The organism is Bacillus jepli (assembly GCF_047238305.1).
Classification (GTDB): Bacteria; Bacillota; Bacilli; order Bacillales; family Bacillaceae_L; genus Ferdinandcohnia.
The window spans coordinates 1326444-1557129 of the sequence record NZ_JBDFMO010000001.1 but is presented as its reverse complement, the minus strand read 5'-3'; the positions used below and the strand labels follow the sequence as shown (position 1 = coordinate 1557129).

The 230686-nt window shown below is 39.4% G+C and carries 208 protein-coding genes, 4 pseudogenes and 2 riboswitches (2 of these 214 only partly in view); of the genes and pseudogenes, 46 read left to right on the top strand and 166 right to left on the bottom strand.

Annotated elements, in window-relative coordinates:
• From ABC371_RS07735 to iolG, 4 genes are all read right to left on the bottom strand, one after another.
• On the bottom strand, positions 1 to 297 hold the beginning of the coding sequence (locus tag ABC371_RS07735) for a class II fructose-bisphosphate aldolase (protein WP_412896262.1). It extends 567 nt beyond the left edge of the window; only the first 297 of its 864 coding nucleotides appear in the window; the start codon lies at positions 295 to 297; its stop codon lies off the left edge, out of view.
• An 18-nt stretch (positions 298 to 315) separates the two neighbouring features.
• On the bottom strand, positions 316 to 1311 hold the full coding sequence (gene iolC, locus ABC371_RS07730; protein ID WP_412896261.1) for a 5-dehydro-2-deoxygluconokinase: 996 nt from the start codon (positions 1309 to 1311) through the stop codon (positions 316 to 318).
• Positions 1312 to 1361: 50 nt separating this feature from the next.
• Positions 1362 to 2180, bottom strand: coding sequence for a 5-deoxy-glucuronate isomerase (gene iolB / locus ABC371_RS07725; RefSeq protein ID WP_412896260.1), 819 nt, complete (start codon positions 2178 to 2180; stop codon positions 1362 to 1364).
• 64 nt (positions 2181 to 2244) lie between these two features.
• Positions 2245 to 3270, bottom strand: a complete 1026-nt coding sequence (gene iolG / locus ABC371_RS07720) for an inositol 2-dehydrogenase (protein WP_412896259.1) — start codon at positions 3268 to 3270, stop codon at positions 2245 to 2247.
• A gap of 407 nt (positions 3271 to 3677) precedes the next feature.
• Between iolG and ABC371_RS07715 the strand changes: the two genes are divergently transcribed.
• Positions 3678 to 4292: a YesL family protein gene (locus tag ABC371_RS07715; protein WP_412896258.1), complete on the top strand. Its 615-nt coding sequence runs from the start codon at positions 3678 to 3680 to the stop codon at positions 4290 to 4292.
• A gap of 124 nt (positions 4293 to 4416) precedes the next feature.
• On the opposite strand, the gene ABC371_RS07710 is transcribed toward ABC371_RS07715, so the two are convergent.
• The 14 genes from ABC371_RS07710 to ABC371_RS07645 form a co-directional block, all read right to left on the bottom strand.
• Entirely contained in the window at positions 4417 to 6525 is a 2109-nt protein-coding gene (locus tag ABC371_RS07710; RefSeq protein WP_412896257.1) for a DUF5054 domain-containing protein, read from the bottom strand.
• A 26-nt stretch (positions 6526 to 6551) separates the two neighbouring features.
• A complete protein-coding gene (locus ABC371_RS07705) occupies positions 6552 to 7313 on the bottom strand; it encodes a sugar phosphate isomerase/epimerase family protein (RefSeq protein ID WP_412896256.1) in 762 nt (253 codons plus the stop codon).
• A 43-nt stretch (positions 7314 to 7356) separates the two neighbouring features.
• Complete coding sequence (locus ABC371_RS07700) at positions 7357 to 8307, bottom strand: aldo/keto reductase (RefSeq protein WP_412896255.1); 951 nt, start codon at positions 8305 to 8307, stop codon at positions 7357 to 7359.
• Positions 8288 to 9085, bottom strand: a complete 798-nt coding sequence (locus ABC371_RS07695; RefSeq protein WP_412896254.1) for a glycerophosphodiester phosphodiesterase — start codon at positions 9083 to 9085, stop codon at positions 8288 to 8290. The genes ABC371_RS07700 and ABC371_RS07695 overlap by 20 nt, the downstream gene beginning before the upstream one ends.
• Positions 9086 to 9154: 69 nt before the next feature.
• A complete protein-coding gene (locus ABC371_RS07690; RefSeq protein WP_412896253.1) occupies positions 9155 to 10450 on the bottom strand; it encodes a CehA/McbA family metallohydrolase in 1296 nt (431 codons plus the stop codon).
• Positions 10451 to 10474: 24 nt separating this feature from the next.
• Complete coding sequence (locus tag ABC371_RS07685; protein ID WP_412896252.1) at positions 10475 to 11341, bottom strand: carbohydrate ABC transporter permease; 867 nt, start codon at positions 11339 to 11341, stop codon at positions 10475 to 10477.
• Between the two features lie 3 nt (positions 11342 to 11344).
• The gene (locus ABC371_RS07680) at positions 11345 to 12220 is read right to left on the bottom strand and encodes an ABC transporter permease subunit (RefSeq protein ID WP_412896251.1); all 876 of its coding nucleotides are present in this window, start codon (positions 12218 to 12220) and stop codon (positions 11345 to 11347) included.
• Positions 12221 to 12346: 126 nt separating this feature from the next.
• Entirely contained in the window at positions 12347 to 13765 is a 1419-nt protein-coding gene (locus ABC371_RS07675; protein ID WP_412896250.1) for an extracellular solute-binding protein, read from the bottom strand.
• A gap of 140 nt (positions 13766 to 13905) precedes the next feature.
• Positions 13906 to 14934 carry a LacI family DNA-binding transcriptional regulator gene (locus ABC371_RS07670; RefSeq protein ID WP_412896249.1) on the bottom strand — a complete coding sequence of 343 codons (1029 nt, stop codon included), beginning with the start codon at positions 14932 to 14934 and terminating at the stop codon, positions 13906 to 13908.
• A 603-nt stretch (positions 14935 to 15537) separates the two neighbouring features.
• Positions 15538 to 16410 carry an ROK family protein gene (locus ABC371_RS07665; RefSeq protein WP_412896248.1) on the bottom strand — a complete coding sequence of 291 codons (873 nt, stop codon included), beginning with the start codon at positions 16408 to 16410 and terminating at the stop codon, positions 15538 to 15540.
• A gap of 86 nt (positions 16411 to 16496) precedes the next feature.
• Positions 16497 to 17495: a zinc-dependent alcohol dehydrogenase family protein gene (locus ABC371_RS07660; protein WP_412896247.1), complete on the bottom strand. Its 999-nt coding sequence runs from the start codon at positions 17493 to 17495 to the stop codon at positions 16497 to 16499.
• 13 nt (positions 17496 to 17508) lie between these two features.
• The gene (locus ABC371_RS07655) at positions 17509 to 20016 is read right to left on the bottom strand and encodes a beta-mannosidase (protein WP_412896246.1); all 2508 of its coding nucleotides are present in this window, start codon (positions 20014 to 20016) and stop codon (positions 17509 to 17511) included.
• A 146-nt stretch (positions 20017 to 20162) separates the two neighbouring features.
• The gene (gene manA, locus ABC371_RS07650) at positions 20163 to 21110 is read right to left on the bottom strand and encodes a mannose-6-phosphate isomerase, class I (protein ID WP_412896245.1); all 948 of its coding nucleotides are present in this window, start codon (positions 21108 to 21110) and stop codon (positions 20163 to 20165) included.
• A gap of 91 nt (positions 21111 to 21201) precedes the next feature.
• A complete protein-coding gene (locus ABC371_RS07645) occupies positions 21202 to 22212 on the bottom strand; it encodes a substrate-binding domain-containing protein (protein ID WP_412896244.1) in 1011 nt (336 codons plus the stop codon).
• Between the two features lie 354 nt (positions 22213 to 22566).
• Between ABC371_RS07645 and ABC371_RS07640 the strand changes: the two genes are divergently transcribed.
• The 7 genes from ABC371_RS07640 (at position 22567) to ABC371_RS07610 (ending at position 30495) form a co-directional block, all read left to right on the top strand.
• Positions 22567 to 23895: a sugar ABC transporter substrate-binding protein gene (locus ABC371_RS07640; protein ID WP_412896243.1), complete on the top strand. Its 1329-nt coding sequence runs from the start codon at positions 22567 to 22569 to the stop codon at positions 23893 to 23895.
• Positions 23895 to 24773 (top strand): carbohydrate ABC transporter permease, encoded by an 879-nt coding sequence (locus tag ABC371_RS07635; RefSeq protein WP_412896242.1) that lies wholly within the window; start codon positions 23895 to 23897, stop codon positions 24771 to 24773. The genes ABC371_RS07640 and ABC371_RS07635 overlap by 1 nt, the downstream gene beginning before the upstream one ends.
• Positions 24760 to 25587 carry a carbohydrate ABC transporter permease gene (locus tag ABC371_RS07630; protein WP_412896241.1) on the top strand — a complete coding sequence of 276 codons (828 nt, stop codon included), beginning with the start codon at positions 24760 to 24762 and terminating at the stop codon, positions 25585 to 25587. The genes ABC371_RS07635 and ABC371_RS07630 overlap by 14 nt, the downstream gene beginning before the upstream one ends.
• 237 nt (positions 25588 to 25824) lie before the next feature.
• Complete coding sequence (locus ABC371_RS07625) at positions 25825 to 27459, top strand: alpha-glucosidase (RefSeq protein WP_412896240.1); 1635 nt, start codon at positions 25825 to 25827, stop codon at positions 27457 to 27459.
• Positions 27449 to 28387, top strand: coding sequence for an MTP-1 family protein (locus ABC371_RS07620; protein ID WP_412899296.1), 939 nt, complete (start codon positions 27449 to 27451; stop codon positions 28385 to 28387). The genes ABC371_RS07625 and ABC371_RS07620 overlap by 11 nt, the downstream gene beginning before the upstream one ends.
• Before the next feature lie 16 nt (positions 28388 to 28403).
• A complete protein-coding gene (locus tag ABC371_RS07615; RefSeq protein WP_412896239.1) occupies positions 28404 to 29369 on the top strand; it encodes a DUF1861 family protein in 966 nt (321 codons plus the stop codon).
• Between the two features lie 67 nt (positions 29370 to 29436).
• The gene (locus ABC371_RS07610) at positions 29437 to 30495 is read left to right on the top strand and encodes a BtaManbiosPhlase (protein ID WP_412896238.1); all 1059 of its coding nucleotides are present in this window, start codon (positions 29437 to 29439) and stop codon (positions 30493 to 30495) included.
• 286 nt (positions 30496 to 30781) lie between these two features.
• Here the strand turns inward: ABC371_RS07610 and ABC371_RS07605 are convergent, their stop codons facing one another.
• Together ABC371_RS07605 and gloA2 are read right to left on the bottom strand one after the other, a co-directional pair.
• The gene (locus ABC371_RS07605; protein WP_412896237.1) at positions 30782 to 32875 is read right to left on the bottom strand and encodes an amylo-alpha-1,6-glucosidase; all 2094 of its coding nucleotides are present in this window, start codon (positions 32873 to 32875) and stop codon (positions 30782 to 30784) included.
• 307 nt (positions 32876 to 33182) lie between these two features.
• On the bottom strand, positions 33183 to 33569 hold the full coding sequence (gene gloA2, locus ABC371_RS07600) for an SMU1112c/YaeR family gloxylase I-like metalloprotein (protein ID WP_412896236.1): 387 nt from the start codon (positions 33567 to 33569) through the stop codon (positions 33183 to 33185).
• 648 nt (positions 33570 to 34217) lie between these two features.
• Here gloA2 and ABC371_RS07595 point away from each other — a divergent pair.
• The 4 genes and pseudogenes from ABC371_RS07595 to ABC371_RS07580 form a co-directional block, all read left to right on the top strand.
• Positions 34218 to 34730, top strand: a pseudogene (locus tag ABC371_RS07595) (peptidoglycan recognition protein family protein); the annotation flags it as partial.
• 874 nt (positions 34731 to 35604) lie between these two features.
• Positions 35605 to 35940, top strand: coding sequence for a helix-turn-helix domain-containing protein (locus tag ABC371_RS07590; RefSeq protein ID WP_412896235.1), 336 nt, complete (start codon positions 35605 to 35607; stop codon positions 35938 to 35940).
• Positions 35941 to 36056: 116 nt separating this feature from the next.
• Positions 36057 to 36560 (top strand): competence protein ComK, encoded by a 504-nt coding sequence (locus ABC371_RS07585; protein ID WP_412896234.1) that lies wholly within the window; start codon positions 36057 to 36059, stop codon positions 36558 to 36560.
• 60 nt (positions 36561 to 36620) lie between these two features.
• Positions 36621 to 37679, top strand: coding sequence for a DnaD domain-containing protein (locus ABC371_RS07580; RefSeq protein ID WP_412896233.1), 1059 nt, complete (start codon positions 36621 to 36623; stop codon positions 37677 to 37679).
• A gap of 419 nt (positions 37680 to 38098) precedes the next feature.
• On the opposite strand, the gene ABC371_RS07575 is transcribed toward ABC371_RS07580, so the two are convergent.
• The 10 genes from ABC371_RS07575 to ABC371_RS07530 form a co-directional block, all read right to left on the bottom strand.
• Positions 38099 to 39883: an IS1182 family transposase gene (locus ABC371_RS07575; RefSeq protein WP_412896157.1), complete on the bottom strand. Its 1785-nt coding sequence runs from the start codon at positions 39881 to 39883 to the stop codon at positions 38099 to 38101.
• A 431-nt stretch (positions 39884 to 40314) separates the two neighbouring features.
• Positions 40315 to 41307: a Gfo/Idh/MocA family protein gene (locus ABC371_RS07570; protein WP_412896232.1), complete on the bottom strand. Its 993-nt coding sequence runs from the start codon at positions 41305 to 41307 to the stop codon at positions 40315 to 40317.
• 4 nt (positions 41308 to 41311) lie between these two features.
• On the bottom strand, positions 41312 to 42160 hold the full coding sequence (locus tag ABC371_RS07565) for a sugar phosphate isomerase/epimerase family protein (RefSeq protein WP_412896231.1): 849 nt from the start codon (positions 42158 to 42160) through the stop codon (positions 41312 to 41314).
• Between the two features lie 77 nt (positions 42161 to 42237).
• Positions 42238 to 43209: a Gfo/Idh/MocA family protein gene (locus ABC371_RS07560; protein ID WP_412896230.1), complete on the bottom strand. Its 972-nt coding sequence runs from the start codon at positions 43207 to 43209 to the stop codon at positions 42238 to 42240.
• Entirely contained in the window at positions 43206 to 44225 is a 1020-nt protein-coding gene (locus ABC371_RS07555; protein WP_412896229.1) for a Gfo/Idh/MocA family protein, read from the bottom strand. The genes ABC371_RS07560 and ABC371_RS07555 overlap by 4 nt, the downstream gene beginning before the upstream one ends.
• Positions 44226 to 44241: 16 nt before the next feature.
• A complete protein-coding gene (locus ABC371_RS07550; RefSeq protein ID WP_412896228.1) occupies positions 44242 to 45222 on the bottom strand; it encodes an ROK family protein in 981 nt (326 codons plus the stop codon).
• A gap of 39 nt (positions 45223 to 45261) precedes the next feature.
• Positions 45262 to 46023 (bottom strand): carbohydrate ABC transporter permease, encoded by a 762-nt coding sequence (locus ABC371_RS07545; protein WP_083849144.1) that lies wholly within the window; start codon positions 46021 to 46023, stop codon positions 45262 to 45264.
• A gap of 69 nt (positions 46024 to 46092) precedes the next feature.
• On the bottom strand, positions 46093 to 47040 hold the full coding sequence (locus ABC371_RS07540; protein WP_412896227.1) for a carbohydrate ABC transporter permease: 948 nt from the start codon (positions 47038 to 47040) through the stop codon (positions 46093 to 46095).
• Between the two features lie 73 nt (positions 47041 to 47113).
• A complete protein-coding gene (locus tag ABC371_RS07535; protein WP_412896226.1) occupies positions 47114 to 48379 on the bottom strand; it encodes an ABC transporter substrate-binding protein in 1266 nt (421 codons plus the stop codon).
• Positions 48380 to 48527: 148 nt separating this feature from the next.
• On the bottom strand, positions 48528 to 49733 hold the full coding sequence (locus ABC371_RS07530) for an ROK family transcriptional regulator (protein ID WP_412896225.1): 1206 nt from the start codon (positions 49731 to 49733) through the stop codon (positions 48528 to 48530).
• A 595-nt stretch (positions 49734 to 50328) separates the two neighbouring features.
• On the opposite strand from ABC371_RS07530, the gene ABC371_RS07525 reads away from it, so the two are divergent.
• Positions 50329 to 51288 (top strand): DNA/RNA non-specific endonuclease, encoded by a 960-nt coding sequence (locus tag ABC371_RS07525; protein ID WP_412896224.1) that lies wholly within the window; start codon positions 50329 to 50331, stop codon positions 51286 to 51288.
• A gap of 259 nt (positions 51289 to 51547) precedes the next feature.
• On the opposite strand, the gene ABC371_RS07520 is transcribed toward ABC371_RS07525, so the two are convergent.
• The 19 genes from ABC371_RS07520 to ABC371_RS07430 all read right to left on the bottom strand — a co-directional run bounded on the left by ABC371_RS07520 (position 51548) and on the right by ABC371_RS07430 (position 72785).
• Entirely contained in the window at positions 51548 to 51859 is a 312-nt protein-coding gene (locus tag ABC371_RS07520) for a transposase (protein WP_412899295.1), read from the bottom strand.
• Between the two features lie 364 nt (positions 51860 to 52223).
• Positions 52224 to 53561 carry an O-antigen polymerase gene (locus ABC371_RS07515; RefSeq protein WP_412896223.1) on the bottom strand — a complete coding sequence of 446 codons (1338 nt, stop codon included), beginning with the start codon at positions 53559 to 53561 and terminating at the stop codon, positions 52224 to 52226.
• A 107-nt stretch (positions 53562 to 53668) separates the two neighbouring features.
• Entirely contained in the window at positions 53669 to 54799 is a 1131-nt protein-coding gene (locus ABC371_RS07510) for a glycosyltransferase family 4 protein (protein ID WP_412896222.1), read from the bottom strand.
• A gap of 1 nt (position 54800) precedes the next feature.
• Positions 54801 to 56039 (bottom strand): asparagine synthase-related protein, encoded by a 1239-nt coding sequence (locus ABC371_RS07505; RefSeq protein WP_412896221.1) that lies wholly within the window; start codon positions 56037 to 56039, stop codon positions 54801 to 54803.
• Between the two features lie 34 nt (positions 56040 to 56073).
• The gene (locus ABC371_RS07500; protein ID WP_412896220.1) at positions 56074 to 57270 is read right to left on the bottom strand and encodes a glycosyltransferase; all 1197 of its coding nucleotides are present in this window, start codon (positions 57268 to 57270) and stop codon (positions 56074 to 56076) included.
• A gap of 8 nt (positions 57271 to 57278) precedes the next feature.
• On the bottom strand, positions 57279 to 58712 hold the full coding sequence (locus tag ABC371_RS07495; RefSeq protein WP_412896219.1) for an oligosaccharide flippase family protein: 1434 nt from the start codon (positions 58710 to 58712) through the stop codon (positions 57279 to 57281).
• A gap of 210 nt (positions 58713 to 58922) precedes the next feature.
• Positions 58923 to 59897 (bottom strand): SDR family oxidoreductase, encoded by a 975-nt coding sequence (locus ABC371_RS07490; protein ID WP_412896218.1) that lies wholly within the window; start codon positions 59895 to 59897, stop codon positions 58923 to 58925.
• A gap of 2 nt (positions 59898 to 59899) precedes the next feature.
• Positions 59900 to 61294, bottom strand: a complete 1395-nt coding sequence (locus ABC371_RS07485) for a nucleotide sugar dehydrogenase (protein WP_412896217.1) — start codon at positions 61292 to 61294, stop codon at positions 59900 to 59902.
• A gap of 36 nt (positions 61295 to 61330) precedes the next feature.
• Entirely contained in the window at positions 61331 to 62539 is a 1209-nt protein-coding gene (locus tag ABC371_RS07480) for a glycosyltransferase family 4 protein (protein WP_412896216.1), read from the bottom strand.
• Between the two features lie 2 nt (positions 62540 to 62541).
• A complete protein-coding gene (wecB, locus tag ABC371_RS07475; RefSeq protein WP_412896215.1) occupies positions 62542 to 63666 on the bottom strand; it encodes a non-hydrolyzing UDP-N-acetylglucosamine 2-epimerase in 1125 nt (374 codons plus the stop codon).
• An 18-nt stretch (positions 63667 to 63684) separates the two neighbouring features.
• A complete protein-coding gene (locus ABC371_RS07470) occupies positions 63685 to 64554 on the bottom strand; it encodes an SDR family oxidoreductase (protein ID WP_412896214.1) in 870 nt (289 codons plus the stop codon).
• Entirely contained in the window at positions 64533 to 65561 is a 1029-nt protein-coding gene (locus tag ABC371_RS07465) for a polysaccharide biosynthesis protein (protein WP_412896213.1), read from the bottom strand. The genes ABC371_RS07470 and ABC371_RS07465 overlap by 22 nt, the downstream gene beginning before the upstream one ends.
• Positions 65562 to 65573: 12 nt before the next feature.
• The gene (locus ABC371_RS07460; protein ID WP_412896212.1) at positions 65574 to 66806 is read right to left on the bottom strand and encodes a glycosyltransferase family 4 protein; all 1233 of its coding nucleotides are present in this window, start codon (positions 66804 to 66806) and stop codon (positions 65574 to 65576) included.
• 19 nt (positions 66807 to 66825) lie between these two features.
• Positions 66826 to 67626 carry an NAD-dependent epimerase/dehydratase family protein gene (locus tag ABC371_RS07455; protein WP_412896211.1) on the bottom strand — a complete coding sequence of 267 codons (801 nt, stop codon included), beginning with the start codon at positions 67624 to 67626 and terminating at the stop codon, positions 66826 to 66828.
• Positions 67623 to 68249, bottom strand: a complete 627-nt coding sequence (locus ABC371_RS07450) for a sugar transferase (RefSeq protein ID WP_412896210.1) — start codon at positions 68247 to 68249, stop codon at positions 67623 to 67625. The genes ABC371_RS07455 and ABC371_RS07450 overlap by 4 nt, the downstream gene beginning before the upstream one ends.
• A 199-nt stretch (positions 68250 to 68448) precedes the next feature.
• Entirely contained in the window at positions 68449 to 70293 is a 1845-nt protein-coding gene (locus tag ABC371_RS07445; RefSeq protein ID WP_412896209.1) for a polysaccharide biosynthesis protein, read from the bottom strand.
• A gap of 86 nt (positions 70294 to 70379) precedes the next feature.
• On the bottom strand, positions 70380 to 71150 hold the full coding sequence (locus ABC371_RS07440; RefSeq protein ID WP_412896208.1) for a tyrosine-protein phosphatase: 771 nt from the start codon (positions 71148 to 71150) through the stop codon (positions 70380 to 70382).
• Between the two features lie 200 nt (positions 71151 to 71350).
• Positions 71351 to 72055, bottom strand: a complete 705-nt coding sequence (locus ABC371_RS07435) for a CpsD/CapB family tyrosine-protein kinase (protein WP_412896207.1) — start codon at positions 72053 to 72055, stop codon at positions 71351 to 71353.
• Complete coding sequence (locus tag ABC371_RS07430) at positions 72045 to 72785, bottom strand: YveK family protein (RefSeq protein WP_412896206.1); 741 nt, start codon at positions 72783 to 72785, stop codon at positions 72045 to 72047. Before ABC371_RS07430 ends, ABC371_RS07435 begins: the two co-directional genes overlap by 11 nt.
• A gap of 558 nt (positions 72786 to 73343) precedes the next feature.
• On the opposite strand from ABC371_RS07430, the gene ABC371_RS07425 reads away from it, so the two are divergent.
• Positions 73344 to 74069 carry a hypothetical protein gene (locus ABC371_RS07425; RefSeq protein WP_412896205.1) on the top strand — a complete coding sequence of 242 codons (726 nt, stop codon included), beginning with the start codon at positions 73344 to 73346 and terminating at the stop codon, positions 74067 to 74069.
• A gap of 209 nt (positions 74070 to 74278) precedes the next feature.
• Here the strand turns inward: ABC371_RS07425 and ABC371_RS07420 are convergent, their stop codons facing one another.
• The 6 genes and pseudogenes from ABC371_RS07420 to ABC371_RS07395 form a co-directional block, all read right to left on the bottom strand.
• Positions 74279 to 77341 carry a leucine-rich repeat domain-containing protein gene (locus tag ABC371_RS07420; RefSeq protein ID WP_412896204.1) on the bottom strand — a complete coding sequence of 1021 codons (3063 nt, stop codon included), beginning with the start codon at positions 77339 to 77341 and terminating at the stop codon, positions 74279 to 74281.
• A gap of 494 nt (positions 77342 to 77835) precedes the next feature.
• A riboswitch (cyclic di-GMP riboswitch) is annotated at positions 77836 to 77921 on the bottom strand.
• Between the two features lie 265 nt (positions 77922 to 78186).
• A pseudogene (locus ABC371_RS07415) lies at positions 78187 to 79162 on the bottom strand (transposase); the annotation flags it as partial.
• A gap of 581 nt (positions 79163 to 79743) precedes the next feature.
• Positions 79744 to 80901, bottom strand: coding sequence for a hypothetical protein (locus ABC371_RS07410; RefSeq protein WP_412896203.1), 1158 nt, complete (start codon positions 80899 to 80901; stop codon positions 79744 to 79746).
• 238 nt (positions 80902 to 81139) lie between these two features.
• On the bottom strand, positions 81140 to 81667 hold the full coding sequence (locus tag ABC371_RS07405) for a signal peptidase I (RefSeq protein WP_412896202.1): 528 nt from the start codon (positions 81665 to 81667) through the stop codon (positions 81140 to 81142).
• Between the two features lie 184 nt (positions 81668 to 81851).
• Positions 81852 to 84977, bottom strand: a complete 3126-nt coding sequence (locus tag ABC371_RS07400) for a S8 family serine peptidase (RefSeq protein WP_412896201.1) — start codon at positions 84975 to 84977, stop codon at positions 81852 to 81854.
• Positions 84978 to 85366: 389 nt separating this feature from the next.
• The gene (locus tag ABC371_RS07395; RefSeq protein ID WP_412896200.1) at positions 85367 to 85696 is read right to left on the bottom strand and encodes a hypothetical protein; all 330 of its coding nucleotides are present in this window, start codon (positions 85694 to 85696) and stop codon (positions 85367 to 85369) included.
• A gap of 1060 nt (positions 85697 to 86756) precedes the next feature.
• Between ABC371_RS07395 and ABC371_RS07390 the strand changes: the two genes are divergently transcribed.
• The 4 genes from ABC371_RS07390 (at position 86757) to lepB (ending at position 89222) form a co-directional block, all read left to right on the top strand.
• Positions 86757 to 87170, top strand: coding sequence for a hypothetical protein (locus ABC371_RS07390; RefSeq protein WP_412896199.1), 414 nt, complete (start codon positions 86757 to 86759; stop codon positions 87168 to 87170).
• Between the two features lie 67 nt (positions 87171 to 87237).
• Complete coding sequence (locus ABC371_RS07385; RefSeq protein ID WP_412896198.1) at positions 87238 to 88008, top strand: hypothetical protein; 771 nt, start codon at positions 87238 to 87240, stop codon at positions 88006 to 88008.
• A 68-nt stretch (positions 88009 to 88076) separates the two neighbouring features.
• Positions 88077 to 88646: a hypothetical protein gene (locus tag ABC371_RS07380; protein WP_412896197.1), complete on the top strand. Its 570-nt coding sequence runs from the start codon at positions 88077 to 88079 to the stop codon at positions 88644 to 88646.
• Between the two features lie 30 nt (positions 88647 to 88676).
• Positions 88677 to 89222 (top strand): signal peptidase I, encoded by a 546-nt coding sequence (gene lepB, locus ABC371_RS07375; protein WP_412896196.1) that lies wholly within the window; start codon positions 88677 to 88679, stop codon positions 89220 to 89222.
• Positions 89223 to 89517: 295 nt separating this feature from the next.
• Here the strand turns inward: lepB and ltrA are convergent, their stop codons facing one another.
• Positions 89518 to 90903 carry a group II intron reverse transcriptase/maturase gene (ltrA, locus tag ABC371_RS07370; RefSeq protein ID WP_412896195.1) on the bottom strand — a complete coding sequence of 462 codons (1386 nt, stop codon included), beginning with the start codon at positions 90901 to 90903 and terminating at the stop codon, positions 89518 to 89520.
• A gap of 453 nt (positions 90904 to 91356) precedes the next feature.
• Positions 91357 to 93045: a methyl-accepting chemotaxis protein gene (locus ABC371_RS07365; protein WP_412896194.1), complete on the bottom strand. Its 1689-nt coding sequence runs from the start codon at positions 93043 to 93045 to the stop codon at positions 91357 to 91359.
• A 256-nt stretch (positions 93046 to 93301) separates the two neighbouring features.
• On the opposite strand from ABC371_RS07365, the gene ABC371_RS07360 reads away from it, so the two are divergent.
• Entirely contained in the window at positions 93302 to 93817 is a 516-nt protein-coding gene (locus ABC371_RS07360) for a hypothetical protein (RefSeq protein WP_412896193.1), read from the top strand.
• 347 nt (positions 93818 to 94164) lie between these two features.
• On the opposite strand, the gene ABC371_RS07355 is transcribed toward ABC371_RS07360, so the two are convergent.
• From ABC371_RS07355 to ABC371_RS07335, 5 genes are all read right to left on the bottom strand, one after another.
• A complete protein-coding gene (locus ABC371_RS07355) occupies positions 94165 to 96450 on the bottom strand; it encodes a S41 family peptidase (RefSeq protein ID WP_412896192.1) in 2286 nt (761 codons plus the stop codon).
• Between the two features lie 9 nt (positions 96451 to 96459).
• Positions 96460 to 97050 carry an ABC transporter permease subunit gene (locus tag ABC371_RS07350; RefSeq protein ID WP_412896191.1) on the bottom strand — a complete coding sequence of 197 codons (591 nt, stop codon included), beginning with the start codon at positions 97048 to 97050 and terminating at the stop codon, positions 96460 to 96462.
• A 53-nt stretch (positions 97051 to 97103) separates the two neighbouring features.
• Positions 97104 to 99986: a S41 family peptidase gene (locus ABC371_RS07345; protein ID WP_412896190.1), complete on the bottom strand. Its 2883-nt coding sequence runs from the start codon at positions 99984 to 99986 to the stop codon at positions 97104 to 97106.
• Between the two features lie 80 nt (positions 99987 to 100066).
• On the bottom strand, positions 100067 to 101068 hold the full coding sequence (locus tag ABC371_RS07340) for an ABC transporter permease subunit (protein WP_412896189.1): 1002 nt from the start codon (positions 101066 to 101068) through the stop codon (positions 100067 to 100069).
• Positions 101069 to 101224: 156 nt separating this feature from the next.
• On the bottom strand, positions 101225 to 102016 hold the full coding sequence (locus ABC371_RS07335; protein WP_412896188.1) for an SDR family oxidoreductase: 792 nt from the start codon (positions 102014 to 102016) through the stop codon (positions 101225 to 101227).
• A 492-nt stretch (positions 102017 to 102508) separates the two neighbouring features.
• On the opposite strand from ABC371_RS07335, the gene ABC371_RS07330 reads away from it, so the two are divergent.
• Positions 102509 to 104053 (top strand): ATP-binding protein, encoded by a 1545-nt coding sequence (locus ABC371_RS07330; protein WP_412896187.1) that lies wholly within the window; start codon positions 102509 to 102511, stop codon positions 104051 to 104053.
• A 91-nt stretch (positions 104054 to 104144) separates the two neighbouring features.
• Here ABC371_RS07330 and ABC371_RS07325 read toward each other — a convergent pair whose 3' ends face one another.
• Complete coding sequence (locus tag ABC371_RS07325) at positions 104145 to 105332, bottom strand: acetyl-CoA C-acetyltransferase (RefSeq protein WP_412896186.1); 1188 nt, start codon at positions 105330 to 105332, stop codon at positions 104145 to 104147.
• 531 nt (positions 105333 to 105863) lie between these two features.
• Between ABC371_RS07325 and ABC371_RS07320 the strand changes: the two genes are divergently transcribed.
• The 5 genes and pseudogenes from ABC371_RS07320 to ABC371_RS07300 all read left to right on the top strand — a co-directional run bounded on the left by ABC371_RS07320 (position 105864) and on the right by ABC371_RS07300 (position 111549).
• Positions 105864 to 106346, top strand: coding sequence for a sigma-70 family RNA polymerase sigma factor (locus ABC371_RS07320; protein WP_412896185.1), 483 nt, complete (start codon positions 105864 to 105866; stop codon positions 106344 to 106346).
• 155 nt (positions 106347 to 106501) lie between these two features.
• Positions 106502 to 107032 carry a hypothetical protein gene (locus tag ABC371_RS07315; protein ID WP_412896184.1) on the top strand — a complete coding sequence of 177 codons (531 nt, stop codon included), beginning with the start codon at positions 106502 to 106504 and terminating at the stop codon, positions 107030 to 107032.
• A 579-nt stretch (positions 107033 to 107611) separates the two neighbouring features.
• Positions 107612 to 108895 carry a M20 family metallo-hydrolase gene (locus ABC371_RS07310; protein WP_412896183.1) on the top strand — a complete coding sequence of 428 codons (1284 nt, stop codon included), beginning with the start codon at positions 107612 to 107614 and terminating at the stop codon, positions 108893 to 108895.
• A 547-nt stretch (positions 108896 to 109442) separates the two neighbouring features.
• Positions 109443 to 109544: riboswitch (purine riboswitch) on the top strand.
• Positions 109545 to 109654: 110 nt separating this feature from the next.
• Positions 109655 to 110245: a xanthine phosphoribosyltransferase gene (locus tag ABC371_RS07305; protein WP_412896182.1), complete on the top strand. Its 591-nt coding sequence runs from the start codon at positions 109655 to 109657 to the stop codon at positions 110243 to 110245.
• A pseudogene (locus ABC371_RS07300) lies at positions 110245 to 111549 on the top strand (nucleobase:cation symporter-2 family protein). The gene ABC371_RS07305 and the pseudogene ABC371_RS07300 overlap by 1 nt, the downstream one beginning before the upstream one ends.
• Before the next feature lie 215 nt (positions 111550 to 111764).
• Here ABC371_RS07300 and ABC371_RS07295 read toward each other — a convergent pair.
• From ABC371_RS07295 to purU, 6 genes are all read right to left on the bottom strand, one after another.
• Positions 111765 to 112901, bottom strand: coding sequence for a PD-(D/E)XK nuclease family protein (locus ABC371_RS07295; RefSeq protein WP_412896181.1), 1137 nt, complete (start codon positions 112899 to 112901; stop codon positions 111765 to 111767).
• On the bottom strand, positions 112898 to 113068 hold the full coding sequence (locus tag ABC371_RS07290) for a hypothetical protein (protein ID WP_412896180.1): 171 nt from the start codon (positions 113066 to 113068) through the stop codon (positions 112898 to 112900). The genes ABC371_RS07295 and ABC371_RS07290 overlap by 4 nt, the downstream gene beginning before the upstream one ends.
• A 208-nt stretch (positions 113069 to 113276) precedes the next feature.
• Complete coding sequence (locus tag ABC371_RS07285; protein ID WP_412896179.1) at positions 113277 to 113933, bottom strand: hypothetical protein; 657 nt, start codon at positions 113931 to 113933, stop codon at positions 113277 to 113279.
• 104 nt (positions 113934 to 114037) lie between these two features.
• On the bottom strand, positions 114038 to 115186 hold the full coding sequence (locus tag ABC371_RS07280) for an SEC-C metal-binding domain-containing protein (RefSeq protein WP_412896178.1): 1149 nt from the start codon (positions 115184 to 115186) through the stop codon (positions 114038 to 114040).
• Between the two features lie 285 nt (positions 115187 to 115471).
• Positions 115472 to 116392 carry a ribose-phosphate diphosphokinase gene (locus tag ABC371_RS07275; protein ID WP_412899294.1) on the bottom strand — a complete coding sequence of 307 codons (921 nt, stop codon included), beginning with the start codon at positions 116390 to 116392 and terminating at the stop codon, positions 115472 to 115474.
• 172 nt (positions 116393 to 116564) lie between these two features.
• Entirely contained in the window at positions 116565 to 117452 is an 888-nt protein-coding gene (gene purU / locus ABC371_RS07270) for a formyltetrahydrofolate deformylase (RefSeq protein WP_412896177.1), read from the bottom strand.
• A gap of 152 nt (positions 117453 to 117604) precedes the next feature.
• Here purU and ABC371_RS07265 point away from each other — a divergent pair, with 152 nt between their 5' ends.
• Entirely contained in the window at positions 117605 to 118150 is a 546-nt protein-coding gene (locus tag ABC371_RS07265; RefSeq protein ID WP_412896176.1) for a helix-turn-helix domain-containing protein, read from the top strand.
• The gene (locus ABC371_RS07260) at positions 118051 to 118977 is read left to right on the top strand and encodes an IS3 family transposase (protein WP_412899293.1); all 927 of its coding nucleotides are present in this window, start codon (positions 118051 to 118053) and stop codon (positions 118975 to 118977) included. Before ABC371_RS07265 ends, ABC371_RS07260 begins: the two co-directional genes overlap by 100 nt.
• Positions 118978 to 119058: 81 nt before the next feature.
• Here the strand turns inward: ABC371_RS07260 and ABC371_RS07255 are convergent, their stop codons facing one another.
• The 3 genes from ABC371_RS07255 to rbsK all read right to left on the bottom strand — a co-directional run bounded on the left by ABC371_RS07255 (position 119059) and on the right by rbsK (position 122192).
• The gene (locus ABC371_RS07255; RefSeq protein WP_412896175.1) at positions 119059 to 120207 is read right to left on the bottom strand and encodes a M20 family metallopeptidase; all 1149 of its coding nucleotides are present in this window, start codon (positions 120205 to 120207) and stop codon (positions 119059 to 119061) included.
• A 148-nt stretch (positions 120208 to 120355) separates the two neighbouring features.
• On the bottom strand, positions 120356 to 121273 hold the full coding sequence (locus tag ABC371_RS07250; RefSeq protein ID WP_412896174.1) for a nucleoside hydrolase: 918 nt from the start codon (positions 121271 to 121273) through the stop codon (positions 120356 to 120358).
• A gap of 4 nt (positions 121274 to 121277) precedes the next feature.
• A complete protein-coding gene (gene rbsK, locus ABC371_RS07245) occupies positions 121278 to 122192 on the bottom strand; it encodes a ribokinase (protein ID WP_412896173.1) in 915 nt (304 codons plus the stop codon).
• A 164-nt stretch (positions 122193 to 122356) separates the two neighbouring features.
• Between rbsK and ABC371_RS07240 the strand changes: the two genes are divergently transcribed.
• From ABC371_RS07240 to ABC371_RS07230, 3 genes are all read left to right on the top strand, one after another.
• Entirely contained in the window at positions 122357 to 122767 is a 411-nt protein-coding gene (locus tag ABC371_RS07240; protein WP_412896172.1) for a hypothetical protein, read from the top strand.
• A 177-nt stretch (positions 122768 to 122944) separates the two neighbouring features.
• The gene (locus tag ABC371_RS07235; RefSeq protein WP_412896171.1) at positions 122945 to 123877 is read left to right on the top strand and encodes an LCP family glycopolymer transferase; all 933 of its coding nucleotides are present in this window, start codon (positions 122945 to 122947) and stop codon (positions 123875 to 123877) included.
• A gap of 116 nt (positions 123878 to 123993) precedes the next feature.
• Complete coding sequence (locus ABC371_RS07230) at positions 123994 to 124443, top strand: hypothetical protein (RefSeq protein ID WP_412896170.1); 450 nt, start codon at positions 123994 to 123996, stop codon at positions 124441 to 124443.
• Positions 124444 to 124469: 26 nt separating this feature from the next.
• Here ABC371_RS07230 and ABC371_RS07225 read toward each other — a convergent pair whose 3' ends face one another.
• From ABC371_RS07225 to ABC371_RS07170, 12 genes and pseudogenes are all read right to left on the bottom strand, one after another.
• A complete protein-coding gene (locus ABC371_RS07225; RefSeq protein WP_412896169.1) occupies positions 124470 to 125003 on the bottom strand; it encodes a nucleotidyltransferase family protein in 534 nt (177 codons plus the stop codon).
• A gap of 44 nt (positions 125004 to 125047) precedes the next feature.
• Complete coding sequence (locus tag ABC371_RS07220; RefSeq protein WP_412896168.1) at positions 125048 to 125197, bottom strand: hypothetical protein; 150 nt, start codon at positions 125195 to 125197, stop codon at positions 125048 to 125050.
• A 51-nt stretch (positions 125198 to 125248) separates the two neighbouring features.
• Positions 125249 to 126928, bottom strand: a complete 1680-nt coding sequence (locus ABC371_RS07215; protein WP_412896167.1) for a methyl-accepting chemotaxis protein — start codon at positions 126926 to 126928, stop codon at positions 125249 to 125251.
• Between the two features lie 577 nt (positions 126929 to 127505).
• Positions 127506 to 128477 (bottom strand): Gfo/Idh/MocA family protein, encoded by a 972-nt coding sequence (locus tag ABC371_RS07210; protein WP_412896166.1) that lies wholly within the window; start codon positions 128475 to 128477, stop codon positions 127506 to 127508.
• A gap of 327 nt (positions 128478 to 128804) precedes the next feature.
• A complete protein-coding gene (locus tag ABC371_RS07205) occupies positions 128805 to 128933 on the bottom strand; it encodes a YwzD family small protein (RefSeq protein ID WP_412896165.1) in 129 nt (42 codons plus the stop codon).
• Positions 128934 to 129065: 132 nt separating this feature from the next.
• A complete protein-coding gene (locus ABC371_RS07200) occupies positions 129066 to 129431 on the bottom strand; it encodes a hypothetical protein (RefSeq protein WP_412896164.1) in 366 nt (121 codons plus the stop codon).
• A gap of 148 nt (positions 129432 to 129579) precedes the next feature.
• Positions 129580 to 130653, bottom strand: coding sequence for a YecA family protein (locus ABC371_RS07195; protein ID WP_412896163.1), 1074 nt, complete (start codon positions 130651 to 130653; stop codon positions 129580 to 129582).
• Between the two features lie 412 nt (positions 130654 to 131065).
• Positions 131066 to 136045, bottom strand: a complete 4980-nt coding sequence (locus tag ABC371_RS07190) for a LysM peptidoglycan-binding domain-containing protein (RefSeq protein ID WP_412896162.1) — start codon at positions 136043 to 136045, stop codon at positions 131066 to 131068.
• Between the two features lie 245 nt (positions 136046 to 136290).
• A pseudogene (locus tag ABC371_RS07185) lies at positions 136291 to 137153 on the bottom strand (Rpn family recombination-promoting nuclease/putative transposase).
• A gap of 178 nt (positions 137154 to 137331) precedes the next feature.
• Entirely contained in the window at positions 137332 to 137502 is a 171-nt protein-coding gene (locus ABC371_RS07180; protein WP_116352074.1) for a YvrJ family protein, read from the bottom strand.
• A gap of 66 nt (positions 137503 to 137568) precedes the next feature.
• Positions 137569 to 137784: a DUF2922 domain-containing protein gene (locus ABC371_RS07175; RefSeq protein ID WP_136381441.1), complete on the bottom strand. Its 216-nt coding sequence runs from the start codon at positions 137782 to 137784 to the stop codon at positions 137569 to 137571.
• 34 nt (positions 137785 to 137818) lie between these two features.
• Positions 137819 to 138049, bottom strand: a complete 231-nt coding sequence (locus tag ABC371_RS07170) for a DUF1659 domain-containing protein (RefSeq protein WP_412896161.1) — start codon at positions 138047 to 138049, stop codon at positions 137819 to 137821.
• 257 nt (positions 138050 to 138306) lie between these two features.
• Between ABC371_RS07170 and ABC371_RS07165 the strand changes: the two genes are divergently transcribed.
• The gene (locus ABC371_RS07165; protein ID WP_412896160.1) at positions 138307 to 140136 is read left to right on the top strand and encodes a sensor domain-containing protein; all 1830 of its coding nucleotides are present in this window, start codon (positions 138307 to 138309) and stop codon (positions 140134 to 140136) included.
• A gap of 411 nt (positions 140137 to 140547) precedes the next feature.
• Here the strand turns inward: ABC371_RS07165 and ABC371_RS07160 are convergent, their stop codons facing one another.
• Positions 140548 to 141084, bottom strand: coding sequence for a glycerol-3-phosphate responsive antiterminator (locus ABC371_RS07160; RefSeq protein WP_412896159.1), 537 nt, complete (start codon positions 141082 to 141084; stop codon positions 140548 to 140550).
• Positions 141085 to 141849: 765 nt separating this feature from the next.
• Between ABC371_RS07160 and ABC371_RS07155 the strand changes: the two genes are divergently transcribed.
• On the top strand, positions 141850 to 142311 hold the full coding sequence (locus ABC371_RS07155; RefSeq protein ID WP_412896158.1) for a hypothetical protein: 462 nt from the start codon (positions 141850 to 141852) through the stop codon (positions 142309 to 142311).
• A gap of 414 nt (positions 142312 to 142725) precedes the next feature.
• Positions 142726 to 144510: an IS1182 family transposase gene (locus ABC371_RS07150; RefSeq protein WP_412896157.1), complete on the top strand. Its 1785-nt coding sequence runs from the start codon at positions 142726 to 142728 to the stop codon at positions 144508 to 144510.
• Positions 144511 to 144596: 86 nt separating this feature from the next.
• On the opposite strand, the gene ABC371_RS07145 is transcribed toward ABC371_RS07150, so the two are convergent.
• From ABC371_RS07145 to ABC371_RS07130, 4 genes are all read right to left on the bottom strand, one after another.
• On the bottom strand, positions 144597 to 146000 hold the full coding sequence (locus tag ABC371_RS07145; protein WP_412896156.1) for a S8 family serine peptidase: 1404 nt from the start codon (positions 145998 to 146000) through the stop codon (positions 144597 to 144599).
• A 496-nt stretch (positions 146001 to 146496) separates the two neighbouring features.
• Complete coding sequence (locus ABC371_RS07140) at positions 146497 to 147132, bottom strand: response regulator (protein WP_412896155.1); 636 nt, start codon at positions 147130 to 147132, stop codon at positions 146497 to 146499.
• Positions 147107 to 148963: a GAF domain-containing sensor histidine kinase gene (locus ABC371_RS07135; RefSeq protein WP_412896154.1), complete on the bottom strand. Its 1857-nt coding sequence runs from the start codon at positions 148961 to 148963 to the stop codon at positions 147107 to 147109. Before ABC371_RS07135 ends, ABC371_RS07140 begins: the two co-directional genes overlap by 26 nt.
• A 406-nt stretch (positions 148964 to 149369) precedes the next feature.
• On the bottom strand, positions 149370 to 149531 hold the full coding sequence (locus ABC371_RS07130; protein WP_412896153.1) for a YwzD family small protein: 162 nt from the start codon (positions 149529 to 149531) through the stop codon (positions 149370 to 149372).
• Positions 149532 to 149881: 350 nt separating this feature from the next.
• Between ABC371_RS07130 and ABC371_RS07125 the strand changes: the two genes are divergently transcribed.
• The 3 genes from ABC371_RS07125 (at position 149882) to ABC371_RS07115 (ending at position 154940) form a co-directional block, all read left to right on the top strand.
• Positions 149882 to 151480 carry an SWIM zinc finger family protein gene (locus ABC371_RS07125; protein WP_412896152.1) on the top strand — a complete coding sequence of 533 codons (1599 nt, stop codon included), beginning with the start codon at positions 149882 to 149884 and terminating at the stop codon, positions 151478 to 151480.
• A gap of 12 nt (positions 151481 to 151492) precedes the next feature.
• Entirely contained in the window at positions 151493 to 154222 is a 2730-nt protein-coding gene (locus ABC371_RS07120; RefSeq protein ID WP_412896151.1) for a DEAD/DEAH box helicase, read from the top strand.
• Between the two features lie 592 nt (positions 154223 to 154814).
• A complete protein-coding gene (locus ABC371_RS07115; protein ID WP_412896150.1) occupies positions 154815 to 154940 on the top strand; it encodes a hypothetical protein in 126 nt (41 codons plus the stop codon).
• A gap of 240 nt (positions 154941 to 155180) precedes the next feature.
• Here ABC371_RS07115 and ABC371_RS07110 read toward each other — a convergent pair whose 3' ends face one another.
• From ABC371_RS07110 to ssb, 8 genes are all read right to left on the bottom strand, one after another.
• On the bottom strand, positions 155181 to 155804 hold the full coding sequence (locus ABC371_RS07110; RefSeq protein ID WP_412896149.1) for a hypothetical protein: 624 nt from the start codon (positions 155802 to 155804) through the stop codon (positions 155181 to 155183).
• Between the two features lie 102 nt (positions 155805 to 155906).
• Positions 155907 to 156416: an RNA polymerase sigma factor gene (locus tag ABC371_RS07105; protein ID WP_412896148.1), complete on the bottom strand. Its 510-nt coding sequence runs from the start codon at positions 156414 to 156416 to the stop codon at positions 155907 to 155909.
• A 60-nt stretch (positions 156417 to 156476) separates the two neighbouring features.
• Positions 156477 to 157664 (bottom strand): hypothetical protein, encoded by a 1188-nt coding sequence (locus ABC371_RS07100; protein WP_412896147.1) that lies wholly within the window; start codon positions 157662 to 157664, stop codon positions 156477 to 156479.
• 15 nt (positions 157665 to 157679) lie between these two features.
• On the bottom strand, positions 157680 to 158510 hold the full coding sequence (locus tag ABC371_RS07095) for a hypothetical protein (protein ID WP_412896146.1): 831 nt from the start codon (positions 158508 to 158510) through the stop codon (positions 157680 to 157682).
• The gene (locus ABC371_RS07090) at positions 158507 to 159196 is read right to left on the bottom strand and encodes an ABC transporter ATP-binding protein (protein ID WP_412896145.1); all 690 of its coding nucleotides are present in this window, start codon (positions 159194 to 159196) and stop codon (positions 158507 to 158509) included. The genes ABC371_RS07095 and ABC371_RS07090 overlap by 4 nt, the downstream gene beginning before the upstream one ends.
• An 11-nt stretch (positions 159197 to 159207) precedes the next feature.
• Positions 159208 to 159573: a GntR family transcriptional regulator gene (locus ABC371_RS07085; protein WP_412896144.1), complete on the bottom strand. Its 366-nt coding sequence runs from the start codon at positions 159571 to 159573 to the stop codon at positions 159208 to 159210.
• A gap of 409 nt (positions 159574 to 159982) precedes the next feature.
• Complete coding sequence (locus tag ABC371_RS07080; RefSeq protein WP_412896143.1) at positions 159983 to 160156, bottom strand: hypothetical protein; 174 nt, start codon at positions 160154 to 160156, stop codon at positions 159983 to 159985.
• A 32-nt stretch (positions 160157 to 160188) separates the two neighbouring features.
• A complete protein-coding gene (gene ssb / locus ABC371_RS07075) occupies positions 160189 to 160530 on the bottom strand; it encodes a single-stranded DNA-binding protein (RefSeq protein ID WP_335401941.1) in 342 nt (113 codons plus the stop codon).
• A 300-nt stretch (positions 160531 to 160830) separates the two neighbouring features.
• Here ssb and ABC371_RS07070 point away from each other — a divergent pair, with 300 nt between their 5' ends.
• Positions 160831 to 161268 carry a YwpF family protein gene (locus tag ABC371_RS07070; protein ID WP_412896142.1) on the top strand — a complete coding sequence of 146 codons (438 nt, stop codon included), beginning with the start codon at positions 160831 to 160833 and terminating at the stop codon, positions 161266 to 161268.
• A gap of 41 nt (positions 161269 to 161309) precedes the next feature.
• Here the strand turns inward: ABC371_RS07070 and ABC371_RS07065 are convergent, their stop codons facing one another.
• The 19 genes from ABC371_RS07065 to ABC371_RS06975 all read right to left on the bottom strand — a co-directional run bounded on the left by ABC371_RS07065 (position 161310) and on the right by ABC371_RS06975 (position 176913).
• Entirely contained in the window at positions 161310 to 161693 is a 384-nt protein-coding gene (locus ABC371_RS07065; RefSeq protein WP_412896141.1) for a hypothetical protein, read from the bottom strand.
• A 159-nt stretch (positions 161694 to 161852) separates the two neighbouring features.
• On the bottom strand, positions 161853 to 162287 hold the full coding sequence (gene fabZ, locus ABC371_RS07060) for a 3-hydroxyacyl-ACP dehydratase FabZ (protein WP_412896140.1): 435 nt from the start codon (positions 162285 to 162287) through the stop codon (positions 161853 to 161855).
• 332 nt (positions 162288 to 162619) lie between these two features.
• A complete protein-coding gene (locus ABC371_RS07055) occupies positions 162620 to 162916 on the bottom strand; it encodes a DNA-directed RNA polymerase subunit beta (RefSeq protein ID WP_412896139.1) in 297 nt (98 codons plus the stop codon).
• A 77-nt stretch (positions 162917 to 162993) separates the two neighbouring features.
• A complete protein-coding gene (locus ABC371_RS07050) occupies positions 162994 to 163836 on the bottom strand; it encodes a flagellar hook-basal body protein (RefSeq protein WP_412896138.1) in 843 nt (280 codons plus the stop codon).
• Entirely contained in the window at positions 163781 to 163936 is a 156-nt protein-coding gene (locus ABC371_RS07045; RefSeq protein WP_412896137.1) for a hypothetical protein, read from the bottom strand. Before ABC371_RS07045 ends, ABC371_RS07050 begins: the two co-directional genes overlap by 56 nt.
• A 23-nt stretch (positions 163937 to 163959) precedes the next feature.
• A complete protein-coding gene (locus tag ABC371_RS07040; protein ID WP_412896136.1) occupies positions 163960 to 164796 on the bottom strand; it encodes a flagellar hook-basal body protein in 837 nt (278 codons plus the stop codon).
• Positions 164797 to 164946: 150 nt separating this feature from the next.
• Positions 164947 to 165948 carry a rod shape-determining protein gene (gene mreB, locus ABC371_RS07035; protein WP_412896135.1) on the bottom strand — a complete coding sequence of 334 codons (1002 nt, stop codon included), beginning with the start codon at positions 165946 to 165948 and terminating at the stop codon, positions 164947 to 164949.
• 148 nt (positions 165949 to 166096) lie between these two features.
• Positions 166097 to 166372, bottom strand: a complete 276-nt coding sequence (gene spoIIID / locus ABC371_RS07030; protein ID WP_010677153.1) for a sporulation transcriptional regulator SpoIIID — start codon at positions 166370 to 166372, stop codon at positions 166097 to 166099.
• 297 nt (positions 166373 to 166669) lie between these two features.
• Positions 166670 to 167326, bottom strand: coding sequence for a 3'-5' exonuclease (locus ABC371_RS07025; protein WP_412896134.1), 657 nt, complete (start codon positions 167324 to 167326; stop codon positions 166670 to 166672).
• Between the two features lie 14 nt (positions 167327 to 167340).
• Positions 167341 to 169221 (bottom strand): DUF294 nucleotidyltransferase-like domain-containing protein, encoded by a 1881-nt coding sequence (locus ABC371_RS07020; protein ID WP_412896133.1) that lies wholly within the window; start codon positions 169219 to 169221, stop codon positions 167341 to 167343.
• 80 nt (positions 169222 to 169301) lie between these two features.
• Positions 169302 to 170960, bottom strand: coding sequence for a sodium:solute symporter family protein (locus ABC371_RS07015; RefSeq protein ID WP_412896132.1), 1659 nt, complete (start codon positions 170958 to 170960; stop codon positions 169302 to 169304).
• 220 nt (positions 170961 to 171180) lie between these two features.
• Complete coding sequence (locus ABC371_RS07010) at positions 171181 to 171483, bottom strand: DUF4212 domain-containing protein (protein ID WP_116352046.1); 303 nt, start codon at positions 171481 to 171483, stop codon at positions 171181 to 171183.
• Between the two features lie 93 nt (positions 171484 to 171576).
• Positions 171577 to 171756 carry a hypothetical protein gene (locus ABC371_RS07005; protein ID WP_412896131.1) on the bottom strand — a complete coding sequence of 60 codons (180 nt, stop codon included), beginning with the start codon at positions 171754 to 171756 and terminating at the stop codon, positions 171577 to 171579.
• Positions 171757 to 172375: 619 nt separating this feature from the next.
• Complete coding sequence (locus tag ABC371_RS07000) at positions 172376 to 172903, bottom strand: chromate transporter (RefSeq protein ID WP_412896130.1); 528 nt, start codon at positions 172901 to 172903, stop codon at positions 172376 to 172378.
• A complete protein-coding gene (locus ABC371_RS06995) occupies positions 172900 to 173451 on the bottom strand; it encodes a chromate transporter (RefSeq protein WP_412896129.1) in 552 nt (183 codons plus the stop codon). The genes ABC371_RS07000 and ABC371_RS06995 overlap by 4 nt, the downstream gene beginning before the upstream one ends.
• A 104-nt stretch (positions 173452 to 173555) precedes the next feature.
• Complete coding sequence (gene pcp, locus ABC371_RS06990) at positions 173556 to 174161, bottom strand: pyroglutamyl-peptidase I (protein ID WP_412896128.1); 606 nt, start codon at positions 174159 to 174161, stop codon at positions 173556 to 173558.
• Between the two features lie 14 nt (positions 174162 to 174175).
• Positions 174176 to 174706 (bottom strand): chromate transporter, encoded by a 531-nt coding sequence (locus ABC371_RS06985; RefSeq protein WP_412896127.1) that lies wholly within the window; start codon positions 174704 to 174706, stop codon positions 174176 to 174178.
• The gene (locus tag ABC371_RS06980; RefSeq protein ID WP_412896126.1) at positions 174703 to 175278 is read right to left on the bottom strand and encodes a chromate transporter; all 576 of its coding nucleotides are present in this window, start codon (positions 175276 to 175278) and stop codon (positions 174703 to 174705) included. The genes ABC371_RS06985 and ABC371_RS06980 overlap by 4 nt, the downstream gene beginning before the upstream one ends.
• Before the next feature lie 24 nt (positions 175279 to 175302).
• Positions 175303 to 176913, bottom strand: a complete 1611-nt coding sequence (locus ABC371_RS06975) for a gamma-glutamyltransferase family protein (RefSeq protein ID WP_412896125.1) — start codon at positions 176911 to 176913, stop codon at positions 175303 to 175305.
• A gap of 271 nt (positions 176914 to 177184) precedes the next feature.
• On the opposite strand from ABC371_RS06975, the gene ABC371_RS06970 reads away from it, so the two are divergent.
• Together ABC371_RS06970 and ABC371_RS06965 are read left to right on the top strand one after the other, a co-directional pair.
• Positions 177185 to 177634, top strand: coding sequence for an Lrp/AsnC family transcriptional regulator (locus tag ABC371_RS06970; RefSeq protein ID WP_136381571.1), 450 nt, complete (start codon positions 177185 to 177187; stop codon positions 177632 to 177634).
• A gap of 91 nt (positions 177635 to 177725) precedes the next feature.
• Positions 177726 to 178079, top strand: coding sequence for a cupredoxin domain-containing protein (locus tag ABC371_RS06965; RefSeq protein WP_412896124.1), 354 nt, complete (start codon positions 177726 to 177728; stop codon positions 178077 to 178079).
• Between the two features lie 32 nt (positions 178080 to 178111).
• Here the strand turns inward: ABC371_RS06965 and ABC371_RS06960 are convergent, their stop codons facing one another.
• The 4 genes from ABC371_RS06960 to spoIIQ all read right to left on the bottom strand — a co-directional run bounded on the left by ABC371_RS06960 (position 178112) and on the right by spoIIQ (position 181109).
• Complete coding sequence (locus ABC371_RS06960; RefSeq protein ID WP_412896123.1) at positions 178112 to 178891, bottom strand: ABC transporter permease; 780 nt, start codon at positions 178889 to 178891, stop codon at positions 178112 to 178114.
• Entirely contained in the window at positions 178888 to 179799 is a 912-nt protein-coding gene (locus tag ABC371_RS06955; RefSeq protein ID WP_412896122.1) for an ABC transporter ATP-binding protein, read from the bottom strand. The genes ABC371_RS06960 and ABC371_RS06955 overlap by 4 nt, the downstream gene beginning before the upstream one ends.
• 1 nt (position 179800) lies before the next feature.
• Complete coding sequence (locus ABC371_RS06950; RefSeq protein WP_412896121.1) at positions 179801 to 179989, bottom strand: PLDc N-terminal domain-containing protein; 189 nt, start codon at positions 179987 to 179989, stop codon at positions 179801 to 179803.
• 223 nt (positions 179990 to 180212) lie between these two features.
• The gene (spoIIQ, locus tag ABC371_RS06945) at positions 180213 to 181109 is read right to left on the bottom strand and encodes a stage II sporulation protein SpoIIQ (protein ID WP_412896120.1); all 897 of its coding nucleotides are present in this window, start codon (positions 181107 to 181109) and stop codon (positions 180213 to 180215) included.
• A gap of 794 nt (positions 181110 to 181903) precedes the next feature.
• Here spoIIQ and ABC371_RS06940 point away from each other — a divergent pair.
• On the top strand, positions 181904 to 182350 hold the full coding sequence (locus ABC371_RS06940; RefSeq protein ID WP_412896119.1) for a VanZ family protein: 447 nt from the start codon (positions 181904 to 181906) through the stop codon (positions 182348 to 182350).
• 11 nt (positions 182351 to 182361) lie between these two features.
• Here the strand turns inward: ABC371_RS06940 and spoIID are convergent, their stop codons facing one another.
• The 14 genes from spoIID to ABC371_RS06870 form a co-directional block, all read right to left on the bottom strand.
• On the bottom strand, positions 182362 to 183381 hold the full coding sequence (spoIID, locus tag ABC371_RS06935) for a stage II sporulation protein D (protein ID WP_412896118.1): 1020 nt from the start codon (positions 183379 to 183381) through the stop codon (positions 182362 to 182364).
• A 415-nt stretch (positions 183382 to 183796) separates the two neighbouring features.
• Positions 183797 to 185095, bottom strand: a complete 1299-nt coding sequence (murA, locus tag ABC371_RS06930) for a UDP-N-acetylglucosamine 1-carboxyvinyltransferase (protein ID WP_412896117.1) — start codon at positions 185093 to 185095, stop codon at positions 183797 to 183799.
• A gap of 830 nt (positions 185096 to 185925) precedes the next feature.
• Positions 185926 to 186162 carry a DUF1146 family protein gene (locus tag ABC371_RS06925; protein WP_412896116.1) on the bottom strand — a complete coding sequence of 79 codons (237 nt, stop codon included), beginning with the start codon at positions 186160 to 186162 and terminating at the stop codon, positions 185926 to 185928.
• Between the two features lie 238 nt (positions 186163 to 186400).
• Positions 186401 to 187912: an NADH-quinone oxidoreductase subunit NuoN gene (gene nuoN / locus ABC371_RS06920; protein ID WP_412896115.1), complete on the bottom strand. Its 1512-nt coding sequence runs from the start codon at positions 187910 to 187912 to the stop codon at positions 186401 to 186403.
• A gap of 4 nt (positions 187913 to 187916) precedes the next feature.
• Positions 187917 to 189428 (bottom strand): NADH-quinone oxidoreductase subunit M, encoded by a 1512-nt coding sequence (locus ABC371_RS06915; RefSeq protein ID WP_412896114.1) that lies wholly within the window; start codon positions 189426 to 189428, stop codon positions 187917 to 187919.
• A complete protein-coding gene (gene nuoL / locus ABC371_RS06910; RefSeq protein ID WP_412896113.1) occupies positions 189425 to 191293 on the bottom strand; it encodes an NADH-quinone oxidoreductase subunit L in 1869 nt (622 codons plus the stop codon). Before nuoL ends, ABC371_RS06915 begins: the two co-directional genes overlap by 4 nt.
• Positions 191294 to 191368: 75 nt before the next feature.
• Positions 191369 to 191683, bottom strand: a complete 315-nt coding sequence (gene nuoK / locus ABC371_RS06905; RefSeq protein WP_412896112.1) for an NADH-quinone oxidoreductase subunit NuoK — start codon at positions 191681 to 191683, stop codon at positions 191369 to 191371.
• Entirely contained in the window at positions 191680 to 192195 is a 516-nt protein-coding gene (locus tag ABC371_RS06900) for an NADH-quinone oxidoreductase subunit J (protein WP_412896111.1), read from the bottom strand. Before ABC371_RS06900 ends, nuoK begins: the two co-directional genes overlap by 4 nt.
• Complete coding sequence (nuoI, locus tag ABC371_RS06895) at positions 192192 to 192611, bottom strand: NADH-quinone oxidoreductase subunit NuoI (protein WP_136380709.1); 420 nt, start codon at positions 192609 to 192611, stop codon at positions 192192 to 192194. The genes ABC371_RS06900 and nuoI overlap by 4 nt, the downstream gene beginning before the upstream one ends.
• A 30-nt stretch (positions 192612 to 192641) precedes the next feature.
• The gene (gene nuoH, locus ABC371_RS06890; RefSeq protein WP_412896110.1) at positions 192642 to 193643 is read right to left on the bottom strand and encodes an NADH-quinone oxidoreductase subunit NuoH; all 1002 of its coding nucleotides are present in this window, start codon (positions 193641 to 193643) and stop codon (positions 192642 to 192644) included.
• Positions 193643 to 194743, bottom strand: a complete 1101-nt coding sequence (locus tag ABC371_RS06885; protein ID WP_412896109.1) for an NADH-quinone oxidoreductase subunit D — start codon at positions 194741 to 194743, stop codon at positions 193643 to 193645. Before ABC371_RS06885 ends, nuoH begins: the two co-directional genes overlap by 1 nt.
• A gap of 3 nt (positions 194744 to 194746) precedes the next feature.
• The gene (locus tag ABC371_RS06880; protein WP_412896108.1) at positions 194747 to 196108 is read right to left on the bottom strand and encodes an NADH-quinone oxidoreductase subunit C; all 1362 of its coding nucleotides are present in this window, start codon (positions 196106 to 196108) and stop codon (positions 194747 to 194749) included.
• Between the two features lies 1 nt (position 196109).
• Entirely contained in the window at positions 196110 to 196622 is a 513-nt protein-coding gene (locus ABC371_RS06875) for a NuoB/complex I 20 kDa subunit family protein (protein WP_010677187.1), read from the bottom strand.
• Positions 196613 to 196990: an NADH-quinone oxidoreductase subunit A gene (locus ABC371_RS06870; protein ID WP_116352017.1), complete on the bottom strand. Its 378-nt coding sequence runs from the start codon at positions 196988 to 196990 to the stop codon at positions 196613 to 196615. Before ABC371_RS06870 ends, ABC371_RS06875 begins: the two co-directional genes overlap by 10 nt.
• A 572-nt stretch (positions 196991 to 197562) precedes the next feature.
• Between ABC371_RS06870 and ABC371_RS06865 the strand changes: the two genes are divergently transcribed.
• Positions 197563 to 198732 carry an IS256 family transposase gene (locus tag ABC371_RS06865; protein ID WP_412895478.1) on the top strand — a complete coding sequence of 390 codons (1170 nt, stop codon included), beginning with the start codon at positions 197563 to 197565 and terminating at the stop codon, positions 198730 to 198732.
• A 522-nt stretch (positions 198733 to 199254) separates the two neighbouring features.
• On the opposite strand, the gene ABC371_RS06860 is transcribed toward ABC371_RS06865, so the two are convergent.
• The 14 genes from ABC371_RS06860 to upp form a co-directional block, all read right to left on the bottom strand.
• A complete protein-coding gene (locus ABC371_RS06860) occupies positions 199255 to 200559 on the bottom strand; it encodes a DUF4179 domain-containing protein (protein WP_412896107.1) in 1305 nt (434 codons plus the stop codon).
• Complete coding sequence (locus ABC371_RS06855) at positions 200535 to 201074, bottom strand: RNA polymerase sigma factor (protein ID WP_412896106.1); 540 nt, start codon at positions 201072 to 201074, stop codon at positions 200535 to 200537. The genes ABC371_RS06860 and ABC371_RS06855 overlap by 25 nt, the downstream gene beginning before the upstream one ends.
• Positions 201075 to 201480: 406 nt before the next feature.
• Entirely contained in the window at positions 201481 to 201885 is a 405-nt protein-coding gene (locus ABC371_RS06850) for a F0F1 ATP synthase subunit epsilon (RefSeq protein WP_412896105.1), read from the bottom strand.
• Between the two features lie 25 nt (positions 201886 to 201910).
• On the bottom strand, positions 201911 to 203332 hold the full coding sequence (gene atpD, locus ABC371_RS06845) for a F0F1 ATP synthase subunit beta (RefSeq protein WP_412896104.1): 1422 nt from the start codon (positions 203330 to 203332) through the stop codon (positions 201911 to 201913).
• 94 nt (positions 203333 to 203426) lie between these two features.
• Positions 203427 to 204284, bottom strand: a complete 858-nt coding sequence (locus ABC371_RS06840) for a F0F1 ATP synthase subunit gamma (protein WP_412896103.1) — start codon at positions 204282 to 204284, stop codon at positions 203427 to 203429.
• Positions 204285 to 204551: 267 nt separating this feature from the next.
• Positions 204552 to 206063: a F0F1 ATP synthase subunit alpha gene (gene atpA, locus ABC371_RS06835; RefSeq protein ID WP_116352012.1), complete on the bottom strand. Its 1512-nt coding sequence runs from the start codon at positions 206061 to 206063 to the stop codon at positions 204552 to 204554.
• 11 nt (positions 206064 to 206074) lie between these two features.
• Positions 206075 to 206617 carry a F0F1 ATP synthase subunit delta gene (locus ABC371_RS06830; protein WP_412896102.1) on the bottom strand — a complete coding sequence of 181 codons (543 nt, stop codon included), beginning with the start codon at positions 206615 to 206617 and terminating at the stop codon, positions 206075 to 206077.
• Positions 206614 to 207138 (bottom strand): F0F1 ATP synthase subunit B, encoded by a 525-nt coding sequence (atpF, locus tag ABC371_RS06825; RefSeq protein WP_412896101.1) that lies wholly within the window; start codon positions 207136 to 207138, stop codon positions 206614 to 206616. Before atpF ends, ABC371_RS06830 begins: the two co-directional genes overlap by 4 nt.
• Before the next feature lie 222 nt (positions 207139 to 207360).
• Positions 207361 to 207579, bottom strand: coding sequence for a F0F1 ATP synthase subunit C (gene atpE / locus ABC371_RS06820; protein WP_116352009.1), 219 nt, complete (start codon positions 207577 to 207579; stop codon positions 207361 to 207363).
• An 89-nt stretch (positions 207580 to 207668) separates the two neighbouring features.
• Positions 207669 to 208403, bottom strand: a complete 735-nt coding sequence (atpB, locus tag ABC371_RS06815; RefSeq protein ID WP_116352008.1) for a F0F1 ATP synthase subunit A — start codon at positions 208401 to 208403, stop codon at positions 207669 to 207671.
• A 57-nt stretch (positions 208404 to 208460) separates the two neighbouring features.
• The gene (locus tag ABC371_RS06810; RefSeq protein WP_412896100.1) at positions 208461 to 208829 is read right to left on the bottom strand and encodes an ATP synthase subunit I; all 369 of its coding nucleotides are present in this window, start codon (positions 208827 to 208829) and stop codon (positions 208461 to 208463) included.
• 6 nt (positions 208830 to 208835) lie between these two features.
• Positions 208836 to 209057, bottom strand: a complete 222-nt coding sequence (locus ABC371_RS06805) for an AtpZ/AtpI family protein (protein ID WP_412896099.1) — start codon at positions 209055 to 209057, stop codon at positions 208836 to 208838.
• A gap of 309 nt (positions 209058 to 209366) precedes the next feature.
• The gene (locus tag ABC371_RS06800) at positions 209367 to 211598 is read right to left on the bottom strand and encodes a S8 family serine peptidase (protein ID WP_412899292.1); all 2232 of its coding nucleotides are present in this window, start codon (positions 211596 to 211598) and stop codon (positions 209367 to 209369) included.
• Positions 211599 to 211835: 237 nt separating this feature from the next.
• A complete protein-coding gene (gene upp / locus ABC371_RS06795) occupies positions 211836 to 212465 on the bottom strand; it encodes a uracil phosphoribosyltransferase (protein ID WP_412896098.1) in 630 nt (209 codons plus the stop codon).
• A 246-nt stretch (positions 212466 to 212711) separates the two neighbouring features.
• On the opposite strand from upp, the gene ABC371_RS06790 reads away from it, so the two are divergent.
• Entirely contained in the window at positions 212712 to 213554 is an 843-nt protein-coding gene (locus ABC371_RS06790; protein WP_412896097.1) for an SPFH domain-containing protein, read from the top strand.
• 12 nt (positions 213555 to 213566) lie between these two features.
• Positions 213567 to 213728: a type II toxin-antitoxin system antitoxin gene (locus tag ABC371_RS06785; protein WP_083497317.1), complete on the top strand. Its 162-nt coding sequence runs from the start codon at positions 213567 to 213569 to the stop codon at positions 213726 to 213728.
• A 170-nt stretch (positions 213729 to 213898) separates the two neighbouring features.
• Here the strand turns inward: ABC371_RS06785 and ABC371_RS06780 are convergent, their stop codons facing one another.
• The 13 genes from ABC371_RS06780 to spoIIR all read right to left on the bottom strand — a co-directional run bounded on the left by ABC371_RS06780 (position 213899) and on the right by spoIIR (position 224355).
• Positions 213899 to 215140 (bottom strand): serine hydroxymethyltransferase, encoded by a 1242-nt coding sequence (locus ABC371_RS06780; RefSeq protein WP_412896096.1) that lies wholly within the window; start codon positions 215138 to 215140, stop codon positions 213899 to 213901.
• Positions 215141 to 215516: 376 nt separating this feature from the next.
• A complete protein-coding gene (locus ABC371_RS06775; protein WP_412896095.1) occupies positions 215517 to 215792 on the bottom strand; it encodes a type II toxin-antitoxin system RelE family toxin in 276 nt (91 codons plus the stop codon).
• Positions 215782 to 216033 (bottom strand): hypothetical protein, encoded by a 252-nt coding sequence (locus tag ABC371_RS06770; protein WP_412896094.1) that lies wholly within the window; start codon positions 216031 to 216033, stop codon positions 215782 to 215784. The genes ABC371_RS06775 and ABC371_RS06770 overlap by 11 nt, the downstream gene beginning before the upstream one ends.
• A gap of 82 nt (positions 216034 to 216115) precedes the next feature.
• The gene (locus ABC371_RS06765) at positions 216116 to 217129 is read right to left on the bottom strand and encodes an anti-sigma factor (RefSeq protein WP_412896093.1); all 1014 of its coding nucleotides are present in this window, start codon (positions 217127 to 217129) and stop codon (positions 216116 to 216118) included.
• A 14-nt stretch (positions 217130 to 217143) separates the two neighbouring features.
• Entirely contained in the window at positions 217144 to 217656 is a 513-nt protein-coding gene (locus tag ABC371_RS06760; RefSeq protein WP_412896092.1) for a sigma-70 family RNA polymerase sigma factor, read from the bottom strand.
• A 140-nt stretch (positions 217657 to 217796) separates the two neighbouring features.
• On the bottom strand, positions 217797 to 218369 hold the full coding sequence (locus ABC371_RS06755) for a TIGR01440 family protein (protein WP_412896091.1): 573 nt from the start codon (positions 218367 to 218369) through the stop codon (positions 217797 to 217799).
• Between the two features lie 112 nt (positions 218370 to 218481).
• Complete coding sequence (gene rpiB, locus ABC371_RS06750) at positions 218482 to 218934, bottom strand: ribose 5-phosphate isomerase B (protein WP_412896090.1); 453 nt, start codon at positions 218932 to 218934, stop codon at positions 218482 to 218484.
• Positions 218935 to 219056: 122 nt separating this feature from the next.
• Positions 219057 to 220343 (bottom strand): methyl-accepting chemotaxis protein, encoded by a 1287-nt coding sequence (locus tag ABC371_RS06745; protein ID WP_412896089.1) that lies wholly within the window; start codon positions 220341 to 220343, stop codon positions 219057 to 219059.
• A 25-nt stretch (positions 220344 to 220368) separates the two neighbouring features.
• Complete coding sequence (locus ABC371_RS06740) at positions 220369 to 220797, bottom strand: low molecular weight protein arginine phosphatase (protein WP_412896088.1); 429 nt, start codon at positions 220795 to 220797, stop codon at positions 220369 to 220371.
• A gap of 169 nt (positions 220798 to 220966) precedes the next feature.
• Positions 220967 to 221530: a manganese efflux pump MntP gene (locus tag ABC371_RS06735; protein WP_412896087.1), complete on the bottom strand. Its 564-nt coding sequence runs from the start codon at positions 221528 to 221530 to the stop codon at positions 220967 to 220969.
• Between the two features lie 231 nt (positions 221531 to 221761).
• A complete protein-coding gene (locus ABC371_RS06730) occupies positions 221762 to 222805 on the bottom strand; it encodes an L-threonylcarbamoyladenylate synthase (protein ID WP_412896086.1) in 1044 nt (347 codons plus the stop codon).
• Positions 222806 to 223156: 351 nt separating this feature from the next.
• The gene (locus ABC371_RS06725; RefSeq protein ID WP_412896085.1) at positions 223157 to 223603 is read right to left on the bottom strand and encodes a GNAT family N-acetyltransferase; all 447 of its coding nucleotides are present in this window, start codon (positions 223601 to 223603) and stop codon (positions 223157 to 223159) included.
• 77 nt (positions 223604 to 223680) lie between these two features.
• Positions 223681 to 224355: a stage II sporulation protein R gene (spoIIR, locus tag ABC371_RS06720; protein WP_412896084.1), complete on the bottom strand. Its 675-nt coding sequence runs from the start codon at positions 224353 to 224355 to the stop codon at positions 223681 to 223683.
• 225 nt (positions 224356 to 224580) lie between these two features.
• Here spoIIR and ABC371_RS06715 point away from each other — a divergent pair, with 225 nt between their 5' ends.
• Both ABC371_RS06715 and ABC371_RS06710 read left to right on the top strand, forming a co-directional pair.
• Entirely contained in the window at positions 224581 to 224790 is a 210-nt protein-coding gene (locus ABC371_RS06715; RefSeq protein ID WP_412896083.1) for a helix-turn-helix transcriptional regulator, read from the top strand.
• Positions 224787 to 225260, top strand: coding sequence for a hypothetical protein (locus ABC371_RS06710; RefSeq protein ID WP_412896082.1), 474 nt, complete (start codon positions 224787 to 224789; stop codon positions 225258 to 225260). The genes ABC371_RS06715 and ABC371_RS06710 overlap by 4 nt, the downstream gene beginning before the upstream one ends.
• Positions 225261 to 225311: 51 nt before the next feature.
• On the opposite strand, the gene prmC is transcribed toward ABC371_RS06710, so the two are convergent.
• Positions 225312 to 226181, bottom strand: coding sequence for a peptide chain release factor N(5)-glutamine methyltransferase (gene prmC / locus ABC371_RS06705; protein ID WP_412896081.1), 870 nt, complete (start codon positions 226179 to 226181; stop codon positions 225312 to 225314).
• Complete coding sequence (gene prfA, locus ABC371_RS06700; protein ID WP_412896080.1) at positions 226181 to 227248, bottom strand: peptide chain release factor 1; 1068 nt, start codon at positions 227246 to 227248, stop codon at positions 226181 to 226183. Before prfA ends, prmC begins: the two co-directional genes overlap by 1 nt.
• A gap of 550 nt (positions 227249 to 227798) precedes the next feature.
• On the opposite strand from prfA, the gene ABC371_RS06695 reads away from it, so the two are divergent.
• Positions 227799 to 228314 (top strand): MerR family transcriptional regulator, encoded by a 516-nt coding sequence (locus ABC371_RS06695; RefSeq protein WP_161974945.1) that lies wholly within the window; start codon positions 227799 to 227801, stop codon positions 228312 to 228314.
• Positions 228315 to 228372: 58 nt separating this feature from the next.
• Here ABC371_RS06695 and ABC371_RS06690 read toward each other — a convergent pair whose 3' ends face one another.
• The 3 genes from ABC371_RS06690 to rho all read right to left on the bottom strand — a co-directional run.
• Positions 228373 to 228993 (bottom strand): thymidine kinase, encoded by a 621-nt coding sequence (locus tag ABC371_RS06690; protein WP_412896079.1) that lies wholly within the window; start codon positions 228991 to 228993, stop codon positions 228373 to 228375.
• Between the two features lie 172 nt (positions 228994 to 229165).
• A complete protein-coding gene (rpmE, locus tag ABC371_RS06685) occupies positions 229166 to 229366 on the bottom strand; it encodes a 50S ribosomal protein L31 (RefSeq protein ID WP_116351985.1) in 201 nt (66 codons plus the stop codon).
• 210 nt (positions 229367 to 229576) lie between these two features.
• Positions 229577 to 230686, bottom strand: the 3' portion of a protein-coding gene (rho, locus tag ABC371_RS06680) for a transcription termination factor Rho (protein ID WP_116351984.1). 183 nt of this gene lie beyond the right edge of the window; the window shows 1110 of its 1293 coding nt (coding positions 184-1293); the start codon falls outside the window, past its right edge; it ends in the stop codon at positions 229577 to 229579.

The following is a 230686-nucleotide window of genomic DNA, read 5'->3' as shown; positions in this document are numbered from 1 at the left end:
AGAGCTATATCCACTTGCTATTGCCTTAGCGACTGTTTCATAATCCTTGCCGTGATCAAGATGGACGACAACAGGGACCTTTGCCTGTTCTGCAAGTCCAACTAGGAGCTTACCAATGATATGAATCGGAATGTGCTGAATGGCTACCTTGTTTGTTGCTAAAATGACCGGTGCACCTAATTCTTCAGCTGCTTGTATTACTGCTTGTGCATCCTCATAACCAAATACATTAAATGCAGGAATTGCATAATTACTTTCGATGGTACCAGTTAGTACATCAGTTAACTTAGCTAGCATTCTGTCTTTTCACCTTCCCTACGCACGAACAGCAGTTTTTAAAAACTCAGTGATATCCTCGACTGTTGGCATTGCCTCTGAACAGCTATGTCTAGATATTACAATTGAGGCTGAAGCACTTCCAAATTCCATTGCTTTTCCAACTTCCCAGCCTTGAAGTAAGCCATAAATAAATGCCGACGCATAGGAATCTCCTGCACCAAACGTTTTAAGTACATTTGATTTAAAAATACCGCTTGTATGCTTACTTCCGTCTTTCATATATGCAATCGAACCATTTTGACCGTGTTTAATTACAACGATTTTTGCTTGGTAGCTAAACCATTTACCCGCTGTTTTGTCATCGTTCGATTGATGTTCCTTCACAAATTGCTCCATCATATCAAACTCTTCACGTGTGCCAATAATGACATCACATTTTTCTGCAGCAAGGTTGTAGTAGATCGCTGTTTCCTGTGGAGACTGCCACGTATACGGACGATAATCTAGATCGAAGATAACAACGACATCATGTTTTCTGGCATAATCCAGTGCAAGGAATACAGCTTCTCTTGATGGGCTTGCAGCTAATGCAGTTCCTGAGATTAATAACGCTTTTGCTTGCTTAATATATTCCTCCGAAACATTGCTTGTATCTAATTTAAGATCTGCAACATTATCTCGGTACATAAGAATGCTACAATCTTCTGGACTGAGAATCTCTGTAAAAGCCAGCCCAGTAACCGCACCTGTATGGTCGTCAACAACATTTGATGTATCAATGTCGTTATCATTTAAGTAATTTTTAATATATCGTCCCATCTGATCATTGGATACTTTTCCAATAAATCCACTCTGTAACCCTAAGCGAGCAGCACCAATTGCGATATTTGCTGGGGAACCTCCAACATACTTCGTGAAGGTTCTCGTTTCCTCCATAGGGCGATGAATTTCATTTGCATTTAGGTCCACGCAAAGTCTTCCAATGGCGATTATATCTAATCGACGATCTGTTTGAAATGATATTCCGTTCATTATTTTTCCCTCCTACTGATTTGTGTTAAAAACACTAATCTGACGTACTATTACTTTGTTTGCATAACATTTATAAACAACCACTCATGGTCTGGGTCATTATAAAACTTCCATGTACGAATTGGCCCCGCCATTACATTTAAATAATATGAGCTATATCCTGGTACTGATGAAACAGGGTGATACCCTTCCGGAACTAACACGACATTACGGTGCTCCACTGCCAGTGTTTCATCTAAACTTCTGTCATCGTTATACACCCGTTGAAATACAAATCCTTGTTGTGGATTAATTTCATGATAGTATGTTTCTTCTAAGTACGACTCTTGTGGTAGATTGTCCTTATCATGCTTATGTGGCGGATAACTTGATGTATTTCCATCTGGAGTGTATACCTCGACAACCAGTAAGCTATCTGCTGGCTCAGACTCTGGCAAGATATTGTGTACCGTTCTTGACATGTGGCCATACCCACGAGCCTCAATACCTACATCTTCTGGGGCAATCAACCGCGCTTCATGTGTTCCTTTACCAGGAGCTAAGCATACAGCTATATCCACATCTGTATCCGCATGTACTTCAAATACATCGTCACTTGGCACATAAACCGAGTATGGAGGAGTTCCTTCAAACACACTCATTCTCTTACCAATATTCTCAAATACGGTTTTATTTGTTTTAACATTAGCAAGACCACTTAGAAGAACAATACAAACCTCTTTATCTTCTGTTTGCTTTTTTAAAGTTTCACCTTGTTTTAAGGAGTACACTTCAAAGCCAACATACTTCCATCCTGCTGATTCGGGAGTTACTTCTAAAATCTTTCCCTCTTCATCACGGCCTTTCGGTTTTACAATTAAACGAGACATCAAATTCCCCCTTTTTAAGTTAAGCGCTTAACCAAACACTTGTACCTTCTCCTCAAAGATATTTCTACTTAACTAGATTCCTTTCAATTTCTTTAAGCGTAACAGGACGTTTTTCTTTTACAGAAAGCTTTGCTGCATATGCTAATAGTTCAGCTTGTAATCCATCGTCTCCATTACAAAGGACTGGTTTCTTCTCCACTATAGATTCAATAAATGCAGTGAGCTCTGCCACATAGGCATCTTGGTATCTTTCCAGGAAGAAGTATTTCGGCTTATCAGCTGTTACTGCTTGATCAGTACTGATTTCAACATTTGTTGGTTTTTCATTTGCAACAGTAACTACGCCCTTGTCACCAAATACCTCAATACGTTGATCATATCCATATGCTGCTTTACGACTATTATCAATCACACCTAGTGATCCATCTTCAAACGTAACAGTGATAATTGCAGTATCTACATCATCGTGTCTTCCAAACATTGGATCCACTAGATTTGCCGCATTCACATAAATCTCTGTTGCGTTTTGTCCAGAGAGATAACGAATCATATCAAAATCATGGATGGTCATATCAATAAACATTCCACCTGAACGTTGCACATAAGCTTCTGGGGGTGCTTCAGGATCACGGGATGTAATTTTGATGATATGTGGTTGCCCAACAGTGCCCTTACGCACTTCTTCGAAGGCTTTTCGGAAATGCTTATCAAATCTACGATTAAACCCAACCTGGAAGTACACACTTGCTTCTTTCGCAGCTTCAATCGCGCGTTGTGTTTCCTGGATGTTAAAACTAATTGGCTTTTCACAGAAAATATGTTTTCCTGCGTTTGCAGCTTCTACAATGATATCAAAATGCGTATCTGTACTTGAACAAATAAAGACAGCATCTATCTCAGGGTCTGCAAGGATTTCACGGTAATCATTTGTAAGATAATCAACTGTCGCTTCAAGCTTTGTTCCTTTTACATGGTCTAAATACACATCGGAAATCGCTTTCAACTTTACCGATTCCGATTGTAATATATTTCCCGCATGGATCTGACCGATACGGCCAGCACCGATAATACCAACATTAACAACTCCCATCACATAACCACCTTTATGAAATTTTTACCGATTAGGGTAAGCGCTTAACTCGCCCATATCTATATTATAGATATGACATTGTATACCTTGCAAGACCTTTTTATTAATCTTTCAGAAAATTTCTTCTCTAATTGTTAGTCGCATTCTTTTTGTCGAAACTAATCTGTTTAAGATGGAAACACTTCAACTAAATCGCAAAAAAATCTCTTAGTTTTGGTTTAATCTAAAAAGGCAAGTTCACAAAATCTAACTATTATCTTGATAGAATAAAATAGTCATGCATATCTATTTTTCTGTAAAGTATAGCAATCTAGTAAAACATATACTAAACTAATTATATTCGTTTATAATAAATCTCCTATCTATTCAGATATGTAAACCCTTTCAAAAAAGGTTGGTGAAAACAAATGAGATTTTTAAATAGTAGGTTTTATAGCATCGCTGAAGTGGCTACAAACTTTTTTTTCCTGAATATACTCTGGCTTGTAATGTGTATACCCATTGTAACCATTTTCCCAGCAACAGCTGCCATGTTTGGAGTCATCCGAAATTGGATGGTAAACAAAGATACGAGCGTATTCCGTGCTTTTTTCACGTTTTTTAAAGAAAACTTCAAACAAAGTTTTATTATCGGAATTTTATGGATGCTGTACATAGGAGTATTTTATATTGATTTATTCGTCTTACAGCAAATGGATGAACTCATAAAGACCATTTTTATGTCTATCCTTTTAGCAATTGGACTCATCTTGGCGGTTATTACCATTCATGTTTTTCCCATCATGGTTCATTTTTCATTATCTTTTACAGGTTTGGTGAAGAATTCTTTATTTTTCTCACTGCTCTATCTACCGACTTCATTATTGATTTTAGTTACCGTCGGTGCAATGATAGGCATACTCTATATATTCCCTATTACACTCCTTTTTATCTTTAGTGTATCCGCCTATGCAGTCTACTTTCTCTGCCACAAAAATTTTCTTAAGGTTGAAACACTGACAAAAGTCAACGACGCTGTCTAAAAAAGTTGCTTTAGAAAATTAGAACCTTACTGTTACTCGACTTACAAAAAAGTAAAACACTCACTAGTATCTATAATTATTATAATAGTAATAATTACTCAGATATAGTGAGTGCCTGCCTATTTTAATAGGTATTGAGTTTCAATCTAAATCTACTTTTCCCATCCTCTTCATACCACATTGGAAAGTTTGTTCCCCAAATGTTGTTGTAAAGGTTAAAATGGATGCCACCTTCTAACGGAGCAAATGTGTTATCAAATTGGAGCAATCGTTTTTGACCTGGCGATACAAGTGGCGAGTCTCTTGTTTCGATCTGAACTTCCCCATCCGCACCATGATAATATACTCCTTTATCAACTGCATGGAGGTTACGGTTGCCATTTTTAACGACCTCAAGAGGTGATATAAGCTCCCCCATTTTTTCAAGCTTCCATAAATTTGGATTATCTACTTGTACTGCAATTGAAAACCATAATGCTTCAGGTAAGCGGTTTGCCTCCTTTTGAAACCATTGGAGTTCAATATCAATTTGGTCGCTCTTCTTATAAAATGTATACTCTATCACAACTGTTTTCGGAGAGCCAAATCCTGAAACAGGTTGCTCTGGCATGACCAGTTCGACAAATACAACATCATTCCCTGCAATTTCACTCTTGCTAATCGAAACAACATTAGGGATAAAAAGTTGATGCTTTGGTGTAGGTATGACAAGCTCCATTCCAGGTTTTCCTTGATCGGCATCAGACCAGCGATGGGTTTGACTTGTATTTTCTACATATTCCTCAAACCATCGATTGAAGTTTTCCACACCAAATAATTCATATGAAAAGACACCTAATCGGTACTGGTCACTCGCCCAAGTTTTTCCTTTTCTATCGACTAAAGACACAATTGATCCATCTTGAGCAAACGTTACCATAAACGTTCCAAGTGAATACGCTGTATTCGTCCTTAATAGCTTCTTTCCTCGTTCTGGCTTCTGCACTTCAAGCTGCTGGAGTGCCTGGCGTGCTTCCTTTTGTCTTCCAAATGATAAAGTGGAGATTGCTTTTTCGATGTAGTCTCGTTGTTCCTTCCAAGAGCTCTCAAATAATTGATAACTTCTTTTATCCCAAGAAGTAGTAAAGATTTGTTCCGATAAACTATCAAACTCATCCATTGCAAATGATCCGATATAGCTATATTTATCTGGAACTGAATCTTTGTCAATTGTATTTTTTACTCTTGCCTTATGAAAATCCTGTTTCGAATAGTTCTTATAATCATTTAAGTATTTCTTTTCGTCTAATCCCCACGTATGCTCAGGAATTAACAATAACCAATCTGAAAATAATAAATTCTCCTCACTTGATACATTCAATTCACCCTGGGCTATCCATTTATTTCGAAGTCTCACTAATTCACGATAATGGGCAACCTTTTTGGGATCTGTTGCCACACCATGAATCCATGAATCGCCAATTTCTTCGTGAATAATGGGAAGGTTATGCTTGATTTCCTGAAGCTTTGACGCAAACTGATCCATTGTCGAGGCCTTGATTACCGCATTTGGAAATTTCTCTTGTAAACTTGCAAATTCAAGTTTAATATCCTCCAAAGTTGGCGGTCCACAGTTATCCCCAGTATGAGCAAATACCATGACCTCTTTCAAACCTTCTATTCTCAGTACATCTCCATAATTATTCGCATAATTCACAATAACCTCTGAGCCATCCTTTCCTTTCCAGACAAAGATTGTTGGCACAGATGGGACCTTTGATGCAGGATTTACACCAAAATGTAAATACTGAATGCCCGCTTTCGCTAAATATGGGATCATCGCCTTTGTGTGCCCTGGCACATCCGTCATTTTAGCAGAGACTGTTTTTTTTCCAAACTTTGCATCTAAGCGTTTTGCTAGTGAAAGCCCATGCTGAAATAGTTCTGCATCGATTAATTCCGTATGTGTTGTAAAAGGAAGTCCATGCCACGCTATATATCCTGCTTCTATTGCGGCAGTCATTCTTTTCGTTTCTTCCTCATTTGCTTGCTTGAAATATTCATGAATTAGCCAGGATCCGGTTGTCCATACAAAACCAGCAGACGTCTCCATGGTATCAAGGTTTTCTGCTAATTCTATCGCTTTCGGAATATATGATTTAATATATTGTTGCGTTACATTTTCAGCTAAATCTGTAAATCCGATATCCAAATGAGTTTTGAAGATGACATGCACCACTTCAATATCCTTCATGTCTCCACTAACCACCCTATCACTTCTTATATTTGTAATCTTTCTGAGATTTTAATGAGGTTTGCTAAACTTAGTTCAAGACTGTCAAATGGGTTACCAGGACAGAAATCCTGTTCCACGCAATAGTACTCTACCCCGTTTTTCTCACCCCATTCAATGATTGGTACAAAATCGATTGAGCCTGTACCGATTTCCGCAAAATGTTTACGATCATCATTTGTCATATCCTTGAGATGGAGAATAGGGATACGATTTGGGAACTTTTTAATGTAGGTTAACGGATCAATTCCAGCCATTTTAACCCAGTAAGTATCAACCTCAGGATAAATGACAATACTGTCTTGTTCTTCTACAATATAATCAAGAGCAAATTTCCCCTCAATTTTTGTCTTGAATTCAAAATCATGATTATGATAACCGACACGATAGCCCCTAGCTTTTTTGGAAACTTCAAGGAGATCCTGCTTTGCTTTCAAGTACCCCTCTACATTCTGCATATCTTCTTCTAGATAATGACAGAAGAAATCTGAAGTCCCAAATAAGTCTGCTTCCTTCAAGACCTGTTCAAGCTCATTGTTCATTCGCTCTAAGCTAATATGCATACCTGCTGTTTTAAGTCCTGTTTCCTTCAACACTTGAGCAATTTCTTCAGGAGAATAAGTATATAGGCCATCAATTTGAACAGCTTCCCAGCCCATTTTCTTTAATTCACGCAATACGCCTGGAAAGTCTTTGCTAATTTCATCTCTTAATGTGTATAATTGAGCTGCAAATTTTTGTCTAATCATCTTTGCTCCTCTTCCATATAGGGTTTTCAATCAAACTAGAATATTAGTCCAATAGATTAAGATATTCCACTTCTGATGCACTTAATTGGATTTCTGATCCTTTGATAGATGAAAGCAATTCCTCTACCTTCTCAGGGCCAATAATGGCCGCAGTAGGATAAGGTTGATTTAATACGTACGCAAGGGCAATTTCATTTGCTGTTGCCCCCTTCTTCTTACCTAATTCTTGGGCACGATTGAAGCGCTCCCAATTTTCATCGCTGTAGTATACGCGTATGAATTCCTCATTGTCACGATTTTTAGGCGTAAAGCGACCACTGAAAAACCCCCCCGCTTGTGAAGACCATGATAATAGTGGCAGCTGATTCCCTTTATGCCAGTTTGAAATTTCTTCATTGACTGACACGCATCCAGGCCATCTCGGTTCATTACACTGTGCTAAGCTTAGGTTAGGGCTATTAAAAGTAAAGCCTACTAAGCCATGTTTCGAAGCATACCTATTTGCTTCTTGTATTCGTTCATGCGACCAATTGGATGCACCGATTGCGTGTAGTCTACCTACCTCTACATGTTTATTGAGAATCTCCATGATGGGACCAACCTCAACATTTGGATCGTCCCGGTGAAGAGCATAGAAATCAATATAATTGGTACGAAGTCTTTCTAAGCTTTCCATGATATCCTTTGTGATAGCAGCAGGATGAACACGCTGCCCTGGCTCCCCATCGTCAGGGTGAGCGCCCTTTGTTAAAATATAGATATCCTTACGTATTCCTCTTTTATCAAGCCACTCTCCTAAAACTTCTTCACTATTAATATACTGATGGGCAGCATCAAATGTGTTTCCACCAGCTTCAATAAACTTTTCCATGATCGAAAACGCGCTACCTTTGCTATCTAATTGGTAAAAACCTGCTGTCCCCATAATTAACCGCGATACTTTTTTCTCAACCGATTTCTGATCAACTAACCCTCTAAGTGTTAAGTAGTTCATCGGCAGACCCTCTATTCTCGTAAAATTTTTCTCTTTCCTGTATCATAACGTCTGGAATGTTCGTATCCATTGCATCAATTCCCCATGCTAAAATGGTCTTCCAGACATTGAGATCATCACTCATACTCCCATGTACATAAAATCCTTGGTTATGTAATTCCTCTACTAAACGTGGAGATAAATGAATGACCGGCACATTTAGTACTTGTGCCTGAATCGAACGCAAGTATTCAGCTGGATTCAACATTCTTGATGCACTAATTGCACTCGTGATGATTTTTTTGCTGCATCGCCTCGCTTGCACTAAGGATGCGTGATTGAAGGACATAATCTGTACTTGATCCTCCATACCGTAGTGCTCAATAAGGTCAACAACCTTCTTGGCAAGTGGTTCATCCAAATGCTCTAATTGTTTAAGCTCAATATTCAGCCAGATTTTATCTTTAGACCAAGCTAAGACTTCTTCAAACGTTGGTATCCTTTCACCAGTAAAACTTTCAGAAAACCATGAACCCGCATCTAGCTGCTTTACCTCTGTTAGTGTGTGCTCATGAACAAAGCCCCTACCATTTGTTCGTTTGTCAAGGAAAAAGTCATGGTACACAATGACTTCGCCGTCTTTAGTTAATTGAACATCTAATTCAAGCATATCAGCCTTTAACTCATATGCCTTTTTAAAGGCAGACATCGTGTTTTCAGGGCAATAGGCTGAAGCCCCTCGATGTGCTCCAATATAGTTGATTTGGCTTCCTTGAAAAATTCGTTTAATCTTACTCACCTTCCCCATCTATGAAAAATAAGGTGATACCTATAAACTAGCATTGATTTCCGACTTATTATCTTATTTCTAATTTAAATTATCGTTAGAAAAATAGATTGGATTACTCAATGCGGCCATTAGTCGTTGCTTGACCTCCGGAAAATACCGCCAAACTTCAACTCTGTAGAACGATCGATTATTAATCTCCCAATCTAAGTTCAGTTGGTCTTGTTCTTTTTCAATTATGACTTCTTTTTCATTTCCTTTATTTGAAATAACCTTAACAATATCACTGTATTGAACATTATTTACTTTTAATTCCACTTTCCGATCAGATTCCTTGCATACATCACCAACCATACTATCTCCACAAGTTAGGTTAATAAATGGACCTTCTGGTGCGTAGCTTAACACAACATGTCCTTTATCAATTGTTTTCAGTATTTCAGGGCTTGTTAATGCTTTGCTGTATACCCAATTCGTCGGCATTCCGTGCTTTACATGGACTTGCTGTGGATTGTGAGCATCACTGCCGCCAACGGCAACAAGTCTCTTTCCATCAACAAGTTGCTCATGCCACCAATTGACTGCATCTTGGTTATCTTCCCTCCATGGTCCGTTCCATACTTCGACCCAGTCATAGTCAAAATTCCAATCCAATCTCCAACCTGTATATCGGCAAAAAGGATGGTTCAGAGAAACATATGTACCTTGCTCACGCGCTTCTTTTATACGGCTATGCAAATCCTCCATTGTGTTTACACGAAAGTCCTTCACTGGATCATTCACACCATAAAAATTTAGATGCCCTTTGTTCGTTGTAAGCTCCATCCCGGGAATAAACAAGGTATTTGTATCGCGAGGGTATGCTTCATTTTGGCTTGCGGTATTATGGTCTGTGATACCTACAAAATCAAGCCCGATATTTTCAACAAGCTCTGCTTTTTCCCTAAGGGTAAACTTTCCATCGCTGTGCACACTGTGAGTATGGAGGTCACCTTTTATCCAACGATGCGTTTCCAATGTGTATTCGACCGTTACATTTACTGTACACCCCTTTTCGGCTACCTTGTAACTTCCAAGGATAACTGCCCAATCTCCCGCATGAATTTCTCCGTGTAAATATCCAGGTGTTGCTTTTGCCTGGTGGATAAAAAACTCTGTCCGCGCTCCACCACTCCAGCCACGAACTCGATATGGATCTTTTACACCTAAATCAATAATGCTTGATGCTGCACCATTATGAACGACATCCATTTTTACGTAGAATTGTTCGACCCCTTCAGGTACTGCGAATGGAATCTCAATGTATAGTCCTTCTTCTTCATGTGAGATAAATCGTGATACCGTTTCCGTCTTTACATCAACTTGTACATTCGTCATTTCTAATACCTCCTAAGTGGGTCGCTATTCTTTCGTTGAACCAAGCATGATTCCTTTTACAAAATACTTTTGCACAAATGGATATATGATTAATAGCGGAATAAGCGCGATTACAATCCCTGCCATTCGAACGTTCGCCGTCATAAAATCACTACTAGATGTGGCATCCGACGTTAAGATGATTGAACGAAGGGCCAGCTGTAACGTATATTTCGTATCGTCATTAATATATAGTAGTGCAGAAGTAAAGTGATTCCATCTACTAACAAATTCAAATAAAGTAACAGTTGCAAGGCCTGGTTTAGCTAGTGGTAAATAGATTTGAAGAAAAATCTTAAAATCTCCAGCTCCATCCATTTTTGCAGATTCTGCTAAGCTATATGGAACTGAAAGGAAAAAGTTCCTCATTAATAGAACACTAAAACCTGAAACCAACCCATGGATGATTAATGAAGTTAGCGTATTTAATAATCCTAAATCTTTATTTACGACATAAAGCGGAATCATGATTGCTTCACCAGGAATCATCATCGTTAGCATAATTAAAGTAAGCATAAGGTTCTTACCAGGCAAACCTCTTTGAATTAATACATAACCCGCCATTGCAGATAAAAATACATGGACAATCGTACCTATCACGGTAACATAGACATTGTTTAAAAATGGCCTCCATAGCTCCATTTTTCTCCATATAGTTTCATAGCCTTCAAAACTTATTTCTGTAGGAAACAATTTTATACCAGGTTTCATAGACTCAATATTTGAAGATATTGAAACGGTAATCGTATTTAGTAAAGGTACAATCATGGTAAGTACTAATAGCAATAGAAAGAGAGTGTTTAGACTGTAAAAAAATCTTCTCTTCCAACTGAAATGTCTCCAACTCTGCATTTTCTATGCCTCCTCATCAAATCGTGTTATTTTTCTAGCAACAAGTGTTAAAATTAACGTTGCAATAATAACAATAAATGACGCTGCTGTTGCAATCCCCATTTGAAACTCGAGAATCCCCTTCTCATATGTATATGTCATTAACACGTCTACTTTTCGAGTGATGGCGGGATTTCGCATAACAAAGATCTGGTCAAATATTTTCAATACACCCAATAGATTTAATAGGAAAACAACCTTCATCGTTGGGATTAAAGATGGTAACATAATATGTTTAATTTCATGCCAGCGAGAAGCACCATCAATTCGTGCAGCTTCATATAACGAGGGGTTTATACTCACAATTGCCGCTAAATAAAGAATACAGGTGTAACCCATATCCTTCCAAATTGCAGAAAGAATCATGAGAGGACGTGCATACTCTTCTTTTGTGAAGAAATGGACCGGTTCTCCTCCAAATGCTTTTATAATTTCATTCACAAGTCCTCCATCAGGAGAGAGTAAATAGATCCAAATTCCTCCAACAACAACCCATGAAAATAAATGTGGGATATAAATGACCATTTGCGTGAATTTCTTGAATGAAGCGCGAATGACTTCATTTAATGAGATAGCGACTATGATCGGGAAAACAAATCCTATCATCAGGATTCCTCCACCAATCATCACTGTGTTCACCAGCACACGCCAAAATATTGGATCATTTAGGACGGTTATGTAATTTTCTAACCCTACAAATGGTCGATCACCAATAAGCCTAAATTCTTGTAAACTAATCACAAATCCCCTTGCTAAGGGATAATAGGAAAATAAAATAAAATAGACTGCAATTGGTATCATCATCATGTAAAGCCATGCATGTTGTTTAATTGCTTTCATTCATATCATCACCTTTTTACACGGTTCAGAGGTGTTTCGGGTTCTTAGTAGAATGCGTAAGACCTCACGACCGTTAGTGTGGTTAAAAAAGAAGGAGGGCTTTTCAGCTCCACCCTCTTCATTCATTTATTTATCAATTAAATCTGCATCTAATAATTCTTTATGCATTTGATTTACTGCTTCTGTTGCATCCATTTCACCCATCATCGCTTTAAATGCATAGTTTTGGATGATTTTTTCTGCTTGTGGCCAACTTTCAGTTGAAACCTCTAATGAAGAGTTACTAAGAATAACTTCTTGTGCTTCTTTTACACCTGGTAACATACCAAATGGATTTTCCCAGTTCGTGTTATTTGGAATAACAACCCCATGGTCCATACCGTGTTCTTCCCCAGTTGCTGTTAATTCATATTTTCCATCCGTTAATGTGTAGTCGTGATCCAAAATTCCAAGCGTACTTAATACATTACCTTCTTCAGAATGCCAGAATTCAAGGAATTCTTTAGCAACATCTGGATTTTCAGCATTTACAGGAATTGCCCATACACTTGGGTCTCCACGACGAAGCATTTTCTTACCATCTGGACCTGCAGCAGCGTTAATACCTTTTGCCACGAATTCAGTGTTTGGGTCTTCTGTTAATTTAATGTTGTTAAATAATCCAACCCATGCATCCCAGTATGTAACCATGCCTACACGGTCAGTTAAGAATAACTCACGCATTTTACCTGTATCATTGGTTGCAAAGTTCGGATCTAATATACCTTCTTTATAAAGCTTTGCGAACCATTCAAATACAGGAACAGCCGCTTCAGTTGCGATTGGAATGGTACGATTTCCATCTTCATCAATGACATAACGATATTTTACGCCAGCCGCACTAAAAAATCCTTGAACATCATACATACCAGCAGTTGATAGACCGTATGTGTCATCCTTGCCATTTCCGTCTGGATCTTGTTCTTTAAACGCTTTTAATACATTGTAGTAATCGTCAAGAGTTTCAGGTGCTTCAAGGTTTAATTTCTCCATCCAGTCTTGACGAACGGTTGGCAATGTTCCACCTTCAAACTTATTAAACACACCATAGATCTTACCATCCTCATACTTAATTAGATCCCATTCCTCTGTTGGAATCACGGATGGGTCAGATAATATCTTGGAACCTTCAATTGTATCGTTTAATTCAGTTAATGCACCTTGATCGACTAAAATATCCATTAGGTTTTTAGTAAGTAGGATAAGGTCAAACTTTTCACCAGACGACATAGAAGCCATAAGCTTTTGGTCATAATCAGCAGGGGGTTTAACCATTTCTACTTTAATACCTGTTAATCTTTCAATCTCTTTAATAAATAAGTCATTTTCTTCTGGTGTTTTCCCACCTACTACGTTCGTTAACATCCGCAGAGTTTTTTCACCGTTTTTTTGATCAGTTTCCCCATTCTGATTACTGCTTGACTCCTTAGATGTACAAGCCGTTAGCAGCAAGCTAAAAATCATTAAAGCCATCATAAAAAGCTTAAATCCCTTTTTCGATTTCATTACATTACCTCCTATTTTCCTGAAAATCTCATAATTAATCGGCATTGCAAACGTTCTCAATGTGTCAATTCTATGCTGTCATAACAACCCTTAACAGGATGTTCTCAGAAGGTAACATCCCCCCCTTCAATAATATAGATTTAAATGTTACTTTCTACTTGGTTGAGATTTTTGCATGAATCTCGAATCACTAATTTCGCAGGAATCATCTTTTGTTTTGGTGCCAGCTGTTCAGTTAATACATTAATTAATACTTCCGCAGCTTCCTCCCCAAGTTTCTCAGGGAATAGTTCAATACTTGTAAGCTTTGGAGTTGTTTCTAACGCAAGAGTTTCACTATTACTCAGAGCGATTAAAGACAAGTCATCAGGTACCTCTATTCCTAACTCCCTAGCAGCACGCAATACCCCAAGTGCTACTCGATCCGTATCGGCAATAACAGCTGTGACCTTATTTTTTTTATACACCTCTAGCAAACTATGAAAGCCAAAATCAGAGGCATTCTTATATTGCTCGATATCGTTATAGACAACATTTTCATCTACAAATGGAAGATTGTAGTTTTCAAAAGCTTGCCTTAACCCCACCTTACGATCTTCTGCAACAGTCATGCCCTTTTCTGCATTCAAAAACAGAATGTCTTGGTGACCATTCTCAATTAAATACTCACCAACTTGTTTAACAATTTCAGTGTTATTATTGTCAACAAACTTTATTTCATCGTCATCTCTACTAGGACTGCCAATTAAAACAAACGGAAGATTAAAATTCTTATATTGTTCTATCCTCGGATCATTATCTTTTGGATTTAATAAGATCACTCCATCTACTGGATCTCGCGAATATAAAGATGAATTTTCACTTTCAAAGTTCCTGTCCAGGAGAACACGATACCCATTTTCTGTGCACTTTCTTACAACCCCATTGATTACCTTTAAATCAAAGCTGCCCAACTCAAAATCTAACGTCGGCATTTTCAAGCCAATAATCATTGTTTTCTTAATTGCCAGACTTCTTGCGATATGATTTGGAACATAGTTAAGTTCTTTCGCAGCATTTATTACCCGCTCAGTAACTTCAGCACTGATTGGACGTTTCTTACTAAATACATTTGAAACAGTCCCCTTTGAGACCCCAGACTTTTTCGCAACATCATCGATCGTAACCATATGTACTCCTTTACATTAAATTAAAATAATAAAACCGGTTTAATGATTATGAAAAATAAAAAACACCCTTGCTGAACTAAATATAGTAAAAGTTTAAAGACTCCACTTGCTAAATATAGAGGTATTCTTAATAAGAATGCACCATTCATTAAAACGGTTTAATTGCTTTAATACATTTTTTCTATCTTTAACTCTTTAATTTCTTGTTTTATGTTTTTTCCCTTTATTTTGATTGCCTACGACGTAATCTTACTAATAAATTCGGTAAAAATCTATTAAATCAATGTAAATAATTGTACTTTTCTGGTAAACATTATTAAGATTGTAAAAAACCGGTTTAATAAATGATTACGCTTTCATTATAGGTAATCTTTCCTAATAACGCAATGAGAAATTTAAAAATATTAAAAATAAAGTTTAAACAAAAGTAATAACAGACATGGGAAATCTCCTTATCTTGTAATCTATTTTTTTAAAAATAGGACCCGAGACGAGATATATGAAGTTTTTTTCTTTTGACATTTTAAACATCCTCCCATAATGCCATTTTCCCTCTCTCCTATCAAAAAAACTCCCCAATATCCATGGGGAGTCACCTATACTTTATTTACCATTCACTCCGAGAGCAATGGAACCTGCTAACCCGGCATTATCACCTAGCCCTGGTAGAACGATGTAGTTGTCAATATTCTCTGGTGTTAATTCAGGAACAACCACATACCCATTTAACAATTCCAATACCTGTTTCCGAACGAGTGGCAGTAAGTGTTCCTGCTTCATCACACCGCCACCTACAACAATCTTTTTCGGAGATAAAACAAGGATATAATTCATTAACGCTTGCGCTAGATAAAAAGATTCGATTTCCCACACTTCTGGTTGATCCGTTAGGTCTTTTCCTTTTTTGTTCCATCTTTTCTCAAGAGCTGGACCTGCCGCCAACCCCTCAAGGCAGTCCCCATGATAAGGACAAAATCCTTCGAATGTATCATTTGGATGACGCTTCACAAGGATATGGCCCATTTCAGGATGGGTTAACCCTTGGAATGGCTTCCCGTCTATAACCGCACCAACGCCAATTCCTGTTCCAACAGTCATATACAGACAACTGTCCAAGCCCTTCGCTGCACCCCAAGTAGATTCAGCTAGTGCTGCTGCTGTTACATCTGTATGAAACCCAATTGGGACGTTAAAATGATTCTTAAGTGCACCCACAATATTAAAATTCTTCCACTTCACCTTTGGTGTTTGCGTGATATATCCGTACGTTTCGCTCGCCATATCTACATCAATTGGTCCAAACGATCCGACTCCAATCGCTTCAACTTCTTTATCTTGAAAAAATGAAAAGACTTTTTCCATCGTTTCTTCTGGAGTTGTAGTTGGGAAAGAAACCCTTTCGTAAATCTCTCCATGTTCATTCCCTACTCCACAGACAAACTTTGTTCCGCCTGCTTCGATACCACCAATTCGCATAACGTCTACCTCTCCTATCTGATTAAAATGGCGAAGAATGGGACACGTCCCGCTCCGCTCCGGACAAAGGGACTGTTCCCGTCCCACTATTCCCCAACGACGATTCCTTTCACGACATTCAGGCTTGGGTACTCCTTCATAATCTCTGGTAATTCATCCATTGTGAAGCGATGGCTAAGCAATGGTTTGATTTGGATTTTTCCTTGTTCAACTAAGGCAATGGCTTGCTCATGTGTGTGGGGATTGATGAATGAACCTTTAATGGTTAATTCTTTTGAAAAAATCTCATATGGGTTCACTTCTATTTTTGTATCCGGTGCTGATACGCCAAAAAGTAAGACTGAACCACCCTTTCGTGCCATTTGCACGGCCTGGGTCATACTCTCTTTTCGTCCCACACATTCAATGACAAGATCAAATCCACTATCAAAGGACTCAAGTTCACTTGGGGTCACTGCCCTATCAGCCCTCAATTCAATGGTGACTTCATGTTTTGTTTGGTCGGGTTCACTGACTGTGACGTTTGTTCCGTACATTTTTGCCATTTGTAGCATCATAAGGCCAATGTAGCCACCACCGACGATTAGAACAGATGCACCTGGCCAGAATGTCACCTGACTAACACCGTGTAATACACAACCAAGCGGCTCGATCATCGCTCCCTCTTCATAAGATAGCTTGTCTGGGAGTATGTAGCAATTTGCGGATGGAACGGCACAGTATTCTCCCATGCCACCGTTTCTTGTTACACCAACTGCTTGTAAGTCTTCACATAGGTGCGGACGCCCACCGCGGCAGTATTCACATTCCCCACAATACATATTCGGATCAATTGAGACGCGATCCCCCTGCTTTAGTGTGGTTACTTTTGCTCCGACCGTTACGACCTCTCCCGCTAATTCGTGTCCTAACACAATCGGATACTGAACCTCGGCAGAACCAGGTAGTCCATGATAAATATGCTGGTCTGTTCCGCAAATTCCACAGGCTTTCACTTTTACGACGACTTCATGATCTGCTGGTTCCGGAACAGGAAGCTCTTGTATTTCCATTTTCATTCTATCAATTAATACAGCAGCTTTCATTTTTTTCTCCACCTTATTGTACCGAATTAATTGCTGAAACTCGTAATCCAGTAAAGTCTACTTTTTCACCTTCAAGATGACCAATTTCAATCGTCTTGGTTTCATTTGGCATTAAATCAAAGAAATTGTCACTAAAATGAATTTTCTTTGCAGGAATCTCTAGTTTTACCATTCTTGCATGATTGTCAGTACGTACAGTAACTGTCTGATTCTCCTTGTCAACGTCTACCTGAAGATGAGCTTGAGGTAGTGCTAACTCTTTATGATCTCTTAAATAATACACATTTTGTTGTGCCTTACCTTCCACAGAAGATAGACGAATCACAACCTCATTCGCAGGGTAACTGCTGAGCAGCTCCTCTTCTGTAAAACTTGTTATTTTAACGGAAGCATTTGCCTTAACCTCAACAGGTAGGGTCGTTGTAAATAATTCTTCACCATTGAAGCTTTCAACCTTTAATTCTAGTACATCAGTATACGTCTCCAGTAAATCATTGACCACCCAAATATGGAGATCGCTTCCTGCATCATGATCAATCGTTAATAAAAGCGGATGGAAGAATTTCTTCGCGTAATAATACGATGCTTTTGGAAGCTGATAATAGTCAATCATCGACCAGCTTGTACCAGGCCAGCAATCATTTAGCTGCCAAATTAGAGATCCACTTGTAAATGGCTTGTTCCGACGATAATGCTCAATCCCACACTTCAATCCTTCTGCTTGAGTCATCATGGAAAAATTCATGTATTCTTCAATATTTGTAGGGATCCCCGTGTAGCCTTCCATGAGCATAATCCCTTTTTGATGATGATAGTCCTTGTTGCGATAGGACATTTCATCACTGCCCCAATAGAATGTTCCCTCTGGAAGATTATCCTCTAATGTAAATCGATTCGCTGAGGCATGCATACCGAATTCACTGCTAAAACGCGTATAATCCTTTTTATAGTTTTTAAAAGACACACCTTCAACACTATAATCCTGACCTAAATTCTCTCCAAACTTTCGAGGCTCGACATTACCATGCCATACCTGCCAATTGTGACGATCGCCAACCTCTTGAGAGTCATGGTCATTTCCGCCAAATGGGGAGCTTGGCCAATAAAGACGACTAGTATCCAACTCCTCTAATAATTCCGGAATAAGCTCATGGTAGATTTTTTCTCCGTAAAACGCAGTACTAATGTTTCCTGCTGTATATTCCACTTCGTAAAGCCAGTCATTTTCGTTGTTTCCACACCATAAAGCAATTGATAGATGATTACGCAGCATCTTAATAGCTGACTCTATTTCTTTTCGTACATTTTGCATATAGTTATAGTTGTAATCCGGGTATAAAGCACAGGCAAACATGAAGTCCTGCCATACTAGGATACCAAGGCGGTCACATTCCTGATAAAAAATGTCTCTCTCATAGATTCCACCGCCCCAGACGCGAATCATGTTCATATGCGCCTCTTTCGCTTGGGCTAAGAGCTGACTGTACCTGGAGTCTGGAGCAACCCCTATAAAGCTATCAATTGGAATCCAGTTAGCGCCCTTCGCAAACATTTCAACACCGTTTAATACAAACGTAAAACGGTTATTGCCCTCAGCATCTTTTTGCATCACCTCAATGATTCGAACGCCAACATCCGTTGATTCCGAATCTATCACTTCTTCGTGACAAACGAGTTCCACATCAAGCGTATAAAGATGAGGTGTCCCTAAATCATGACTCCACCAAAGTTTTGGATTCTCGATCTCGATTGTAAAATTCACATTGTTTTTCTGAACCTGTGCTGTTTTTGTGATTTCAGTATCGCCATCATGGAACTTCACATTTACTGATAAAGGAGAATTTCGTACATATGTCTTTGTATCTACATCAATTTCAACAACCGCTTTGTCATTCGCAAGTTCTACTGTTCTAGCAAACACACTGTCAATCTTGGCTATTTTTCGTTTTTCGAGTCGTACATCCTTCCAAATACCAGCCGTTACGATTTGTGGACCCCAATCCCAGCCAAAATGATACTGAGCTTTACGTGCCCAAATCCGATCTTTTCCGTAGCCAGCCCAGTAATTCTTTTCCTTATCCTTTAGGACATCGGCGACAACATCGAATTTAACCGCAATGATGTTTTTTCCATCAAGGACTTCTCTTGTCACATCAAACACATGAGGAATAAACATATTTTCAGTAGAGGCAATTTCGCATCCATTTAAGTAAATCGTTGCGTACGTATCAAGCCCTTCAAAGATTAATTCGAGGCGCTCGTCTCCTTGGAGACTTTTCATATCATATTGAAATTCTGTCCGGTACCACCAAATCTTCTCAGAAACCCATTTTGATTTTAAATCATTATGTCCGAAAAATGGGTGATCAATTAATCCCTTCTGAATTAACGTGGAATGAACATCACCTGGTACATTCGCAGTCATCCAAAAATGGTCGATATAGTCTGGTGCAGCGATTGCTAAATCACGCTCTTGTCCTCGTTCAAAATGCTGAATTTTCCAGTTCTGTGTTAGTTTCATAGGTTGTCATCCTTCTTACTAAATTTTTTATAAGTGAGCGATTTAGATATTTAAGCTCGGTAAATTTCATCAATATGGACTTCAATAGACAACGCTTCCAAGTAATTTTAATAGAGTGGGACAAGGGACCTGCCCCACAGTCCCACTCATGGATGAGAAACGATTAATTCAAGATTTCCTTTGATCTTATATTCACCTAATCCAGCAGGCAAGATAAAGTGGCTGCCTTTATTAACTGAGAAGGTTCCCTCTTCTGTTATAATGTCACCTGACCCATTCAAAACACTGCAAATTAAAAACGGCTTGTCCTGTTGGAAAGCTGCAGAATCCTCAATTTCCCATTTATAGACAGAGAAGTACTGTTCCTTCACGAAAGTCGTAATCGTAGCACCCTGGATTTTCTCAATGCTAGGCTTTACCGTTGCATCTATATGCGGAATAGTTGTTACATCAATTGATTTTTGAATATGCAATTCGCGCTTGTTTCCATTTTGGTCGACTCTGTCATAGTCATAGACACGATAAGTGGTGTCAGAGCTTTGCTGTGTTTCTAAGATAAGAACACCTGAACAAAGGGCGTGAATTGTACCACTTGGGACATAAAAGAAGTCACCAGGTTTCACCTTTACACGACTTAATAATTCGTTCCATTCTCCATTCTCAATCATTTCAACGAATTGCTCTTTCGTTTGAGCAGTGTGGCCATAGATGATTTCTGCATCATCCTTACAATCGATCACATACCAGCATTCTGTTTTACCAAGTTCGCCGTTTTCGTATTTGTCTGCGTACTCATCATTTGGATGGACTTGAATGGATAAGTCATTGTTTGCATCCAGAATTTTGGTGAGGAGTGGGAATACATCTCCATCCAAACTGCCAAATAGCTCACGATGCTCTTTCCACAGTTTCCCAAGAGGTTTTCCCTCGTATGGACCTTGACTTACAATACTTTGCCCGTTTGGATGCGCGGATACAGCCCAGCATTCTCCTGTTAAGTCTGATTCAATTGGATAACCAAATTCAGTACGTAACTTGGTCCCACCCCAGATTCGTTCTTGAAATTGTGGTGTTAAAAAAATCGGTTGTTTCATAATTAGTCAACTCCCTTTCGATTACTTTCCTATTTAATATGTGTGTTTCCTTATTTTTTCTATCCTGAGACAAGGAACCTGTCCCCTGTCCCTAATCCTTTACCCTACCCGTGGAGCCTCTTTTTATGAGGTTGGCTGGGAGGAGAATTTCTTGGACAGGCTCATGTGGATGGTCAATTCTCCATCGTAGTTGTTTGAATGCATATGAGCCGAATAATTTTAAGTTAATGGCCATTGTAGTGATAGGAGGATCTGCTAGTTGAGATAATTGACCGTTATCAAAGCTGCAAACCGAGACTTGATCTGGTATTTTAAGTCCAAAACTCTTAAGGGACGAACTCACCATAAAACCAAATCCATCATTTACACATAGCCATGCGCTCGGAATATGTTTGAGTGATTTGATTTTTCGATCAATGGCACCGTTTTCTTCTTTTGCCGTAAGAAATATGACTTCCTCTTTCGGAGTGATATTCGCTTCCTTTAAAGCTAACAAAAACCCTTCCATCCGTTCATAATAACTAGGCGAAAAGTCTATATTCCCGACAAAGGCGATTTCTCGATGGCCTAAATCAATCAGGTGTTTCGTTGCCAAATAGGCTCCAAACCGATTATTTGTCAAGATGGCATCGGCATGAATCAAAGGATGATGATGATCGATTAGTACTGTCGGAATACCAGTCGAAATTACCTTGTTTATATAATCTAAACTGATATGAGAAACAATGATAACTCCGTCCACTCTTTTTTCTTCTATAAAACTTGGAAGAATAAGATCATTCTTCGCGGATTCTGATATGGATTGGATGAGGAGATTGACACCGTTGTTTATCGCATTTTGCTCGACAGATAAAAAGATCTCACCGAAAAAACTTTTCATTGAGAACGCAAATTCCGTTGCAATCAATCCGATTGTTAATTGCCTATTTTCTTTTGGGGTCTTCTTACCCTTATATACATACCCTAGTTCAGCTGCTGTTCGTTCAACTAACTCTTTGGTATCTGTACTCACTCCACCCTTTCCAGTTAAGGCTTGTGATACGGAGTTTTTTGATATTCCTAATCTATCTGCAATATCTTGCATCGTTACTTTCCTTTTCATATTTCCTCCTACTGTCATGACGAAATGTTTTTTGTAACGTTACAACCATAATATCATTTAATAGTTTAAAGTGGAAGTAATCTTTCGGAATTTGACGATTCAGTGACAGGTGGTTTCTTTCTTGACAACCACATTACATTAACTTTATAATCGAGTTGTAATTAAATCTAGTAACCTTACAAATCGCATTTGTAATCCTGATTACAATTTTCAATTACAGACTTCTATTTATGTATATTGGTAAGTTACTAGGTAACAATACAACTAACAACTTATTCTCACTTAATATTTAATGTGTTTTGAAAGCGTTTTTTATAAAGTGAGAGTGATTGTAAAACAGGGAGGAAAACAAACATGAAGTTCAAAAAAACGGCTACATTACTGGTCACGCTTGGATTGTCTGCAACCGCTCTATTTGGTTGTTCTACAGGTAAAGATGATTCTTCTTCTAAAAAAACAGAAGATGGTGTCACCACAATTGAATTTTGGGCAGCTCCAAATCCAACTCAACAAGCATTCTGGTCTGATATGGCGAAGGAATTTGAAAAAGAGAATTCTGATATCAAAGTTAATGTCTCTGCCATTAAAGAAAGCCCTACTTCTGAAGCAAGTATTCAATCAGCCATTGCAGCTAAACAAGCACCAACAATGTCAGAAAACATTAACCGTGGGTTTGGCGCACTATTAGCTGAAAGTAAAGCAATCGTTCCTTTAAACGAAATTGAAGGTTTTGAGGAATTAGTAAGTACACGTCAAATGACAGATACCATTGAAAGCTGGAAATCAGGCGACGGCAGTCAATACATTTTCCCAATTTACTCAAATTCCATGCTATTTGGCTGGAGATTGGATATTTTAAATGAACTTGGATACAAAGAAGCACCAAAAACATATAGTGAAGTTTTAGATGTTGCGAAAAAATTAAAAGAAAAATATCCTGATAAATACGTTTGGGCAAAACCAGATTTAGCAGACCCAACAGCATGGAAAAGATGGTTTGACTTCTTTATGCTCTACAATGCCGCATCTGATGGAAATGCATTTGTACAAGGAAATGAGTTTGTAGGAGATAAAGATGCTGGAATCGAAGTATTTGAATTTGTTCAAGATCTAGTCAATGAAGATGCCGTATTAACAGCACAAGTAACAGATCCTTTTGAAGAAGGCACAGGAATCTTTACAGATGTTGGTCCTTGGACTCCTGGATCCACTTGGAAGGAAAAGTATCCTGAATTGGTATATAACGAAACATATACACTAAGTCTACCACCTGTTCCAGACAACATGGACCCAGAAAATGCAAAAACATTTGCTGATGCGAAGGGTGTCGTAATCTATGCTTCTGCAACAGAAGAAGAACAAAAAGCGGCAATGGAGTTTTTAACGTGGGTATACTCCAATCCAGAAGCTGATTTAAAATGGCTTCAAGTTACAGACCTTCCTCCAGCAAGAGATGACTTAGGAACAAACGATGCATTTGCTTCTTACTTTGAAGAAAAACCTGTAATGAAAGCATATGCAGATGCAGTCGCAAACGGTGTTCCACCAATGGGAAATTCTAAATACAACGAGATTCAAACATATATCGGACAATATGCATTCAACAAAATCGTGAAAGGCGAAATCGATCCTGAACAAGCATGGGATGATATGTTGAAGGCTATTGAGGGGGAACTTAAGTAATGCAAAAAACAACAAACGGTATGGGCTGGCTATTCACTAGCCCATACGTTCTTTTTGGAATTATTTTCTTCTTTATACCTCTAATCTGGTCGTTATTCTTAGCTTTTACAGATTGGAATTTAATTTCACCAGAGTTTAACTTTGTTGGTTTTTCTAATTTTATTGAAGCGGTAAAAAGTCCTGGTGTACACGCAGCGTTTTTTAATACCTATAAATTCCTGATTATTTACGTACCAATTGTTGTGGCATTGTCATTGACGGTTGCCATTGTTGTCAACGGACTACCAAAATTTAAAGGGTTATTTTTAATAGGCTTCTTTCTTCCCTATTTATCTTCTGGCGTTGTATCTTCATTAATTGTCAATGGAATTCTTTCATATAATGGTCCATTCAATACGTTCTTACGAGAAAAATTAGGAATTAATATTGACTGGCTTGGAACCCCAACCGCCGCATTAATTGTAGTGTCTATCATGCTTGCTTGGAAATTTACCGGTTACTATGGATTGATTTTATTCTCAGGTTTAGCAGGGATAAATAAAGAAATTTATGAAGCTGCGGCAATTGACGGTGCAACAAAGTGGCAAACGCTTTGGAAAATTACCATTCCACAATTGTACCCAGCATTGTATACCGTATTAATTTTAGCGATTGGTGTAAGCTTCGGGATCTTTACGGAAGTGTATCAATTAACGGGCGGAGGTCCTAATAACGCAACGAATACATGGCAAATGGAAATCTTCACAAGAGCCTTCACGAACCTACAGGCTGGTTATGCTTCAGCGATCGCTTTAATTGCAGCTGTTGTTACATTTGTCTCTATCTATATTCTTAGAAAACTTGTTGAATTGTGGGGTAAACGAAATGGTTGGAGCTAAAAAAAATTATATAGGTCGTTACCTTATTGCAACTATCTTGCTACTGTTGATGGTGTATCCATTCATCTATCTGATTTTAAATTCATTTGCTGATTGGACTCAAGTGGATAAAAAATTGATTCCAACTGATTTTACATTACGTTCCTATGAATGGTTATTTACAGGTGGAGATGCAGGAATTGCTCGTCCATGGTTAAATGCTTTCCTCAATAGTGTAATTGTTTCTTTTGCATCTACTTTTTTAATGATGCTAATAGGCGTGTTGGTTTCCTTCGCCCTATCAAAATTAGTGTTTAAAGGCAGAGATTTCGTAAACAACTTTGTCCTGTTTCATATGTTCTTCCCTGCCTTAATTTTATTAATCCCTACTTTCTTAATTATCGAACGAGTAGGTTTGTATGATACGTATCTCGGTTTAATTATTCCGAAGGCAGTTAGTTTATGGGCAATTTTCATGTACACCAATTTCTTTAGAGCCATACCGGATACATTTATTGAAGCCGCGAAATTAGACGGCGCGAGTAACCTGCAGATTCTATTTAAAATTATTTTACCGATGTCGAAATCGATCACAACTGTTATTTTCCTATTTTTATTCACAGAGCGTTGGACAGAATTATTATGGGATATGATTGCGGTTCGCAGTGATGAAATGCTGACACTAAACGTGCTCATTTCTCAAATGTTTGGTCCTTATGGCGGTTATCCTGGACCAATGTATGCAGCATCGGTTCTATTAACCATCCCAGTGATTATCTTATTCTTGTTCTTCTCGAAGAAGTTCCAAGAAGGTATGCAATTTACACTTAAGTAATAGAGGATGTTCAAAAAGTCCGGTGGAAATGACACATCGATAGAGGAACTTCGACTAACTACCGACACTTCCTGTGTCGAACGTCGAAGTCACCACATCCTGTGGAAGCTCGTTGGCTTGCTTTTCTGCTCCTCACGTATTAATTACATACGTTCCGGTGCTCAAAGCTTCGCCGCCTCGAACTTCTTGGTCCTTTTCATCCTCCTTTTTGAACACATATTAATATGGAGGTTTATTGTGGATAAATGGTGGAAAAAAGCAGTCTTTTATGAAATTTATATGCCAAGCTTTTGTGATGGCAATGGCGATGGTATCGGTGATTTTATTGGTATTACTTCAAAATTAGATTACCTATCTGATATAGGGATTGATGGAATCTGGTTAACTCCGTTTTATCAATCCCCTAAGGTCGATAATGGCTATGACATTTCCGACTATTATTCCGTTGACCCGGATTATGGAACCATGGCTGACTTTGAGCATTTTCTCAATGAGGCTCATCTCAGAAACATGAAGGTAATCGTCGACATTGTCTTAAATCATACTTCATCTGAGCACCAATGGTTTCACGAATCAAGATCTTCAAAGGACCATCCAAAACGGGATTGGTATATATGGAAGGATCCTGCAGATGGCAAGGAACCGAATAACTGGGAATCCTTTATGGGTGGTTCAGCTTGGAAATTTGATGAAAAGACGAGTCAATATTACTATCATGGCTTTGCTGAAGAACAAGTTGATTTGAATTGGGCAAATCCTGAAGTCAAACAAGCGTTGTTCGATGTCATGAAATTTTGGCTTGACAAAGGGGTCGATGGTTTCCGCCTCGATGTCATCAATCATTTAACATTACACACAAGCTTTCCTGATAATCCGATTGATCCTGAAACAAAAAAACAAGTTCATTTATATGACAAAGACCAAGAAGGAATTCTTGAAGTCATAAAAGAAATTTCAACTTTTGTACATGCCTACCCTGATAAATTTTTAGTGGGAGAAGTGGGTTCAGAGGATTTAACTATATTAAAAGAATACTGCGGCAACAATAAACTGGATGTCGTGTTTCAATTTAATCTAGGTAGTATTCCAACACTAGATGTTAGAAACATCTATAAACAATTAGTAGATATGGATGACCAATATCGTGATGATCAGTTTCCGACTCTGTTTTTTGGCAGTCATGATATGTCACGCTTTATCTCGAGGTTTGCTGTTGAGGGCTATGAAGAAGAAGTTGCGAAACTCATGGCTACCCTCATGCTAACAGCAAAAGGAGTTCCGTTTATCTATTTTGGCGATGAAATTGGAATGCGTGACCTTGTCATTGATGATATTTCAAAGATGAAGGATGTCCAAGGGGTGATCGCTTATCAGTTAGCGATTGATGCCGGTAAAAATGAAAGTGAAGCATTAGCCGAGGCCAATCGCAATGGAAGAGACAGTTCTAGATCACCCATGCAATGGGAATCCACCAAGTATTTCGGTTTTTCTGAGGTGGAACCGTGGATTTCATTACCAGATAACAATGTGACGGTTGAGAATCAACTAGACAATCCTGAATCGATGCTTTCTTTCTACCGGAAGCTAATCGAATTACGTAAAGACATTCCTGCATTATCCGTTGGGAACTATATACAGCTTGAAGAGAAAGACAATCTATTAATGTACGAAAGAAATTATGAAGATTCAACCGTGATGGTCTATCTGAATTTTAATGAAGAACATACGCATGTTTCTTTAGATGAAAATTGTATTGTCTTATTATCCTCGAGAAGAAGCTCCATTTTAAGCGAGAAGTCATTAGAGATTCTTCCATATGAGGCAATCATTGTTGAAAAAAAGGAGGGAGAACCTCGTGTTCATTCCAAGTGAAAAAAAAGCAATTTCTGGTATCCAGTTACTAGATGAATACCGTAAAAATAACAAACAACCTTATGAAAAAATGCGCATTCCTTTTACCGGTGTTCCCGGCAAGGATGTATATAACATAACTGCCCCTTTTGAAGATGAGGGAGAATTGGTGATTGCCGGTCGAGTTGAAAGCAGAGATAGCGAACATTCTGAAGTTATGTTTTTTGTAAACCATGACGGTCAATGGATCCAAAGAGAGAATAGTCGGGTCTTTAAGTTGCAGGATCCATTCTTTACAAAGATTGGTGAAGAGTTGATTTTTGGTGGTGTCGAAATTTTTCCACACCCTACCCTACAAGGTGCATTAAGCTGGAGAACAGCTTTTTATCGCGGAAAAAATATTGCGAGCCTAGAAAAGTTCTTTGAAGGTCCAGATGGCATGAAGGATTTACGTCTGGTTGAGTTGAAAGATGGATCCATCGGTATATTTACCCGTCCTCAAGGGAAAAAAGGGGGTCGAGGAAAAATTGGCTTTACAAAAGTAAAAACACTAGAAGAGTTATCAGTTGAAGTCATCAACGATGCCCCTTTATTGAATCAATTTCTGGATGAAGAATGGGGTGGCGCTAATGAAATCCATCTTCTTTCAAACGGTCAGCTCGGTGTCTTAGGACATATTGCCCGCTTTGATGATGTAGGAGATCGTCACTATTATTCAATGGTATTCGTTATAGATCCAGAAAATGGTGAGTACAGTGACATTCAAATTATCGCCGAGCGAGCAGATTTCTTGGATGGTCCAACTAAGCGTCCTGATTTACTCGATGTTGTATTTAGCGGTGGACTGGTTCGGACTTCTGACGAAAAAGCAGAATTATATGCAGGCATTAGTGATGCTGATGCACAGAAAATAATCATCCCTGATCCATTTAAACAATTTGAACAATAAAAGGAGCTTTTCACACATGACTTTAGCGGAAAAAAGAGAGCAGTTTGAAAAAACAAAGAACGTCTATGAATCTGCAAAACTCACCTTTATTGGTGTAGATGGATTTGATGTCTATAACACATCCATTCCTTTTTCATACAAAGATAAGACTTATCTCTTTGGAAGAGTAGAAAAGCGTGATGAATGGGCTCGCTCATGGGTTCGTTTATTTGAAAATACTGGACAGGATGAATGGACTTTAGTTCGTGACTCGATGATTTATCAGTTGGAAGACCCATACATTGCGTTCATCAATCATGAACTAGTGATGGGAGGAACCCACGTCCGTTATAAACAAGGTGAGATTGATACATTTTTTGCCTATTTCTATAAAGGAACAGAATTGGATAATTTATATTATTTTACAACTGGTCCTGAATACATGAAAGATATTCGTCTCGTTCAGTTAGAAAATAACCAAATTGGCGTCTTTTCAAGACCGAGAAGCGAAGAAATCCGCCAAAAATATGGCAGCGAGTCGATTGTTGGCTTTACAACAATTAATCACTTGAGTGAATTAACGGCTGAAGTGATCGAAAATGCTCCTATCATCGAAGGTTTATTCGGTAAGGATGAATGGGGTGGCTGTAACCAATGTTACCTCTTATCAAGTGGGAATATCGGAGTGATTGGACATAAATGCTACAATCAACTCGCTGATGACGGCGAAGAATTAAAGGTATACATGAACGTCTCCTTTGTTTTTGACCCAAAAACACATCAAGTGCTAGATGAAAAAATCATCGGTACACGTTCATGTTACCCAGATGGCCCTGCAAAACTACCTAATCTTATAGATTGTGCATTTACTTCAGGAATCACTGTACGACCTGACGGAAAAGTCGATCTTTATAGTGGGATTGGTGATACAGAAGAAGGAAGAATCACCATCGACAATCCGTTTGAAGGATATGGCGATATTGTAGAAAGAAAGTTGGGCTAGTTTAGATAATTAAAATACAATTTGAATTGGTTTTACCCGTTCAAATTAAATAATAGGAGTAATATAAATGAAGATTTATCGTTATGAAGAGAATCCATTAATCACACCAATGGATGTCACACCATACCATAAGAATTTTGAAGTCATTGGAGCATTTAATGCCGGGGTCACAGAATATAATGGGGAAACTCTCCTCGTACTAAGGATCGCTGAAAGACCGCTAAGTGAAGATCCGAACATTGTGAAAGCACCTGTGTATAATCCAACAACTAATGAGTTAGAAATAATTGAGTTAAATAAAGACGATGCAAGATATGATTTTTCTGATCCCCGCGTAATTTTGGATAAAGAAACAAATAAGTTCGTCTATTTAACATCCCTCTCTTATTTACGATTAGCTAGAAGTAAAGATGGTCGTCGTTTTACAATCGATGATAAACCATTTGTGTATCCATCCAATATCCATGAAACTTTTGGTATTGAGGATCCACGTGTCACAAAAATTGAAGATACATATTATGTATACTTCAGTGCAATTTCTCCAATGGGGGTAGGAGAATCACTAGTATCGACAAAGGATTTTAAACAGACTGTTCACCATGGCATGATCTTTAGTCCGGAAAATAAAGACGTCACAATTTTCCCTGAAAAAATCAACGGAAAATACTATGCCCTACATCGTCCTGTACCGAGTGCAACAGGAGCACCTCAAGTATGGATTGCAGAGTCAGACAATTTACGATACTGGGGAAATCACCAATTTTTATTTGGACTCCGCAACAATATGTGGGATGATGCTCGCATTGGAGCTGGGGCTGTGCCAATTAAAACCGATAAAGGCTGGCTTGAGCTTTATCATGGTGCAAGCAAAGACAACCGATACTGTATGGGTGCCGTCTTATTCGACTTAGAAGACCCTACAAAAATAATCGCTCGTTCAGAAAAACCAATACTCGAACCAGAAGCAACCTATGAAGTAGAAGGCTTCTTCGGAAACGTGGTATTTTCATGCGGAGCACTCGTAGAAGGCGACATTGTCAAAATGTATTATGGAGTTGCCGATACATCCATGGCTTGTGCGGAATTGAGTCTTACGGAAATATTGGATTCATTAACATATTACTAAAAAGTGGTGGGTCAAGGAGACAAGTTCCTTGACTCATTTTTTTCGGAGAAAATGAACTTTTGCTATACTAAGATTCTAATATTGAGAGTATAACATCACTTACTAACCCCTTTTGCTCACCAAAATAATTCAAACAAACGATTGATTGAATTAAAATACACGTGGTACCATTGTGCTGAATCATTAAACAAACATTTGTTTGAAATCGACATTTTAAAAAAACGCCCGATTAGTACAGATTTCTCCTAATCGGGCGTTTGCTATTCTAACATAAATTCACTTCGTATTATTCTTTTCGTGATTCAACCTCTAAACCTGATGTGTTAGAAGAGATGTCAAAAACAACTTCTTCATTCTCTTTCTTAACCATTATATCAATAAATCCTTTTCCAACTCGAATCCCATTGCACTCAATCCAATCCATATCGTCAGGTAGAATCGGATTTACCTTCATCACATTCTTATGTGAATTTACCTGTAAACCTAGTAAAGCATGTACTAATGCAAATGGCGTTCCTGCCGCCCATGCTTGTGGAGAGCACGCAACCGGATATGGGATAATCGTTTCTTCTTGTTGATTGTCATATCCACAGAAAAGTTCGGGCAAACGATTCGCTTCAAACTGTTCGGCACTCGCAAATAAAGCACTCACCAGTTTTTTCACATGTGCTGAATACCCATACTTCGCTAATCCTAAGACAATAATCGAGTTGTCATGCGGCCATACGGTTCCATTATGGTACGCTACAGGGCTATATACCTTCTCATACTTGCTCATCGTACGTATTCCCCAACAGGAAAATAACCCATCATCTAAGAGTTTGTTCGCTACATCCTCACTTCTATCAGTCGGAATAATTCCTGACCATAAGGCATGTCCAGGGTCAGAAGTAATGGTTTGAATTTGCTTTTTCTTATGATCAAGTGCTAACGCATAATACTTTTCGTCTTCCATCCAGAAAGAGCAATTAAATCTTTCTTTTAAGTCAGCAGCTTCTTGCTTTAGCTTGTTCGCTTTATCTGTGTTTCCCATATACTCATAGAGCTCTGCCATCTTTATTTTGGCATCATAAAGATATCCCTGTACCTCCACAACGGCCATTGGAGATTCCGAGTGCTTCCCATCCTTGTGAACCAAAGAGTAAGTAGAATCCTTCCAACTTTGTACAACTAGTCCACCACTTACTTGATTATCGAATTCAATAAACTGATCGCCATCCAGATCTGCATATTTTTCTAAATAAAACAGTGCTTTTTCAACAGCCGGTAAAAGTTCATTTAATATGTCTTCATCTCCTGTCCAGCGAACGGTTGCTGCAAATAAAACAATGAACAGCGGTGTTGCGTCAATACTTCCATAATAGCGTTGATAAGGGACTTCCCCTAGATTCGCCATCTCTCCGTTTCGCATCTCATGAAGAATCTTACCCGGGGCTTCTTCGTTCCAACTGTTTAACTTTTCACCTTGCAAGACTGCAAGTGTACGCAATGTATTCTTTGCTATAGAAGGATCTAAAACGAGTGTTTGTATAGCGGTTACGATAGAATCTCTACCAAACGGTACACAATACCAAGGAATACCCGCTACCGGAAAATGCCCCTGTCCAATGTCCGTTGCTAACATATACAAATCTTGTTCTGCTTGTCTGATTGTTTTATTAACCTTTTGATTACTAGTCATAATCTTTGTTTGACTATCTAACCAAATATCAAGATTTTGTTGTGCTAATTGTTTAGCTTCTTGATACCGTAATGGTTGTTTAATGGGTTGCTCGTTAATCGATACTTGAAAAGCTAACTCAATGGTCTCCTTCTCCCCTGGCGCAAGGGATAGATCGTACGTTATTTCATTCTTTGCGATGCGAACTCCCTTTGATCCAGTAATCTTAAGCGTTCTTTCATATCCGTCAAGACCCACATAACCATGATAAAGCCCATTTCCCCTTATTGATGGCATTTTCAAATGACCACGATTTTGTCTCTTTGCGCCTCTTACTTCAAATATATCCTCAAAACTGGCTTCCAGCTGAAAACTTACGGAACAACGAATCTGTTTTTGACTCCCGTTTGTAATTTCTACTTGGTCATAAAAAATGTCATCATAAATGAGCTGGGATCGATTTATTTCTAAATCCATCTTTTCGAAATGGTCATCACCTGTATGAATATCCTCATTACTTAGTCTAAAACGATTTTCGATACCCCTGTTGTTCTTTTTCATTAAGAAAATGCATGGTTGATGATTGATTTTCATCACATAACGCTTTAAAAATCTCGTGTCTTTATAATAAATCCCTGTACCTATGAGTGTTTCGTCCATATCTCCATACTGATTCGTAACGGAAAAGACTTCACCATGTTTTAAAGATACAAATGACATAAAATTCCTCCTAATCCGATAACGTTTACATTTTCGATTTCTGGGTCCCTCATTTCCCTATAGTAGGCTACTAAATTAATTATATAACAGCTTAACTGACAAATCCCTTATCCTCACTAAAATAATTCAAACAAACGATTGATTGAATTATCATCTTCATGGCATTACTGACTTATATCGCTAAACAAACGCTTGTTTGAATTCAACAAATTGAAGAATCATCCGATTAATACAGATTTTTAAAAATCGGGATTTTTTTATTCTATTATAATATGTCTATTTTCATTTCTACCTTTTTTATTAATAGCTAATGTTCATAAATTTCTAAAGTTAAATCATCTGGATCTTTAAAAAGGGTAAACTTCTTTCCTGTTATTTCATCAATACGTATATCTTCTACCCGGATATCTTTTGATGTTAACTCCTTCACCGATTCTTCGATATCATCTACTTCAAAAGCTAAATGTCGAAGACCCGCTGCCTCAGGATAGCTTGGTCTTTTTGGAGGATTCATAAAAGAGAACAACTCAATCTGATAGGTATCCCCAACTGATAAATCTAGCTTGTACGATGCACGATCCGCACGGAACGTTTCGTTTAATACCGTAAACCCCAACTTATTTACATAAAAGTCTTTGGACTTCTCGTAATCCGAACAAATAATTGCTACATGATGAATATGGTTAATCTTCATAGCGAACCTCCTATTTTTCTATTAATGGTATCTTCAAAAAATCCTATTTATCTATTATTCAGTAATACTATGACTCTTTTAATCTAACACATCGTTTAACGATTTTAAAAATACAATCTTAGTGCTCTCTTTAACAATACGATAAAAAATGAAATACCGACAATGCATAACTTGAGCTAAATAACTTACGGTAAGCTGTCGGACCACTAATATCCCCACCATTTACTATATTAAGTTATTAAATTAATTGTATAACAGTTCAATTCATAACATCCTTCATCTCACCCAATTGATTCAAACAAACGTTTAATTGAATTTGTAAAGCCACGTCATCATTGCACAAGTTTTGTTTGAAATCGTTGTTCGTTATCTCAACATCAATTTTTTATCCCTTCAACTTCCATCACTCAGTCTATAAGGACTCTAACGTGTCTCTTCATGGATATCACGTATATCCACAAAAAAATCCTCAACTTCCTGTGGAAATACATTAACCCTATTTGATTGAAACTGTATCTAACCAACTGTTACGACAATTTATTTGGAACCAGACCAAGTAATTCCTTTTTTAAAATTAAATTAAAGGATTGTTACATCATGTACGAAATTAACGGACTAACATATTTTATCAGTAAAGGAGGGTAAACAATGTACCAGATTACACGAGATTATATACGTATGGGAAATTCTCGTTCAGGGCAAAAGATTTCAAAGGTGCGTTTTATTGTAAGTCATGACACTGGTAATCCTGGGTCAACTGCTTATCAAAATTGGAACTATTTTAATAAACAACAACCAAGCGCAAGTGCCCATGCCTTCATTGATGATAAAGTTATTTTAGAAATTATACCGTTGAATGAAAAAGCATGGCATGTCCAATACAATAAACCGGCGGATAATCGACTTTTTGGTGCTGATGCAAATGATACAGCAATAGGTGTTGAATTATGTTGGGGCGGTAGTATTAATTTTCAAGAAGCCTACAAGCGCTATGTTTGGTACCACGCTTATCTTTGTAAGACATTTAATTTGCAACCTAGAACACATATTGTCTCACATAAAACATTGGATCCTGAGAGAAGAAGTGACCCTGATAATGCATTAAAAAGATATGGAATCACATGGTCTCAGTTTATTAATGACGTTGAAAAAGAATTTATCGGTAAAAAGGAGGAAAATGCCTTGTTAGAAAGACCTTCTAATGCAGATGTTAAAATCGTTGAAAACAGTGAGTATGTCGGTAAAAGATTAACTGTAAAAAATGATGGTCTTTGGTTCTATGATACTCCTCGTTGGGATATTATGAGCGGTACAAGTGATAAAGGACACTCATTTGTAATTACGGAAGAATTAATCGTAGATGGCAGAAGAATGGTAAAATGTCATGACGGCAAATACCGCACTGCAGACCCTAACTTTGTGGATATTAGTCCAAAGCCTTTAGATTGGCCATACAGTGTACATGTAGAAAACGTCACTCATAAAGAAGCACAGGATATCGTAAACTTGTTAAAAGCACGCTACAAAAATGCGAATGTGTACGGTGCACCTAAGTAAACGAATAAATCAATTACAAATGGAAAAATTAAACACCAAGGATTTTTCCATTTGTAGTCCATATCTTTTCGCAGACAGGGGCACTTTTTGTGATTGATACAAACCTTTTAAGTTTTGCCTCATGATTAACAAGGATGATCCTTGTATCTTAAGGAGATAGATCATTTTTCCCCATTAGGTATTTCATTCAAAAAACAAAAACCAGCCCATTCATCCCGTAATTGAAGAAATGCATGTTCTTGACTTAAAAATATAAGGTTCTTAAAATCCGTTGTCATTTTAAAGTACTTTAAGCATTTATTTCTCCTTCACACTATGGTTTTTGAGCAACTTTATCCTATTCTATATTGCTGTTTTGATAAATTTCCCCCACTTCCTAAATTCCCAACAATCGTTGGGTAAAGTCAATATAATTCCCCTCTATCGTTAATTCATCTTTTTCCTTTTCTAGTATTTACTAATGCTAGAGGTGATTTTCTTGGAACGAGTTGGTCATAGGATTCGAGAATTACGAAATGAACGAAATTGGAGTCAAGAAAGACTTGCGAATGAAGCAGATATCTCAGCGAACTATCTAAGCGAGGTAGAAAATGGAGCAAGGCAAGGAGTATCTATGGAAACGTATAGAAAGATTGCAGACGGCTTAGATGTTCCCCTTTGGCAGCTTTTACTAGATAATGAGATCTCAGAAATTTTGGATTCTATCATTCTTTTGCTTGCGGACAGACCCCGCGATATACAAGAGACTGCTTTGGAATTAATAGAAGTCCATCTTAAAGGCATTGATCGTCTACAATCCAAAAAAGAAAGCTGATAATACCATTTCACTCTTAACCTCTATTAAACCAATAGCCAACACACAAACTATGACCTATTAACTCAGTACATTCTAAATCCCCCGCTACACCACCACAAAAAAGGAGCGAACACATGAAAACAATTCAACCGTTTTATGAAGTGAACCCCCAAACAATGGCAATCCTTCCTGCACGAGAAATCGAGTACTCAGCGATTGTAAAAGAAATTCACCAAATCATCTATGCCCGGCAAACACCATTACAAATCATCAAAGCTGCCTGCCTAGAAGGCGGCGCCACCTATGAGGGCAGACGCAAAGCCGTCACCCACTTAACCGGTGCAGTGCAAAAGGTCCCTATTCCGATTAACCCTCGAAGAAAAATCTTCGCATTTCCCACTCACTCACCTACTGCGTTTGAGTGCAATTGGATTTTCCACCATCACATAAAAACAATCAAACCTTCCGGAAAAACAAATCCAACAACCCAATCGATTATCCTATTTAAAAATAATCAAGAACTACCTTTGAACGAATCACCCTACATCATACAAAAGCAATACACACGTACAGGCATGTGCATTCTACAGTACTCAACACCGGAATTCATGCAAGCGCATTCAACGCTAAGCATGTAATTTCAGGGGGCAGTTGACTGTCCCTCCAACCCCAAAATAACTCAAAAAGGATGAACAGACTTGAATGGAAATTTATTAATTGAAGAAAGACCTCTACTTATTATCCCCTCACTAGCTAAACTGATTGGTTTACATGAGAGCATTATTTTGCAGCAAATTCACTATTGGTTGAAACGTACAAATCATATTCAATTAGACCGAAAATGGGTGTATTTCACTTACGATGACTTTACCGAGCAGTTCCCTTTCTTCTCAAAAAGCACGATTCGAAGACTGATTTCAAATTTGGAAAACAAAGGTCTTCTCTCTTCTAATCATTTCAACCGGTTAAAAATCGATCGGACGAAATGGTACACCATCAATTACGAAAACATCGAAAACTTAAAAACAATTGACCCTACTCAAGCAGACGGCGAAATTCTACCACCTGTCCAAAATGAACAAACGATGTGTTCAAATCAGACAGATGAACTGCTCAATCTGGACAGCCCCTGTGTTCACAATGAGCAGACGAGCTGCTCACATTGGACAGAGGATGTGCTCAACTTGAACACACCATTACTAGAGAGTACTTCAGAGAGTACTACAAAGAATACTTCAGAGACTTCTTTTTCTTCAAAAGAGACCCACGAAAAAGAAGACCCATTCCGATTCTTCGAGCAAAACGGATTTGGAACAATTGTAGGCTTTATCGCTGACAAAATCAAAGCATGGTGTACAGATTTATCAGACGATCTCGTTATTGAGGCTATGAAGCTAGCTGTAGAAAATTCATCAAAGCGTTGGAGCTATGTTGAAGCGATATTAAGAGATTGGGTGGATAAAGGGTATCAAACTTTAGATGATGTCCATGCAGCACGTCTTGCGTATAAAAATCAAATGAACCACTCACCTATGAAAAAGCCTACTAGACAGGAATACATTCCAGAATGGTTTCAAAAGCGTGAGCAGAACCACGAATCTACACATGACACTGCCTTTAAAAAGGATAAAGGAATTGTTGAAGATCAAATAAAAAAGCGTACGGAACAGGGAGCCACTGCTTCACAGGAACCAGCACACAAATCCTGCTTTGAAGAGAAAAAAAGATTGTTTGAGGAGCGTTTAAAGAAGTTTTAGATGAGTGCCAGAAACCAATGCGGAACAATGTACCTTTTCTTTACACCCACTATTCTAAAATACTAATTTAACGCGGTTCGCCACTATAACAGCGGTTTTGGTTTACCCAAAAAGTCATCCAATCAAACGTTTGTTTGAAATAAAATTTTGGGATTAGTACAGATAAAAGTAAATGAATAGTACACCACTATTCATTTAACCTTTAATCAGGAGTGGAACGATGGCTTGTGTCCCTAATATGGTACGTCCCCCTGTAAGTTATGGTCTTTTGTGTAATAATTAATTTCAGTAAATGATAAGCAGTTATTTGGGATTACGTCAGCAATCTTGAAAATGCGCAACGACAGTACCTGCCTATACGAAACACCTTGGCGAGTATCAGGTCAACTCCGCGTTATTAATAACAATAAAGGGGCTGTCTAAAAAGTCCCAAAAATAGTAAAGCAGCGAGAGAAAAATGTTATGTTTTTCTCTCGCTGCTTTTTTGATGGATTTTGATTATTGAAAGTAGCCAGGCGGATGCCTGCTACTTTCAATAGATTGTGTGCTAATGCCACAATCCCAAACTCGACATGAACCTTATCGAGCCCCCGCAGAGAAAATCTGCGGAACGACCGATTGCCCTTGATGTGACCGAACACACTTTCTACCTCAATTTTACGTTGAGAATAGATAGTTGCTTTCTCCTCACATTCAAGGGCTGTTTTTGCCTTTGCTTTCATTTCTTCAAATATTGTGTTCCAATGAACCTGGCGATTACCTTTTGCTTTTGTACATTGTTGTCTTAATGGGCAATCTGTACAATCTTCGCATTCATATATTTTGTAACTTTGTTCATAACCCGATGAGTTCTTTTTTGTTAGATACTTTTTAAACAAAACCTTTCGGTTATTCGGGCAAATGAACATGTCATCCTGTTCGTTGTAAACCCAGTTCTTCGCGTTACTAATATCGTTTTTGTATTTGCGAGTTTGTTCCTTCATATAGCTTCCGTAAGGAATGAGGAACTCAAAACGAGGTTCTTTACCTTCACCAATGGCGTATAAATAGTTTTCTTCACTTCCATAACCCGCATCGGCAATAACTACTTTAGGCATTGGTAAAGACGAGGAAGCTAGTCTCTCCAAATGTTCCTTAAAGCAACGTGTATCTGTTGGGCGCTGATGGATGGAATAGTACAAAATAAATTGATTCTCTGTTGCCATTTGAACATTATAACAGGGTTTTAGTTGACCATTTTTCATATGATCCTCTTTGGTTCTCATGAATGTTGCATCTTTGTCGGTTTTAGAATAGCTATTACGATTACCAAATGTATTGTTCTGTTCTTTGTATTTTGCTAGACGTGGTATGAAATCCTTACGGATTAACTTTAAAGGCTTTGTGAATAAGCTCCGTTTTTGTCTAATTTCTTTTTTAACTTCTGCATTTGTTTCGTTCTTTAGTTCCTCAGACAATACTTCTACTTTTTCTTCAAGAGTTTCTGCTATTTCCTCAAGCTTAAAAGTAAGGTTTTCTGAATTCTGAGTATTGTTTTGTACATCATCAGAAGCCTCTAACTCGGTCATCATTTCTATGTGGCGTAGGGTTTCTTGAATTTTTCCTCTTAACGTCTCCTCAAATTTGGTTGTAGCCTTTTTCCATACGAAAGAATACTTATTGGCATTGGCTTCGATCTTTGTCCCATCCAAAAAATAGTTTTCCATTGTTATGTATCCATCTTTTATGAGGTTTAAAATCATAGCTTCGAATAGCTCGTTCATTAATGATTTCATTCGTTGTCCGCGAAAATCATTTAATGTACGGAAATCTGGTTTTTGCATCGCGGCTAACCACATAGCTGGAATATTTTCTTCTAACATTTTTTCTATTCCACGACATGAATATGTTTTTTGGGAATATCCATACAAAATGACTTTAAGCATCATTTTTGGATGAAATGAACTTCTGCCCCCTCCCTTATAATGGGAGAACAACTTTTCATCAGGAATAGCTTCAACCATTTCGTCAATTACTCGTGCCACGTGATGATCTGGAATCAGTTCTTGAATATCAGGAATGAAGGTAATTTGTTGATTATTGTATGGAATGAATGTGGGACGGAGTTCTCTCTTAGGTGAAACGCAAGTTTCTTCTTGGATATTTAGTGGAAGGGTAGTTTGTTCCGTGTTATAATTTAATTCAGTAGTCATTTGATTACTCATAAAAATCGTCCTTTCGAAAGTTGTTGGTTTGGTCACTTACAATTTTACTTGAAAAGACGATTTTTTTGTGTACTTTTTTAAGAATTGTGTAAAAATTACTGTTTTAAATCTAGTTGATTGAAGCGGAAGGTACGAGACTCCTGCGGGAAAAGCGTGGCCAGGAGAGACCCCGCAGGAGCTTGCGACGAGGAGGCTCTCGGACCGCCCGCGGAAAGCGAGTAGCTGCAGCGGAAATCAACACCATGTTTTAACCTGAAAATAATATAAAAGAAGGAGGCTGTCCTCAAAAGTCACTTTTCAATGACTTTTCGGACAGCCCCTTAGAAGTATCGATTATAGATGTTGATTTACTAAAGTTTCTTTCTCAACCATTTTCTCAAGACTTTCTTGGATTTCGCCCATTAAATTACAAGATATGTTAGTCTACAAATTTATAAAGTAATTTTATTTTTTGTTAGCGATGACAGTTTAATAGGCAGACCCACTTCATTTGACTTATTTGACGCCAATGTTGCAGCAAGGGTTTTTGCTCCGTCTTCATAATCTGATAAAATAAGATCAGATTCACCCTTCATTACAGCTTCAATAAATCTTCTATCCTGTTCTTGATAGAAGTCCACCTTTGATTTATAGATGATGGAAGTATCTTTTTCAACAATGGTTAATGTTGTCCCATCTATCTCTAGGCGGAAATCCTTTCCTAATATTTCTATACCTGATCGATGGTCGCTCTGGGTAATGGATGAATCTAAATGTCCCACTGTACCAGATGTAAATGTCATATTTACTGAAGAAACATCAGGGATGTCGATATTTGGAATATCAGATAGAACCTGCAAGCTCATATTCGCATAGACACTTTCGATATCACCCGCTACATAGCGCATTAAATCTAATATATGGGTAGACTGCTCTACGAGTTGACCGCCTGATTTACTCATGTCTCGATACCATGGGGTTTGAACAAATGAAGTAATGTAATATCCCCTTACCATAGCGATTTTCTTATCTTTTAAATATTCTTTCGCCTTAGCAACTGTATCCAAATAACGTAAACAATAGCCCACCGCACAAATAACACCGGAATCTTTTATTACTTTCTCTTTCCTTTTTACCGTTTCTAAATCAAGGCCTAATGGTTTTTCTACTAAAAGATGAATTCCACGTGATGCGATTCTTTCTTCCATATCCCCATGAGCAAATGGAGGCACACATATAAAGATCGCATCCAGCGTTTCATTTTCCAGCATGACATCTAAATCGGTGTAAACGGATGCATTGTACTGTAATCCCTTTTTCCTCGCATTTTCCTCCACGATGTCACAGACAGCAACAATTTCAGCATGACTGTTTTGTGAAATATTCTCTAAATGTACACCGGCGATTCCGCCAACACCAACGAATCCTACTTTTACTTTACTCATCCATTCAGCTCCTTTCGTTTTTCACTTTAGAACGACTCGCTAAAATGACGTCCAGATGACGAGCTATATCAATCGGCAATTGCGAAGGGTTAATAGCATATGGGTTGAGCTCGGCTGTAAGCGTATCATGATAGCCAATCTCTTCAAGCGCCTCGACAACGGCTGGCCAATTTACATCACCTGCTAAAAGAGGGACAAATCCAGTAATATTTCCAACCGATGTACTAAAATCCTTCACATGAACTTTGCTAATGCGGTTTCCAAGAATCCGAATCCATTGTTCGGGAAAGCCAAACTGAAGGACATTCCCTACATCAAAATAGGCTTTTGCATAATCAGAGTCTAATTCATCAATATAGCGTGCCATTTCAAGTGGTGACATTAAAAATTTATTCCAAACGTTCTCAATCCCAATGGAAACCTGATATTTTTCTGCTTCAACAAGTAGTTCTTTTAGTTCTTGTTGGCTTCGGTTGTAACACTCTTCATACGATACGTCTTCGGTGACCATACCTGGAACAACCAATACCGTATCAATCCCCATGGCATTCGCCAATTCCAATTGCTTTAGGATGATTGCCTTTGCCTGTTCTCTAACATTTGCGTCAGGCGAAGATAAGGGACTTTGCCATAACAACCCGGTAGAAATACTTCGCAATTGGATTCCATAGGATGCGGCCAGTCTAACAATGGCTTCCGCTTCTTGAGGAGTTGTCTTCATTGTTAAGCCAACTCCCCCAGCTTCATATACATTCAATTCAACTGCATCAAATCCCGCTTCTTTACTGATTTTAAATACAGCTTCCAATGATGTTCCTTCAGGGTAGCACCATTGATTAATTCCTTTTAGCATTCAACATCCCCCTTATTAATCCGTAAAAAGTCTAACCTCTAACCCTTTGCTCCTTTTCTACTACACCAGCAAACTTGTTAACCTAGTTTAACAGGCTGCTTTTTTTCAGAGGATTCATATGCTGCTAAGGCAACTTCAAGAGCTTTCAGCCCATCAAATCCTGTAATGGATGGTGCTTTACCGATTGAAACACTATTTAAAAAGTCCTTCACTAATTCAAAATCCATATTATCGCCCCAGTAATTCCAGCTAACCTCATCTTGAGAATAGAGATCCGTTTTTTGTGCAAAGGCATCCACTTTAAGTGTTCCTTCACTTCCCACAATTTCTAATGTGACGTCTCCCCATGTCGGGTATTTTTCATTGCGGGACCAGCTGCAATCTAAAGTCGTAAATACATCGTTCTCAAACTCAATAGAAAGGATTCCACAGTCATCAATTGGGCCTGAAGTGATGGTATTGTCAATTTCTGCATATACTTCCCTGACCTCTGTGCCCATGACCCATCTCATAATGTCCACTACATGCACTGTATGGTCAATAACCGCGCCTCCACCTGATTGCTCCTTGTCGATAAACCACCCACCAGGATTTGTGCCGCGATTTGTTCCTTTGATTGCAAAAATTTGCCCAAGTTCCCCATTTTCAACGATTTGTTTAGCCCGTGTAATCGCTGTGTTAAACCGCACTGGAAAAGCAGTTTGCAAAATAACATCATGTTGCTTACACACTTCGATCATCTCTTTTGCATCTTCCACAGTAGTTGCTATAGGTTTTTCACATAAAATATGCTTTCCAGCCTTTGCTGCTGCCACTACATGTTCACGGTGATTGCTATTCTCAGAAGTGATAATCACCGCATCAAGGTCCTGTTGCAGCAATTCTTCATAATCTCTAAAGTATTTTGTCTGATATCTCTCAGCCCCATTTTTTCCCCGAGTTTGATCATTATCCGCTATTCCTACGATTTCGACCCCTTCTATGTCCTTTAATGCATGAGCATATCCGTTCGCATGTGGATGAGCAAAACTAATAATTCCTACCTTCATCGGATTTGCGCCTCCTCTTTTTGATTTTCCCCCAAGACAACTTCTCTACCAGATTCAATTGATTCAAGGGCACTTATGGCAATTTCCAGTGCCTTATAAGCGTCTTCAGCTAATACAATAGGTTGACTACCTGTCTCAATGCAATTGATGAAATGTTGTAACTCAGTAAAATAAGGACTGTGCTTTAACGGACTTTCAGGAACCGCAACTCCTCCACCTAAAGTACCTTTGTTTCTGCCCTCGAATACAACAGGCACAGACTTTGAACTGTCATGTTCAATGATTCCTTTTTCACCCGCAAATTCGAATTTTGTTGTGAAACCTTGATGTGCCCACGTTCCTTCTACATGTGCGATTACACCACTTTTAAAGCGTATGATGATTAGAGAGTAATCCAAGTGCTTTTTGTCGCCATCTTTTATGCTTTTGGCATAAACGCGATCCACTTCTCCAAAACACCATCTTAAGAAGTCAAAGTCGTGGATAACCATATCTAACACTAGACCGCCACTGCTTTTATAATCCGCATACCAATCATCAGATGCTTTAGGAAAACCTCCCCCTCTTGATGTTCGAACAACCGATACCTTACCGACTTTTCCTTCTTCAATCATCTTTTTAGCCTGTACGTACTCAGGAAAGAATCGAACAACGTGACCAACGAAAAGGTTTACATTTTTATCGCGACAATATTGAATTACTTCTCGAGCATCCTGAAGGTTTCTAGCTAGAGGTTTTTCACAAATAACATGAATCCCAAGATCTGCTGCTTTTATTGCATAAGGCTTATGGAAAGGGGTTGGCACACAAATAGAAACGATATCGACTTTTTCTAAAACCTCTATTGCCTCTTCAAATGTTTGGAAAGCTTTTGTTTCTAATCTTTCCGAAAGATCCTTCGCTTTTTGAAGATTTTTATCGACGATCCCTGCAAGCACAACATTTCCCATTTTTTTAAAGGACTCACCGTGCACATTGCCCATGGTGCCGGCTCCGATTAATAGAACGTTTAACAACTGTCATCTCTCCCTTTTATTTAATTAGTAGTGCTGCATTCTGAGTACTTTCTTTAAAAAACAACCCTGTTGCACCCATCACACATGCATCATTTCCAAGATGAGATATATCAATTTTTGCTTTATCTACCATACTGGCAATTCCATGTTTCTGAACGGTTCTTTGAAGGGCAGGCAGTATGAATTTTGCTCCATTCATGACCCCACCACCAAGAATCACAACTTCTGTATTTAACAGATGAATGAGATTGATAATTCCTAATCCCAGATATTCCCCAACTTCTTCAAGCAAATCGATTGAAAAAAAATCGCCCATTTCAGCTGCGTTACAAACATCGACAGCGGTTATCACACCAGCATTAGCTGAAAGATAATGGCTTACGGCACCATTTTTGATTCGTTCATGAGCTATCTTCGCAATGGCTGTTCCAGATGTATAGTTTTCTATACACCCTTTATTGCCACATGGACAAAGAGGACCATCAAAATTAATAGAAATGTGCCCGAATTCCCCTGCACTGTCTGACAATCCGGTTAAAAGTTTATCGTTGCTTATGATTCCTGCTCCTATACCTGTGCTGACAGTGATATAAATGAGATTCTGTTTTCCTTTACCAGCGCCCCACATCCACTCACCAACTGCAGCTGCATTGGCATCATTGTATAACTGGACAGGAAGACCTAGTTTATTCTCTAGAAAAAGTCCGATTGGAAAATTGGATAAACCTAGATTACTAGCAAAGAGGATCTCTTTCTTTTTCGAATCAATAACACCCGCAGTTGCAATTCCAATTCCTTTTATTCTCGTTTTCTCGATACTTGCTTCCTTTATAAGAGCATTAAGTGTGGTAAGAAGGAAATCACCAAATTGTTCCTTTCCCTTCTTAGTATCCGTCTGACATTTGGAAAGAACTTCTCCATTCTGTGACACCAGCGCGGCTAGTATTTTTGTCCCTCCAATATCAAGACCAATAGCTAAATCTTCTGTTCGTTCCATTTAATTACTCCCTATACATTCATTTTATAAAACACTCTGCTACTTTCTAACACCACTTAACGAAATTCCCGCAATTAGGTGTCTTTGTAAAAGAATAAATAAAATAATCATCGGGATTGTTGACAACAAAGCACCAGCCATCAATAAAGGGTAATTAGTAGAATACTGCCCTTGGAAAGAGGCAATGCCTATTGACAGAACTCTCATATTTTCCGAGTTGGTCATAATTAATGGCCATAGAAAATCATTCCATGAAGCAAGTGCTGTAAAGATTCCGAGAGCTATCAAGGCTGGAGTGGCATTTGGCAAAAGAACTCGCCAATAAATTCCCCACCATGAACAGCCATCTATAATCGCTGCTTCATCCAATTCCTTTGGAATTCCCATGAAAAACTGACGTAATAAAAAGACACCAAATGCGCTGAAAATTCCAGGGACGATTAATGCGTAAAATGTATCAATCCATCCTAATTTTGTTAAAATCGCATAGTTTGGAATTAGGATAACTTGTGGTGGAACCATTAAAACGGACAAAATCACAATGAAAATGACATTTTTAAACGGAAATTTCATTCGTGCGAAAGCAAATGCCGCTAACGAACACAGGAACAACTGGGAAAGAGTTCGACCGGCCGTCACAATAATTGTGTTGATATAGTACTTTAGAAAATCAACACTCTCGAATACCTTTGAATAATTTTCAGGATGCCATACTTTTGGAATCAGATCGGGTGGTACCTGCATGGAATCACCATAGGATTTAAATGAAGTCGAAATCATCCATAAAAACGGCAGAATCATGATGAATGCTCCAATAATCAGCAACACATGAATGAACAGTTTATTTCCTTTCAAAGAAATCCCCCCTGTCTATGAGTCGTAATGAACCCACTTCTTCTGAAAGACAAATTGTACAATGGTAATCGCCAAGATTGCGATAAACAACAGAAATGCCTGGGCAGAGGCAATACCCATTTGTGAGTATTTAAATCCTGATTCATATACTCCAAACACAATGGTTCTTAGTGGATCTAAGAGTGCATTGTTATCGCCAATCATGACAAATATTAAATCAAACATCTGTAAGGAGCTGATCATGGATGTGATAAATACGAAAAACAATGTTGGTGTAATTAAAGGCAATGTAATGTTAAAAAATTGTCTTACTTTAGAAGCACCATCTATTTGGGCTGCTTCATAATAGGATGTGGAAACTCCCTGAAGTCCTGCAAGCAACAGGATGACATTATTCCCGACTGTCATCCACACATAAACAAGAATTACTGAAAAGAGTGCAATGTTTGGATTAAACAACCAAGAGGGTTGAGGCAAATGGAATATACCTAAAATGTAATTAATTAATCCGTAATCTGTGTTATATAGCCATTTCCATACCATTCCAACTGCAACTGGCATCGTCACAACCGGCAGGAAATATAATGTTCGATATACCACCATACCCTTGATTTTTTGGTTTAGCAAAAGGGAAACAAAAGTCGCAATGACCACTGAAATAGGTACTGACACAACTGTAAAAACAACTGTATTAATGATGGAGCGCTGAAATGTCGGGTCCGCTAATAAGAAGGTTAGATTTTCAAGTCCTACATATACTGGTGTTGAAATACCATCCCAGCTTGTAAAAGATAACCCAAAAGACGCAATGGCAGGCAGTAAATAAAATACAAGAAGTCCTAAAAAGGTTGGAGCAATGAATAATAAAGCAATGATGGCTTCTTTATCCAGCTTTTTCTTTTTTCGCTCCACAACAACGATATTTTGCTTTTTCTTTTCAACAGTTGGTGAAAAGGTGCCCAAAATCATCTCTCCTTTCAATCGTCAAACAGGCTAGAGATACGGCCTGTTTGACCCATGCATTAAGGCCAATCTTTTACTTCGATTGTTCCTTCTCAAGAATTTCATCCATCTTTTCACCAATCGTTTTCAATGCTTCATCGATCGATTTTTGTCCCAAAAAGGCTCCTTGAATCTCCTTCATCTCCACATCTTGCCATTCGGAAGTGTTCTTAGAGATTGGGTAAGCAACCCCATATTCCTGTGCATCAAGGAACACTTTCAAATCTAATGACGGAATGGACTTAAGCCAAATGTCACTTATCGCTTTATCAGCAGGAATCGAAAAACCTGTTTCGGCAATAACCTTATTTCCTTCTTCACCTGATAGCGCTTTAATTAAATCCCAAGCCATTTTGTCATTTTGAGTTTTGTCGTTCATCGCCCAACCAATACCGTGGACAATTGAAGCTTTTTGTTTCCCTTTCGGAAGGGGTGCAACACCCAGATTATCACCAATTACCTCTTTAAATTCTCCTGCACTAACAGATATCGCAGGAAGCATGGCTACTTTCTCGGATAGGAATAATTGTTTTCCTTCTGTCTCCATAACGGTTTGAGCAGATGGCGAGATTCCCTTGTCAATTAACTTCTCAATAAATGTAAATGCTTCTTTTGATTCTGGAGTGTCGAATCCAGACTTTGTTTTATCATCGCTTATGATAAAACCGCCTGCTTGATGAATCAGGTTATAGTAAACTGATTGGCTTGCTTTGATATCCATGGAATATCCATAAACACCATTTTCTTTATCAGTAAGCTGCTCTCCAACTTTTTCAATATCGTCCCATGTCCATGAGTCATCTGGATAAGGTATTCCCGCTTCATCGAAGAACTTTTTATTATAATAGAGCCCGACCGAGTCAATAAAATACGGAGCCGCATGCAATTTCCCTTCATATGAATATAAATCAACAACAGCAGGGAAATAATTATCCTTTTTATACTCGCCATCTTCTTGGATATACGGTTCTAAATCTTTAATAAAACCGGAAGAAGCGTATTGATAAAAATTGGGACCGTTCATCCAAAATACATCTGGCCCTTTCCCACCGCCAATACTTGTTTTCAGTTTCGTCCAATAATCTTCCCAAGGCGTATAGGTAACATTGACTTTAATATCAGGGTGCTGCTTATTGAATGCTTCAATGGACTTATCTACTGCCGGACTAGCATTTTTATCCCATAATGCAACTTCAAGTGTCTTTTTTTCTTTCCCACTGCTTTGCGAATTACTGCAAGCCGACATGGTGACAACTATCAAAATCAGAAATAAACAACCGAGAAATTTTAACTTTTTCATTTTTTCCCCCACCAATCATTTTTAATTTATGAACCCATAAAATATGATCAAATAAAACGATTTCTGTTTATTCTAGAAGCTTAGTAACGCAATCAAATCACGAAACGGATTGAGTTCCTATCACCTCCTAAAGTAGATATTTTAGTCATCAAATGGCAAATTGATATTTTTCTTGTAAAATAACAGCTGCTGCTCCCAACATTTCAAATTCTGCTCCGAGGGAGGTTGGCTGAATATTTACCTCTTCTCTCAAAATGGGAATTACATGTTTCGATACTTTTTCTTTTAATAAATCTATGAAAATAGGATTCCCCTGAACGATCTCCCCACTTAGAATAATTACTTCTGGGCTTAGAAGTTGAATAAGATTAATGATACTCGTAGATAGGTGTGATACAATTTCTTCAACAATTTGATAGCATACACCATCACCTTCGTTTAGGGCTTCTACAAATACAGCAGGGGTAATGCTTTTAAAATCCCCCTTAATCAGGTTCCGAATGGAAGTTTCTTTTCCTTGGGTCATTACCGCTGATACAATTTTCGAGTAAATTGCTGGCCAATTCACATAGTTTTCCAAACATCCTTCATTTCCACATTCACACTTCAAGCCTCCCTTAACAACCGAGGTATGGCCGAGTTCTCCCGCACTTCCTTTATTTCCCCTAATGATTTGTCCGTTGAACATGATTCCTGATCCAACACCATCACCTATTGTGATATAAACCAAATCTTTATATTTCATAAAGGAACCAAAGTAGTTCTCCGCCAGCACGTAAGCGTTTGTATCATTGTCTATAAAGGTTGGCAGGCCAAATTGGTTTTCTACGATTTGTTTTAAAGGGACATCAAAAAGTTTAAGTTTTGTATTATAGGAGATAACTCCATTTTTTGCATCTACAATTCCTGGTGTAATAATTGAGATTCCTTCACACAATCGAAGATTTTCCTTTGACTCCAAAAACTCCTTAAGCATTTTTAATAGGAGGTCGATGATATCCTGACCTTGACAAAGGTTTGTAGGATAACTTTCCTTTTTTACAATGGCACCTTCCAAATTCATCTCTGAGATTTTGATAGATGAATTTGTAATCGAAACTCCAATGATATACCTTGAGTTTGGATTAAACCTAATGAGAACAGGTTTCCTCCCTCCCTTAGAAAAACCAACACCATCTTCACGGACATATCCTTCATTAATTAGATCGGATACTGCTGTAGTAACAGTTGTCGGACTTATGTTGATCATTTTTGCGATGTCGCTTCGTGAAATGGGTCCTTGTTTCCGAATCGTGTCCAGAATAATGGACCTATTAAGTTCCTGCATAAGCTTTAAATCACCTGTCCTGCGCATTATCCCAAACACCTCATTTTCTATTAAACTTACATATTTCAGTGACTTTATTAAGTTGGTGCTATTTTTGTTCCGATAACGCTGTATTTGCTGATAAGTAGTAAATTTGCTAGTTACTTTTTCCAATGTCTTTATTAAGTATAATAAACGGAATTTTCTAATATGTAAACCCTTTCATTTAGTTTTTTTATTTTTTTCTAAAAATAGTAAAAAAACTAAATGAATGATCAAACATATCAATAACCCTAAAATGGATGGATAGAGATAAAGATAAATTCGCTTGTTAAAGATAGTGTATTTTCACTTAATAGACCTTTCTAAGGTATTGTATTATGAATAACCCCTTCTCAAAATATGAGATGGAATTATTTTTTTATTTCCTTAACAATCTTAAACTTAATGATTAATTGGTATCCGAATGTAGATTCGTGTCGTAAGTGCTAGAAAAAGCAAATCAGGATTTTTGGAATTTAATAATAGTTGATATGAATATTCTTAGAATGTACTATTAACAATAGGTTAATAGTGTTAATCTATGTTATCATTCAGAGTTTTTTGGAATGAACAATATGAAATATTATAGGAGAGTCCTAGAATGAAAAAGAAAATGAACTATTTAATCTTACTTTTAATGGTCATTTTTATGTTTGGTTGCACCAACGTAGAAGATGCATCCATTACAGATGTAGAAACAGAGCCACAAGAAGTAACCACAGTTAATACAGAAGAAAATTCCGAAAAAGAAGAAGTTATCACTACGGTTGTTGACGAACCAGTAGTAGAGGAAACACCAAGCCAACCAAATAATGAATTGTTCTCAGGATACAAACTTATTGAAGTTGATGGTGGTGATTTGTCTGGATATCGTGAACCTAACGTCGTCGTTGACATTGGCTATGGGGACCGTGAATATTGGGCATTTACTAATGAATACGGGCAACTAGTACGTGTCATTGCTGACGAAATCATTCTACAGGATGACAATAACGAACCTGTATTATCGTCTGGCAGATACTATTCTGATGAGGCAAAAGTTCCTGGTGTCGAAAGTGACGTTTTAGATGAAGGACATATCATTGCTGATTCTCTCGGAGGGGTATCGAATGCTTATAATATTACCCCGCAAGAGAGTACGCTCAACCGACATGGTGACCAGGCTTATATGGAAGATGCGATCCGTAGGGCAGGTGGAGCTACTAACTTTGAAGCAATTATCACATATCCGAATACAGAAACACAGATTCCTTCAATTTATAAGTACACCTATACTTTAATGGGTAATGTGATCGTTGATACATTTGACAATTTAAACCCTGATGAAGTAAACGCGTCACTCGGTTTAACAGGCAGCAAACCTTCTAATTCAACCAGTTCAAACACAAGTTCAACTAATCCAAATACAAACGGTGATATTTCTAGTATTGATACAAACGGTAATGGACAAGTGACGATTAAAGAAGCAAAAGCAGCAGGTTTTAGTATGCCAATAACGAGTGAACATTGGTTATACCCCTATATGGACGATCGTGATAACGATGGTATGGTGGGTGAGTAAGTCCCTCACAACGGGGGAGGTGAGGCCCCGGTTTTGAAAACATATAGCAGAGGATATGTATTACCTCCTGCGTTCAAACTGAAAACATGAAGTTGACAGGCAATTAGAGTATAAAAAGAATTAGATAGGATAATAAGCCATTAGAATGGAACTCCGTTCTAGTGGGTCCCATCCCGCATGTCATGGCTCATTCAGCCGCAAACAATGGATGAAAACTCCGCATAACTGGCTCAATCTATACGCAATACTCATAACTACTCTATTCATAGGATGATAACTTTTTTATCATCTTTGCCTCATGAAGGTTCCGATGAATGTTACGACTAACTTCAAGTAAATATTGATCTGTATCGATAGTCACTGCTCCATATCTAGCTTGAAAAACATGACCATCATAATGATATTTCTTATTAAAATAAATGGCATACCTGGAGTGCATTTCTTTCATGATCAATTTAATATGGAAATTTGTAGTTTGAATTTGAAGATGAATATGGTTGGTCCTCCAGCAATAGGAATGAAGTGTAAAATGATACATGGAGTGTACAAACGCGAGGATTTCTATATAGATAAAGTAATCATCAAGATGATAAAATAGTGAAGATCTTCGGTTACCCTTGCAGTGATATTATACTTAGTACCTGGAAAACCAAATTCTGTGCACTCAATGTCATTCAAGTACTCCTTCTTTTAACCTATTTCCGTTTCCGAATTCAATTTATCAAATAGTACCGTCAATTAAAAAGGCAAGCAATGTAGATTAAAGAGGTGCCTGTAAAAATACAAACACCCCATATTAATTAACACTTTAAACTTTTTTTCTTGGCGGTGGTCTGGTCATGAAGTTCATTCTGATATGGATCAGGTCTCGATTTTAGAATAATAATTATTCTACGGTACAAGTCGGCAATTAGTGGGGAAGTTTAGCTTTACTATTAGCTTTTCCCCCCAGAGGGGGCAGCATTATATCCTATTTTTGACTTCTTATAAAGAGTAAAATTAGGAAATTTAAGAATAATTATATATATAAAAAGTAGTTTAATTCCCTTAAGAAAAACACTTAACATTGTATTAGTCCATTCAGACTGAACTAAACCTGGAACCGTAGTTATCACAAATGAATAAAAAACTAATAAGGCTATAGTTTTTAAATTTATCTTTTCACTCGATAATTTACTAGTTATTCTTTTATACAATAGGTATACCCAAAACATAACTGCCATAAAAATTGCTATCCCCGCTAAAGTTCCGAAAGTACGACCAAAATTAATAACACCTTCGCCAATAATACCTGGAGCTAAATTACTATATCCTCCCCATGCATTTCCTGTATATATTTTTGTAAACACTAAACCACCAGTATCTGGCTTATTAGGCCAAATTTTCCTAGGTATTAAATTAGTAACAGGTGTAAGGAAAGTAAAACCATATTGTAATTCGTATAAAGGTGAACTACTTGAATAGATAAGTTCTAAGGGGGTTATGCCATACTCAAAGTGTTCTAAACTAAAAAGCTCATCATTATTCGTAATACCTGAGCTAAATCCTTCATCAGTTAATTTATATCCATTTCTTGCAATTCCCAAAACTGAAGCAACTAAGATTAATACAATTGCAATTGTGGCAATGGCTTTAATTGAAATTTTTGACCTTAAATAATTATAAACTATAACCATTAATACTATATTACTTAATAATCCCCCTCTAGATCCGGATAGGAAGCCAATTGTTAATAACACAATAAAATGTAACAGGTATTTAAGCCAATCAAACTTTTTTGGTTTACTATAGCAAATCATCAATGAAAAATAAAAGATATTTAAAATGCTGAATAAATTAATCATTTCAAGAACTATACCCATGCCTTGCCATTCAACAACTCTTAGTCCTAGTTTATTAATATATCCCTGTAATCCCCCCATATAGTAAATAAGATATAACTGTGCTCCTATAGGTATAATTGATAAAAACCAAATTATTCTAAAAGCTCTTCTCATATTAAACTTATTTAAATAAGAAAAATTTCGCTTATCAACTTTATTATACTTAATATCATTATTAATTGGCTCAAAGATTATGAGTATAAATCCAATAATTAGAAATAGTAGATAGACAAAATAAATAGATACAGAGTAAGGTTTATAAAATATTGCTGCAAAATATAAACCGATATTGAATAGGTAATACTTAGCAGGGGAGAGTATATCCCTATTTTTTATATATGAAATGATTGCGAGAAAAAACCAAATAATAAATAATGAAAAACCAACCAAATATATTTCCACCTCCATTTTATAAAAATTATTATCACCACTGTTTTTTTATTAGAACTAATATAATTTTAAGAAGTTTTTCCATATTGTTAACTATTATTTTATCTCTAAATATCAGCATTTAAATTTGATAGAACAACATCTACTCTCTTATTCCAGGTATAATTTTTGCTTAGACATTTAAAAGCATTTTGACCTAACCTCTGCCTAAAATCTTCATTTTTTGATAACATCAATAATGCCTTCTCCCAAGATTCAACATCCGTATGAGAACATAGTATGCAGTTATATTCACTTTTTAATACTTCCCTAAGAACGGGAAGGTCAGATGAGATTATAGCTTTTGAGTAAGCCATATACTCAAATATCTTCATCGGTGACATCCACCTACTTGTATCCCCTTTATCTCCAGCAACACGCACTTTGTCTTGATATGGAGCTAGCATTATATCAAATTTAGAATAATATTCGTTCAACTTCCCATTTGGTATAAATCCATAAAATTTTATATTACGTAAGTGTTTACACTTATTTTTCCAATAAATAATATCTTTATCCATTCCACCTATAATATGGAAATTTAGATTCTTAATTCGGGATGCTAATTCAATTATAAGTTCTATCCCTCTTCCCGAATATAAATGTCCAACATAGCCAACATTTAAATTATTGTCTTTCTCGCTTGAAATTTCAACCTCATCAATAGCAACACTCTTTTGAGGCAAGTCAGCTCCATCTGGCGCTACAATAATATCTTCCTGTTTCAAAGTATCAAACTGTTTTAAATACTCACTTTTTAGAGCTTCTGAAATTACTACTAGCCTTGCGAAATTTCTATTTTTAAATAGCCTTTTTTCCATTCTTTTATGAAAAAACGTACTTGGTATTGAATGGGCTTCATAAATAAATGGCTTATCTAATCCACTAATCTTTCTAAGACTATATATATCTCTTCCATAAAAGACATCTGGCAGTTTTTTGTTTTTAATAACCTTTCTGACAGTTCTAGCATACATAAAGCTACCGATTCCTCTTATATTTGGTCTTGAAATCGTGATTAAATCGAATTTATAAGTGATTCCATAATATTCATAAATATCATTATTATCATTTTTTTCTTGTGCAAATAAAGTCACATTATGACCACTTGAAAAAAAGGCTTGACACATTTTCATTACATGAACACTATTAGCAGTTCTTGACGGTATACTTGAATTTGATAGGTAGTAAATGTCCATATCATTCACCTCTTTTACTTTCAATTGCTTTAAGATGTATCTCAAGAGAAGCTAAAACTAGCAGAGCATCTGCAAAGTTACCATTTTTATTAATGTGGTTCTTCCAAATACTTTCAATATCAATCCATTCAACCAATTTTCTATTTGTTAAATCCATTACATTTTCATAAATAATTTTCTTCAAATCTTTTCTTTCTCTAATACCAGCATTAAAATCGATATAGTTTGTATAAGGATCAGTATAATATTTTCTTCGCTTATTAATACTTCTTTTAAATTTATCTACAGCCCTTTTTATATAAACTATACTTTGGGGTGTACTAAGCGAACATCCGTAATTAGACTTAGTTTTATAAGAAAAGGCAATGGGGTAAGCCCTTAATAGTATTTTTTTATATAAGTACTGATCTATTCTGTATTTGTTTTCAATACTTAACATAAAATTTAGCCATTCCTGATTCATAAACGGTGTTTGATAATTAAAACCTTCCATTAACAAATGTGGTCCAATCCACTTTCCTTGTGCGAAATTAATATGCAACTGTTCATCGTATGTCAATATTTCACTGTTAATAAAATCCATTGCTAATAGTTTATGGAGTTCTTCATCTTCACAGTTGGTTAGTTTTAATGATTTAACATGTGAATATTTATGATTGATAAATTTCGTTTTTGCTTCTTCTACTGTTAACGATGGATTTTTTAATAACACATTACCTGTTGGTGGCCCAGCAAATGCACCTGACCAATTTATATGATTTGAATATTTAGCCTTCATCTTAGTCAATGGGGCAGTAAAAAATAGTACAGTTTGATGATCTGTTCTAAATGATGTTTCAATCAGCTCATCCATAGTAAAAACATGCTCACCTAAAGGTATCTCATAGTGGTTTGTACCAAATTTTTTTGCAATGAAATTACCAATTTCATAATCCAACGTTCCAGGTGTTCCAAATGTATAAGTGTCAATATTCTTAGCATCCGTACACTCAACTAGGCCAGCTAAAATTGCTCTACTATCAAACCCACCGCTAATTGGAACAACATTATTTGAATTTTTGGCAAACAAATCAGTAATAGCTTTCTTTGTTATGTTAGTTCCTATCTCAACTAATTCTTCCTCATTAATTCCACTATATTTATGTTTATTTATGCCTGATAAATTGCATTCATAGTTATGATTTATATAATCCAAAAAATAACCCAGTTTTAAAAAAGAATTTAACCTCAAATAATCCATTTTGAATCTCTGCCTTTCAAATTTATAATATTTTTCAGATTATATTTTGCATTACATAAACATACTCATCCACATATGATTGATTTGAAAAGAGCCTGATACTTTCGTTGCTATTTTCAAGTCTATCAATGTTATTAAAATCATATTCTATTATTTTACTTTTAATTTCTTCATCACTGTCCATGTTTTCTATTAATATCATCTGCCCAATGTCACTTAATTTCTCAGCAAAAATAGTACTAGGCCGTGTTGCTAAGATTGGTAGTCCAGAGACTGCATACTCACCAATTTTCCCTGGTGATGCAACTTTATTCATCAAGTGATCGTGCCTTAATAAAATACCTAAGTCTGCTGCATTTAAGAATGCATTTACCTGATTGTTTGATACATTTCTTAAAAGTATATCTTTTGGGTTTATGTTTACTTTCTTTATAAATTCCTTGGCAAGCGGTATATCATCTTTTTTGATTAGCAAAATTAAAAATGCATTTGGTTTTAAAGTTTTAATTATTTTAAAAACTTCAAGAGTCCTATGAATGTTTTGCCAAGAATAAAAAATATTACCTGTAAAAATAATAATAAATCTATCTTCCAGACCCAACTCTACTCTTATTCTTCCTCTTAATATTCCATCAAAATAAAACTTTTCACTATCAACACCTGTAGGTAAAACGCCTATTTTACCTTTAACTTCAGGGAATTTATTACAAATATTCTTTTTCAAGTGATTGGTTACGCAAAAAATATAATTACTATCTCGCATATATTGACCTTGGTTTATAATTTGAATTTCTAAGTTATTAATAATCTCATTATAGAATCCGGGTTTGAATGAATGATTAATTAAGTAGTCTCTTTCAGCTTCTGGATCCCCTTCAATATCAATAATATATTTTATCTTTGAATTAACTTTCTTTAATTTTTTAAAAACATTAGGATCCACTTTTTTTAAATGAACCACAACACTCTCAGCCCGAATAGATACTATTACAAAATATATCATCATGATTAATTTTCTTAATACTCTTGGGGTTGGGACTATCACAGCATCATTTTCCCGTTTTAACTCTTTGACTTTATCATAATTTCGTATATAATCATAAAATCTAACAAAAGAAATTAATTTAATTGGTAATCCATTTTTTCTAGCTGTATTGACCCAACCTGAATAAAAATGTATATGTGATCCTAAATCCGGTTTAAAACAATAGAAATACTTATTCTCCTTCACTTATACTTTCATCCTTTATAGTTTGATTTAGTTCTAAAATAATTTCCATAGAAATACACTGACGCTAAAATTATAATAACTCCTATCTTAACTACAAAAACTAATACATAGTTATCAATTATTCCACTAACTGTATCTATCAACAACAAGCCTATCACAAATTGAATTAATGGTATGAGTAAGATTTGGATTCTGAATACCTTAACTTTTAAAACTTTATCTACATATAAAAAATGTAATAGAAATAATAATACATATGATATGAGAGTAGTATAAGCAGCTCCAATTCCTCCATACAACGGGACATAAATAAGGTTTAATACTATGTTTACTACTCCAGCTAAAATTGAAAAGAATGCAAGTGCTATGGTTTTCTTATAAAAATATTCAACATTTGAGAAAAATGAATAAAGAAATTTAAAAACATATCCTAATATTATTACTGGTACTATTGACAATGCAGTATTGTACCTATCATCTGCTAGAATCATAAGTAATTCTGATGAAAATGATATAAGTGCTAACGCAGATAAAAATATTATTTTTGAAAAAACTTTAAAATAAGGGTTTAAAGATTCAATTCCATTTTCATTCATTTTCTTAAAAAAGATTGGAAGCCACGCACTATTTAACGCAAATATTATCATTTCCATAATCATTGCAACGTTATATGCAAATGAGTATATTCCAGTTTCATTCATCCCATAGTATTTATTTATAACTAATCTATCAAAAAAAACTAATACATATCCTGCTACTTGATTAAATACTAGAGGTATTCCTATTACAAGTGAATACTTAATTAATTTTTTATCAAAGTGAATAATAAATAAATTTTTTACTTTATTCAATAAAAATAAGTTTATAAGCAATGCACTTATTAAATATCCATATACTTGCCCATAATAATCATTTAGTATCAGTACTAAAATAATAGATACTACAATAGTAATGGTTCCATTTGCAATGGAAACTTTACTTATTTGACCACTAAATCGACTTGCTTGCCATAGTCCAAAAATTATACTTTTATAAGCATGCATTATGCCAACTAAGAATCCTAATATTAATAAAGTATTAGGTATCTCTACTATATCAGCTAGTTTATCTTGAAATGCTAATACAAATAGAATTAGCAGACTATTGAATACAAAAACAACAATTATATTACTACTAATAAACTGCTTTTTATTATTACCTGCCTCAAAATAATATCTTTTAATACTGCTATCCAAACCCATTGCAGCAAAAATAGAAACTATGGATACTATCGATAAAAACATACTAGTACCACCATATCCCTCTGGACCTAGCAGTCTAGTAAAAATTGGGATTGAAATAAAGGCAAGAAACTTAGTAAATATCGAAACAGATAAATAATTTTTGAAGTGATAAATCAGTTCTAAATATTCACTATTAATTTTTCTAAATAATCTTTTCATGATTACAAAACTCATTTCCCTTTCTAGAATGGGACTGTCCGAAAGGGCAAACTTCTTAAGGCATGAAAATCCATCAGTGCACTTAATCATCATGGCTGAATAGTCGACTAAAAAGGACAACCCCAAACAATTAAATTTTTGACAGGTCAATTAAAAATTTGGTAAATTCCATTATTATATTTATCCTTCCATTAATAAAATAAAACATTTTTACAAGTTTTTTTTATACCAATCTATAGCTGCCAATATTCCTTTTTCAAAGCTCCATTCGGGATTATATCCTAGCATTTCTTTGGCTTTAGATATATCAGCACTACTATGTTTAATATCACCTTTACGATCGGGTCCAAAGAGTGGTTGAATATCCTTTCCTAATGCATTCAATAATTGGGCATATATATCAATTAGAAACTCTCTTCCTCCGAAAGCTATATTATATGCTTGTCCAGCAGCCTCATGAGATGCATTACAAGCTTTCAAATTAGCCTCTATTACATTTTCAATGTAGGTAAAGTCTCTACTCTGCTTGCCATCACCATTAATTATTGGAGCCTCGTTATTTAGCAATTGTTTAATAAATTTTGGAATAACTGCAGCATAGGCACCTTCAGGATTTTGTCTTCTTCCAAATACATTAAAATATCTTAAACCATAGGTATCAAGACCATATAACTTGGTATAAAGCTTGCCATATTCCTCATCTACTTTTTTGGTAAGTGCATAAGGTGATAATAAATTACCTTCTCTACCCTCTTTTTTAGGAAGATTAGGCTCATCGCCATACACAGAAGAGCTTGATGCATAAACAAACTTCTTAACCCCATTTTGTCTGGCAGCTTCCATCATATTCAATGTCCCTTTAATATTTACCTCTTCATAAAATATTGGCATCTCAATACTTCTTGGAACACTCCCCCACGCAGCTTGATTCAACACAAAATCAATACCTTTACAAGCTTTCATACATGTTTCAAAATCACGTATATCTCCTTCAATAAATTCATAATTTGGGTTATCTAAAAATTCTTCTACATTTTCTTTTTTACCTGTTGAAAAATTATCTAACCCTCTAACTTTATATCCCAAATTTAGAATGACTTCTACTAAATTTGACCCAATAAAACCAGCTGAACCAGTTACTAAAAAGGTACTTCCTACAGGAAATTTAATATTTTTATATCCCATTACTATAACCTCCAATATTCGAATCCCGCATCTTCTGCTTCATTACGATTAAACATGCCTTTAATATCTATTAATACAAAAGCGTTTCTATCTATATTTGTACCGAATTCGGAAGTTGCAGCTACTTCGTTTAGAATTTCTAAATTAACTTTTCCAGCTGGTTTAAACATATCTTTAATATTTTCTAAACTAATTGCTTTAAATTCTTCGTGGGGAACTGCAAAAATTACAGCATCCATTTCTTTAATATCTTCAACTTTACTTAGATTAATTCTGTATTCACGCCATAAATCTTCCTTATTTGCTGTAGGATCTACAACCTTTACATCTATTCCATACTCTTCTAATTCTTTTACGACATCTACTACTTTTGTATTTCTTACATCAGGCGTATTCTCTTTAAAAGTGATGCCAAAAATAGCTACTTTTGCGCCATTTATTTGTTTATTTGTCTGAATCATTTTTTTAACTGTACTTTCTGCTATATATTTTCCCATATCATCATTTATTTTTCGTCCTGAAAGAATGATTTGGGAATGGTAACCCATTTGTTCAGCTTTGTATGTTAGATAGTAAGGATCAACGCCTATACAATGTCCACCAACTAGTCCAGGAGAAAAATTTAAGAAGTTCCACTTAGTTCCAGCTGCTTCCAGTACAGCTTTTGTATCAATTCCCATTTTGTTAAAAATGATAGATAGCTCATTCATAAAGGCAATATTGATATCGCGTTGTGAGTTTTCTATTACCTTCGCAGCTTCAGCTACTTTAATACTTGCGGCTTTATGAACACCTGCATCAACAACCAATTCATATACTTTTGCTACTGTATCTAATGTTTCTTCATCTTGGCCTGAAACGACTTTTACAATAGTCTCTAATCTATGAACTCTATCCCCAGGATTAATTCTTTCAGGAGAATAACCAACTTTAAAATCCTCCCCACATTTTAATCCTGATTCTTTTTCTAATATCGGAACACATATATCTTCTGTTACACCTGGATAGACAGTAGATTCAAAAACAACTATTGAACCTTTAGTTAAATTTCTGCCTAATGTACGGCTAGCAGATTCAATTGGGAATAAATCAGGTGTACGATCCTCTTTTACAGGCGTAGGTACTGCCACTATATGAAACTTTGACTCTCTAAGCTTGTTTTCTTCTGATGTGAATTCAATAGTAGTATTTTTAAGCACTTCATTTCCCACTTCTTTTGTAGGATCTATACCACTTTTATATAAATCTATTTTTTCTGTATTCACATCAAACCCTATTACATCTAACTTTTTAGCAAAAGCAACTGCAATTGGCATCCCCACATAGCCTAGACCAATAAGAGATAGTTTTTCTTCTTTATTTATTAATCTATTATAAAGACCTTTATATAAACTCATCTATTACACTCCCAGTAAAATTTCAAATTAAATTCCTTAAATATTATTTAACACTTTATCTTTTAACTTTGAATAAAAAGCTCTTCGTTTTTCTTGTACTATTTCTGGCCTATACTCTTGTTTCACTCTTGTAAAATTTTTAATGCTCTCTTCCGCTAAAAAATGTTTATCATCGAAAATTTCTAATAGCTTTCTTACTAGACCCTCTATATCATTAGGTGCAATTAAGCAACGTTCAGACAAAAGCTCTGGAATACCTCCAACATTAGAAGCGATACATGGAAGACCAGATGACATTGCTTCTAAAACTACTCTTGGAAGTCCTTCTGTCAATGTTGGAAATACAAATAAATCTGACTCTTTTAGTATACTTGCAATAACTCGTGGATTAGAAACATTCCCCAAGAAGGAAACTTCTTCAGAAAGACCGAGCTGTTCACAAAGATCTTTATAGTAATTAAGCATTGTACCTCCGCCAACAAATATAACTTTAAATAGTTTCCCCTGTTTTTTAATTAATAGCAATGCCTGTAGTAATTCAAAGTGCCCTTTAGCTGAATTATTAATTCCCGAAACATGGGTTATATTAAGAACTCCTCCTTTTTTTAAAGAATGAGCCTCTCTAGGTCTATGAAAAAAGCAATTATCTAGATTTGCAGAAGTATAATACGTTACAAACCTATCAGATTTGTTTGGATCAATATTTGCAGGGTACCTTTGTTGAATATATTCTTTTGTTACATAAGACACACCGTCTGCTTTTTTACAAACTTTCTTCTGCATGATATCCCAAAGGAATCTTAAAAAAGGTCTTAAGATCGTCTTCATTGTTCCTGGTGAGTACAACTCCCACGGATGGGCTACAACTTCGACCGCACAAGGTAGTCCTAATTTCTGTATCTTAGGAAAAAGTTGAAATGACATCTGATCTGGTATTCTTAATATTGCACAATCACAACCATCAATTGCTTTAGAAATAGATGAATAAATCTTTCGCAATTTATACGCATATTCCCACGGACCGTGATAAAAAGGCATTGAAAAAAATTCTAATCCGTGGCCATCAACCCTGATTCTGCTACCCACTTCATTAAAGCTAATATCTTTGATTCGTGTTACCAGTCTGACTTCTTCAAACACATTCAGATATCTACTAAAAAAATCATAACCATATACTGAATTAGTCCAAACTGCTCCATCTGGTGTACGAAACATTTGAGCATGTGTTGTCACTAGAACCTTCATTTTTATTTTCTCCAAACCATTCTATTAACAATTCCCGTATAGCTTTGAATTATTTTTACTATCTTCACACTTACATTCACATCCACATAGTTAGGTACATCGGTGCCAACATCATGATTTGAATTCATCTCTACTGCCATTTCTACAGCTTGAAGTACCTGCTCAGTTGTTATACTACCAATAATTAAATTTCCTTTATCAAACACTTCTGGGCGCTCTGTACTAGTTCTTACAGAAACTGCAGGAAATTTAAAATAAGATGCTTCTTCTGCGAGGGTACCACTATCTGACACTACACAAAATGCGTTACTTTGAAGGCTATTATAATCGGAAAAACCAAATGGCTGTAATTTTTTTACATTGGAGTGAAATTTAAATCCTCGTTGTTCTATATACTTTTTACTTCTCGGGTGGGTACTATAAATAACTGGCATTTGGTAAAAATCAGCCAACGCATTCACAGCATTCATTAGTTCCATGAAATTTTGCTCATTATCTATATTTTCCTCCCGATGAGCAGAAAGTAAAATATATTTTCCTTTTTGAAGTCCTAGTGTTTCTAATACCTTACTGTTATTAATTTCTTCAATATTTGCATTTAAAACCTCTGCCATAGGTGACCCTACTACATATGTTCTTTCTTTAGCTACACCTTCAGAATGTAAATATTTCCTTGCATGCTCAGAATAACAAAGATTAACATCACTAGTATGATCAACAATCCTTCTATTAATTTCTTCTGGTAGATTCTCATCGAAACATCTATTTCCAGCTTCCATATGAAAAATAGGAATTTTTAATCTTTTAGCAGATATCACACTTAAGCATGAATTAGTATCACCTAGAACCAATATAGCATCAGGTTTGTGTTCGACCATAATTTCATAGGATTTAGATAAAACATTACCCATGGTTTGACCTAAGTTATTTCCTATTACCCCTAAATAATGATCTGGCTCTCTTAGCTCTAGTTCCTTAAAAAACACTTCATTAAGTGCATAATCGTAATTTTGTCCTGTATGAACCAATATATGTTCAAAATATTTATCACACTTTTTTATTGTCTCTGATAGTTTTATTATTTCTGGGCGAGTACCCACAATTGTCATAAGTTTCAATTTTTTCATAATATTGCCCATCCTTTATTAAAAATAATGTTTATATATCTCTTTATGTTCAGAAATCCACTCTTTCATCTCATTAACCATCTGATCATAGCTTGGAACTACAAATGAAAAGTCACTTCTTCCATTAATTAAGGATTTATCAAGAACTACTAATTCATTCGGAAAAATTTTAATAGAGTTATTCCTTACATGTTTGTTAAAAAGGTTAAGCAATTCATATTTGCTAATAGTTTGGTTATTTACAAGGTTATATAAACCCGTTAAATTTTCTTTTAAAGCTTTCTCCATAGCTTTTGCTAAAGTAATTGTTGTTACTCCAGTCCAAATTGCTTTAGTGAATCCATTAACTTCACCGCTCTGTTTCATAAACCAATTGAATAGTCCGATTCCGTTTTTATTTATGTCTGGACCAATAACTGAATTTCTAAAGGTTAAATCCTTATCATTCTCTAATTCCCCTAAAGCTTTAGACCTGTCATAAAAAGTTTCTCCATCTCTAAAGGAATTTTCAGTATAATTTCCATCATTTCCTGAAAAAACACAATCAGTACTCATGTGAATAATTTTTGTTTTTGTATCTTTTGTTACATAGCTTAGATAATGTGGTAAATAACTATTTACAAAAACAGCCTGATGTTTATTGTTTTCAGCAAATTGATTCAGTATACCTATACAATTAATGACAGCATCATATTGACCCATTTCTATCGTTTCTGTTAGCAAAGGTAAATCTGTAACATCTCCAATAATATTTTTACAAAAAGGAAATTCCCTTCTAGAAAAAGCAGTAACATCATGTCCCTGCTCTTTAAAATAGATTGCTATCACATGACCTGCCATACCAGTAGCACCCAAAACTAATATTTTCATACGTACATTTTCTCCCATTTTGCCAATTCCTCTTTTACATAATCAAGTTGCAATAGCTTTTCTTTAATCTGTTCAACATTTAGGCGGTGTGTATTGTGAGAATTATATTCTTGATCTATTGATAGTTTTTTGTTTCCTTGTTCAAAATATTTTTCATAATTTAAATCCCTTTTGTCTGCTGGGACCCTAAAGAAACCACCTAAATCTTCTGAAACAACATACTCTTCTCTTGTTAATAGAGTCTCATATAACTTCTCTCCATGACGAGTTCCAATTACTTTTATCTCATTACTTGATCCAAAAAGTTCTTTTAAAGCAATTGCTAAATCTCCGATTAAGCAAGCAGGTGCCTTTTGAACCATAATGTCTCCAGCCTCAGCATTTTGGAAAGCAAACACTACTAATTCAACAGCTTCTTCAAGACTCATTAGATATCTTGTCATATTTGGATCTGTAACAGTAATAGTTTGGTCACTTTTTATTTGTTCTATAAATAATGGAATTACCGACCCTCTTGAAGCCATTACATTACCATACCTTGTTCCACAAATTAAAGTTCTATTTGGATCAACTGTTTTGGATTTTGCAACAAAAACTTTTTCCATCATAGCTTTAGAAATACCCATAGCATTAATTGGGTAAGCAGCTTTGTCAGTTGACAAACAAATTACTTTTTGCACCCCATATTCAATTGCTGCAGTTAATACATTTTCAGTTCCTAAAATATTTGTTTTTACCGCCTCTAGTGGAAAGAATTCACACGAAGGAACTTGTTTAAGTGCTGCAGCATGAAATACATAATCAACTCCATACATTGCATTTTTTACACTTGATAAGTCTCTTACATCCCCTATATAGAATTTCAACTTATTGTTTTTATATTGCTTTCGCATATCATCTTGCTTTTTTTCATCACGAGAAAAAATGCGAATTTCTTTTATATCACTATCTAAAAATCTTTCCATAACTGCGTTACCAAATGAACCCGTACCACCTGTTATTAGTAATGTTTTATTTTTAAACATTATCTTCTCTCCTCATTGTTTCAACATTCGATTAACTAAATTATAGTATTTATCTGTAGATTTATTTTTTTTGTATAGATCCTCATGGAGTTTAATTGATCCATTTTTTGATTTAATTAAAAGATTGGGGTTATTTTTATACTGTAGTATTACATCTAAAAATCTATTAATATCTCCTTGGGAAATGCTCACCCCAGCATTATAATTATTAATGTTCGTAGCTAATTCAGTATCACTAGACATTATTGCTATAACAGGCTTTCCATAAGCAAAATACCCGTAGGTTTTACTTGGAACTCCTAAGCCTTCGATCCCTTTTTTCAAACTAACTAAACAAATATCGGAAATGTTAAGAATATCTATATAATCCTGTCCAGCAAGAAAGCCATAAAATTCTACATTTTTAATATTATTTTTATATAATCTTTCACGAATCTCTTTACTTCTACTACCGTGTCCTGTAAAAACAAATAAGATATCTTTGTGTTGGTTTTTAACTTTTAGTTGTATAATTCCATCAACAATTGTATCTAGATCCTGTGCTTCTCCCATATTTCCTGTATATAATATTATTAATTCCCACTCACTTCTTAATCTTTTAAATTCCTCATTATAAATATTACTGTTATTTTCAATTTTTCCTGTATACCAATTTGGAATAACTTTAACCTTTCCTTGATCGAGATTAATATATTTTCTTTCCATAAATTTTTTCATATCTTCGCTTATAGCAATAATATTTGTTGCATTGGAATATACTTTATCATTTATATATCTCATTAATTTCTCGATTAAACCACCAGCTTTTATTGAATTTAATGCAAGAGCATTATCAGGATATAAATCGAAACCAACAAAGACAAATTTCACTCCTGATAACCTATATGCCCAATAAGCAATGAGTGGCAGAATTGGAGGATTAGAATAAACAAAAATTACCTTGTATTGTTTTATTTTTTTTATTTGCAAAAAAACCGAGACAAAAAAAGAAAAGAAATTAAATAAGCGCCCATATTTTTTTTTATTATTAAATGTACTATATTGGACACGAAAAATATTTACCCCATTAATAACTTCATTATAGGGTACATTTTCCCCATGAAAATATTCTTTAGGCTGTCCACAAAGTACATCTACTTTGATGTTATTTTTATTTAACTCCTCAGCGAGTTGAGTTGGCAATAACGCTGAAGAAACATACTCCGGAAAATAATACTGACATAAAATTAATACATCATTACTCATAGTTGCACCTTCAGTCGACTTATTTTTCAATTTCATACACTAAATTTCCAAAAATCTTCCTAGTTAGACTTAACTTGTTACCTAATATTTTTATAATGAGACCTAGTGATTTTAACAAAACAATCTTCCTACCATTTTGTTCAGCAATATTTTTCACGAGCATACTAGTATTAAAATATTTATCATCTTGCGGTAACCTCAAACCATCAGCTATTGTATCAATAGCTTCATTGATAAAAAGACATAACTTATCTATATGCAACATACTTCTATTATTATTTATCATTGGAAATATGGGTGTTTTCAACGCCAATTTTTCTAATTTCCTATAGTTCCCCGGAGAATTTGGTCCATAAATCATTGGAGGTCTATAAATTAAAACTTTAAAATTGACTTGTGATAGTTTTTCTAATTCATATTCAGCTTCTAATTTGCTTCTTCCATAATACGTCTTCGGCTTCGGCTTCGTTTCTTTAGTAATAATCACATTTCTACCTATTAAACCCTCTTGACCATAGACTGCCATCGTGCTCATAAAAATAAACTGCTTAACTCCTGCTTTCTTTGCTATGGTTGCAACTTCTATTGGCAAATCTCTATTCACTTTAAAATAAGTATTTTCCATCTCAGGCTTTTCCTTTTTATGAACAATAGCAGCCAAATGAACAACTACATCATAATCCGAAAAGTTCACTTTCATCCAATTGTTATCTCTTAAACTAATCGATTCTACAAAATATTTATTAGGAAATCTTCCAAGCCAATTTGCAAGGTTTTTCCCGACATAGCTATTCTGGCCAGTTATTAATATTTTTTTCACGAGATATTCCCCTTATTCCTAGCAACTTCATTCTCCGAAGATGTCCCACCTTCAATAACCCCGTCTCTTTTTAAAACACTAGCTATAGTAAGGAAAAAGCACTTTATATCCATAAAAAAGCTCATTTTCTCAACATACTCTCCATCCAACTTTGCCTTAATTTCAATAGGAAGTTCATCCCTTCCATTTATCTGAGCCCACCCAGTCAAACCGGGAAGGATTTCATTAGCGCCATATTTTTCTCGTTCAGCAATCAAATCATACTGATTCCAAAGTGCTGGTCTTGGTCCAATAATGCTCATTTCCCCAACAAAAATATTCCAAATTTGTGGTAGTTCATCTATTGAAGTTTTTCTAAGGAACTTTCCTAAAATTGTAATATATTGTTCTGGATTTCCTAATAAGTGAGTAGGAGTGTCCTTTGGAGTATCTATTCTCATAGTTCGGAACTTCAGAATATAAAAATGTGTCTTTTTTATGCCCACACGTTTTTGTTTAAAAAACACCGGACCTTTTGAATCAATTTTAATTGCTAGAGTAAGAATTAAAAAAATAGGTGATAACATTATAAGTCCAATAAGAGAAAGGATTACATCCATAAATCTTTTCATCTTTAAATACATATCAATACTCCCCTCAAAAAGTCATTAGTAGATTAGTATTTATTTGAAAACTCTTCTAGACTCTCCCAACGAACTAATAATCTACCAGTCTTACTTATATTATTGCAATTAAATAAAAACTTTTTATAATATTCCTCTCTCACCAAAAATATATGTTGATGAGAGAAGTAAACTTTTTATAGCTCCTTCATATGATCCATTAACTATATTTCATAACCGAAACTAACTTATTTTTTTTCGGCTTCACTCGATTATTTGCTAAGTCTAATAATCTCTTACTCAAATCTTCAATCTCTAAATCCAGTCCATGAGAAAGGATATCCTCCACCTCTTCCGTATAAAGGTTATAAGTCTTCCCAATATAAATCTTAGGATAAACTTGCCCCTTATCCAAATGAATCTCATCCTCGTTCAACAACTCTTCAAACATCTTCTCCCCAGGTCGAAGTCCTGTAAACCGAACTTCAATCTCATCAAGCGTGTAACCTGAAAGGGTAATAAGGTTCTTCGCCAAATCCACAATCTTAACCGGCTCACCCATATCCAACACAAAAATCTCTCCACCTCGAGCCAACGCACCCGCTTGTAATACAAGCCGTGAGGCTTCCGGTATTGTCATAAAATAGCGAGTCATCTCAGGATGTGTTACCGTTACAGGTCCACCCGCTTGAATTTGCTTTTTAAATAACGGAATCACAGACCCTCGACTCCCAAGCACATTCCCAAAACGTACTGCCGCAAACTTCGTCTTGCTCGAAAGAGCAAGATTCTGAATCACCAACTCTGCCATTCGCTTTGTCGCACCCATCACATTCGTCGGGTTAACCGCCTTATCGGTTGAAACTAAAACGAAGATCTTCACACCAAACGTATGACAAGCCTCTGCCACATTTCTTGTACCAAACACATTATTTTTTACAGCCTCTTTAGGGTTATACTCCATTAAAGGAACATGTTTATGAGCAGCTGCATGATACACAACATCTGGCGAATGTTTTTCAATCACTTCAAACATTCGATTACGATCCTGTACATCCCCAATCACAGGGATAATTTCAAATTTTTGTTTGTATTTATTACGCAGCTCCATATCGATTTGGTAGATGCTGTTTTCCCCGTGACCGACTAGGACAAGCTTTTTCGGGTTGAACGAACTTACCTGTCGACAAATTTCAGAACCAATTGAACCACCTGCACCTGTAACGAGAATGGTTTTATCTGTTAAATATTCAGAAATGCTTTCTGTGTCTAGTTTGACAGGCTCTCTTCCAAGTAGGTCTTCCACCTGGACATCACGGATACTATTTACAGTTACTTTTCCAAGCATGACATCTTCAATCAGTGGCATGATTTGCGTCTTTGCTTTTGTCTTACTACACTCCTGAAAAATATCATTTAGTTCCTTCTTATTTAAGGAAGGAATCGCAATAATGATATTTTCGATATTCTTGGTCTTGACAATTTCTTCAATCTTATTAATCCCACCTAAGACTGGCAGGTTATAGATTTGAAGATTCTGTTTCTTTAGATCATCATCTACAAACGCAATTGGTTTTAAGTCGAGATCGTGGTTTTGCTGGAGCTGCCTTACAAGCATTGTTCCTGCTGCCCCTGCACCTACAATTAAGGTTCTCTTCTTATCCTGTGACTCTCGGTAAAACGCATCACGAAATAACCTCCACGAAAAGCGTGATCCCCCGATAAAGAGAATATGCATCATCCACGTAAGCATCAAAACCCTAACATATACATTTCCAAACGCAAGTACTTGTACAATACCAAGTGTCGCAATTGAGAAAGTAACTGCCTTCGCAATACTGATTAATTCCCCTATACTCGCGTACTCCCAGGCTCTTTTATATAGACGGTATACATACGCGAATACATGGTGGCTTATTAATAGAGTAATAGAGCTTATCAACAAGACAGCACTAGTAAAAATATTAAAATAAGGTTGTAAGGTAAAATAACTGATATAAATAGCCGTTAATACGATGATTGAATCAATGATAACTAAAGATCCTATTCTTTTTCTGTAAGACAAGCCCTTCCCCCCTTTCACTTCGTTTCTATGTATAAAGCAATAAAAACGTAAGACCCTTTTAAATGACCGATTTAAAGAAATGGTTTTTAACCAAACAATCCAAATATCTTCTTTGCTTTAATCCTTTCAGGTGTATCTTTTATTACGGTCTTATTCTCTATTAAAAGCTCCGCATTTTCTCTAAAATAGTAATCTACAGCAACTCCGTACTCTTTTACTAGCACATCCAATGCTTCTTTCATTCGAAACGGTCGATTAGATAGATTATGAGCATCTGATGCAAGAAAATGCGTCAAATTGTGTTTAACTAATTGCAGGGTGAACTTCTTAATCTTTTTTCCAAAGTGACCGGTTACACTTGATGTTGTAATTTGTGTGCATGCACCATTTTTCACTAATTTGTATAAAATATCGGGATTTTCTATGATTTCGCTATTCCGTTCAGGATGGACAATTACGGGTGTAAGTCCATTTAATTGTAGATCGAATAATAGCTGTTCCGAGTAGCGAGGTACATGACCGCTTGGGAACTCGATAAATAAGTATTTTCCACCATTATTTAAAGAGAGTATTTCACCCTTCTGATAGTCCTGTAAGAGCTCACCATCGATGCGTGGTTCTTGTCCTGGTAAGATTGTTAGGGGGATTTTCGCTTGAGATAATTCTCTATTTACCATCTCAACTGCCTGTAGAATTTTTTCTTTTGTGTTTTCGTATTCTTTTTTTTTATAATGAGGAGTTGCGATTATTTGCGTAATCCCCTCTTGTACGGCACTTTTCGCCATTTTAATTGTTTCATCTAGGTCTTTTGCCCCATCATCAAGACATGGGAGTATATGACAATGTATATCAATCATACAAATCGCATCCTCTATCCTTTACTTATTTCGACAAGTTATTCTACCAAAATGCTTACAATCGTAATAGTACCACAGTAGTATATCAGAAGAAATGGGTGAATTTTGTCGAACGATGTCATATAAACAAAAAGGAAATATTTACACAAGATAAACACTTCCTTTTCTGTCGATTCCCCACTTACATTTAAATACTATTCTTATTTTTGAGCATAATAATAGTAATATTGACTTTCTGTTCGTTTAATATTGTTCAAGACAACACCTAATAGCTTGGCTTTTGAATTCATTAGGGTCTCTTTTGCCTTAAGAGCTGCTTCTGTTTCCGTTTTCCCACTACTTACGACCATTACAACACCATCTACTTTATTTGCTAATACTTGTCCGTCCGTTACAGCTAATACAGGTGGTGTGTCGAATACAACAACATCAAATAGACCTTTTACTTCATTAAGGAATTGATCCATCGCTTTAGATCCGAGTAATTCGGCCGGATTTGGCGGGATTGGTCCACTTGTTAAGACATATAAGTTTTCCTGATTTGAAGCCTGAACCGCATTTATTAGAGTCTCTTGTCTTGTTAGAACATTCGTTAACCCTGTATGGTTTTCAATTCGAAATGAATAATGAGCTGTTGGTTTACGTAAATCTGCATCGACTAATAATACCTTTTTTCCTTGCTGTGCAAAGACAACGGCAATATTATTCGTTGTCGTTGATTTACCTTCTCCTGGGCCTGAAGATGTGACCATGATTGTTTGCATTTCTTCATCCACTGTCGAGAATTGGATATTTGTACGGATTGTACGGTACTGTTCAGAAATAGGTGATTTCGGGTTCAGCATAGTCACCAAACTACGATTTTGCATTTGGAATTGTTTTCGATTTGATTTTTTACGCGCCAAGAGAATCACCTCTTCCTTTATTTCTATTTTTGCCTGATTCGCTAGCTTTTCTCGTTTCTTCCTCAAGGTCTATTTGAGCTATCGCTCCTAATACTGGAAGCTCCAATAATTTTTCGATATCTTGTTCTGTCTTGATTGTGTTGTCAAGATACTCAAGCAAGAATGCAAGACCTACACCTGCCATAAGCCCAACAACTAAAGCAATCGCCATGTTAAGCATCGGGTTTGGCTTTACCGGCACTGGGTTTTCTGGAATCACTGCTGGTGAAAGGATACTTACATTATCCACATTCATAATCGTTACAATTTCATTTTTAAATACATTGGCCGTTGTATTTGCAACATCTACTGCCATCTGTGGGTCTGTATGCTGAACGGTAATTTTCATCACCTGTGAGTTATTGGAACTGCCAACTGTGATTAGATCACCTAGTGGTTCAGTAAGGTTAAGTTCTTTCTTCACGAGATCTAAAATGGCAGGTGTTTTAATGATTTCGTTATACGTATTAATCAGGTCAATATTCGTTCTGATGTCTGATTGGTTTAAATATGGCTGATCCGAGGCTTTTTGGTTCACTAGAATTTGAGTAGAAGATTGATAGACTGGTGTTAAAAAGAAGAAGCTCACAACACCCACAGTTGCCACTGCTACTGCCGTAATCATAACTATTAACCAAAGACGCTTACGAATCGTCTGGAATATCTCTTTTAAACTAATTGTTTCTTCCATTTTGTCCTCCTGTTTTGTTTGTCGATATAAGTTAAGTCTAAAAGTAATTATAAACAAGGAATTTACAAATATCTACAAAAATCGCATAAATTAATGGCACTTTGTACCTGATCTGTCGATTTGGAATGGAAGGACAGGTTTAGTGACACTGAGTAGGAAGGATTTTTTGAAGGTTGTCGATAGATTTTCTTTTTTACTAGACAAGAAACAGCATATTTTTTTTGGTGTTTATGCTATTTTTAAGAAAACTTTTAGGAAGGGATTTGGTAGAGGTGGCATTCGAATTCATACTAGATGTAGTATTTGGTCCCCGCGAAGTTTTACACGATATGGAATGTTCCGTCTGCGGACATTCTGAAATTTATTATATGCATCCTATTACGAAGAAACAGATTGGCAGAGCGTGCAGTGGTTGCGGATTTTTTCAGAAGTTTTAATGATTTGGAGTTCTAAGGATTCGACCGATTGCATTATTAATTTTTTTTATTTTTCAAGATAAGTGATTAGGATAAATATGGTAGAATAGGTTTAGTTTTAACATTAGTGGGGGTAATTGATTTGAAGAAGAGAAACTTATTTCACCTATTTTTTATTACAAGTTTGGTGATTACATATAGCTCTCCGAGTATTGCGCATGGTGCCTTGAAGCCTATTGATTCATTGGAAAAGGCGATTACGAATCCCACTCCTGCACCGGACCCTGTTCCTGAGCCAAATCCGGAACCTGAACCTATTCCCGAGCCTGCTCCAGAACCTCAGCCTGACCCGGTCAAAGAACCCGAACCCACACCTGATCCTGAACCACAACCTGAGCAAGAGGCAGCTAAGCCAAAACCTGAACCGGAAAAGTCAAAAGAACAGGAAAAGGATCCCATTCCTAAGCCATCTCAACCGGTTGAAGATAAAACTGTAGCGCCGAAGCCCGCGTCAAAAGATACAAATAAAGCGAACACTAAGGAAACCATTACAAAACAACCAGCTAAACCTACATACAATTCGGCTACAACCCAAGAAGACCAAACACCCGCAGCCACTCAAAATGAGGAAAAAGAAATTGAATCCACCAAAGAAGCTGATGTAGAGACTAAAGAAGAGCCTGAAGTGATTGTAGAATCAGAGGAAGAAGCAGTCGAAACAAATACAATGATTAAAACGACGAAGGTAGAGTCTGATAACAGCACGGATATAACATTTATCATCGGTATGAGTCTATTTGGATTATTGCTTCTTGTACTTGCTTCCAGCGGACTTTATATGCTGATTAAACGTCGAAGAAGATATTGAAAAAATATAAGGAAAAGGAATGACCTGTGCGTTGGATCGTTCCTTTTTAGATGGTGAATTTTTTTCAGAGATACGTTAGGTGTATATGCTAAAGGTGAAAATTTCAGCGGAGATTATTGTCCATTTTCGTCTTTCATTTTTTTCATGTTCTGTTCCTCCGAATTGAAAATTTCCCTCCTGCCAATGGACAAGAGGGAAATCGTTCATTTTTATCGTTTGGCGAACTTTCTACGTGTAAACACAAGTGCTGCTCCAAGAGCGAGTAAGATGATTCCGCCTAGTAATAGAGTATAGTTGTTTGTTGCTGTTACAGGAAGCTTATTCTCTTTTGATTCAGTAGACTTGCTATCCTTATCAGGTGTGCTAGGATTCGTTACTTGTTCTGATTTGGCTTCGTCAGATGTCTTGTTGTCTTCTACCGATTGTGGAGCATCATTGTTCTCCTTAACAGTTGCTTCTGTTTCAGGTAGCTTGTTTTCTGGAACTGGTGCCTCAGAAACCACCTTATCATTACTGTCTGCAACTTCAAATACTGCGAAAATACTGAAATGACCTGTTTCTACTGAAACTTTACCGTCTTGATAAACTGCCCCAGGAATTAACTCCCATTCTTCTGATTCTTCATTGAAGTAGAATACTTTTAAATCCTCAGGGTTTGTCACTTGTTCTTCGTTGACATCAAACACTAGCGTAATTGGTACCACAAATGTATGAACCGCTTGTCCATCTGCATAGATTGTAAAGTCATAAACATGACTTGCTGCTCCCTCTACAGATTTCATTTTTTGAACAACTGTTTCGATTTTTTTATCTTCAGGTAGATTGTTCAATGGAATTTGCAATTGAACATTTTGGTTTTCAACAACCAAGTCTGCTCCTTTGTCTTTAAGTGTCTTGACTTGCTCTTTCGTTAATTCAACCTTTGCTGAATCGGCTTTATTAAGGTTCACAACTAGTGTTTCGCCTTTTTCTATATTATTAACGACAACGGTTGGAACTTTGGCAATTCCGTTGTTGATGACAGGCATTGTCACAACTTGAATAGCCTTTGTTCTTACTTCCACTTCTTTACTCGCATCATTTGTACCGTTTGATAAAGCAACAAGGCGAACTTTGTATAAAGTATTGGGTTGCAAGTTTTTAATCGTGATTTCTGTTGCATTTTTATCAAGCATTGCATACTCATGACCATTTACATATACCCAATACCTTCTAACTGATTCTTTGTTTTCAACCTTCCAAGATACTTGGATTTGATTTTCAGTTACCTTGGTATTTTCAATTGTAACGCTTGGATTCTTATATTCAGGTTGTTCTGGTTCTGGCTGTTCCACTGGTGGTTGTTCTTCACCTGGTTCTTCTACTGGTGGTTGTTCCTCGCCTGGTTCTTCTACTGGCGGTTGTTCCTCGCCTGGTTCTTCTACTGGCGGTTGTTCTTCACCTTCTTCAACATAAATCACCGTTATTTCTCGATCTAATAAGGTCTGTATGAAATTCATGACATCAGAACCTTCTATCAAATCCAATGAGTTATTGTATACAGTTGCAAAATATAATCGTGGGAGTTCTAATAAGACAGAAATATCCTCTACTTGATTATTAGAAAAATCCAGTTCTGCTAACGCTCTCAAATTCTTTAAAACACTAATGACTTTAATCTTATTTTCCCCTAATAATAAGGTTCTAATATTTGTTAAAGTCGATAATGCGGAAATATCTTCTACTTCATTATTAGAAAAATCCAGTTCTGCTAACGCTGTTAAATCTTTTAAAGCACTAATATCTTCAATCTTATTACCTCGAAGTGTTAAGGTTCGTAATTTCTCCAATCCACTCAAAGGTGTAATATCAGAAATATTGTTTGAATTTAAATAAAGATTTGATAGATTTGTTAGGTTTGATAACAGTTCGAGATTTTCAATCTTATTACCACTTAAATCTAAAAATGATAAATTTCCAGCCTTTTCTAGACCAGATAAATCAGTAATACCTCTATGTTCAGCTATTAGTGAATATAACATCTTAAGATCACTTTGATATAATTCACGTGAATAAATGAGTAATTCCTTACGGACAGCTTCTTCTAATGCAGGGTCTGCAAATGTAACAATATCTCCAGATGGAAATGCCTTTGTATTTAAATACCCATGAGTAGTTGACCAAATTAACCCTTTTGCATCAACTGCTTTGACAATTACCTCGTAACCTGTGTCCGGTAGCAAATCTGAAAGTGTATAGCTTTCTCCAGGTAAAAACTCTCCTAAGAGTTCATCTCCGATATATACTTGATAATTTTTTACACGATCCTCAACTTTCGGAAAATCAACCGTAAATGTACCTTCAGATTCTGTTAAACTTGTGAAGTTAATTTGATTTTCCCATGAAAATGTCCAATCCACTTCTACTTTATTTTCAAGTAGATGTTCGATTACATTCATCGTATCGTTACTAAATTCCTCCCCATTTCCGAAGAGTGTAACATATTGTAAGTTCGGAAGTTGTTCTAATACCTTGAAATCAGTAATTTCGTTCTCATTTAAACTAACCGTTTTTAACTTTGATAAATAAGCGAGTGATGATATATCGCTAATTTCATTGCCACTAAGGCTGAGATCTTCTAAATTATACGCAAATTCCAAGCCTGAAAGATCCTTAATACCTTCAGTCCAAGCATTCAATCTATAAAGATTATTCATGTCACTTGCACGAACTTCTCTATCCACAATGCCTAATTCTCTTTTTACTACAGACTTAAGAGTTTCATCTTTGAATGGAATAACCTTTCCCGTTGGAGCAGGCTGAGTAGTAGCGGATCCTAAGACTTTCACAACACCGCCATCTTGATTTACAATTTCAACTTTTAGTGTATAATCCGTTTCCGGCTGGAGTCCGATATATGTAAATTGGAATACATATATATTATCAATTTCTGTGATTAGTTCATCATTTAAGTAAACCTTGTATTTTTCTGCTTCGCTATGATTAATATATCGAAACCACTCCACAGTTGCAGTTGAATCCGTTACACCTTTAACACTCAAATAATTTGATGATAGTGCTTCCTCAACTGGATTTTCGACAGCCTCTTCATTTAATGCTGTTTCTTCAGACACTTCACTTTCTTGTTGTACCGTTTCCGTTTCTGTTTGGTCTACTTGTTCATCTGAAGGCAGCTCTTCAGATGCATACGCTGTTTGGCCTGTAAACGGATTACTAATAGAAAATAACATGATTAGCACTAATGGCATCTTAATCCACTTGCGTTTTTTCACTCTAGTTCCCCTCCTGGTAAATTATTAAAATATTTGTCGAAAAATACCAACTAGGTTATTATATACCATTTTTTATAAATTTTGAATATTTTTTAATGCTAAATACCTAGATTGAAAATGGTAATAAGGAACTATGTTGCTTGTATCAAATGGATTCATGAAATTATCCACTTGAACAGCATATGATAAGATTGGACGATTGGATTTTTAAAAAGAAAAAATAATAGACCAAAGGTGATTCCGTTGGTCTATTACAGGTTATGTAGGTTATTCCTATAGCTTTATAGTTTAGCTATGTAATTGATTGCTTCACGCTCATGGTAATGCATTTTTGACTCAATTTGAGATTTGAGTTTTTGGGAGAGACAATCCTCTAATAGGGTTCTATTCTTGTTAAATTGCATGCTGTGCCAATAGTATTTCGCTTTGTAAATTGCTTTTTTCACACATATTCCCCTTTCGATTTTGTGAACACAAATCGACGGAGCCTCGTGTTCGGAAACTGGCTGGCATAGTCCAATAGACCGTAGCCCCTTTAGTTTTGCGTCATCATTTTTCAATGATTTTGCCATTTCGTACGATTTATGTATGCTTCTTATTTACTATAGAATAGTGCGCGAATCTATTAAAAGGGTCTTTTGACCTATTTTTATAGTAAATAGTACTTTGGTATTGGAAGGTTGTTGGTTTTTGTCGAAATCGGAGCCAAAGGGACGGTTCGAATCCACTGAAAAAGTCCCTATATTTATAATAAAAAAGCTTCACAACTATGCTGCCATTTGAAAATCAAAAGTTTTTTCTTCATTTTTGAAATAAATGTCATTTATTTGCGGAAAAGATGGTTTTTTAGAGGATAGTATCTTGGCTATCCTCTTTAAATTAACTGCTAATGCAGTTAATTTTGCTTGTAAAGACATGCTTCTTAGACCGTACCCCCTGGCACGATCTAACCCGTGGAAATTTTTCATTTCGCCATTTTTCCATTCTTGGCAAGCTCTTTCCTTATATTTTTCTTTGATTTCTTCGGTCTTTTTTTCCTGGCTGTATTCATAAAACTCTGGTGTATTAATACTAACCTCTAACAATTTACCGACTCTTTTTTCCTTTATGCACAATTCCCTTAATGGACAATTTCTACATTGTTCTTTTTCAAAGGAATATTTATAGTATTCTTTTCCCCGTTTATCTTTGTAGTATTTCTTTTTTTCTGTTTTATTTCCTTGAACGCAAAACCATTCATCGGAATCCTTATTGTAGCTAAACCTTTCTTCATCTAACCGGTAAGACATCGCACTTACAGGTATATAAGGTTTTGCCCCAATTTGTTTGATTTGATCCAATATGGGCTTTTTAAAATAAAAGGGTTGCCTTAAAGGTGTTTGCCTCGGAATGAGTAGTATCAATACTAATACCGGCATCTTTAATAATGCCTTTTTCTACACATTGTTCTACAACTTTTAATATGATTTCATCTAATGTGACATCTTGCAATCTATGTACTCTGAACTTTGCTAATAAACTAGGATGTGGTAAATCATCTTCTGGGTTTATCCCGAGAAAATACATATAGGCAAGGTTTAATGATGCATCTTCTATAACTCTCTCGTCAGATAATTTATAAAGATGTTGAAGAACCAGTAATTTGACCATCATTTCTGGTTCTTTGGCTGGTCTTCCATAATATTTAGAATATGAATCTTCAAGTAGCTCATTAATAAAACTAAAATCTACTGCTTCGTCCATTAGCTTAAGGATGTGATTATCCGGTATTTTATTGTATAATATTGAGTACATGCTTAATTGTTTTCTGCTTTTAAGCATAAAAAATCCCCCTTTTTGGTGATAGTTTTTCGACAACTCTATTTTACCAAAATCGGGGGTTTTTTGTATTTTTTTATAAAAACCTACGTTTTCCAGTTATTTAGAAACGTTTTTCAGTGACCTCGGACGGTTCCACTGGTCCCCTTGCTTAAGACTAGGATAATGGGGAATTGCGCGATGAATGGTGATATTTGCGCTTTATTTTGGAGAATTGCGTGTTATTTTTAGGAATTGCGCTTTAAGCTGGTATAATTGCGCGATAATGATTTTCCCAGAGCTCCTTATCCAGCGAGACATGCACAAAAATACTAGCAACCAAAATTGATTGCTAGTATTTGACGTAGGTTGTAGGATTTAAAATTGCTGATTGTTTTGTTGCCTGAGTAATCAACTGCGACAACATTTACTTTTTGGTTTTTGCTTGAATATCTAAATTTGTGTCTCCATTTTGCTATTTTTGTCTATTTTAGATTTTGGCTGTGTCTTTATAGAAGGATTACACCTTTGATAAAATTTTTTTTAAAAAAAGGAGAACCTCCTCTATCTCAGGAAGATTCTCCAATTCTTATATGGGATATTGATTACTCAAAAACCACCTTAAGCTTAACTTCTAGTCTTTGGGACGGCTCAGAATTAGATACGTTCACAGGCAGTTTGAAAAATTCACTGTACAAGGTAGTTGTACCGGGTTTTTTATAGTTTTCAAAATTAAATGGTCGAATATCCCATTTCAAATCAACCTGATGTTCTTGACCGGCAGAATCCACAATTGTCGCTTGTTTTGGGAGTGCTGCATTAAATTCATCAAATGTGATATTTGATGGGACTTTTAGGTCGTTCAAAGTTTTAATTTCTTTTAATGTAAGATCTGATTTTAATACAATTTTTGCATATTCTTTTTTATCTTTTGTAATGACAAATGGATTATTTGCTGCATCATAAATTGTTTCTTTGTATACCTCCCCAAGCTGAATTTCCTTCACACTCATTCCATTTGTCATATCGAAATGGATTGTGTATTCACCTACTGGGATATCTTTCATCTCATAGGTATATTTACGATTCGAAGGACTAGTTCCAGCCGCGTATTCTTTCCCAGTCTTCTTATTTTTTAATTTGAAATTTGTAATATTCTCAAAGTCAATCGTATTTTGAGATGATGTGGTGTCCTTATATAAAGTGAGTTGTGCATTACCAAAATCAACTATAACAGGTTCTGGATCGACTTGAGTTGCCACTACCTCTAATCTGATGTTACCTGTTTTTCCTTGGAACGCGATATCATTATCACCATGCTCCCACTCTACAAAGACCTTGAATTTTTCTTCGTCGTTTTGAGGTTTAAATTTTCTTTCGAAAGCTACATCTTCCCAATTTCCATCAACCAATCTTTGTAATGTTAAAGCGACAGGAGAGGTTGTACCCTCTGGGAAAAGGTCTCCACTCGGTGAAAGTTTTACCTCATATTCTACTGGCAGCTTGGTGTTATTTCTTTGAATGTCGAAGCTGTAAACTTCTTTTTTCTCCATACCTGGGTAAAGCTCTTCATCTAAGTCAAAATTTTCATCAGCAATCGTTTTCCCATTTGCACCTACAACATCAACATCGAATACGGAAGCTTTCGCAACGTTATTATCACTTGTAAAGCTCTTCGAAAAGTATGCTACTGTTCCTATTACTGTTGCAACTGTTACAAGAACCAGAGCTGAGATTAAGATAAAAATTGTATTCCTTTTCAAACTAAACACCCCTACCTTATTTTTTGGACTTCTCTACTTCGAATTTCTAGAATTCTACTATTCTATTTTTAAAATTACTCAATCACCTCCGTACCATTGGCTTTTTTATTTTGAACTTTAAGGGGAATTGTTGAATTTCATTGTCTTGAATTCTTGCCCTCTAAAGTTAAAACCTATAAATTGTTCCTAATAAAGAACGTTTTAACAACACTTATCCACCCTATTAAATAAAAATGGGTCAAACTTGTTTTTTGATCGAAATAAATTTCACTCTTTTTATTAGGAAAAATACAAGGATTACTCCACCAATTAAAAATAAGCCCCATGTACTGTTAAACACGTTCGTAACATAGCCAACCTTTGGGATGTGATATTTTAAAGTCCCCACTAGCTGATTTGGTGATACTAATTCCTGATCATTTATATTGTTGGCGTCACCTTTTGTTTGAAACGATCTATCTCCCCCATTTGTGACTATATCCACTACTCTATGGGTTACAAAGGTTTGCTGTCCTTTTTGATATGTAATTACATCATTCACTTTCACTTGATAGCGATCTATTACATTTACGAAGATGATATCTCCAGGCTCTAATAACGGGTCCATACTTCCAGATAGGACGGTCATTATTTTATAGCCAAAAATAGAAGGTGGTTGCCCCTGCTGATTTTTTGATAATAATAATGATAGTATGATTGCAATTGTGATCATTAGAAAAACTAGAAACGCAATATTACCTAACCAGTTAACTATCTTTTTTCCCATTTCATAGAACACACCCTTTAAAGGTTAGGGTAATTCTTAATAAAGAACACTGTAACTCGATTATAACTACTTTTTTTCTGTTGGACAAGGGACAATATTAATAGTTTGTTCTTTATTGTGTTTTACATTATGCGTATAATCTAAAAAAAGACCAGCAACCGAATTGATTGCTAGTCTCATAGTTTTAGTTTTTCTTGTTTCCTGTAGTTCCGTTGTTGCCTTTGCTTCCGATTTTGACTTCGTTTGTTGTGACATTACCAGCGTAGTCTACTGCTACTACTGTTACGGTTTGGGCTTTTGTGAGCTCATTTGCAAAGACATGTTCTGTTTCGCCGTTTACGTATGGTGCCTCTGTGACTGGTTTACCATCGACGTATACATCCCAGTATGCTATGCCACTTGTTTTGTCGGAGACGTCAACTGTGATTGTTTTACCGTCTTTACCTAGTTTTGTTTTTACCTTCGGTGTTGTTACGTCCAGTTTTACTGGGATTATCAGTGTTTGCTCTGCTGCACCTTCATAGTCAAGAGTTGCTTCTGCCTGTAAGAAATATTGACCTTCTGGTACAACCTTGCCATTTTTGCCGGTTCCATCCCACGTCCAGTCAGAGATTAAGTAGTACATTTGACCTTGTCCACCGTCGTAGTGGTTTTTACGAACAAATTCTTCAGATACTATTTCTTTTACAAGCTTGCCCTTTTTGTCTAATACACTTAAATTAAATTCTTTTGCATTTCGGAGAAACGATAACAGATAGGTTGCATTGTCGTTAGCTCCATCTCCATTTGGAGAGATAGCAATTAGATCTGTATCTATCTTTCCTGCTTGATTGACACCTAAGTATTTGTAGCTGCTACCACTCACATGGGACATGATACCAGTTGTTCCGTAGTATGCTGTATCATCCCAAACAGGTGCATCAAAAATTGGCGCTGCATTCCAGTCACCTTTAAAGCCTACATAAGGTACAACTAAGTCTGGATTCGTATCCGTTGGGTCAGTTAGTTTTACAAATCCTTCTAACCAATAGCCATTTGTGAAAATTGATTTTAAATCCTCATCCCACTCACTTACATCTACAGATACATCAAATGTTTTCGTTCCATTGGCAGGTACTTCGATTGTGCTTGTTGCTTGACCGTTAACTGTTGTAATTCCGCCTAAATCAATTGCGCCAAACATGTTAGGAGCTGAAACATATACTCCGCCGCCATTAACAGGCGCATCCGTTTGAGCACTTGCAGTTACCTCATACGTAGCAGTTTCATCAGACAAGTTTTCAGCTGTTAAAGAGAATGTGACAACATTGTCTTTTACTTCTTTAAGAGCTACCTTTGATTCGCCTGTGTTTGATTCAGTGACGATAACAGGTGTTGTTAATGCTGCATGAAGCTGCATTAAACCAGCACCTTGACGACGCGGTGAAACTGGTGCTCCTTCAAAGTCTACCGGACTAGCTGTGTTCATTAAGAATTTTTTTGCAAGCTCAGATCTTGCTGCACCTTCAAGTGCGAATTCAGAGTCTACACGTTCTAATACCAATGCCGAACCACCTGATACGTGTGGAGCTGCCATTGATGTACCACTCTTAATCGCATATTTGTTGTTATTGATTGTTGAGTAAATTTGCCCTCCTGGAGCTGTGATTTCTGGTTTGAAATCAAGGTTTGGTGTAATTCCCCAAGATGAGAAGTCACTCATTTTTCCCGCATTTGTGTTTGGAATGGACATTTGATCTCCGTCAAATGAAACGGTAACCGTTTGACCACCTTTAAGTGCCGCAGCAAAGCGATCGCCATCTGCTTTTAACATAAATAATTGTGGAATTGTAATGGCTGCATCAGATGCCATGCTCACTGTTCCATCTGTGTTGTTATAGATGAATACACCAGCAGCACCTGCATTCTGTGCGTTTAATGCTTTATCGACAAAGCCGATTGAACCACGTTGAACGAGTGCGTATTTGCCCTCTAGATTTTTACCAACAAAATCTTCAGGAGTTCCAAGGCCAGCGTCTACTAATTCATAGCTTGTCCCACCTTCTGGTTCTGTTTGACCAGCAGATAAATACATTACCTGAGATGGTTCACCTTCGCCCACTTGTACGCTGACTGCGTCAACAATCATATTCGTATTTTCATAGGATGCCACCTGAAGTGAATCATAGGAAACACCTGGTGAGCCTACTAACCCATAGTCAGGGTTTGAAGCATACGGATAAAAATAACCATTTCCAAAATACGTGGAGTTACCAGCTGAAATGGACATAACCACTCCATTATCAACGGCACGTTTAACCGCTTGTTGCTCAGGAGATTCCGCATCTACGAATCCCGCTGTAGACCCAAGACTCATGTTAAGAACGTCTGCACCTAGCTTAATTGCATCGTCAATTGCTTTAATGTAAATATCACCGTAAGTAGTTGCTACATTTTCACCAAAAACACGTAATGCAAGTAATTGCGCTTCTGGAGCAACACCTTGGATACCACCATTTTCTTCGTCACCGTTTGCCGCTACTGTTCCAGCTACGTGCATACCGTGCATATTTGTATCTGCATTTACATCGACAATGTGATCATTGTTATCCATGTAGTTCCAACCGTAAGGAACTTTTTCCGTCCAGAACTTTCCTGGTAGGGTATACTCAGAAATGGCATTGTTGACGTCTGCCTCTGATAAGTCAGCCTTGGAGCTGTCGGTTAAAACAAGATCCTTATGAGAAGGGTCGATACCAGAGTCGATAATTCCGACAATCATGCCTTCCCCTTTGTAGCCAAAGTCACGCCAAACTTGTTGTGCTTCAACTAACTCTTTACTGTATTTCATGTCTGCTTCTTCTTCTGGAAGCTCGTACTCAGTTGCGATGTAGACATTTTTTACTTCAGGGACTTCTTTTAGTTTTGCGATATCCTCGTACTTCACTTTTCCACTGAAGCCATTTACGATCGCATCGAATTCTTGCTCATACTTGATGTTTACTTTTTTTCCTTTAATTTTATCTTTCGCTGCTTTTTGTTTGTTCTTTGCAGCTTTTTCTAGTTGCTTTCTTTCCCCTTTTGAAAGTTGATCGTACTTTTTACCTTTTTTTGTCGCTACTTCAACCGGAGCATCTCCGTCCATTTCGACAACAACGCGCACCTCTTGGTCTGGATCAATATTCGGTACATCTGTTGCTTCTCTGTTTACGATGTCGCTCGTCGGCTTCTGTGCATCTAGTTGGTTTGGTGTAAACCCAGTAAACGCAAAAGCGCTACCACTAAACGCAAGTAGTAAAACTAATAATAATGCTGAAATTTTCTTAGCCATTTTCATCCTCCCTTTATAAATCTACGAAAACTGAAAAAAAGTCACCCTACTCGAAAATTTCGACACTAAAACGTTACAAAATTTTCTGGGTATTCACACTATACTAAATTACTATTTCTGGGACTAGCACTAAAAGTCATAGTCAAATTAGGCTAAAAACGGGATATGACCTTGTTGGTATTTGTCGATTTAGGAGAATTGGAGGGGATGGGTATAGGAGAATGGTTGTATACAGGGTCAAACACATTGAAGCTGTAGTAGGGTAAAGGGATGAATTGCTGTGGGTACCGGGGACCATGGGGACGGTTCTAGTGGTTCCTATTTTGAAATAATAAATGCCAGTCACCAGCCAAATTACATTACTGCGGTGACTGGCATGAGGGAACTTTTTAATCAGAAGTTTCTATCCACCAACCCGCTATATTTATTCCTTTGTAGTGCACTTCTTTTCCGCTGCTATCTTCGTAAGAAAAGTAACCAGTCGCGAAGAGGAGATACCAGTTTGTGTAGTCACTGATTATCGGAACGACTTCCGAAGTTGTAACCAAGTTTTCTTTTTCATCTATATAGGTTGACACCTTTACGCAATCAAAGCCGCTTGGGCAATAAAGTTGTTTGTTTTGAGTTATCCAATGCTGAAATGAACCCGGATGAGTTGGGACTCTTAAGATGTAGAATAGAATGGCGAAGATCAAGAATCCAACCACAAAACTTTTCAATCGGTCCTTTTTTTGTACCAAACTAATAAGATTAATAGCTAGTAATGAGGTATAAAAAAACAACCAAAGTAAAAGTTCTTCCTTTTAAAAAAATCCATTCGAGGATTAAAATCATCATGCTGAATCCTAGGAAGTTTAAACATTGATTGAATGCATGTTTTAATAATTCCAGATTAATTTCGAATTCCTCGAATATGAAAAATACAATTTTCATTGTGCACCTCAGCCGTTGTGTTTATAGTTTTAATTCACTTGCTTCCTGTGAATTGTTATGATTCGAATAGTTTAATAGAATTTCAATTGATTTAATTAGTGACATGTTTATTTGTGTCATTCGCGTTGTCTAACAGCATTTCCATTGAATCGCGCAAAATGGAAGAGACAGTTTCTGTTACCATTTTGACTTTGTGAGTTGCAGTCTTTTAGCTGGAATACAAACCAACCCACTTCATCTATATATTGTAAGGTTGGAATAACTTCTTAGATTAAATCCTGATTATTCCCCACTAAAAATTTCTTTCACCTGCTTAAGGGTCTGCTCGTCCTCATCATAATCATCTGTTAACTCCACATGAGTGTATAAATCGTTTATGAATTCCCCAAAGGATTCAACTAGTTTTTTCAAATTGTTGACAAAGCAGTAATATAATGCACTATTTAACCATCTCTGATTACGTATTTTCCCATATTTTTCCGAAATTACAATAATTACAAAAACCATCTTGGATATTATAGACCAGAAATTAGAAAATTAGAATAAAAATCAACAAATTTTTAACATATCCAAGAGAAATGAAACTCGGGTGGTCTGGGAACCATAGCGACGTCCCTCGTCCCACTAGCATTTAATCTTTTTACCGCACAAAAATTAAATGAAATAATGAGGAAAAAGAAGATAGAACTAGATAAAGAACGGAAATTGTTCGTTATATTGAATTTTTGCCCGTTTTTCCCATTTTTCAATCTAGTACTTTTATCATATACTATGCTTAACAGTTCATTATAAAGAACAAAAACAAACGATATAATGGACAAGTCTAAATATGAAAGGACAGGTGATATGAAAAAGATACTAGTACTCTTTTTGCTACTTTCTCTAATCATTGGTACAGCAACAGCATATGCAGACTCTCAAATTCGTACTACATTCTCAAATTTGCACAGCAATTTTAGAACTAATAACATTGCTTCAGTCATAGGAACACAAGCTACAAGACTACAGAACATCATACTAGAACAACAGAGAGCATTAAAAATGGAAGCTATTTCAGAGATCGAGGCATTTTATCTTTCTGTGAATGGAAAGGTCCTAGAGAAAATCGAGAACTATCAACAATCATCTCAGGCCCAATTAGCCGATGCTAAACACTCCTTAGAAAAAGAAATTAACTTACGTGATTATCATAAAGCCCCCATACAACAAGAGTTGGAGCAAGAAATTGAAACAATTGTTGCAGAAGTTTTAGGTCAATAAGGTTTTAAAGGATTTACATAGTAGATTCTTAAAATAAAAAAATACCATTAGGAGAGGATGTTTTAAAATGAAAAGAAAATCAGTAAAAGGTAAAGTAATCGCAGGAGTAGTAGCAGTAGGATTAGTATCAGGTTTTGGAGTTGCTGCTGCAAACACAGATATCGGTGGTAAGTTACAGTCTTGGTACGATGGACAATTTGGTGCTGCAAAAGCAAGTATGGTAGATGATGTTGGTGGACATGTTGCTGGCAAATTCAATTCCCTTGAAAAAGAATACAACAACGGAAAAGAAGCAACTAAAAATGCTATTAACAGTGAAAGAGATAGCAAAATTTCAGGTGCGACAACCTCTATCAGCGATACTAAGGATCAATATTTAGCAGACTTAGAGAACCGTCAGGCTACTATCGAAGGGCAAATTGAAAGTCAATTTGCTGGCTTATTTGCCGAAGCAAAGGGATTGATTGACGGAGCTGGTGCAGTAGCATATAACTATGCAAAAGATGACTTTACAAAATTGACAGGCAAAACAGGCACAGCCGCATTAGGTCAAGTAGAAACAGAAATAAATGCAGCTAAAGATTCAGCGGTCAGCGAACTAGAAGCGGCTATCGCTCAAGCAAAACAAGAGTTGCAAGCCCAATTAGACAGTGAAGAAGCTGCTACTACTCAAGAAATTAAAGATGCTATCGATTATAAAATTAATGAATTACGTGGAAAGTTAGGAACTCTAGTATCAGGATTAATCAAAACACAAAAAGGGCTTATTGCTAAAAAGGCTGATGAACTAGAAGCTCAAGCAATTGCTGCACTTGATCAAGCTGCTGACTTTAAATAAACAATTCAGATTTACCCAAGGGGTCTCATCTATTGAGACCCTACTGTTTACATAAGGAGTGAGTATCATTGGATTGTAGAAAAGAAAAGTTTAAAAAAAGAAAACCCTCAAAACAAATGAAATTCCTAGTTTGTGCTCTATTTCTATCCTTCGGGATCGCAAGCAGTATCAATATTGCATTTGCAAATGAAAACATTCAGCTGATGCTTCAGAACTGGTTTAATCAACAAAAGGCAAACTCCATTGGAATCATCGAATCTGCTATTATGTCCGAAAAAGAAAGACAAGTAATGCTTCTAAAGGAAGAGGTACAAAAAAAAATTAATGATGCAGAACAGCAATTAGCGGAGTTTACCGAAACAGAAAAAGAAGCACGAATTCGTACAATACAAACCCATGCAAATCAACTAATACAAAACATGACAATCAATACTATTGAAGAACAAACTGCAATTACCACTCAATTGGATTATGTTCTAACAGAAGCGATTAATCGAATGAACGAAATAAGTACTTCAATTTCCCCAACAGAGCCTATCATAGTCGAATCAGCAACAGAAAGTAATCCACCAGAAAAGATGGAACCGCCTGTCAATGAGCCATCAGAAGGTACTGAATCAGCCGGCGCTAGCCATTAAATCCAATAATAACGAGGTATATAAATAGGCATGAATACAAAGAGCAAAACAATTCATATTCACGAGATTCAGACAGAAAACAATGTTAAAGCTAGATCCACTATGTTTAGTTGGCTAAGATACTTACTCATACTATTATTCGTTTACTTCATTTTCCACTATGCGCTTGGGATTACAGTAATTAGCGGAAACTCGATGAATCCAACTTTACATAACAAGGATATTATTCTAACAAATAATATATTTTATGAAGCAGAAAGAAATGACATTGTAGTCATTCAAGACGCCAGTGGATTTGATATTATAAAACGAATTATTGCTTTGCCAAATGAAACGATTGAAATAAAAAATGGTATTGTTTTTGTAAATGGAGAGCCAATAAAAGAAAACTTCGTAATAGGCGTTTCGACCGATATGCCCAAAATACTAGTTGAAGAAGGAACTTATTTTGTCATGGGTGATAATCGAACACCTGGAGAAAGTCTGGATAGCCGAAGCACCGATTTTGGTCTCATTTCAGCAACACATATTAAAGGAGAGGCTTTTTTTTCAATAAAACCGTTTAATCCCCTGTAAGTCCCTCTTATAAAACTGAGAATCAATGTTACGCGGGTCAAGTTAATGAGGTACACTGAGTTCGAGGAGGTATTGCATCTTTCCTGAAGATATTTGCGTTATATTTTGGTGTTTTCAGCTTTTTAGTGGAGCGGAATTGTACTTTATTTTGTAGAATTGCGCCTATGGTAGAAATACTTGCGTTCTAGCCATTTGGCGACATATCTTATAAATTCACCAATCGAGTAGGAGGCTAACCATTAGTTGATTAGCCGACCTCTCACACCACCGTACGTACGGTTCCGTATACGGCGGTTCAATAACTTAAGTATCGGCGCTCATATAGATGGTTAAGGTCTTTAAGTCCCCATTTATTGAGCGTTTTTATTTTAATTGCTTTTTGTAGTGTCTCACTTTTAGAAATTCTCCAGTATCCCTTTCGGGAATTAGCTACTTTCAAGGCTTCTTCATGTTTGACGCCTAATCTTCTTAACTGGTAGTACTTGGTTTTGACTTTCTTCCATCTTTTCCAAATAAGCTGTCTCAGACGGTGATGCAACCAATGTGCCATGTCTCGTATGAACCTTTTCATTAAACCAACCCCATAGTAATTTATCCAACCAACTGTTACCTGGTTAATTTCTTTGGCGATGTCCTCGAATTTCCCAGGGCGATTTCGCCTAGTTATATTATGTAATTTGGATTTAAATCTTTTCTTTGCGGATTGGTGTGGTCTACATCCTACTCCTTTAGATGTACTGTGAATACAGAAACCTAGGAATTTCAGTTTAGTGGGAGACCCTACTTTACTTTTGGTACGGTTAACTGTCAATTTCAGTTCTTTTTCCAGATATCTTGTAATGCTTTCTAGAACTCGTTGACCAGCCCGTCCGCTTTTAACGTAAACACAAAAATCGTCCGCAAAGCGAACGAATCTGTGTCCACGTTTCTCCAGTTCCTTATCTAATTGATTTAAGTAAACATTACTAAGAATTGGAGAGAGTACACCACCTTGAGGAGCACCAAATTCTGTTGGCTTAGTTAATCCATGTTCAAGTATTCCGCTCTTAAGAAATTTCCAAATTAATTTCAATATAACCTTGTCTTGGATGAATATCTTGAGGTATTCCATTAGTTTTTGATGGTTGATAGTGTCAAAGTAGCTTTTTAGATCACAGTCCACAACTATTCTATAACCTTGTTCATAGTATTTAATGGATTGTTTTATGGCTTGGTGTTGATTCCTATTCGGACGGAAACTAAAGCTTGATTCAGAGAAATGTGGGTCTATTATTCGACCGATGACTTGGTAAATAGCCTGTTGGACCATACGGTCCCTTACACATGGAATACCTAACTTGCGTTTTGAACCATCCTGTTTGGGGATTTCAACCCTTTTAACTGGTAGTGGTTTATATGTGCCATCCTTTAGTTTCCTTTTAAGAGGGGTAAGAAATTTACTGACATGACTATAGAGCTCGTCTACAGTCATTCCATCTATGCCCGGGGCACCCTTGTTTGCTTTAACTTTCTCACATGCTCTGAACAGATTATTACTATCAATCACTTTATCAATTAAATCGATACCATCTTGTCGTCCTATTTTGATAATGTCAGAACTACACGCTTTCGCAAATTTTTCAGTTTCCAACTTATTCGTCTGCGAAGAGCCATCTTTCAATGTTTTCTGTGGTCTATGCACTGACCTTACCTCCATATTCTTTCAAGATTGTTATTGTTCGGTCCTTCATTCAAATAGAACTACTACGACCTCTGCTGACTCCTTACAATTCAATCTGTCATCACTGACAGATTTGTTCCTGTGAGATATTCCATCTCTCTTGTCGGGAACCCTTGTAAGGCCTCCCCGGGTAAGAGCTATAACCTTCCTCCCATGTAACTGCTGTATTTACTGTATGGAACTCGTGCAGTATCGGACTTTGTTTTGTTTGGCAAACTCGTCCATTCCAATTCAGCCTTATATACAGTTTCTATCCGTCAGTTCGGGATTTTGCCTCCGGCTTCCTTCAGATTCCACCTCACGGTGGACACCCTTGCCATTAGCTAACAGTTCCTACTGCCAAGCCTGTAGTGGACTTTCACCACCAAGTTATAGCCCATGCCGGGCGCACCAAAAAGAACGAATGGCCCAAAATTAAATTTTAAACTTCTTAACCAACTCTTGTAGTTCTTCTGCCATTGTTGTTAATGAAGTCGAAGATGCGGTGATCTCCTCCATGGCTGCGAGCTGTTCTTCTGTTGATGCTGACATACTTTGTGTTCCTTCAGAGGTGACCTGCGTGATGTCCCCTACAACTTCCATGCTCCTAACCATCTGTTCTGCTCCTGCTGATAATTCTTGTACGGCTGCTGTAATTTCTTGAATTTGCGACGTTACCTCTTGCACGGCTTGGCCAATTTGCTTGAATGAGCTGCCTGCGTCTTGAATAAATGTAATTCCATCGGACACTTTTGCTGTTGTATCATCCATGGATTGGACAGTTACCTCCGTATCTGCCTGAATCACGGCAATGAGAGACGATATCTGTTTTGCGGAAGCTGAGGATTGTTCTGCTAGTTTTCGAACTTCATCTGCAACAACCGAAAATCCCTTTCCGTGTTCTCCTGCTCTCGCCGCTTCGATTGCGGCGTTTAATGCTAATAGATTTGTCTGTTCAGCAATCCCTGTAATGACACCGATGATTTGGTTAATTTGATTTGAACTTTCACCTAATGTTTTCACTTTTTCAGAGAGTTGGTTTACCGTTTGACTGATTTCGTTCATTCGGTTGATAATCCCTTCAACGGATTGATTGCCATCAACGGCTTTATCGGATGCTTCGGCTGATGTATTTGAAACAATTTCTGAGCTTGAAGCAATTTGTCTGATTAAAGAAGACAAATCGATGATTGTTTGACTCGTTTCGTCCAGGCTATTGACTTGTTTGTCAGTACCGGCTGCCACCTCTTGAACGGTTGATGCGATGACTTCTGTTGCTCTTGTTGTTTCTTCAGAGCTTGCTGATAATTGTTCGGATGCTGCAGCAACCTGCTCGGCATTAATCGCGACCTGTCTGACTAAATCTCTTAATTTACTTACCATCATATTAAAGGATGATGCCATTTCACCTAGCTCATCTTTTGTTTTTATGGAAATGGCCTGGGTAAGGTCAGCCTCGCCTTCTGCAATTTCCTTCAAGCGCCTATTCATGATCATGATTGGCTTATTAATTGATTTTATGATTAAAGATGAAGTGAAAACCCCACCAACAAGTGACAGAATAACAACTGCATATAAAACGATTGAACTTATTTCTTGGGTTTTTTCCAGCGTTTTTGTATCACTGTTAATTGTTTCGGTTACTTCATTTATAAGTGATTCAATACTTGGATCCACTACTTCTTTTCTGATGGATCTTTGTTCTTCCATATGAATCTTAAGGGCTTTTTCTTGATCCCCACTTCTGTATGTATCTACCACTTTTTTATTTGTTTCAAAATAGGTTTGTAGGTTCGTTTTGATTTTTTCAAGTGCCTTCGCATCTTCTGCGTCTAAATTCATTTTTTGAGCGTCTGAAAAATATTGTTCAATATCTTTTATCTTCTTTTCGACACCAGTGACTAGGTCCTCGTCCCCTGTAAGGAGAAAAGCCCGTTCGTCATTCGAAATCCCTGTAAAACGATACTCAATAGACTTCAATGTAAACTGCAAGTCTTGATGAGTCTCTATATTTTTATATACCTTCTCCGTTTCACTTTGTTGAAATATCGATAACCCACCTGTGACAAGCAGTGCTATCAACAAAATAAAAACGAGCAAACTCAGTTTTGTCTTAATCTTCATAATGACCCTCTTCTCTTGATGTATCTACAAAATTCTGCATATTTCGACCAGAACTATTTTACCACAAACGGGACCAGAGGGACGGTTCCTTTGGTCCCCATTTGAGAAAAATATGAAATTCGTAATTGCGCCTACGGGATACTATTTGTGCTTTATTTTGTAGATTTGCGCATAAGGCAGAAATAATTGCGCTTTAGCGAATTATTAGGGTAATATTTTATCAAGCAAAATATCACATAAAGCGAGTTGATCCCTGTTGAATATTGAGTATTCCTTTTCGTTCGATTCAGATTTGAATATGATGAGCGGATATGGCAAAATTACGGCATTTTTAGACGATGATTTTGAGGATGAAATTGAAATTGGCCACCTTTCATTCAATTATTATAATGGCTATGAAATGGGCGATGACCAAGATTTACTTTTAAACGCGGATGCAATCTCCGGGGATGAAGAATATATGATTTCTACATTTCTCGATACGGATTTCGATATTGGAAAAATAGTTACGCTAGACGATATTACGATTTTCACCGAATATGACCATGATGAATTAGAACAGCAAATTCTAAAAAAGTTTATCCACTTCTGCCACTACATGGGATTTGACTATATATTAGTCATTGCGGCGAAGCCAAGAAGAGATGAGGAAAAAGAAATTATTGAGTTTCCACAGTTAAAGCAATACCAAGAGCTTGGATTTACAAAACTCGGTGGGTCCGATAGCCGTGCACCTGTGATGATGAAGATCTTGGACGAGGATGATGTTTAGAATAACTTTTTTATGAAAAATGAGACTATAACAGCCCATTTTGAGATGCACAAATTTCGTCCAATCAAACGCTTGTTTGAAATTCCAGTTGGACGTCACTCCTTTCTTAAACTGCTATACAAACGTTTGTTTGAATTAATAATTCACGATTAGTACAGATTTATCTGAATTGCTATTTCAATATATTTAAATAGTAATTTCAAAACCAGGGAAACCATGAATTTTTAAAATACTAATGCCTATCTTTCATGAGCAGTTACACATGAATGATAGGCATTTTTTGATTAATAAAGTTAAATTTCCACGGTCCCCAGTTCAAAACGGTAGAGCTTGGTGCATCCAGCTCCTTAATCCTCATCTATCTCTCGCATCAAATACTCAACCGCCGCCTCCAATTGTTCATCTCTACCTTCGAGTGCAGCCTCACGGGTTCTTTCTACTTTAATATTCGGCTGAACCCCTATCATATGGTGCTGAGACCCGTCTATACTCAGTGCTTGCATGGCTGTGAACCAGACGCCCATGTTTCCTGGGAGTTTTATGAGATTGATAGATCCGTTTGTTCCAGCAGTTGGTCCTCCTATCATCGTCGCAAGCCCGTTCCCCTTGAATGCTTCGGCATATGTTTCACAAGCGCTTATACAGCTTCCATCGATTAGGGCCACATATTTACTCTTAAAAGTCTCAGGTTTCGGAGAGATGATTCCTATATTTCTATCGAAATCCACCGGAAGTGCGTTCGGGTACATAATATAAGGGACGTTAATCGGCATTGTGTAATAAGTCTCGTCCGATAATTTATAAAGTAGTGGTGACATATCAATCGCAGGGTAACTCCTTAGATCAAAAATAATCCCCCTTGCGTGCTGAAGCTCCTCCAATGCGATTTCCAACTGTTCCCCTGTCATATAATCGAAATTCAAATAATAGATATCGTTCCCAAGGTATTTGAATCCTTCTGTGGAAGACCGGTTAAAGCGATCAACAGATGTCGAAAGGTGATATATCGCTTTGATTTCAAGCTGTTGTCCATCTCGGATAACCGTGAACAAATCCTCTCCTCGCCCATCAAGGTCGACAACAAAACGTTGTAATGCGATATGTTCCCGAAAATGTAGGGTCCCTGACCCCTGATTTATTCGTTCATTTATCCACTTTAGTGCTGATTCCCCAGAGCGTTCGACAATCACGTCGCCTACTTTAAAAGGAGAATCCTCACTTACAGCGGTTACGACAACCTCCCCATCAAATACATCTACCCAGAAAGGTAAATATTTACTTACGTGGTATTGTCTGTCGGTTACATTAATGTGCCCGTCATTAAGCGGTCTGAGCATTTTTTCTAACACTCTTTTAAATTCAACATGACTTACGTAATTCGCAGGATGCACCAATTCCTTTAACGAATCAGTCAGCTGCTGATTCATATCCACATCGACGATATCATAATACGGATAAAAATATTTCACGATATTCCATACAATGACTGTATTGCTAAGCTGGACAATTGGGGCCATTGTATCTGCAGAAAAGACATCGATTTTTTCAAGTTGGTTCTGCAATGCAATAAATTCTTCGTTTTCACCATCCCAAGTTGTGGTTCCTTGTTGTGCTAATAGGACAAGCGGCAACTGAATTTTCAATTCTTCATTAATCGGTTCCTCGATCACTTCTGTTTCGTTTGGAAAATGAGAGAAAAGCTGGCGCGTCCTCATTGAAAATGTCCCATTAGAAAAGGAATAGTAAACCCGTTTACTTTTATATTCCAAATTCAGTATATCTATAAATAATTTATCTTGTGCTTCCTCCTCAGCCAGGAAAGGCAAAAATGATAGATTTTCTTTTATATTAAGTCCCTTGTACTGCCATGCAACTAACTCGTATTCTAGGTCTCGTAGTTTCTTATAATCTGGCAAAAACAGCTCATATTCTTCATCAGTTTGGTAGATTTTTAAAGCAGGCGCAACCGGGTGAAAAACCATCTCCAGATTCTCTTTTAACTCTTGTTCGTTTTTGGATCCAATGATTTTTTCCATTCCATAGAGGGCAAATTGATTCCAATCCACCTCTTCCACTTCATCACTTGGATGAAAAAAGCGGACATATCCGTACAGGTGGGCAAACGCCGTGACATTTGCAAGCTGTCTTTCTTTATCCACCCAACTATTTGTCCCGCTTGCTGGGGTGAAGGCCGGAATTGCTTGAGAAGAATTACTGATTAAAATAGATAAGCACACGAGGCCCAGCACCATTGGATTTTTGACCATTTTGATAAGAGGATCTCTTACATGGTCAAACCACAGCCCCTCGAAAAATAAGTGGACATCGTGGAGGAACCGGTTTTGTTGCTTCGCACTTTTGGTGTGAAATTTTAGACGCAAACCCTCCCCTAAGAGTTGGAAGGTAATCATCAGGATGGCAATTGCAAGTGCCGGAAACAATGGAATCCAAAACGCATGAATGATTTCCGTCCTTCCGCTCGCTAAAAACGACAACCAATCAAAGTCCGCACTTTGCCATTCATAGTCACCTACGTCTTTTATGACAAGCTTCTGCTTGAAAAAGTAGGAAAACAACGCTAACTGCCCTGCTAATAAAGTGACACGACCTGCCTCCAAGAAAAAATTTGACATAAAGCTTGGCTATAAATTCGGCAGGTAATGTTTTATATACATTTGAAAAGGATTATTCCCCACGATGAGACCTGCGTGCATATACTCTTTTCGTGAGAGCTGGACGATTTGCTGCTGAAACAGATAGCCCACTCGACCGACCCCGACAATGGCTATAGTGAGAATCATCAACTCTTTCCGAATCGGTGATGAATCCACATATGGGGTAGAAAGAATCAACACAACCGCTAAGTTAGGTGGCAAGCTTGAAAAAAGATAGCTCAGCCCTTGTATAATCCAATGCGCAAGACCTCGTTGATTACTAGCTAAAAAAGCAAGCGGAATCGCCATTAAAAAAGTCATCATTGTAATTAGCAAAATAATCCTGACCGTGTCATCCAACCCATGAATGAGGACGGAAAATATATCAATTCCATCCGCATCGGTACCAAGTGGACTTTCTGTAGAAGGTGGAAACGGAGCCTTCTTAAATTCGCTATCTGAATAAAATCTTATACGCTGCGGTTCGAGCTCTGTGTTTGCAACGTTTGGCCCAATTAACATCGTGCACCCAAGCAAGAAACTCAACAATACCCCGATCCGCAAATACCAATTTTTCATGTGAGTCACCCCCTAGAACAGGTCCGTTGTCCACTTTCCACATTACCAAACACCTATTGCTCATCTATCTCTCTCTTCAAATACTCAAGCGCCGCTTCTAACTGTTCATCTCTGCCTTCCAATGCGCCCTCTCGCGTTCGTTCTACTACGATATCTGGCTGAACCCCTATCGTATGGTGCTGGGACCAGTCGACATTTAGTGCTTGCATGGCCGTATACCAGACGCCCATGTTGCCTGGTAGTTTTATAAGATTGATTGCCCCGTTTGTTCCAGCTGTTGGTCCTCCAATCATCGTCGCAAGCCCGTTACCCTTGAATGTTCCAGCGTATGTTTCACATGCACTTATACAACTTCCATCGATTAACGCCACCACTTTACTCGTAATAACCTCATCATCCGGAGGGTAACTTGCCTGATTTTCCTCAAATTCAACTGGAGGTTCGTTCGGGTACATGATTCGCGGAACATTAATCGGCATTGTGTACACAACCTCATCCGAAAATTTATCGAGTAGATCACCTAAATCAATAGCTGGGTAGGCCCTGAAATCAAAGACAATCCCCTTTGCATGATGAAACTCCTCCAAAGCTACTTTCAACTGTTCTTTTGTAACATGATCGATATTCACATAATAGATATCATTTCCTAGATTTTTGTATCCTTCCTCGGAAGAACGGTTAAAGCGATCAACTAGTGATGGAAGTTGATAGGCCACTTTGATTTTGAGGAGCTGTTCATTCCTTTTTACCGTGAATTCTTCCTGTCCTCGGCCATCCAGATCGCGAACAAATCGTTTTAACGCAGCAAATTCTTGATAATGCTTTGTCCCAGACTCGAGTTTAATTATTTCATTGATCCACTCAATAGCTGATTCACCAGATCGTTCGACAATCACGTCGCCTACTTTAAAAGGAGAATCCTCACTTACAGCGGTTACGACAACCTCTCCATCAAATACGTCTGCCCAGAAGGGTAAATATTTACTCGTATAATATTGCTTATCAGTAATATTTATATGGCCATCATTAAGCGAACTGAGCATTTTTTCTAACACATGTTTAAATTTGACGTAATTCACATAATTGGCTGGAAGCAATTCCTTTATCGCATTATTAAGCTGCTGGTTCATGTCTACATCCACAATCTCATAATGAGGATAAAAGGTTTTCACGATATTCCATACGATCACCATATTGCTGAGCTGGACAATGGGATCCATTATATCTGCAGAAAAAACATCGATGTTTTTAAGGTGATTCTGCAATACTTCAAATTTCTGGTTTTCATCCTCCACGTCTGTTGACCTTTGGTATGCCACGAGTGTTAGAGGCAATTGAATTTTTAATTCTTGATTAATTGGTTCCTCAATCACATCTCTTTCGTTAGGAAAATGTGAAAAAAGTGGGAAAGCCCATATTGAGAATTTTCCATAAGTAAATGAATAATACACCCGTTTACTTTTATAAAACTGATTCAGTGCTATTATAAGTGATTTATCTTGCGCTTCTTCCTCAGTTAATAAGGGCATAAATGATAGATTTTCTTTTATATTAAGCCCCACGTGCTGCCAAGCAACTAATTCGTAATCTGGGTCTCGTAGTTTCTTATAATCTGGCAAATATCGGTCATACTCTTCATCCGTTCGGTAGATTTTTACAGTAGGCGCTATTGGTTGAAAAATCTCCTCTAGGTTCTCTTTTAATTCCTGTTCATTTTTGGATCCAATGATTTTTTCCATTCCATAAAGGGCGAATTGATTCCAATCTACCTCTTCCACTTCATCACTTGGATGAAAAAAGCGGACATATCCGTACAGGTTGGCAAACGCCGTAACATTTGCAAGCTGTCTTTCCTTATCCACCCAGCCATTGGTCCCGCTTGCCGGGGTGAAAGCTGGAATAGATTGAGAAGAATGACTGATTAAAATAGTTAGGCATACAAGGCTCAGCACCATTGGATTTTTTGCTATTTTTATGAGGGGACATCTTATATGGTCAAACCACAGCCCCTCGAAAAATAAATGGGCATGGTGGAGGAACCGGTTTTGTTGCTTCGAATTTTTGGTGTGAAATTTTAGGCGCAATCCCTCCCCTAAGAGCTGAAAAGTAACCATCAGAATGGCAATCGCAAGTGCCGGAAACAATGGAATCCAAAACGCATGTATGATTTCCGTTCGTCCACTCGCTAAAAATGACAACCAATCAAAGTCCGCACTTTGCCATTCATAGTCACCTACGTCTTTTATGACAAGCTTCTGCTTGAAAAAGTAGGAGAATAACGCGAGCTGCCCTGCTAATAAAGTGACACGACCTGCCTCCAAGAAAAAATTCGACATGAGGCTTGGCCATAAATTCGGCAGATAATGTTTTATGTACATTTGAAAAGGATTATTCCCTACGATGAGACCTGCATGCATATACTCTTTTTCGGAGAGCTGGAAGATTTGCTGCTGAAACAGATAACCCACTCGCCCAACCCCGACAATGGCTATAGTGAGAATCATGAGTTCTTTCCGAATCGGCGATGAATCCACATAAGGGGTGGAAAGAATCAATACGACCGCTAAGATTGGTGGCAAGCTCGAAAAAAGATAACTCAACCCTTGTATGATCCAATGCGCAAGACCTTGTTGATTGCTCGCTAAAAACGCAAGCGGAATCGCTATCAAAAAAGTCATCATTGTGATTAGTAAAATAATCCCCACCGTGTCATCCAAACCATGAATAAGGACAGAAAAAATATCAATCCCATCTGCATCCGTACCAAGTGGATTTTCGGCAGAAGGAGGAAACGGAGCCTTCTCAAATTCCCCACCATCATAAAATCGTAGACGTTCAGGCTCGAGCTCATTTTCAACAAAATTCGGACCCACTAACATGGTGCCCCCAAGTAAAACGGCGAGTAAAACCCCTATCCGTAAATACCAATTTTTCATGTGATTCACCTCCTACGGACCAGAGGGACGGTTCTCTTGGTCCCGCTCCGTTTCTCCCAACTAAGGTCTGTGTTTAGTTTTTAAATGATATATAAAAGAAAGAGTGAAACCCCAGCCATTGCAGGAATAATTATAATCAGTTGTCTTGTTACATCTTTAACTAACATCGTTGTTGAATAGAATGGAGAGACAATGCGTAATAAGAACTTGCTGACAAGGATTGATACGAAATAGAGCAACATAAAGCCCAACGCTAATTCAAGAATCATCCCCGTTTCTATGACTCTCTCAACGTCCGCTCCTGAAAGTTTTGTCATCACATTTTTCTTATCAACCGTCTGAAACAATCGATAGGCCGCGCCTTTATACTCTGTCAGCCACTCCACAATCAACAAGTTTGATAGAACATAGACCATAATCGACGGAAGATGGCTGATGATTTGGACCATGCTATTACGAAGGATGTGCTTGTACGTGACGATTTTTTCGATTAACCCCTTCGACCTTGCGACAGCTACAAATACCTGATCACTTTCTTCATTCAAAGCTGAGGTCGTCACCTTTGCCACATATAAAAGTGGATACAGGGCGACCAAAACCGAAGGAAGCAAAAAGCTATACCACTCCTCATGCCCAAACCAGGAGATAAACGGCACGTAAAAGAGGATGATCCACTGAAGACAGAGAATCACAAAGAAATCCGGCAACGCTGAAAGGAAGCTAGTTAATCCTTCCCCAACTAGCTTTTGGTAAGGTTTCCTTTTTCGAAAATCAAAAATCCCCTTCCAAATTCCGAACGTGAGCGCAAGGAAAAAGGATGTAATCACGATCTTTAGACTTCTAGAAAAGTGTTCGACCGCAACCTCCTCGATTGCATCTCCATTTTTAGTCGTTCCCAAACTATGATTCTTCCAGGCTTCTGATACCGTATGGTGAATCACCTGCATATACTCGTTCCATGATTTCAATTCGTTCTCCGTTGCCTCCGGAACATCAGGCAAAAACAAACGGATCCCGAACACAACCACAATCAAAAACAAAATTGTACAAACATCCCGCACTCTCGCCTCAACATTTCCCATTACGTAATCTCCTTTTGGGACGAGGGACATGTCCCTCGTCCCAAATCTCACAAAATTATTATTATTTTGAATTTACCATATTTGTTATTTAGTTCCAATAGGGCGGTGGCAAAACCCTGTCCTTTTAAAGGCGAAAAAAGCGACCCAAGATTTGAGTCACCTTTTTCTTTGCTTATCGATTTGTTCTCTTGCTCCTGTTTTGTTCACGACGTTCACTCCGCCCGACGCCAAAATCACACTCCCCGTGATGAAATCAGAGTTTTCCTCACAGAGAAATGCGATAATCCTAGCAATATCCTCTCCTGTGCCAGGGCGACCGATTGGCGTTTCGGGGTCTTTTTGTTTGCGGGCTGTGGTGATGGAGGCTTCTTTCATCTCACCGGTTATGTCCCCCGGACACACCATGTTGGCGGTAATTCCATGTTCGGCTTCCTCGAGGGCAATCGTTTTCGTAAGTGATACCAGCCCAACTTTTGCGGCACTAAAGGCCGCGCGATACATCCAGCCAGGTGCGCTCTCCGCATCCTGAAAGCCATAGGTGATGATCCTGCCGAAATTTTGCTTCCGCATAACGGGGATGGTTAGCTTAAGAAAATGAAACACCGAGCTGAGATTGCCGTCAATCATCTCGTTCCATTCATAATCCTTGTAATCTACTAATTTTTTTCGTTCAAAAATATACGGGCCGGCGTTGTTGATGAGGTAGTCAATTCGACCAAAGCGGTTCATTGCCTGGTTGAAAATGTTTGTGATGTCCTCTTTTTTTGTGATGTCACCTTGTACGAACTGAACGCATTCTAAAAAGGGGTTCCACTCACTTTTAAGCTCTTCGACGCGAGCCTCGTCGCTCCTGTAATTCACTGTCACAGAGCATCCCATTTTCAAGAATTCCTCGGTTACTTTTCTTCCTAAGCCCTTCGTTCCCGCTGTAATAACTGCATGTCTCACCTACATCACCTGCCTTTTGGTTTTTGGTGTGGACCACAGGGACGGTTCCATTGGCTCCGAGGGAGCCACATGAACCGTCCCTATGGTACCTTAAATATACGTGGAAATTTCTCAATTATGTTTGTTTCCGTATCTATTAAAGACATACTGTCGAACCTTTTTTCATCATTGTCAACTTTCCTATTACTTCTCCTTTTGCGGCGGATTTCCTTCATACGAAATGACTATTTGCAGGTGAGTTTGGTAGGATGGAGTATTTGGGGTTTGGTAGATTCAGAGACATTTCATTTGAGTTGCAGCTTCGTTCTTCTTTGTGTTTTGGGAGAAGGAACCTGTCCCTCCGTCCCTACTACTTTTGTAGTATTTTTCGAAAAATTCCATTGTTTTCCGCTTGTTTTCGTTGCCGTAATGATTATTTTTTCGGTATGCTTTTTATGTATATATCAAAAAAATTCCAGTTTTTTAAGTTTGTATGTGGGAGGCTTTCTTTTTATGGTTCCAAATGATACAGAAAACGAAGGACAAAGGAGAAATACACATTTACGTCAGCTTGCTTCCGTTGGGCAAATAGCTGTGGGGATTGCCCATGAGGTGCGCAACCCGCTTACAGCCGTAAAAGGATTTTTACAGCTTTTACAGCAGGAAGAAGAGCATGAGTACCTCGATATTGCACAGAGCGAACTCAACAATGCGCTTCTTACCTTGAACAATTTGCTTCAGGTGTCCAAGCCTGATTTGGAAAACGAGAATGCGCAAGTGATCCATCTTGCGGCCGAATTAGAATCCATTTTAAATCTTTTTTTAGATAAATTGTATGAAATTGAGATTGAGTCGGACTTTCAAAATACGGATGCCACCATTGTCGGTAAGAAAAATCAATTCAAGAAAGCCTTTTTTAATTTGATCAAAAATGCGATTGAGTCAATTGAGGGGAACGGCAAAATTCAGATTACCCACCGTGCTAACGACAAGGATGTGATTGTCACCATCAAGGACTCAGGCGTCGGTATCCCGAAGGAAAAAATGAATCTACTCGGGACGCCATTTTTTTCAACAAAAGATGCTGGTACTGGGATGGGACTTGCCCAGGTTTTCTCTGTGGTCTACCAGCATGGCGGAGACATCTCCGTTGACAGTGAGTTGAATGCCGGAACATTGTTTACGATTAGATTGCCAAAACAACACAAACCTATCGATCGAGGTGTAAGAAGATTGAATCTCATCTACAAAGATTCTATTAAAGAGTTTTTCCTAGAAAACAAAGTCTATTTTGAAGAAAAGTTGCTAGAGGAAGCCATTAATGTGAAGGATAAAATCAAGGAAATTCACACGATTGGAAACATTAATCTCGTCGATAACGCTCATAAACTCGTACTCTATGTCGTCGAAGAACGTGAACACGAGTTGATTACCTTCGCTAAGCGTGAAGGCATGGCATGGGCAAAAAATTCGTTAACACTAGCGTTCAAGCTCGAGTGGGTCCAAGCCATTCGCCGCACCCTTTGGGACTTCCTGTACAATTATGACCTGTTATTGAATAACGAATCCAGTCGTGACGAGTTTTTCACACTTGAGAAAAAAATGAATATCCTCCTCGACCACTTTTTAACACACTTTTTCATCAGCTATTCGAAGTACAAGGATGAACTGCTGGAGTCGCAAAGGCAACTTGTTGAAAATCTATCTGTGCCGATCATTCCAATTAATCAGGATACGTACATTATCCCGTTGATTGGTGGCATCGACAGGCGTCGTCTCATGACGATTGAGGACAAAATCCTGTCTACGATTGAAAATGAACATATCCGTACGCTAATCATGGATTTATCGGGTGTCGCCTTCATGGAAGACGAGGTCATCTCCCGCTTCACGAAACTGATTGAGGGTGTTAAAATGATGGGCTGCCAAACAGTTCTCACCGGAATCCGAGCGGAAATTGTGAAAAAAATGATCGCGTTAGGTATCAGCTTTGCCGATATCGCCGAGTCGAAGGGCACCCTGCAACTGGCATTGAAAGATTATTTGTTGGAGATGTAATGGGACAGAGGGACAGGTTCACTGTCCCAAAAAAGGACCCCATTGTTCAACGTGTTGGGACGTGGGACCTGTACCCGCGACTCACACTTTCTCATAAGCTAGTATTTTCGATGACCATTGCAATTCCTTGGCCGCCACCTATGCAGAGGCTGACGACCGCGTATCTTTTAGCGCGACGTCTTAATTCGTATGCTGCCGATAACAGAATTCGTGCACCACTCGCCCCAACTGGGTGACCAAGTGCAACTGCCCCACCGTTCACATTTGTTTTTTCACGGTCGAGTCCGAGTTCTTTTTCAACTGCGAGATATTGCGCGGCGAATGCTTCGTTTACTTCGACTAAGTCCATATCGGCTAAGCTAAGCTCTGCTCGTTCGAGTGCCTTTTTAATGGCTGGTACAGGGCCTATCCCCATGATCGTTGGGTCAACTCCCGCTACTCCCCACGAAATTACCTTCGCAAGAGGTGTGAGCCCATTTTCACGAACCGCTCTTTCACCTGCAACTACAACAGATGCTGCCCCGTCATTGATACCAGATGCATTTGCGGCGGTAACGGTTCCGTCAGCAATAAATGAAGGACGCAATTTACTCATCGACTCCAAATTCGCATTCGGCTTGATATGCTCATCTTTTTCTACTAAAATACTTCCTTTTCTGGATTTCACCTCAACAGCGACGATTTCTTCCGCAAAGGTTCTGTTCTCAGCTGCTTTTGCTGCTCTTTGGTTTGTTTCAATCGCAAATCTATCCTGCTCCTCACGGGAGATTGAGTACTTTTCAGCAAGTTTTTCAGCGGTCATACCCATGCCTTTTCCCGTGTATTGGTCAGTGAGGGTCGTCAGTAACATGTCTTCAAATTGAAGATTGCCCAATTTTGAACCACCAAACCGCTGGGTAAAATTCGCATAAGGAGATTGAGACATATTCTCTGTTCCTCCGGCGAGTACGATGTTGGAATCTCCCACTAAAATATGCTGAGCGGCGGAAACGACAGATTGTAGCCCAGAGCCACACAAGCGGTTCACCATAAACGCAGGTACCTCTTGAGGAATGCCGCTATGTAGGGCAATATGACGCGCTAGATAGGAAGCATTTTTTTCCGTATGAATGACGTTACCGTAAATGACGTGATCAATTTGAGCCGGATCGACTTTGGATCGCTTCATTGCTTCAACAGCGGTGGCGCGTCCTAACTCCGTTGCACCTGTCCCCGAAAATGCCCCACCAAAACTAGTAAATGCCGTACGAGCTCCATCAACAATGAAAACTGATTCCATTGGCAAAACCTCCTTTTTTAATTAGTTTACCACGTTGGTTGTGGTATGTAACGAATATTCTGACTAATAACGTCATGGAAGGAGGTGTACATTTCTGCACACCTAGGGTTTATGTTGAACTTGGCTGTCGATAGTGGAAACAAACGTGGGATAAAGGGGATCGAAAGCAAGTAAAACGCTTTCAACTTTAAGTATGTATTACAAAATATATGTATAAATCTGAGCTGCGTTTCAAACAAGGAAAACCGCTGCCGATTCGTCATCTGTGACTTTCTACCTATATAATAACCGTTCTTTAAACAACGTTCTGTTAATTTCGTCACACTTTTTAACTTTTTTACAAATTTTTTGAAGTTTTTTTCACTTAAAGGGAAGCATACTTGAAGTTTCACTATAGCAAACGTTACATACGGCCTCCTCCCACCGCCTTCGTACGTGAAGTTTACGCTTTGGACTCCCCTTCTGTGACCAAGTAAATTGGACTTACCGGCGGAATAAAAGAGGAACGCGTTCTTTAAAAGGACCATTTTTGTGGAATTTGAGGAACTTGCAGAACAGTATAAACCATTGATTTTTCAAGTGATTAAGGACTTGCGGTTGTACGGAGACAAGGAGTGTTTTTACCAGAGTGGCTTAATCGGGCTTTGGGAAGCGTCAACCCGTTTCGACCCAGATAAAGGTGTTGAGTTTTCGACATTTGCTTATTCAACGATTCGCGGAAAGCTTCTTGATCATTTAAAAAAGGAAGCTCTCCACCGCGAGCGTTGTCGACCTATGGGGGAGCTGATTTTCTTGAGTCTTACGGATGGCTCGAAGGGGAACTCGGTGAATGTAATTGAAGAATACGGCGAAGGGCTAACGGACAACCAGGTGAAGTGGGTTCAGGGGCGAATTATAGAGGATAAAAGCTATAAGGTAATCGCCGACGAGCATGGTGTTACCGTGGATTCTGTAAAGTCCTGGGGACGACAAGCTATTAAGAAATTGCGGAAAATCATTATGCTAGAAGGATAACTTTTTTCAACCAAAGGTTTGTTTGAATTTTTTCAGGTAATGCATGTGGGCCTCCGTGTTTAAACAAGCGCTTGTTTGGGGATTATGTTCATTTTTGAGGATAATAAATGATTAGGATTGCGACGTTGGGCAACAATGGATAGTGAGGTGAGAACATGATTAAGAGGTTGCTACTTCTCGCAATCATTGTGGAGCTTGGGGTGTTTTGGTATGTGCACCACGAAAAGACCCCCGTCCAAGTTCAGGTGGAGAAATTTCCACAGCGCGAGCTTTATTTGGACAAGAAAAAGGTCCCTGCTGACGAACCGGTGCCTGCGGTTGAAACTGCAGCCACAACGGATCCTTTGACGGTTATAAAAGACAAATATACAGTTGAATTTGAAAATCTAGAAAAGGAAACAAAAAAGAAGGCGAAGGATCTGCTGGCACGGGCTAAAGAGGATTTCATTGAGGAATCCACCGATGGCATTGCCGCTCTGCAGGTCATGAGCAGTTATTATAACGAGTTCAAGACGCTGGAAACTGAAACCGACGAATCCTTCGAGCAAATCTATGCGCAACTCGAGGATGAACTAGCGGCAGGCGGCTATTCGAAGGACGAGGCTGTGATTTTCCGAGAACAATACGAGGAAAAGAAGAAGAAAATGTTGAAAAAGGCGTTGGATGTGCAGGGAAGTTATGAGTAGTGCTTGGGATTGCGCGTTAAGGTGGAAGAATTGCGTTTTGGGTTGGCGGAATTGCGTTTTAAACTAGCAGATTTGCGCTTTAGCTGAGGAAATATGCCGCTAATTTTACATCAAAATTGACTTCCTAAGAAGTTGAAATAACCGTTTATAAAGCTTATAATATAGATATAATAAAAAAGATCAGGTGCGCCAACACCTGATCAACACAATTACATGCCGCAAAGTGAGCGGCTTGCCCATGAAATTAGAAGTGATATCAAAAGGAAGTAACTACTTAGATCCTAGGCGAGGATAGGCGGTTACTTCTTTTTGTTTGCAACGACCAACATAACTACAATTGTTATGACCCCTAGCAAAACTAAATTAGATTGCAGTGCCACAGACATTGCCTCGTATGACGTCATCTGACCACCTCCCTTCTTTCAGGAAGTGGCTAACCGCCCACCCGCTTTATGTAACTGTACCCCTATTTTAACATTTCGGATAATAGATTACTAGTAAAAACAGAACATTTGTTCGCGTTATTTTTTACACCCATGTGATAGAATATAGAAAAAATCTAGTAAAGGAGCGCTCCCTATGAATTTTTTCGAAAAATTAATCTCAGATTATGATTTTTCATTAGATAAAAACGGCGTCAGTGGAAAGCGTTTGGCGTCACGACTCGCCGCTCTATCAGAAATTGGATTAACCTCTGATAACGGCTCACACCGAATCGGGTTTTCCCACGAAGAAAAAGCCGCGAAGGATTTGGTGAAGAAATGGATGACAGAAGCAGGACTTACCGTAACCGAGGATGGAGCCGGTAATGTATTCGGACGTCTCAATGGCAAAAATCCTGATCTGCCTGCACTTTTGTCTGGATCCCATGTTGATAGTGTTCCGAACGGCGGACATTTCGACGGTCCCCTTGGTGTGCTTGCGGCACTTGAGGTTGCCGAGGCTTGGAAACAAACAGGTTTTGTACCGGAACGTCCATTTGAGGTTGTTATTTTTTCTGATGAAGAAGGCGCTAGATTTAATGGCGGTTTTAGTGGAAGTTCGTCGATGATCGGTGAAGCGACAAGAGAGGATCTTCTTCCGAAAAAAGATATCCATGGTGACTCTTTTACAAAGGTTTTAGAGGATATCGGTCTTTCGGTTGACGACTTTTTCAATTCAAAAAGAGATCTAAAACAGCTTGAAGCATTTGTGGAAATACATATTGAACAGGGAAAAAGATTGGAGCGCGCCGGGGTGCCAGTGGGGATTGTAACTGGAATCGCGGGACCTTGCTGGTTGAAAATGACGTTTACGGGCAGCGCTGGACATGCGGGCAACACGCCAATGGACGACCGCAGAGATGCACTTGTTGCAGCGAGCCAGTTTATCTACGAAGTTCAATCGTTGCCAGAGCAGGTGAGCTCCTCAGCAGTCGCAACCGTTGGAAAGGTTGACGTACTGCCAAACGGAGTCAATGTCATTCCTGGTGAAATTCACCTAACAGTTGATATCCGTGATATTAAAAAAGAAACCCGGGATCAACTCGTTGACCTGGTCATTGAAAAAGCAAAGTCCATTACCAAGGCACATGGGATCGAACTTCAATATGAAGAAACATTGCGCGAGGCACCCGTTCCGATCAGCGAGGATATGCAGCAAAAACTCGAAAAATCTGTGATCGCACAAGGGATTGAACCGGTGTATTTACCTAGTGGCGCCGGCCACGACTCCATGATTGTCGGCCATGTATTACCGGTAGCAATGATTTTCGTCCAAAGCAAAGATGGCATTAGCCATAACCCAGCCGAATGGTCATCTTTAAGCGACTGCGTGCAATCTGTGCATGTGTTGAAGGATTTTTTGGAGGGGTATGATAAATAACAGTTGTTAAAAGGATGCACGATTTTTGTGCTTTCTTTTTTGATTTTTGACGTGTTGGGCGACCATTATATCGGCTCAAAAACATAAAAAAAAAAACTTTAGTTAGTTTTGTCTTTGGGAACTGCACTCAAAGACCTTCCGCATAGGCACTCGCAATATTTTGTCTTTGATGCCCCGTCTCAAAGACAATCTACAAAACGATTATCGTCAATTTGTCTCTGAGACCTTCTCTCAGAGACATTTTACATAATTACTCGCTTCGTTTTGTCCTTGAGACACCGTCTCAGAGACACTAATCCAAGTCGATATGCCTTATTTGTCCCTGAGCCGCTTCATCAGAGACAATTCACCTTACTTTTCCCTTCAGTTTGTCCCCGAAACACTGCCTCAGAGACATTTATCCAGCTCGGAATGCATCGTTTGTCTCTGAGCCTCTATTAAACACGATGTCCGCCTATCCGCCATTATGTCAAACACGCAAATCATCCCTTTTTCCAACTCCCACCATTTACAAATCCCGGCTGCCGTCTTATAATACCAACATACCATTTGAATATCGGCATTCACTCATATAATCACGGGGATAGGGCCCGTAAGTTTCTACCAGCGCACCGTAAATGTGCTGACTATGAGTGAGCAATGGGAATGCATTTATGCTTATTCCACTTTCCTTCGTTGAAAGCCTGAAGGTCATTGACTCACTCGTATTGGGGAGTGCAATGATGTTCAGGCTTTTTCATTTTAAAGGAGGAAACTCAAATGAAACTTTTGCAACAAAAAATACTCAACGAAGGTACCGTCCTCTCCGACCACGTCCTAAAGGTCGACGCCTTTTTAAACCATCAAATAGACCCACAACTAATGGTCGAAGTCGGCAAAGAATTTGCGCGCCGATTCCAAAACGACCGCATCACAAAAGTTTTAACACTCGAATCCTCTGGGATTGCGCCTGCCATGATGGCAGCCCTCGAGCTGGGAGTGCCAGTGATTTTTGCGCGAAAAAGAAAATCTCTTACACTCGTAAACGACCTACTTACAGCGTCCGTTCATTCTTTTACGAAAAAAGAAACCAATGAAATCTCCGTTTCCCAGAAATTCCTCGAACCAACGGACAATGTGCTGATCATCGATGACTTTTTGGCAAACGGGCAGGCTGCACTTGGTCTTGCTAGCATCGTAGAGTTAGCTGGCGCTAAAACCGCTGGAATCGGAATAGTTATTGAAAAATCCTTCCAAGACGGGGGCAAGTTGCTTCGCGACAAAGGTTTCAAAGTTGAATCACTGGCACGCATCCAATCTTTACAAGATGGAAAAGTAACATTTTTAGAGGAAATGGAGGTTGCTCGCTAATGCAAAGAAACTTATTTAAAACCGCTTCTCTCGGAATTCAGCACGTACTCGCGATGTACGCAGGTGCCGTGATTGTGCCCCTCATCGTCGGTGGCGCCATCGGCTTAACAGCTGAACAACTCACCTACCTTGTTTCAATCGACTTGTTAATGTGTGGTATCGCAACGCTTTTACAAGTTTGGAAAAATAAATATTTTGGAATTGGATTACCAGTTATGCTAGGATGTACGTTCACAGCGGTCGGACCAATGATTACAATCGGTGGTCAATACGGGGTATCCGCGATTTACGGATCGATTTTAGTCGGCGGGGTGTTTCTCGTTCTCGTTTCTACGATTTTCGGAAAGTTGATCAAATATTTCCCACCGGTTGTGACCGGGTCAGTAGTAACGATTATTGGAATCACCCTTATTCCAGTCGCAATGAACGACATGGCGGGCGGTGTTGGAAGCGCGGATTTCGGCTCGGTTCAAAACCTCACCCTTTCATTCGGAACACTTCTTTTCATTTTAGTTTTGTACCGTTTTGCTAAAGGATTTATGCGCCAAATCGCTATCTTACTTGGTTTACTTATTGGAACAGCTGTCGCTTATTTTATGGGAAGAGTGAATTTTTCAGCCGTTGGCGATGCGTCATGGATACACATGCCACAGGCATTTTACTTCGGTATGCCAACATTTGAGCCATCAGCCATCATCACGATGATTCTTGTGCTTGTCGTAGGACTTGTTGAAGCATCAGGCGTATACTTCGCACTCGGTGAGATCACAGGTAAAAAGCTATCTGAAAAAGAGTTATCACACGGCTACCGTGCATAGGGGATCGCTACTATTTTAGGTGGAATTTTCAACGCGTTTCCTTATACTACTTACTCACAAAACGTTGGTCTTATCCAGCTTTCAGGTGTAAAAAAGAGCAGCGTGATTTACGCGGCTGGGGCATTTTTAATCATTCTTGGATTCATCCCAAAAGTCGGCGCGTTTACGACTGTTATCCCAACACCCGTTCTCGGCGGAGCAATGCTTGCGATGTTCGGAATGGTCATCTCTGCGGGAATCAAAATGCTAAGCAAAGTTGACTTTTCATCACAAGAAAATCTATTAATCATGGCTTGTTCAATCGGAATGGGACTAGGCGTCACAACCGTGCCAACCCTTTTTGCAAACCTACCAGAAGGCGTCCAAATCTTAACCAGCAACGGAATCGTTATCGGAAGCCTAACAGCCATCGTCATGAACCTCATCTTCATGAAAAAACCGACAGAAAAAGCGGTGCAGGTACTGGAAAGGCAGAAAGCATCTTAATAGTGGTTGATTGCAAAATCAAAGGTCAATATTGTATAATATTCTTAAATAGATTACAAAATAAAAAAGACTGAATGTGCAGGCACACACTCAGCCGTTGCAATTACATGCCGCAAGAAGACCGGCAGACCAAAAGTTCATAAGTATTTGGAAAAAGTAGCTATCTATGTAGCTACTTTTTTCTATATTTAAGAAAGAGGCTGCGTGTCACTCTGCTAAACTAGCCCCCATTCCCCTTTTATTTCCTTCAAAAACCTATGATGAAACTCCGGAATAAACTTCATGATCTTATCCGGTGTGTTCTTTTCATTCATGAAAAATACCCCAATTTCAGACTCTTTTTTTCCAGCAAGATCTGTTACTCTTTTTCCGTTTTCTAGTAGATAGCTTGGGTTTTCCTTTTTAAAGTATTGCATAGTGTTCTCGAATAACTTAATGAGAATTTGAAGCCTTTCTACTTTTTCACGTCTATATGAATCTATTGGTTTATTTAATTTACTTGCATTGGCCTCGTAATTGTAATATTGACGAACCGACAAATAATAACCTTCTTTGCGTCGGTCCAAACGATAAAATAAAGCCTCAGGAAATTCATCGCTCGTATTCGATGGTATGAATGAACATTGCGTCCACGGTCTACCGCTACTATTCCCTCTGCGAATTGACGTCTTATCGTCTTCGTCTGCAAACTTTCCAAATAGCTCTTTCATAAAAATCCATTGGCCCACATCCGTTTTTAGTGAGCTTTTTACCTTATTTAAATCTTTTGAAGCCAAATTTGTTTTTATAAGGTCCTCTTCTTGTTGCAGTTCTAAAATGTAGTCATAATAGTCGTGGAAAATGTCACTTGAAATCACATCTATGTATGTAGACAAAACATGAATCATTTCTAGTCTATTAAAGACTTTAAACTTGCCTATCTTTTCATTAAATCGCTCAATATAGGTAACTTCATTATCAAAAATATAACCGGTTTTATAGTAAACTCCGAGTATCTCCACGTCATCTTTATTATTTTCATTTTTTAATAGATTAAAGTACTTTTCTAATTGCCCAGAATGCATAGCCGTGTTTGTTTTATCCTCAATGATAATTTGATACTTTTTACGACCTACACTAAAACGGATTAGGATATCAATGTTTTTGTACTGTCTTATAACCTCTATTGAATCAATTAAGTTATTCGGAACATGAATATCATGTAATTTTAACATGGTGTGCAATAAGTCCAATCCATAGCGCTTTTCAGGAAAATCCCCAGGCTGATTGATCCATGATAAACTCCAAACAATGAAAGCATCTTGTGTCAGTTCCTTTGTGGCAAATTTAAAGATATTAGGTCTATTTTTCATACGTCATCCTCCCGAAGTCTTTGATAATAACCACAATAATTGCTACAAATGAGTGCTGGGTAGATGATTTCTTGAACGATACTTCCATTTTCCTCCTCATGAATCAATTCCCAAACATCTTCAATCAATTTTGAATTGCAATGCGGACATTTTTCCTCGCCATTCATAAAATCCACCAACTTTTATTAGGTACTACCTATAATTTAAATTAGATTGGGTTATTTATCCAGCAAAAGGAGCAAGGGGGTACAATTGTACCCCCTTTTTTTGAAGCTCTATCAACGATAATTTGATTCTATCGGCGATAATCCATTTCTATCGGCGTTATTTCCATTCTATCGACGATAATTCAATTCTATCGACGTTAGCTATTTCTTACCTCCTCAACAACTCGATTCCCACCCAAATTTCCCATATAACAAATGCTCCAACAAAGGTTAGGATACTGGAAATGATTCCGATCACCGAGCCTCTTCCGTATAACGCTTCATAAGCGCCTGAGAAGAGTACGATTAGGCTGATGATGATAGTAAATACGCCCAAAGCCTTTGAAAACAACCTTGTTTTTAAAATGAGATTTCCTACTTGAATGAGCCAAATACTGAGACAGATGCTAGAAAATACAGATATAACAAGTCCGAGTTCAATCAATGGATGAATGGTCGTGATGGCCTCTTGGATGTTCTGATCTTTATTAACGAGGTCATGAAGGGCGGCAGCTGGTAGCAGCATGTAAAAGGTGTAGGAAAACAAGTGGAGGTAGGCGAATCTGGATACATTCGAACTCATCTCTGGATACCCTGACCGAAGTCTTGTGTCAATTGCTTCAACCGTCCAGAATACTAAAATCATTGCAAATGCCCCGGCCAAAAGTAATATCCAGTTCAACAATGGATAAGTCGCTAGCGAAAGCACCGTTTGCTCATAAACATCCTTCCCCTCTACTACAACCGTTTGTGAAATAACCATCACAAGAACCAGCATCAACGCAGAAATGATTGCAAAATAGCCACCTAGTCGTTGGCGTACCATTTATGAATTCCCCCTTTTTTTTACTACTTTATTCCTAGAGGAATCAGAACATGTCAAGTCTATGGCAAACCAAAAACGGCGAACCCCAAATCAGGGTTCAACCGTTATTTTCCACAACATTTTTTATATTTTTTCCCGCTACCACATGGACAAGGGTCGTTTCTGCCTACTTTATTCTCATTTCTAACCGGGGCTGGTTCCATCATTGTATTTTGGAACTGCATCTCATTTCCCATTGCCACCCTCTTCCATTCCAATAAATCTGGGTGTTTTTCTCCCACTATTGTGTAGAAGCTGTAAGCAACTTGCTCTATTTCGATTAGGGAATATTCATATTCGTACTCCATATGGGCATTCATTTCAGGGAGAGCCTCTTTTGAAAAATGGTAGCTAAGCGCTTCAATGATTGGCTCCTGCTCATCCAATTCATCCGTTTCGCGATAAGCTTTTCGTAACTCCTGAAGCGCAAGATCCGTTTTAATATTCCCTAAGATTGACGCCGCATAGATGACCGACTCCGGCTCTCTTACATAGGGAGCAACCTCTTTGACTACCTGATCTGATTGAAATCGAACTAATGCGGCCGATACCTCCTCCAGCAAAAAATCATCATCTCTTGTTAACAAACTTGCAAAGAGAGGGATATGTTTTTCAAGGTTTAGTAACCCGGCCATATAGACATTCATGATTCCATTTGAGGAAAACCAATCATCATTGGCTTCCTCGGACAACACAATATCAATTTCCTCCTTCGTTACCCATCCTTTTTTCACAATACACTCAGATAGTTTTTTCGCCGCTTGGTAAAAGTCGGATCCTCGGGACGATGATTGATCAAGTTTATTCAATACTTTTCCGTACATTGAATAAACGTCTTCCTCTGATCCATTTTCGATAATTTCGTAGATCTCCCAGGTTTGTTTAGGAATATATTTTTCAAGTTGTTCTTTATATGTAAAAGCAAGTGACGTATCAAAATTACTTAATAAGTTTAGGGCGAGGTGCCGCTTAGTCTCGTTCATTTTTGGGATATTGTCGATTAAAATGTTGAGCGCTTCTTCATTGATTGTTTGATTTTCTATGTACATTAAAATGTTAGATTGTTTCTTTTCGTTTCGGAACGCTTCCATTAGTAATTCTACTGTCCATTCCTCTGGAACGTTCGGGTATTCATGAAGCGCATGTAAGACGGTTTGTTGGATTAGGATATCATCCGACAGTAAGTGTGGTTTAATTTTTTCTAAAAATGACATAGGAGTGGGTCCTTTCCATTTAGTTTATTGGATTATGAATCAATATCATTTCACTGATTTGAATATTCCCATTATAACCATCTTTCATTGAAAATAGGGGCATTTTCACAAAAATTGAGGGTAAGCACAAGGTTATCTATCAGCGTTATTTCATTTCTATCGACGTTAATCTATTTCTATCGGCGTTATTTTTATTCTATCAACGATAATTAAATTCTATCGGCGTTAACTTGATATACGCAAAAAAAGCCGCCCCACCTAGTGGAACGACCCCCGTTCATTTTTTTATTCAAATAAAGGACTCACAGCTCTTTCATTGTGGATGCGGTCGATTGCATTGACTAGCAATGTCGCCACGGAAATGGTTGTGATTTTATCGATTTGTTTTTCTTCTGGTAATTGAATGGAATTTGTGACGACCAATTCCTGAATTGGTGAAGACTCAATTCGTTCAATCGCTGGGCCAGATAAGACAGGGTGGGTACAACATGCGTAAACCCCTTTTGCCCCTCTTTCCATTAACGCTTTTGCAGCAAGTGTGATTGTTCCGGCCGTGTCAATGAGGTCATCAATCAGAATGGCATTTTTCCCTTCGATGTTACCCACGATGTTCATCACCTGTGCCACATTTGGCTTCGGACGGCGTTTATCAATAAAGGCGATTGGTGCATTTAGTTGGCTTGCCATTTTTCTAGCTCGAACCACCCCACCTTGGTCAGGCGATACGACTACAACATCCTCAAGACCTTTTGCCGCAAAATATTCAGATAGCAGCGGCACACCAAGCAATTGATCTACAGGAATGTCGAAAAATCCTTGGATTTGTGGTGCGTGAAGGTCCATTGTTAAGACTCTGGTTGCACCTGCTTTTTCAAGTAAATTTGCAACGAGCTTAGCCGTGATTGGTTCACGGGAGCGCGCTTTACGGTCCTGACGGGCATACCCATAATACGGAATCACAACATTGATGTTTTTGGCAGAAGCTCTTTTTAGAGCATCAATCATGATCAATAATTCCATTACATGTTCGTTCGCAGGTTGTGAAGTTGATTGAACCAGGTACACTTCGCTTCCGCGTACACTTTCATCTATATTAATGTGAATTTCTCCGTCACTGAAACGTGAAACTGAACATTTCCCCAACTCACAACCGAGTATCGTTGCCATTTCCTCCGCTAGTTCTGGATTTGAATTTAAACTAAACATTTTAAAACACTCATTCAATTGGTAAGCCACTGTTCGTCCTCCATGCAAAAAATAGTCTATATATAATATAACCTATCTTTACAATCTTTACATAGTGCCAAGTTACAAATTCCGACAGAATCTTTCTGGAAATCTTAAAAGAGACCCCACAAACGTGGCGCCCCTACTGTATTTAAAACACAATTGTTTTATTATGATCCACAATGATTCGGTCCTCAAGATGCCATTTTACTCCACGTGCAAGGACGCTTCGCTCGATGCTTTGACCGATTTTTTTCAATCTCGCTACATCATCACGGTGATCCACACGTGTAATGTCTTGTTCAATAATTGGGCCCTCGTCCAAATCGTTCGTTACATAATGGGAGGTCGCACCGATTAATTTTACCCCGCGTGTATAGGCACGCTCATACGGTCTCGCTCCGACAAACGCAGGCAAGAATGAGTGGTGGATATTAATAATTTGATTTGGATAGGCAGCAACAAAATCGGGTGTTAACACCTGCATGTACCGCGCAAGCACAATCAAATCAATGTCATATTCTTTTAATAGCTGTAATTGCTGTTCCTCCACCTGTTTGCGGATATCTTTGTTCGCTGGAATGTAGACAAATGGAATACCAAGATTTTCAACAACAGGTCTTGCATCCTCATGATTGCTCACGACTAGCGCAATCTCCGTCATTAAGTCGCCACTTTGCCATTCCCATAAAAGCTCGTGCAAACAATGAAGCTGCTTAGAAACAAAGATCGCCGTTCTTTTCACGTTTTGAACGTCAATTAACTTCCACTTCATTGAAAATTTTTCAGCAACCTCTAAAAATGCAGTCTCCATTTCTGACTTTTTCTCCGTTAAAGATGGGCATTCAAATTCAATTCGAAGATAAAATGTACCTTCTTGATGATGCGTAGAATACTGACTGGACTCAATGATATTGGCATCAAATGAATATAAAAATGCTGAGATGGCCATCACGATCCCTGGTTGGTCCGGACAGCTCACCAATAATCTTCCGTGATTCTGATGTTTGCTTTGAAACTCTTCCTTGTTAAAATACATGATCATTACCTCACAATAATTAATGAGGAATATTATAACAGTATCCTAGAGAGTTGTCTAAACAATTCGGAAACTTTTCGGGACAGAGGGACAGGTTCTATATTGCACCCCAAAAGTTGGAGTAAAATCTAATTATTTGGGGTGTGTATATTTTGACAAAGAAATATAGTGATGATTTAAAGTTAATGGTGGTTAACGAGTATCAAGAAGGAAAGCTAGGAATTAGACCACTAGCTAGGAAGCATGGGATAAAGTCAAAATCAATGGTTGAAAGGTGGATAAAAGTTTACGAGAAATTTGGTGCTGAAGGATTAAAAAGGAAGGGGATAAACAAACCTTATTCTGTTCAATTTAAGCTAGATGTATTAAGCTTTATAAAGAGAACAGGTTCTTCTGAAACAGATGCCGCCCTTCATTTTGGAATAACAAATCCTACTACAATAGCAGGGTGGAAGCAGGATTTTCTTAAGGGTAGACTTGAAGGCCTGAATAAAATTAAAGGATGGCCTACTATGTCTAAAAATAAGAAGTCTGATAAAGAAATGACAAATGAACAAAAACTAGAAAGAGAAAACGAACTCCTTCGTTTGGAGGTAGAATACTTAAAAAAGTTGCGAGCTTTTCAGATGGATCCGGAGGGCTATCTCGAAAAGCACAAGCAGCGTTATCATACGAACTCAAAGAAAAGTTCAAACTGAAAGACGTATTAAAAAGAGTTGGAATTCCTGAATCTACCTATCATTATCATATAAAATTGATGAAAAAATCGAATCCAAAACAAGAACTAGAGGATTGTATCCAATCTATATTTAACGAACATAACGGTAATTACGGATACCGTCGAGTACATTTAGAGTTGCGTAATAGAGGGCTTAAAGTGAACCATAAGGCTGTGCATCGAATTATGAATAAGCTCGGTCTTAAAGGAATTAAATTTAATAGAAAAACACGTAAATATAATTCTTACAAGGGAAATATAGGTAAGGTCGCGAAGAACCTTATTAATCGTCGTTTCCAAACTAATGTGTGCCATCAAAAGTTAACAACTGATATCACAGAATTTAAGTGTTCAAACGGTGTAAAACTGTACCTTAGTCCAATTATGGACTTATTTAATGGTGAAATTCTTTCTTTTGGAGTGGGTATAAGCCCAACTTTGGATCTTACGATCGGACCACTTAAGGAAGCAATTGAAATTGTAAAAGACTCAAAGTATCGAACAACGATTCACTCTGATCAAGGATGGCAATACCAACATAAAAAGTGGGTAAAAACACTTAAGGAAAATAAGATTTTCCAAAGCATGTCTCGAAAAGGAAACTGTTTGGATAATTCACCGATGGAAAACTTTTTTGGCTTACTAAAACAAGAGATGTATTATGGAGAAGCGTTGTGTTCGTTTGAGGAATTAAGTGAGAAAATTGATAGTTATATAGAATACTACAATAATAAGCGTATTAAGCAAAAATTGACGGGTATGAGCCCAGTACAATACCGACTCCATACCAGTCAATTAGCTGCATAATAAAAACTCTAACTTTTGGGGGTCACATCATTCCGCGTCCCTCCCTTTTTTTCTGGGACACTGAACCTGTCCCCTTGTCCCTTATTCATTCGCCAGTTTTTCAATCAATAACGCAACCAAGGCACTTCTTACCGGCATTTGCGAGATAAGTAAATGCTCGTTTGAAGCATGAGCGCCGTCACCTACTGGTCCTAATCCGTCTAGGGTTGGGGCAAATTGTGAAGCAAAGCTACCATCGCTGCCGCCACCACTTGCTTGTTCTTCTAATTCAAAGCCAAGATAATCCTTCGCCAATTCCTTCGCTGTTTCAAACATTTTTGTGATCTCTTGCGTTTTTTCCATAACTGGACGGTTGATGCCACCCGTAACCTCTATGGTTAAGCCTTCTTTAGATGGCGTCAAACCTTGAATCAACGGAATGATTCGATCAAATTCAGCGTTGCTTTTTACACGCAAATCTAGTTCTGCCTCAGCTTCAGCAGCAACCACGTTCGATGCACTTCCGCCTTTTATTAGTCCGATATTTAATGTTGTTCCTTTTTCAAAATCCGTTAAGCCGTGCAAATAAAGGGTTTGTCGTGCAAGCTCCTCAATTGCACTAATTCCTTTTTCAGGCTCAATGCCGGAGTGTGCAGCGCGTCCCTTTACTTTGATCGTGAACATGCCAACACCTTTGCGAGAGGTTTTCAGCTTTCCTTTCGTAGAAGCTGCCGCGGATTCTAAAACAAGCACATATTTGCTCTTTTTCGCTTCCGCTTCAATTAAATCGCGTGAAGACTCACTTCCGATTTCCTCATCTGTCGTAAACAACATGACAACCTTTGTTTTTAAAGGAACCTGGATTGTTTTCAGCGCATGCAGTGCAAACAACCCTTGGACAATGCCGCCCTTCATATCAAATGAACCTGGTCCGTAAAGCTTGTCTCCATCAATTCGGAATGGAAGTTCTTCAAGCGTTCCCTTTGGCCAAACCGTATCCATATGCGCCAAAATCAATATCTGCTCATCACCCTCGCCAAACTCACAGCGATAGTGATCCCCAAAATGCTCATTGTTGAACTTCTGGATGGAGCCACCTACATATTTTTTATAAAGCTCCTGAACCTGCTTGCCCACCTGGTCCACCGCTTCTTTATCGTGAGACGGAGATTCCACCTCTACTAACCCTTTCAAAACCTCCACCATCTCAGACTCTTTCTCTTTTAAAAATGCTACAACCTGCTGTTCCATTACAATGCCACCTTCTATTGGGACAGAGCTTTCCCTATCCCATCCATTTGAGACAGAGATTTCGTGTCCCTAAAAAAATTTATATATTATAACAATATTACAACAATTGAACCCATGCTACTATTTTTATAGCATGGGTTTGAAAATTCTATTGTGCAATGGGCACTCTTTTTAAAAAGTGATCCAAGAATGCTGGTGCATCGACTTCGGTGCATACTTGAATTTGGGGATTTCCTTCCGGTACTGGTACGGTTCTTCCATCTTCTTTTCCTTCAGAAATCACGTCAACTGCTATGTCCTTCGTCTTCACTAAGCTTGGGTCAATCGCTACACCTACTGCCAATGGGTCGTGGAGGCCACAGCCACCGATTCCTGGGTTAGCGGACTCATAAAAGTCATGATAAAAGCCGACCATGTCTGCGAAAAAGTCACCTACTTCAGAACCTCGCCATGCATCTACTTTTTCTCTTGGCAATAAGGTCTGCATCGTTACATCCAGCCCTACCAAGGTTATCGGTAAACCTGATGACAACACGATTTTAGCCGCTTCGGGGTCTGTAAAAATATTCGCCTCAGCATGTGGTGTCGCATTTCCCGGCACAAAGACCGCACCCCCCATAATCACCACATCGGAAACTTGTTCGACAATCTCTGGCGCCTTTTGAAGCGCGAGAGCAAGGTTTGTCAACGGTCCCACTGCGATAATGGTGACTTCATTGGGAAGCTTTTTGACCTGTTCGATGATAAAATCAACCGCAGACTGGGTTTCAGCGGTCGTAGCAGGTTCAAAATCCAATACATTTCCTAAACCATCTTCTCCATGTACCCTTTTCGCAAAACCATCACGATTTCCTCGGACTAGTGGCTTTTCAGAACCCGCATATACCGGGATCTTTTTTCCTAGTTTCTCTAAAACTGCTAAGGTGTTTCGTGTCGCCTCATCAACCGCAACATTTCCGTAACTCGTCGTTAATCCAAGAATGTCAAGCTCTGGTGAGTTGACTGCATAGGCAATCGCCATCGCATCATCTATTCCTGTATCCACATCAAAAATAATTTTCTTCATCGTTTTACCTCCAAAATTTACGTGTTTCTTCAATTGTTGGCATTGAGGCTTGTGCGCCTTTTTTTGTAACGGTTAATGCGCCAACTGCGTTTGCAAATTCAGTGGCTTCTTGCAGACTTTTCCCGCTCACGAGTGCTGTAGCGAGCGCCCCCGCAAATGCATCACCTGCTGCCGTCGTATCAATTGTCGTCACCGTGTGCGGGTCGACAAAGAAGGTTTCGTTTTCCCGCAACACGACGACTCCTTTCCCACCAAGCTTTGCAAATACCGTATCGACACCTTTAATCAAGAGCTTCGTGCCGGCCGCTGTTGCGGTTTCCGCATCCGAAATTTTTGCATCAGCAACAATTCCTAACTCACTCTCATTCGGAACGAGATAGGTCACTTTGTTATAAAGCTCATCAGGGAGCGTTCGTGCCGGAGCAGGGTCTAGCATAACTGGAACATTGTATGTATGAGCGATATTCGCAACTTCGATGACAGTATCAAGAGGGATCTCCAGCTGCAGCATAACAAGTTTTGCCTTACGTATGAGTTGCTCATGTTTTCTTACATATTCTGGTGTCACATGGTCATTGGCACCCGGTGACACAATAATGCTATTTTCTCCTTCTCCATTCACACTAATCACAGCCACACCGGACGAAACGTCGGGTATTTTTTCAATAGAAGAAGTGTCGACTCCAACTTCGCTCAAGCCTTTTAAAAGCTGCTCACCAAACATGTCCTCTCCTACGCAGCCGAGCATCGCAACCGATGCCCCAAGCTTCGCAGCCGCAAACGCTTGGTTGCCACCTTTTCCACCATTCCCTGTAAAAAAACCATGACCGAGAACCGTTTCTCCCCATTCTGGCCGCTGCTTCACATTCACCACCATGTCCACATTCAAGCTACCTACAACCACAATATCCGCAGCCATCAGACTTCCCCCAATCTTAATGGGACATAGGGACAGGTTCCGCGTCCCACCATTTTTTTTTCCTAGGACAATGAACCTGTCCCCTTGTCCCTAAACGCGAGTTTCATATAGAATATTATAGACAAACTAAGAAGCCGTAGCAAAGTGAAATGGGGAGTTTACCTATGGGACGGAAAAAGAAAAAAGGGAACAAGAGTCCTAAAAAGAGGTTCTGGGGATTACCGAAAGATGTGCGAATGGAAAAAGGCAAAGAATGGGTCGCTCAATTCGAAGGCGATGATATTATAAAAAGCTATTCAAAGACATTTGGCCTCAACCTTATAAATTCAATGAAAGAATTGAGGAGGCTCGGAGTTAAAATAAGTGGTCAAGATAGGAAACGTATCAAGAATTTAGTTGAAGAAAGAAAACGAAAAAAACAACTACGTAAAGAAAAAAGAAGACATGCACTAGGATTCAATGAATATGAAGATCATGATGAGACATTCGCATTTATCGCTGGCTTTACATCAGGTGGTGCTCCTTATGGCATTACCCATGAAGAGATGGAAGAATTTATAGATAACGAGGATTAGTTTGTCGAAAGTAAGCTTCATTTTAATAAAGACGATAGTACTTGAAATGTTTCCGACAATTTTCCCGCAAGATTTGACATTTTTTTTCACCAACTCTGTAACTTTTTCTCTTCTCAAACGTCTAATACTTGTGTACTATTAATTCAACTAGTAATCTACGAAAAGGTGTTGATAAATATGAGTCGAGTTGACCGCCATTCGAATAAGAAAACGAAACGGAAATGGCCAAAAGTTATTGGAATGATCGCACTTGTTTTATTGTTAGCCATCGGTGGATACGCCGTTTATTTATATCAATCTGTTGCAAGTACAGTTGGAAAAATGCACAGCGACCGCGGTCCATCTGATAAGCGTACAGAGGAAATTGATATATCAAAAGCAGACCCGATTTCAATCCTGCTCATGGGGGTTGATGAACGCTCGGGCGACAAAGGTCGTACTGATTCGTTAATCGTGGTTACCGTTAACCCAAACACGAAATCGATGCAAATGCTAAGCATCCCGCGTGATACTCGTGTTGAAATTGTGGGAAGGGGTACTCAGGATAAAATCAACCATGCATACGCATTTGGTGGCGTTGATATGACGATTGATACCGTTGAGAACTTCCTAGATATACCAATCGACTATTATGTAAAAGTGAACATGGAAGGTCTACAGCAAATCGTTGATGCGCTTGGTGGTGTCCAGGTGAACAGTACACTGGCATTCTCTTATGAGGGCGCCTCATTCACGGAAGGTCCGCAGACCTTAAATGGCGAGGAAGCACTTAAATATGCGCGTATGCGTTATGACGACCCTCGTGGTGACTTTGGTCGACAGGACCGTCAAAAGCAGGTCATTCAAGGGATTATTGATAAAGGGGCAAGCTTCACTTCTGTCACAAAAATTGATGACATTCTTGGTGCACTTGGCACGAACGTAACAACCGATATTTCCTTTGATGAAATGAAAACCATCCAATCGAAATATAAGGATGCTCGTCATAACATTGAGCAATATAGCATCGATGGGGTTGGGCAAACCCTTGACAAGTGGTACTGGATTGTCTCCGATGAAGAGCGCCAAGCTGTCTCATCTCGTTTAAAACAACATTTGGAAATTAAATAAATTACTGAAAGCAACCGGTCACGTATCGGTTGCTTTTTTTTACACCTTACATATTTTCCTCCTTTTTCCATATACTAAGTGGACGACGGACCTGTGTCCCAAAGGAGGTTCTCATAATGAAACTTAAGATTGTATTTTTTATAACGTTATTATTTTTATTCATGTCGCCAGCCACTGCTGCGGAGAAGTCGCCATTTTTTGGAGTGAGTGCTTCTGTGGTACAGGTGGAGGAAGGTACATTTGAAGTAAAAACGAAGGGCGAAGAGGAAAACGAGGGATTTGTGTTTTCACCAAAAGGAGTTAAGGGTGGCGAAACGATTGTATTCGAGGTCCAGGTGAAGGGCAACACCGCCGTCTATTTACTTGTCGACGAGACTGATGCACGCGGAACTTTTTTAGCGGAGAGCGTATCCCCGGTGATTGGCTTGCATGATCCTTGGCGAACGATTCAGCTTGAGGTTGAGCTTCAAGAAACCACGTCGCAAATCGATGCAATGGTGCTTACTAACCAGCAAGAGAAAACCACATTCATGTTCCGAAATGTAAAAATGAGTGTAAAAAATTAAAGGGTGCCCGCGCAGGCATCCTTTTTTTATCCCAAGATCTTTTCGATTTTTTCTCTAATCTCATGCGGCAATGGCTGGTTCAAAGCACGTGCTAGCAGCCACGGATGCTCCACGCCATTCTTTTTAAAATGTTCTTCAATCCGTGTTGCCTTATCCTGTCTGTTTGGTATGAACAGGTAAAGAACAAACCAATCCTCCAGTGAACTTAAAGGGATTCCATCAACACGACCAACCAGCGAGTTTTCGTCAAATGGCAACCGATAAACCCCTTCTTCATGTTCAATCGCAAATCCCCCCATGCTATCGATATTAAACCGACCAACCCTGAATTTCGCAAAATGTCTTGTTCTAAAAGGATGTAAAGATTTCGCCTCAATCGGTGTTCCAAGCACCTCAAGTTTCTTATTGAACCATACAGCGTCCTCTTCATTCACCAACAAATCAATATCATTTGGATGCTGAACAAGTCCGTAAAAACTTAGTAATAGCGATCCGCCAACACCCCAAACGATTTTTCGATCATCAACAGTAGCTGCTATCTCCCTTAATGTTTCAATCACAATGCTTCCTCCAAAAAGAAAGACTTGAGATCATCTCCCAAGTCTTACTCTACTTTTTTTGAAATTTCATCAAGCTTTGCTTCCATTCGTTTGGCACGCTTTGAAAAACGCACGACATAGATGAGAACTGCAATAAAACTTAGTGGAACGAGAAACGCAAATAACTGAAAAAGAATGTCTCCAATATTTACCATGTCAAATTTTCTCCTCTACGGGACAAGTTACCTGTCCCCATGTCCCACAATTTACTTTAGCTTGAATTGCTGGATTAAGGTGTTGAGTTCGCCAGCGTTTCCTTCGAGTTGTTTAGCGCTTTTTGAAACTTCTTCCATTGAGCTGCTCGATTGTTGGGCAGTTGCCGATACTTGCTCGACACCCGCTGCAGATTCTTCTGCCACAGCTGCAATCCCTTCGACTGCTCCGCTGATTTCTCTTGTATCATCAAGCACACCGTAGAGAGAGCTAGACATGGACTCGAACTGAGTGCTAATTTCATCGATTTTCCGCTTTAATGCATTAAATGTTTCACCAGTTGTTTGGATTTGTGCGGTCCCTTCCTCAACAGATTGGTAACCATCATCCAAGGACTGAACGACTTGCTTCGATTCAGTTTGAATATCTTTTACAATCACCGTTATTTCAGCAACCGATTTTCCAACCTGTTCAGCAAGCTTACGAACCTCGTCAGCGACTACTGCGAAGCCTTTTCCGTGTTCACCTGCTCTTGCTGCCTCAATCGCTGCGTTCAATGCTAAAAGATTCGTTTGTCCTGCGATTTCCTGAATCACATTCACAAGCTTCGTAATTTCATTTGTTTTGTTATCTAGCCCAACCACCATCGTGTGGGACTGCTTCATTTTTTCATTAATACTGTTCATCTGTTGAATCGATGTTTCCATATAGGCGCTGCCATCGTTGGTCAAATTCAGCATGCCCTGAGATTGTTCCTTAATGTCCTCACCCTTCACCGCAACCTGCATGATTTCCTGCGAGAAATTGGACATTTTCTCAATTAAAAGAGTGGATGAAGATGCCTGGTCCTCAGCACCGCGAGAGAGTTCTTCCATTGTGACCGCAATTTGCTGGCTACCAGCCATGACCTCATCCGCATACTGGGTCAATTCCTCACTTTGACCGGTCACATGGTCTGAAACAACAGACATTTGCTTGACCATACCTCTTAAGTTCTCATTCATATCATTAACTGCTGTTACCAGCTGGCCAATTTCGTCTTTTAGCTTCGTTTTAATGGGCTCAGCATAAAGCTCACCATTCGAGATCGCCTTCATCCGGTTTGCCACATTTTTCACTGGTCTTGCAATCACTACTGATGTGTAAATGGAGATAATTGTTCCTAAAATGATCGCAATTGCAGCCACCACAAGTCCTGCAATGTTCGTACTCTCACCAAAGTTCACAACGTCCTTACCGGTCGATACAATTTGTCGTTCTCGTTCTTTTGATAACTGTTCAACTTGATCCATCAATCCCCTAGCCGCAGGCTGGACGTATGTCTGTAGATTATGCTTTGCAAGATCTGTATTGCCGCTATCATAAGGAATGAACACCTTTTCATTTATCAAATCACGCCATTTTTTCGTTTCGCGTAAAAGGACCTCAACCTCTTTTAACTTCATCATGCTTAGCTTTCGATCGGTTAAATCATATTCCACGGAATAGATGTCATAATGATCTCTATAGGAAGATTCCCCATACAACACATATCCACGAGCCAACGCAATACTCTGTGCAATGTTGTATTTTAAGCTATTGTATTCTAGTAAAACCGTGAGTTCCTCGGACAACATGTCGTCCGTCTTTTGATTCATATTGGACACTGAAAAATAATTATATGCCGCTAAGCCAATGCAAAGGATAATGATGGCAAAAAAGCTAACAAATAATCGCGTACGAATACTTTTCATCTATAGTACCTCTTTCTTGTTGAATAGTAATAGATAAGGCAAAAAACAAAGCCAATTCTACTAGATTGGCTCAAACGCTTCATATATTTTGTTGCATCGACCCTATGCCCTTTTCAGAGAGTTTTCCCTTTTCTACAAATATATGATTTTCTACCTAATAGTATATAAGTTTTCATACCATTCAACAATACTCGACACCACGATTCCCACTACTTTTTTACTATTAAATCTAGCAATAACTTCAAAAAATCTTCCCTATTAACTGGTAACACCTCTGGCAACTCAACACCTGTTTTCACTAGAATTCCTCCTTACGAACCACAGGGACGGTTCCTCTGGTTCCGTTTTTTACGTTCTATCACTAGTAATCTAGTATTTCCACAATTTTGGTAGATATACATGTTTACTAGAAAAATTTTGGTGGATTTGAGGAAGGGATTTGCTAAAAACAGTAAATTCGAATTAAAAACAGTGTTTTAAGGTTATCGACAGTTAACTCCATGTTAACGACAGTATTTTTAAATTAAAAGCAGTAAAAAGAGGAAGTAACGAAAAAAGCCAACCCGTGGGTTGACTTTTAATTACGAGCAGACGCAAGCGCCTGTTCAATTACACGCATATTTTTCAATGTTTCTTCGATGCTGTACATCGGCTGTTTACCAGAAAGAACACATTCAGCAAAATGCTCAACCTGAAGTTTGTACTGGTCACCTTGAACCGTTTCTTCACGCTGGCCAGCTTCAGCATTCATGACAAGCACGCCATTTCCACCTTCATTGTCAGGACGGAATGCATGCTTTGCAAGGATAGAACCTTTCGTACCAACAACTTCATATGAAGCTTTAAAGCTTTGCTCAAAGCTTACATCGAAATTGGCAATCACACCATTTTCAAACTTCAATGTACCCGCTGCGGTAATATCAACGTCATGTGTTGGATGTAGATTTGCTGCTGCTTTTACTTCAACCGGCTCTTCGCCCGTAATCAAGCGACTCGCATGAATGCAGTAACAGCCCACATCGTACAGTACACCACCTCCAAGCTCCTTTTGCATCTTGATGCTTCCGGAATTTAAGTCATGTAAGAAGGAGAACGACGAACGAATCAGTTTCACATCACCAATTTCACCAGATGCAATGATTTCCTTCACGCGGTTATGTTGAGGATGGAATTGGTACATAAATGCTTCCATAAAAGTGACATTATTTTCTTTAAAAGCTGCCGACATCTCTTCAATGTCTTGTGATGTCAAAGCGGCTGGTTTTTCACAAAGCACATGCTTGCCATGCTTCGCTGCTTCAATCGCCCATTGTTTATGTAATTGATTTGGAAGTGGAATGTACACGGCATCGATTTCAGGATCATTCAATAAATCAGTATAGGATTCATAATGCTTTGGAATGCCAAGTTCTGCTGCAAATTCCTTCGCTTTTCCACTCTCACTTGCAACAGCCACAACCTCTGCATTATGAGCACGCTCCATCGCTGGAATCAATGTATTTCTCGCAATTTTCGCTGTAGATAAAACACCAAAACGAACCTTTGTCATCGGAGTTCCTCCTCCTATTTATTAAATCAAATGCGCCTTGGCGTATTTGCGACCAGATTTTATCGAGCCCGCTCGATAAATTTCCGCTAAAAATCTGTGGCATCCGCCGGAGGCTTTAACTTTATTCAAACTTTGTTTTATCCGCCACTCAAATTGTTTACTTTTTCACAAAGATGAATACTCCTAAAAGTAGTGGATGACTGCTGAATAAAGTTAATACTCAACAAATCTATATTCTCATATTTTAGGAGATTATGAAAGGGCTTTATTTACAGAACGCAAAAAAAGCCAAAGAATCCCTCTGGCTCGGTTTGTAACATATTAAACTTAAGCGGATTGACACTCTTTCAATCTACCAATTAGATCTTGCATAACCTCTTCTGTGGTAATCGTAGCTGTATCTTCTACTTTTTTCTGGATGTCAATCATTATTTTTAAAAGTTGTTCGGAACTCATACTTTTTACCTACCAATCTTATTTTCCAATTAAAATCCATTTTACACTATTCGCTAAATTTTGCAATGGAAAATTGTTATAAATTTTCGACAAAAAAACCCCCAACTGCTTGTTAGGGGTTAAAACATTGAATTATTCCATTGGTTCTCCTTGAAATCCAGCGAATTTTCCATTCGTAAATCCTGCGTATAATACATCCCCATTTTTATGTACAAATGGAACTGCAACGATTGTTAAAATGGTTCCTTCAAAAGGCATATGGACAACCATTACCTGATCCGCTCCGGCAAATTCATAGCCCTCTTTTCCTAGGTCTGCCTTCACTATCTTAAACTCTGTTAATTTCAACGTGTTCGCAACAGCCTTATTGCGCTCTGCTCCTTGCAAATAGGTCACGCCACATTCGCAATCATCCCCATGTGCAGAAGCGGTGTTTCCAGGAAGAACAAGCATCAACAGTAAAAACACAATACCTAAAAGTTTGACCATTTTCTTCATTTCCAAATCCTCCCTTTCGTATCATCATTGATACAAATTACACAGGAATCCGACAAATTCCTTTATTTTCCGTAAAAATGAGTCGAAAGTCTGTACGTTAGTTCTTTTTACCCACAAAAAAAACAACCCAGGTAGTGGGTTGCATATATTACTCTTCATCAAATTCATCGCGATCGACAAGTTCCTTGTATTTCACAATTTCCTCAAGAAGAATTTTCTCTAGTTCCTTGAATTTTGTGGAAATGCTGCTTGGTGACACATCATATTCTTCTGCAAGCTCTTCATAAGTAGAAGTGCCCTCATATGGATAAATTTGTTCAATCATATACACCAATGCGGCTTCATAAATTCCCGTTTTGATAATCCTTGGATTTTTACGCTCACAATACATATGCCACAATGAAAGACCTATCCCAATAATGTCTTCATCGTAATCGTACTCTTTCATTCGAATCTGGAACATTTCGGCGACCTCTTGCTGTTTTGGCGTCTTCCACTGATAATCCTCTGCCGTTATTTTCGCCTTTCCAAACATAAACACCATGAATACATTGATAAATTCATGTGACATAAAATCAACCGGATTGCTCTCGCCACTCTTTTCAAAGAGTTCTAGGATCATATTTCGCATATCTCCCGCAAATTCCGTTGGCAACTCAAGAAATGTTGGGAAAAAGATGGAGTTCGCTCCAGCAGGCAATAACGTTCCGAACACAAAATAACCTGCTTCGACTCCCGTCTCTGTTTCATAAATCCGCACGCGGTGCTCGTTTTCTGTAAAAATATCACGTATCGTCATATAGGTTCCCCGCTCATCTACCTCAGTCACCGTGTAGGCAGATGGTCGCGCCTCTTTCCATTTCTTTAAAAGATCGCGCGTACGTGGACGACTACATTTTGGACCATAGATGTCGACATACTCTTCTAGAATCGTTTTCTCCTCAACCGGAATCGAGCTAACCACCCAAACGCGTGAAAAGAATGAGAATAAATCATACACATCCTCTGGAAGCTCATCAAAAATATCCGCATACTCTTCCAAAACGTCATCTAAAAACTCTTCATACATATGAAATGCGTATTGAAACATATCATGCTGGATATCGTTAAGCTCGTTTTCTACGACTTGATCGATCGAAACAACCGCAGACCGGCCACAGCATTTTTTGTATTTTTTCCCACTCCCACATGTACAAAGATCGTTCCGTCCAATAACCTTCAAATCATTCACCCTTCTCTTCTAACTATGACACTATCATATCATAAATCCTTATAAAATAATGTGGTTGGTAACATTTTGCAGAAGAGAGAATGTAGTCTGCACACGGGTTTGCGTTTTCATACTGATATTTGCGTCTTAGAATCGGGGTTTACGTCTCGGGGCACGAATTTGAGTCGTCCTACACATATTTGCTTCGGTCTCACTTTTTTTGCGCCGTTCTCAGCCTTTTTGCGTCAGCCCACACATTTTTGCGTGAATTCACTCATATTTGTGTTACCGACAGATACTTGTGTCGATTTCATACAATTCCCGCCGCTCACATTTATCAACAATACTGTCACTATCCGAAAAATACTGTCACTAACAAAAAAGAAGCAAGACCCGAACACCTCCAAGGCATTCGGGTCCTTACTTAAACTGGTATCTTCAACGTTTGTCCAATACTTAGGATGTCACTTGTTAGATTATTTGCCGTTTTTATGTTGGCGACGGTGGTGTTATAGCGTTTGGCAATTCCGTATAAGGTGTCACCTGAAGCGACGGTGTGCACCACTACGTTTGTTGGTACTTTCAATACTTGTCCGACGTAGATCATGTCTGACGTTAAGTTGTTTGCATTTTTTATAGCGGTTACGGTGGTGCCATTTTTAGCAGCTATTGCCGACAGTGTATCGCCCGAGACAACTGTATAATTCACTGTGTACGCAGGTGCTGGCGGAGTCGGCGGTGTTACGACACTCACCGCTTCATCCGTTGGCACCCGCAATACCTGTCCGACATATAACGAATCTGATGTTAGGCCGTTTGCATCTTTCAATTGACTCACCGTTGTACCGTTGCGGTTCGCAATTACCCAGAGCGTATCGCCTGCAGCAACTGTGTACGTTTTATAGTTCTGAACTGGTCCTGTGTAGACCGGCGATACAACTGGTACGGTGTTAGGCAATGTTGTCGTATAGCTGTTCCAGACACTTTTGTTTTCCTGACCGAGGCTCCAGTTTCCGACGCCGCGAAGATTGTATTTGCCGACAAGCCCAAGCTTTGCCTGAATCGATTCGTCATTTTCAAACCAAATCGTGTAGGTTCCAGGTGAAAGCGCAGCGCCACTCACGAATGTCACCGGATCGCCCTCTTTTATCGTGACAATCGCTTTTGGCGTTTTGCTCACCTCATCAAACACAACGGTGCCGTTATAGCGATCAATCAACGTCTGGACCTGCGAGTTAGATATTCCATAACCACCATAGCTTTGCCCCTCTATCCAATAGCGTCCAAAATGCGCGATTCCAAGAACAATCTTATCCGGTGCGACATCCTGTGCCAGCGCGTACTGAATTGATTTTTCAACCCACGAATAGCTCGCTACCGAGCCAGGGTCGCCACCCTGATAGCTCTCGTCATACGTCATGATCATGAGATAATCCGCGTACTTCGCAAGATTTGTGTAGTCGTAAGACCCATGCCACCCTGCATTCCAGCTATTCGGATTGGCTGCAACGGCAACGGACACCTCCTTTGTCGGCGGTATTTTTTCGCGCAGCAACCGAACAAATTCGGTATAGTTGGCGCGGTCCGCATCAGTTACATTTTCAATATCAACATTGACTCCATCCAGATTATAGCGTGCGATGGCATCGGCAATTTGCTGGGCCGCAAGCTCCTTGTTCGCAAGCATCGCACGACCCACATCACGGTTCCAATGATTACTTAAAAATGGAACAACGCGCACTCCTTGTCTATGCATCGTTTCGATAAAATTCTGGTCAACCTGATAGGTGAGCTTAAGTGTTCCATCTGCATTAATATCAAAATAGCTTGGCGACGCAATATTCACCGCATGCCCCGTGGAATTCACGGTATTTACATATTGCTTCGTGTTGCCAAAGTACATATACCCAAGATTGATAACCTCGCTTGCTGTAATCGGCAGGCGTAATGTTTGGTTCGGCTGAATCACGTCACTTGTCAAGTTATTCAATGACATCAATGAATCAACCGTCGTGTTATAGCGCTTCGCGACACTATACAAAGTATCACCTTGCGTTACGGCATACGAACTCATCGGAACATTGGTGACCTCGCTCGTATTTCCAGCGACATCGGTTTGCGTAACAGATGCCGACGCAACGTTAGAGGCGTTGTCCACATACACATCGACAGAATAAAATCCATTTTCATCTGCATTTGCAATTCGTGTCACGAGTACATTTTTATCATTATCAAAAAGGGAAACCTCAACCTTGGCGTTCTCCTCAGCCGTTCCGATCACCGTATAAATGTACTGCAGGTTTTCATAGCGGAAGCCATTCTTCGTTGCGACTGCATTTTCAACGACTGTATCCTTCTCAATCGTCAACGCCTCTGCAATACTTCGATTCCCCGCTCGATCCGTTTGTCGAGCTTCAAATGTTAACGGTCCATCCTTCAGCCCTGACAGATTCAAATTGGCACCGAACGTCCCGTTTACAACCTTGGCAGTTTGCGTCACCGTTGTCGTGCCATCACTAACAACCATCTCAATGGTCGCACCTTCTTCGACGCTAGAGCCCGTAATGGTAAAATTGGACTGGTTTTCGAGGTTCACAAAATCTGGTTGATTCGTCACCACCCCAGCCGGTGCCGTTGTATCTTTTTCAAACGTGATGTTTTGCGCTTCGCCCACGTTTCCAGCATTGTCTTTGGCACGGATTGAAGCAGTCAGCTCCCCATCTTTCAACGTACTCAGGTCAAAGATATCTTCAAACCTACCGTCGTCATCTGTTTCCACCGTTTTCGTGACCACATTGACACCGTCTGAAATTTCGATCACGACTGTACTATGTGGTTCGACGACACCACGAATAGGGTAGACCAACACATTATCCGAAAAAATGGGGAGCGGTGTTTCCAATTGGATCGTGTTAGGTCCCACTGTATCCTTGACCAAGGTCTTTGTGACTGCAGGGCTTACATTTCCCGCTCGGTCAATCTGTGTCAATTCAAACGATACATCTCCATCTGAAAAATCGGTTAAATCAACTGGAACACGGTATTCACCATTTTCATTTGTGGTTGCGGTCACAACCTGTTCCTGACCATTTCCGTTAAAAATACGAATTTGAAGATCTGAATTTGCCTCGGCTTTCCCGATTAACTCGTAGGTCGCTTGATTTTCACCGGTAATAAAATGATTGTTATTAAAAATCGGTGCGGTAGGTGCTTTTGTGTCTTTTTCAACTGTTACATTACTAACATTACTTGTGATGCCGGCTGCACTCGTTTGAAACGCAGAGATTGTCAAATTCGTATCCAACATTGCACTCACATCAATAGCGACATTGTACTCCCCGTTTTCATTCGCAGTTGTCGACGTGATGATATCCGGATTCACCCCATCAGACACCGTGATATCCACGGTCGTACCCGGTTGCGCCATTCCGTAAATGTGATAAGTCGTTGCATTCATACTGTTGATGATCTCTGTATTATTAATGACTGGTGGTGCAAGGGTTGTTTCCTTAATGAGAGTTGCCTGCTCGACATCACTTTGATTTCCGTGCTCATCCACTGCACTCGCTGTGACAAAAATTTCCCCATCATTTAAGGCGCGGAGGCCCACATTTGTACGGAATTCGCCACTTTCGTTCGCAACAGCTTCTACCGTTATTTCTGGATTCACTCTATCTGATAACACAATTTGGACAGTCGAACCTGGGTCTGCCATTCCAACCAATGTGTAGCTGTTGGCATTTTGTGTGGTGATGGGTTGCTTTGTGTCTATGACAGGCTCTCCCACGATAGAATCCTTTGTAACAGTAACTTGTGCTGGTGTTGAACGATTTTGTGCTGCATCAGTTGTGGTTGCAGTAATCGTGATTGCACCGTCTTTCAAACCAGACAAGTCAAGTTCCGTCTGGAATATACCATTTTCATTCGATTTAATAGTTGTTTCTGCGGCTTGTTTTAGACCATCTGTTGCGCGAATAGAAATCGTCGCATTGGGCTCAGCCGTTCCAGCGAACGTATACTGGGCTACATTTTTACCAGTGATGTCTTGTAATTCTTGAAAAATGGGCGCCACCACCGTGGTATCTTTTTTCAACGATAGCTTCGTCATGCCACTTTCATTTCCAGACGAATCAACGGCTTTAGACGTAATTGAGATCGGACCGTCACGCAATTTGCTGAGATTCACAAACGTACTAAATTCACCTTTTTCATTCGCAAGTACTTCCGTCGTGATCGGTGCATTTACTCCATCAAAAAAGACAACTTGCACCCGCGATGCAGGCTCAGCTGTTCCTTTCACCGGATAGGCGGCAGCTGATTGGCTATTAATAACTTGAGTAGTAACCAATGTTGGTGCTTCTAGTTTAATTGCGGGTGTTGTTTCTTGTATAGGCTCTTCCGGTGTAGTAGGAACTGCCTGCCCATCAGGAATCGTCAGCACCTGGCCGATAAATAAATTTGTCGTTGTTAAATTATTCGTAGTCTGAATCGCATCGACGGTTGTGCCAAATCGTTGTGAAATGCTGTATAAGGTGTCACCTGCAGCAACCGTATAGCTCGATGTGACAGGTGTTGGTTCCGGAGCAGGTGCTGTTGGCGTTGGATTTGTCGGTGTAACCTCACTTCCCGAAATTTTCAGGACCTGGCCGATGTTTAGCACATTTGACGTTAGGTTGTTGAGTGACTTTAACTCGTCAACCGTCGTACCAAATCTTGTGGAAATCCCGTACAACGTATCACCCGCGGCAACTGTATATGTGAACGTTTCTGGTGTTGGCGCAGGAGCGGTTGTCGTCTCTGTTTCCTCCACAGGTTGTGGCGCTAGTGTTGCCTCCAACAGTGGAATCCGCAACTTTTGTCCAATCATCAGCATGTCTGATTTTAATTGGTTGGCTGTACGGATTTGGTCAACGGTTGTGTTATAACGTTTTGCAATATTGTAAAGGGTGTCGCCTGAGGCCACCGTATAGGTGAAAAACGGCAATTTCAGTTGTTGACCAACAAACAACATATTTGTCATAAGCCCATTAACTTTTTTAATCGAATCCACCGACACATTGTAGCGCATGGCAATCGAGTATAAGGTATCACCTGCTTTTACCGTGTATATGTCGTTGACTGCCTGGGTTTGACCGCTAATGGTTTGCGCTCCAACTTTAGGGGCGGTTGCTCCTAAATAAAAGGTCGTGATCAGCATTGAACCCGCTAGCACCTTCGCAACCCTAATCGGCAGATGTGGGAATTTTTGTTTAACGAGATTCCGAATTTGTGTATTCAGGTCCTTTTTTTCGTGTTGAAAATGCCCACCAAACTCGGATGCAAATTCTGTCATTTGCGAGTCCAAGAAAATCACTAGTGTATACTCATCCTTATCTTTTACAAGCTTGTATCCTTGAATTTCCAAACGGAACACCTCATTATCCAATCTTTGGTCTTAGTTTCTCACCTTCCTTTTTATTCATTCCTTTTTTAGACATGAAAAAGCACCCGACGAATTTCCGTCAGGTGCCATCATTTCTACGATATACTTTTCTTGGTCTCATACATCGGTTCGGCCTTCATGCTTTGTGGCAGCATTTGAATGGAATCAATGAACTACTAAAAAGGCTACCCAAATTAATGAGTAGCATTAAGTAATTCGCTATTTAATTACTTCTTTTTCAATTTAAGAAGTTCTTCTTTGGGTAGTCCGGTCATTTTCTCGATAAATGCAAGATCTAACCCTTCTTGCATAAATTTCAATGCATATTCGTAATCTTTTTCTGCTCTACCTATTTCTCTCCCTAATCTCCGCTCTCCTTCAAGGTTACTTAACAAGTCACGCAACTCTTTTGCTCGCGCTTCATAAATGACACGATTTTCTTTATTTGCACTTATTGTTTCCCACTCAATGAGTGCTTCTTTTACTTGCTCGATGTTCATTGCCCATTCCTCCAATTCGGACATTAATTCATCGTCTAATTTATTTTCCGGATAATCCACTGCGGTTAACATTAATAACCAAGGCAATTCTTTGTTGTCGTTCAGTTTCCTTCGGTATTTTCTCCATTTTACCACGAAAGAGGTCAAATCAAACACATGGAATTCAAGTTGATCGCTCCATAGAAAATGGCTATTTTTTTCTCGGATATGAAAAATAGTGTGGAAATCATCGGTTTCAGTAGGAAAAAGTGAAAAGTTTAAAATAGAAATAGAAATCGTAGGACGCAGTTTGCGATATTGGTCACTAGAATGTATGGAGGAAGAGTAAGTCTTTGCCCAATAATAGAGAATTCTTTCGGGTAAATCATGTTGGTTAATGACCTGAATTTCAACATTTATATTTTCGCTGTTCTGAGTAAGTACGGCTAAATCCAATCGAACTGTTTTCCATCCTTAGTCTCCTTTGAAATTTCAGTATTAATAAATTGCAAATCTTTAATTCTATTGTGTCCTTTCCTTCCTAACAAATCATTGAGAAAAGCAATTGTAATATGTTTTCGACTTGGCTGACCAAATAATTGTTTAAACATAAAGTCTACTTTTAAGTCGAGGTATTCTGGTTTCATCTGTATCTTCCTTTCGGGGTCATTTTTCGGGGAGTGTAGAGGCATATGTAACAAATATTCATTTCGACATGAAACCACATTTTCCTGCAAGTTTTCAAAAATAAAAAAGCACCCGACGAATTCCCGCCAGGTGCTATCATTTCTACGATATACTTTTCTTCGTCTCATACGGTGGGTCGGCCTTCATGCTTTGTGGCAGCATTTGAATGGAATCAATGACACTATCAAGCTTCGTTTCAATCCGGTGCAAAAGATAGAATGTCACGACGACAGGAAAGCCAACCTCTTGGATAAAAGGCAAAAACTGTTCCACCATACCTCCTCCTTCCACTAAAAAGTAGAAGCCAACTTCCTAAATAGAAAGTTGGCCCAATTCCAATTAAAGTTCAACTGTTTCAACATTACGCTCGACAACGCGTGCGCCTTTTTTCTCGACAATCGCACCACCAGGTGTTAGAAACACATTTGTTGATATAATGAGATCCATTGCAGCGGAAACCGCTACTGCATCAACAGGTTCGATTGGATTTTCAATGGAAATAGTCGCCGTTTTTCCATCTTCATTTTTAAATTGCATTTCCAATGTTTTTGCCATTGTTATTCCCCCTTTCTATCCTTTTGTTTAAAACTTACTGTCCGTCACTAGCTAGTGAATAGCTGTCATTACGCTCAAGTCCGACAAGCTGTAAACTTTGTAGCTTTTCGATTGAAACGGCTACTGAATACAAATCTTCAGCTGTTACAAGTGGGTTGATGTTGTTGTAGTTTTTATTTTTGTAGGTCATCTGCCCTTTGTCATCAATCCCATTTTCAAACTCAAAGCGTAACTGTGTACGTTGAATGTCTTTTAATACTGCCATGTCCCTCACCTCCTTTACACCTATGTTATAGAGAGGTAAGGGGCAAAAAGGGGCATCGTTTTTTAAAAAAGGCAAAAAAAATACCTCCATAAAGGAGGTCCAGCAAAAATATATAAACAAAGGGGGGGAATACACTATCATCATTGCCAGATCTGAACGATCTTATACGTCAAAAAGAAAAAAATATCTGAGGTTCCAATAATTTCACTATAATGGCTCATACTAGTCGTATAAGTTGCATTTGCCGAGGTGTACGTATGATCACAACTTTTATATTCGAATATTCTAACTCCATCATCTTCCAGTATATTTTGTTTAAGGGAATGAGCCTAGTACTCCCAGATGACGGCGGCTTTTTTTCGAGTAGTATCTTTTTCCCGTTTCTTTTATTTAGTTTGTTTTTATGCATGTTTATCGCGATTCTCGGCAATAGGTATCAGCGAAAATTAAACAAGCAAGAGCGCTATTTTCGACCTCTGTACGATTTAAACCCCAGCTCAATTATTATGGTTGATCCAAGTGGTGTCATCATTGACATAAATCGGAGCTCAGAAAAACTAACGAAGATGGAAAAAAGGGATATTATAGGCTTACATTTTACTCATTTTTTACCTAAACATGAGCAAGAGGTGATAAAACAACAATTTGAAAAAGTTTTGGCGGGAGAAGTTGTGGAATATGAGGTTCAAATCCATAACTCAAATGGTGACTTGATTGATGTATTTGTTCGGAATATCCCCATTATCGTAGAGAAAAAGATCCTTGGAATCTATGGGATCATTATGGATATCACCAAAGAAAAAAGAAACATGGAAAAAATCCATTTCATGGCCTACCACATGCCTCTCACCAATTTACCCAATAAACGGAAGCTTAGTGAGGATGTGGGCGAAAAGTTGTCGAATCGAATCCCATTTAGTCTCATCTACCTTGATTTGAATGAATTTAAAAAGACTAATGACCGTTATGGACATTTGGCTGGAGATGCAGTTCTAACAGAGGTTGCCAAACGTCTCAGAGAAGTAGACGACCAAGGTGTTGCATACCATATCGGTGGCGATGAATTTGCCGTGACACTTCCCGATGTGCAGCATGAAGCCATTGAAAAAATCGCACTAAGCATAGCTAATGAAATAAGCCTCCCTATTACCTATCATGAATTTACTTTAGAGGTATTTGCGAGCATCGGAATTGCGCGTTTTCCGTTTGACGCAGAAACCATTGAGGAATTACTACAGAAGGCGGATCTTGCCATGTATGCATCTAAGGAACACGGTCGGGGTCACCTTGTTTTTTATCATGACACACTTTTAAAAAAAGTTGAGGAACGCTTTATGCTTGAGCAGGATTTAAAGGAAGCTCTCGAAAAACGGGAATTTGAAGTCTATTTTCAACCACAATTTGAAATCCAAACAGGAAAATTTTGTGGGGCTGAAGCTTTACTACGTTGGAATCACCCTGAAAAAGGAATGCTTAGTCCGGATGTTTTTATCCACGTGCTCGAGGAAACCGGTCTGATCGTGGATGTCGGTGAATGGGTGATTACAGAAGTTTTAGGATTGATATGTTCGTGGACCGAGGCGGGCTATGAGTTTGAGCACATCTCAGTGAACTTGTCGCCAAAGCATTTTGAAAAACATAGCCTATGTCGTTTTATAGAGGAAGTGAATATAGAGCACACCTCTTGCCTTCATCGCTTAGACATCGAGATAACTGAAAGTGCCTTGATAAATTTGGAAAAATCGATTGATTCTGTTCGCGAATTAAAGAAACTTGGGATTAGCATTAGCCTTGATGACTTTGGCACCGGCTATAGCTCTCTAAGCGTTCTTCATCAACTTCCTATTGACTATTTAAAAATTGACCGTTCTTTTATTCGAAATTTTAATTCCGATTCCAAAGCTCTCATTCAAATGATTATCCAAATGTCCGATAACCTTAACGTCAAAGTCGTCGCCGAAGGCATCGAAACAAACGAACAACTCACATTTCTCAACAATCAAGGATGCACCTACGGCCAGGGCTACTACTTCAGCAAGCCTCTCCCCCAAACCGAATTCGAAGATAAATGGCTAAAGGGACCATAGGGACGGTTCTATTGGTCCCTTTGGGCAAGTGGAGCCACAGGAACCGTCCCTGTGGCTCCTCCGTTCAAACGAAGAGATGTGACAGAAGCTTCAACCAACCAAAGAACGCAATCCAAAGAGGTATACTTAATGTTGTTCCCCACACCATACCAACCGCTAATTGATTCGTGTTCTCTTCCATCACTTCGCCTCCTCACACTTTCTTACCCATATTATAACGAAATAATGACAACGCTTACACATAAACTTCCCAACAAATTATGCCAAATTGCATCAAAAAAGGAACGCCTTGGTGTGTTTGTCCCCGATTTTAGGTCCACAGGAAGTGGGTCAAAGGCGTTGTGATAGGATTGAATCCACCGGAAAACTTAACTCTACCCAGCATCACTGGTTGGCTTCTGCTGAATAAAGTTACACCCAAAGCTCCCTTTTTGATGTAGTGATGGCAGTAGCACCCGCTTCGAGCGCCTTCTGCACTTCCTCTTTTGTCCGGATCAGCCCACCAGCAAGCACCGGTACATTCAATCTCTCTTTCACCTCTTGGATCATCCACGGCATGGCCCCAGGCAGCACCTCAATAAAGTCAGGTTGATTTTTTTCAATTAGTTTATAGCTTTTTTCAAGGGCATGCGTATCAATCAAAAACATCCGCTGTATCGCGAAAACTCCCTTTTGCTTCGCCTTTTGAATCACACTTGATTTCGTCGAAATTAACCCGTACGGCTGAAACTCCTGGCAAATAAATTCCGTCGCATACTCATCACTTTTGATCCCATGTACCATATCCACATGAAAGATCATCTTCTTCCCATATTCATTGGCCATTCTCTTAATATTTTTCAACTGAGCAATGTGTATTTCCGTAAAAACCCCGATTTCATATTTACTTTTTAAAAAATACTCGAATTCTTTCATCGTCGTTGATGCGGGTAAAATTTGTTGATCCACCAGTCTTCCCTCCATCTCTATAAACTAGTATACACTTTCAGTTACAAACAAAAAAAGAGCCCCACTCACGTTTGAGCAGGGCGAAAAGAGAAAAAAGTCTACAGGTAAAATATATAGTCAAATGTAGAAAACCCCCATTCTCTACATTAACTAACAAGAGTATGATTGGTTATAATACCAATCTAGTATTTTACTATAATTATATAGTACCAATGTATTAGGAAATTGTATATTGGGAAAATCGGTGTAAAAATATAGCGATTATTAGCACTTTTTGAAGGCAACTTTCCTAAAACGGGGCTTTTTTAGCGATTTTTGTCTAAATTTGACCTAAATATTTTAATTTTTATCTACACGTTTCCACATTTTTATCTCCATGGACATGCTATTATTTTTTAAATAGATTAAAAAGTTAAAAAATAATATAAAAATAATGTGTTGACTGGGGGAGGAGTGCTAAACTTGCCTTATTATTCGTTTAAAGAAATTTGGACACCCTTAAAGATCGTGGGAATTCGTTTTTATCAAAGACTTGAAGATCGGCTGTATTTTGTGAGATACGGCAAAGGACCACGTCGTCCTTTTTTAACTCGATTGAGTAAATTTAGTGCTAGGGCTTAGGCTCTAGCCTATTTTTTTTGCTCGCGGGACAGAGGGACAGGTTCGTTGTCCCACAAAAAATTAAGGAGTCAATCTTGTACTAGGACAACTTTCCGAAGGCATATCCATAATAGTAAACAAGCTTAAGGGGGCTTTTGTTTACATATGAGAAGACGACGCGGCTTGCCCATTCAGTTCATTTTGGTCATAGTTGGGGCCATTCTTTTTGTTATTTTATTACTATCATTATTTCGTTCATCACCGGAGGAAGAAGCTAAAGAGCTTGTGCAATCCTTTTATAAATACGAACAGGATGCAGATTTCGGAAGCTCCTGGGAATTATTCCATCCCCTGATGCAGGAGCGGTTCCAAAAAGCCGACTACATCCAGCAGCGCAACCATGTGTTTGTTGGACATTTCGGAACTGACACGTTCAAGTTCACGATGGAGGACGCCGAAAAACTCAAATCCTGGCAGATGACGAAAAACTCCACCATCTTCCATGATGTCTATAAAGTGCCTATCACTCAAACCTACAAAAGCACATATGGAACCTTCTCCATCCACCAAGATGTCTTCGTCGTCCAAGAAGATGGGGACTGGATGCTCTTGTGGTCGTATCGATAAGGTGTGATGTGGCGGAAGAGCACAATGTTTGAGCATTTTAAAAGCCTTCCCGTTTACTCGGAAGGCTGACTATCTAACGTAGGGACGGATAAACGGGGCTGTCCGAAAAGTCATTGAAAAGTGACTTTTGAGGACAGCCTCCTTCTTTTATATTATTTTCAGGTTAAAACATGGTGTTGATTTCCGCTGCAGCTACTCGCTTTCCGCGGGCGGTCCGAGAGCCTCCTCGTCGCAAGCTCCTGCGGGGTCTCTCCTGGCCACGCTTTTCCCGCAGGAGTCTCGTACCTTCCGCTTCAATCAACTAGATTTAAAACAGTAATTTTTACACAATTCTTAAAAAAGTACACAAAAAAATCGTCTTTTCAAGTAAAATTGTAAGTGACCAAACCAACAACTTTCGAAAGGACGATTTTTATGAGTAATCAAATGACTACTGAATTAAATTATAACACGGAACAAACTACCCTTCCACTAAATATCCAAGAAGAAACTTGCGTTTCACCTAAGAGAGAACTCCGTCCCACATTCATTCCATACAATAATCAACAAATTACCTTCATTCCTGATATTCAAGAACTGATTCCAGATCATCACGTGGCACGAGTAATTGACGAAATGGTTGAAGCTATTCCTGATGAAAAGTTGTTCTCCCATTATAAGGGAGGGGGCAGAAGTTCATTTCATCCAAAAATGATGCTTAAAGTCATTTTGTATGGATATTCCCAAAAAACATATTCATGTCGTGGAATAGAAAAAATGTTAGAAGAAAATATTCCAGCTATGTGGTTAGCCGCGATGCAAAAACCAGATTTCCGTACATTAAATGATTTTCGCGGACAACGAATGAAATCATTAATGAACGAGCTATTCGAAGCTATGATTTTAAACCTCATAAAAGATGGATACATAACAATGGAAAACTATTTTTTGGATGGGACAAAGATCGAAGCCAATGCCAATAAGTATTCTTTCGTATGGAAAAAGGCTACAACCAAATTTGAGGAGACGTTAAGAGGAAAAATTCAAGAAACCCTACGCCACATAGAAATGATGACCGAGTTAGAGGCTTCTGATGATGTACAAAACAATACTCAGAATTCAGAAAACCTTACTTTTAAGCTTGAGGAAATAGCAGAAACTCTTGAAGAAAAAGTAGAAGTATTGTCTGAGGAACTAAAGAACGAAACAAATGCAGAAGTTAAAAAAGAAATTAGACAAAAACGGAGCTTATTCACAAAGCCTTTAAAGTTAATCCGTAAGGATTTCATACCACGTCTAGCAAAATACAAAGAACAGAACAATACATTTGGTAATCGTAATAGCTATTCTAAAACCGACAAAGATGCAACATTCATGAGAACCAAAGAGGATCATATGAAAAATGGTCAACTAAAACCCTGTTATAATGTTCAAATGGCAACAGAGAATCAATTTATTTTGTACTATTCCATCCATCAGCGCCCAACAGATACACGTTGCTTTAAGGAACATTTGGAGAGACTAGCTTCCTCGTCTTTACCAATGCCTAAAGTAGTTATTGCCGATGCGGGTTATGGAAGTGAAGAAAACTATTTATACGCCATTGGTGAAGGTAAAGAACCTCGTTTTGAGTTCCTCATTCCTTACGGAAGCTATATGAAGGAACAAACTCGCAAATACAAAAACGATATTAGTAACGCGAAGAACTGGGTTTACAACGAACAGGATGACATGTTCATTTGCCCGAATAACCGAAAGGTTTTGTTTAAAAAGTATCTAACAAAAAAGAACTCATCGGGTTATGAACAAAGTTACAAAATATATGAATGCGAAGATTGTACAGATTGCCCATTAAGACAACAATGTACAAAAGCAAAAGGTAATCGCCAGGTTCATTGGAACACAATATTTGAAGAAATGAAAGCAAAGGCAAAAACAGCCCTTGAATGTGAGGAGAAAGCAACTATCTATTCTCAACGTAAAATTGAGGTAGAAAGTGTGTTCGGTCACATCAAGGGCAATCGGTCGTTCCGCAGATTTTCTCTGCGGGGGCTCGATAAGGTTCATGTCGAGTTTGGGATTGTGGCATTAGCACACAATCTATTGAAAGTAGCAGGCATCCGCCTGGCTACTTTCAATAATCAAAATCCATCAAAAAAGCAGCGAGAGAAAAACATAACATTTTTCTCTCGCTGCTTTACTATTTTTGGGACTTTTTAGACAGCCCCCGTATGTGGGACGAAGGGACAGGTTCTGTGTCCCTCAACTATGATGGAGCCACAGGAACCGTCCCTCTGGTCCCTCCACTATTTCATTTCGATTGCCTTCTTCACCGCTGCGTATGCGTCGACATATCCTGCGCCAACTTCCCACTTCTCGTAGCCAGGCATTGGTATCGCAGTGTCTTCGATAATTTGCTTAATGGCGTCCGGTGACAGCTGTGGATTTGCTTCCAATAAGAGCGCTACAATTCCCGCAACATGTGGTGTTGCCATTGATGTCCCGCTCATAATCGTGTAGAACGGCACATGCAATGGATTCAATGCTTGCACATCCTGTAAAGCCGCTAATGATGAAATCGGTGCAATCGCTCGTGTAGACACGATATCCACCCCTGGTGCCGTAATGGTTGGTGCATCCTTCCACGTCCATTCCTTGCCATCCAATGTGAACGTGCCACCCAATCCTTTTGTTCCTCGTGAAGAGAAGTCTGCTAATTTTATACTACTGTCACCTGCTGCCACTGAAATCACCCATGGCGCCTTTGCGTACAGATTATGAGTGTTCTCACTCGGCCCTTCATTTCCAGCAGCAAACAGAACCGTTATCCCCGCATCATACGCTTTTTTACTAGCAATATTAATTGGATCGTTCGGGTCAAAATCACCTGATGAACCCCAGGAATTTGTAATCACTCGAATATTGTATTTATCCTTATTTTTAATCGCATAATCAAAACCACTGATACCATCAAGAACGAACAGCGCTGCACCTGAACCATACCCGATCAAGTCTGCACCAGGTGCTACACCTTCATATTTGCCATCTGACATCGCACCCGTGCCACCAACCGTCCCAGCCACATGTGTACCATGGCCGGAATTTGAATCCGTATTCGGCACATTTTCGAAGTAAGTAATCGGAAGAATACCTGGTGCCAAGTTTGCTAAATTCACAGATCCAAGCACGTTTTGCACAAGGTTTTTTCCAAAAAGATGGTCGCCATGTGTCCCGTCAACTCCACTGTCATTGACGACAACCCCAACACCCTTACCCGTTATAGGCTGGCCGCCGTTTGCCAAACGGATTCCCTCATCCGCCCTCACACGGTCGACACCGGTTATTTCCGTCGATGTTTCATTAAAATACTCTAGCTTTCTATTAAAATAAATCGAGCGTACTTCATTACTTTGTGCGAGTTTTTCAATTTGGCTCTTCGTCGCAACAATTCCTGCAATCGGGAGATTTTTCATCGAAACGCCAACCTTGATTCCGAGTATGTTTAATAGACCCAATTGATGCTCTTTTGGAGCACCATCCCCATTGAATGTAACAATCACCTGTAAGGAGCTAACCTTGTCCCACACCGCTTCTAGAGCAGGATCAATAATCGCTGAGCCTGTCTCAACTGCAGAAACAGTCTTCTTTTCTTGTAAAAATGACGGAATCACTAGTAAAAGCGCAAATAATACAACAGCAAGTTTTCTCATCTCTTTCCCCTTTCAAATCACATATGTAACTTTCTTACTTCCATTATCGCGCCCCTACTAAAGGTTTCCTATTACGCAAAAGACGTAAAACTCCGTTAAAAAAGCAGTATTTCTTGTTATACAAAAGACATATTGTTGTAATATCGCACAAAAATGGTTACATAAAGTTACAGTTTTCCCGGATCATAAATAAGTTTGTAAGAATCATCGCGAGAAACGTACTCGAATCTCTATTTTTAGGCATAAAAAAACTGCCTCCACAAACGGAAAGCAGTTGTTGACCTTTATATTCAAAAAGCCCACATTGCTGGGGGCGTAGGACATCTATAGCCCAGACTACTGGGAACAACATACCTGTCCACGCGACCTAGGAGACCACAAGAACCGTCCCTCTGGCTCCTCTGGCACTCGTAGCCCCCCACGACCCAAGGGAACCACAAGAACCGTCTCCGTGGCAACCATCGCACCCATGGCAACCCTGGCACCAACGTGGCACCTACATCGGCACTAACTTGTTTTGCACGGCGTAGATGACGACTTGGGAGCGGCTTTTGACGTCGAATTTTTTGAAGATTTTGCTGACGTGAATTTTTACGGTTTTGTCGCTGATGAAGAGGCGCTCGGCGATTTCTTTGTTGCTAAGGCCTTCCACCAGGCATTGCAGGACTTCTGTTTCCCGTTCGGTTAATGCATTGTCCTTCGGCTGCTCCTGTTGTTGTTGATGGAAGGTAAGAAGCTTTTTCGTCATCGATGGATGAATCACAGACTCCCCGCGTGCGACTGTTCGAATCGCTTCCACCACTTGCTCAGACGGTGCATCCTTTAACAAATACCCGTCAGCACCCTCGCGAATGGCAGCCATAAAATACTCTTCATGGTTGTGCATTGTCAGCACCAATATTTTAATCAAAGGATATTTTTTCTTCAAAATACCTGTTGTTTCCACTCCATTTTTCTGGGGCATATTGATGTCCATTAAAATAACATCAGGCTCACACATTGGCACCTTTTCAAGTGCATCATCCCCCGAAACCGCCTCACCAACAACGAGAATATCGTCCTCAAGTTCTAAAATATTCCTCAGTCCGTCACGTAACACAGCATGATCATCCACCAACATAAGCTTGATCACCAGTACTACCTCCTTCAAGTCCCATTTTCGGAACCGTTAATGTAATATCCGTACCTTGGCCTTCTTTTGTATCAATTTGAAGAGTTGCATTAATCTTTTCTGCTGCGTCATTCATGTTTAAAATTCCAAAATGAGGATTGTTTTGTGCCTTAACCATCGCCTGGAACAATGAAAACCCTACACCATTATCCTTTATTTTTAAAATAATGTGCTCCTTTTGATAGCTTAACAGAACTTCTATTTTGGTGGCCTGTGCATGCTTAATTGTGTTTTGCAGGCTCTCTTGAAAAATATCAAATAATTCCTTCTCGACCATTGGACTAAGTGGAACCTCTTGGCCTCTAATATCAAACGAAAAATGAATATTGTACTCGCTCTTTATCATATCAATTCGCTTATTAATGGCAACTGACAACCCAACCCGCTCTGTTGGATATGGGCGCAGCTCATAAATCGATTCGCGCACTTCTCGTAAGCTAAGCCTTAATTTATCCATACTTTCCCGAATAAGCTTTCTCGTTTCATCAGGATGACTTTTAAATTTTCGTTCAGCTGTCTCAAGCTTCATGATGGCGCCAGCTAATGTTTGGGCCACACCATCATGGATGCCTCTAGCAATTCGGTTGCGCTCTTCAAGGATAATTCGCTTTTCCTGTTCTTCGATTAAAAACCTTGTCTTCACCGCCACTGCAAGCTGATTCGAAAGCGTCGCGATCGAATGAATTTCATCTTCCTCAAAGCTACGCGCTCGACTTTTTGCTACAACGAGCATCCCAATCGTTTCGTTCTCAACGACCATCGGTGAGTACACAAATGCCTTCATATCCTTTTTAAAATACTCATCAATCGGACCAAGCTTTTTCACTCGATCTTGATAAACAATCGGCTGTTTTTTTCCATCAAAACGAGCTAACGCCTCACCAGTCAATTCATCTTTCGGAGTAACACGCCCGTCAAAATATAAAATCTTCCATACATCGTTTTCCTTGACCCACAGCATAAGTGCCTGCACATCCACGATTTGCGAGAACGTATTTTTAAATATATCAATCCATTCTGGTGAATGGATTTTCTTGTTAACCCCGGTTGTGATTGAAAAAAGAGCGTTCAACCTTCTTTTTTCGTTTCTTAGGGTTGAGATGACCGAGTACAATAACGAGACCGCAACCAATGGAGAGAAGAAGAAGAAGAGCGAGAACTCGTCAATTGTACGACTCCCAAGGTAAAACATCATCGTTCCATATAGCAAGGAAACTCCTACATTGCTTAACTCAGTTAATGATTTATTTTTAAATAAATAAAGTGTATAGGGTTGCGGACGAATGAACAACACGATATCCACGATGAAATTATTTATGATAAAAAAGAAGCATAGAAAAAGAAAGTAAGTACTAAATCCCGCTAGAAAATCATTACTTGATGTTAGAATTTGATCCACATCTGTATGTGATAATATGTATTCCGCTAAAAAGACACTTAAAGTCAACTGGGCCGGATTAAATACCACAAGCCTCAATGGACGTTGGTGAAGGATATTAATTGCTAATGCAATTACCGCATAGATGATGATGGGATACGAAACCCCGAATAGCTCATACATCACGAAAACGAATGGGAATGAAATCGATGTTGAACCTCTCAAAAGTGGAATTGGATAATACTCTGTTATCGCTAAAAACACTGTGAGCAAGAGAAGGATGGTGATATCGTTCGTTGGTTCCAGATGAAAAAGTGCGTTTATCACAGCACCCCAACCTAGTACAGCGATGATAATCATATATAATTTTGCATAATTTTCCCGTCTATGTGAGGAAACCATTGGAAGCCTCAAATCGCTCCCCCCTTATCCATAACATTCAGTTAATTGGACCTGTTACTATCCTAATATATGTATTAACTAAAAATCACAAACCAAGCCATTGAAAACGAATTCATATTTTAAAAATTTCTTCAAACTCAATAAAAACCCAGACTAGTCGAATGGCGTGAAAACCACTGACCAATGCTGGGTAACCACAAACACCGCTAAATGTTTGTGTAGGTAATTATGTCAAAAAAACGGGAGAATTTCCATGACCCAAATTTATTATTTTTATACGCCAAAAGTAGTAAGACTTGTCCTCGAAACTGCATTCCAAAGGGATTTCCCCCAAATAAAATTTCTTAATTGAAAGACAGCCGAAACCCAAGCCTGTACGACAAAAATTGTGTCGAATCGCGACAGTTTAGATATGTCATTATGTTGTTGGAAAACCTTTAATATCATTTGCTAAGTCTTGAATGAATTGCTTTATATCAACTTCTGCACTTCTTTCGCCCTTCATGTAGGCTCGAATTAACGCTCTTCTTACCATTTTCTCATCAATCGAAATAACCTTTTCTGAAGATTTATCATTCAATTTATGTTCACTCCTAGCTGAAAAAGTGCCTTCATTTAAAGATTGCCTGGTGAAGAATGGAGACGCCTTCACCAGGAACAAGAATTCAGTAAGTACCATCACGGCACTTTGGGAGAAAATGATTACTCGCCAAAGCTGGATGGAGAAACCAGCTCCGCCAAGTATTTACTATACATGTACGCCAGAGACTTCTTTTTTGCGACTGTCTCACTCAAAATATTTCTAAATTTAGGTAAAAGCCACACCGTTTTAATGCCAGGAATCCAAATTTGTACGATTTTGCGGTATAATAAAAAGATATGATTTTAGTGGATGTTCAATAATTATTGCATGTGGGGAGTGAGACCACTTTGCTTCAAAACGATATACCAAAGGATGCGGTCATGCATTTTTCCGAAAAGCTTCGGAGTATGATCATTTTCGAAAATGAAGAAGATCGCAATTTAATCAAAAAAGGACTAAACCTCTACCGTCAGGGGAGTGTTTATAATGTACAATACAACGGAAACACGCTGGAGGGCCGTGTGCAAGACGTCACCCCGGTTGATGTCACACTTGATCTGGATTTTTTAGAACTATCAAGTTGTACCTGCCCAGATCCATCCTTTTGTCGTCACCGGATGGCCCTGTTTTTCTATATGTACGCAAGCGTCGATCGCGTAGGGTCTCTGCTTGAACAGTGGAAGGATGGCAACAAACCGAAGCCTACGCTGGACTCGATTCCGGTTATAAAAGGTAACGTCCTACAGCGTGTCGAATACAAGGAGAATTCACTTGAAAGCTGGCTAACCCTTTTTAATAGTGAATATAAGCGGTTTGAATCAGGACAACGCGAAAAAAATGTGTACTCATTCGCAACCTTGTACCATTCCCTTTTTCAGAACATAAAAAGGAAAGCGCCGCGCTCTGAGGAGCTCAAACGCTTATATCACATCCATGCCGCTCTTTTTTGCATGCGAAAAACAATAGAGCTGCTCGGACAAATTGAAGTCCGAAATTACCAGGTAGATACGTATATCCGACCTTACTTTCATAATTTCACAGATGTCGTGCTCGACAACTCACTCGAGATGCGGAAGGTGTCCCTTTCCTTTTCACTTGATGAACTGCTTGAGGAAAGTCTCGAACATGTTCGCAACACGCTTCTTGCGGACACCCTATTCCAATATGAGCGCATGCAAATGTACCGTTTGCTTTGGGCTACCTTTTTTAATCGCGAAAAATGGCTAGAACTCGAGGAAAACGCATTGAACACCGAACAACCAGCGCACCTGATTGCCTATGCCCATATTCGTTTTTTACAAACGGACGACAACACGGCAATCGACACAATGAAAAAGCTGGGAAATTCAGGGATTCCCTATAGCTTTTGGTGGATTTCCTATCTGTCAGAATCAAAAAACTGGGACCGAGCTCGCGCTTGGATTGACCATGCAATAGAAGGAATTCGCGGCTATATTTTTGGCATCCAAAGCTATGAAGGACGCCGCCACATGACACGGTTATTTTTACAAAACATCATGTCTTACGCTGATGAGCGCGATTCCGCCGTTTATATTAACGCGCTGAAACAGCTCCTTCCTTATAGTTATGTGGAATACAACGACTTTTTGCTTGATACCGACCAATACCGGAAATGGGTCGAACTGCAAATCATGGTCGGCTATGACATCGACGAAATGGACCGTTATATTATAAAAGAAATTGAAACCCTCGACCGAGCCGCTTTGCTTCCGCTATACCATCAGGCCGTCGCAAAGGCAATTGAGGGCAAAAACCGACCAAGCTATAAAAAAGCCGTTAAATATTTGCGCAAAATCCGGACACATTACAAAAAATTAAAACAAGAAGACCGTTGGGATGACTATATTACGAAGCTTTCCACTGTGAATAAACGATTACGCGCGTTCCAACAGGAGCTGCTTCGGGCTTCGATGATTTCAGAGTAAAGGGGTGAGACGATGTTGTTTTTAGTCCATACAGAATGGATTGCGGAAAAAGGATGCCACGTCTGGTGCACAACAGAAGATGGCTATGAGCTTGAAGTGCAACAGTGGAAAAATAATCTCTTCGCCTGGCATGAAGCCAGCTTTTACGGGACTTTCCTTGAAGAGGACGGCAATGCTATCCGTCTTTCACCCTGGCAAGCATTGACCTTTTTTGCCGAATTGCCCATCAATTCACATATAGAAATTGAGCTTAGTGAAGACGTGGACCATTACCACAGAATCGCTAAAAACTTGCTCCCAAGCATCGAGAATGGCGAATTTATGCCTGACTTCGACTATTGGCGTAGCTCGGAGCGCTTTGGCTGGAAACCGATTGCTACCGAGCTAACCGGATTTTCAGCTGAGTGGTTCTCTGAAGCCATCACCGACTGGATCAGGTCCGACTCTTCATTATCTGAAGCCTGGGAAGAGATCGCTCAAACCTTCCCTCTTGTAAAAAGTAGCGCCGGCGCTGAGTCCGTCGTCGAAGAAAACAATTGGCTCGAACGTATTGGGTGGAAGGAAGATCACACACCCTTTGACGTTATGCTGCAAATCGAGGAACCCGAGGTGGATAACGGAGACTGGAAGCTCCACACAGTGCTTCGCAAGAAAGAAAAACCTCATACGATGTACACCGTTCTGCCAAAAGAATGGACCGAGTTTGCGGGCAAAATTGAAAGTGACCAAGACATGTGGTGTAAGCTCGTACCTTGGCTTCGTGACGGAGACGGCATTGTTCACGAACTAACCGAGCGCCAAGCATGGGACTTTTTAACCGAAGCGAGCACAAGGCTTATTGAAGCAGGAGTTGGTATTCTCTTACCAGCCTGGTGGCAAGCCATTAAGGACGCCCAGCTTGCGATCAAGGCCAAGGTCAAAACCTCTACTGGAAGTGGTCGCCAATCCTTTGTAGGGTTACAGTCGATCATTAACTTTGACTGGCGCTTTTCAACGAATGGCGTTGAGCTCTCCGAGGATGAATTCTTGTCGCTTGTCAATGAGCAAAGACGCTTAATCAACATCCGCGGCAAATGGATTAAGCTCGACCCAGCGTTTATCAAACAGGTTCAATCGATCCTAGAGCGCGCAAACAAAGAAGGACTCCATGTTCGAGATGTCTTGGAACAGGAGCTACTCTCGCTATCGGAACAAGCAGAGCGTGAGGAACAAGAAGCGGCAAGTGCATTTGCAGGCGTACAAATTGAACTGAACCGCCACCTGTCGCAAATGATTACCCAGCTAACGGATATCAAAGAGATTCCTCAAGCTAGCATACCGGACACATTCAGAGGCGAACTTCGTCCATACCAGCAGCAAGGTGTCGACTGGCTCTTATTTTTACGGAAGTTTGGATTTGGCGCCTGCCTTGCCGATGATATGGGACTTGGAAAAACGATTCAAATGATTGCCTACTTTTTAGCGGTCAAAGAAAATGGCGCCAAGCCTGCTCTCATCATCTGCCCAACCTCCGTCCTTGGAAACTGGCAAAAGGAGCTTGAGAAATTTGGACCGGACTTACGCGTCCACCTTCATTATGGTCCAAACCGCTTGAAGGGCGAGGAGTTTGCAGAAGGTGTCAGCTCGGCAGATATCGTCCTCACCTCCTACGGGTTGTCCCATATGGATGAGGAGGAAATTTCCGCTTTTGACTGGGGGACCATTTGCCTAGATGAGGCACAAAATATTAAAAATGCGCAAACGAAGCAGTCGCGCGCGATTCGCAAGCTAAAAAGCGACCATAATATTGCCTTAACCGGTACACCGATGGAAAACCGCTTAACGGAGCTTTGGTCGATTTTTGACTTTATCAATCGTGGCTACTTAGGCAGCCTCGGTGGCTTCCAAAAACGATTTGTGTCACCGATTGAAAAGGATCATGATGAGGAAACAATCGCCCAGCTACAGCGCTTGATAAAACCATTTTTACTAAGACGTACGAAAAATGACGAAGCCGTCGCCTTGAACCTACCGGACAAGCTCGAACAGAAGGAATATTGCCCGTTAACAGTCGAGCAGGCTTCAATTTACGAGCAGCTTGTGAAGGATACGCTGGAGCAAGTCGAACAGCTGGCCGGTATGCAGCGTAAAGGGTTAATTTTAAAAATGCTCGGGCAGTTGAAGCAAGTATGTGACCATCCGGCGCTTTATTTAAAGGAAGCTTCTCCTACGAATGTGGATGAACGCTCTGTGAAAATGGAGAAGCTGCTTGAACTTGTCGATCACATTCGTGACCAAGACGAGAGCTGTTTGATTTTTACCCAGTATATTCAAATGGGAGAGATGATTCAGGATGTGCTTCAAAAACGCTTTGATGAATCCGTAAAGTTCTTGAACGGAAGTGTGGCGAAAGCGCAGCGCGACAAGATGATTGAAGGCTTCCAAAATCGTGAGTTCAATATTTTAATCCTGTCACTAAAGGCAGGCGGAACCGGATTGAACTTGACCGAGGCCAACCACGTCATCCACTATGATCGCTGGTGGAACCCAGCCGTCGAAAACCAAGCAACCGACCGTGCCTACCGCATCGGCCAAAAGCGCTTCGTCCACGTGCACAAGCTAATCGCTACCGGCACACTCGAAGAAAAAATCGACGAAATGCTTGAAAAGAAGCAATCGCTGAACGACGAAATCATCACCAGCGAAAACTGGATCACCGAACTCTCCACCAACGAACTGAAAGAACTACTTGGGGCGTTTTAATGGGAGACGGGGACAGGTTCACTGTCCCAGCCGCTCACGTTTTGGTGTGGGACACAGGGACAGGTTTACTGTCCCAGCACTCTCGTGATATATCTGAGGGGCTAGCGGTATATCAGAAACTAAATTTTCATGGAGTGATATACCGGAATTGTGCTTTGCAGTATACCAGATACTAAAATCTCATGGGGCGATATACCGTAAATGTGCTTTGCGGTATATCAAACACTAAAATCCCATGAGTCGATATACCGTAAATGTGCTTTGCGGTATACCAAACACTAAAATCCCATGAGTCGATATACCGTAAATGTGCTTTGCGGTATACCAAGCACTTTAATCCCATGAGTCGATATACCGTAAATGTGCTTTGCGGTATACCAAGCACTTTAATCCCATGAGTCGATATACCGTAAATGTGCTTTGCGGTATACCAAACACTAAAATCCCATGAGTCGATATACCGTAAATGTGCTTTGCGGTATACCAAGCACTTTAATCCCGCTGCGTGATATACCGCAAACTCTCTAATCGGTATATCATTGGTGCGGAAACCACACTATGATATACCGTAAATCCAAAGGAGCTGATTCATTTGGCAGAAAAAACAACCAAACCCAAAAAAAGAGCGAAAAAATTTGTGCCAAGTGAAAAGCACAAAGACAAAACTGAACCTTGGCAAAAATTCTTTCAGCTAGTCGAAGAAAAACTGAAAAAATGAGTGAAGGGTGGTGACTCCTGTCACCACCCAATTTTTGTATAAAAAACTTTCAGACGCAAATATCTCCACACAGACGCATATTTTCATATTCCAACGCAAATACTCGTGCAATGACGCAAATTTTCAAATTCATGCGCATATTTCCAAAAACCGACGCATATCCCCGCACCCACACGCAGATTCACCAATCAAAAGAAACGCATTTCCCCATTCAACCTTGCAATCCCAGCTCTCACTCTATCAAACTGCCTCCAAATCCCTCTGAAACTGCTTATACAGCACATACCTCTGCATTCCTCGTGTCTTCTCAAACGCTTTTTGGATTTCAGATACATACTCAGCATGATTTCCCGCTTTCTTCGCAATTCCAGCAGCCAAAGCATGCTTCATCCACTTCGACTTCACCTGTTCCCCAAGTTCAGCGGCCTGCTCCAGTTTACCTTCCTCTACTGCAACTATGGCTTGATAATACGCTTTATATTGAGGGGGATGGATATCCTCAATGTCCTTCTTTACTCGCAAAATATCATCCTCATATAATGCATGCAAAGTCTTGAACAATGCCTGTTTGGCGGGATGCTTATATTTTTGAAGCAATACTTCTGTTGCTTCCTTCACATCCTGATCAATCCGATTGCCCATCCCGTAATAGAGCTTGAACGCTGGATTTTTTCTGCGTTTTTCAAGATAGGACTCTATCTTTCTTACATTTTTCTCTCCATAAATCGGATAAATAAATAAGTAAGTGCCAAGAACAATAATCACAATCATGCTTATTATCATACTTGTCGGTTGACCTAGATCCAAGAATCCTAGCAAAACTCCCAACAATAACGCTACCCCAAACAAAACTACGAATCTCATCCTACTCATCCTCAACAATTTGTTATTTTTGGATAATTATACCCTATTAAAGCCTCATAAAAAAAGACCAATCATGCTTAATTACACATAATTGGCCATCCTTTACACAATTAATTCTTTTTCATATTCATCTTTCAACAATCGCCGACCCCTAAACAGCTTATTTTTTACAAACGAAATATCTTTCCGGAGTAATTGGCTAATTTCGATATACGAATAATCATGAAAATAATACAGGGATAAGGTCTGTTTGTAATCCTTCGGCAAAGACTCAATATGTTCGTAAAGCCTTTCTCGATCGAACTTCTCTACAATTTCTTTTTCGACGGTTTCATTCGCCGTATACCGCAATCCTTCAAAATCGTCTATTAAGACCGTCGCTTTCACAACCTTGCTGCGAAGATAATCAATGCATTGGTTTCGAGTGATTTTGTACAACCAAGCTTTGATTTTAGATGGATCCCTGAATGAATGGATTTTCAAAAAGACTTTCAAGAATACTTCTTGCATAATATCATCCACAACCACCCAATTTCGCACATAGCGAAAGGCCGCATACCGCAACTCAGGTTCATATTCACTTATAATTTGTTCGATTTGATGTTCCTTCATTTTTCTCACCCTATTAACTGGGACACGGAACCTGTCCCCGTGACCCGCACCTGTGACCGATTACCTGGCATCCTTTATTTCGAAAATGTATAATTGGTAATCTTCACGTTCTGTTTTTGAATTTTCCACTTTTAGGTGTCCTTCATATAATGTTTCCCCTGTATTTAAATCTCCGATAGAAAGTGTATGTCCATCATTAGTAGAATAAACGATATAAATTTTTCCACCTTGTAGTTTTACAAAAGGTACATCCTCGGAACTATTCGGCGTTTCAACTCCAAATGTTTGTTTCTTGTCCCATTTCTTCGTTTCAATATCATACTGAATGACATCTACTTCATTCGGCGTCTGAACTGGAATATACAAAGCAGAATTTAATACAGATGAATCTTCGATGTAGCCAGCAAAGTTTTCAGGCCTTTCAATCTTACTCATTTTATTCTGTTCGATATCGTATATCATAAAGTCATCCACAATGGCCGTTGCACCATCACCAGATTCATGTTCAAAAGCCTCTGCTTTAAATAACAAATATTTTTGTGGTTGGCTCGAATAATGGTCATTGATAAATCTAAAATCTGACCATCCGTTCTCTACTGCTGGCGTAGAGAAAACGACTTCTTCATTTGTGATTTTCTTTCCATTTAAGTCAACCGTGTAAACAACCAAATCCTCGCCGCCATTGATACGATAACCTCTCGCAATTACTAATAACTTCCCATCCTTTATTTGAATATCCACGATATCAACCCAATTGTATTTTCCATTTTTAGGTAGATCTAATTTCATCGGAGTAGACGTTTCAGATTTCTTATCTAAAACGTCAATATCAAAAAAGGAATTTAAAGAAGTAGCATTTATACTCTTACCCTTAACACTGACATAAACAAGTAAATCTTCATCCTCATAAAAATTAGAAGAGACCAAATTTTTCCCTCTCATAAATTGTTTATAATTCTTAACTAATTTTTGTGTAGAAGCTTCCCCATAAAGACCAGTCAATTGCTGAACAACGGATCGATTGCTTAAATTAGTTGTTTCCTCATCAGAAATCAGTAGAGATTGATGAATGTCTCCGACTACATAATCAGCATTAATTTCCAGACTTTTAACTAAACTCTCATCTCCACTCACTTTTTCAAAATCAATTTGTATATTCTCTGAAGCTAAGCTAGATTGTATATAAAAAGTTCCAAGCACGATAACTGTAACCAGACAGACCGTAAGGATTTTCCAATAACGTTTCATTCATGCTACCTCCTATCAAACCCTTATTTTCTTATTTAAAAGATAATTGCCAATCCAAATTGCTGCAGCCCAAGCAACTAACCCTGCCCCAACCACAAGGTAAAATAGTTCATTTGGATAAAAATAGTTTCCTAACATGTACTCATCCAGCAAGATTGGTAACAAAAGGAATAAAAAGGAAATCACACAATAAATAATCCCAAAGAAAAGCCCTTTTAAACGGTAGGAGCGTTCGAACAAAATAGCTGTAAACACCACACACACAGCTGCCATTCCCGCGCCATAGTAAAGGACAAAGTCCATAAATGTTTTAGGAAATAAAGCTTGTAAATAAAAAACATTCGTGATTTCTCCTACTGTGAAATCCGTACGAAACTCTCCAGGAACCATCCACTGTAACACTCGACTTTCAACAGGTATTAATACTAATTGCAAAGCAATAAGACTTAAAACAAATAGCAAAATGGTTGTAGCCTTCGCCAAATACACATTCAATCGAGCCGTTGGCAAGACGAGTAGACGATAACTGAATGTATTTTTCCCGAGCCAATCACGATACCAAATAAAAAATACATAAATCAGTAAAGTGGCTCCACTCAGCATAATCGGTCCCATAAACCAAAGGGTTTGAGCAAAATCGATCATTGAGATTTTCCCATATTGTGAAATATAATCACCTTTTGAGAGCATATCTTCAACCATTGCTTCCTCCGCTCTACCTAAATATCTTTTTGACGTAAAAATAACTCCAATTATTTGAAAAAACACCGTTATCCCAACCAAAACAAGATAGAGTTTAAAAAATCGAGAAAACTCGAAATTCACTAATTTCAAATACCGTTTCATCCCTTGTACACCTCTCTCATCACATCGATAACCGATTTCCCTTCATTCTCTCTAACTTCTTCGGTATCGAATTCTTTTAACACAACACCATCATCAAGCAATACGACTTTATCAATTAAGTGTTCAATATCATTAATTTCATGGGTTGTGATAATCACACCACGGTCTTCAATTAAATGACTAGTAAACACTTCAGCAATTTGTTCACGGCTAAAAATATCTATCCCTGAAAACGGCTCATCCATGAGGACATAATCAACATCCAAGGCAAGTCCAAGAATAAGGTTGACCTTCGCTGTATTTCCCTTTGATAACTCAGAGATTCGATCCGTTTCTTTAAGCCTAAAAAACTCAAGAAGCTCATTCGCACGTTTTTGATTCCAGCTGTCATAGAAATCCGCCATAAATGTGAAGGCCTCTTTAATTTTCATTTGCGGCAACATCGTGATCGTATCTGGGATAAACGTTACTTTTTCATAGCTACTTTTATTGATTTTTTCACTATTGATAAGAATTTCTCCACTATTAATTGGCGTTAACGCCATAATCGCCTTCATGACCGTTGTTTTTCCAACGCCGTTAATCCCAATCAAACACGTAATCTTCCCTTTTTCAGCAGTAAAATTAATGCCCTTTAACACTGTCTTCCTGCCGAACTTCTTCGTTACATTTTTTACTTCAATCACCGAAATCCCCCCTATTCCTTGTCATACTCTTTTTCAACTAGATTTAAGACTTCTGGTAAAGGTACATTAATGGACCGAACCGATTGAATAAAAGTAGAAACTGCATCCAAAATCAATTCCTCACGAACCATTTTCAACACCTCTTCATCCTTCGTAATGCGACTTGGTAAATTTCCTTCTGTAAAAATCAACCCTTGTTCCTCCATCTCTTTATACGCACGCTGCGCCGTATTCGGATTAATCTTCAACCGATTCGCCAATTCCCTTCTTGACGGAATCTCCTGACCTGGTTCAAAAAAGCCTTTCGCAATTTGCTCCTTGAAATACTGAATTACTTGCACGTATACGGGATCTCGATTGTTAAACTTGATATCCATAGACCCAACTCCTAAAAATTTCATCTCCCTGTATCAAGGGGTTCATACACCACTTATAAAAAAACTGTATTAAACGCATCATACAGCTATGATAAAAAAATACACCGTGTATCAATAGGTTAATACACAATGTATTATATGATTAATACACTACCCCTGTCAACATGAATTTTTTTTAAAAATACCGTTGACACACGAGAACAAATGTTCTATATTATAAATAAGAAAAAGCCAACCATGTTGTGACCATGATTGGCAAAAAAATTGAGGAATGACCGAAGTATCCATCTATCTCTTGAGGAATCATTTTTGAAAAGGCGAACGAGGCTTCTTGTTGCGGGGTACATGGATAGAGGGTTTACATATCTCTCATATTCTGAATTTCTTTTTTACAGTTTTCATATGATAGCTACTTCCCTTCTAACATTTGATTAATTTGTAAAAGTCGTTCATTATAGGTTTGATCCATTTGATCCATCCGATCACCGATTTGCCCCTGTAACGTTTCCAGATGTAGCGCAATTCCCATTGCAAGCTTATTTAGCTTTTCATTGATTGACTGGATTTCATCCTGTTTCATCATCGTTTCCTCCCTAGTTCTAAGCATCAAGAACCTTAATTTTCAACGAGTTCCCTTGGCTTTCCACCTAGAAATTTCACAGAGTCTGCTAACACTTCCGTCACATAAACCCTTTTTCCATCATTGTTCTGATAGTTACGCGTTTGGATTCGCCCTGTTACACCTAGAATGGATCCCTTTTTACAATAGTTTGCCGTATTTTCAGCTGTCTTACGCCAAAGTGTACAGTTCACAAAATCGGTGTCAATTTCACCTCCTGCATTCCTAAAATTCCGACTAACCGCAAGCGTCACATGTGCGATTGCTTTCCCTTCTTGGGTGTAACGCAAGTCCGGATCCCGGGTCAATCTTCCTACCAAAATCACCTGATTAATCATGTTTTATCCCTCCTTGGTTAAATCTAACAAGGCTATCATACTCCACAGTTCGACATAGGTAAAATTAGGAAAATCGGATTATCACAAGGATTTTTTTTATAAAACTGGAAATTCACCATAAAATTATCAAATTTCTCATTGAAAATTTTCTAAAACGAACCATTATCTAAATTTCTACATGTTTTTTTCACCTTAGAACTTCTGGTTCATTTCCACGTCTACTCCATATAATAAGCAGGTAAATATGCTATAATTTAACTATCTGGTATAGTACGAACGAAATATAAGGAGGTCAGGATTTTGAAAACGTTTAGATTGGTTTCACTTATGGTTCTTCACCAGGATGAACAACCTAGTCGTATTGAGGAAATACCGTTGATGGATGGATTGATCATCAATCAAGAGGATGGGGAAAACAGTTGGATTGTGGAAGCTTTTATTGAAAAATCGTATAAACCCATTTTCGAAAAGGCAAAACAAGAGGATACAAAATTGAATCTCCAAGTCACTATTTCCAAAAAATCTAATGATCCTGCCTCATTAATGGGTGAAGTTAAAATCATCAAAGTAATGGACAATACCGTAAGTGTTCTTTTGGAGGGGAATTTAGTACCAAGTCGCCTTAACATGGCCGAGATTGTTCTGACCGACCTTATTCAACAAGGCCTACAAGGTGAAGGTCTACTTGCCGAATTCAAAAACCGACTGCAAGAAAAGAAAAAGCCAATACAAAGTTAAAAAGGCAGGACAAAATCCCGCCTTTTTACAATGTAAGTGAATTATTTGCCGTTACCAACGCCGCCTGCTCCACCAGTTCCACCTGGATTTACTTCGTCGTCTCTCAGATCGTTGTTATTGTTGTTATTGTTGTCATTGTCATCATCGTCATTGTTGATATCAAGATCTCCGTCATTATTCTCATCTTCAACGACGTCTTGATCCCCAGGATTCATACCATTGTTGTCAGGCACGACGTCTTCCTCTGGAGTCACATTGTTATCGAGGTCATTATTATCCATATTGTTATTATTATTGAAATCCTTGCCAGGTGTTTCAAGTCCGTCATTCTCAGGTGGCGGATTTTGATCATCATTGTTACAGCCTGTTATTAAAAACACGGCAAGGAGCGACCCGATAAGCTTTAAAAACCATTTGTTGTTCATTGCATATTCTCCTTTCTGTTTTTTTTAAGTATTGGTGTGACCATCTTGGTCTTTGCTTAGCTTTCCCCGAAGATAAAAAATGTATCAAAGAAATTACAAATTCACCGAAAGAGAATAAAAAAACCAGATGGGTTCCCATCCGGATTTTCCAAACTGAACTTATTCTGATTTTTCGCCTAACGCAAACATGATTTCTGTTTCACAAACGAGCTCACCGTCAACAGTTGCTATGCCTTTTCCTTTACCGATTGACCCGCGAAGACGAGTGATTTCCACTTCAAGACGAAGTTGGTCTCCAGGAACTACTTGTTTTTTAAAACGGCAGTTGTCAATTCCCGCAAAGAAAGCAAGTCTGCCTTTGTTTTCTTCCTTTTTCAACATTGCCACTGCGCCAACCTGTGCCAAGGCTTCTACGATTAATACGCCCGGCATAACTGGATAATCAGGAAAATGCCCATTAAAAAACTCCTCATTTGCCGTTACATTTTTAAGGCCAAGTGCACGTTTTCCCTCTTCCAATTCAAGAATCCGATCAACTAATAAGAACGGATAGCGATGTGGAATAATTTCCTTAATTTCATTGATATCGTACATATTTAACCATTTCCTCCCTTATGTATCCTAATCAAATGCGCCTTGGCGTATTTGTGCCCAGATTTTTGGACCACGTGATGTGGGTCACAAAGTCGTTGCCACAGGAATTGGCGTTCTTCGTCTTTGATCCTAAGGTAGAATAACTTCCTTTAAAAATCTGAGGCATCCGCCGGAGGCTCTAACTTTATTCAGTAGAAGTTAATGACTTCTACTGAATAAAGTTAGCTCATAATGCCTATTATAATACAAGTATTGTGGTAAGTTGTAAACCTCGGTGACAAAGCCATTAAAAGGGTCCATTTTATTCATAAAAAAAGAAGGCTTATGCCCTCCTATTTTTCCGCATCTTTATTGACAAGGTCAACGATATGCTGCCATGTTTCTTTTTTTAAGGCATCGCTCGGATTTCCATCTCCAATGACTCCATAACCTACAACCACACCAATCATGACGCTGGCTGCAAAAAGAACAACGACAAGCAAAAGTCGTATCCAAATTGGAATTAAGCGGATTCGAAGTTTTCCTTCACGCTTCTTTTTCGGCTCTTTATTCGTTTTCTTTTCTTCGTCACGCGCCTTTCGAATTTCTTCGCGCGATTTTACTTGTGTATTGTTAAGTTCACTTGTCACTGAGATTACCCCTTATCTTTAGGTTGTTGCCGAGTTTCTCGATTGTTTGCCTACCCTATAGTATCTACTTTCTTCATTTAGCGTATGCCATTCACAAGTCCCATCATTTGATCTGAGATAGAAATTGATTTTGCATTGAATTGATAGGAGCGTTGGGTTAACAACAGGTCAGACATTTCCGTTGTCAAATCAACATTCGATTGTTCAAGTGCACCTTGCTGCATACTCACTTGATCACGCAAAGCCCCCTGAAGGGAAACAAATACATCATCCGCCGCAATTCCGAGCTCCGCTAAGTCTGGTAGCGCAAATTGATTTTGTCCAACCGCTTGTAGAAGCTGCGGCTTTTGCACTTCCACTACGGAAAGATTAAAAGTTTGAGGCACACCTGTCTCCGGAACAACGGTTACTTCCCCCTTTGTAGAAATTTTTATCTCTTTAAAATTGTCAACAAACACAATTGGCTCCCCATCTTGGTCTAAAACAGGATCTCCACCACTTGTCACAAGGGTAACACGATTTGTCCCATCATTTGCAGGTGACAAATAAAGGGCACCCTCTCTTGTAAAGCGTGGAACCTGAACACCATTTTCATCAACCAACACTTGCAAAAATTGGTTTTCTTTTGTAAATGCGATATCAAGCTCACGGTCTGTTGTTTTAATTGCACCTTGGGTCATCATCATATTCGTATGACCAAGTCGTGCACCAACACCTGTACGAATACCAATTGGGGTTAAGCGACCTTCCTCTTGTGCGTTATCGGGTTGATTATTGAATTCTTGGGATAGAAGCTCACTAAAGTTGACCTGGCGTTTTTTATATCCGGTCGTATCTATATTAGCTAGATTATGCCCAATTGTATCAAGCTGTTTTTGCAGCTGACTCATCGTATTTGTTGCTGTAATCATCGAACGCATTTATCTTCACCCCAAATTTTTTTCTAGCTTCGGACGCCTTATGCTCTTCGGTCTTGCCAATCGCTTCGAAAGATTTGGCTCGTCTTATGCTTGTCGCCAAAGACAGCACTCTTCATGCTCTTCTTATAATCTTCCAATCTCGTTAACCGCTTTGTCCATACTCTTATCATATGCCTGAAGCACCTTTTGATTGGCCTCAAACGTACGGTATGCTGTCATCATCTCTGTCATTGCCTGTGTCACATCGACATTAGAGCCTTCAAGGAATCCTTGTTTTAACGTAAAAGAAACTTCAGGATTTGCCTCTGCATTTGGTAGTTCGCCACCGTCATTTGTCCGGTACAATCCATTTCCTTCTTTAATCAGATTCATTGGATTTTCAGAAAAGGCAATGCCTAAACGTGTTTGTGCCAGCCCGTCGACAAGGACATTTCCATCTGCTGTAACCTGAAACTGATCATCTTCTAGTGCAATCCGATTTCCGTTTTCATCAAGCACATAAAAGCCTTCATTCGTATTTAGAAAACCTGCCAAGTCAACTGTGAAGTTTCCGTTTCTCGTATAGCGCACATCACCGTTTGCATTTTGAACCGTAAAAAACAAGGAACCTGGTTGATTCGTCTCCGCACTGATCGGTAGATTGCCATTTATCAACGCTACATCAGTCGCAAGTCCTGTTTCGCGGATATCACCTTGCTTGAACAGCGGAATCATTTCCTGCATGTACACACCTGTGTTAAGCCCACCGATGGTACTTGCTGTTCGAAGAGTACCACCATTTTTAGCCGGGCTTTGTACGCCTTCAAGACGTTGCATGAGCAATTCAGGAAACGCACGTAAAGAACCTTGGTCCACTTTATAGCCAGGTGTGTTGGCATTTGCAATATTATTCGTAAGCATTTCTGTACGACGTTGTTGCGCAAGCATTCCAGCTGCTGCAGAATAAAATCCACGTAACATGATCTCACCTCATTCTTTATCCGAACATATACCTAGTTTTTATTATAGTAGGAAATCCCTATTTCTTCATCTGTAAAATTTACCACACTGTACTTTTTTTAGAAAAAGTAGGAAAGGACCTGCCATTTCGGAAAGGTCCTATTTACAGTATTAGACTAATTTTCTGCGCGGAAGCTTGTCCAGGTTTTCAAGCATAATGCCTGTTCCAATCGCTACACACTCCATTGGGTTTTCAGCAATCAGTACTGGTACGCGTAATTCTTCCGCTAAAAGCTGATCAACTCCGTGAAGCAATGCTCCACCACCTGTTAAAATCACGCCACGATCGATGATGTCCGCAGAAAGCTCTGGTGGTGTTCTTTCAAGAACACTTTTCGCAGCTTGTACAATGGCAGAAACCGGCTCACGTAGTGCTTTTTCGATTTCATCAGATTTAATGGTCAGTGTACGTGGTAAACCTGTTACCATGTCACGTCCACGAATATCGATTTCTTCATGACGTGAATCTGGGAATACAGTTGCAACCTGAATTTTAATGTTTTCAGCCGTTCTTTCCCCGATTAATAGTTTGTACTCACGCTTAATATAGCTTAGGATTTCCGCATCAAATGTGTCCCCAGCCATTTTAATGGAAGAGGCGGTGACGATATCGCCCATTGATAATACAGCAACATCTGTTGTACCACCGCCAATATCTACGACCATGTTTCCGCTTGGTTGGAAGATGTCCATTCCAGCTCCAATCGCAGCCACTTTCGGTTCTTCCTCCAGATAGATTTTCTTCCCACCGCTTTTTTCAGCAGCTTCCTTGATTGCTTTTTGCTCAACAGAGGTAATGTTTGTTGGGCAGCAAATCAAAATTCTTGGTTTTGAAAGAAAGCCTTTTACATTTAACTTATTAATAAAATGCTTGAGCATCGCTTCAGTTACATCAAAATCAGCAATAACTCCGTCTTTTAAAGGTCGAATCGCCACAATATTTCCAGGTGTACGACCCACCATGCGTCTTGCTTCTTCACCAACAGCTAAAACCTTGCCTGAGTTTTTATCTAATGCCACAACTGAAGGCTCATTCAATACAATACCTTTGCCTTTAACATGTATAAGTACGTTCGCAGTTCCAAGATCGATACCGATATCCCTAGCTAACATTTGGGTAACTTTCCTCCTTGCATTTGATTCACAAATGCACATATTTTCCTATGTTGTATTGTATCACAATTTGACTTATATAATAGACTTTTTGTAATTTTTTTGTAGGAAAATGTCGTAAAATGCTAGGAAGAAAGTCCCTGGTATGTTATTTGACTGGTTCTTCTTGTAATTCTTCTTCTTTTTTATACTTTAGTTTCGTCGCTTCTCCACCCCGTAAATGCCTTATTGATTTATGATAATCCAGGATTTCTTTTACTTCATTTGCTAGTTCGGGATTGATCTCAGGTAGCCTTTCGGTTAAATCTTTATGGACAGTACTTTTGGAAACGCCAAATTCCTTCGCAATGACGCGAACTGTTTTTCTTGTCTCCACGATATACTTTCCAATCTTGATAGTTCGTTCTTTGATGTAATCGTGCACACTACTCGCCCTCCCTATGTGGATGTGAGAAGTGTGAAATGAGACGCGTTATTGCTTCAACGAAAAAGTTTGTTTTGTTTGGAAAATATTCGTCATATGAATTGCTAGATCTTTGAAGACGGTTTACGCCCCCTCACCTCAAACACTCTCTTTGTTAGGTTTGTAACATTTTATTAGCTTGGTTGAGGGATTATGCTATAAAACTCAAGAGGGACAAGGCATTTATCAAAATATTTTTGAAAATTGCAGTTTTTTTCAGATTGGACAAGTTGTATTGGAGTCTGGACAACCCGTGTATCATAAAATCCGATTCTGATTTTCGGTTGCCTGAAGAAGGTCTCCCCAGGTTCGCATACCGCGATCTTTAAAATGTTGGAGAAGTTCAACAAATAAATAAGCCGTCGTTAAGGCGTCACCAGTGGCAGTATGTCTTTCATAGATCCGTGTTCCAAAATTCTGCGCGTATCGGTGTAAATCTCGCATATCATAGGATGGAGAAATAAAACCAATCAAATCCAGTGTATCAATCGCTGGCACCCGTTGTAGGCTGTATTTCTCGCGCTTCAACTCGCTTTTCAAAGTGACAATATCAAACAATACACAATGACCAATTAGGCAGTTACTATTTTGCTCTATAATAAATTTAAAAAGATTCGTAATTCCTTCAATTGCGGTCGGTGCATTTTCGACCTTATCATCCGTTATTCCTGTCAATTCGATTATTTCCTGAGAAATTTGTCGGTTTGGGTTAACATATGTATGGAATTGTACTTCCTCACAAACTTTCAATCCATCCACTTGAACCGCTGCAATTTCAATTAATCGATCGACAGTTGCAACCTGAAATCCGGTTGTCTCTGTGTCAAAAACGGTAAATCTAATCTCATCAATTGGAGTCGATAACGGAATTTCCTTATGAATTCGAGGAAAAAGGGGCTTTCTACCAAATATCACAGGTCCGACTCCTCTCATATTTGAAAATGGGCATTTACTAGAGTTTGCATCTCCTTCAAAATTTTTACACTTAAAATGAGTTCTTCCTTTTCCTTTGTTGTTAAATGTGAAAATTGAAGGATCGATGTGAGTTTCTCCTTGTTTTTATATTGATTCCACCTTTGGTTTACATAAAAACGCATCACATCTGCTACAGCAGTCTTCACATCTTTTCCAAAATTCGGACTAAACGCCTTCTTCTCTACTAATCTATCAATCCGCTGGAATGGGGTTCCCGAGATGATGCCATATTCCAAAGATAGGATTTGCAAGCTATGATGGTAAGGAAATAAAATTTCCTTTTTAACATCTAACTGCTTACGATCTAATTTAAAAAGGGCACGAATAGGTTGTTCTAAAGAAGGTATTTGGTGCTCTTGTTCGTGAAGACGGAACAAAAAGATTTTAGCGTGCTTCATTTTTTCAAAAAGCTGGGTTTCAAATTCAAGGTTAAGCTCTTCATCCCCATATAAAAAACGGTAGGAAAAGAAGTTCTGTGCAAGTAGCATATTTTGATTTGTTGCCTGACTGATCCAAGTCTGAACACGCCCCATCCACGTTTCTATGGAACCTCGCCAACTTGGATTACTCGCCATCATATCCCCAAGACAGCGTGCGTACCCTGCCTTTTCTAGTAACCTTACGATCTCTTCTCCTAATTTTGAAAAATAATCATTCACCTCTAGTGAACTATTTTCGTAGACAAGAAAGTGGTCCTGGTCTGTTAACAAAAACTGTTCTTCACGACCAGCGCTCCCCATTTGGTAAAAGCAGAACTTGGTTGGAGGAAGCAGACCATCTCTTTTAGATAGCTCCTCAATCGCCAGCTCAATACATCGTTTTACGAGCCGATCAAATAGTTTTGTAACACTATCTAATACTTTAAAAATCGGAACACCGTCTTGTAAAAGCGCATCGACCACATCATAAATGGCGGTTTTTACAGTTGGTAGAGTTTCACGTGTAGCCATCTCAATTGTCTTAATCGGCCTCATCATATTGTCCGTATTTTGCCGCAACACATCCGATAACGTTATAATTCCCACTACCTCATTTTCCTCAACGACAGGCAAATGCTTCACACCATGTAAAATGAAGGTGGAGAGTGCTTCATAACAAAAGGCGTACTTCGAAATAATAATGGGGTTTTTCGTCATAAAGTCGGAAGCATTTGTGTTTCCATTTTTCCTTTTATAAATGACTCTTGAAACAAGGTCACGCTCTGTAATAATACCTAGAAGTCTTTTATTTTCAACAACAAGAACAGAGCTCGTTCGGCGCTCCGTCATTTGTTGTGCAATGGTACTGCAGACCGTGCTTCGATCAACTGCGACGAGTGATGTGGTCATAACATCCTGGACCCTTCGAACAAGGGAACCACTATTTTTCGCTTTTCTTGTTATCATCACCTGCTCGGCTAATGAACTGTAGATTTCTTTAAGACGAATCGCAAGTTGAGTGAAAAGAAATTGGTGAAAATCGGGGTCATGGAGGCGTTTTTGAATGACATGATTTGGGATGAACAAACATTGTCCAGGGTCTGTTGCTATGACACCGACTCGGTATTCCATGTCTCGCTTTGGACCGCCGATTAAATCTGCAATATTTGATAGCCCGATTAATTCCCCAGGCTTTATTATTTCAAGTACCTCACGATTTTCACTAGGTCCCACAAACACTTCCGCAACGCCAGAAAGCAGCAGAAGTATTCCCTCCCGCTGCTCATTGGCCTGAAACAATAGATCTGACTGCTTATATGTTTTATGCTGACAGAAGGAGAGGAACTCAAACACTTCCATCTCAGACCATTCTTTAAACAAAGGATGATCTTTCACCCATTCATAGATCTGTTCCATGTTTATTCCCTCTTTTAAAACGGTCCTATGCAAAATCGCATAGAACCGTTGAAATTTTTATTCGAGAATCCGATTTCCTGTTAAGCATCCTCTTTAAGCCAAACCTCGCCATCCTTGTATACCATTTGCTCTGGGTAGCGCATATCAACGACCTCGTCTTGTTTAGCCTGTGATGGCGCTTCTGTCATGAGGGAAACAATGATGTTTCCTAAGAAACCAGCCGCTGCCCCAAAGATTCCAGCACCTGTATCGATAATACCCAGGATCGTGAAGCCACCGTATTTTGCTGCAAAAATGTACGATAACACGACGACCAATCCGATGAGCATACCTGCGATAACACCCTTGGCATTTGAACGCTTCCACCAAACTCCAAGTACGAGCGCAGGGAAGAACGTACTAGATGCAATTGCAAAGGCCCATGCTACAATTTGCGTGATTGCACCCGGTGGGTTTAACGCAACTAAACCTGCAATTAGTGTCGCAACAACAATTGACCAACGAGCCACGTTCAAGCGGTTCTTTTCCGTTGCTTCAGGCTTTAACACACGATAATAGATATCATGCGCAAATGAAGATGAAAGTGCAATCATCAAACCACCAGCCGTAGACAAGGCTGCTGCCATTGCCCCCGCTGCCATTAATCCGATGACAAATACACCAAGGTTTGCAATTTCTGGTGTCGCCATTACCACGATATCATTGGCAATCGTCATTTCCTGCCATTGTAAAATCCCGTCGCTGTTCGCATCGGCCAGCTTTAATAAACCTGTGTCAACCCAACTTTGTGTCCAAGCAGGAAGCTCTGTCATTTTTTTACCAGCTACTTGCGTCATCAAGATGAAACGAGAAAACGCTGCATATGCAGGAGCTGATAAGTATAATAAGCCGATGAATAAAAGTGCCCATGCACCTGACCAACGAGCTGCCTTCATTGTCGACACCGTATAGAAACGAACGATTACGTGCGGCAATCCAGCTGTACCACACATTAACGTGAACATTAACGCAAGAAATTGCCACTCAGATCCTGTTGCAAACGGTGCAAAATATTCTGTGAAGCCAAGCTGGCGATCAAGTTCTCCAATTTCTGCAACCACTTTTCCATAAGATAACCACGGCAATGGATTGCTTGTTAATTGTAAGGAGATAAAAATAACTGGAATTAAGTACGCGACAATTAATACGATATATTGCGCAACCTGTGTCCAGGTGATTCCTTTCATTCCACCCATCGCTGCGTAGAAGGCAATCAGGACTACCCCAATCATTGTTCCAACTCTAGCGTCTATTTCAAAAAGACGCCCGATTACAACCCCAGAACCAGATAATTGGCCAATGGAGTACGTAAACGAAATGATAATTGTACAGACTGCCGCAACAATACGCGCTGAATGGCTATCGAAGCGGTCACCGATAAACTCTGGCACCGTGTAACGACCATATTTACGAAGCTGTGGCGCAAGGAGGAAGGTTAATAGCAAATATCCGCCTGTCCACCCCATGATATAGGCAAGTCCGCCATATCCTAGTGCCATAATGGTGCCGGCCATTCCAATGAACGATGCCGCACTCATCCAGTCCGCTCCTATCGCCATTCCATTATAAATAGGTGGCACTCCACGTCCAGCTACATAAAAGTCCGAGGTCGCCCGCGCTCGGTTGAAGATGGCAATTCCAATATAAAGACCAAACGACGCTAAAATAATGATTAATGAGACCAGAAATTGTGTATCCAAATTTCCTCCCCCTTTGGGTTCAAATATAGGTACTACTATTTTGTAGGAAAACCTGTCTCTTTTTATCGTATTGTTTGAGTTTTGTAGATTTTAAGACATATGGTGTGAGATATTTTTTTGTTAAGGTAGAGACTTGCTTTTTCATCAAGGCACGTCTAGAAGTAGGGGTATTCCTGTTACGCAGATCTAGATTTTATGAGTATGATTGTTAGGTAGGTTTTTAATGATCAAGTACTTTTCCAGAGCTAATTTGCTCATTTTTCTCTTCGTCAATGCCGTATTTTTGGTCAATTTTATCGCTTACCTTCGCATTCACAAATAGAATAATGATAAAGGTAACCACTGCACCCTGTGCCCCCATGAAATAATGGAACGGCAATCCATTTACCGAAAATGTGGAAAGTGGCTTTGCAAAGAGAACCACTCCAAATGAAACAAGAAATCCGATAATGAGATAAATAATAATATTTCTTGTTTTCTCCCTAAAGTATCCATCGGCAATCTTCTTATCAACTTTTTTCAACTACTAGCACCTCCATAAAAATAGAATTGATATGAACTTTCGGTAAACCATTTTGTCGTTTATATCACCTCCTTTAAGGTTTGTACTAGGTTATTAGCCTAGGTTAAAAATAAAACGGATCGTTTCCCCAAGTGGTGCGGGAAAACGGATGATTTCAAAGACAAAATACGCAAAGATGGACACAAACGGCAGAAGTAAAAAGAGGGGGCGCTTACGCTTAAACGCCATAAAAAGGCTAAATCCAACAATAAATAGCATGAAATATAAAATCATAGATAACACTCCTTAAATGTAAGCGTTGCCAACAATTTCGAATGGCGAACGATTACACTTTCTATATTTACGATTTACATTTTATAATATTACGAAAATTACTAATATTTATATTATGAATTTATTTCCAGGGCTCGTCAAGAAAAGATTTTGGCGAAATTTTGGGGAAATAAGGACAATGTGAGTCCTGCTTAGAGAGGGGAAAGCTTACAAATGAGTTTTGGGGTTTATTTGAAAACGCACTAACATTATGACCATTTACGAGCTCAATTTTGGATTATACTGGAAGATACTAGATATAAAGTTATGATATTAGTGGGCTTTTGGGTATTAAAGGAAATCCCTTCTCTTAAATCGCTTTTATACGGATTTGGATTATACTGGAAAAAGTCATTAGATAAAAGCTTGTTATGTCTAGACTTTTGGATATATAAGGAAAAAGACTTAACATAAAGCACTTTTATGGCGACACCTTTGGGTTTTCTTGGAAAAAACCATTATATAAATCGACTTTTTGTACTGACATTTGGAAATATCAAGAAAAAATGCTAGCATAAAGACCTTTTTTAAACAACTTTAGGGTTATACTGGAAAAACTCAAACAAAAACCCCTCTCCTCCTACAACAACACCGCCCCATACAAAAGCGATCCAACAATCACATACGCGGGGTGAACCTTCCATTTTTCAAGCAACAAAAAACTAAACACCACTAAAATTATACTATGGACCAACCCGGCATCCTCATATGATTCCTTAAAAAAGCGGTATGCCATTGCACCTAAAAGAACAGCGATCGTTGGTCGGATAAAGTTCGTCATCCGCTTTACTTTCGGAGAGTGCTTAAACTTTTTCAAGATACTTAGTAAGCCAATCATTAAAATTAGCGAAGGAGCAACAGTCGCAAAGATGGCAACCACCGCGCCCAACACTCCCGCTTGTTGAAACCCGATATACCCAGCCATCTTTGTTGCAATTGGTCCGGGCAACGCGTTTCCAATTGCAATCACTTCACTAAACTCATGAACGGACAACCAGTGATAACGATGGACCACTTCATTTTCAACAAGCGGAATGGAGGCTGGCCCGCCGCCATAGCCGAGGATCCCAGGTATAAAAAACGCAATAAAGAGCTGTACATAGATCATGATTGTGTCTCCTCCCGTTTGTCCTTTTTCACCAAGGCAAGTACCAGTAGGGCACCAACTAAAATACCGGGATGCACGCCGAACACATCCAAAACCAACACACTTACCACCCCTAGTAAGATTGCCCTAGTCCATCCAAGTCCCTTTTTTGCATTGATGAGGAATTCCCAGGTTAATTGGGCAAGCATGACTCCAACTACAGCCAGCACCGCTTTTGTCATTCCCTGCACCCAAGCAAGATTTTTAAAGGAGGTCAATGAGGTGAGCAAAACAATCATTAAAAGAATAGTCGGGACTGAGGTTGCCAAAACGGCATTGATCATTCCAAGCCAACCGCCAACCCGAGAGCCAATATAACCGGCCATTTTAGTCGCGATAGGTCCTGGCAACGTATTCCCAAGCGCCAGAATATCACCAAAATCATCATCATTTAACCACTTGTAATGCTCTACTGCTTCCTTATGGACAAGTGGAATTGAGGACGGACCACCCCCATAGCCAAGTAAGCCAACTTTCAAAAACGCATAAAAGATATGTAATTGCTTCATTTTATAAGTCCTTTCAAAGATTGAAAAAGAGGAAGCCCCGGATCGGGCTTCCTCTTAGTGTTTTCAAATATTGGTCTTGTATTCAAATTAGGCTATTGCCCAAATTACTCCCCAAGCACCTCAATCATCGTACGAATCGATGCAGTTAGATCCGCTAATGACCAGCTCGGAATGCCATTTTTCTTCAATGCAAGTTCATGCGAAGCTGGAATATGAATAAATCCCGCACGCATTTCAAGATTTTCCTGCTCAATTTTATGCAAGACTGAGTACATCACATTGTTGCAAAGATAGGTCCCTGCCGTGTTTGAGATGACAGCCGGGTAGCCTTTTTCAACCGATGCATTTACAAATGCCCGAATCGGCAATGTCGAAAAATAACCCGCTGGTCCTTCCTCTTCAATCGGTGCATCTTGCAATTTCACACCGCTGTTATCTGCAGCTCCATCACGACAGTTGATTGCAATTCGCTCAGGTGTCACTTTATTTCTTCCTGCAGCAAGCCCTAATGAAATCACAACATCCGGCTTTATCTCATTGATATGTGCGATACATTGTTTAGCTGATTCTGCAAAATCAACGGGTAACACTTTTCCTACAATTTCATATCCACCGATGGTTTGCCCTTCTAAAGCCCTCACGATTTCCTCTGTTGGATTAATTGGATTATCTAAAAATGGGACAAACCCTGTTAGTAATAATTTTTTCACGTTCTCCACCTCTTTTAAGCTAGAAAAATTGCGCCATATCCTAGTGCCCCGATGATGACATACGCGGGGTGAACCTTCAGCTTTTCCAACAATACAAAGCTAACCACAATGATCACGATCGTTTGTAGCCAGCCTGCATCCTCATAGGATGTTGTGAAAAAGCTGATCGTCATAATTCCGAGTAAAACGGCGATTGCCGGGCGTACATAGTTGGACATGCGTTTTACCTTTGGAGAATCCTTGTGTTTGTATAAAAAGCCAAGTAGAACGACCATTAAAATTAACGAAGGTGCCACGGTAGCAAAAATTCCTACGAGTGCCCCTGGAATACCTGCCACTTCATACCCAATATATCCTGACATTTTTGTAGCGATTGGACCAGGTAGTGAATTTCCAAGAGCGAGCACCTCACTAAATTCAGAAACGGTCAACCATCCGTATCGTCCCACGACCTCATTTTCAACAAGCGGAATTGAAGCAGGACCTCCGCCATACCCAACAATTCCTGGTATAAAAAAGGCTAAGAAAATTTGCCAATAAATCACATGCCTACACCCTTTTCTATTGTTTGCTTAACTTTCGGTGCTTTGTCTTTCTTCACGAGTGCTGCCACCAATAGCACCCCAATGATGATTCCTGGATGAACCCCAACAAACTCCATTAATAAGAAGCTCACAACGATGATTCCTGCTGCAAATTTCCAGCCTAACGCGTCCTTTGACTTTTTAAAGAAGTCCCATGTTAAAGTCGCAAGCATCACGCAAACAACCGGGACAACCGCCTTTGTCATCCCCTGCACCCATGGCTGATCTTTAATAGAAGATAAAAAGGTTAACAAGATTATCATCATAAAAATAGTTGGAACGATCGTAGCCAATACGGCATTGATCATCCCTACCACACCTGCAACGCGGTAACCAATATAGCCTGCCATTTTCGTTGCAATTGGCCCAGGTAATGTGTTTCCTAAGGCAAGCACATCAGCAAATTCATCATCATCCATCCATTTGTATTTACCGACTACCTCTTTATGAACGAGTGGGATGGAGGAAGGTCCGCCCCCGTACCCCAATAGCCCCACACGTAAAAATGCTAAAAATAAATCAAGCTGTTTCATACTATCAACCCATTTCCGTTTCGATTACCAAGATGCAATACTACCGTCTGTTCTTGCTTCCGTACCACCTGAGAGAACACCTGTCTTCGGGTCTCTCCAAATGATTTGACCGCGACCAAAGCTGCCGCCATCCAGCGCCACCTGAATTTGGTGACCACGTCTCGCAAGTGCCTGTGCAACATGCGTTGGGAAGTTCGGTTCCACCACTACTTTTTTATCTTCAATCCATTGCCATCTTGGTGAGTCAAGAGCAGCCTGAGGGTTCAAATGGAAATCAATTGTATTCATGATCACTTGCGCATGACCTTGTGGCTGCATGTATCCACCCATGACACCAAATGGACCGACCGCTTCCCCATCCTTTGTTAAAAATCCAGGGATGATTGTGTGATAAGTCTTTTTCCCTGGCTCTAGCGCATTTTCGTGAGTTGGGTCTAATGAAAAATCATGACCACGGTTTTGTAAGGCAATCCCCGTTCCCGGAATCACGATTCCAGAGCCAAAGCCCATGTAGTTACTTTGGATATAGGAAATCATGTTTCCTTCCGAGTCAGCAGCTGCTAAATAGACAGTGCCTCCACGTGGTGGTGTTCCTGGTTCTGGTGTTAGTGCCTCTTCACCAATCAGGCTTCGTCTTTGTGCCGCAAATTCTTCTGATAAAAGCTGCGCTGCCGTCACTGACATTTTTTCAGGATCTGTCACATATTTTTTCCCATCTGAAAAGGCTAGTTTCATAGCTTCAATTTGCTTATGATAGGTATCAACCGCTTCTTTTTCCTTGATGTCAAAACCGTTTAGGATATTAAGCGCCATTAACGCAACAATTCCCTGACCATTTGGCGGAATCTCCCATACATCATAGTCACGGTAGTTCACCGAAATTGGCTGCACCCACTCAGGCTTATAGTCTGCTAGATCCTCTTTTGAAAGGAAGCCCCCATGTTCCTTGAAGAAGGCATCGATTTTATCTGCTAACTCGCCTCTATAAAAGCTTTCCGCATTGGTTTCTGCAATAGAACGTAGAGTATTTGCATGACCTTTTGATTTCCACACCTCGCCAATTTCAGGTGCACGTCCCTCCGGTGCAAATGTATCAAACCAGCTTTTATATTCTGGTGCAGTGAATATTTCTTTGTATTTTTTATAGGCACCCTTCCAGTATTTTGCTAGAACAGGTGATAATGGGTAGCCTTCCTCGGCATACTGGATAGCCGGCTTCAAAACTTCCGTTAAAGGAAGCTTTCCAAAACGTCGAGACAGTTCTGCCCATGCAGAAGGAACGCCAGGCACCGTTACTGGTAATAAGCCAAATGTCGGCACTTCTTCGTAACCTTTTGCTTTCACCGCATCAATTGAAATGCCTTTTGGCGCTGGTCCACTTGCGTTTAGACCATGCAGTTCACCCTTCACCCATACAAGTGCAAAGGCATCCCCACCGATCCCATTCGAGGTCGGCTCTACAACGGTTAAAGTTGCCGCCGTTGCGATGGCTGCATCAATCGCATTTCCGCCTTTTTTTAGAATGTCTAACCCTGCTTGGGCTGCTAATGGCTGGGACGTTGCCACCATCCCATTCTTCGCAAAGGTCGCCATTCGTTGTGAAGCATACGGGTAATTCAGATAATCCAAATTCATTTTTAAAATCCCCCTTCTATGTACCCCATTTTTGACAATTGTTAGTTATTTTTCGCAAATTGATTAACAAACGGAATTTATTGTTTATAATTATGATTATAATTGAAATTTAAATTATATTCTATAATTTTGATGAAATAAGTAAAAATGCGTAAAAATAGGGTTTAGACCGTAAATCACATTGTAGGGATGTCCAATTTGTTGCTGTGTGTTGCTCAAACCGATGGTAAAATAAATGTAAGCAAGTAAACCGTTGAAAAGTGGTGATTCAATGAAAATCGATGAAACAGATAAAAAAATTCTTGAGTTGTTAACGATAAATGGAAGAATGTCCTACGTGGATATTGGAAAAGAGCTGGGTCTATCAAGGGTGTCGATTCGCGAGCGCGTCAATCAATTAATCGAAAAAGGCGTGATTGAAAAATTTTCAGTCGTGATCAATTCTGAAAAAGTGGGTAAAGGAGTGTCTGCCTTTTTCGAAGTGGACTGTGAACCTGCTTCACTTGTAAGGGTAGCGGAGACACTCGCGAACAACCCAAGTGTCGCAAGCTGCTACCAAATGACAGGACCAAGTACCCTGCATATGCACGTCCTTGTCGAGGACTTCGCCAAGCTTGAAAAATTTATTAACGAAGAGCTTTACAGTTTGGACGGAATCACACGGGTGGAAAGTCATATTTTATTAAGAAGGTTTAAAAGTCGAACTGGTCTTAAATTATAATGGTGTCGGGAAATTTTCCGACACTATTTTTTCTTGTTGATAATATTTTTCGAATTAGAAAATGCTAGTAATAGAAAGGAGGGATTCTCAAATGTCTGCGATTAAATGGTTAATAGGATTTTGTGCTGTGTTCACGTTGCTTTTAGTTGGTTCAACAGGTGTAATTGCCCAAACTCAGCCGATAAAAGTTGAGGTCGAGTTAAACGATAACTACTTTAACCCGAAGGAAATCACGATTCCCCAAGGCAAACCATTCGTGTTGGTGTTGAAAAACAACGGCGTTAAGGAACACACCTTCACAGTGGAAAAGCTTAAAATTGACTATGAAATCAAACCTAAACAAATGAAAATTGTGACTGTGGAGCCAAAAATGTCCGGTACATATGAACTGATATGTCGGTATCATTCCAAAGAAGGAATGACGGGACAAGTAATTGTAAAATAACAGGCATGGCCAATTGGCCATGCCCTGTTTCATTATGATGCCCGTTCTTTTTTAGCAAAAAGATAGATTGAACTGATCAGCAGAATCAAAATTAGAAGAATTGATATCGTCAATGATAGAGCAAAATGTTTGTCCGGGCTTCCTGTTAATAGAAGTTTGCTTGCGTGTGTCGATAGTCTTGCCGGGCTCCATGTCATCCATTTTGATAATAAGGAAGTGATAGCTGACAGCCCAATCGCTACTAATAATGACACAAAGGCCACAATTAAATTACTTTTAAAAAGTGAGCTTAATAGAAGGGTGACCGTCACAAGGAACACAAGCCATGTTCCATAAACAAGTGAACCCTTCATTAATTCCCCGAATCCAATATCGCCAATTAATACTCCGGTATAATACCAAGACGCTAAGATTCCTACTAAAAATGAACCGACTGTCATTAAAACAATACTGGCCCATTTAGCTGTAATGTAATTAGCAAACGAAACGGGCTTTACGAGAATGATTTCAGACACGCCGCTATTTTTCTCAGCCGCAACAATTCCCATGAACGCTAGCACTAGCACCAGTATGCCAATCTGGGAATACTGCCCAAAGGTTTGCACAATGACCTCTTGAGGCGATGGGATTGGCATTTCAAAAACTGCTCCCTCTGGCAATTCGCCCGCTGCTTTGATAATTTCCGGCAAATAATACGAGGTGACCGGTTGCATGATTCCTAATAAAATAAACACAAGTGGAATCCACAGAATTTTAAAATTCCGCGTCATTTCAATCCATTCTTTTTTAAACAATACTATCCATTGCCTCATGACTTCACCACCTTCATAAATACATCTTCAAGCGACGATTGCCCCAATTTAAACGTGGAAACTGGTATATTTTTAATCAAGATATCTTGTAAAATAGCATTTCGCGCTGCTTCAAGCTGTGTGACCACAATTGTGGCCGTCGTCCGGTCTACGGTCACTTCATGAACCGACTCTATCGCTGTTAAGCCGTTTGCCCAGCCCGTAATATCTGTTTCTGCTTCTATGACGATTACATCATGCTGATGCTTTTTTCGGAGACCCGCTAATGAATCGCTTAATGCCAATTCACCTTTACGAATGATGACAATATCATCACAAACCTCTTCTGCGTCATGCAATACATGTGTAGAAAATAGGATTGTCGTTTTCTTTTTCAATTCGCGCATCATTTCAATGACCTCACGGCGACCGACAGGGTCAAGAGCGGACACAGGTTCATCAAGCATGACAAGCTTTGGTTCATGAATCATCGCTTGGGCAATTCCTAGGCGTTGCTTCATTCCACCCGAAAATCCACCGATCTTCTTTTTCTTTGCGTCAGCGAGCCCTACTAATTCTAGTAAATCATCCGCTTTTTGATGGGACTCTTTTTTTGATAAATGTGCAAGTTCTCCAACATACACTAAAAACTCACTTGCCGACATCCAGTTGTAAAAGACCGGGTGCTGTGGCAGATAGCCAATGTATTTACGATGATCACCATTTGCCATACCATCAAATGCTATTTTTCCTGAGGTCGGGTGGAGGAGTCCCGCTAGCATCCTGAGTGTGGTTGTTTTTCCCGCTCCATTTGGACCAAGCAGGGCGGTGCAACTTCCCTTTTTAATCTCAAAAGAAAGATGATTCACCGCTAGCTCCTTCCCAAACCGCTTCACTAAATTTTCGATTGAAACTAGAGTTTCCGTCATCCTATCTCTTCCTTCCAATTACAAAATAGAGAATCGGACCAATCATGCTGACTAAAATGATGACAAACACCCATAAAATCTTTGGTCCATTCGTTCCTTCGCTTCTTGCAAGGTCAATTAAAGCTGTCACCATTAAAATTAATTGAATCACAATAATCGGTGCGATAAGCGCCCAGTTAATATCTGCCATGGTGGATCACGTTCCTTTCAAATGTTTTTCCGAAGATAATACGTTTGAGGTTCAGAAAAAGTTCAGTGGAAATTAAAAAATGCGGGACCATCGTCCCACCACTGTTTTACAGGGCCTAGAACTGTCCCCTTGTCCCATCAAAAAAACCGACTACTCGGTTAGAGTAATCGGTTTGAATTTTAGCTAAAGTTGCCACCACAGCTAGACTACGGTTTCTCCTGGCTTATGCTTTCGCCATGCCGATTGAAGCATCAGTTGAGTTTGCATTTTCCTCTTCATCTGAGTCTTCATCGTCAGCAGGAGTGCCTTCTTCATCTGCTGGTTTCTTACTGTCTTCTGGTTTCTCTTCTTCTTTAGGTTGCTTATCTTCTGCAGGTTGCTTGTCTTCTTCCTTACTTGCAGCCTCTTTGTCTTCTGTACCTTGCTCACTATTTTCAAGCGTCGTTACAGATTGTCCAAAGTACTCAATTGGGTTAACTGCTACTCCGTTGTTACGGATTTCAAAGTGTACGTGAATTGCTGCCTCTTTGTCAAATTGATTTTCGCCAGCCATTCCAAGGACTTCACCTTGTTCAACTACGTCACCTTTTGCTACTTTTAACTCTGCAAGTGATTGATACATTGTGACCACACCGTCAGTGTGCTCGATTTCCACAACATTTCCGTGTAGTGGATCCTTTTCTGCACGTGTTACAGTTCCAGCTAATGATGCAACTACTTCAAATGCCTTACCGTCTTTAGCAACGATGTCAATTCCTTTGTTAGGGGAATAAATATTGTTATAGACTACAAGAGCTGCTTCTTGCTTTTCTGCTGAAGCTTCTGCATCGTAGAATTCCCTAAAGACTTGAATGGCATCTTCGTCAATGACAGGCATCTTAAAGTTTTCTGCCGCTTGGTTTACTGGTAAGCTTGGCTCGTCACCTGTAGCTGTTCCCGGTTGATTTTCACCATATTTCAAATCATCCTTCGCTACATCGTTTTGTCCTGTGAACCATAAAACCGCGGTTAGAATGAGTGCTGCACTTACCAAGTAGATTGCTGGAAATACCCAACGCTTTCTAAATAAGCGTTGTAAACTTGATTTTTGAGAAGTACGTTTCTTTTCTTCCTCTCTCATGTTTATCACCTCAGCAACCATTCTGAACACATTCGCGGAATTATATACATATTCAAAAAATTTTTTTCGATTATTTTTCGACAAACCCCAAAATATTATTCATAGATTCCAAAATTTTGTTAAAAAGAGGGCCATGGGGACGGTTCCGTTGGTCCCCGGAGTTCGGTGGGAGCCACAGGGGGTGCCAAAGGGACGGTTCTTGTGGTTCCGGAGTTGATGAAGGACTTTATTAGAGGGGTGAGTGCGCTTTTGGGACATCATCTCAAGGAATTTCCGCAGCCGGACGCGCACTCGCGGCTTCACACTCTGATGAAGGACTTTTCACTTTACCCAGGCTTGTATTCAGGTCTTCATCACCTCGATGAAGACCTTTCTCAAACTGTCTGACGCTCTTTCAGGACTTCATCCCTTCAATGTAGTCGATTCGAACCAAGCGCGCCTTCCACATTTCCTTTTCATAACCCCAATGAAAGGGATTCGAACCCTAACGCACCCTTCACTTTCCTCTTCATAACCCCGATGAAAGGGATTCGAACCCTAACGCACCTTCCACTTTCCTCTTCATAACCCCAATGAAAGGGATTCGAACCCAAACACACCTTCCACTTTCCTCTTCATTACCCCGCCAAAGCTGAAAACCACCATTAATTTCCTTGCATCTCCCTCTTTCTCCAACCGCCCTGACGACGTTCAATCCTCATACATCTTAATAGCACATTAAAAGCATCTCCCCCACACTTCCAATGAATGCTATACTATGTAAGTACATTTTTAAAAAGGAGAATCATTCATTCATGAAAGCTTTTTTACGACTTCTACTATTAATCGCACCTTTTTTATATATGATTATTATTTTCATTTTATCCAGTCTTCCATCAGACGCAATTGTGAATACGCCGTTTTCGTGGGATCAGGCTTTTAAAGAATCACTCCACCTAATTGAATTTGGGATTCTCTACGGACTATGGGTTATGTTTTTTCTCGTCCTAGGAAAGTTCACGCCGAAAACCAGTATCCTAGCTGCGGTTCTCTCCATCGCGTATGGGTTCTCTGATGAGTTTCACCAATATTTTGTTCCTTATCGGTCCGCGACCGTCATTGATCTTGTTAAAGACACAATTGGTGTACTTGTCCTATTCACAATTGTAAAAGTAAGCTATTTTGGTGAAAAACTACCACGATTCAAAAACCTTCTTCAATGGATAGAAGGACTGAACAGCAAAAAGGCAGATGGGAACTAATCCCTCTGCCTTTACTTTTTCACCGTTAATTTATTTAAAAAGTTCTCTGTCGATGTAATTTCCACGCCCTGATAGTAGTACGCCACGATCTCCTTGTAGTTCTTTCCTTCCTTCGCCATTCCGTCTGCGCCGTACTGACTCATGCCAACCCCGTGTCCGTAGCCTTTCGTCTTAATGACAACATGGTTGCCCTGACGTTCCAACGTAAAATCCGTCGAGCGCAGTCCTAATGTTTCACGAACTTCCCTACCTGTAAAACTCTTTCCGCCAATCTCAACCGTTGCAACACGATTGGACTTAGTTCTCGCTGTCACTTTTCCAATATCATTTCCGCTGCCGATCTTAATCCCGAGCTTTTGTTCAAAATCAGCAACTGACATTTGAACTTGGTCGTAAAATTTCTCTGTATTTACATCCCACGGACTTTCGACACTTTTTAAATAGGGATATTCATTACTATAGTAATCCTGGGAATTTTCCGAGTAGCCATTACTCGTTGAGAAAAATTGGGCATCAATTGGCGCACCGTCATAGGTCAGAATTTGACCCTGTGTTTCTTTCACGGCTTGCGTAATCTTTTTAATTTTCCAGTCATAATCGCCTTTCCATTCCGCCTTTAATTCCTCGATGTTTTTATATACCTGATGGTTCGTCGTATCTGACACATCAGCACCATCTGGAACACCGATTTTTTCCTCACTTAGCATATGACGCACCACATAGGTTCTTGCAGCCAATGCCTGAGCCTTTAATGCCTCTAATTCAAAATTTGCAGGCATTTCCTGAGCTAGGACACCTACGACATAATCCTCAAGCGGAACATTTTCAATTTTTTGAGCACTGACGCGGTGCACCGCCACCTCTACTGTCGGGCCCGAAGCAATTTGAGGCGGTTCTGGATTCGATTGTCGTTCTTCTGCGAGTTTTACCGCATCCTTATCGGAGAACGGAATGACAAGCATCGATGGAATCAATAGAATCAAGACAAAAAGGACAGAAACTAGTACAATGATGGGTTTAATCTGTTTCATGAATGCAAGCCTCCACATTAAAATTAATGCATTTCGTTCATGCACCTATATATCAATATTTATGGTGGTGGACAAGCATTTATGACTCAAAAATATTAAAAAAGCCATATTCTATTTTCTACCAAAAATAGTATAATTTACCTAGTATGTCCATTTTAAAATAAAAGGGGAAACGAGAAAAATGAGTAAAAACTTGATAAGCAGAATATGTCTTGCACTTGCTTTGTTAATTACGGTTTATAATTTTTTTATCACTGATAATCCAGACTCTCGCGCGACAGGCGTCATATTAGTACTTCTCATCATCGCAAATATCATTTCTCTTTTTAAAAAAGAAAACATTTAAATGTATAAAAATAAAAAAGCTAGAGATATTACCTTGTATGGGTAATGTCCCTAGCTTTCCTGCGGTTAGTCAAAAATTCACTTTAACTTCTTCCACAAGGCTTTCTGTTTCTTCATTTATACGTTCAATGTCAGCACCTAATGCCGCAAGCTTTTGGTGGAAGTTCACATAACCACGGTCTAAGTGCTTCAGTTCTGTTACACGAGTGTAGCCATCTGCAACCAATCCGGATAAAATAAGTGCGGCAGCAGCTCGTAAATCAGTTGCGGCTACTTCAGCTCCTTGAAGCTGAGACTCTCCGTTGATAATAACAGAACGGCCTTCAATTTTGATATCACCGTTCATGCGTCGGAATTCTTCGACGTGCATGAAGCGATTTTCAAATACAGTTTCTGTGATCATACTTGTACCCTGTGCACGAAGTAATAATGCCATCATTTGTGATTGCATATCAGTTGGAAAACCAGGATGTGGCATCGTTTTAATATCGACGGCTTTTAATCTATCTGGTCCAATGACACGTAAACCATCTTGTTCTTCAATGATGGTAACGCCCATTTCTTCCATTTTTGCAATTAGCGAACTAAGGTGTTCGGGTACTGCACCACGAACAAGCACATTACCACCTGTTATTGCAGCGGCCACCATAAATGTGCCTGCTTCAATACGATCAGGGATTATATTATGTGTTGCTCCACGTAATTCTTCTACACCTTCAATTCGAATGGTGCCAGTGCCTGCACCTCTTACCTTGGCTCCCATTGCATTTAGGAAGTTGGCAAGGTCAACAATCTCTGGTTCTTTTGCACAGTTTTCAATGATAGAAACTCCATCAGCAAGTGTAGCAGCCATCATAATGTTTTCAGTAGCTCCTACGCTTGGGAAATCCATATATACTTTTGCACCGCGAAGTCTTCCATTAACTTCGGCATCAATATATCCATTTCCAACCTTCACAACTGCACCCATTGCTTCAAATCCTTTTAAATGCTGGTCAATCGGTCTTGAACCTATTGCACAGCCGCCAGGAAGAGCAACTCTCGCGTGACCATTGCGGGCAAGCAATGATCCCATAACAAGTACAGATGCGCGCATTTTTCGAACATATTCAAAAGGTGCTTCTGTTTTTAGCTCTCTTGATGCATCGACAACGATTTGATTGTTTGCAAATGTAACCTCTGCGTTTAAATGGCGCAATACCTCATTAATCGTATACACATCTGAGAGCGTGGGTACTTCATTTATTACACTTTTACCATTACTAGCTAATAAGGATGCAGCGATAACTGGCAAAACAGCGTTCTTTGCGCCTTCTACTTTGACTGTGCCGTTTAACCTATGACCGCCGCGGACGATGATTTTTTCCAAGGTATTCCCCTCCGCGTCCCATTTTCTATATATTCATATTCATTCTTAACAATTGGTGTTCCATCTTGACTGTTGTTTATAGAACCCAATCTTTGCATATTCATTACTTTTAGTGGAAAAATTCGTTCGCACTGATGTAGTATATGCAACCCACCGGGCAAATGTCTCTATTTTGGGTGTATGTGCATCTTGTACGACGTTTCATAAAAATTGGATGATCACCGCGCTAACACGGCTTATTCCAAATCTTTTCATGTATAATTTTTACACAAAACCAATTTACATCATATCACTCGGAGATACATTGGCACAAGTGAAATTTGTGGGAATTTCGCAATAATTGTCGACAAATATTTGAATATTCGTAGGAATATTATTAAGTGAAAACTTTCCATAGTTCACATAGTACATATAATACGAAAAGAACGTCTTTTTTTTGAGGGTTTGTCTTCTTCTTTATATCATTTAAAGTTATCCTAAAATAGGAATTGATGACATTCTAGAGGACAATCATTTGTGGAAATATTGCCTATGGGAATTAGCCTTTGAAAATCATCAACTCTAAACATAAGGTTCCTTCGCATTATCACCGTTACCTTCTAATGGGTCATTCCAATAATATCCACCGTATTTTTTCGGTGTATTAAGCATACTAAGAAATGTTTTGAAAAAAGTCATTCGTTACTTGAACAAGAAGGTTATCTCTGATTTCCTCTCCTTACTTTCATTTTTACCAGTGCCCCACTAGCGAATACGTGGAAAGTAGTGGAGAACGTATGCCATCACTTTAGTTAGAGTTATCTTTACATAAACTTCCTGCATAATACTGTTTAGTCGAGAATCGTTGGTAATTGTTGTGACCAAAGGAGATAATCTAAGAAGAAATTGCTGACCGTAGATCCGATAGCAATCGTCACAAGGATCAGAAGAACGCGCACTTGGAAAACATGATTTGGCTTTACCAAATGCTCATACCGAATGCTCTGCAAGGCCCACCACGTAACCGCTATAAAAAGTAAATGTGAAATAATACTGATAAGTGCTTGATACCCAAAACCAGCTAACATAAAACCACTCCTTTCGGAATCAAAGACTACGTACACCACGTCTTGTGGCAACGTCTTTGTGACCGACCTCATATAGACCCAAATCACACCACTCCATTTTACCATCTATTATAACGAAAGTCCCCTAAAAACAAGCATACAAAAAGGGAGAGGCATCCCCAAACCTCTCCCTGTAAAATACACCCCTATTTGTTTGAAAAGGACTAGCACAACTTTTTCGAAAGCTGTCGCCCCATTTTTAACCGATAAAATCTCCAAAGTTTCCGAACTGTTGAATGAATTCGAAGGCGACTCTTGGAAAAATCCCGAATCCAATTGTTCCGACTATAGCAACAATCACAACAATCAACACACCTAAAGGCAGTTTAATTTTGCTATCATCTTCTGCGGGCCTAAAGAACATTTGGGTAAGGATTCCAAAGTAATAAAAATACGAAACAACGGTTGTCGCAATCATAATCGATGCCAACACATAATGCGATGGACTTGAGACAAATGCTCCGATAAAAATCTTAAGTTTTCCGATAAAACCTGCTGTTCCCGGAATACCCGCTAACGAAAGAATGAACACACCAAGTCCCACAGCTAGAACTGGTGAGCGCTTATACAGTCCTGCAAATTGACTAATGTCCTCTGAGTCGGATTTTTGCGTAATGACTTGAAGAACCCCAAAGAATCCAAGACTCATGAACAGATAGGCCACCAAATAGAACCAAATCGCATCCATCATAAAATAGGAGAAAGCGACAAATGCTACTAATAAATATCCAGCGTGTGCAATACTTGAATAGGCCATCATTCGCTTTACATTTCGTTGTCTTAGAGCAACGGTGTTACCAATAATCATTGTTGCTCCCGCAATGATCGCTAACAGATCCTGTAAGTGGAACAATAAAAACTGCGTTTCTTCATTGCCAGACGGAACTTGGATGAAGGCTGTTACCACAATTCGCAAAATGATGACAAAGCCCGCTGTTTTTGAAACAACACTTAAAAAGGCTGTAACAGGTGTTGGTGCTCCTTGATACACATCAGGTGCCCACATATGGAATGGAGCAGCTGCGATTTTAAAGGATAAACCGACCACAATCATAAACAGTGCGAGAGCGACAAGATAAATATGCTGTGGATCCTGAAGCCTTGCGAACACCGCCATAATTTCTTTTAAATTTGAGGTTCCAGTTAATCCATATACATAACTGACACCGAATAAAAAGATTGCGGTTGAAACCGTACCGTTAATCACGTATTTCATCGCGGATTCATTAGAAAGCTTATTGCGTTTTCGGATTCCAGCTAAAATATAAGATGAAATCGAAAGCAATTCCAATCCGACAAATAATGTAATCAAATCAGCACTTGATGTCATAATCATGGTACCCAAGAGTGCTGCTAGAAGTAAGTAGTAAAACTCACCGCGATACCCACCAATGCCATCTTTTGGCTCATAGCTCATAGCAAGCAAGATGACAAGGCCTGTTCCTACTAATAAAATCAGTTTAAATACAATCGCAAATGAATCAAGTCTAAATGTATCGTACAAAATGGACGTAACGTCATTTCCAATTAAGGAGACTGTAAACCCAATCGCAACTAGGATTCCAATAATCCCAATCCAGCCAAGTGGGCGCCGGTCCTTGTCTTTTCCCATAAATAAATCAACTAACGATAGAAGGGTTGCAACACCGAGGATGATAAATTCTGGTGCCATAACTCCCCATTCAAAGCTTAACAAAGTTTCTGTATCCATCGGCTCACCCTCCTAACCCTAGCATGATTGTTTCAAGTGCGACCTGAAGTGGCTGTGTAAGCACGTTAGGATAAACACCAATTAATACGATAAACGCAAGTAACACAATTACCGGCACTATTTCAATCGGACGTAAATCAACTGTGCCCTCATAGGAATGATTTGTCTTTCCGTATGTCACATTTAATACCGCACGTAATAAGTACACAGCTGTCATAATGATACCAATTGCCCCAACTGCAGCAAGTACCGGCATCTCCTTGAACAGTCCAAGGAAGGCCATAAATTCACTAACAAATCCGGACATTCCCGGTAATCCAAGTGAAGCCATTGCTGCTGCTAATAAAAATCCAGCTGTGAGTGGCATCACCTTCGCAAGCCCACCAAGCTTGTCAATATACGATGTTCCAGTCCGCTCATACATGACCCCAATTAAGAAGAACAATAACGCTGAAATTAAACCGTGTGACACAACCTGGAATACCGCTCCTTGCACTCCTGCTTCATTCATCGCACCGAGACCAATCAACACAATCCCCATGTGGGAAATACTCGAGTAGGCAAGAACCATTTTAAAGTCCTTTTGGACAAAAGCTAAAAATGCACCATATAATAGGTTGATTACCCCTAGAACGGCAACAATCGGTGCTAATCTGCTAAACTCATCCGGGAAGAATCCCATTCCAAAGCGGATGATTCCGTAAGCTCCAATTTTTAAAAGGATCCCCGAGTGAATCATAACAATCGATGGCGGTGCTTGTACGTGCACACGTAACATCCATGTGTGCAATGGAAAAATCGGTAATTTGATTCCAAATCCAATAAGGATAGCAATCAATAATCCAAGACGTAAATCCTCTGAAAATTGACCTGGAATTGGTAAACTATCTGCCGGGCTTGCAAAGATCGCCGTTAATGCTGCGATATTCGTTGTTCCAGCCTTTGCAAAAATGATCATAATGACAATCAGCAAAATGGCAGACCCGAGTCCATTAAAGATTAAGAAGCTAAACGCAGCTTTTTCTTTTTCAAAATAACCCCATTTCCCAATTAGGAAGAACGTCGAAATGAGTGTCATTTCAAAGAATACAAAGAATAAAATCAAGTTTCCTGCCGTAAACACACCAAGCATGCCAAGTTCGAGTAAAAGAAATAGCATGAAATAACCTTTCCATTCCTTTTTAATATGAACAGAGGCAATGGCTGCAAGCGTCGAAATCACGGTCGTTAACAGGACGAGCACTAGGGTTAGACCGTTAAGTGCCATCTCATAATTGACTTCCCACGGATTTCCTTTCGGTAAAAAGCCAAACCAATAGACCGTTTCCTTTAGCTTTTCAAGATCTCCACCACCTGTATAAAACCCGTATGCATATAGAGCAAGAACAAGTGAAGGAATCGTTGCTAAGACCCCAACAAGCTTAATTGTTTTTTCTTCAGTTTTTGGTACAAACGCAAGAACCGCAATACCTAAAATCGGGAAGAATACTAAAAGCGAAAGAATAAATGAGCTCATCTTAAGTACCCCCCTGTCAGTGCTACAACGAGAAGTAAAATGGCTAATCCCACAAAGGCAACGGAAGTGTACATTTGTACCTGGCCATTTTGAAGCTTAGCACCAAGCTTTCCAATTCCTTGTGTAGCCTGAGCCACACCCTTTACAATCCCACCTACTAAAAATTCATCAATATATCGTAAGAATAAGCTGAATACCTTTGTCACATAGACAACGGTCATAGTGTAAAACTCATCAATAAAATATTTGTTGTAAACGATGCTGTACATGATTGGTGCTCGAGAACTGAAAAAGTCTCTTGAAATTGATTTTCTTTGATACATCGCATAGGCAAGCAAGATACCAAATAGAGATACGAATGTTGCAACCGCCATAATCCAACCTGGTCCCTCAGTATGACCCGGTCCGTATAAATTCGTCCCTTCTGTTAACCAGTCCCCTAAAAACGTTCCAAACCAAGGTGTATTCACATAACCCGCTACAACTGCAAGGACACCTAGAACAACCATTGGAATCGTCATTGAACTTGGTGACTCCTTCACATTTGTTTGATTTCCTCTTGCCTCACCAGTGAAGACCATAAAGAACAAACGGAACATATAAAATGCGGTAAAGAACGCTGCAAGTACTGCTAACCAGAATAATACGTAATTCCCTTGTGCCCAGGTTGCAAGTAAGATTTCATCCTTACTGAAGAATCCTGAGAAAAGCGGAACACCACTGATGGCTAAGGTTCCAATTAAGAACAACGGACCTGTAATGCGAAGCTTTTTCCATAATCCGCCCATTTCTTCTATGTTTTGAGTATGGACGGCATGAATTACACTACCCGCTGCTAGGAACAGCAATGCTTTAAAGAAAGCATGTGTCATTAAGTGGAATACCCCTGCAACATAGCCGGCGGATCCTAACGCAAGCATCATGTAGCCTAGTTGACTCACTGTGGAGTAGGCAAGAACACGTTTAATATCCTTTTGTGCTAAGCCGATAGAGGCTGCAAAAATAGCTGTAATACCACCAATCACGGCAACTGTCATCATTGCCGCATGGCTTGCTGCAAATAAGGGATAAGTTGTTGCCACCAAATAAACCCCTGCCGCAACCATCGTAGCCGCGTGAATTAAAGCCGAAACAGGTGTAGGGCCTTCCATCGCGTCCGGCAACCATGTGTGAAGTGGGAATTGACCAGATTTACCAACAGCTCCCACAAAAATTAAAATGGCGGTTAACGTAATCATGGTTGACGATATTTCCCCAGCGCCAATGGCGTCAAAAATTTTATCATATTCAAAGCTACCAACTTGCCAGAATAACAGAATCATCCCAATTAATAGACCAACATCCCCGATGCGCGTCATAATGAATGCTTTTTTCGATGCAGCCTTTGCTTCTTCCTTATAAAAGTAGAAGCCAATTAATAGAAATGAACCGAGTCCAACAAGCTCCCAGAAAATATACGTTTGCAGAAGGTTTGGCGAAATCACTAAGCCTAGCATCGCAAAGGTAAATAACCCAAGGTACGCATAAAATACTGGAAAGCGCTTATCCCCATGCATATACCCTTTTGAATACATATGTACTAAAAAGCTAACTAGCGATACTACCACTAACATAAGTGCATTTAATTGATTGACTTCAAACCCCGCTGTTAAGTGAACATCCCCAATTGATAACCACGTGCTCTCATATTTGAATGTTGGATTCCCGAGTCTCGCCACAAGAACCAACACCGAGTACACGAATGAGACAAACGTTAGCAGAATGCCAATATAGGCACTCGACTCCTTCATTCGTTTACCGAATATAAGAAGGAACAAAAAAGAGATAAGCGGGAAAAGCGGTATGATCCATGCGTTTTCCATCATCGTATCACAATCCCCTTCTTGGATCTTTTCGTTAAAGGCAAGCGAAACCTCCTGAGCCCACCGCCTTTACCGGTTTTAATGTTTCATCGTATTCATTTCATCAATGTTAACTGTGCGTTTATTGCGATACAGTGCCATCAAGATTGCTAGACCAACAGCAAATTCAGCTGCCGCAATGGCGATCGTAAACAGTGCAAAAACTTGCCCGGTAATGCCTGGGGCCATTCCATATTTACTAAAAGCTACAAAATTAATATTCACGGCATTCAGCATCAATTCAACAGAAATCAAGACAATCACAGTATTTCTTTTTGTGAAAGCGCCATATAGGCCAATACAAAATAAAATCAACGCTAGGACTAGGTAGGCTGCTAATGGAATTGAACTCATTCCTCATTCGCCTCCTCTTCATTGTCTTTTTTCGCCAAAATGATCGCCCCAACTAACGCAACAAGTAGCACAACAGAGGTTAATTCAAATGGAATGACATACTTTGCAAAAAGCTCAATTCCAATTTTTTCAGTATTGTTCACATGAAGTTCAGTTGCTTGCCCGCCAAAATCCAAGTCGTAAATACCGAGATACACGGCAACACCGAATGCAAGAATCCCGAAAACAACAAGTAGGGTTCGTCCACGACTAACCTTTGGCTCGCTTGTGTCATTATGCTTCGTAAGCATGATTCCAAAGAGCATTAAAATGGTGATGGCTCCTGAGTAAATCAAGACCTGCACAGCTGCAACAAATTCCGCATGAAGCATCACGTACAATCCTGCAATACTAATAAAGGTGAATACAAGTGCGATAACCATATGTATGACCTTTTGGAGGTTCAGCATCAATATACCGCCGCCAATCGCACTAATTGCTAGGACTATGAATGCTAAAAATTCTCCGGTCACACTTTATTCTCCTTCCTTACGTTCGTATCGTTTTCATCTAACCACTCAAGATTTTTAAACAAATCATCACGGCTATATTCTGCAAGTTCAAAGTTGTTTGTCATGACAATCGCTTCTGTCGGACAAACCTCTGTGCAAAGATCACATAGAATACAAATTTCAAAGTTGATGTCATACGTATCAATGATTTTCCCTTTTTTGGTAGGATCAGGATGCTTTTTCCCGGTTAACTGGATACAATCGGTTGGACAAATGTTGGCGCATTGATTACATACGATACATTTTTCCGGATAAAATTTTTGAATACCACGAAAGCGATCTGGCAGTGGCAGTGGTTCATTCGGATAATCATATGTGACTTTTTTATAGGTTAATTGATTAAGGGTGTACTTCATCCCTTTTAGTAAACCAAACATAGTTTGTCACCCCTTTATTAGGTAGTTACTCTAGAAAAACAATTCCTTAATTAAGGCCGATAAGAAAATGTTCGCTAGTGCAATTGGAAGTAAGACTTTCCATCCAAATTCCATCAGTCTGTCTGCACGTAAACGCGGAAATGTGGAACGGAACCAGATTAAGACAAAGATCACTAAGCTAAATTTCAAGGAGAACCAAACGGCACCTGGTATAAAATCTAGCAATAAAACAGGTTTCCATCCCCCTAAGAAAAGGACAGTCGTTAACGCAGCCATCGCAAACATATACACATATTCTGCCAGCATAAAGAAGGCCCATCTAAATCCTGAGTACTCTATATGGAAACCAGCGACAATCTCTGATTCTGCCTCAGGTAAGTCAAACGGTACACGGTTGAGCTCCGCGACAGACGCGATAAAAAAGACAATAAAGGCAATCGGCTGTGCAAAAATAAACCAAACCTTATCCTGGGCTTCAACGATATCAGATAGGTTTAAGCTACCAGATAATAAAATAACTCCGATTACTGACATTACGAGTGGAATCTCATAGGAAATCATCTGTGCTGCTGCACGCATTCCTCCCATAAGGGCATATTTGTTATTCGATGCCCAACCACCTGCAGCAATTCCAATCGTTGTAAGACCTGATACAGCAATATAATAAAGTAAGCCCACACCAATATCTGCAAACTTATAACTTTCCGTGAACGGAAGGACTGCGACAACCATAAAGGCTGGAGTAAACGCAAGTACAGGTGCGATTATAAATAATGGGCGGTCCGCAACCTTTGGGATGACGTCTTCTTTTATAAGAAGCTTAAGGACGTCAGCCACTGTTTGTAAAAGGCCCCAGCGTCCACCAACCTGATTTGGACCCATACGCGCTTGCATAAATCCCATGACTTTCCGTTCTGCAAGAATTCCATATGTTACGAATCCTAAGATGACAAAAAGTAAGACGGTAGCTAGTAAAAAGAAAATACCAAAATTCAGCCAACTCGGAGGTGAATTTAGTAGGTTTTCAATCATTAACCATCAACCTCCCCAAGGACGATGTCTATCGCACCTAAGATTGCAATCAAGTTTGCCATATTTTCTCCCTTTAAAAGCTTCGGAAGGATTTGGAGATTGTAAAAGGACGGTCGTCTAAATTTCAAACGATAGGGTTCTTTTTTTCCGTCACTCGATATATAGCAGCCAATTTCTCCACGTGGTGATTCAATGCGTACATATGCCTCACCCTTTGGTGCTTTAATGATTTTCGGAACCTTTGCTATAATTGGCCCTTCTTCAGGGAATTGTTCTACCGCCTGTTCTACAATTTTTAGAGATTCCTCAATCTCTGCCATGCGGCAGTGATAGCGTGCCCATGCATCGCCGCCATCCCTTGTCGGCACATCAAAGTCAAAACGGTCATAGATGGAATATGGCTCATCTTTTCGGAGATCCCATTTCACTCCTGTACAACGAAGGTTCGTACCACTCAAGGAATAATTCAGCGCATCTTCCTTCGTGTACTTTCCAACACCAATCACACGGTCACGGAAAATTTCATTTCCTGTAACGAGCTGGTGGTATCCAGGAAGTTGCGATCTCATATAAGGAACAAATTCTTTTACTTTTTCGATCCAACCCTCAGGCGCATCCCATTTAACCCCACCTACACGCATGTAGTTAAACGTAAGCCTTGCCCCGGATAGTTCATTTAGTAGATTGATAATCATTTCTCTTTCTCTAAACGCATAGAGAAATGGCGTTGTTGCTCCGATATCAAGCAAATATGTTCCCCACCACACAAGGTGGCTCGCAATCCGGCCCAATTCCATCGCAAGGATGCGCAAATACTCGGCCCTCTCTGGAACCTCAATGTCCATCATTGTTTCTACCGCGTGACAAAGCACATAGTTATTCGTCATCGCCGATAAATAATCCATTCGGTCTGTGTACGGAATAATTTGCGTGTATTGTAAATCCTCAGCAAGCTTTTCAGTACCACGGTGTAGATATCCAATTACAGGTGTAGCTTCCTTGATGATTTCTCCGTCAATTTTAACGACAAGACGGAATACCCCGTGTGTACTTGGATGCTGTGGCCCTACATTTAGGAGCATTTCTTCTGTACGAATCATATGCTACACCTCCACATCATACGGCTCATAGTCTTTTCTTAGTGGATACCCCACCCAGTCATCCGGTAATAGGATTCGTGTTAAGTTTGGATGTCCAGTAAAAATGATGCCGAGCAAATCATACGCTTCACGCTCTGGCCAATTAGCCCCTTCCCATAAAGGCTGCAAGGATGCAGTTGTTGGATCATCACGGTTAAGCTTAACTTTTAACGCAACAGATTGACGGTTTTTATATGAGAATAAGTAAACATACACTTCCATATGTGTCTGGAAGTCCGTTCCATGCAGTTCTGAAAGGTAATCGAACCCTAGCTGTTCATTAAACTTCAAAAACTGAGCAATCTTAAAATATGTATCCGGTTTTGCAACAAGTGTTGGCACGTCTTTTGAGAGCGAATTAATATACGAATCTTCTAAAACGTCAGCCCCTAGGTGTTCCGTGATTACTTTCACGTACTTATCTAAATATTTTTGGTTTGGAGATGGCGTTGCCTCTTCGACTTCTTCTGGCTCTCCGCCTGCAGCGGCCTTAGCTTTTGCTGCTGCGGCTGCCTTCGCTTTTGCCGCCGCAATGGCTTTTGCCTTTGCCTTCGCAAGATCATCTGCTCCACCAGCACCAGCTGCTGCTTTCGCTTTCGCCGCGGCCGCAGCTTTTGCCTTCGCGGCTGCTACCGCCTTCGCTTTTGCTTTTGCCAACTCGTCATCGTCCGACCCTGCTCCTGCCTTTTCAGCTGCCTTCTGCTTCGCAAGTGCTGCTGCTTTTGCTTTTGCTGCTGCAACGGCTTTCGCTTTTGCCTTTGCTATGTCGTCGTCCGAACCTGACCCTGCCTTTTCTGCTGCTTTTGCTTTCGCTGCCGCAACGGCTTTCGCTTTCGCAGTTGCTAAGTCGTCGTCTCCACCAGGACCGGCTTCTGCCGCTTTTTGTTTCGCTAGCGCTGCCGCCTTCGCCTTGGCTGCCGCCGCGGCTTTTGCTTTCGCTGTTGCCTTGTCATCTGTTTCCGACGTTTCTCCGGATGACGCTTCTGCTGCTTTTTGCTTCGCTAACGCTGCTGCCTTCGCCTTAGCTGCTGCCGCGGCTTTTTGCTTCGCTAGATCGATATCTCCCTCTTCTGATGATTCTGAATTTTTTTCAACTGCAGTTACCTCTTCAGCCTGCTGCTTCGCTTTTTGCTTGGCTAATGCCGCTGCCTTCGCCTTTGCCGCAGCTGCCGCTTTTGCCTTCGCAATATCTATATTTTCTTCCTTGGTTTCATCTTCTTTATTCGCTTCAGCCGCCTGTTTTTCAGCTAGTCGCTTTCTTGCCGCTTCCTTCGCTTTCTCTGCAGCCTCACGCTTAAGTTGTTCCAGGTCTTTTTCTTCGCTCACGCTAAATCACCTTCTTCCCCGTTTTAGCCTCATAGCGAATCTTCTCTCTTAATTTATTAATCCCGTAAATGAGCGCAGCTGGATTTGGAGGACAACCAGGAATGTACACATCAACCGGTACAATTTGGTCAACCCCTTTTACAACCGCATACGATTTCACATAAGGCCCCCCCGCAGTTGCACAAGACCCCATCGCAATTACCCATTTTGGCTCAGGCATTTGATCATACAATCTCTTTAAAACTGGCGCCATTTTCTTCGTCACCGTCCCCGACACAATCATACAATCGGACTGACGAGGAGACGTACGGAAAAAGGAACCAAAACGATCTAAATCATAGTGAGAAGAACCTGTCCCCATCATTTCAATCGCACAACAAGCCAGACCAAATGTAAGTGGCCACAACGAATTACTTCGTGCCCAACCCTTCACTTGCTCCAGCGTTGTCAAAAATACACTTCTCTTTAACTCTTCCATCTCTAAATCTGAAATACCATCCATTTTTAAATCCATTTCAACACGCCCTTCTTCCAAGCATATACTAAGCCGATAACGAGCATTACAACGAAAATAAACATCTCAACTACTGCGAAAATACCGAGTTTTTCGTAGGCAACCGCCCATGGATATAAAAATACTGTCTCAACATCAAAAATAACAAACAATAGCGCAAAAATATAATAACGTACATTAAACTGTACCCGTGAATCATGGAATGGCTCAATCCCACTCTCATATGTAGTAGCCTTCTCCTCACTTGGAGCATGTGGACGAAGCAATTTCCCCAGAAACAACGCCACAATCGGGAGTAAAATACCCAACAACAAGAAGACAAACACTATCATGTAACTATTCAAATACTGATTCAACAGATCCTCCATGCAGCCCCCTCCGATATCCCCAACATTTTATTAACAAAATATTATAAATGTAACCGAATTCATTATAGCACTTTTCCCAACCAAGTGTCGACCAAACCTGCCACTTATTCTACGAAATTACCATTTCTGACAAATGGGGAAAAAACAGGCTGGGAAAGCCCGCTTTCCCTAGCCATTTTTCCCCATTTGCAGTTTCAGCCATAGCTGAAATGATGAAACTTTAGTTTCATCAAAATGGTAATTTCACAATTTCATAGAACTAAAACCCCAGATGGTCGACACTTGGTCACCACCTTTTTAGCCAAAAAGGCCGCAGGCGTTTTTGGCGTACTACCTGCCACAACCTTTGTTTTCAACAAAACAAATATTCGTAACGAAGTTACGCACACCAATAAAAGTTTTTATATTCATACCATCACTTATCCGATTTATCGCCCCTGATGGTACATTTAACCCTTTTTCGTACCATCACTTAGATTAAGTCCGTATAATTGTGTAAAAAGAAAATGAGTCAAATTAATTCCATTTGGCCACAATGTTATCAGCGACGAAAACATAAGGAGGAATTAATCTTGACTCAACTTCAGTTTACCCTTAATTTGGACAATTTAAAAGATGCTGTTATGAATTCTAATATCGAAGCAGTTGTTAAAGCTTCCATAGTTTTAGTACTTAATGAATTAATGGAAAAAGAACGTGATGAATACCTACAGGCAGAAGCTTATGAACGGACTGTTACCCGTCGTGATTATCGTAATGGATATTATGAGCGTGATTTACTACTAGCTAATGGACGAATTACTTTACGTGTTCCTCGTACACGTGAAGGCGACTTTTCTCCATCCATATTTGAAAAGTATGAACGATGTGACAAAGCTTTCGTTCTTTCTATGTTAGAAATGGTGATAAACGGGGTATCAACCGGAAACGTAACTAAGGTTGTAAAGCAGCTCTGTGGTGAAAATGTATCGAAGTCCTTCGTCTCATCTCTTACAGAGAAACTGGAGCCTATCGTGAATCAATGGGCAAATCGACCATTAAATGTCATGTACTATCCGTATATTTTCGCTGATGCCATGTACATCAAGGTCCGCGAACATCACCGGGTAGTGTCGAAAGCAGTTTATATTGCTACTGCTATAAATGAAAAACATCAAAGAGAGGTTATTGGTCTAAAAGTAGATCATGTAGAAAATTTTGATGCATGGCAAGGTTTTTTCAAAGATTTAAAATCACGTGGATTACAATCACCAAAGCTAGTAATATCAGATGCTCATGAAGGATTAAAAAAGGCTATTCAACGCGAATTCATCGGAACCTCTTGGCAAAGATGCACTGTCCATTTTAAACGCAATATTTTGGGGGATCTTCCAAAGAAGAACATGGCACAGGTAATCTTTGATATAAAAAGAATTTTCGGAGCTGTGACAAGAGAAGACGCCTGCACATTTAAGGATGAGTTTATAAAAAGCTATCAGGAAAATTCTAAACTTAAAAAAGCAATACAAATTTTAGAAGAAGGCTTCGAAGATGCCATCCAATATTTAAACGAGCCAGCTCCATATCATCCTTATATACACAGTACAAATTCATTGGAACGATTGAACCAAGAAGTCCGGCGAAGAGAAAGAGTCATAAGAATTTTTCCTAACACTCAATCTGCCTTTCGCCTAATTGGAGCTGTATTAATGGACTACGAAGAGAAACAATTGATGAAAAAACTACCTATCAAAAAGAGATAGAGCGCGAAGCGCGCGAAATTTGTATTGGTTGGAAGGGGGTACCCCCTTCCAACCAATACAAATCAATCCCTTAACACAAATAAATCTAATATCCTGATAAATATTGTTAGCCATAGAATTAATTTTACACAAAATTAAGGGCTTGACTATCACTTACTCGACTTCCACCTCTTGGGGACACGATTAGCCCTCTTTCGTTCCATCACCTGCTCGATTTCCACCTCTTGAGGGCACGATTAACCCTTTTTCGTATCCCCACCCGATCAATTCCCACTTCTGAGGGCACGATTAACCCTTTTTCGTACCCTCACCTGCTCGACTTCAGCCCCTCGATGGCTAGATTACATCTCTAGAAACCTACTAACTAAATACATCCGAGCCCCCAATATCCTATCAGCCACAAATTTTAAATATCTTCTATACTAATAACCTATTGTCCAATAACAAAAATTATCAGCGATAATTCAAAATTATTGGACAAAAACGAAAAAAGGACTACATAAAAGTAGTCCAAACTCACACTCACTCCCCTAACTCAATTGTTACCTCTAACTCCTCCAAAAATTTCGGAGCCTTTTGTTTAAAGACTACAACACGAATATCTTCCTCCGCCACATCTGCTGTAAACTGTATCTCATATTGATTAACAGCATTGTCAATTCGTTTTGGTGTTTGTTCCTGATGAAAGGCTTCCCCGTTTTTCTTCTCAATCAAAATATTATTTGCCTGCCAAAATGCATCTTCACCCTTTGTTTCCACTATGAGGGTCACTAAGTTATCTTCACGCTTAATGTCTAATACAGTTATTTCCCCTATTCCACCTTGTGAAAGCGTCAGTTTTTCACCCGTCCAATCCGCTTTCACTTCTTCCACCTTCTCGTTACCGACAACTAAATACGGTTTAAACGTTAGTGATTTCGGTATAGTCTCCAGAGGCTCATAGTAATAATTGTAGGTTTGTAGTAACTGACCGTTCTTCATTGGTCCCCCACCGCCACCTCCACTTAATGGCTGCAGTACATTTCCTTTATCATCAACAATTTGATAATCTAACCAATCATACTTTTTACTCTCAAATACTTTTTCATCCATAATCTGACGAAACACAATCTCCGTGCTCGTTGGGAAAAATGTCACTTTATCCACATGCATCGTTAAATCCTCAGACTCTGCCGTTTCATTTACAAGAAATGCTCTATTTTCTCCTTGTTTCGTGATTGGTAACTCTACATGTAATGCTTTTTCCTTTGGAGAACGTATGCCCAGAGTAAACTGGTCTGGTAATTCGTCATCCACATGAATACTCAATATCCCAGCATAATCTCCATTCTCTAATACTTCTCCGCGTTCCCCCATCCCATAACTAACACCCTTGCCATCAATGGTTAACCGTATGTTCGTTAAAAAATCAGAAAGGTAGGTTGTTTTCTCTTGGGTATAAGATTCAATCAGATACCCAATATGAATCTGTGATCCATCATAAAGGCTCTCCGTAAAAGTAATCACTTGCCCATCTATTTTCACCTGTTGCCCTAATAAAGTAGATAACCCCTCTTTTTCCCCCTTCTGGGTACCGATGTCCCCTACCATCTTAAAAATAGACCCAATGACTGGTACAGACCTCAACGTATCAGCTAAAGTTGGAGACATAAACGATATCCCAAATAAAAGGAAGCCCACCAAAAACACTGCTGCAACTGGATAAAAGAAGCGTGGATGCGTCTTCTTTTTCGGAAGGGAACGGAGTGCTTCGTTCATGCGCTTCTCCACACTTGCAGGAACCTGTGGGTTTGCCCTCATCTTTATTTTCTCTTCCCATTTATCCATGATGATCCCTCCTCTTTTACATCCCATAGCTCACGCATTTTTTCACGCGCACGACGTAATCTTGTTTTGATCGTATTTTCCGGTACCTCATGTATTTGTGCCAGCTCCAAAATTGACATTCCTTCAATATGAAAAAGCTTCAACAATTGAGATTGCTCTTCCGGTAGTTTACCGAGCATTTGTTCAACCTCCACTTCCTCATATCCTTGTTCCGTAATCTGAGGCTCAAACAAGTCCTCAATATTTATGCCATTCTTTTTCTTCCTTAACAGCTGGTAACATTCATTCAAGACAATTCGGCACAACCAGCTTTTAAAGTAAGCAGGCTCTTTCAACGTATCCATTTTTTGATAAGCTTTGATGATCGCCTCCTGAATCGCATCCGCACAATCTTCGTCATTCGTTAAGATTGTTTTTGCCACACGATACATCAAAAGCTTATGAGCCATAATCAGTTTTTCAAAGGAAGACTTACTCCCACGCCTCGCCTTTTTCACCTCTTTTGCGATATCCAAAGTATGCTCTCCTTTCCAAGTCAACCTAATCCTTAGATACAAGAAAAAGGCAAAAGGTTTCAACAAATATAAAAAAATCCCTTATCTAATGGACAATTACTGTTAAAGCCATTATATAAGAGATTAAACTATAAGGATAACTAGTTTCAATTCTAATAAAACTTACTAATGTTCATCCTTCTATCAACGATAATCGGAGTCTATCGGCGTTAACTTCATTCTATCGACGTTCTTTTAATCCTATCAACTTTATTTTGATTCTATCGATTATAATCCTATTCTATCGACTTTAGCAAAAACATCCACTCTCCTGTCAGCCAATCCATGCCCGAAACAAACCCATCCCAAATACGACAAAAACCCCCAGGACCAAAGGCCTCTGGGGGTTCCCAATACCAATACAAAATTAGTATTTGTTTTGTAATATGTTTAATCGATTGATGGCACGTTTTAAAGCGAGCTCTGCTCGTTTAAAATCGACATGTTCTTGTTTCGCCTGCAAGCGTTGTTCAGCACGATGCTTTGCTTGTTGTGCACGGTGAACATCAATGTGCTCTGCTGTTTCAGCAGCTTGAGCAAGGATTGTTACTTGGTCAGGACGAACCTCGAGAAAGCCTCCACTTACAGCCACAAGTTCAGTGTTGCCTTCCTTCTTAAGTCTAACTGCCCCTACTTGAAGAGGAGCAACCATAGGAATATGTCCTGGTAAAATACCAAGCTCACCACTTTGGGCTTTGGCACTTACCATTTCCACATCAGCTTCATAAACTGGGCCATCAGGAGTCACGACATTGACTTTTACTGTCTTCATTTTACACCCTCCTAGGTCCCGTTAATTATGCTTCAACACCCATGCGCTTTCCAGCTTCTACTGCTTCTTCAATTCGACCAACTAGACGGAACGCATCTTCAGGAAGATAGTCGTACTTACCTTCTAGGATTTCCTTGAATCCACGAACAGTTTCTTTAACTGGAACGTAAGAACCTGGTTGACCAGTGAACTGTTCTGCAACGTGGAAGTTTTGAGATAAGAAGAATTGGACACGACGCGCACGGTGTACGACTAACTTATCCTCATCACCTAACTCATCCATACCTAGGATTGCGATGATATCTTGTAGTTCACGGTAACGTTGTAATGTTTGTTGTACTTGACGAGCCACTTCGTAATGCTCTTCTCCAACAACTTCAGGAGATAAAGCACGAGATGTAGATGCTAATGGATCCACCGCAGGGTAAATACCCATCTCAGAAAGCTTACGCTCAAGGTTTGTTGTTGCGTCTAAGTGAGCAAACGTTGTAGCTGGAGCCGGGTCTGTATAGTCATCGGCAGGAACGTAAATCGCCTGGATTGACGTAACAGATCCAACGTTTGTTGATGTAATACGTTCTTGTAATTTACCCATCTCAGTTGCTAGAGTTGGTTGGTAACCAACGGCAGATGGCATACGACCAAGTAGGGCTGAAACCTCAGAACCTGCTTGAGTGAAACGGAAAATGTTATCGATGAAGAATAACACATCTTGGCCTTGCTCATCACGGAAGTATTCCGCCATTGTAAGACCAGTTAAAGCTACACGCATACGTGCACCAGGTGGTTCGTTCATTTGTCCGAATACCATCGCTGTTTTTGAAATAACTCCAGAGTCTTTCATTTCGTAGTATAAGTCGTTTCCTTCACGAGTACGCTCACCTACACCAGCGAATACGGAAATACCACCGTGTTCTTGTGCGATGTTGTTGATAAGTTCTTGGATAAGAACTGTTTTACCAACACCCGCACCACCGAATAGACCGATTTTTCCACCTTTAATGTATGGAGCAAGAAGGTCTACTACCTTAATACCAGTTTCAAGAATTTCAACCTCGGTTGAAAGATGTTCAAATGTTGGTGCTTCTCTGTGAATTGCATCACGACGTGCATCAGCAGGTACTGGAGCATCAAGGTCAATGTTTTCACCTAAAACGTTAAATACACGTCCAAGTGTTACATCACCAACTGGTACAGAAATTGGCTTACCAGTGTCAGTAACCTCTAATCCACGAACTACACCGTCAGTAGATGACATCGCAACTGTACGTACAGTATCATCACCTAGGTGAAGCGCAACTTCAAGTGTTAAGTTGATGTCAACTTCATTTTCGTTACGCGCACTATGTTTAATCGTAAGGGCGTTATATATCTCAGGAAGATGGCCGCTGTCAAACTGTACGTCTACAACAGGACCCATAACTTGGGTAACGCGTCCTTTTGTCATCGTTTTCCCTCCTAACTTACTTTTCGCGGTCATTCAAAATTTTTTCGCTCACTTTGAATGCCTTTAAATGAATCGATCGAAAGTTATAAAATTTCTATTCGAGTGCTGCTGCTCCACCGACAATTTCCGTAATTTCTTGCGTAATTGCCGCTTGACGAGCACGGTTGTATGAAAGAGTAAGTGAATCGATAAGCTCTTTCGCATTGTCTGTCGCATTTTTCATCGCAGTCATACGTGCAGAGTGTTCACTTGCTTTTCCATCTAAAAGTGCTCCGTAGATGAGACTTTCAGCATACTGAGGTAGCAATACCTCTAAGATATCTTCTTGTGAAGGTTCAAATTCATAAGAAGTTTGTTTTTTGTTAGCAGCTAAATCCGATAACGGTAATAGCTTTTTCTCTGTTACATCGTGTTGAATCGCACTTACGAAATGGTTATACCACATGTAAAGCTCATCATACGTACCGTCCGCAAACATATTCACAGTAGCATTTGCAATATCCTTAATTTCAGCGAAAGAAGGTTGATCAGATAGACCAGCGATTTCTAAGCTAACGGAAATGCCTCTTTTTACAAAGAAGTCACGGCCGACACGACCGATTGCGATTACTGTGAACTCATCAGTGCTTTTATGACGTTTTTGCATCGCCTGGTACGCACCACGAATCACGTTACTGTTATATGCACCAGCTAATCCACGGTCAGATGTGATGACGATATAAGCAGTCTTTTTAACAGGTCTGTGAAGTAGCATTGGATGACTTGCATCGGAGCTGCCCACTGCGATATTCGCAACGACCTCTTGAATTTTTTCCATATATGGAACAAACGATTTTGCATTTGCTTCAGCACGGCTAAATTTAGATGCTGAAACCATCTGCATCGCTTTAGTAATTTGACTTGTTTTCTTTGTAGAAGTGATTCTTGTTTTTATATCACGTAAGGATGCCAAAGGTTCTCACCACCTTTTCCTCGATTATTCGTAAACGCTTTGGAACCGAGTCTTCCTAGCTTTATTCAGATAAGCGACGCACGTATTGAACGTCGCTTAAGCATTAAGTTAATATGTCCATCTTCAGCTCCCAGCGACTAGCGAGACTTCCCTCACCCTCCGTACGATAAGCTCAACATCGAATCGCTCTGCTCTTCGTGTTTCCTTTATCTCCTACAGGCTCAGTCCAGTCCGTACGTCGCTATACGGTCGCTTCCGCATTTCGTCTTATTCAGAAACTGCAAATGTCTTTTTGAAATCATTGATTGCAGAAGTAAATACTTCATCTTCTGGAAGCTTACCAGTTGACTTGATGTGATCAAAGATTTCAGCTTTACGGTTATGCTCTAACCATACGAAGTATTCTTCTTCAAAACGAGAGATATCTTCTACTGGAATATCATCAAGGAATCCACGAGTTAATGCATATAGAATCGCAACTTGCTTTTCTACTGCTAGTGGCTTATTTAAACCTTGTTTTAATACTTCTACTGTACGTGCACCACGGTTAAGTTTCGCTTGAGTTGCTTTATCAAGGTCTGAACCGAACTGTGCGAATGCTTCAAGCTCACGGTATGAAGCAAGGTCAAGACGTAATGTACCTGATACCTTCTTCATCGCACTGATTTGTGCAGATCCACCAACACGTGATACGGATAAACCTGCGTTTACGGCAGGACGTACACCTGAGAAGAATAGGTCAGATTGTAAGAAAATTTGTCCGTCTGTAATCGAGATAACGTTTGTTGGAATGTATGCAGATACGTCACCTGCTTGTGTTTCAATGAACGGTAAAGCCGTAATCGAACCGCCACCTTTTGCGTCAGAAAGCTTCGCAGCACGCTCAAGTAAACGAGAGTGTAGGTAGAATACATCCCCTGGATATGCTTCACGACCTGGAGGACGACGTAGTAATAATGAAAGTTCACGGTATGCAGAAGCTTGTTTTGTTAAGTCATCATAAATAACTAAAACGTGCTTACCATTGTACATGAACTCTTCACCCATTGTTACACCCGCATATGGTGCAAGGAATAACATTGGAGCTGGTTGAGATGCAGAAGCCGTTACAACGATTGTGTAATCTAATGCACCATTTTTACGTAATGTTTCAACAACACCACGAACTGTTGATTCTTTTTGACCAATTGCAACGTAAATACAGATCATATTTTCGTTCTTTTGGTTAAGGATTGTGTCGATTGCAACAGATGTTTTACCTGTTTGACGGTCACCGATGATCAACTCACGCTGACCACGACCGATTGGAATTAATGCGTCAATCGCTTTGATACCAGTTTGTAGTGGTTCATGAACAGATTTACGGTCCATGATCCCAGGAGCTGGACTTTCGATTGGACGAGTTTTTGTAGTTTCGATTGGACCCAGACCATCAACTGGTTGTCCTAGAGAGTTCACAACACGGCCGATCAATGCTTCACCAACTGGAACCTCCATGATACGTCCTGTACGACGTACTTCGTCACCTTCACGAATATCAGTGAAAGGACCAAGGATGATAATACCAACGTTGTTTTCTTCAAGGTTTTGTGCCATACCCATGACACCGTTTGAAAATTCAACGAGTTCTCCAGCCATGACATTGTCGAGGCCATGAGCACGTGCGATACCGTCACCGACACTGATAACTGTACCAACTTCGCTCACTTGTATTTCAGACTGATAGTTTTCAATTTGCTTTTTTATCAGCGCACTAATTTCTTCAGCTTTGATGCTCATGAATTTCACCCCTATCTTTTCGCAATAAGTTGACGTTCTAAACGCTCTAACTTACCTTTTACACTACCATCAAATATACGATTTCCGATTCGAAGCTTAACGCCACCAATCAGACTTGGATCTACAATGTTTTGAATACGTAATGAAGTTTTTCCAACCTTACTTGCAAATACGCTTGAGATTCCTGCTTCCTCTGAGTCTGTTAAAGGACGTACAGAGTAGACAGTTGCATCCGCAATTCCACGTTTGTCATTTGCGAGTGCGATAAATTCTTCCGCAACATCAGCGATAATATCTTCACGATGACGGTCAATTAATAAATACAATGTATTTAATGTCATCTGTGAAAAACCTTGGAAGGATTGTGTTACAATCGCTTTTTTCTTATCAGCTGTAAGCTTTGGATTTTTTAATACAGATTGGAAATCACCGCTATTTGAAAACACTTGTTTCACTGTACGAATTTCTTCTTCATACTGATCAAGTGCATTTTGTTCACTTGCTAATTGAAAAAGAGCTACTGCATATCGCTTTGCTACGATTCCTCTGCTCATCGCCCTTCTCCTACCTCTTGAATATATTCGTTAATTAGCTTCTCTTGATCTTTAAGGCTAAGTTCCTTTTCGATCACCTTAGAGGCAACTAACACTGAAAGTGATGCAACTTGTTCACGCAAAGCCGTAACAGCTTGTTCTTTTTCTTGAACGATTTCTTGCTTTGCCGCTTCTTTTAAACGGTTGGCTTCGTCACGAGCAGCTTGGATAATTCCTTCTTTCTGCTCTTCACCTAATTTACGTGCATTTTCGATTAACTCAGCAGCCTCTGTGCGTGACTTTTTAAGAAGTTCACGTTGTTCTTCTGCTAATTTTTTCGCTTCTTGGTGATTTTGCTCAGCAGAATCAATTTCATTTGCGATATGTTCTTCACGTTGTTTCATGATATTCATGATTGGACCGAACGCAAATTTACGAAGTAACGCTAATAAAATGATGAATACAACCAATTGGAAAATGATATCTCCAAGGTTAACAGGCAATTTACCAGCGGCAGCGCCTAAGACAAAAAGATCTAACACCTATATTCCCTCCTTTTGCGAGTTCCAAGTCGAATGGAAGTCCTTAATTTCATCATCATGTGCAAATAGGCACGATTACATAATTTTTTGGGTAATACAAAGGAATGGCGAAGGTTCTCTTGGAATGATCTTCGCCATTTTTACCTAAGCCTTCACTTTTTAAGGTTACGAAATAAGGAAATCCCTTAGATGCAACTTCAAGGAAAGCTTCAAGAAATCATCTTATGCGTTAGCGCCGAATACCATGAACGCGATAACTACTGCGATGATAGGAATCGCCTCAACTAACGCAACCCCGATGAACATAGTAGTTTGAAGTTTACCTTGTGCTTCTGGTTGACGAGCAATCCCCTCAACTGTACGAGATACGATAAGACCGTTACCAATACCAGCACCTAGTGCCGCTAAACCAATTGCAATTGCTGCTGCTAATAAACCCATTGAAAAAGTCCTCCTTTAATTGTATAAAAAATTTTATAATAATTGATTTTTGTTTGCCCAAAAAGTCTCATTTTGGACAAGGTTTATTTTTAATGGTCTGTACTTACTTTGTGTGAAATATAAACCATTGTTAACATTGTAAAGATGTATGCCTGGATGGCACCAACAAAGATACTAAATCCTTGCCATGCAATCATCGGAATAAAGGCTCCGATTGTACCTAAGATACCTCCGAGAATGCCACTTTCATAACCACTTACTGCCATACCAGCAATTAATCCAAGCAGGATTTCACCAGCATAGATGTTACCAAATAGACGCAGTCCGAGAGTTAATGTGTTTGCAAATTCTTCGATAATTTTTAACGGGAACATAAATGACATAGGTTTAAAGAAATCCTTACCGTATTCTTTCGCACCCTTCATTTTAATTCCATAGTAATGTGATAATCCAACAACCATAACTGCTAGAGTTAACGTAATCGTTGGATCAGCAGTTGGAGACTTCCACCATAATTCATGGCCCCAAATGATCGCAAACGGCAATCCTAGAAAGTTCGATACAAGGATATACATAATTAACGTAATCCCTAGTATTTGGAAACGCCCGCCTGTTTGCCAGTCCATTGAACTTTTAATAATTCCTCGAACAAAGTCCATGACCCATTCCATAAAGTTCTGAGCACCGGTTGGCTTCATTGCAAGGGTACGAGTTCCGAGAACCGCGATAATGAATACAATTACACTCGCAATTGTGATCATCAGCATGTTAGATTTACTAAAATAAAGGCCAAATAATTCTATCGTAGGAGCTTCGTGACCCAACAGTATTCACCTCTCTTCCCATATTGTCCAGCGCAAACCTGGGTTTTACGCTTTAGTCTATTTATGAAGTTTTTGAAAAAAGAAATCTATCATAATGACAAAGTAGGCTGTCATTAATCCAATAATCATACTACCTAAGTGAAAGTTTTCTGGATACTCCATTACAATCAATACTGCTAAACCTGCAACTGCCATTCTCGACATTGTTCCAAGCGATCGGACTGTTCGACCCTCTTCAAATGCCTTCGTAAATTGCATATTTTTACGAGCTAACGTAAATAGAATCCACAAACTTCCCAGAGTTCCTAGTATTAATCCTAAGAAGACCGATTTATATGCAGTGAATCCCCAGCCTAGTACATAGATTGCAAGTAAGTAGAATATGTATTTACGATACCTCGTAAACGCTATGGATAGATCCTGCATATCAAGTTAATCTCCTGAAAAAAAGTGATTGACTAGACGAAGTGTTGCATAGACTCCTGTTGCTAGTCCTAATAGAAGGCCAAGAATTAAAAATAGTGGTTCAGTGGCTAGCCTCTGATCAATCCATCTACCGAGGAAAATACCAATTAGAATTGATCCTACTAATTGAGATAGAATACCAGACATAAGCGCATAGGCTTTTAATGGATGCTTATCGTTTTTAGGCATCAACAAACCCCCACTTTAAGTCTTTAGAGGCAGGCTTTTAACATGTCAGAAAATACTCAATTTTCCAAGTAACAATACGATGAAAACCTTCTCATTCATACCCTTTGTAAGCATACAATAGGCACCTATTAATGTCAATTGTTTGTAAGGAAAAAGTTCACCTTCTCACAAGCGATTTTTATCGCATTCCACATCCGCTTACAAAAGCCATTTAATCGTGATTTTTGTTAGTCCTATCATCGTAGTATTAATCCAATAATTCACTTTTCGTTCACAAAAAGTTCATAATTAGACTTAGGCGACCAATGGTTAGTGGCCGCCTATCATTGTATCCTCAAATGAGATTTCTGTTTCTAGTATATCCTCTTTGCCAGCTTTATTAACAAATATGATCGCCTTAAAAACTCCTCTTAAGTTTCGATCCTTTCTGTTTACTTCTTTCTCTACCAGTCCCCTCGCAACATTTCGGTCCCAATCTAAAAATGTCACAAACCGCAGACTGTCTGGATTATAGAGGACAATACCATATTCATCAGCTCCACCTGGTAAGTATAATTCATATCGAAACACATCTTCCTTATCTCCTTTACCAAATTGAAAACCCATGATTCGAGGATAGTCGGGTTCTTCAATCACGTACATATATGGAATGTGATATCGATTTTTTCCTTCTCTTAAAAATAAATTCCCATAGTGTAGCCCTGCACCGATGGTACTTGGCGTGATATCGAGCCTGATTGTAATCTCTTTTTTTTGTTTCGGTTGTACAGCAAAGGGAATGGGCAAGTCCCATTGAATTCCTTTTCTGTTTTTCGGAATCTCGAAAGAATATTTCTTTTCTTCTTCAGATTGATTATCTATCGTTATTTTAATTGTTTTTTCTGTGCGTTCATCTTGGTGATGTAACAGTCCCGCGGAAAATGACCCAGGATAGATTAGCGTTTCCGTGTGAATAGCCTCATGAAGCTGAATTCTACCCGCTCCTTGTTCATACGGCTTGTACAAGGTTCCATCTTCTTTTTCTAAAAGCCGTGCCGTATTCATGAGTGCGGCTTTTATTTGTTCCGGTGTCCATCCAGGATGTGCCTGTTTTAAAATAGCACTTGCTCCGGCTACATGCGGTGCCGCCATACTTGTCCCTTGCATTTCCTCGTATCCATTTGGAATCGTGCTATCAATTGCTACTCCTGGTGCCACTACATCCGGTTTAATCGCCCAGGTGTGCGTGACAGGACCTCGGGAGCTAAAGGAAGCGATCGTATCTTTCACCTCTTGGAACGAGGTTTTTACCACAGGATTTTGAGACTTCATTTGTTTCTTAAGCCATTCCCCATCTGCCTTTGAAAGGGATGCAACCGGTATAGGAAGCTCCTCGTCTAATGAACCTGAGAAGTTTCCATCCGTGTTGTTATAGATTAAAACAGCGGACGCTTCGGCTTTAAGTGCGCGTACTGCTTTTTCGGTAAATGTAATTTGCCCTCTTTCCATTAACACAATTTTGTCTTTAGCCTTAGGGAACGTTTTTTCCGTGCCCATTCCTGCATAAACAATCTTATATTTCTTTTGGAGTTTCCATGGTATTGAGCCCTGCAGGGGTTGGAGCTCAATTTTTCGATCTGCAAACCCTATTGTGATGTACGGTACAGTCATTGGCGGTGTTGATGCACCGACGGATATCGCCCTTGATGATGTCCCGGGTGAACCAACCGTCCAGACCATTGGCCCTGAATTTCCACTTGAAGTTACCGCCACAATTCCTTTTTCCGTCGCTTTATCTAACGCCAGACTTGTTGGCCAATCTGGTCCATTGATGGTATTGCCAAGCGATAGATTAATGACATCAACTTTATCTTCAATTGCTTTGTCTATTGCCGCAATGACTTGTTCGGATGTTCCCATCCCACCTGGGCCAAGTGCGCGGTAGCCAATGATATCTGCCTCTGGTGCAACTCCTCTGATTTTTCCATTCGCTGCAATGATTCCTGCAACATGGGTTCCATGTGAGGTGTTTCGCCCCTCAACTCCTTTGGTTTCCATCGGGTCGTCATCACCATCAACGAGGTCATAGCCCCCTTTATAATTTCTCCTAAGGTCTGGGTGGGTGTAGTCAACGCCAGTATCGATTACACCAACTTTGACGCCCTTTCCGGTTAAGCGATGATCCTTTTTATCAAAGTGACCGCGGATCTCCTCGCCTCCAATAAAAGGAACACTCTCTTCTACAGAAACCTGATAGGTCGTAACCGGGGAACTTTGTTGAACGCCAGACTCCGTTTTTAATCTTTGGATATCCCGTCTTTTTCCCGTGACTGAAAAACCCGAAAACACATGTTTGTATATGTGATTAATTTTTATGGAAGGATAGATTGTTTTTGTTCTTTCAATTAATGATGCAAATTGATGTTCGTCCGTTATGATGATTTCATGCACCATTTCATCCAAATCCTCTTTAGGCAAAGGGGGTCTGTCCGGAAAACGGTGCGCTTCGACAGGTATTGTTGAAAATAGGAGGGTCATACTCATACAAATGGCCAGTATCATTCTCACAAAAAAACCACCTCTTTGAGATAGCATTACTCAAAAGGTGGTTGAATATGTGAGTTCTAGTTACAGCGCCTAGAAACTCGAGAAACTTCAACTCCTCCTGCAGAGGCAAAATACGCCTCTTTGTCGGAGTATCGACGCACAGGAAGTGCTAATGCCGACGGCGCCACAGGACGTGGCGAATTTAGTCGGCCAGTTTTCTCGTTTCTGTGCAAGGCACTTCCACTTTTCGGCTTATTTTGTTCCAAATAGACGGTCTCCTGCGTCTCCAAGGCCTGGAACGATATAACCATGGTCGTTCAACTGCTCATCGAGTGCTGCGATATAGATATCGACATCAGGATGGGCATTTTTCATTGCTTCTACACCCTCTGGTGCTGCAATTAGGCACATAAATTTAATATTAGTAGCGCCTCGCTTTTTTAATGCATTGATCGCTTCAACTGCTGAACCACCTGTCGCAAGCATTGGGTCCACAACGATGAATTCACGCTCTTTGATATCAGAAGGCATCTTAAAATAATATTCAACTGGTTGCAATGTTTCAGGGTCACGATAAAGTCCAATATGCCCAACTTTTGCTGCTGGAATTAAGCGCAAAATTCCATCTACCATGCCTAGACCAGCACGTAGGATCGGTACTATACCAATCTTTTTACCAGATAAAACCTTTGATTTCGCCTTACGAACTGGAGTTTCAACTTCCACTTCCTCGAGTGGCATATCACGAGTGATTTCAAATGCCATTAAGCTTGCCACTTCGTCTACCAATTCACGGAATTCCTTCGTACCAGTATTTATATCTCGTATGTATGTAAGCTTGTGCTGAATAAGTGGGTGATCAAAAACGTACACTTTCCCCATCGTTCATCTCTCCTTTTTAAGTATGGTTCTTTTAGAATTTCCTTCAAATGAAAAAATAACACTACGAACTGCGTTTTTTACACTTCAATAAATTTTACAGAAAAAACAAAGCATGTTCAAGATGAAACTCAAAAATACACAGAATGATTAAATGTTAAAATGTTCAGTGAATTAATTTACAATTTTATACAAAAGTGATATCATAGTAATATAAAATAAATATCGAAATGAAATGAGGTCGTTCCCATGAAAGAAACACAGGTATGGAAGCTTAACGGTTTTTTAGGGGTTCTAGTCATTGCTGTATTCATCGCACTAGGTGTCATGATGCTGATTAACACAAAGATAGTGTTTGGAGTTTTATTTGTCGCTCTTGCGGTGATTTTGGCTTCTGGAATTACAATTATTCAACCTAACAAAGCAGGGGTTGTCATTTTCTTTGGAAAGTATTTAGGAACTATTCGCGACAGCGGTATGTTTTTAACCGTTCCATTCTCCATTCGCAGAAGCGTGTCCTTACGCGTAAACAACTTTAATAGTAAAAAACTTAAAGTAAACGACGTTGAGGGGAATCCAATTGAAATTGCGGCAGTTATCGTATACAAGGTCGTTGATTCAGCGAAAGCCGTTTTCGATGTAGACCATTACGAGGAATTCGTAGAAATCCAAAGCGAAACCGCAATTCGACATGTTGCAACTCGCTACCCATATGACACATTTGAAAATGTAGAGCTCACATTGCGTGGAAACTCTGAGGAAATCTCAAATGAGTTGGCTGCGGAGCTACAGGATCGTTTAAAGGTAGCAGGTGTCGAAGTTCTTGAAGCGCGCCTTACTCATCTTGCCTACTCAACTGAAATTGCCCAAGCGATGCTTCAACGTCAGCAAGCCACTGCCATTATTGCAGCTCGCCAAAAAATTGTCGAAGGTGCGGTTGGTATGGCACAAATGGCAATTAAACAACTCGAACAGGATAAAACCGTTGACCTTGACGATGAGCGTAAGGTGCAAATGGTGAACAACCTACTAGTCGCAATCGTCTCTGAAAAATCAACTCAGCCTGTTATTAACGCAGGTACTCTCTATTGATGAGGGTCAAGCATGTCTAAAAAAAAGAGCTTTCCTTTGCGGCTAGATCCTGACCTCTATGAAATTTTACAAAAATGGGCTGCCGATGATTTTCGAAGTGTCAACAGCCATATCGAGTTTCTTTTAAGAGAAGCAGCTAAAAAAGCAGGTAGAATTCCGAAAAATAAACAGTAATTTGAGATTGCGCTTGGACGAAGGTCTAGGCGCTTTGTTTTTGGACGGGGGATGGCTTCAATTTTATCGGACAAAAATTGTTTGAGCGCTAGACTTTTCGGGGATCACTCCCACCTTTCCGGTCTAAAAAAGGCAGGATCCCCAGAAAAGGAATCCTGCCTTCAACAATCTTAATACTCGTTATAAAGTACGAATTTACTAGTTAAATCTTCTACACGCTGACTTGCTTCAGCTAACTTCGCTTCGTCTTCTGAGTTTTTCAACGCAAATGCAATAATTGACGCAATTTCATCCATGTCCTCTAACCCAAAGCCTCTGCTTGTAACGGCAGCTGTACCGATACGGATACCACTTGTTACAAATGGGCTTTCTGGATCGAATGGAATGGTATTTTTGTTTACTGTGATGCCGATATCGTCAAGAACCTTTTCAGCCACTTTACCAGTAAGTCCTAAAGAACGGACATCTAATAGTAATAAGTGATTGTCAGTACCACCAGATACGAGGTCTAAGCCTTCTTTTTGTAAAGACTCTGCTAATCTAGCTGCATTAGCCACAATATTTTTAGCATATTGTTTGAATTCGTCTGTTAACGCTTCCCCGAACGCTACTGCCTTGGCAGCAATTACGTGCATTAATGGACCACCTTGGATTCCAGGGAAGATCGACTTATCGATTTTCTTTGCGAATTCTTCTTTACAAAGAATCATACCACCACGTGGACCACGTAGTGTTTTATGAGTTGTTGTTGTAACGAAATCCGCATATGGAACTGGATTTTCGTGAAGTCCAGTCGCGACTAAACCAGCGATATGAGCCATATCCACCATTAAGTACGCGCCCACTTCGTCCGCAATTTCTCTGAACTTTTTAAAATCAATTGCACGTGGATACGCACTCGCACCTGCAACGATCAGCTTCGGCTTATGTTCTAGCGCTTTCGCACGAACATCATCGTAATTAATTTGATGTGTTTCAGGATCGACTCCGTACTCCACAAAATTATATTGAATTCCACTGAAGTTTACCGGACTACCATGTGTTAAATGTCCACCATGGGAAAGATTCATCCCAAGTACAGTGTCACCCTGTTCTAGGATAGTAAAGTATACAGCCATATTTGCTTGAGCTCCAGAGTGCGGCTGCACATTCGCATGCTCAGCACCGAAGATTTCCTTCGCGCGGTCTCTTGCGATGTTCTCCACAACATCCACATGCTCACAACCACCATAATAACGACGGCCAGGGTACCCTTCTGCATATTTATTTGTTAATACAGAACCTTGAGCTTCCATAACTGCTTCACTTACAAAGTTTTCAGATGCAATCAGTTCAATTTTTGTACGTTGTCTTTGTAGTTCATCTTGAATCGCACTAAATACTTGTTGATCTTGCTCCGATAAATGTTTCATTTGGAATCCTCCTTTTAATCGATGTATGAATTATTCCGCTAATTTGAAAAATACCTTTCCATTGTAACACTTTTATTCGGTAGTAGGAAGATTAAGTTTTTTATTCGAATCCCAACAAAGTCAGCTTGAAGGCTGTTGGCAGTGCGCCGCTATTGGCTTTTGTCGTAAAATAATTAATTCGCACTCACCTATCAAAACACGAACATTTTAATAATATTCACTAAAAACGTTCACCTATTTGGAACCGCAGGGACGGTTCTATTGGTTCCTTTAACGGGACACCTATACAACTATATTTTCTTAAATGGGATTTATGGAATATTATTTATCTGTAGAAATTCATATGAAGGTTATTAATGAAGAAGTTAATGGGAGTTTATATCCGTTTATATATATCACCACGTGACCCAATATCTAAAACTATGATAGTTAATATCTCGTTTTCAATTCTATAAATCATTCTAAAGTCACCAAACCGACATCTGTAGTCTTCAAAATCAGAACCTTTTATCGGTTTTACATTTGGTGATTTATAGGGGGCAGATTTTAAACTGTCCAGAATTTTCATTATTTGTTTTTTTCTAATTCTGTCTTGCTTTCTAATAAATTTTTCAGCACTTTTCGAAAGTACTATTTTGTATTTATAACTCATTTTTTAATTTCGCCCAATCAATGAATTCTCCTTCCTGTATTTCTTTCTCGGCCTTCTCTATCTTTTTCTTTTCCTCTTCAGTAAGGGGAGAGTCATCGTACTCCACAAGTAAGCCATCAGCAAAATTCACCTTTTTGTCGATCACCTTTTGAAGTAAATCATAGACTGGTTCGTTATCATTCTCATCAATTAAATCAATAAGCCTATGCAGGTCTTCCTTTTTGACTTTTCTAATAGCCATTTTCTTCACTCCTTAATCTTAATATCCTTAATTTTACATTGATAGTAGAAAAGAGACAAGGCTCTCCACCCTGTCTCTTCCTTCATTCTGTTGTCCAATTCCAGTATTCGAACTCACCAACTTGAATATTCCTAAAGTCTGGTTCTTCTTTTAATTTTAAAAGCTCCTTGACTGGACCTGTAACGACTGCCCCATATACAAGGAATCCATTTTCCTTTAAATAGTCGTAGCGTTCTTCTAGGTACCACAAGCCAAGCACGTTTTGGCGATAAGTTTCACTTTCATCTTCAATAAGATCCTTCATATTTTTAAGCATAATTTCTTGGTTTTTTTTAATGGTCTTACTATCCAACATCAACATCGACCAACTCATATAATCCTCATCCATTTCCACAGCTCTGGTTAATCCAAGAGTATCAACCGATATATTCTCTCCACCACCTGTTGAAGTCCAAGCTGGCTTAAAAGCTTTTAATTCACCAGCATACAAAGGCATCCACTGAACATCCAAATCATATTTTTCTAATCTTCCAAGTAACTCTTCAGACTTTAAAAAATTTGAAGTTGAAAATGCTAAATTTGCAACTGTTCCCTCATGCACCATCTCAAGCTTCTGCCACTCCTGTAAATCAACGCTTTTCGTAACAGCAGCTAATTTCTTACCTGTGCGGGGATCCTCAGGCAAAATGAATCCGAACTGTTGGTTACTTGAACGTTGAAAATAAATAGTCTCCTTGGAAGAAAGTGAATTCACGAGACGTTTGGTTACATCCCATTCCCCGACAATCTGCTCTTCCTTTCCAATCGTCCTCGAAATTGGGATCGTAATTGTTTGACTTAAAAAAGGGGTGATTTCTCCACTTAACGGTCTCGAATATTCTCCTTGAAGACCAGGCTGTGTCCAATCAATGGCTAAATTCAAATGATAGGCATTCTTATCATCAAGCTTTGTAAAATCGTATCCAATCGAGAGTAAAATCATATAAACCCCATACAAAAATAAGAGAATGAGGACAACTCTAATTATTCTCGCAGTCAACGAAAAACGATACTTCCATAAAACCCGCTTCTCTTTGTCTTTGCTCCATTCCGTCATAGTTCACTCACTCCTTAGTCCTTTGACTCTCTTTCCACTAATGTTTGCAGCCTTTTCCGTGCCCGATGCAATGTCACCTTCACCTGTGATTCGGTTATCTCCATTGCTTCCTGAATTTCCTCATATGTGAACTCCGCAAATTCCCGTAAATAAATAATCGTTCGATAGTTTTCTGGCAACAGGTCAAGCAACTCCGTTAGTTCATCCTGATTTTCTTTACTCACCATCTCATCCTCGGGTATCCCGTACGGACTCCTCATGTCACCTTTATCGTAAAAAGGGACCCAGTTCCACCGTTGTCGCTTTCTCCATTCGTCAAGGTAGGTATTACGGGCCACCTTAAATAGCCATGGTTTAACATCCTCGTATTTGTAAAAGGACAGGGAAACCGTCGCCCGGAAGAACGTTTCCTGAACAAGTTCCTCCGCTAAAGTGGAGGAACCTGACATTCGTAACAAATAATAAAAGAGGGGTTCCGCATAACGACGATAAATATCATCTAATTTTTCATTTCGTTCTTTACTCATCTGCGCCCCCTTTCTCTCGTTACCATCATCATACCTCACTTACAAAACGAACTAACCCCTAAAATGTTACACATAAAATCAAGAATAAAAAAAGAGCCACAGGAACCGTCCCCTTGGTCCCTTGGCTCCTCGTAGCTCTTCTAGCATTTTTTATTTTCTTTTTTGTCGGGATAGACAGCACGTTCTCCTCCGATGAGTTTTGGTCTGGCTTTGGCCATTGTGACGTGGGCTCCACCAATTTCCTTTATGGAGCTACGAATTGGTACGGCAACGTGTTTTAGATGCATCCCGATGAAGGTGTCGCCGATATCGATTCCCGCTTCAGCTTTAATAAACTCAACTACAACTGGATCGTTAAAATGTCCGTATGCATAGGTTGCCATAGCGCCACCTGCTGTTCGAACTGGCACGACTGTTACTTGTTCATAATTTTTATGTGATGCCGTTTCACGCTCAACAACCAATGCGCGGTTTAAATGTTCACAGCACTGAAACGCGAGCTCAACACCCACATTTTCACGAAGAGAATCTAGTTCGCTAAAAATCATTTCGGCCACTTCCTCAGATCCCGCCGTTCCAATACGTTCACCGATAACCTCACTCGTACTGCATCCGACAACAAGTAACTCCCCTCTTTTCAACGAAGCTTTTTCCACAAACTCTGAAAGAATCGTCCGAAGCTGACCTCTCCATACCTCAAGATCCGCAACCATTATCATTTACCTCCTTGGGACAGAGGGACAGGTTCCTTGTCCCACGTGTATTTTTCATTTTAAAAAATAAACGCCTGATACATCAAGTCCTCAGGCGCTATAATCTCGTATGTTATTCCCTGGATGGGCTGTTTTCGTATACAGAAATTTTATTGATTCTGTTTTCATGGCGGCCACCTAAAAACTCAGTTGTAAGCCACGCTTTTGCAATTTCACGCGCAAGTCCTGGGCCAATCACACGCTCACCCATTGCTAAAATGTTGCTGTTATTATGTTCACGAGTTGCCTTTGCACTAAATACATCGTGGCAAAGTGCACAACGAATGCCCTGAACCTTGTTCGCAGCTATGCTCATTCCAATTCCAGTTCCGCAAATTAAAATACCACGATCATATTCCCCGTCCGCTACTTTTTTCGCAACTGGTAGAGCATAGTCCGGGTAATCAACTGAAGTAGAACATTCACAACCGAAGTCATCATATTCAATCTCAAGTTCATCTAGTAAATGCTTGATTTCTTCACGTAAATTTAAACCACCATGGTCTGATGCAATTGCAACTTTCATCGTAAATCCCCCTATATTAAAATGCGCCTTGGCCAAATCTTCAACCAAAGACATATACTTTAACCCTTATTATACCTAAAAAAGAACTCCCGAACCAAAACGGGAGCTATTTTTTAAGAGTTTTATAACGTAAATCGTTGAATAGTTTGCTTTAACTGACTTGCTTGACCAGCAAGCTCCTGGGCTAAACTGTCTACATCACAAATTACACTAGTTTGATGCTGGGTTGCTGCACTTACTTCCTGTGCACCGGCAGATGTTTCTTCTGCAATCGCCGCAACCTCTTGTGACTGCAAGGATGTCGCTTGAATGCGGTCCATTTGTTTTTCAACCAAAGCTGCAATTTGCTTCACAGCATCAGCCACCTCATGGACAGACGTTGTCATTTCAGCAATTGACTCATTTGTGATCGTTCCTTTTTTCGCTTCTTCGTTCGCAACCGCCACTTGTTCTGAAATCTGGACGACCACATTTCGAACCTCTTGCTGAATATTTTTAATCAACTCAGAAATGCCCTGAACAGCCTTTGAACTTTCATCTGCAAGCTTTCTCACTTCTTCTGCAACCACCGCAAAGCCTTTTCCGTGCTCACCGGCGCGTGCGGCTTCAATGGAAGCATTTAATGCAAGTAAGTTCGTTTGACCAGCAATATCACCAACAAGTGAAATGATATGCTCCACTTCCTTCGCATTTGTCTCTAGTCGATTTACCGCCTCAAGCGAGGTTTGATTGTTTTCAACAAGCTTGTTAATTCCAGAAACGAGCGAATGCACAACATCTTTACTGTCATTTAAGGTATCAACCATTTCAACAGATAAGTTCTGTGACGTTTTCGCATTTTGCTGTACCTCTTCGGCAATTTGAATCACATCCTCCACGGATTCAGCCGTTTCTTGAATCGATACCGCGGAGCTGTCAGCACCCTTGGAAATCTCAGAAATTGTGCGATTAATATTTTCCGCCTGCTCTGAAGCAAGACTAGAAGCCTTCGTAATCTCAATTACCTTTTGATTCGTATTTTCAAAGTTTTCCTCGATATTATGTACCATCTCACGAAGATTGTGTAGCATTTTATTAAACGCAAGACTCAGGCTACGAATCTCGTCATCTGATTTTAACACCGGTACATCCTCGCGAATATCACCGTTTGCAGCATGAATGGCCACCTGTTCTAGCTTCTGAAGAGGCTTTGTAATGAAGGATGCCGCAAAATAAGCAAGAATTCCAGACCAGATAATACCTAAAGCCAGTGTGCTTATCACAAAGATTTGTTGACTCACCATTTCTTCAACGAAAGGATAGACAAAATAAATGAATAATGCCGATGTTGAATACGTCACAACTGCTAAAATAGTTGTAAATAGTACTAATTTTAATCTTAGACCAAATTTGTAGCGCCTTTTTTCCACCCGATTTTCCCCCTGAATCTATCTATTATAGTTTAGAAAGTACTTTTTCAATTAATAATTCAAGTTCCGCATAGGTTTCTCTATAGATCTCAACCGGTCCTCCGAAAGGGTCTGAAACATCCCCACTGCTTTCCGCATATTCCTTTAATGTATACACCTTGTCCTGAGCCTCCGGGAAACTGTGAAGGATTGCCTGTTTATGATGACTGGTCATGGTTAAAATGCAAGTCGCCCACTCTACCAGGTCTTGTGTTAAAAAGGAAGACGAATGCTGACACTCTATTTCATTTTCCTGTAATACGTGGGTAGTATTCGTTGAAGCAGGACTTCCGTCACTAGCAAAAATCCCTGCCGATTTGACCTCAATGCCACCGCCAGCCTTCTTCCGCAAAATGGCTTCAGCCATCGGACTTCTACATGTATTTCCTGTGCAAACAAATAAAACGCGTATCATTTCATCACCCTTTTCATCGTTGCCCTCATGCTACATTCGACCCAAATATTTAGACAAAATTCGATATAATTCCATTATAATCGAGATTCACATGAAAGAGATAGCCAATATTTAAAAAAAGAGCACGGAATTTCACCCGCACTCGCAGTTTTGTCATAATTTTCCCCTTTTATAAGGGAAATAGTAGTTTTACACCAAAGACGAGGAGAATGCACCCGCCTAAAACCTCACTGTATGTACCAAGCCAGTTTTGTACCTTTCGACCTAATAGTAGTCCAATCCACGAAAGAACCATACTAACGATCCCAAACATGAGAATCACCATAACCGTTTTCGCACCGTATATCCCTAGCGAAAGCCCGACTGAAAAACTGTCTAAGCTCACACTTAACGCAAAAATAAATAAGCCGATTCCAACCGGTGTAATCATACGCTGGTGATCATCGTCCTTGAAGGAAGAAATAATCATTTGTAAGCCTAAAAACAACAGCAATCCTCCGCCTACATAGGTTGCAATAGCTCCAAATGTATCTGATAAAAAGTGTCCAATCATCATGCCTGCCAATGGCATCCACATATGAAACAGACCAATGGTAATCCCGATTGAAAAAATTTGCTTAAGCCTTAACCGGATTAATCCCATCCCTAGTCCAACGGAAAATGCGTCCATTCCTAAAGCAAATGCCATAATAAATAAGGTTATAATTTCCCCGAGAAATGCTGTAATATCCATCTTCTACCTCCTTGGACGTGCCTATTTCAACATATGCATGTACAAATCGAAATAGAAGAAGGATGTTCAAAAAGTCAGGTGAAAATGACACATCGGATTTCTTTGTTGGCTTGTTTTTCCGGTGCTCACGTATTAAATGCATACGCTCCGCTCCTCAAAACTTCACCGCCTAGAACTCCTCGGTCCTTTTCATCCTCCTTTTTGAACACATACTGAAGAAGGATTTCCCAATTATTCAGTTATCACTTTATGTCCTGCTGCCTTGGTTAAGCGATTCATGATCGCTTGTCCAATACCTTCACTTGGAAAGCTCTCACTAAAAATCACATCGACACCACTTTCATCAAATAAGCGCAATACGTCATAAAGTCTATTTGCAACTGACTCCAAGTCCTCACGGGAGCCACAAGCAATAATTCTATCTGCTTCATACGTATTTTCACGCTCTGTCGTTGTGAGGACACCAACCTTTAAGCCCTCATTTTGTTTTTCTTTTACGAGAGACTGGATAAATTCTACCCGGCCATTCACAATCGTAAGTGGTGCAGTTGGCGCATAATGTTTATATTTCATTCCAGGTGATTTCGGTGCTTCGCCTTCTCTCAAAATGGCCCTATCGACCTCGACAACACCACATACTGCCTCAAGCTGTTCCTTTGTCACTCCACCTGGTCGTAAAATGACAGGCACCTCACTCGTACAATCCAGAACAGTTGACTCTAATCCAACACCCGTTGCTCCGCCATCAAGAATCCCCGCGATTTTTCCAGTCAGATCATCCGCTACATGCTTTGCAAGTGTCGGACTTGGCTTACCAGAAGTATTCGCACTCGGCGCTGCAAGTGGTAGACCTGATGCGGAAATCAAAGCCAAAGCGACCGGATGACTTGGCATTCGTACCGCTACCGTTTCAAGTCCTGCTGTCACCTTTTTTGAAACGGCATCTTCTTTTCTTTTTAAAACAAGTGTTAGAGGACCTGGCCAAAATTTCGCAATTAGCCGCTCCGCCTGCTCAGGAATATCCTGAACAATTTTATGTAGCTGCCCAATTGTGGAGATGTGGACAATCAGTGGATTATCGCTCGGACGCCCCTTTGCCTCGTAAATTTTCGCAACAGCCTCATCTGATAAAGCACTAGCTCCAAGCCCATACACCGTTTCGGTCGGGAATGCGACTACTTCATTTTTCTGTAGAAGACTTGCCGCTTCTATTATTTGTGGATAAGATTCTAAATTTTGTTGGTATTTATCCACAACCCATTGTTTTGTTTCCATGTAACGCAACTCCTATATAAAAATCCTTTAGTGATGTCACTTTTTAATTATTGTAATATAAAAAAGTATAGGTTTATAAGTGGTGAAAAACAAGTGTTATCCACATTTTGTGGATAACAAACTCTAAAATGTGGATAATTATGTGGATATAACCAGTTTTGCCACAACCCACACAAAGAGGAAATATTTCATCCACAGCCCATATTTTTCATCATGTTCCATAGATTATCACACTTTTTTGCCTTTTAACAACCTATGTTTATCCACATTATCCACAATCAGATGACAAAAACCAAAATAAAAACCCCCACTTGCGCACATTCCGTCCACATTTAGGAGTTTAAAATACAATTATTTTTCAATTTGTGAAACCATGAACTTCGGATCAGCCTCTTTAAGAAGCTGTGAGATATGATTCGAGCATTCAATATGACCTGGAAGCTTCTCTTTCTCCACTTGCTCAAAGCCAAGCATTGCAAAAAATTGAATCGATGCTTGCTTATTTGTCGCTAAAAACACTCGATTTAACTCCTTATGCTTTGCAAGGGAAATGGCACTTTTAAATAAAGTTAATAAATTCGTTTGATCCACACCTGGAGAAATGACAAGAGATCGAAGCAATCCATCTTGCTCAATTCTTTCAATCCCTAACGTCGCTAGAATTTTTTGTTCATCATCCTCCAATAGAATAAAGTGATCAATAATCGAAGAAATACCTTCTGAACTAACTTCAGCTTGTCCTAAAAAGGCAGTTACCCTTTCGATGTCCTGCTCATTTGCCGTTCTAAATTGTTTCATTTTCGCCACCCCATTTTTCGTTATCCTAGTAACTACTCTATGAGGCATCTTGAAAAATAGAACTAAATGCTAGATTTTTAGCTAAATAAAGATGTGAAAAACTCAACTAAGAAAAATTTGACCTCGACTTCTTCCTCATCACTTTCATCTTGATCTTCTTTGTCTTCCTTGTCCTTCTTTTCTTTCTTATCTTTCTTCACAATCTCTTGCTCAAGCGCTACATCTTTTCCTTCCTCATCAGATGCTTCAATAGCATCACCTGTTGAGAAATCTAAGAAACATAATGGCGGGAACAACACACACCACCAATTTGCCCCTTTAGCTTCACCTAATGAAATTAGAATTGCTTCATACTCACCAGCCGGATATAGGAATTGCCCATAAAGCTTTGTTGGAAATTGAACATTGCGTCCGTAATCAACTGTATATGTTTGATTGCTATTTTCTTCTTCTAATACGCCAGCAACGATTTTCTCGATTTCTGGTAGTCTTTCTTGAATCAACTCTCTAGCCGCTTCAATTGAAGTTAACTCTGCGACCCACTCAGTAATTTCTGCATTTACCGCATCACGTACCTTGCGCTTTAATGCCTGATCTTCATCGGAATCACTGTTAGCTAAAATTCGTAGTCGAATGGCTTCATCCGGAATAACCTGTGGCTCCTGTGCACTTGTTTCTTTTATTAATAAATGGCTATTCGCCCCAATTAACAGTAAAAATATAAATGATACAATCGTAATTTGTTTACTCATTTTCAAGCACCATCCCTTCAAAAACCATTCTCGCCAAAAATATAGATTCCTAAACTACCAAATTTGAAAAATCTATTAAACTATTTTTTGAGGTATTTTGTCAGTTTAGGATCAAAGACTAAGAACACCACCTAGTGTGGGTCTAAAAATAAAATGTCAAGTTTACTTTACAAAATGTATGGTTTACTTTACAATGTAAGTAGAAACAAATGGAGGATATTGTAAATGGAGATTAAAAATCACGTGAAGGAACTCCGCGCAAGGCACAGCTTGACACAAGGCGCACTTGCTGAAAAGGTCAATGTAACACGACAAACAATCGTTGCCATGGAAAAAGGAAGCTATATCCCTTCACTCTTGCTAGCAATGAATATCGCACGAACGTTTAACTTGCCAATTGAAGAAATATTTTATTTGGAGGATGAGGAAAAATGAGTATTTTTCGTAATTTAGTGTATTCAATTATTTCGATCGCACTTTTGGGCTGGGCATTTTCAACGATGTATTACGCGCATTTAGACTTTGCAGAGATTGTAAAAACCAATCAAGAGCCACCTTGGACCGTTGAAATTAATATGTTGCCCGCGTTCATTGCCATTGTAGTAGGAATCATTTTTTCAGCCACTATACTTCCAAAGCTGAAAAAGAAACGCAAGTCATGGAAAAGTGCATTTTTGTTGCCAGTTGAATTTGAAGAAGGAGATGAGCGTGAAAAGGAACTCACCGGAAAGGCATGTCGGGCTTCTTATATTAGTATGTGGTACACGTTTCCGATCATCACTGCCCTATTTTTTGTCTATCCATTCATCTCAGATTTCATCCCGTACTATCCCATTATCTTATTACTGCTATATCCGTTGATTCAGATCATCGTCTATTTTATTTCGTGGAAGCGCAACTATTAAACTGCTGGTGATTCATCAAAAAAGGCTTGGGATCACGTCCCCAAGCCTTTACTAAAACCCTATTTCCGCAAACACCATTCGGTCTTTGCCGTTGATATCGTTCACGACCTCTACTGTTGCCCCAAGAAATGTCTCTCGCAACATGTCTGCAACAGATTCGCCTTGGCCAATCCCGACTTCAAAGCCCACAATCCCTTTTTCTTTCAATACAAGCGGAATTTCCTTCATAAACCTTCGATAAAAATCAAGTCCATCCTGACCGCCAACCAATGCCCGGATTGGCTCATGGTCCTTTACCACTGTCGACAATCTCGGAATATCTTCTTCTGGAATATATGGTGGATTCGAAACGACTACATCAACCTTTATTCCTTCAGCCATAATCGGACCTAATAAATCTCCTTCAAAAAACATTACTTTCGCACCTAATCGGCTCGCATTTTCCTTCGCCACATCTAGAGAAGCCTTTGCAATATCAACTGTCATTACGTCTAGGTTCTCATTCTCAAGAGCAAGTGTAATCGAAATCGCGCCACTTCCTGTCCCCACATCCACAACCTTAATTCCTTCGGATGTACCGAATAAACGCTCCATTCTCGCAAGCAACCCTTGAACCAACTCTTCTGTCTCAGGTCTTGGGATTAAAACTTCCTCATTCACCAAAAATCTGCGCCCGTAAAACTCCTCGTAACCAATAATGTGTTGAACTGGAACTCCGCTCACAACCTTACCAACAGCTGCCACAAATTTTTCTTTCACTGCAGCATCTAGTTCCTCACGTAGTTCTCCGAGTAGCTTTGCTCTACTCATCCCCAGATAATGACACAACAACATTTCCGAAATATTTTCATCCCGACCATTTTCCTTTAAAAAAGAAGAAGCCCATTTGAGGGCTTCGAATATTTTTTGAAATTCCGCCATTATTCGGCTTGCTCCATTTTTCTAGCTTGGTCTTCCATGATTAAGGCATCAATCACTTCATCAAGCTTTCCAGTTAGGATTTGATCAAGCTTTTGAATCGTTAATCCAATACGGTGGTCGGTTACACGGTTTTGCGGAAAATTGTACGTACGGATACGCTCTGAACGGTCGCCTGTACCTACGGCTTGCTTACGATTTTGGTCGTATTCCGCTTGTGCTTCTTGTTGGAACTTATCATAAACACGTGCGCGCAATACTTTCATTGCTTTTTCCTTATTTTTAATTTGCGATTTCTCATCCTGACAGGAAACCACAGTTCCAGTTGGCAAATGCGTTAAACGAACCGCTGACATGGTGGTGTTAACACTTTGTCCTCCTGGGCCACTGGATGCAAATGTATCTACACGAATATCTTTTTCATGAATTTCGACTTCAACCTCTTCTGCTTCAGGTAATACCGCAACAGTCGCTGTTGATGTGTGGATACGTCCGCCTGACTCCGTTTCAGGAACACGTTGCACACGATGTGCCCCATTTTCAAATTTCAATTTCGAATAGGCACCTTTTCCGGTAATCATAAAAATGATCTCTTTATATCCACCTACACCAGTTGTGTTGGCATCCATCACTTCAGTCTTCCAGCCTTGGTGCTCAGCAAAGCGGCTGTACATACGGTAAAGATCACCGGCAAATAGCGCAGCCTCATCTCCACCTGCAGCACCGCGAATTTCCATGATAACGTTTTTGTCATCGTTTGGATCCTTCGGCAATAACAGGACGTGAAGTCGCTCCTCAAGCTCCTCCATTTGGTCCTCAAGTTCATTAATTTCTTCCTTCACCATTTCACGCATTTCCGCATCGAGCTTTTCTTCAAGCATCGCTTTCGCATCGGTTAATTGTTCCTTAACCTCTTTGTACTCTCTATATTTCTCAACGGTTTCTTGTATATCAGATTGTTCTTTTGAATATTCACGTAGTTTATTTGTGTCACTCACGATATCTGGATCACTTAATAGTTCATTTAATTTTTCATAACGAGCTTCAACAGCCTCTAAACGATCGAACACACTCTTCACCTCAAATTTAGTCCATAACAGTATAATTATAGTATAGGGTACCCATATAGGTCAAAGCAAATTACAACGGAATGAATGTTTGACGATACTCATTTGGATTGCTTACGTTTCTAGACCACCATCAGTTTCCTCTATTTAGGATGTTGGGGGTACTCCACACGCTCTGGGCTGACACCAATTTCCACTTTCTAGGATGTTGGGGGTGCTCCAGACCTCTTAGACTACCACCGATTTCCTTTTTCTAGGAAGTTGGGGATACTCTAGCCCCCATGGACCGCCTCCAATTTCCTTTTTCTAGGATGTTGAGGGTACCCAGGCACTATCCAATCACAGTACCTTAATCCCAAACCTAATTCCTTCAAATTTCGCTGTCGAATGGCATGTTTTCTGTTGGTTTGCTTCTTTCTTTGACGAAAAGCTACTAGTTTTGTCTACCCGGCAGGATTTTACAAGGAATAGGGAGAATCGTACTACTATACAAAGAACGGGAGAAATTGAGGCATAGCATAGAGGAAGAAGAAAATTCGGGGGAGTGATTGGTGTGAATACTGCGGAGTTTGCAAAAAAATTGGGAGTTTCAACAAAAAGCGTCCGGAAGTGGATTAAAAACTTTGAAATACCATGTAAAAAAAATGAATATGGGCACTATGTGTTTGAGGAAATGGACCTTCCATTATTCGAAGGGATACGGAATCAAGTGAAATCTGGGGTCCCATTTGATAAAATCAAACTATCACCACCAGAACCTAGGAAGGGGACTGCACGGAAAATGGTACAAGCTTCAGAAAAAACTCTTTCAGATAAATTAAACACAATCATGGAACGGATTAAAGAGAACGAAAGGCGCATCGACGAAAAAGCAAGTGATGTAGTATCCTACCAGCTCTTGCAGCATCGCAAAGAAATCGACGAGCTACAAAAAAGAATGCAGAAAATGGAGGCATATATCGAGCAGCTCGAAAAGGAAAAAGAAGAGCTTCAAAAACAAACAGCCATCACCCTTGAAAAAGTGGAAGGGTCTAGAAAACGTAAAAAAGTACTCGGATTTCTATTTTAGATCAGGACTGACAGCCTGGTCTTTTTTACATTCAAAAAAAGCACTCCCACGGAGCGCCTTATAATTTCATTGTATCCTTTTGTGCAACTGACTTTAGTAGTGGCTTTCCTGGTACTTCATGATGATGACGACAACGAGGCTCGTATGACTCAGAAGCGCCGACTAAAATTACTGGATCATCATAAGAGGCTGGTTTTCCATCGATTAAACGCTGTGTTCTGCTTGAAGGAGATCCACACACAGAGCAAACAGCCTGTAATTTCGTAACCAACTCAGCTAACGAAAGTAATTCTGGAACTTTTCCAAACGGTTCACCGCGGAAGTCTTGGTCTAAGCCAGCAACGATAACGCGATGGCCACGGTTTGCAAGAATTTGGACAACTTCCACAATCTCATCGTCGAAAAATTGCACTTCATCAATTGCGACAACGTCTGTCTCAGCGCAAGTCTTTTCCAAAATTTCAGCAGAACTTGCCACTGGAATTGCGACAAAGGATGTCCCATTGTGAGATACAACAGAATGATCACTATATCGATTATCAATTTGAGGCTTAAATACCTGAACAGATTGTCTAGCAAATTCAGTACGACGAACACGTCGAATCAACTCTTCGGATTTTCCTGAAAACATGCTTCCACAAATTACTTCAAGCCAGCCACTTTGCTTCATAATATACATGAAACTAGATCCTTCCTTTCCTCGGTTGTTACTAGCCTCGAGTCAACTATTGACTGTAAGTATGAGGATTATTGATATGAGGTTAAAATAAATGCGAGTAAAATAAGTCTAGTAGCACAAAAAACAGGCAAGAAGAAAAAACTTGCCTGTTTTTGGCTTTTCAAAATCGATATTATTTAATACCGTATTTTTTGTTGAATTTATCTACACGTCCACCTGCATCAGCGAATTTTTGACGGCCTGTATAGAATGGGTGACACTCTGAGCATACCTCAACGCGTATCTCCTCTTTTACAGAACCAGATTCAAATTCATTGCCACAAGCACATTTCACCATAACTTTTTTATAGTTTGGATGAATTCCTGATTTCATTCGTCTCATCTCCTTCCGCCCTGAATCCTTGATCGAAACAGAGTTACGTTTTAGCAAAATTGCATAGTTACATGTACAATTTTGAAAACCTAAAACGCACATGTTGAAATTATAACAAGTGAAGCTATGAATTGCAACTTAATCCTGCTGTTAAAAATCGTTAATTTTTCCAACAAGAATTTTCGTGCGGACTCACGCAACACATACTTCTTACGCCTCAGGTCTACTGCTGCTTCTCCGAGCAATTGCCGCTTTCTTTTCTGCTTCAAGCATTTCAAAGAACTCTGCATTTGTTTTAGTTTGCTTAAGTTTACGTAAAAATTTCTCCGCAAAATCTGGTTGATCTGACATTGCTTTACGGATTGCCCAGATTTTATCAAGGTTTTCTTTTTCAATAAGAAGCTCTTCTTTACGCGTACCAGAGCGACGAATGTCGATGGCAGGGAAAATACGTCTTTCAGCAAGTGAACGATCTAAGTGTAGCTCCATGTTACCCGTACCCTTGAATTCCTCATAGATGACGTCATCCATCCGTGAGCCTGTATCTACCAGTGCAGTCGCTAGGATTGTTAAGCTACCGCCCTCTTCGATATTTCTTGCTGCCCCGAAGAAACGCTTTGGACGGTGGAATGCTGCAGGGTCAATCCCCCCTGATAGCGTACGACCACTCGGAGGAATCACAAGGTTATAAGCTCTCGCAAGACGCGTGATACTATCCATAAGAATAATCACGTCACGTTTGTGTTCAACCAGACGCATCGCTCTTTCAAGCACGAGCTCCGCAACCTTTATATGGTTTTCTGGCACTTCGTCGAAAGTAGAACTTACCACGTCACCTGCTACAGAACGTTCGATATCTGTAACCTCTTCCGGACGCTCATCAATTAATAAAACAATTAATTCAGCCTCTGGATGGTTTGTTGTAATGCTGTTTGCGATTTCCTTAATCAACATTGTTTTACCAGCCTTAGGAGGCGCTACGATTAGACCACGCTGACCGAAACCAACTGGTGCGAGAATGTCCATAATTCGTGTAGAAATATGATTTGGCTTTGTCTCTAAGATCACTTGGCGATCTGGATATAGAGGTGTTAGACCAGGAAAGTGGACACGTTCCTTTGCAGATTCTGGGTCATCCCCGTTGACAGCCTCAACATGCAGAAGACCGTAATAGCGTTCATTTTCTTTTGGAGGACGTACTTTACCTGAAACCTTATCCCCATTTCGTAGGTCAAAACGACGGATTTGGGAGGCTGAAATGTAGATATCCTCTGAGGATGGGGAATAGTTAATAGGGCGTAGGAAACCGAATCCTTCTGA

Bases quoted from the DNA above. Each gene is read 5' to 3' on its own strand.
- ABC371_RS07175 (WP_136381441.1), bottom strand. From the start codon at position 137,784: ATGGCAAAAACATTGGAAATGCAATTTAAAAATGAAGATGGAAAAACG.
- ABC371_RS07050 (WP_412896138.1), bottom strand. From the start codon at position 163,836: ATGCGTTCGATGATTACAGCAACAAATACGATGAGTCAGCTGCAAAAA.
- ABC371_RS07235 (WP_412896171.1), top strand. From the start codon at position 122,945: ATGAGTCGAGTTGACCGCCATTCGAATAAGAAAACGAAACGGAAATGG.
- upp (WP_412896098.1), bottom strand. From the start codon at position 212,465: ATGGGGAAAGTGTACGTTTTTGATCACCCACTTATTCAGCACAAGCTT.
- ABC371_RS07670 (WP_412896249.1), bottom strand. From the start codon at position 14,934: ATGGTTACGATCGATGATGTTGCGAAAAAGTCTGGGGTCTCAAAGGGG.
- ABC371_RS06740 (WP_412896088.1), bottom strand. From the start codon at position 220,797: ATGATACGCGTTTTATTTGTTTGCACAGGAAATACATGTAGAAGTCCG.
- ABC371_RS07610 (WP_412896238.1), top strand. From the start codon at position 29,437: ATGAAGATTTATCGTTATGAAGAGAATCCATTAATCACACCAATGGAT.
- ABC371_RS06765 (WP_412896093.1), bottom strand. From the start codon at position 217,129: ATGACGGAATGGAGCAAAGACAAAGAGAAGCGGGTTTTATGGAAGTAT.
- ABC371_RS07470 (WP_412896214.1), bottom strand. From the start codon at position 64,554: ATGGGAGAAAATGTACGTATGAAAATATTAGTTTTGGGTGCTACTGGT.
- ABC371_RS07680 (WP_412896251.1), bottom strand. From the start codon at position 12,220: ATGAAAGCAATTAAACAACATGCATGGCTTTACATGATGATGATACCA.
- ABC371_RS07165 (WP_412896160.1), top strand. From the start codon at position 138,307: ATGATCACAACTTTTATATTCGAATATTCTAACTCCATCATCTTCCAG.
- ABC371_RS07700 (WP_412896255.1), bottom strand. From the start codon at position 8,307: ATGAACTACTTAACACTTAGAGGGTTAGTTGATCAGAAATCGGTTGAG.
- ABC371_RS07095 (WP_412896146.1), bottom strand. From the start codon at position 158,510: ATGAAACGGTATTTGAAATTAGTGAATTTCGAGTTTTCTCGATTTTTT.
- fabZ (WP_412896140.1), bottom strand. From the start codon at position 162,287: ATGTACGATATCAATGAAATTAAGGAAATTATTCCACATCGCTATCCG.
- ABC371_RS07080 (WP_412896143.1), bottom strand. From the start codon at position 160,156: ATGATGAAACAGGATGAAATCCAGTCAATCAATGAAAAGCTAAATAAG.
- ABC371_RS07315 (WP_412896184.1), top strand. From the start codon at position 106,502: ATGATTAAGAGGTTGCTACTTCTCGCAATCATTGTGGAGCTTGGGGTG.
- ABC371_RS07005 (WP_412896131.1), bottom strand. From the start codon at position 171,756: ATGATTTTATATTTCATGCTATTTATTGTTGGATTTAGCCTTTTTATG.
- ABC371_RS07710 (WP_412896257.1), bottom strand. From the start codon at position 6,525: ATGAAGGATATTGAAGTGGTGCATGTCATCTTCAAAACTCATTTGGAT.
- ABC371_RS06915 (WP_412896114.1), bottom strand. From the start codon at position 189,428: ATGAGCTCATTTATTCTTTCGCTTTTAGTATTCTTCCCGATTTTAGGT.
- ABC371_RS07605 (WP_412896237.1), bottom strand. From the start codon at position 32,875: ATGTCATTTGTATCTTTAAAACATGGTGAAGTCTTTTCCGTTACGAAT.
- ABC371_RS07275 (WP_412899294.1), bottom strand. From the start codon at position 116,392: ATGTTTAGTTTAAATTCAAATCCAGAACTAGCGGAGGAAATGGCAACG.
- ABC371_RS06965 (WP_412896124.1), top strand. From the start codon at position 177,726: ATGTCTGCGATTAAATGGTTAATAGGATTTTGTGCTGTGTTCACGTTG.
- ABC371_RS07615 (WP_412896239.1), top strand. From the start codon at position 28,404: ATGACTTTAGCGGAAAAAAGAGAGCAGTTTGAAAAAACAAAGAACGTC.
- ABC371_RS07205 (WP_412896165.1), bottom strand. From the start codon at position 128,933: ATGAGTTCCGAACAACTTTTAAAAATAATGATTGACATCCAGAAAAAA.
- wecB (WP_412896215.1), bottom strand. From the start codon at position 63,666: ATGAAAAAATTGAAACTTATGACAATTGTGGGTACTCGCCCAGAAATA.
- ABC371_RS07690 (WP_412896253.1), bottom strand. From the start codon at position 10,450: ATGACGAATGTACAAGTTGATGTAAAGACGGAAACGGTATCACGATTT.
- ABC371_RS07305 (WP_412896182.1), top strand. From the start codon at position 109,655: ATGAAACTTTTGCAACAAAAAATACTCAACGAAGGTACCGTCCTCTCC.
- iolB (WP_412896260.1), bottom strand. From the start codon at position 2,180: ATGTCTCGTTTAATTGTAAAACCGAAAGGCCGTGATGAAGAGGGAAAG.
- ABC371_RS06775 (WP_412896095.1), bottom strand. From the start codon at position 215,792: ATGAGTTATAAATACAAAATAGTACTTTCGAAAAGTGCTGAAAAATTT.
- ABC371_RS06955 (WP_412896122.1), bottom strand. From the start codon at position 179,799: ATGACGGAAACTCTAGTTTCAATCGAAAATTTAGTGAAGCGGTTTGGG.
- ABC371_RS07350 (WP_412896191.1), bottom strand. From the start codon at position 97,050: ATGAAAAATTGGTATTTGCGGATCGGGGTATTGTTGAGTTTCTTGCTT.
- ABC371_RS06785 (WP_083497317.1), top strand. From the start codon at position 213,567: ATGTCTAAAAAAAAGAGCTTTCCTTTGCGGCTAGATCCTGACCTCTAT.
- atpA (WP_116352012.1), bottom strand. From the start codon at position 206,063: ATGAGCATCAAAGCTGAAGAAATTAGTGCGCTGATAAAAAAGCAAATT.
- lepB (WP_412896196.1), top strand. From the start codon at position 88,677: ATGAATACAAAGAGCAAAACAATTCATATTCACGAGATTCAGACAGAA.
- ABC371_RS07635 (WP_412896242.1), top strand. From the start codon at position 23,895: ATGCAAAAAACAACAAACGGTATGGGCTGGCTATTCACTAGCCCATAC.
- ABC371_RS07390 (WP_412896199.1), top strand. From the start codon at position 86,757: ATGAAAAAGATACTAGTACTCTTTTTGCTACTTTCTCTAATCATTGGT.
- ABC371_RS07230 (WP_412896170.1), top strand. From the start codon at position 123,994: ATGAAACTTAAGATTGTATTTTTTATAACGTTATTATTTTTATTCATG.
- ABC371_RS06885 (WP_412896109.1), bottom strand. From the start codon at position 194,743: ATGATTCGTACAGAAGAAATGCTCCTAAATGTAGGGCCACAGCATCCA.
- ABC371_RS07440 (WP_412896208.1), bottom strand. From the start codon at position 71,150: ATGATTGATATACATTGTCATATACTCCCATGTCTTGATGATGGGGCA.
- ABC371_RS07285 (WP_412896179.1), bottom strand. From the start codon at position 113,933: ATGGTACGCCAACGACTAGGTGGCTATTTTGCAATCATTTCTGCGTTG.
- ABC371_RS06755 (WP_412896091.1), bottom strand. From the start codon at position 218,369: ATGGTTGCGGATCTTGAGGTATGGAGAGGTCAGCTTCGGACGATTCTT.
- ABC371_RS07510 (WP_412896222.1), bottom strand. From the start codon at position 54,799: ATGGACATTTACTACCTATCAAATTCAAGTATACCGTCAAGAACTGCT.
- ABC371_RS06960 (WP_412896123.1), bottom strand. From the start codon at position 178,891: ATGAGGCAATGGATAGTATTGTTTAAAAAAGAATGGATTGAAATGACG.
- ABC371_RS07460 (WP_412896212.1), bottom strand. From the start codon at position 66,806: ATGAGTAATGATGTATTAATTTTATGTCAGTATTATTTTCCGGAGTAT.
- ABC371_RS06950 (WP_412896121.1), bottom strand. From the start codon at position 179,989: ATGGCAGATATTAACTGGGCGCTTATCGCACCGATTATTGTGATTCAA.
- ABC371_RS06875 (WP_010677187.1), bottom strand. From the start codon at position 196,622: ATGGATTTAAAAATGGATGGTATTTCAGATTTAGAGATGGAAGAGTTA.
- ABC371_RS06860 (WP_412896107.1), bottom strand. From the start codon at position 200,559: ATGGATAAATGGGAAGAGAAAATAAAGATGAGGGCAAACCCACAGGTT.
- ABC371_RS07715 (WP_412896258.1), top strand. From the start codon at position 3,678: ATGAGATTTTTAAATAGTAGGTTTTATAGCATCGCTGAAGTGGCTACA.
- ABC371_RS06690 (WP_412896079.1), bottom strand. From the start codon at position 228,993: ATGTATATTATGAAGCAAAGTGGCTGGCTTGAAGTAATTTGTGGAAGC.
- ABC371_RS07665 (WP_412896248.1), bottom strand. From the start codon at position 16,410: ATGCGAATTGGTGGTATCGAAGCAGGCGGAACAAAGTTTGTCTGTGGA.
- ABC371_RS07705 (WP_412896256.1), bottom strand. From the start codon at position 7,313: ATGATTAGACAAAAATTTGCAGCTCAATTATACACATTAAGAGATGAA.
- ABC371_RS07170 (WP_412896161.1), bottom strand. From the start codon at position 138,049: ATGGCAGTATTAAAAGACATTCAACGTACACAGTTACGCTTTGAGTTT.
- ABC371_RS07365 (WP_412896194.1), bottom strand. From the start codon at position 93,045: ATGAAGATTAAGACAAAACTGAGTTTGCTCGTTTTTATTTTGTTGATA.
- ssb (WP_335401941.1), bottom strand. From the start codon at position 160,530: ATGATTAATCAGGTGATTTTGGTAGGAAGATTGACCCGGGATCCGGAC.
- ABC371_RS07120 (WP_412896151.1), top strand. From the start codon at position 151,493: ATGTTGTTTTTAGTCCATACAGAATGGATTGCGGAAAAAGGATGCCAC.
- ABC371_RS06850 (WP_412896105.1), bottom strand. From the start codon at position 201,885: ATGAAGACAGTAAAAGTCAATGTCGTGACTCCTGATGGCCCAGTTTAT.
- ABC371_RS06790 (WP_412896097.1), top strand. From the start codon at position 212,712: ATGAAAGAAACACAGGTATGGAAGCTTAACGGTTTTTTAGGGGTTCTA.
- ABC371_RS07585 (WP_412896234.1), top strand. From the start codon at position 36,057: ATGAAAACAATTCAACCGTTTTATGAAGTGAACCCCCAAACAATGGCA.
- ABC371_RS07150 (WP_412896157.1), top strand. From the start codon at position 142,726: ATGAGTAATCAAATGACTACTGAATTAAATTATAACACGGAACAAACT.
- spoIID (WP_412896118.1), bottom strand. From the start codon at position 183,381: ATGAAACAGATTAAACCCATCATTGTACTAGTTTCTGTCCTTTTTGTC.
- nuoH (WP_412896110.1), bottom strand. From the start codon at position 193,643: ATGATTGAAAACCTACTAAATTCACCTCCGAGTTGGCTGAATTTTGGT.
- ABC371_RS06970 (WP_136381571.1), top strand. From the start codon at position 177,185: ATGAAAATCGATGAAACAGATAAAAAAATTCTTGAGTTGTTAACGATA.
- ABC371_RS07430 (WP_412896206.1), bottom strand. From the start codon at position 72,785: ATGGAAGAAACAATTAGTTTAAAAGAGATATTCCAGACGATTCGTAAG.
- ABC371_RS07480 (WP_412896216.1), bottom strand. From the start codon at position 62,539: ATGAAGGTTCTAGTGACAACACATGCTCAAATGTTTCGTACACCAGAT.
- ABC371_RS06995 (WP_412896129.1), bottom strand. From the start codon at position 173,451: ATGAAGCAATTACATATCTTTTATGCGTTTTTGAAAGTTGGCTTACTT.
- ABC371_RS07200 (WP_412896164.1), bottom strand. From the start codon at position 129,431: ATGAAGAAAATGGTCAAACTTTTAGGTATTGTGTTTTTACTGTTGATG.
- ABC371_RS06730 (WP_412896086.1), bottom strand. From the start codon at position 222,805: ATGGAAACAAAACAATGGGTTGTGGATAAATACCAACAAAATTTAGAA.
- ABC371_RS06760 (WP_412896092.1), bottom strand. From the start codon at position 217,656: ATGAGTAAAGAACGAAATGAAAAATTAGATGATATTTATCGTCGTTAT.
- ABC371_RS07255 (WP_412896175.1), bottom strand. From the start codon at position 120,207: ATGGAACAGCAGGTTGTAGCATTTTTAAAAGAGAAAGAGTCTGAGATG.
- ABC371_RS07295 (WP_412896181.1), bottom strand. From the start codon at position 112,901: ATGAAAAATAGACCTAATATCTTTAAATTTGCCACAAAGGAACTGACA.
- ABC371_RS07310 (WP_412896183.1), top strand. From the start codon at position 107,612: ATGAATTTTTTCGAAAAATTAATCTCAGATTATGATTTTTCATTAGAT.
- ABC371_RS07215 (WP_412896167.1), bottom strand. From the start codon at position 126,928: ATGAAAAGTATTCGTACGCGATTATTTGTTAGCTTTTTTGCCATCATT.
- ABC371_RS07560 (WP_412896230.1), bottom strand. From the start codon at position 43,209: ATGAAGGTAGGAATTATTAGTTTTGCTCATCCACATGCGAACGGATAT.
- ABC371_RS07280 (WP_412896178.1), bottom strand. From the start codon at position 115,186: ATGTCATTTTTAGAAAAAATTAAACCACACTTACTGTCGGATGATATC.
- ABC371_RS07220 (WP_412896168.1), bottom strand. From the start codon at position 125,197: ATGGTAAATATTGGAGACATTCTTTTTCAGTTATTTGCGTTTCTCGTT.
- spoIIQ (WP_412896120.1), bottom strand. From the start codon at position 181,109: ATGAGAGAGGAAGAAAAGAAACGTACTTCTCAAAAATCAAGTTTACAA.
- ABC371_RS07630 (WP_412896241.1), top strand. From the start codon at position 24,760: ATGGTTGGAGCTAAAAAAAATTATATAGGTCGTTACCTTATTGCAACT.
- mreB (WP_412896135.1), bottom strand. From the start codon at position 165,948: ATGTTAGCTAGGGATATCGGTATCGATCTTGGAACTGCGAACGTACTT.
- ABC371_RS07565 (WP_412896231.1), bottom strand. From the start codon at position 42,160: ATGCTAAAAGGAATTAATCAATGGTGCTACCCTGAAGGAACATCATTG.
- nuoI (WP_136380709.1), bottom strand. From the start codon at position 192,611: ATGTTTGGTTTACTAAAAGGGATGAAGTACACCCTTAATCAATTAACC.
- ABC371_RS07640 (WP_412896243.1), top strand. From the start codon at position 22,567: ATGAAGTTCAAAAAAACGGCTACATTACTGGTCACGCTTGGATTGTCT.
- ABC371_RS07405 (WP_412896202.1), bottom strand. From the start codon at position 81,667: ATGGGAAAAAAGATAGTTAACTGGTTAGGTAATATTGCGTTTCTAGTT.
- ABC371_RS07240 (WP_412896172.1), top strand. From the start codon at position 122,357: ATGGGACGGAAAAAGAAAAAAGGGAACAAGAGTCCTAAAAAGAGGTTC.
- nuoK (WP_412896112.1), bottom strand. From the start codon at position 191,683: ATGAGTTCAATTCCATTAGCAGCCTACCTAGTCCTAGCGTTGATTTTA.
- ABC371_RS07535 (WP_412896226.1), bottom strand. From the start codon at position 48,379: ATGAAAAAGTTAAAATTTCTCGGTTGTTTATTTCTGATTTTGATAGTT.
- spoIIR (WP_412896084.1), bottom strand. From the start codon at position 224,355: ATGAGTAAACAAATTACGATTGTATCATTTATATTTTTACTGTTAATT.
- ABC371_RS06725 (WP_412896085.1), bottom strand. From the start codon at position 223,603: ATGAAACAATTTAGAACGGCAAATGAGCAGGACATCGAAAGGGTAACT.
- rpiB (WP_412896090.1), bottom strand. From the start codon at position 218,934: ATGAAAGTTGCAATTGCATCAGACCATGGTGGTTTAAATTTACGTGAA.
- ABC371_RS07530 (WP_412896225.1), bottom strand. From the start codon at position 49,733: ATGCGCAGGACAGGTGATTTAAAGCTTATGCAGGAACTTAATAGGTCC.
- ABC371_RS06810 (WP_412896100.1), bottom strand. From the start codon at position 208,829: ATGCAGGATCTATCCATAGCGTTTACGAGGTATCGTAAATACATATTC.
- ABC371_RS07490 (WP_412896218.1), bottom strand. From the start codon at position 59,897: ATGGGATATAAAAATATTAAATTTCCTGTAGGAAGTACCTTTTTAGTA.
- prmC (WP_412896081.1), bottom strand. From the start codon at position 226,181: ATGGCGGAATTTCAAAAAATATTCGAAGCCCTCAAATGGGCTTCTTCT.
- ABC371_RS07145 (WP_412896156.1), bottom strand. From the start codon at position 146,000: ATGAGAAAACTTGCTGTTGTATTATTTGCGCTTTTACTAGTGATTCCG.
- ABC371_RS07105 (WP_412896148.1), bottom strand. From the start codon at position 156,416: ATGAAGGAACATCAAATCGAACAAATTATAAGTGAATATGAACCTGAG.
- gloA2 (WP_412896236.1), bottom strand. From the start codon at position 33,569: ATGAAGATTAACCATATTCATCATGTAGCAATTATTTGTTCGGATTAC.
- ABC371_RS07575 (WP_412896157.1), bottom strand. From the start codon at position 39,883: ATGAGTAATCAAATGACTACTGAATTAAATTATAACACGGAACAAACT.
- ABC371_RS06925 (WP_412896116.1), bottom strand. From the start codon at position 186,162: ATGTTAGCTGGTTTTGGGTATCAAGCACTTATCAGTATTATTTCACAT.
- ABC371_RS07325 (WP_412896186.1), bottom strand. From the start codon at position 105,332: ATGGAATCAGTTTTCATTGTTGATGGAGCTCGTACGGCATTTACTAGT.
- ABC371_RS07685 (WP_412896252.1), bottom strand. From the start codon at position 11,341: ATGCAGAGTTGGAGACATTTCAGTTGGAAGAGAAGATTTTTTTACAGT.
- ABC371_RS06975 (WP_412896125.1), bottom strand. From the start codon at position 176,913: ATGAATTTGGATTATCTGAATTACCCGTATGCTTCACAACGAATGGCG.
- ABC371_RS06805 (WP_412896099.1), bottom strand. From the start codon at position 209,057: ATGCCTAAAAACGATAAGCATCCATTAAAAGCCTATGCGCTTATGTCT.
- ABC371_RS07465 (WP_412896213.1), bottom strand. From the start codon at position 65,561: ATGTTTAAAAATAAAACATTACTAATAACAGGTGGTACGGGTTCATTT.
- nuoL (WP_412896113.1), bottom strand. From the start codon at position 191,293: ATGATGGAAAACGCATGGATCATACCGCTTTTCCCGCTTATCTCTTTT.
- ABC371_RS07085 (WP_412896144.1), bottom strand. From the start codon at position 159,573: ATGGATATCAAGTTTAACAATCGAGATCCCGTATACGTGCAAGTAATT.
- ABC371_RS07525 (WP_412896224.1), top strand. From the start codon at position 50,329: ATGAAAAAGAAAATGAACTATTTAATCTTACTTTTAATGGTCATTTTT.
- ABC371_RS07545 (WP_083849144.1), bottom strand. From the start codon at position 46,023: ATGATTCTGCCGTTTTTATGGATGATTTCGACTTCATTTAAATCCTAT.
- ABC371_RS07250 (WP_412896174.1), bottom strand. From the start codon at position 121,273: ATGAAGAAAATTATTTTTGATGTGGATACAGGAATAGATGATGCGATG.
- ABC371_RS07655 (WP_412896246.1), bottom strand. From the start codon at position 20,016: ATGAAACTAACACAGAACTGGAAAATTCAGCATTTTGAACGAGGACAA.
- atpD (WP_412896104.1), bottom strand. From the start codon at position 203,332: ATGACAAAAGGACGCGTTACCCAAGTTATGGGTCCTGTTGTAGACGTA.
- ABC371_RS07330 (WP_412896187.1), top strand. From the start codon at position 102,509: ATGGTTCCAAATGATACAGAAAACGAAGGACAAAGGAGAAATACACAT.
- ABC371_RS06710 (WP_412896082.1), top strand. From the start codon at position 224,787: ATGAGTATTTTTCGTAATTTAGTGTATTCAATTATTTCGATCGCACTT.
- ABC371_RS07505 (WP_412896221.1), bottom strand. From the start codon at position 56,039: ATGGATTATTTGAGGTTAAATTCTTTTTTAAAACTGGGTTATTTTTTG.
- purU (WP_412896177.1), bottom strand. From the start codon at position 117,452: ATGTATTTTAACAAGGAAGAGTTTCAAAGCAAACATCAGAATCACGGA.
- atpE (WP_116352009.1), bottom strand. From the start codon at position 207,579: ATGGGTTTATTAGCAGCAGCAATTGCAATTGGTTTAGCGGCACTAGGT.
- ABC371_RS07155 (WP_412896158.1), top strand. From the start codon at position 141,850: ATGAGAAGACGACGCGGCTTGCCCATTCAGTTCATTTTGGTCATAGTT.
- ABC371_RS07485 (WP_412896217.1), bottom strand. From the start codon at position 61,294: ATGAGTTTATATAAAGGTCTTTATAATAGATTAATAAATAAAGAAGAA.
- rpmE (WP_116351985.1), bottom strand. From the start codon at position 229,366: ATGAAATCAGGAATTCATCCAAACTATAAAAAAGTTATGGTGAAATGT.
- ABC371_RS07340 (WP_412896189.1), bottom strand. From the start codon at position 101,068: ATGGGAAATGTTGAGGCGAGAGTGCGGGATGTTTGTACAATTTTGTTT.
- ABC371_RS07000 (WP_412896130.1), bottom strand. From the start codon at position 172,903: ATGATCTATGTACAGCTCTTTATTGCGTTTTTTATACCTGGGATCCTC.
- ABC371_RS07110 (WP_412896149.1), bottom strand. From the start codon at position 155,804: ATGAGATTCGTAGTTTTGTTTGGGGTAGCGTTATTGTTGGGAGTTTTG.
- iolG (WP_412896259.1), bottom strand. From the start codon at position 3,270: ATGGGAGTTGTTAATGTTGGTATTATCGGTGCTGGCCGTATCGGTCAG.
- ABC371_RS07645 (WP_412896244.1), bottom strand. From the start codon at position 22,212: ATGAAAAGGAAAGTAACGATGCAAGATATTGCAGATAGATTAGGAATA.
- nuoN (WP_412896115.1), bottom strand. From the start codon at position 187,912: ATGGATACAGAAACTTTGTTAAGCTTTGAATGGGGAGTTATGGCACCA.
- ABC371_RS06770 (WP_412896094.1), bottom strand. From the start codon at position 216,033: ATGGCTATTAGAAAAGTCAAAAAGGAAGACCTGCATAGGCTTATTGAT.
- manA (WP_412896245.1), bottom strand. From the start codon at position 21,110: ATGAAACAACCGATTTTTTTAACACCACAATTTCAAGAACGAATCTGG.
- ABC371_RS07400 (WP_412896201.1), bottom strand. From the start codon at position 84,977: ATGGCTAAGAAAATTTCAGCATTATTATTAGTTTTACTACTTGCGTTT.
- ABC371_RS07355 (WP_412896192.1), bottom strand. From the start codon at position 96,450: ATGTCAAATTTTTTCTTGGAGGCAGGTCGTGTCACTTTATTAGCAGGG.
- ABC371_RS06980 (WP_412896126.1), bottom strand. From the start codon at position 175,278: ATGAAACAGCTTGATTTATTTTTAGCATTTTTACGTGTGGGGCTATTG.
- ABC371_RS07065 (WP_412896141.1), bottom strand. From the start codon at position 161,693: ATGAACAACAAATGGTTTTTAAAGCTTATCGGGTCGCTCCTTGCCGTG.
- ABC371_RS07040 (WP_412896136.1), bottom strand. From the start codon at position 164,796: ATGTTACGTGGATTTTATTCTGCAGCAGCTGGAATGCTTGCGCAACAA.
- ABC371_RS06800 (WP_412899292.1), bottom strand. From the start codon at position 211,598: ATGATACTGGCCATTTGTATGAGTATGACCCTCCTATTTTCAACAATA.
- ABC371_RS07290 (WP_412896180.1), bottom strand. From the start codon at position 113,068: ATGAATGGCGAGGAAAAATGTCCGCATTGCAATTCAAAATTGATTGAA.
- ABC371_RS07550 (WP_412896228.1), bottom strand. From the start codon at position 45,222: ATGGAACGAACAGAAGATTTAGCTATTGGTCTTGATATTGGAGGGACA.
- iolC (WP_412896261.1), bottom strand. From the start codon at position 1,311: ATGAACGGAATATCATTTCAAACAGATCGTCGATTAGATATAATCGCC.
- ABC371_RS07210 (WP_412896166.1), bottom strand. From the start codon at position 128,477: ATGACAAAGGTTCGTTTTGGTGTTTTATCTACAGCGAAAATTGCGAGA.
- rbsK (WP_412896173.1), bottom strand. From the start codon at position 122,192: ATGGCTGCGGATATTGTGGTTGTAGGTAGCTTGAATGTGGACATGGTG.
- ABC371_RS06780 (WP_412896096.1), bottom strand. From the start codon at position 215,140: ATGAAACATTTATCGGAGCAAGATCAACAAGTATTTAGTGCGATTCAA.
- ABC371_RS07660 (WP_412896247.1), bottom strand. From the start codon at position 17,495: ATGAAAGCTGCTGTATTAATTGATAGAATGAAAATGGAAATACAAGAG.
- ABC371_RS07675 (WP_412896250.1), bottom strand. From the start codon at position 13,765: ATGAAATCGAAAAAGGGATTTAAGCTTTTTATGATGGCTTTAATGATT.
- ABC371_RS07345 (WP_412896190.1), bottom strand. From the start codon at position 99,986: ATGAAAAATTGGTATTTACGGATAGGGGTTTTACTCGCCGTTTTACTT.
- ABC371_RS06870 (WP_116352017.1), bottom strand. From the start codon at position 196,990: ATGGAGGATCTGTTGAATCAGTATTTGAATAGTTACATGATAGTGTTT.
- ABC371_RS07100 (WP_412896147.1), bottom strand. From the start codon at position 157,664: ATGAAACGTTATTGGAAAATCCTTACGGTCTGTCTGGTTACAGTTATC.
- ABC371_RS07570 (WP_412896232.1), bottom strand. From the start codon at position 41,307: ATGAGTAAAGTAAAAGTAGGATTCGTTGGTGTTGGCGGAATCGCCGGT.
- ABC371_RS06735 (WP_412896087.1), bottom strand. From the start codon at position 221,530: ATGGATATTACAGCATTTCTCGGGGAAATTATAACCTTATTTATTATG.
- ABC371_RS07385 (WP_412896198.1), top strand. From the start codon at position 87,238: ATGAAAAGAAAATCAGTAAAAGGTAAAGTAATCGCAGGAGTAGTAGCA.
- ABC371_RS06940 (WP_412896119.1), top strand. From the start codon at position 181,904: ATGAAAGCTTTTTTACGACTTCTACTATTAATCGCACCTTTTTTATAT.
- ABC371_RS06830 (WP_412896102.1), bottom strand. From the start codon at position 206,617: ATGAGCAGAGGAATCGTAGCAAAGCGATATGCAGTAGCTCTTTTTCAA.
- ABC371_RS07450 (WP_412896210.1), bottom strand. From the start codon at position 68,249: ATGTATTTAAAGATGAAAAGATTTATGGATGTAATCCTTTCTCTTATT.
- ABC371_RS06715 (WP_412896083.1), top strand. From the start codon at position 224,581: ATGGAGATTAAAAATCACGTGAAGGAACTCCGCGCAAGGCACAGCTTG.
- ABC371_RS07020 (WP_412896133.1), bottom strand. From the start codon at position 169,221: ATGGAACAGATCTATGAATGGGTGAAAGATCATCCTTTGTTTAAAGAA.
- ABC371_RS07495 (WP_412896219.1), bottom strand. From the start codon at position 58,712: ATGAAAAGATTATTTAGAAAAATTAATAGTGAATATTTAGAACTGATT.